We start from the raw sequence: 178,798 nt of genomic DNA, 5'->3' as shown, positions 1-178,798 counted from the left end.
TGGAAGCGGCTCTGCACGAGGCCATCGGTTGGATTACTAGCCAAGATGCGCGCAACTGGTTTGACCACTGTGGGTATCACACTCAACCAGCTAAATGAACGGACGAACCGTTCACGAATCCGCTATAGGTCGAATATTTACCTTGCCGCCTATTATGTGCAAAGCACGTAATCCGGCTGTAAACCGGATAGGATCGGCTCTATACTGAAAACATTGATTATCGCGCAATAGCCTTGGTTAGTGTACTAAAATATACACCGAAATCACCCATCCAGGCTCGTTTTCTGCCGCCCGCCCGAATCCGTACCTTTGTAGTCAGTGAGCTGCTCGTGGTTTGTTGCCAGCACAATCCTGACAACGAACCACCGAGCAACCGGCAACTGACAACCCGCAACTCGTAACTGATGAAAATATCCCTCGACTGGCTCCGCACGCTCATTCCTACCGATAAACCCGCCGAGGAGATTGGCAAGCTGCTGACCGGCTCCGGGCTGGAGGTGGAAGGCATTGAGGAGCTGGAAAGCGTACCCGGCGGCCTGCGCGGCGTGGTGCTGGGCACCGTGCTCACCCGCGAAAAGCACCCCGACGCCGACAAGCTCAGCGTTACCACCGTGGACGTGGGCGACGGCACCATCCGCCAGATTGTGTGCGGCGCCCCCAACGTGGCCGCCGGCCAGCGCGTGGTAGTAGCCCTCGATGGGGCCGTGCTACACCCTTCCGAAGGCGAGCCGTTCAAAATCAAGAAGTCCAAAATCCGGGGCTTGGCTTCCGAGGGCATGATCTGCGCCGAGGACGAAATCGGCCTGGGCCAGTCGCACGCCGGCATTATGGTGCTCGATACCGACCTGCCCAACGGCACGCCCGCCGCCGAGTACTTCGGCCTGGGCTCCGACTCGGTCCTAGAAATCGGCCTGACCCCGAACCGCGCCGACGCCGCCTCGCACTACGGCGTGGCCCGGGAGCTGCGCGCTTTGCTGCGCCAGCCCTGCCACCTGCCCGACATCAGCGGCTTCCACGCCCCGGCCACGGCCACCGCTCCCATCACAGTAACCTTGGAAGATGCCGCCGCGGCCCCGCGCTACGCCGGTTTGCTGCTCGAAAACGTGCAGGTAGGCCCCTCGCCCGAATGGTTGCAGCGCCGCCTGCGCAGCATCGGCCTTTCGCCCATCAACAACGTGGTGGACGTGACCAACTTCGTGCTGCACGAGCTGGGCCAGCCGTTGCACGCCTTCGACGCCGACCAGATCAGCGGCAACCAGGTGCGCGTGAAGCGGGCAGAAGCTTGGGATAAGCTGACCACGTTGGATGGGGTTGAGCGAGAATTGAACTATGGTGATTTGATCATTGCTGATGGTACAGGGACACCAATGGCTTTAGCTGGTGTATTCGGAGGTGCTCATTCAGGCGTGACAAATTCTACCACTCGTGTATTCCTCGAGAGTGCTTACTTCGAGCCTAGTGTTGTTCGACTGACGTCACAGGATCATAAGCTCAAAACCGACGCCTCCTTCCGCTTCGAGCGGGGCACCGACCCGAACATGGTGCTCATCGGATTGAAGCGGGCGGCTCTGCTGCTGCAGGAAGTGGCCGGCGCTACCGTGGCCGCCCCCGTGGTGGATGAGTACCCCGCCCACATCGGCCATACGCCGGTGCGCCTGCGCCTGCCCCGCGTGGAGAAGCTGGTAGGCCAGTTCATTGCCCCCGAGCGCATCCGCCAGATCCTGACTGACCTCGACATCCTCATTTCGGAAGAGCTGACCGACGAGGCCGGCCACGCCGAGTGGATTCTGTCGGTGCCGCCGCATAAGGTGGACGTGACCCGCGAGGCCGACGTGATTGAGGAAATCCTGCGCATCTACGGCTACAACCACGTGGCCCTGCGCCCCCACAACTCGGCCACGTACCTGGCCCAGTTCCCCAACCCCGACCCCGAAATTATCCGTCAGAACACGGCCCGTTTGCTTAGCGGCCAGGGTTTCTCGGAAATCATTACCAACTCCATCACCAACTCGCTCTACTTCGAGAAGGAAGGGGAGAAGGACGAGACGCTGGTGCGCCTGCTCAACTTCAACAGCGCCGAGCTGAACATTATGCGGCCCACGCTGCTGCACAGCGGCCTGGAGGTAATTCGCCACAACGTGAACCGCCGCCAGCGCGACCTGAAGCTGTACGAGTTCGGCAAGGCCTACCGCCAGAAGGCCGGCGGCCAGTACGAGGAGTACAACAAGCTCGTCATTTACCTCACCGGCAACACCGCCGCCGAAACCTGGCAGCAGAAGTCGGACAAGAGCAGCTTCCACCAGCTGGCCGGCGCGGTGCAACAGGTGCTGGCCTCGCTGGGCTTCCCGCAGCCTGCCTCGCAGCCGGTGCAGCACCCGTACCTGGCCGGTGGCCTCACGCTGCTGGCCCAGAACCAGCCGGTAGCCCAGCTGGGCGCGGTATCAACGGCCATCCTGAAGCGCCTCGACGTGAGCCAGCCCGTGTGGTATGCTGAGCTGGACTGGGACTGGCTGATGCGCAAGTACAAGAACGCACTGGTGGCCCGCGAGCTGCCCAAGTTCCCGGAAGTGCGCCGCGACCTGTCGCTGGTGGTGGATAAAACCGTGACCTTCGACCAGCTCCAGCAGATTGCCCGTCGCACCGAGAAGAAACTCCTGCAGCAGGTGAACGTGTTCGACGTGTACGAAGGCGACAACCTGGGCCAGGGCAAGAAGTCCTACTCCGTGAGCTTCCTGCTCCAGGACCCCGCCCAAACCCTCACCGACCAGGCCATCGACTCAGTAATGAACCGCCTCATACAGCAGTTCGAGCAGCAGGCCGGGGCGCTGATTCGGAAGTAAAATCAGTTACGAGTTTCCGGTTGCCGGTTACCAGTGGCAGATTAGTTATAATTTGACCCGGTAACTGGCAACCAGTAACTCCTGACTGGCAACTGGTAACTGGAAACTCGCAACCCAAAAAAATGGCATCCACCCAGCAGCTTGCGCAACTCGACCGCCTGGAGCGGCAGGTGACCACCTTAGTGGCTGCCTATCAGCAGTTGCGCGAGGAGCTGGCCGATTCGCAGACCACCATTCAGCAACTCCAGGCCGACGTGCGCGACCGGGAGCGGCAGTTGAAGGATTTCCAGAATCAGGAGAATATCACTAAACTTGTCAATACCATAGCCGGGGAACCGGCCAATGTCAACGAGCTGAAACTTCGCCTCAACGAATACATCCGAGAAATAGATAAGTGCCTTGCCTATTTGAGGGAGTAACCACCACCATACCAACCCCACCGCCCACTGGCTACTGATGTCCGAATTATCCATCAAAATCCGCGTTGCCGACCGGGACTACCCCATGCGGGTAAGCCCTGAGGACGAGGAGCGCCTGCGCCTGGCAGGCCGGCTGCTGAACGAGCGGCTGAAGGAATTTCGGGAACAGTACGGCATTCAGGACAAGCAGGATTTGCTGGCCATGATTGCCTTATCAACAATGGCTGACCGCCTGAAGGTCACGAAGGAAAAGGATGGGACCGATGCGGCTCTGACCGAGCGCCTCGCGCGCCTGGACAAGCTGTTGTCGGGAATGGTGCTGGTGTAGCCGAGAGCGGCTTGCCGCCACGCGAAGGAGCAGCCCGAGCAGGGCGGGGCAAACGGCCCCGCTGCCTGCGCGGGCATTGGCGTTTCTACGGAGCTATGGGTTTCTTCCTTCCTTTAACCCCCCTTTATAGCTCATGTCCGAACCTCTCTATATTGTCCTGGCTGCCGTGCTTGCCCTCGTGGTGGGCGTGGTACTAGGGCGCCTGCTGGCTGGCAAAGCCCGGCAGGACCACGAAGCCGACGCCAAAGCCCGGGCCCAGCAGCTGCTGGCCGAGGCCGAAGCCCAGGCCACCCGCACCCGCGACGAGCGGATTCAGCAGTCGAAAGATAAATTCCGCACCCTCAAGCAGGAATTCGAACAGGAAAGCCGCCGCCAGAAGCAGGCCCTCGACCAGGAACTGACCGAGCGCCGCGCCGCCGTAGTGGAGCAGGAGCAGAGTATCAAGCAGCTCAGCCTCACCACCCAGAAGCAGCTGGAGCAGATTCAGCGCAAGGAAAAAGAGCTGGATGCCACCCGGGAACGAATTGAAACCCAGGCCCAGCAGCAGCGCGAAAAGCTGGAAGCCCAGGAGGAAAAGCGCAAAGCCACCCTCGAAAATCAGCTGGCCAAGCTGGAGCAGCGCGAGCAGGAAGTGGAGCAGGAGCTGGAGGAAACCCGCCAGCAGCTGAGCGAGAAAATTCAGTTGGTAACCACCCAGCTCGAAACCATTTCGGGCCTCACGGCTGCCGAAGCCCGCGAGCAGCTGGTGGAAAGCCTCAAGAACGAAGCCCAGATTCAGGCCAGTTCCTACATCAAGGACGTGGTGGCCCAGGCCAAGCTCACAGCCACCAAAGACGCCAAGAAAGTAGTGCTGGAAACCATTCAGCGCACTGCCGCCGAGCACGCTATTGAAAACTGCGTGAGCATTTTCAACATCGAGTCCGACGACGTGAAGGGTAAGATTATCGGCCGCGAGGGCCGGAACATCCGGGCCCTGGAAGCCGCTACCGGCGTCGAAATCATCGTGGACGACACGCCCGAGGCCATCATCATCTCGGGTTTTGACCCCGTGCGCCGCGAGGTAGCCCGCCTGAGCCTGCACCTGCTGGTGAAGGATGGCCGCATCCACCCGGCCCGCATCGAGGAGATTGTGGCCAAAACCCGCAAGAACATCGACGAGGAAATCGTGGAAATTGGGGAGAAAACCATCATCGACCTAGGTATCCACGGCCTGCACCCCGAGCTGATCAAGATGGTGGGCCGCATGCGCTTCCGCTCATCGTACGGCCAAAACCTGCTGCAGCATAGCCGCGAAGTAGCCAACCTCTGCGCCACCATGGCCGCCGAGCTGGGCCTGAACGTGAAGCACGCCAAGCGCGCCGGCCTGCTCCACGACATCGGTAAAGTAAGCACCGAGGAGCCCGAGCTGCCCCACGCCATCCTGGGCATGGAAATGGCCAAGAAGTACAAGGAGCACCCCGACGTGGTCAACGCCATTGGTGCCCACCACGACGAGATGGAAATGACGGCCATGATTTCGCCTTTGGTGCAGGCCTGCGACGCCATTTCCGGCTCGCGCCCCGGTGCCCGCCGCGAGATGATGGAAAGCTACATCAAGCGCCTGAAGCAGCTGGAAGAAACCGCCAACGGCTTCAAAGGCGTGAACCAGTGCTTCGCCATTCAGGCCGGCCGTGAGCTGCGTGTGATGGTGGACGCCGAGAACGTAACCGACGAACGGGCGGCCGAGCTGAGCTACGAAATCTCGCAGAAAATCGAGAAGGAAATGCAGTATCCCGGCCAGATCAAAATCACCGTTATCCGCGAAATGCGCGCCGTGGCCTACGCCAAGTAGCCAGTCTGCCGTTCCGCATACAAAAACCGCCCCCGTAGCCTTGGCTGCGGGGGCGGTTTTGCGTTGGTGGCGTGCGGCTCTTACATTCCCATATCTGCTTCGGCAAGTCGCAGGAACTTGACTGTACCATCTATGTACAATGCGTATTTCAATAGGATTCCGTAGTCGGAATCAGGGTAGCCCATGAACGTCGTCACGACAAACTGTTTATTTTTCTGACTAACCGTTATTCTGGTGGTACCCAAAAGCATATTTTCCCAATCCCTGCCTACGGCTACTGATCCTTTAGCATTATTCAGTTGGCCACTGAATAATGATTTACTTACCACTATATTTTTGATGCTTTCATCCGGAGAAGTCAACTGAATGTTTATCAATCTATTTTGATATAGGTAAATGAGCTTTTGATCTGCAACAGTATCTGCAACCTCATACTTGCCGGAACAGAATAGGCTGCATTTTACACGATATGTTTTGCCTGAGCTTTGTAGGCGGGCATATGCAATATCCTTATTGGCAGAACAGGGTAACCTCTCCTTTTTATAGGAATTTGATGCCGTCTTGTGCACCGTTTGACCGACAACAGGTGTCCACAGAAGCAACATGAGTAGAAGAGTGCGTGTATGTATGTGTATCGAAGGTACTACGCTACCTACCACTGCCAGGGCACAGAAGAGTCTGACGAATTGCCGCATAATTGGGAGCAGAGAGTAAGAGTAGGGGGTGCAACTCTGGGGCAGAAAACAGGCTCTGTCGGCTATATCCGTGAACCATATGCTACAAGTTTACTCAATAAAGCGGCTGCGTCGGGCCAGCGTGGCCGTCGCCGGGGCAATGCTGGCCAGTTGCTCCGTGTACGCCCCGTTGCAGCCGGCGGCCCCGCTTATCCGGCAGAAGGGACAGGCCGAAGTAGCCGCCAGTGCTTACATCAATGGCCGGTTGGAAAGCTCCGTAACCTACTCACCAGTGAACAACCTGCTGGTGCGAGTTACGGGCGGGTTAAAAACGGGCGGCGGCGACTCCAGCTACTTCCGCATCAGGCAACTGGAAGCGGGTGTGGGCACATACCGAGACCTGGGTAATGGTTGGGTAATAGGCGGGTTGGCCGGTTACGGAGGCGGAAAAAGTAGCCGACGGTTTGAGGATGGTGGTTTCGAAGCCCGCTGGGATACAGTGAGATTTCGCAGCTATGCGGCTAAATTTCAGAAGCTTCACGCGGAAGTGTACGTGGTGCGGGATGAAAGCTGGCTGAACGCCGGACGCCTGGGGTACGGAGCAAGCGTGCGGCTGGCGCAGGTGCGGTTTATCTCCTTAACAGACCAAGGCGCACCTGTGCCATTGCGCCAGATGACGCGGCTGGAGCCTATGGCCTTTATCAGTTTTAGCAACCCGGATGCATTTCCGTGGCTACAGCTGCGTTTGACTAGCAGTCTACCCATGTCACCGGATGAGCGGAGCCAGGCTTCGCTGGATGAGCGTATTCGCAATACCAAGGAAGGCCGGTTATTCACTTCCCTAGGATTTACGATTTACCCGCATCGGTTCAGGGAGTAACTATATTAACCTGCCTTCACCAGCTTGGCAAACAGGTTGTTCAGTGCCTCGGCCCAGGTTGGGTGGGCAAACACAGTGTTCTGCAGGTCGTCACAAGTGAGGCCGCCAGCCATGGCCAGCTGAATCATGGACATGATTTCGCCGCCCTGCTCACAGAAGATAGTGGCCCCGAGGATGTGGTTTTTGTCATCGACGAGCACCTTCATAAAGCCATCGGTGAGGCTGGTTTCCTGGGCCCGGCCCACCACGCGCACCGGCATGGTGGCTACGCGGTAGGCAATCTTCTCGTGGCGGGCCTGCTTTTCGCTGAGTCCGATGCGGCCCAGCTGAGGTTGGGTGAATACTACGTAAGGCAGGGGACGGGCTTTGGCCGAGCGGCGCTTGCGGTGCAGAATATTGTCGCGCACTACGCGGTAGTCGTCGTAGGCTAGGTGAGTGAACTGGGGGCCAGGATGCACGTCGCCGAGGGCGTAGATACCGCGCACGTTGGTTTGCAGCCGCTCGTTTACCAGTACGTAGCCTTTTTCGTCGGTTTCCACGCCGGTAGTTTCCAGGCCCAGGTCGTCGGTGTTGGGCTCCCGGCCCACGGCCACCAGCAGATGGGAACCGCGCAGGCGCCGCTCCCCGTCGGGGGTACTGGCCGTGAGGGTGTACTCGCCGTCGGCGTTGCGCGATACGCGGCGTACTTCGGCTTCCAGGACAAACTCCACACCGTCGGCCTCCAGCTGCTGGCGCATGGTCTGGCATACGTCGTCGTCCTCGCGCTCCAGCAGGTTCTTGGCCGCGTCGATGATGGTGACGCGGCTACCGAAGCGGCGGAACATCTGGCCGAACTCCAGCCCGATGTAGCCCCCGCCCAGAATCAGCAGGTGCTCGGGTAGCTGCTTGAGGTCGAGAATATCTACGTTGGTCAGGAAACCACTCTCGGCCAGGCCCTCAATGGGCGGCACGGCGGCCCGGGTACCGGTGTTGATGAAAATGAGCGGGGCCGTGAGCTCCTGAGTTTCTTCCGAATCAAGCTGCACCCGCAGCACGCGCGGGCTGCGGAAGCGGGCGTGGCCCATGAGCACGGAAATGCCGGTTTGCTCCTCGGAAAGGTTGGCGCGTACCCCGTCGCGCTTGTGCTGGATGATGGCATCTTTGCGCGCAATGATGGCCGGGAAATCGGGTTTGGGGGTGCCGGCCTGCACGCCGTAGTCGGCGGCGGTGGCTACCTGATGCACGCGCTCAGCGGAGGCCAGCAGCGCCTTCACCGGCGAGCAGCCGTAGTTGATGCAGGAGCCGCCCAGCAGGTACTTTTCGATAACAGCCACCTTCCGGCCGGCTTTGGCCAGGGCCGTGGCCAGCGGGTTACCGGCCTGGCCGGAACCGATAATAATTGCGTCGAAACGAATAGGAAGAGGCATATGCAGCAGAACAGAGAAGTGAGCCGGCCGGAAACCGGACAGTAGCCCCTATACGGCCGAAACCGGTAAACTGCCGGCCCCGGCCCGAAAGCTGCACAACGAAACCCGTCTGCCGACGTTGTGGGGGCAACTTCCTATCTTCCCGCTGCTTATGCTAAACCTGCTTCGTCGCGTTGCATTTTGGGGGCTGCTGCCGCTGCTGGCCAGCTGTTCGTCGCTGTATTTTCCGCCGCCGCCGCAGGTACCGCTGCTCACCCAGAAGGGCGAGTGGAGTGGGGGCATCCACACCAACTTCAGCCAGAACACCGCCGTGCAGGGGGCCTACGCCGTGTCGGACCACCTGGGGGTGATGGGCTCGGCCTCGTTTCTGCACACCGATAAAAAGAAGCGGGCCGAGGACCACGACTTCGGCGAGCTGGGCCTGGGCTACTACACCCGCCTGCGCGACTCGCGGGTGCTGGAGGTGTACGGCGGCTACGGCCTGGGCCACACCAAGCGCGTGGAGCGTACCCCCACTGAGGGCGTTACCCGCACGTTGGAAGGCAGCCTCGACAAGTACTTCCTGCAGGTTAACTACACCTCCAAGGATAAGAAAACCTACCACGTGCTGGGCCGCGACTGGCCCGTGACCTACGGCACGGCCCTGCGCGCCAGCTACGTTACGCTCACCAACTTCCGCCTCGACGGCCAGCCCCACACGCCCGAAGACAACGTGTTTCTGGAGCCTATTACCTACACCCGCATCGGCTTGGTAGGGCCCATCGACTTTCAGCTCATCAGTGGCAGTAACTTTGGATTGCGGCACCGGCGGTACCTGAAGGCGGCCAACTCGGTGTTTCAGTTCGGACTGGTGGTGAACGTGGGCGGTCAGAGCGGGGGCAAGTAACCGTTGGCGCGTAATTCAGGCTGGTTAAGCCAGTGGCAGCCGCTGCTGGCCGCTTTCCGGTACTCACAACGGGCTGAGCCGTACCTTTACGGTCCTACCCGTCCTGCTGTATGTCTTTCTCCTCCCCGGAGCCCTCTGCGCAACTGGCCATTGTATTGCCCTGCTACTCTCCACCCGCTGGCTGGGCCGCCAACATCCTGACCAGCTTGCAACGGCTGCAAACACTGCTTCCCACCCCGGTACCTGTGCATCTGTACCTGGTGAATGATGGGGCGGAAGCTGCGGTAACTGCGGCCGATATTGAATTGTTGCAGGACGCGCTGGGCCGCTGGTTTACGTACGTCACCTATGCCACTAACCACGGCAAAGGTCACGCGCTGCGCAAGGGTATGGCCCAAGTTCAGGAACCGTATTGTCTGTTCACGGATATTGATTTTCCATATCAGGAGCATAGCATGGCCGCCGTGTACCAACGGTTGGTAGAGTCGGGGGCGGATATTGTGGTAGGTGTGCGGGATGCAGCGTATTATGCCCATGTACCACCGGCGCGTCGTCGTGTTTCCCGGTTGCTGCGCCGGGTTACCCGCCACGTGTTGCGTCTGCCCGTAGAGGACACGCAGTGTGGTCTGAAGGGGTTCAATGCCACGGGCCGGCAACTGTTCCTGCGAACTACCACCCAACGGTACCTCTTCGATTTGGAGCTACTGCTGTTGGCTTCCCGCACGAAACACATGCAGGTACTGTCTCAGCCCGTGGAGCTAAAGCCCGGCATCGTCTTCTCGCGCCTGAACCCACGGATTCTGCTTACGGAAACCACAAACTTACTCCGGATTCTGAGCCGCCGTCGGGCGTAAAAGCGCAGCAATTCTGAGGCGAAGGACAAAGAATCAGCGTACGTCCCAGCGGTACAGGCGTAACGTACCGCTGCGGGCCAGCGGCGTGAGCTGCAGCCGTTGGGGCAGGGTGGTACCTGCTTCAATCAACTGCTGAGCCAGCGGGTTGTGCTGCTGATATTTGAAGGTGGTATCGGCACCGGTATAAAACCGCTCATCCAGAAGCACCAGAACCGGCTTGCCGTTCTTCTGCAGTTGCTGGCGCAGTTCGGGCGCGGGACCCTGCTCCCCAAATATGCTGCGTAGCTGCTTTATATGCTCCTCAGGGGTACGGGAAAGCTTGCTGGCCATCAACGGCAGGTTGGTGTGCAGGGCCAGCTCGTAGGCATGCAGAGAATGGGCGTTGTCGTCGTCCACGGTCAACTTCAGGTTTTCGCTGCCCACATGGAAAAAGGGAACCGGCAGAATGGCCTGATACTGCCCTGGCTGCAGGCCGCTCAGTAAGGGCTGCAGCTCTGGGAATGCCGGCGCATTGGTAAGCAGATTAGGCAGCAATGATTTGCGGTAGTGCTTGAGTGTGTCGCGCGTATCGAGCAGCGCCAGCACCACCAGAGCCACGGCCACCACCCAGCGGCCCCGCCACTGGCTCCGGCGCAGCCAGAAATCCAGGGCCACCAGCACCATTAGGTTCACGGCCCAGAAGAAGGGCCAGCTAAACCGGCCCACAGCCCGGAAATGGGTAACCACTTTGGTGATTTTCTGCAGGTAATAAAAGGCACTGAAATAGTTTTGGAACACGTACTGGTCATCGGCCACGGCGTACTCGGTGCCCAGCGAAACGCCCAGTCCTACCAGAGCCGCCAGCAGCAGCAGGTGCAGAAAGGCCCGCTCGGGAGCCGCTTTCCAGGCCTGCCAGAATACGCGGGCCGCCGGCCGCCGCACCAGCCAGGCTACTGCAAAAAAGGTGAGGCCAAACAGCGCAAACGCTCCCAGGTAAGCTACCGACTCGTACGTGGGCTCGGCACGGGGCTCCAGCCAGAAATGCACCGTCTGATAGCTGCCCGGCTTCACCAGCGCCGACAGCTGCAGTTTCCAAGGGGCATAATTGAAGCCGGTGGCCTGCATGCTGCGTAGCGTGCGGTAGCCGTCGGTGAGGCGTACCACCAGGAAGCACAGCAGCGTGGGCACCAGCGTAAGCAGCACAGCGGCTGCGCTCAGGGTACGGTTGCGCCACTGCTGTTTCGGCAGCAGCCACGCGGCGAAGAAACCGGCTACCGTAAGCGCCAGCAGCGGCAGGTAGTACAGGTGAATCAGGCCGGCCACCACGGAGCCCACCAGCAGCACCATTACCCACGGCCGTATGGACCGCCCAGCCTGTACCCGCTCGTATAGTCCCAGCAGCCCCCAGATGGCCAGCAGCACAATCCAACTGTAGGAGAGGTTGAAGTGGCCCACCAGCAGGCGGCTGGTTTGCGGATTCAGCCAGGGCAGCACCAAGGCAAAGACCAGCACGAGGCCCCAGTGCCGTATCAGCCGGCGCAGTATTGCCACAAGCAACGTCGTACTCAGGAAAAAGCCTGCCAGCATCAGTCCGTGGTACACATCCAGCGCGTGCGGCGTGAGGTCGGAAATGTAGTGTGACCAGAGCCGCACCGGCACGGCCAGCAACGGCGTGTTATCCGTGAAGAACAAGTAATCCCCGAAAGGATAGTTCATCATGCCAAACCACGTCAGTCCGTTGGACCACGGCTGCTGAATGTAGGCCTGAAACGTGTAGTAATTTTTAGCGCCGTCCTGAGTAGTTACCAGCAGGTGTTGACTAGGTTCCAGAAGCAGTGCTCCAAAAGCTCGCATCACCAGCAATGCCTGCAGCACAAGTGCCAACAGCAGCAGAACAAAGGAAGTGGGGCGCCAGCGCCAGGCAGCGGCAAGCGAGGTACGCATGTGCGGGGTAGGGGTGGAGTATATAGAGCCGGCCCAGAGCCAGCCCGGCAAAGGTAGAGCAGAAAAAAAGGTGTAGCTGCTAGCGGACCACGGATAAGGTGTGACGCCGCCGGTGGTGGCCTACCCGCAACTCAGCAATGTAGTTGCCGGATGCCGGAAACCGCTGCACATCCAGCCACTGCTCATGGCGTCCAACAGACTGCAGTGAACCATTCAACAGCGTCATTACCTCGCGGCCCTGCATATCCATAATGCGCAGCCATACATTAGCTGCTACAGGTACGTTATACGCTAATTGGCTGGATTCTGAGAAGGGGTTAGGATAGGCGGGTTCTAGTACCAGCTTGGCTTCCAGCAAGGCTTCTTCATCAACCTCATCCTGCGGAGCAGCGGGGGGAGTTGGCAGCAGGGAAGGTGCCGGCTGCAGCTGCGGACCAGTCTGGTGCTTCACCTGCATGTACTGATGACCGATAAAGGCAAGGTGTTTGGCGTCCCAGGGGTCTTCCTGCCCCGCAGCCGTCATAGTTTGGCAGTAAGCCTTATATACCTGGCGCTGATTGTTCTGCTGCGTAGCCGAGAGATTAACAGGGCGCTTGCTTACGTCGTAGCCAACGTACTGAAAAAAGCGACACTCCAGCTGCTGCATTGTCTGCAGAGCCAGGGAGCCCGCCATGTAATGGTCGGAATGGTCGCCGGGGTTGCAGCGGGCATCAGCCAGCGGAATATGCATCGTAAGCTGCCCCTTGATAGCTTCGTGGGCCAGCAGCCCCCGGATGGTTTGCTTCAACTCTTCCCAAGAAGCGTATGCCTTCCCACCGTTCAGGGGCGTAAGAGGCCGCCCGGCATCGCGCAGTTGCTGCAGGCTCTGAAAGCCGCCTCGCGACAGGCCCCGACCGCCAACCCCACCATCCGGCAGATGCAGATAGAAGGCTACTACATTTTGCTGGCGGTACATATCAATCGTATGCCCGTTTACTGCTACGGTACCGGTGGTGCCCGCCGGAGCTGTTTTATTCAGCTCTACAGACTGGCGCAACGAGGCCCGGTGTCCAGCTTCCCGGCTTCTCCAATACAGGTCGGATGGCTCGTCTGCCTGTCCGCCGGTCAGGCAGATAAAGACAAGCTTGCGGCGGGAATGCTGCGCCTCTTCGCAAATAGCCGCGCCCATAAATAGCTGCCAGTCATCGGGATGCGCCGTCAGGATAGCCGTCCATCTGGGCACAGGCTGGTTGGTTGGAGCAGGTGCGGCGGCATTCGTTTGAGCCCGAAGTTGCCCCGGTACTTGACACAGCAGTACTAACAGGAAAACCCAAAGTATAACTTTTCTCATGCAGTAACGGTGGAGGTGAGGGCCAGGTGGTCCCTCTGTTTCCAAAGTTATCAGTTCAGCGTTAAGAATCTATACTATTGAAACAGGGCTTAGATAAAGGACCAAAAAAATGGGGTCAATGCATTATCCTAGCAGATGGGTGGCTATTCTGAGCCGGTAGAGGGCACTCCCATTATCAGTCCGAATGGAACAACCAAGCTGGTAAAATCCACTTAAACAAAAAGCGGCTTCCGAAGCCGGAAGCCGCTTTTTGTTTAAGCAGACAAATTAGAATAGCAATTATTTGCTTCCCAGCACGCGCAGCATCGTGTCGCCAATTTCGGCGGGCGAGTCTACTACGTGGATGCCGCACTCGCGCATAATAGCCATTTTGGCAGCAGCTGTGTCGTCGGCACCGCCTACAATGGCGCCAGCGTGGCCCATGCGACGGCCGGGAGGGGCGGTCTGGCCGGCAATAAAGCCTACTACGGGCTTCTTGTTACCGGTTTCCTTGATCCAGCGAGCAGCTTCGGCTTCCATACCGCCACCGATTTCACCAATCATAACGATGCCCTCAGTTTCGGGGTCGTTCATGAGCAGCTCCACGGCTTCTTTGGTAGTGGTGCCAATGATGGGGTCACCGCCGATGCCGATGGCCGTGGTCTGACCCAGGCCGGCTTTGGTAAGCTGGTCAACGGCTTCGTAGGTCAGGGTGCCCGACTTGGATACGATACCTACGCGGCCTTTCTGGAAGATGAAGCCGGGCATGATGCCCACTTTGCACTCGCCGGCGGTCATTACGCCGGGGCAGTTGGGCCCGATCATGCGCAGACCTTCGCGGCCTTTCAGGTACTCCTTCACCGCAATCATGTCCTTGGTCGGAATGCCTTCGGTGATAGTCACAATAACTTTAATGCCCGCGTCGGCAGCTTCCATGATGGCGTCGGCGGCGAAAGCCGGCGGCACGAAAATGATGCTGGTATCGGCGCCGGTTTGCTCCACGGCTTCCGCCACGGTGTTGAACACGGGGCGCTCCAGGTGCTGGGTACCGCCTTTGCCGGGCGTTACGCCACCCACCACGTTGGTGCCGTACTCAATCATCTGCTGGGCGTGAAACGAGCCTTCGGAGCCCGTAAAGCCCTGCACAATCACTTTGGAATCCTTGTTTACCAGAACACTCATGAGAAGAAGTGGGGTTAGCGGAAGATGCTGATGTGTGGGTGGGATACTGCCGCAGCGGCCAAGCCGGCGGCGGGGCAAAAGTAGAGGTTTTTGCCTGTCGGGCGAAGCGAATCCCGGATTTATCCGATTTACCATCCTTCCCGGATTCCGCAGGCCACATTCCCCGGATATACATGATCCAATCAGCGGATCAGGTTAGCAGTCGATCTGCACGCACAGCCTGCTGCTCCCGCCCGGAATCCGTACCTTTGCGGCCTCTCTCGCATTACCACTCGTTTCTCTCACCCGAAATGTACCTGAACAACATTGTAGAGGCTACCGGCAACACGCCGCTGGTCAAACTGAACAGCGTAACTGCCGGTATCAAAGGCACTATCCTGGCTAAAGTAGAGTACTTCAACCCTGGCAACTCGGTGAAGGACCGCATGGCTATCAAAATGGTGGAAGATGCCGAAAAAGCAGGCCTGCTGAAGCCGGGCGGAACCATTATTGAAGGCACCAGCGGCAACACCGGCATGGGCCTGGCGCTAGCCGCCATTGCGAAGGGCTACCAGTGCATCTTCGTGATGAGCGACAAACAGAGCAAAGAGAAGCAGGATATTCTGCGGGCCGTGGGGGCGCAGGTAGTGGTGTGCCCTGTAGATGTGGCTCCTGAGGACCCCCGTTCCTATTATTCAGTAGCCAAGCGCCTGAGTGAGGAAACGCCTAACTCGTTCTACCCCAACCAGTACGACAATATGTCGAATACGGCGGCGCATTACGAGAGCACCGGCCCCGAAATCTGGCAGCAAACAGAAGGCACCATTACGCACTTCGCGGCGGGGGTAGGCACTGGTGGTACCATCTGCGGCACCGCTAAGTACCTGAAGGAGCAAAACCCTGCCCTGCAGGCGATAGGGCTAGATACGTACGGCTCTGTTTTCAAGAAATACAAGGAAACCGGCATCTTCGATGAGAACGAAATCTATCCGTATAAAACGGAGGGTATCGGCGAAGATATTCTGCCTAAAAATGTAAACTTCGACCTGATTGATCTGTTTATCAAGGTAACCGATAAGGATGCGGCACTGATGACGCGCCGCCTTGCCAAGGAAGAAGGCCTGTTTGTGGGCTGGTCGTGCGGCTCGGCAGTGCATGGCGCGCTGGAATATGCCAAAGAGCACCTCAAGGAAGGTGATACGATGGTCATTATTCTGCCTGACCACGGTACCCGCTACCTCGGCAAAATTTACAACGACGACTGGATGCGGGAACAGGGCTGGCTGTAAGCCGCGCTGCCGCGTTAGCTGTTTTATTCTTTTCCTCCTTATGACCAAGAAGCTCCGGAATGTAGTGCTGGTAGACGACAATGAAACTACCAGCTTTCTGAACAACCGGCTGTTGAACCGGCTGGAAGTGGCGGAGCAAATCCACACCTTCAGCAAGGCTGAGCAGGCATATCAGGAGCTATGGGGCGGCCCCAACGGTGAGCAGCCTGCCGCCGAAGCACCCGACCTGGTATTTGTGGATCTGAAAATGCCTGGCATGGATGGCTTTGAGTTTTTGAAGCTGTTCAGCTCCCTGCCGGAATCGGTGCGCGAAAAAACTGTTATGGCGGTACTTACCACCTCTATGCACGCCGCCGATACTGCCCGCGTAGCGCAGTACGAAGGCGTGGAGTACCTGGCCAAACCCCTGACGGAGGAAAAAATGGAAAAGCTGCTGAAAAAGCGGTTTTAACCCTAGTTCAACGAGAAAAAGCCAACGGGTAGAGTACTGAACAGCACGACTGTCGGTACTCTACCTGTTGGCTTTTCTCGTTGACTGCTATTCTTACACTACGGCCTCTACAAACCGGAACGACTCGCCATCAAACAGGCCTTTGTCGCTGAGTTTAAGGCTGGGAATTACCAGTAGTGCCATAAACGACAGCGTCATGAAGGGAGCCTGCAGCGAAGAGCCCAACTCTTTGGCCAGCGTATCCACGGCCGTATAAGCGGCGGCTACCTCTGGACCCTGCTGATCCGACATCAGGCCAGCTACCGGCAGGGGCAGGATTAATTCCCGGCCATCGGGTTCCACTACGGCCAGGCCGCCCCGGGCTTCAATAACCAGGTTTACGGCCCGTGCCAGGCTCGCGTCGTCGCAGCCGACGGCGGTGATGTTGTGGGAATCGTGGCCAACGCTGCTGGCCAGCGCCCCGCGCTGCAGCCCAAAGCCCTGGATAAAGGCCACGGCCGGTGGGGCGGCATGATAACGGTTTACTACCGTGAGCTTCAGTACGTCACGAGGTACATCGGCTACTACCAGTCCATTCTCCACGCGGGCCGGCACATCTTGGCGGGCGGTAATAAGCTGCCCATCGAAGCACTCAATTACGCGCACGGTGGCCGCTGCCTGCGGTGCAGGCAGCTGGAAATCCGCTGGCTGCACTGGGTTAGTATCGAAGTTATTGACCACCGCCACCGGTACCGCCGGAATCAGCGTCTGGCCGTTGTCGGCCACCAGCTCGCCGTTCAGGTAGGTTTGCCGAACGGCAAAATCGGTGAGGTTATCCACCACGATAAAGTCGGCGGGGTCCCCTTCCCGGAGCAGCCCGACGGGCAGCTTATAATGTTCCACGGGGTTGCGGCAGGCCACGCGGAGCACCTTCAGCACCTCCTGGCCCCGGGCCACGGCACGCTGCACCAGCTGGTTGATGTGGCCCAGCACCAACGTATCGGGGTGCTTATCATCGGAGCAGAACATGAGGTTTTCGTAATGCTCGGGTAGCAAATCGATGAGGGCCTCAAAGTTGCGGGCCGCGGAGCCTTCCCGAATCAGCACTTTCATCCCCACGGCCAGCTTGTCGAGGGCCTCCTCGGCCGTGAAACACTCGTGGTCGGTGCTGATGCCGGCGGAGGCATAGTGTGCCGCATCGTTGCCGCGCAGGCCGGGAGCGTGGCCATCCACAGGGCGGCCATATTGCTGGGCCAGCCGGATTTTTTCCATCACCTGCTCATCCCGGTTCAGCACGCCCGGCCAGTTCATCATCTCCGCCAGGTAGCCGATTTCGGGATGGTCGCGGAACAGCAGCTCGATATCCTGAGCGGTTATCTCGGCCCCGGCAGTTTCAAATGGTGTGGCGGGCACGCAGGATGGGGCCCCAAAGCAGAACTTAAAGGGTACCTGAGCCCCATTCCGGAGCATATACTGCACACCGACAACTCCCAGCACATTGCCAATTTCGTGCGGGTCCGAGACGGTGGCGACGGTACCGTGCGTCACGGCCAACCGGGCAAACTCGGAGGGCACCAGCAGTGAGCTTTCCACGTGCACGTGGGCATCTACAAAACCCGGCAGCGCATAGGGTAACGTCGGATCAGCCGTAGTAGCGCCGGTGGGCTCAATGCGTTGGATGCGGCCAGCCGCTACGTGCAGAGTGGCCGGGGCTATGGTGTTGTCAAACAGGTTAATAACGTTGGCGTGCAGTTGAAATTCGGCGGGCATAGGGCAGGGGAGAGGATCAGGGAAAAGTACAGTCGCGGGGCGGTCAACGGGTAAAGAACCGTATATTTGCCGAAAATCCGCGCCGTGAGAAAGATTGTGACTTTGCTTCTGGCCGCCCTGCTTGGGGGTTCGGGCCTGCTGACGGCCGGTTGCGTCGCGCGCACTCCGCAGCAGAAAAAAACTGCCTCCATGAAGCGTAAAGCCAAGTTCGGCAAAGTACCCTGCCCCTGCGAAAGTCACTAACTCTGTTTAGTGATTCTGGCCGGATTAGTTATTTCTGTACGCTACACGTTGTCTGCATCCGTGAAACACATCTTCTGGTATGCCCTGCTGATTGTAGGCCTGTTAGTGAGCCCATACACTCTATGCGGGCAGATGATGCCAACGTACTCGCCTCCGCGAATGGCTACCCCTATGCCCATACCGATGTATCATCAACCCATGACGTACCGGTATATTCCTGCGCCCGCTACGGTAGGCACGTATAAAATCGAGGGCGGAGCCTGGCAGGAAGGATTATTGTACGTGGGTGTTCCCGGTCAGCTAAGCGTATTGTCCCAGGATAAAAAAGACACCGTTACCTACCAAGCCAAGCAGGTGAAAGCCTACGTAACCGGTCAGGATACGTTTGAAGTATTACGCAACCTGAAAGTCAAAAAAGGCAACCTGGAAGCTGTGTTTGCGCATCGTCTCTACAAATACGGCCAACTCACCGCCTTTAAAGTGCCGCGTCGGCTGATTTTGTTCGGTGAGCCTAGCGTAAATGGTATTCCGGCTTCGGTATTCGAATTAGTGGTGCAGTCCACAACCGGTGACGCGGTGGTGGTACCCATTGGGCGTCGTGCCTTTATTGAGGCCATGCTGCCGCTGGTGGGCGACTGTCCGGAGTTGGCTACACAAATTTCCAAAGGCAAGCTGTGGCGGGAGGATATGCGGAAGATTTTACGCACCTACGCCTACTGGCAGCAAGCCAATCCGCAGTCCGCTGTCAACTAACCCGCACCTCATGCCCGACGAAAATCCGATTGCCTCCCTTATTACGGCCGCCGAAGCCGTGCGTCAGCAGCTACGTGTAAATACCTACGATGCCGCTGCTGTGCAGCGCCTCGCCGAGTTTATTGAGGAGCAGCGCTCTTCTATTAAGGAGGCTGAGCGCCAAGGTGTAATCACTGCTTTAGGCTGCTTTCTGGGCCAGTGCATGGTGAACACCTACAAAGGCGAGTGGGCGAAAGGCCGCGACGGCACTACCGGCGTTGGCATCGACGAGGTGAATTTCTTTAACCCTTTTTACCGCGTAAGCGAGCAGCTGACCAAGGGCCTGAGCCAGTCAGTAGCGACGTTTTTTGCGAGTGTACCCGAGCGTCTGGCTGCCAAGCCAGGCCGTAAAACCTGGATTTAGTGAGTCCTTCCCGTCAGCCTGAGCCAAGCAGCGAACCTGTCATGCGAAAAATCGTCATTGCCATCGACGGCTATTCTTCCTGCGGCAAAAGCACCACGGCCAAGGCAGTAGCCGCCGAACTGGGCTACGCCTACATTGATACCGGAGCTATGTACCGGGCCGTAACACTGTACCTGCTGGAGAACAGTATCAGCTTCGAGGATTTACCGCGCATTGAGCAGGCCCTGCACGAGATGCACATCACGTTCAAGCGCAACCGCAAAACTGGCCGCAATGAGCTGTGTCTGGATGGCACCATCCGGGAAGATGAAATCCGGCAGATGCGCATCTCCAACCTGGTCAGCGAGGTATCGGGCATTCCGGCCGTGCGCCACGCTATGGTGCGCCAGCAGCAGCGCATGGCCCGCAAGCGCGGCGTTGTGATGGATGGCCGCGACATTGGCACCACCGTTTTTCCGGATGCCGAAGTAAAGGTGTTTATGACGGCCGATGTGCTGACCCGCGCCCTGCGCCGCCAGGAAGAGCTGGCCGTGAAAGGCGAGCAGGTACCGGTAGAGGATATTGTAGAAAACCTGCGCAAACGGGACCACCTCGACTCTACCCGCACCGAGAGCCCCCTGCGCCGCGCCCCCGATGCCGTGCTGCTCGACACAACTCACATGATGATTGACGAACAGGTGGATTTTGTGCTGGAGCGCGTATCGGCTTCCCTGTTTTCGTTGGCAGCAGCGGGCGGGGAGCACCGGAATACTCACTAGAATTATTTGGTCAAGGAAGGAAAAACTGCTTTCGGCTGTTATACTTCAAATTACGGCACAGGATTCGCTACCCTGCGGACTTCAGAGGAGCCGTCCGCAGCTTACCCCCTGATGGCTTCCCCGCTAAACAAGGAGCTCATGAACGTCACCATCGATAAAAATTCCGGCTACTGTTTCGGCGTTGAGTTTGCCATTCAGATGGCCGAAGACGAGCTGGCCCAGCAGGAAACCCTGTATTGCCTCGGCGACATTGTGCACAACCGCATGGAGGTGGAGCGCCTGCATGCGCTGGGGTTGCGCATCATCGACCGGGAGCAGTTGGAAGAGTTGCACGACGCCAAGGTGCTCATCCGGGCCCACGGCGAGCCGCCGGCCACGTATGAGCTGGCCCTGCGCAACAACATTGAGCTGATTGACGCTTCCTGCCCCGTGGTGTTGAAACTGCAGAACCGGGTAAAGCACGCCTTCGATGCCAGTACCCGTCAGAACGGTCAGATTGTAATTTACGGTCAGCCAGGCCACGCCGAAGTAACCGGCCTCACGGGCCAGACGCTCAACCAGGCCGTCATTGTTATGACGGAGCAGGATCTGGACCAGGTGGATTTTACGCGCCCTGTCACGCTGTTCAGCCAGACCACCAAGAGCACGGCCGGCTTCTACCACATGAAAGCCCTGATGGAAGAGCGGATTCAGGCGGCCGGCGGCTCGCTGGAGTCGTTTGATGCCAATGACAGCATCTGTCGGCAGGTCAGCAACCGGGAGCCGGCTCTGGCCCGGTTTGCCGTGGAGCACGACGTAATAGTATTCGTAAGTGGCCGCAAAAGCTCCAATGGCAAAGCCCTGTTCTCCGTAGTCAACAAAACCAACCCACGCAGCTACTTCGTGGAAAACGAGCAGGAGCTGGACGATGAGTGGTTCCACGGAGCTGAATCAGTAGGTATTTGCGGTGCCACCAGCACGCCCATGTGGCTGATGCAGCGCGTAAAGGACCGGATTGAGGAAGTGGCAGAACACGTAGTCTAACTTTTCAAAATGTCCTGTAAAAGGCCTTTCCAAAGTAGTTGGGAAGGCCTTTTTTGATGCAGATATGCTGCCCGGTTGCGTTCTTGCACCGCAGCCGGGCCTTCCCGGCTATTTACATTCTACCAATGCGGCGCATTCTCAATTACTTTCTCAGCGGCTTTCTGATTGTGGCCCCCATCGGGCTGACCATCTATATCCTGTACGCGCTGTTGCGTTGGCTGAACGAGCTGTTCGCGGGGCTGAGCTTCGATGTGCCCGGTCTGGGGCTGGTGGTAGCCGTGCTGCTGGTAACGGCCGTGGGGTTCGTAGCCAAATCGTTTCTGGTGCGGCCGTTTCTCATTATTACGGAGCGGCTGCTGCACCGCACGCCGCTGGTGAGCATCATCTATTCCAGCCTGAAAGACCTGTTCGACGCCTTCGTGGGCGACAACCAGAAGTTCAACCGTCCGGTGCTGGTACGTATGAGCGCCACGGACCAGACCTTCAAGATGGGCTTCGTCACCCAGCCCAGCATGCAGGCCATCCACCGCGACGATCTGCTGGCTGTGTACTTCCCGCACTCCTACAACTTCTCGGGCGAACTGGTGCTGGTGCCCGTGCAGAACGTCACTTACCTCGACCTGCCCAGCTCGGAGGTAATGAAGTTCATTGTGTCTGGCGGCGTCTCGCGGCTGGGATGAGTGGTGAAGTGGTGATTTTGCAAAATGGGGAAGCCCTTGCCCGAAACAGTTCGGACGGCTTTTTTGACGATTCAAGTACGCGAAACTGCCGCTTGGGTAAATAGCAGTTTGTGTATATTGATGAAAACCATACGTTTGTTTCAGTCAACCACCTGTAATCTGAACCCCATCATGGAAACTCCGGCTCGTGACCCCCAACTGTGGCGTATGGCAAAAGCTCGTGCTAAATTCAAGTCCCATCTGTTTACGTATTTCGCCGTGAATGCGCTGCTCTGGACTATCTGGGCCCTCACGGACCGGCACAGCCACGGTGGTATTCCCTGGCCCGTATGGTCGACGGTGTTCTGGGGTATTGGCGTATTCATGAACGGAGTGGGCGTGTACGGCGGCTTCGGCAAATCCCAACTCTCGGAGCGCGAGTATGAGCGCCTGCTCCGCCAACGCACCGACCGGATATAAATGGGTTAGTTGTCAGTTGCTGATTGTTGGTGCCGCACTAACAACCAGCAACTGACAACTAACAACGGGCTAAAGCAACCTTCAACGGCAGTAGCGGGTTAGTGGCAGTATGAACACGCGCCTTCTCCTCCCGCTGCTGCTGGCTCCGCTGGCTGCCTTCGTGCCCGAGCCCAAATCGGCACCGGCCCCCGATGTCAATCTGAGCAAAATCAAGCTGCCCGCCGGTTTCACCATCAGCTACTTTGCCCGCAACGTGAAAAGCGCCCGGGAGCTGGCCGTGGGCCCCGACGGCACCGTGTACGTGGGCACCAAGGACGACAAGGTGTATGCCCTGCCGGACCGCAACAAGGATGGCCGTGCCGACGAAGTAATAACCATTGCCACCGGCCTGAACGCGCCCAACGGCGTGGCCGTGCGCAACGGCGCGTTGTACGTAGCCGAAATCAACCGGATTCTGCGCTACGATAACATTGCGGCCCGTTTGAAGCAGAAGCCGAAGCCAGTGGTCGTGTATGGCAAACTGCCCGATAAGGAGTGGCACGGCTACCGTTACATTGCTTTCGGGCCCGATGGCAAGCTCTACGTGCCGGTGGGCGCACCCTGCAATACCTGTCTGCCTGAGGAGCCCATCTATGCCACCATCAACCGGATGAATGCTGATGGTACCGGTCTGGAAACCTACGCCTACGGCGTGCGCAACACCGTGGGCTTCGACTGGAGTCCGCGCGACAAGGCCCTCTGGTTTACCGATAACGGCCGCGACCAGCTGGGCGACAACCTGCCTGCCGATGAGCTCAACCGCGCCGCCGGGCCTGGTCAGCACTTTGGCTTTCCGTATTTCTTCGCCGGTGATGTGGCCGACCCCGAGTTCGGCAAGGGCAAATCGGCCGATACGTACGTGAAGCCCGCCCGCAAGCTGGGCCCCCATGTGGCGGCCCTGGGCATGAAGTTTTATACCGGCACCAAATTTCCAGCCCAATACCGTAACCAGATATTTGTTCCCGAGCACGGCTCCTGGAACCGCAGCAGCAAAATTGGTTACCGCATCAGTCTGGTGAAGCTGGATGCCACCGGCAAACAGGCCGTGAGCTACGAAACCTTTGCCGATGGCTGGCTGCAGGGCCAGACGCCCTGGGGCCGCCCCGTGTGCCTGCTGGTGCTCCCTGATGGCTCCCTGCTGGTCAGCGACGACCAGAACGACGCCGTGTACCGCATCAGCTACAAGGGCTAGCAATGAGATAGTGAAGTAGTGAAATGGTGAGTTTTTCGTTCTATTAGCGCTGCCTGTGCATATTGCGCTGGCAGCACGGCAAACTCACCATTTCACTACTTCACCATTTCACCTTTGCTATGAAGCAGCGCGTACCGAAGCGGACCGTGGGGCGGCGGGAACTGGTCGACTTTCCGGCGTTTCAGCTGTGGGGAGTGGAGGCTAAAGTAGATACCGGCGCTTACACCGGCGCAATCCACTGCTCCAACATTCACGTGGAAACCCACCCCGACGGCCGGCGGGTGCTGCATGTGCAATTGCTGGACCCCTCGCACCCCAATTTTGATGGCTCGCCTATGCAGTTTGAGGAGTTTTCCCTGCGCGACATTCGGTCATCCAACGGCGAGGTGCAGGAGCGGTACGTTATCCGGGCCGGCATCCGGCTGTTTGGGCAAGTGTTTGACACGGAGTTTTCTCTCTCAGACCGCTCCGATATGAAGTATCCGGTGCTGATTGGCCGGGTGCTGCTCCGGCAGGCACGCCTGGTTGTAGATGTAGCGCGGCGGAATCTTTCGTACAAAAATCAGCCGGCGGCCCGCTGAACTATGAGGTGCGCCCCCTGGCTGCGCCTATCTTTGTGCCGGCGCACTTCGGCTCGTATTCCCTTCCATTACCTATTCCTGCTCAATGAAACTGGCTATTCTCTCGCGTGAGCCAAAGCTATACTCTACCACCCGCCTGGTAGAAGCCGCCGCGCAGCGCGGGCATGAGGCTGTGGTAGTGGACCATCTGCACTGTAACCTGGTGCTGGAAAAAGGCAAGCCCGGCATCATCTACCAGGGCCAGAAGCTGGAAGGTATTGATGCCATCATTCCGCGCATCGGGGCTTCCGTCACGTTTTATGGCTGCGCTGTGGTGCGGCAGTTTGAAATGATGAAGGTGCGCACCGCCGTAGAAAGCCAGGCCATTGTACGCAGCCGGGATAAGCTTCGCTCCATGCAGATTCTGGCCCGCGCCGGCGTAGGCATGCCCAAAACGGCCTTCACCAATTATTCCGACGATGTGCCGGAAATGATTCAGCAGGTGGGTGGCGCGCCCGTCATCATTAAGCTGCTGGAAGGCACTCAGGGCCTGGGCGTGGTGCTGGCCGAATCAGAAAAGGCTGCTCAATCGGTCATTGAGGCATTCCACAACCTCAAGGCCCGCATTATTGTTCAGGAATTCATTGCCGAAAGCAAAGGAGCCGATTTGCGGGCCTTCGTGGTAAACGGCGAAGTGGTGGGAGCCATGAAGCGCCAGGGCAAAGAGGGCGAGTTCCGGTCCAACCTGCACCGGGGCGGCTCGGGCACGCTGGTAAAGCTCAGTCGGGCCGAAAAAGCGGCCGCACTGCTGGCTACCAAAGCGCTGGGGCTGGGCATTGCCGGCGTAGATATGCTCCAGAGCAAGCGCGGACCGCTGGTGCTGGAGGTCAACTCTTCACCGGGCCTGGAGGGAATTGAGAAGTCTACGGGCCTCGATATTGCCGGCAAAATCATTGAGTACACCGTGGAGCTGGCCAAAAAGAAAAAGAGCAAGCGGACGACTCCGCAGGCTTCGGCAGCACCACTGCCCGACTCGCAGCCGGATTAAGCGGCTCTCCAGGGCAGAATACGCGCTGGCTCAGGAAAGCAGCAGTTTTTTGTACCTTCCGGAACGGTAATCCGTATCGGGTACAGTGGGTGGATGGTGGCAGGAAGGCCTTGGTACAGGGGCCGTGGTGCAGGGCTCCAGCGTTGCGCCGAGCACAGGTTTGCTTCATCGGTTCGGGGCTGGAGGCCTGAGTCATAAGGTATCTGCCGTTGCCCTTTGCCGCTACTCCCGAGCCCCTCTGTCTGAATGGTCTGACCATTGCCCCCGGCGAACGGGTCCTCACGCGACTGGTGATTTCGCGGCTGCCTTCCGGTACGGTTATCGATATTCCGGTACACGTATTCCGCTCCACGGAGCCCGGCCCGACGGTGCTGTTGATGGCCGGCATGCACGGCGACGAGGTGAACGGCATTGAAATTATCCGCCGCATGATCCGGCGCGATATGCTGCGGCCGCTCCGGGGAACTATCATTGCCATTCCCATCCTCAATATTTACGGGTTTCTGAACTTCTCACGGGAAGTACCCGATGGCAAAGACGTGAACCGCTCGTTTCCGGGCAACCCGCGCGGCTCCCTGGCCAGCCGCGTGGCCCACCGCTTCATGCGCGAAATCATGCCGCTGATTGACTACGGTATTGACTTTCATACGGGCGGCGCGGCGCGGGCCAATATTCCCCAGATTCGCTGCCTGCTGCACCAGGATGCCGAAACCGATGAGCTGGCCGATGCGTTTGGGGCCCCGTTTACGCTGCACGCCGGCCTGCGGCCCGGCTCCCTGCGCGAAACGGCCATGCAGGAGGGCCGCCGTATTATCGTATACGAAACCGGGGAGTCGTTGCGGCTCGATGAGGAAGGCATCGACCTGGGCATTGCCGGTACTTTGCGGGTACTGCACCATTTGGACATGCTGCCCGAAACGGCGCTGCCGGCCCGCCCTACGGTAGTGTGCATGCGCTCCACCTGGCTGCGGGCCAAATACGCCGGCTTGTTCCGGAGCCTGGTAAAGCTGGGTCAGTACATTGAAAAAGGGCAGGTGTTTGGCTCCGTAGCCGACCCGTATGGGGAAAATTCCGTCCGGCTGGAGTCGCCGGTGGCAGGCTACATTATCGGCCTCAACCACATGCCCGTAGTAAACCAGGGCGACGCGCTGGTACACGTAGGCCGCACCGATACCACGCCCAGCCGCACCGACCTGGCTGCTCCCTTCGACGAAAAACCCACCAAGCCGACGGAGGTAGAAACCGAGGAAGACGAGGAAGCCGGCGAGGAGGAAGCGAAATAAGTCGTGAGCGGGCTGCTGAAGGTATAGCCGGGGCAACCCACCGGTCATTACCCGACTCTACCTTCAGGCCGACCATTCCGTCATGTATTGCCTGGTACCGGCTACCTGCCACCCACCTCGGTGCAACGCCAACTTTCCCGTACTTTTGGCTGGCCGTCCAACGGCACTTTCATTATTTTCCTCTGTTTTTGAATGAAAAATTCTCTCCAGCTGGCCATCAATGTAGTATTGGCTATTGCCGTAGCCGTATTGTTCTACCTGCATTTTGCCGGCAAGCCCGCTGCTGCTACCCGCAAACCAGTGGCCGTGGTAAAAACCACCGACTCTACGGGCACCGTAACCACTGCTCCGGCGGAGGAGGAGGTGGATGATATAGTAGCCGTAGCCGATACGGAGAAAGTAGCCTACGTGGAATCAGGCAAGCTGCTGGATGGCTACCAGGGGATGAAAGATGCCCGCAAGAACTTCGAGGCCAAGGCCCGCCGCTGGGAAGCCCAGAACCAGACGCTGGTACGCGGCTTCCAGACGGCCGTGCAGCAGTATCAGCAGAAAGCCGAGAGCATGACGCAGGAACAGCGCGCCGCCACCGAGCAGCAACTGCAGCAGCGCCAGATGCAGGTGGCCCAGGAGCAGGAAAAACTGCAGCGCCAGGCCCAGGAAGAGGAAGGTAAAATGACCCAGCAGGTACTGGAGCGCATCAACAAGCAAATTGAGAAATACGGCAAAAGCAACGGCTACCGCCTGATTCTGATTGCTGCCCCCAGCGGCACCATTGCCTACGGCCGCAAAGACCTCGACATCACCAACACCGTACTCAAGCACCTCAACGACGAGTATCGGGGCGTGAAGAAGTAAGCAGCTCGTCTCCTATTAATGCCAGAGGGCCCGGTTTCCGCAAACCGGGCCCTCTGGCATTAAACCTTGCCCGGTGAGCATCGTCCAACTGATAACCCGGCCGCTCCGCAACGGAGTAGCCCTGTTACGTGACTTGCTTATGAAAAACCTACTGAAATTTCCGGCCCTGGTAGCCGTACTGCTTGTAACGGCTGCCTCTCTGCTAACCAGCTGCGTAGCTACGGTGCCTGCTACTACCGCCGTAGTAGTTCGTCCACGGCCCTATTACCGGCCGGCCTACCGCCCATACTACCGGCCGGCTCCGGTGGTGGTGGCGCCAAGGCCCATTATTGTGACGCCGGCTCCGCGCCCGTACTACAACTACCGGCCTCACCGCTACTATCGGGTTCGGTAACGCGTTTTACCTAAAAGGAAAGGCTCTGTTGCTCCGGCGGCAGAGCCTTTTTTGGCAGTTTACTCGCGTAAAAACCGCTGCACTACCGGGCCCTCCCGCGTGTGCAGATACAGGCTGTATAGGCCGGGCGGCAGCATCTGAACGGGCAGGCTGATCCGGAGCGTGCCTGATTGGGGCTGTACTACCTGGCGCTGCACCACCTGTCCCGTGGCCGCCCGGATTTCCAGTGGTATCCCCGTCAGCTGTAGCGGAAGGCGGCTGATTTCCAGATGGAGGACGTCGGTAGCCGGTACCGGATACAGGAGAAGCCGCATGGTGGGGTGAGCGGCTGCGGTGGTGGTAACCACGTTCTGAAAGTTGCTGTAGGTAACCAGCTGCTGGTTAGAAAACTGCGCGGTAATGGGAGAATATAGCTGCTCAATACGCTTGATGAGCCGGTTTTGGGCATCGTAGCGGAGCTGGGCGCGTACTTCATTGGTAAGCACCCAACCGCCGTTCAGCCAGTCTTCCTGGCGGTAACCCAGGTCGTTGCCCTGGGCATCCAAGGGGGTGGTGTAGCGGGCGAAATTCTGCCAGCTGCCACCTGGCAATGCCTCTTCCAGCAGTTGAACTGTGGTGCCGGTAGGCGAGTAGCTGATGCTGTAGCGCTGAAAATCGGCCCACTGTCCGGCGTTCTGCCACGTCTGCACCCGGAACCCGGCCGGCTGCCGATTGGCCCAGCTATACCATGTCAGGTCCAAGATGTGTTCCTCATTCATCCAGCCGGTACCCGTCCAGCGCTGGGCCGTAACTTCGGTCCATTGGCCATTGGTAAGCGTGTAGTCAAAGCGGGTGTCATTCACGAAAGTACCGGCGCTGAACAGCTGTACTATTTGCTGGGTGAGTACGGAGCCGGCATAGGTATTCTGGTAACGGTAGCCGTCGGTGGTTTGCCAGGCGTTGTTCATCCAGATTTGGCTGAGCTCTTCAATCAGTTGATTCTGGGTATCGTAGCTGGTGAGGTAGCGGAACTGATTTACCCAGGGCAGGCCGTTGCCAGTCTGGACTGTCTGTTCCAGCAGATTTCCCTGACTGTCGTAGGTGTAGGCAACGCGCTGAAATGCCGTGGCAGTAGTCGAGTCGGAGGTGAGGCGCTCGGAGAGCTGGCCTTGGGAGGTATAGGTGAGCTGGTTCAGCAACGGTTGAGTCCAGGCGACCTGCGCGGGGTTCCAGCTGTAGTATACCATTCTGCCGGGCCGGGTAGAGGTGGTGCGGGCAGCACGGAGGGAGGTAGCCTCCTGCAATATACCGGGCCGGGTAAGCGCGCGGGGCAGGTGCTGAGCCTGGCTTTGCAAACCCAGCAGCAGTACGCTCACCAACACCAGGAAACGAACAGTTGTCATCAGCAGTATCCTTCTAAAACCGATTAGCCGGCTTCGGAAGGTACTGAATTTTGGTTATATGTAATAGTGGAAAATTTATATAAAAAGTCTGGCCCCGTAGATACGGGGCCAGACAGTAAAAATATGCTGTAGTGAGGACTTAGAAGGCAAAGCGCAGGCTTACTGCCGCATCATTATAGAAGCCCGTGTAGCCATCGAACACCTCGAAGAACGGCTTGTAATCGACACCAAGCGTGAAGGGCAGGTCTTCCATCTTGTACTCAATACCCAGAATTAGGTCGGCACCGCCTACAATGTAGTTGGTGTCATCATACCAGTACTGGCGGTAGTAGTATTTGTCTTTGTTACGACGGAAGCGCACGTCTTCAAAGTAGTAACGGCCCCGGTAGGAGCCAATATGGGCCCCGGCGCCGTAGTAAAACTGCAGGCCTTTGAAATCCGAAACGGGCAGATGCTTTTCCAGCAACAGGGTGACGCGGCCACCGCGGGCGGCGTACTCGCGCGTCAGCAGGCCTTCAAACGCCACATTGTTTTTGCCGCTGAGAAAGTGCTTCACTGTGAGGCCCGACGACCAGCCGCCGCCGCGCAGGCCGATGCCCGTCTGGTAGCCAGCGCCTGAGCTGCCTTTCTTTTTGCTTTGAGCCTGCGCCCCTTCACTTACCGTCAACAGCCCCAAGGCTACCGCGCCAACAAACAAATACTTCATGCAGAAAGGAAAATGTAAATGGTAGTCTTCCGGCAAAAGTACAACTTGTCCCGATATATCACCGAGTCCGGTGGCCTTCCCGGGCAATGGTATCGGAAAGATGCACCTGCGGGCCGCTGCTCTCTGCTTCGGCGGCGCGTAGCATGGCCCGCGCTACCGTGTCGGCGGGAATGGCGCGGTATTTCTGCAGTGGCCCCCGGAGTGCCGGCTTCAGGAGTTGCAGCGCCAGCGCCCCCAGCCGCTCACCCAGGCGTTGCTCGGTCCGGTTGCCCAACAGCAGAGATGGTCGAAAAAAATGGATAGCCCGGAATGGAGCCTGCCGCACAGTGTCTTCCATTTCGCCTTTCACGCGGTTATAATACACGCGGGAGCCCGCCGCAGCCCCCATTGCCGATACCACCAGCAGCTGGGCCGCAAAGTTAGCGGCAGTAAGGGCCGCCAGCTTCACTACATACAAGTAGTCAACCTGATAAAAGGCAGCCCGGGAGCCCGCCCGCCGCATAGTAGTTCCCAGACAGCAGAACACGTCATCGGCAATGAGCTGCAGGCGGTGGTCTTCCAGCCGGTCGAAATCCAGCAGCCGTTGCTCTAGTTTCGGATGCACCATCGGCAGCGGCCGCCGTCCTACGCTAATAACCCGGTCGTACCGCTCCGAGGCCAGTAGCAGTGGCAACAGATGCGAGCCAACCAAGCCGCTGGCACCGGCAATAAGAGCAGTTTTGGGCATGGCGCTGAGCGTAGAAATCAGAATAGCAGGAGCAGGCTAGGGTGGGAGTGAGGCCAGGAGGTGTCCCGTTGTACGTGCTCCTGCTCACAAACGCCGCTCCCGGTAGCAGATGGTGCCGAGCGGCGGGGCGTTGCCTGCGGTCCACCTATCAGGCCAAAAACATAGCGCTGTCGGGGCTCCTTCCGAAGAAAAGAAGCCCAGACAGCGCCATAAAATCTCAACGAAGACTCCGTTACTCAGCTTGGTTGAGCAGTTGCGTGTGCTCCGGGGCAAGATGTACCAACCCCTGCTTGTACAAAGCGCCAAGAGCCTTTTTGAAGACTTTTTTGCTCATGCCCACGCGACGGTAAATATCATCCGGCTCACTTTTGTCGCCGAGGGGCAGCAGGCCGTTGGGGGCGTCGCGCAGATAGGTAAGCAGGGCTTCGGAAGCGGCCAGGGCTTCATCGTAGCCGGGTTTCTGCAGGCTCAGGTCCAGCTTACCGTCGGGGCGCACCTGCTTCACGTAACCGGTCAGCACATCGCCCAGGCGCAGGGGTCGGAACACCTCGTTGTGGTACACCAGGCCTTGGTGGGTGCCGTCCACAATCATTTTGTAGCCCAGGTCAGTTTCTTCGGCCACAAACAGGTCGGCGGCATCACCGGCTTTGCCCGGGAAAGGGTCCGTCTTCAGAAACCACTCCCACTTGGCGGAGGCCACAATCCGGTCGGTGGTTTCGTCCAGGTACACAAACACGGTGGCCCGCTCGCCGGGGCGCACGTTGCGGCGCTGGTTGCGGTAGGGCAAAAACAAATCCTTCTCCAGGCCCCAGTCCAGAAATGCGCCGGTGGTGCTCACGTCGCGCACCGAGAGGGCCGCAAACTGGCCCACGCGCACGTAGGGTTCCAGGGTAGTAGCAATCAGGCGGTCTTCCGAGTCGCGGTACACGAACACACGCAGCACGTCGCCCACGTGGGTGCCGGCCGGAATGTATTTGCGCGGAATCAGCAGGTCGCCGTCGTCCGACGAGAGGTACATCCCGAAATCCACCTCGCGAGCTACCTCCAGGTCGTTAAAATCACCAAGGTTCATGGTCAATTAAAACTTGAGAATTAAAAATTAAAATGGCCAGTTCACCATGAGCCTTCAGACAGGGCCGCGTTGGTTTCCGCGTTGTTTAGAGTGCCAACAGCAAGCCGCCCCCGGAAAAGCCGAACAACAAAGGTCTGATAACTCAACGCATAATTCTGAATTCAAAATTTTTAATTTCTACTGATACCGCACGATGCCCGGCTGGCCGAAGCTGAAGTCGGAGAAGTCGTAGTAGGCGCGGGCGTTTTCGAAGACGCGGATGCCGTTGGGCGAGGACATGCCGCGGGGGTAGAAGCCAAACGTAATCTGGAAGGTGCGCAGGGCCGCATACTCGTTGCGGAAGCGGAGGCCAAAACCGAAACCGGTATAGGGAGCTTCGGAGAAAGGCAGTACCCGGTTGAGCGTGCGGGCGTTGAGCCAGGCCACATCGGCAAATGCCAGCGCCGCCATCCGGAAGCCCAGAAACGAGACGGGCGTGAACACCGTGGCCTCATAGTTGAGCGTAACGCGGCTGGTGCCCGTGAGCAGCCCATCGGGCTGGAAGCCGCGCAGGCCGCGCACCCCGTCAATGGCCAGCGGCTGCTCGCCGGGGCGGCGGTTGAACCCGATGGCGTTGCGCTGCCACAGAAAGTGCCGCCACTGGTAGTTGCCGGTGTGGTACAGCCGCGTGAAGTACAGCAGTTCCCCGTTTACAATGCCCTGCTGCCAGTCGTTGCTGCGCCCCCGGATAAAGGAGCCGAACTCCCCGTTCAGATACAGGTAGCCCCGCTGCGGGTGGTAGCCGGCGTAAGCCAAACGCACGCCAAAGTAGCGTCGGTCCGTCACTTCGTTGAACTCGTAACCGGCCGTGAAGCTGGCCAGTGTGCCCGTCGGAATGTCCTCGGTGCGCCCGAAGCCGAACAGGTATTTGTCCTTATAGTAGCGCCGCACGCTGTAGCCGATAGTGCCCAGCAGCAGGTCGGCGCTTTCGTAATCGGGGGTGGGCTTTTTGCTGAAGCTGGTGCGGATGGTGCGGGCCGAGACAATCATGCGGCCGGGGTTTTCGTAGCCCAGGTCGTAGCTTTTCAGCCGCAGGGCCCGGCCGACCCAGGCATCCTGCACGTTGTAGCGCAGCTGCCGGAAGATATACGGATACTGCTCCGACCCATCCCCGTCAATGGCCACCAGCCGATCAAAGTAATCGTAGCTCAGGGCCCCGGCGTAGCGGGTGTTCACTGAGTAAAAGTCGCGGGTGAAGCGCACCCCGGCCTCCCGGTTGCGGGTTTCATTGAGGTAGCGGGCCTGCCCGTACACAAAGTTGCGGAAGGGTACCAGGTAGCTGCCCAGGTAGCGCCAGCTCTGGGCCTGGGGCCCGTCGTCGCCGCGGCCGTACTCCAGGCGGTTGCGCAGCTGGTGGCCCTGGCCCAGGAAGTTCACGTCGCGCAGACCTATTACGCCCGCCTGCACGTCGCGGAGCTGCAACGAGCCGCTGATGCTGAAGATGTCCTTGGTTACCACCTGCACATCCACGCTGTCGGCCGTGGAGGTACGCTCATTCACGTACACGCGCGCATCCAGCAGCTCGGCCGTCTGGCGCAGCAGGCGTTCCGACTCGGCCAGGTCCTGGGGCTCCAGTTCCTCGCCTTCCCGGAACAGCAGCACCTGCCGCACCCGGGCCTTGGTGGTTTTGATGTGCAGCGTGTTGCCGGCTTTTTCCAGAATGTTACGAGGTACCCGCGTGGTATCGGTAATGCTGAACCCGAAGGCATCGAGGGTGCGGATGTTGATGTGCCGCACAATCTTGTAGTTGTGCTTGTCGAACTGCCGGTCCAGCAGGGTAACATCCAGCCCAGCCCGGTCTTCGCGGCGCTCCGTGAAGTTGAACAGCGCCGACGCAGCTTTGCCCGCAATGGTTTTGCGCTTGGTGTAGGCTTTCAGGCCATTGAGCATGCGCTCCTCGTCAAAGCGTCGGCGCAGAGAGTCGGGACGGGTTTTGCTGAGCCGGGTGGTGTCGCGGGCGGGCATGGCTGGGGTTTGGGCCGCTGCACTCAATGTGCAGGCCCAACCGAGCAATACTCCCCCAAGCCAGAACAGGTACTTCATTATGCAGCCAACACCAAGTCTGGCAAGATACAACGTGCCGGGGCGTAAACGCCAATATATAGTGGGCTGCTATACCGGCTTTTCTTTAGTAAAAAGCCTGGCTGAACCGGTAGCAGGTATTCTGCCGGTCAGGGAACAATTCTAAAAAAATTAGCCTTGTATGATATTGCGTAGTGAAGTGTAAACTTCTATTTTTAAGCCGAGAAAGCACCCTATGAACGACCAGCGTATACAGGAAAAGCTAAGTATTTTGGCCGATGCCGCCAAGTACGATGTTTCGTGCTCCAGCAGCGGCGGTAAGCGCAAAAACGAAGACAAGGGGTTGGGCAACGCCGAGGGGATGGGCATCTGCCACAGCTACACCGAGGACGGCCGCTGCGTAAGCCTGCTCAAGATTCTGCTCACCAACCACTGCATCTTCGACTGCGCCTACTGCGTGTCGCGCCGCTCCAACGACGTGAAGCGCGCCGCTTTTACCGTGGATGAGGTGGTGGAGCTGACCATGAACTTCTACCGTCGTAACTACATCGAGGGGCTGTTCCTGAGCAGCGGCATTTTCTCCTCGCCCGACTACACGATGGAGCGGCTGGTACGCATCATCAAAAAGCTGCGTACCGAGCACCGTTTCAACGGCTACATTCACGTGAAGGCCATTCCCGGAGCTTCGGAGGAGCTGATTCAGGAGGCAGGACTGTACGCCGACCGCCTGAGCGTGAACATCGAGCTGCCCTCGGAAATGGCTCTGCAAAACCTGGCCCCCGAAAAAAATTACGAGGAGATTCTGACGCCGATGGCGCAGATTCGGGACGGCATCATTCAGAATAAGGAAGAAAAAGCCCTGTTCAAGAAGGTGCCGCAGTTTGCCACCGCCGGCCAAAGCACCCAGCTTATTGTGGGCGCGTCGCAGGAAAACGACCTACAAATCATCAATTTGAGTGATTCTTTGTACAAAGGCTACGGCCTGAAGCGGGTGTACTATTCCGGCTACATTCCCATTACCGACGACGCCCGCCTGCCCCAGGTGACGCAGCCGCCCCTCATCCGGGAGCACCGCCTGTACCAGACGGACTGGCTGATGCGCTTCTACGGCTTTCAGGCCGATGAAATTCTGGATCCGGCGCATCCTTTCCTGGACCTGGAAATTGACCCCAAGCTGGCCTGGGCCCTGCGCAACCGCCACGTGTTTCCGGTGGATATCAACGTGGCCGACTACGAGATGATTCTGCGGATTCCGGGGGTAGGGGCGCGCTCTGCCAAGCGCATTGTGGCCGCCCGCCGCTTCGGGCCGCTCAGCCTCGACCACCTGCATAAGTTTGGGGTAGTGCTGAAACGGGCCAAGTTTTTCCTGACCTGCCGCGGGCAGGCCCTGGAGAAGCGCGACTACGACGAGCAAACCATCCGCCGCCAGATTCTTTTCGGTGCGGGCTCCGTCCGCTCCGCCCTGGTTACTCAACAACTTGATTTGTTCGCTCAAGCCTCATAAACGAGTTGCTGGTTGTCAGTTGTTAGTAAGGTGCTTCTAACTGCTAAAAACTAGTAACTGACAACCAGCAACTAGAAACTCAACTGCCATGACCGTTTCTCATCGCGCCGCCGACGCGCCGGCCGCCCCTGCCTCTGCCCCGAAACCCATGAAAGTGGCTCGGGTAGCCTGCTGCTGCAAGCTGGCCGATTTGCTGCCGCTGGTGCAGCAGATGCACCAGGAAACGGCGAAAAGCCGCGCTAAAGCTGGCGGGCAGTCTTCGGAAGCGGCCTGAAGCGCAGCTCATGGCGGTAATGTGAACGTCCCGGTCCGGCAACTGCAAGCCGTTGGTCCGGTTGACGTAAGCTGATGTTGCTACGATTTCGTACTGACGAGTCAACTGCGCTCCGTTCCGACGGCTTGCCGCCAGACCGGGGCGCAATTCATTTCAATAGCTGCCTTACGTATGGCCGTATCACGTTTTTCCGCGTCAGCACTGCCGGCTACTAGTGCCCCGCCAACCCGGCCTCGCCCCGCCCCGCAGCTTACGAACGCGCCTCTCGATTACGCCTACGACGGCACGTTTGAAGGTCTACTGACGGTGCTGTTCAGTGTTTATGACCGGAAATCGGCACCCAACAGCATTCAGCCGCTGGGGGCGGTGCAGGGTGGCTTGTTTGTGCAGCCGGTGGAGGTAGTAACCGATGAAGCCACCGCTGCCCGCGTGTGGAAAGGCCTGTTGCAGTACATGGATGCCGAGGCCCGCACCCGGCTGTTCCATACTTTCCTGAGTGAGCAGCCGGACCGGGAACTGGTCATTTTCCGCTACGCCGATCTGGCTATGCGCGCCGGCCGTGACATATCGGAGCATTACGCCGATGACAACGTGCGCCGGGTGCAGCGTCTGGCCCAGCAGATGTACCGCGAGAAGCACCGTATGGAGGCTTTCGTGCGCTTCGAGAAAACCCAGGACGGCCTTTTCCACGCCACCATTGAGCCGGACTTCGACGTGCTGCCGCTGATTGCGGCCCACTTCACCAAGCGCTACGCCGACCAGCGCTGGCTGATCTATGACCGGCGTCGGCACTACGGCCTGTATTACGATTTGCACCGCACCGACATTGTGCAGTTTGACGCCGGTACTGCGCCCCAGCGCAGCACGGCCGTATCGGCCACGGTGCTGGATGAACGGGAGCCTTTGTATAAGCTGCTCTGGCAGGCCTATTTCGACCACGTGAACATTCCGGAGCGGAAAAACCTGAAGCTGCACCGCCGCCACATGCCGCTGCGCTACTGGAAATACCTGAGCGAGAAACAGCCCCGGGAGCAACGCTTCGAGCCCATCCGGAACAAGCGCCCCGTACAGCCCGGCGGCCCGGCCCTGGGCGCCGGTGTGGCCGACGCGGAGTAGGAGAGCAGCGGGAAAGGCGTATAAACTGCATTGAAACTAGCTGACCGTTATGCTTCGCCTCCGGCGCTGCATGGCGGTCTATTTTGCTGACTTCGTATTGCGCTTCGTAATTTGCGGCCGTTCTTCCATTTCGGCTTCTCTTTATTCTATGGGTTCGATTCTCGTTTTCGGTGGTAGCGGCCAGCTGGGCCAGTGCCTGCAACACGTAGCGCAACAGCGCGGTATCACGGATATCGTGTTTCTGCCGGAGCAGCAGGCCAACATCCTGAATCCGGAAGTGCTGCGCACCACCTTCGAGCAGCATCGGCCCGCGTATATCATCAACTGTGCCGCCTACACGGCCGTGGACAAGGCCGAAGACGAGGTAGATATTGCCCGCAAGGTGAACCGGGACGGGGTAGAGAACCTGGCCCGCCTGTGCGGGGAGTTCAACACCACGCTGCTGCACGTTTCCACCGATTTTGTGTTTGCCGGCACCGGCAACCAGCCGCTCACGGAAACCGACGCGGCCGAGCCCATCAGCGTGTACGGCCTCACCAAGCTAGAAGGCGAGCAGGTAATTCCGCCGCACACCAGCCAGTATTTCATTCTGCGCACCAGCTGGCTTTACTCTGAATATGCCAACAACTTCGTGAAAACGATGCTGCGCTTCGGCAAGGAGCGGGAAGAAATGCGCGTGATTTGGGACCAGCTCGGCACGCCCACATACGCTATTGACCTGGCTGGGGCCCTGCTCCACATCATCCAGACGGGCAGCACGGCATACGGCATCTACAACTATAGCAACGAAGGCGTTACCTCGTGGTACGATTTCGCAGTGGCCATTTTCGAGCTGGGCGGCCTGCCCACCCGCACCGTGCCCATCCGCACCGCCGAGTACCCTACCAAAGCCACCCGCCCGTCCTTCTCAGTAATGGACAAAACCAAAGCGAAAACTACTTTGGGCCTCGCCATCCCGCATTGGCGCGAGAGCCTGAAGGTGTGCATGGCTCGGCTGGCGGAGTAGCAATCATGTGAATTGGAAATGAAGCTAGTTCCCCTATCTGAAATAGCAGATGAATATCTGTTTTGGCCTGGGGCTACTTTTCGTAGAGCAGGTGTAGGGATGAATGGTGTACCACCAGAGCGGGACTTCTACGATTATATGTTGGTGAGTCTAGCTTTTGATAATGAGCCAATGGTCGTCGTCAACGTAACAATTGGCAACATGAAGGCAGGACATACGATTTGCTCCGTTGATCGTGCTTCAATAAATGGTAATTGTGTTGACGCGCAAACTATTCGCCAGGCCATAGGTGATGATAAAATCCATTACATAGAGCAATACCCTTAGGCGCGGTTGCTGAGTTAAGCCACAGGCCGCCCATAAAACCGATTCGCCAGATACGCCAGTGCCACCAAGCTCAGGCCCACGGCACACACGCCGGGCCATTGGAAATGAGTCCAGGCGAGGCCGCCGAGGAAGGAGCCGGCGGAGGCTCCGATGAAGCAGGCCGTCATGTACACGGTGTTGAGGCGGCTGCGGGCTTCGGGGCGGAGGCCGAAGATGCGCGTCTGGTTGGAAATGTGGGTCATCTGCTGGCCTACGTCCAAGATTACCACGCCCGCAATAAGGCCCAGCAGGTAAGTTCCGCCAAAACCCAGCAGTACGTAGGCCACCAGAAACAGCAGAATTCCTAGGTTCAGGGCGTAATCGGCGCCTTTGCGGTCGGCGGATTTACCGGCGAAGGAGGCGGCAAAGGCCCCACTGGCCCCAATCAGGCCAAACAGGCCGGCCACCTCGGCCCCGTAGCGGTAGGCGGGGCTTTCCAGAAAGAACACCAGCGTAGTCCAGAACGCACTGAAGCCCCCGAACATGCACGCGCCCACCAGCGCCGAGCGGCGCAGCACCGGCAGTTCCCGCACCAGCGTGCCCAGGGAGCGAAGCAGGCTGCCGTAGCTGCCCGCAAACTGGGGCTGGTTGCGCGGCAGCATCCGGGCCAGGATGGCGGTGAGCAATACCATCAGGATGGCACCTACCCAAAACATGGTTCGCCACCCAAAATGCGCCCCCACATAGCCGCTCACGGTGCGGGAAAGCAGAATCCCAATCAGGAGCCCGCTCATCACTTTGCCGACTACCTGCCCGCGCTGCTCGTCGGAGGCCAGGGAGGCGGCCATCGGAATCAGCAATTGGGGTACCGAGGAGAAAATGCCAATCAGGAGGCTGGCCGCTGCCAGGGCCGCAAAGGATGGGGCAAAGGCCGCTCCGGCCATACACACCGCTGAGCAAAGCAGCAGCCCCAGCGTCAGGCTCTTTCGCTCCCGCTTGTCGCCCAACGGTACTACAAACAGCAGCCCCACCGTGTAGCCCACCTGCGTGACGGTGGCAATCAGGCTGGCGGAGCTTTCGGACAGGCCAAACGCCCGGCCTATTTCGGCCAATAAGGGCTGATTGTAGTAAATATTGGCTACCACTAACCCACAGGTTATGGCCATCAGCCACACCAAGCCGGGGGCCATGCGTGCCGGTGCAGTCGTTTCGGCGGCGGGCTGCACCTCAGCAATTGAATCTCTCATGAAAAGCAAAAACCGCCGGACGTAGCGTGCGGCGGCGTAAGTACGAGTAGCACAAACTGCTAACCACCCTGGAAGGTTGCAGCGGAGGGGAATGAGCGTCATTGCGAAGCGCAGCCGAAGCAATCCTTCCTATTCAGGGTGCTCAACGCTGACCTAACGAAAAGCCCCTGGCGTTCGTGCAGACGCAAGGGACTTTTGAGTAAATCAAGGGTTTGCGCTTCGAATAGGAAGGATTGCTTCGCTCCGCTCGCAATGACGGTCACTCACTCACTCACTCACCCCAATGCCTGACGCTTGTAGGCACCGGGCGTTACACCTTCGTACTGCTTAAAGAGCTTCTGGAAATACGCCGTGTTGTTGAAGCCGGCCCGGAAACAGACGTCGGCTACCTTCGTGAGCGGGTTGCGCAGCAGCCGTTTGGCTTCCTGCAAGCGCTCCTGAATGATGTACTCGACAGGGGTGAGGCCCAGCTCGCGCTTAAATACCCGGAAGAAAGTGGCCTTGCTCATGCAGGCCAGCTCGGCCAGCTTCTCCACCGTAATCTGCTCGGTGAGGTGCTGCTTGATGTACTGGACTACCGCCGCAAACCGGTGGGAGGTGGCGTGCTGCTGGTAGTTATGAAACAGCAGCTGCCGGGCCTGCGTCTGCATCAGGCGGATGAGCATTTCCTGGATGGTGAAACCCGCCAGTACATCCTTCACGCGGCCCGTGTCGCGGGAGAGCTGCACGAGGCGCTCTAGCGTGCCGGTGAGTTCGGGGGTGTTCTGAAAATGCGCGTGGTCCAGCGTGTCGAGGTGCCAGGGCAGGTGCGCTTCGGCGCGCGGGTGTTCCTCGTTGAGCAGGTCCACCGTCTGGCGGATAGTATCGGTGGGAATGGCCACGGCCAGGCACTGGGTGGGGTGCTGCTCATCGGCCTCCGGAAAGTCGATGACCATCGTTTCATTCTCGCCCACCACCACCGACTCACCCGGCAAATAGTCGAACGACGGCTGGCCGGGCAGGTGCATCACTTTTTTTCCCTGCAGCATGGTGGTCAGCACCACGTGGCCCATGCTGAGCGGTACCTGGTGGGCCGTGCGGTGCGTCTCAAACACGTTCAGCTCGAAGGCCTCCAAGGTGTACACCGTCCGGTTTTCGACCAGCGTGGTAAGCTGCTCGGGCTGACGCAGGGCAATGGGAGCGGGCACAAAAGTCATACGGCTAACGTAAGGTGAAGCATCCGGACACTGAGCAAGCGGCCAGCTACCTGGCGGCAGCTAAAGCTAGAAACAGTTCTGGCAGAAACCAATAGCTCCGCCTTTCCTACGTTTATCTGCAAACCCGGTTCGGTATTGGATAGTTGCACTGTAAGGTAAGTGAGTACTTACAAGTTGCGACGATAGGTATGGTTTATTGAGAGAATAGGTGAGTTGTTTCGGGAGTATCGGGGCCTAGCTTGGCTTATCCAATAACCCACCAATTCTACTTCGAATGGAAACCCTGGAAAAACCCACCACGCTGGTTGATCGGCCCAAGTTCAAATCCCACTACGACAACTTCATTGGGGGCAAGTGGGTAACGCCGGTGAAAGGCCAGTACTTCGAGAATATTTCGCCCATTGACGGGCAGGCCTTTACTAAAGTGGCCCGCAGCTCAAAAGAGGACATTGAGCTGGCGCTGGATGCCGCCCACGAAGCCTTCAAAACCTGGGGTAAAACCTCGGCCACCGAGCGGAGCAATATGCTCATCAAAATTGCCGATATCATGGAGAAAAACCTCCCGCACCTGGCCGCCGTGGAGTGCGTGGAGAACGGCAAACCCATCCGGGAAACCACCCTGGCCGACCTGCCCCTGTGCGTGGACCACTTCCGGTACTTCGCCAGCGTAATCCGGGCCGAGGAAGGCTCGGCTACGGAGCTGAATTCGACCACCCTGTCGCTGAACATTCATGAACCGCTGGGCGTGGTTGGCCAGATTATTCCCTGGAACTTTCCGCTGCTGATGGCTACCTGGAAGCTGGCCCCGGCTTTGGCCGCCGGCTGCTGCGTGGTGATGAAGCCCGCCGAGCAGACGCCGGCCTCCATTATGGTGCTGATGGAACTGCTGCAGGATGTTATTCCGGCCGGCGTAGTGAACGTAGTCAATGGCTTCGGGCTGGAGGCCGGCAAGCCGCTGGCCTCGTCGCCGCGCATCCAGAAGGCCTCCTTTACGGGCGAAACCACCACGGGCCGCCTCATTATGCAGTACGCCGCCGAAAACCTGATTCCGGTGACGATGGAGCTGGGCGGTAAGTCGCCGAACATCTTCTTCAAGAGCGTGATGGACGCCGACGACGACTTCCTCGACAAAGCCATTGAAGGGGCCGTGATGTTTGCCCTGAACCAAGGCGAAATCTGCACCTGCCCCTCGCGCATGCTCATTCAGGAGGACATCTACGACGAGTTTATCGAGCGGGTGATTCAGCGCGTGAAGGCCATTAAGCTGGGCAACCCGCTGGATATGGAAACCATGATGGGGGCCCAGGCCAGCAACGACCAGTTCGAGAAAATCCTGAGCTACCTGGAAATTGGCAAGGCCGAAGGGGCCGAGGTGCTCTGCGGCGGCGACGCTTACCAGCAGGAAGATGGAGCCCTGGCTGAGGGCTACTACATCCAGCCCACCATGTTCCGGGGACACAACAAAATGCGCATCTTCCAGGAGGAAATCTTCGGGCCGGTGGTATCGGTAACCACCTTCAAAACCGTGGAGGAAGCCCTGGAAATTGCCAACGATACGCTCTACGGCCTCGGGGCCGGCGTCTGGACGCGCGACGCCCACGAACTGTACGAGGTGCCCCGCGCCATTCAGGCCGGCCGCGTGTGGGTGAACTGCTACCATGACTACCCCGCCGGCGCGCCCTTCGGCGGCTACAAAGCCTCCGGTTTCGGCCGCGAGAATCACAAGATGATGCTGGCCCACTACCGTCAGAACAAGAACATGCTCATCAGCTATAGCCAGCAGAAACTGGGCTTCTTTTAAGCAAACTGCGCTGAAATAGGAACGTCATGCTGAGCTTGCCGAAGCATCTCTACCGCAATGCTATATCTCAGTTAGTTGCACGGTAAAGATGCTTCGGCAAGCTCAGCATGACGTTCTGTTAATTCCAAAATTCCTTCCATAATGCCTACTGAACCCACCCCACGCGTACTGGTAACGCCCGCCGCCGAAGCCACCATCGACCTGCTGCGCGACGAGCACGGGCCGCTGATGTTCCACCAGAGCGGCGGCTGCTGCGACGGTTCCTCGCCCATGTGCTTTGCCAAGGGCGAGTTCCGCGTGGGCACAAACGACGTGTGGCTGGGCCAGATTCACGGCTGCGACTTTTTCATGAGTGCCTCGCAGTTTGAATACTGGAAACATACCCAACTCACCGTGGATGTGGTGAAAGGCCGCGGGGCCAGCTTCTCGCTGGAAATCCCGCTGGGCGTCCGGTTTCTGATTCGCTCCCGGCTGTTCACCAAAGAGGAAGAGGAACACATGGCCCCGGTATATGATGGGGAGGAGTATCTGACTAGATAGAACCTATGATATTAAATAATCTGAAAGATCAGCGGCGTGTCTAAGTCAAGATGGTAGGAGCCGTACGAAATATCACGTAAGCTCTCCGCCCAGTTCCAGCCGTTATTCTCCAATTATCTAATCAATACCTCTGCTGAGCCAGTTTTGAATCTCACATATCGGTCTTTAGGCCATTCGAGGGCAAATAGCCAATACAAACTTATCGGTGTAGATAATTGACTCACACTAAGAATACAATCGATGAAGTTTCTCTCTTTCCCTCCGTATTTAGGTAGAGTAGCTTCTCCCAACTCGAGGTAGATTAAATCAGACGAAACCTTGATTCTTCGGTGCGAGGGATAATTTAGAACAAGTAATAAGTTGATAGACATTTTGGTTTGAAACAAGCGTACACCCGGACTTGTCTCTTCATCAAGATCTGGATTATTAACTACAACTTCATAGTCAAAAGGGCGACAAATCTCTTGCACCGCCTCCGCAAATGAGCAGGCCTCTTCTGCCGTATTAAATTTGGCAGCTATGGCAGTGTATATGCAGCTATGGCAGTGTATATCATATAGAGTGTAAAAACAGAAAGTCCCGCTAGCTCTAAGTTAGCGGGACTTTCTGTTAACTAATAAGACATTTAGTTGGCCACCTTCACGGGCAGACCTTCGAGCTGCACGTAGCTGAGCTTCCAGGCATTTTTCTTGTTCTTTTTCCAGAGCAGGATGAAGTTGCCTTCGCCTTCGCCGCGGGGCTGGCCGGGGCCTTCGGGCTCTACATCGGTGGAAAAAGTGCCGGCCTCATAGGCCGTGTTGGCATCCGAGCCGGTGGAAGTAGTGTAGGTTTTCAGGTTGGAAATGGTGCCGAGCGTAGCCCGTACCCATTTATCCGACACTTCCGATTTGCCGTTGAAGCGCGTGGCGCCCTGGGCATATTGCACATCATCGGCGAGCAGGGTATCCAGCTGCGCGGTGTTTTTTGCATTCCAGGCGCCAATGAACTGCTGGTTGAGGCTCTGCACATTTACGGCAGCAGCGGTATCATCGGCCTTGGGAGCGGAGCAGGAGGCCAGCAGGGTGCCAGCCAGCAGAAAACCAAAAACGGGTTTCATGGGAACAGAGGTTAGGTGAAGGCGGAACGGGAGAGAGGTAAAGGGAACAGAAAACCCAGGCCCGGGGGCCTGGGCTTTGTGAGCTTAAGATAGGGCTGGATTACCAGCTCTTACGACGAACTTCCGAAGTAGGATAAGCGGCGTCGCGGGCACCGTAAGCGGTGTTAGGCAGGTAGGCCGAGCTCATAGCCAGCGTGGCAGGAGCGGCACCGGGAGCCGAGAAGCTGCTCATCATGGCCGGGGTAGTAGCAGCAGGGGCGGCGGCTACGGCAGCAGCGCGGGCAGCGGCCTGGCTACGGCCCTGGGCAATGCCCTGGCGGTAAGCGGCAGCACGGCGGGCTTCAGCCTGACGGGCGGCGGCTACGCGGGCGGCTTCGGCGCGGCGCTTGTTATCGGCGTTGCGGCCAATTACGTAGCCTAGGCCACCACCGGCGGCACCACCCACGGCTCCACCTACTACGCGGTTTTTCTTGTTGATGAGGGCACCAGCGGCAGCACCACCCAGACCGCCAATGATGGCGCCTTTGGCACTGGAGCTAACCTTGCGGTCCTGGGCAAAGCTATTGGCAATGGTGGTGAAGAACATAACCAGGGCGAGAAGCAAACTTACCTTTTTCATGTCGAGAGAAATTTAGGTTCAGCGGGTCGGTTGTGTGGTGACCCTGAACCTGGTTTTACAAGCACCATGCCAATACGGCCAGAATCAACCGCGGGTTTACCTCAACACTGCTAAAAACTACGGGAGTTGAATATTGACTTTTGTTGGCGTGAAATCTGCGTTGAATAGCCGTAAAAGCCGGTTTTGCGTATTGCCAGAGATGCACGAGAAACTGCTTTTTGAGGTGGTAGAAAGTTTTTCACTGACGGGGCTGGGAATTCTGTTGTTGCCCGCCAATGCCGCTCCAGAGTTACAGCATCTGGCCCTGCATACCGCCCTGAAAGTGCAGTTACGGTTGCCCACTGGCCACCAGATTGCGGCCATAGCCAGCGTGGAAGAAATATCCCGTCCGGATGTGCCCGAAATCCGGGCATTATTGCTCACGCAGGAAGACGCTGAGCCAGTGCCGGCAGGGGCCGAAGTGTGGTGGAGCGGGCAGGAGGCTACCTGGGACGACTTATTCTAGCGCAGCCAGCCACCGGCCGTCAGCCAGTTGTGCAGGCGGTCCATCCACACATCCTGGGTGGTGGCATTGTGCATACCGAAGCCGTGGCCACCCTTGGGGTACAGGTGCATTTCGGCGGGTACGCGGTGGTGCAGACAGGCTTCATAGAACCGCAGACTGTTCTGCACTTTCACCACCTCGTCGTCCTGGGCGTGCACCAGAAAAACGGGTGGCGTCTGGGTCGTCACCTGCTCATCGGCGGAGTAGAGGCGAATTTGCGCGACCGTGGGATGCTCGCCCAGCAGATTGGTGCGGGAGCCCAGGTGCGCTAGACTATCGGAGAAGCTGATGACCGGATAGAGCAGCACCAGAAAGTCGGGGACGGCGGAAGGGGCGCTGAATGTGCCGGCCGGATTGCCCGGCACCATGCGGTGGGCAGTGCCGGCCGTGGCGGCCAGGTGCCCGCCCGCCGAGAAGCCCATAAACCCAATGCGGGCGGGATTCAGGCCGTATTCCCGACTGCGCTGGCGTACCAGCCGCAGGGCCTGTTGGGCATCCAGCAGCGGGGCAGTGGCTTTATCCAGCTGGCTTTCGGCGTTGGGCAGGCGGTATTTCAGCACGAAGGCAGTAATGCCCCAGTCGTTGAGGCGGCGGGCCACGTCGTAGCCCTCGTGGTCCATGGCAAGGCGGGCGTAACCTCCGCCGGGGCAGATGATGATGGCCGTACCGTTGGGCTGCGCGGGCCGGAATACCGTGAATGTGGGCTCCGTGACGTTGGAAACGCGGATGCTGCCACTTGGCTGTTTCTCCACCACTTCCCGCACTTTGCTGGGTCTGGAGTTGGGCGCCGGGCCGTCGTACAGCGGCAAAATGGGCTGGTTTTGAGCGGTAGCAACATGCATAAGGAGCGTACAAATCAGAAGGAATAGACAGCGACAATGCATAGTGGAATATTGGAAGGGGGAAGCTGTTCAAAAATCTGAGAAAAACGTCATGCTTCATCTATCGTCCGCTTGTCGAAGCATCTCTACTGCTGGCTAACTCACTCGTTATAACGAAGCGGTAAAGATGCTTCGACAAGCGGACGATAGATGAAGCATGACAGAAGCATCGTTTTCATCAATTTTCAGGCATCCCAACATACAACCGCCCGCCATGCTGTGCAAAATCACGGCAGGGCGGGCGGTTGAAAAGAAGTTTAAAGTGAACTATGCCGGCTGCGGCTGGGCCGAATGGTCTCCTTCGCCGGAGCCTTCTTCTTTGGGGCCACCGTGTTCCTCATCGGGCTTGTAGTTGGCTTCCAACTCGGCCAGCTTTTCCTTGCCATACGCAAAGCGCGTAATCAGCACGTACAGCACCGGCACAATGAAAATAGCCAGCAGCGTGGCCGAGAGCATCCCGCCCAGCACCGTCCAGCCAATCGTCTGGCGGCTTTGGGCCCCGGCTCCAGAGGCAAACACCAGCGGCAGCACGCCCAGGATAAAGGCCAGCGAAGTCATAACGATGGGCCGCAGACGCAGGCGCACGGCTTCCAGGGTAGCATCCACCAAGGGCATGCCCTTATCTACCCGCTCCTTAGCAAACTCAATAATCAGAATGGCGTTTTTGGCCGATAAACCAATCAGCGTGATCAGACCAATCTGGGCGTACACGTTGTTGGTGAGCTTGGGCAGGAAGAACAGCGCCAGAATAGCCCCGAATGCACCCAGCGGCACGGCCAGCAGTACCGAGAAGGGCACCGACCAGCTCTCATACAACGCCGCCAGAAACAGAAATACGAAGACGATGGACAGCGCAAAAATGTACACCGTCTGCCCGCCGGCCAGCTGTTCCTCACGGCTCAGGCCCGAAAACTCGAAGCCATACCCGGCGGGCAGGCTTTGGGCAGCCGTTTCCTGCAGGGCCTTCAGCGCGTCGCCGGAGCTGTAGCCGGGGGCGGCGTTACCGTTGATTTCGGCCGAGCGGAACAGGTTGTAGTGCGAAATCAGCGGGGCCGACTCCGTGCGCTTGTAGCTGGTTACGGCGCTCAGGGGCACCATGCCGCCGGCGGTGTTGCGCACGTAATATTGGCCCAGGTTGCTGATGTCGGCACGGTAGGAGCTGTCGGCCTGGGTTACTACCCGGAAATTACGGCCGTACACCGTGAAGTCGTTCACGTAAGATGAGCCCAGGTAGGTGCGCAGGGCCGTACCGATATCGGAGATGGAAACGCCGAGCTTCTTGGCCTTCTCCCGGTCAATCGTGAGCTGGTAGCCGGGCGTATTGGCGGTGAAGAACGAGAAGGGGTTCACGATTTCGGGCCGCTTGCGCAGCGCACCCACGAAGGCCTGGAGGTTGGCATCGAAGTTCTTGATGTCGCCACCGGCCTCGCGCTCCTGCAAAATGAAGCTGAAGCCACCCGAGTTACCCAGACCCGGAATAGCGGGCGGCGAAATCACCACGATGTTGGCTTCCTTCAGGCGGCTCAGGCGCTTCTGCACCGTTTCAATCAGCCCCTGGAGCTGCTGCTCCTTCTCCTTCCGGTCGTCCCAGGGCTCCAGCTGGCAAAACACGGTGCCGCTGTTCGATTTGGACGAGAAGTTGACCACGTTCAGACCACCCAGACCGGCGTAGTGCTTGATGCCCTTGATCTGGCCCAGCTCCTTCATCACTTCCTTCAGCGTATTCACGGTGCGCTCCGTGGAAGAAGCCTCCGGTAGGGTGAAGGTCACGAACAGACGGCCTTCGTCTTCCGTCGGGATAAAGCCCGAGGGCTTGCTGCGGAACAGCAGGCCGGTAGCCACAATGATGCAGATCAGCAGGATAACGACGAAGCGGGAGTGCTTGATGCCGCGCTGCACCCCGTTGCCATACTTGCTCGTCACCCGGTCGAACCAAGTATTGAACTTATAGAAGAACCGGTCGAGGCCGCGCGAGTTATCGTCGCGTTTGTGGGGCTTGAGCAGCAGCACGCACAGCGCCGGCGTGAGCGACAGGGCCACGAAGGCCGAAATAATCACCGAAATGGCAATGGTGATGGCAAACTGCTGGTACAGGCGGCCGGTGATGCCGGGGATGAAGCCCACCGGCACGAATACCGCCGCCAGAATGAGGGCAATGGCAATAACCGGAGCCGAAATTTCGCGCATGGCGGCCAGCGTGGCATCCAGCGGGCTCATGCCCCGCTCGTTCATGTTGTGCTCCACGGCTTCTACCACCACAATGGCGTCATCTACCACAATACCAATGGCCAGCACGAAGCCGAACATGGTGAGCGTGTTGATGGTGAAGCCCAGCGGAATAAACATGATGAACGTACCGATGATGGACACCGGAATAGCCAGCACCGGAATGAGCGTGGAGCGCCAGCTCTGTAGGAACAGGAACACCACAATAATTACCAGCACTAGGGCTTCCACCAGCGTGTGCAGCACTTCCTCAATGGACACCTTCACCACGGTGGCCGACTCAAACGGCACCACGTAATCCAGGTCGGTGGGGAACTGCTTTTTCAGCTGTTCCATGGTTTTGTTTACGTTCTCGAAGGTTTCCAGGGCGTTGGCCCCGGGCGCCTGGTATACCAGCAGGTAGGCGGCCCGCTTACCGTCCACGAAGGAGTTGTTGGCGTAGTTGAACTTGCCCAGCTCCAGCCGGGCCACGTCCTTGAGGTACACCACCGAGCCATCGGTCGGGCGGGTTTTGACGATGATGTTGCCGAACTCCTCGGTGTTGGTGAGGCGGCCCTTCACAAACACGATGTACTCGAACGTCTGGCCGGTTTGGGCGGGCGGGGCCCCAATGGAGCCGGCAGCAATCTGGGCATTCTGCTCCTGAATGGCGGCCGATACCTCCTGGGCCGTTACGCCCAGCTGCGAGAGTTTATCGGGGTTGAGCCACACGCGCATCGAGAAGTCGTCGGCGCGGCTTACAATGTCGCCCACACCTTTGGTACGCAGCAGCGCGTCCTTCACAAACACGTTGGCGTAGTTGTCGAGGAAGGTGGTATTGTGGGTGCCTTTGGGAGCATACAGGGCCACCAGCATCAGAATGCTGGGGTTCCGTTTGCGCACCGTGAGGCCCAGGCGCTGCACTTCCTGGGGCAGGGTGGGCAAGGCAATGCCCACGCGGTTCTGCACATCGAGAGCCGCAATGTTGATGTCGGTGCCCACCTCGAAGTTCACCGTCATGCTCATCTGCCCGTTGCTGGTGCTGTTGCTCTGCAGGTAGGTCATGCCGGGCGTACCGTTCACCTGCACCTCCACGGGCGTGGCTACGGTCTGCTCCACGGTCTGGGCGTCGGCCCCGGTGTAAGTGCCGCTCACCGACACGGTTGGGGGCGTAATTTCCGGATACTGCCCCACGGGCAGGTTCAGGATGGCCAGCACCCCCACCAGCACAATTACCAAAGAGGTAACAATGGCCGTGACGGGGCGCCGGATAAAGGTTTCTGCAATCATAGCGGTGGACCTCACCCCCCAGCCCCCTCTCCTCGGGGAGAGGGGGAGCCTGACGATTGGCAGGAGGGTATTTCGTCGATGGATGTTTTGAACTTGATTTTGCTAGTTCAGCTAAGCCGAAAAGCAACGGCCAACGAGAAATCGTTGAACGCATCCCCTCTATTGAGGAGAGGGGGCCGGAGCGTGAGGTTACTTGGCCGCACCGGCGGCCGGAGCGCCGGCCGGGGCCGGGGTGCCGGTGGTGATTTTACCTCCGTCGCGCAGGCGGTTCAGGCCTTCGGTTACCACTTTGTCGCCTTCCTTGATGCCGTTCATGATGACGATCTGGTCGCGGAGGCGGGGGCCGAGCTGCACTTTGCGCTGCATAGCCTTGCTGCTGTCGCCGGCCACGAACACGAAGTTCTCGCCCATCTGCTCCACCACGGCTTTGTAGGGAATTACGAGGCGGCGGCCCGATTGGCGGTTGAGCACGTGCAGCACGGTGCTCATCCCGTCTTTCAGCTTACGCTCGGGGTTGGCAAACTGCACCCGGATGGTGATGGTAGCCGTCTGCTGGTCCACGCCCCGGTCAATGGCCAGAATCTTGCCGGGCAGGTTGTAACGGCTGCCGCCGGGTAGTTCCAGCCGGAAGGTAGAGTCGCCGCGGCCGCCGCTTTGGCGTTGCAGGTCGGCAAAGCGGCTCAGGTCAGTATCCGGAATCACGAAGTCCACGCCCATGGGGTCTTCGGCGCTGATGGTGTTCAGCAGCGTGGTGCCGGGGCTTACCTGGGCTCCCAGCCGTACCTGCGAAATACCAATCCGCCCCGTGAAAGGCGCGTTGATAATGGAGTAGTCAAGGTCGGTGCGGGCCAGCGCTACGTTGGCCTGGGCTTCGGCTACCTGGGCCTGGGCCGTGGCGTAGCTGGTAGAGGCGTTATCTACGATCTGCTTGGCAATGGCGTCCTGCTGGGCCAGGCGCTGATAACGGTCCAGGTTTACTTTGGCGTTCTGCACAGTAGCCTGGGTGCTGCGGAGGCCAGCCAGGGCCTGCTGATAAGCTGCCTGGTATTTGCGCCGGTCAATTTCGTACAGAGGCTGGCCTTTCTGCACCACGTCGCCATCCTTGAAGTAGATACGGGTAATAAACCCAGCTACCTGGCTGCGCAGCTCCACGTTATTGAGGGCTACCACGGTGGCGGGGTACTCGTCGTAATACACGGCCTCGGTGGTACGGGCATCTACCAGCGTAACGGGCGTGGCTGGCGGTGGGCCGGCGGCTTTTTCGTCTTCTTTTTTGCCACAGCTGGCCAGGGCCAACAGGCTGGTGGCAAAGGCGAGGGGGCGAAGGAGGGTATGGTTCATATCAGAAAGCAGGAGCAGCGGAAAGGAAGGGGGAGAGGTTTCAACGGATTAGGACATCGTGCTTAATACTCCGTAGGTAGTTCGCCACGGGCGCGCAGCAAGTCTACTTTGCTGCTCAGCAGCTGAAACAGGGCGGTGTAGTAGTTAAGCTGGGAAGTACGCAGGGTGGTCTGTGCCACAATCAGGTCGATGTAGGCCCGGATGCCCTCCCGGTATTGCAGGTTGATGACGTTGTACACCTCCTTGGAAGCTTCCAGGTTGCGCTTACCCAGCACGTATTGCGTGTAGTAGCCCTTGTAGTTGGCCAGCGCCGTGGCGTACTCCGTGTTGATCTGGTTGCGGGTGTTGGTGATGTCCTCGTCGAGGCGGTTGGTTTGCAGGCGGGCCCGGCGGATGTTCTGGGTGCGCCGGAAGCCGGTGAAAATGGGCAGACCCAGCTGCAGTCCCGCGTAGGAGTTGGGGAAGCGGGTGCGGTACAGCTCGCTGGCCGAGTTATTCTGAAACACCGAGTTGTAGTTGGCAAACGCCGACAACGACGGCAGGAACCCAAAGCGGTAGTAGTCCACCGTCAGGCTCTGTAAGGATTTCTGGGTTTGCAGCTGCTGGAGCTCAATCCGGTTGCCGGTGTTCAGGGCGGCGGCCGTGTCGGCGGAGGCTTCCAGCTCCAGCTGCAGGGTGTCGTACTGCACAGCCAGGCGGCGCTCGGGCGGCAGGCCCATCAGCTGTTTCAGATACGCCAAGCGGGCCTTAATAGCCTCCTGGGCCTGCTTGCGGCCGGCCAGGGAGTTATTCAGCGACACTTCGGCCTGCAGGTACTCGGTTTTATCAGCAATGCCGGTATCGTAGCGGGCCCGGGCGTCGCGGTAGTTGCGCTGCAGGCGGGCAATATCCTGGCTGAACACGTCCAGCTGACGTTGGGCCAGCAGCACGTCGTAAAAGCTCTTGCTCACATCCGACACAGTAGAAATCTTCACGTTCACCGTGCTCTGCTCAGCGGCCTGGTTGTTGAACCGCTTGCTGCGGGCTGCCAGCAGCACGTCGTTGTTGTAGATGGCCTGGGTGCCGCTCAGGCCCACGGTGGTCACGTTGCGCACCCCAATCTGGCGGGGCGTGAGCGTGCCGGTAGTGGGGTCGGGGAAGATGGTGAAGGGTAGCTGGAAATAATGCTGGGCCGTGCCCTGCAAGCCCACCTGCGGCAACCAGCCCGCCAAGGCAATCTGGTTGGTAGAGCGGGTAATCTCCTGGTCGATGCGGGCCTGGCGCACCAGCGGCTGGTTTACCAACGCCACATTAAGGCACTGTTGAAGGCTGAGCGCCGTGTCGGCGGGCAGAACAGGGGAGGTGGGCTGTGCCAGCACCCCGGCGGGGGCCAGCCACAAAATGCCCAGCAGAAGCCGAAGCGCCTGGTGTACGTGTTTCATACGAAAGGAAAAGCAGTTACTCCGATACGTAACTGAACGGTTCAGGGCTGGGGAACCCACTGGAAGCAGAAGGGCGGATGCCCCGATGGACACGGCAGCCGGGGGGAGGCTGCACGCGGCCCGGGGGCCTGGAAACGACTGGCCAGCCCCGAAAGGCCGGCCCCGTTCCGGTAGACGAAAGGAGCGGAAGCCTAGTAAACCCATCAGTTATGGAAAGGTTATGGCACTTCTCAGAAACGAGTTGATACTGCTCAGCTTACGAGGAAAATTCCAGGCCATTACATCACTATGTTCAGGTATGTGACACGCGCAACCAAGAGTTGCGGATAGGTGGGCTCCAGATGAAGAAGCCGCGTGGTTTTTGTGCGTATAACAACATAGCGGCCATCAGGCTCAACCACGCATGGTACATCCCGACTACATTCTGCGAGGCCTTGGCTACAGGCACAATGGTGTAAAAACTTCTCCGCTTGCCGGCTTTACTTGCTTAGCCAGTGCTCTATTGGTGTAGCGTTTTCACCGGAACTGTGAGGTAGAGAGCGGAATACGCTGTCTAGAAAAGGCGTAAGCTGTGGTGCTGTATAAGCAGTGTCCTGCACTCCGTTGAGCAAATCGGCCTGACCTGCTGGCATCTTGTAGAGTGTCACTTCACAAGTGTCAGTGCCCTTGCCAAGTAGCATGGTATAGTGACGTACTGAGGGACGATAATCACCGGGCTTCACGCGTATCGGGCGCAGCTTTCTGGCCAGTTGCCGTAAGCGTTGAAGGGTAGATGTGTCGGTGGTGCTTTTATAAATTAAACGCCCATTATCTGCCTGGCCCACTAGGGTTAGTGAGGTTAGAGCCGGGCTGCTGAGTGACTTTAGGCACATTCGATCAGCCGCTCGCTGAAGCGCTACACCCTCATTCAGGCGCAAACACCCATATACAAGAAATGCCGGTGCTAAAATGAACAAGCCGGTTTTTACGAAAAGCTCTTTGACACTCATTGAACCGTAGTGCTAGAAGTAGAGAAAAGGTAGTTGAGCGTTATTCCATGCGGGAATCTACCGGCCTGATCAGCGGCTTCAAACTCGAGGGTGCGAACTACGCAACACACACTACTCTGTGAGTGCCTTATTCCAGCTCCGTCACCGTCACCAGCACGTCGGTGTTGCGGCCGTGGTCGTCGGCGCAGGAGATTTTGAGGGGGCCGGGCTGGGGCCGGAAAAAGACCCGCTCGGTGGCCCGGGCCGTGCGCAGAAATTGGTCGTTCACGTACCAGTGCACTTGGCGTACCTCGTTGTCGGTGGTGCAGCTCAGCAGGAGCTGCTGCTGCTCGTGGGCGTTGAGCACGTACTCGGTGTTGGCGGTGGGCGAGGTGATGCTGGGGGCCTTTTCCGGACCGCCGCGCACCAGCTGGCACTGCGGGTTGTGGGGCGGCAGCCGGCGGTACGGAATGCCCTGGGCCTCCTTGTAGGCCGCCACCTCGGGCAGCAGGTTGGGGTATAGCTCGCGCCGGTAGCCGGCCGCTGGTGCGCATGCCCGGCAGTAGGCAAACCCGCCATCGGCCGATACCAGCACCTCACGCTGGTGCTGGCAGCGCTGCCCGCTGCTCACGTTGGGCAAGAAGTAGTCGATTACCTGATGGGGGCAGTTTTCACCCGGCACCAGCCCGCTTTCGGTACACACCAGCCGGAAATCCAGCGCCACCGGGGGCGCAAACCAGTCGTTGGGCGAGTTGTAGGCCAAGGCGTTGAAGAGGTCGAACAGCAGAGGCGTGGCTACGTCGGCTCCAGTCAGAGCCGGGCTGCCCTGGCCGCTGAAGTTGCCCAGCCACACGCCGATGGTGTACTGCCGGTTGTAGCCAATGCTCCAGGCGTCGCGGCGGCCGTAGCTGGTGCCGGTTTTCCAGGCCACTTTGGGCAGGCGCATGCTGCTGGCCGCGCCCAATGGCAAATCGGGCCGGGTGAGCTGGCTGAGGATGTCGGTGGTGAGAAAGGCGGCGGCGGGGGAGATGAGCTGGTTGCCGTTCTGCCGGAGCACCCCACCCCCCTCCGGGAGAGGGGGAGCCGAATAATTTCGTTCAACGTCTTCGTCAGGCTCCGCCTCTCCCGGAGGGGAGGGGACCGGGGGGTGGGGTGCCCGGTAGCGCAGCGGCGCGTACTGCCCGGCATCAGCCAGCGTCACATACAGATTTGTTAGTTCCTCCAACGATGCCCCGCAACCACCCAGAATACTGCTCAGGCCCAACTGGGGGCGGTTGCGCTTCACATTCTGGAAGCCGGCCTGCTGCAGCTTCTCGGTGAAGGCGGGCACGCCGAGCTGGTTGAGCACGCGCACGGCCGGGATGTTGAGCGAGTAGGCCAAGGCGCGCTCCAGCGTTACTTCGCCGTTGCAGTGCTTGTCGAAGTTCTCGGGGCGGTAGCCCTGGAAGTTAGTGGGTACGTCGGGCAGCAGCAGCTTAGGCGTAACGAGGCCTTGGTCCATAGCCAGCGCATAGAGAAACGGCTTGAGCGTGCTGCCCGGCGAGCGGACCGCCACCACGCCGTCGTTCTGGCCCTGGCTCCCGAAGTCCCGGAAATCGGCTGAGCCCACGTAGGCTTCCACCTGCCGGGTGCGGTTGTTGACCACCAGCACGGCCGCCTGCGTGATGCCCAGCTCGCGCAGGCGGCGCACGTAGCCCAGCGTGAGGTCTTCGGCCTTGCTTTGCTTGCTGCGCTGCAGGCTGCTGCGGATGATGGCTGTGTGCGGAAACTGCCGCACCAGCCGCCGCGAAAGGTGCGGGGCCAGGGTGGGGGCGGGGTGGCGCTGCACGTTCAGGGGTTCCAGCAGGGCATCGGCCACGTCCTGCGCCGGAAACAGCCCGGCCGCCCCGAAGCGCCGCAGCCACCGGTTCCGCTCCCGGAGCACGGCCGCGTTGTTCTTGCCCAGCACCAGCCCCCGCGGCCGGTTCGGGATGATGGCCAGCGTTACCGTCTGGGCCAGGGAGAGGTAGTCGGGCGTTTGCTGGAAATAGAGCAAAGCGGCCGATTTCACGCCTTCCACGTTGCCGCCGTAGGGTACCAGGTTCAGGTACAGCTGCAGAATCTCGTCCTTGTTGTAGTGGGCCTCCAGCTGCACCGCCCGGACCATTTCCAGCAGCTTATTGGGCAACGTGCGCTCCTTGGGTTCCAGCAGCCGGGCCACCTGCATGGTAATGGTGCTGGCCCCGGTGGTGCGCCCCGTGCCGAACAGATTGCGCCCGGCCGCCTGCACCAGGGCCACGGGATTCACGCCGAAATGCCACCGAAACCACCGGTCCTCTTTCTCAATGATGGCGGCCCGCAGCACCGGCGTAATCTCGCGCAGCTCGGTTTTCATCCGCCACTTCTGGGTGGGGTTGAGGTAGGCGTGCAGCACCGAGCCGTCGGCGGCCAGCACCAGGGGCGAGTACTGCGGGGCCGGGGGCACCGGAAACGCCCAATCCAGCCCCAGCAAAAGCAGCAGCAACAGGCCAAGGCCCGCCAGCAGACGGTAAAGAGGGCGGCGTTTCATTGGAGCAAGTTAGCGGATGCGCATCCCGCGCGGGTTGATTTGCGTCGTATATTCGTTTGGTTCTCCGCTGCTGCTACCATGCCCGTCATCACCGATATTTCCCAGCTCGACCTCACCAAAACCTACACTTCAGCCGATTATCTCTCGTGGCGGTTGGATGAGTTTGTGGAGTTGATTCGGGGGAAGGTGCGTCTGATGAGTCCTGCACCTCGTGTGCGCCACCAACTAGTACGGGCCATTGATCAGCGCCTTGACAACACGTCGTGTGAGGTTTTCTTCGCTCCGTTTGATGTGCGCCTTACTACCTCAACGCCCAATGGTGATGCGCAGATTTCAACCGTAGTACAGCCCGATATCTGTGTGGTCTGCGACGAGAATAAGCTGGACGAATACGGCTGTGTAGGTGCCCCTGACTGGATAATCGAAATCCTGAGCCCCGGTAATACCACGCATGACAGCAAAACCAAGTTTGACCTGTATGAAGAAAATGGCGTGCCGGAATACTGGATGGTGAATTATGGGTTGAAGAACATAGTGGTTTATACGCTCGAAGGAGGACACTATGAGTTGCGCGGCGAATTTTTTGAGCCGGGCCCTATTCCAGTAGCAACCATGACTGGGTTAGCGGTAGAATGGGCAGAGGTGTTTAAGGGGGTATAGCAAAACTATCCTGTCATCCTGAGCGGAGCGAAGGACCTTATTACGCAGGAGTCTTACCCATGTGATAAGGTCCTTCGCTCCGCTCAGGATGACAGGTTGTTGTTTACCGCACCCGCACCACGCCGCTGCCGGCGTAGCTGTGGTACTCAGCGTTGTACATAGCGTCGGCACTCACTGGCCCCAGCTTGAATGTGCCTTTGGAAACGGCGCGGCAGAGGTAGTAGAACGCCTTGGAGGCGGGCGTGACGGTGGTGAAAAGGTTGATCCGGTCGTCGCGCACGTCGAGGTAGTCGGGTTGGGCGGCGTCGGTGGCCCAGGTGATGTCGCGCACGGCGCCGATGCGTGGGTTTTCGATTTCCAGGCCGGCGGGGAGCAGGTCGGTGATGGCTACGTTCTTGACTTCCCCGGCCGACTCGGCCGACTGGATGGTGATTTTCACCACTACCAAATCGTTCTGGCGGAAACTGGTGCTGCCTACGGGCTGGCCGGTACGGCTCAGGAACTGGCGGCGCACCTGCAGGTAGACATCTTCCTCGCGCACTTGGCCGGTGGGCGAGATGCCCTCGGTTTCCCAGAAGTAGTAGAGGCTGCCTTTGCCGCTGGTGCGCAGGGCCAGCTGGCGGTTAGCCACGTTGCTTACCGTGAGGTCCTTGCCCGAGAAGTTGCCGATGGCCTTGCCGTCGGCCAGCAGACTGGCCGTGACGGTGCTGCCGGCGTTTTTGCGGGCCAGCTTGCCCAGGGCCAGCAGCGCGAAGGCGCGTTCCTGGGTGCTGAGCCAGCCGGCCTGCTTCACCTGGCGGCTGAGCTGGCGGGCCAGCACGTTCACCTGGGCGTTGGCGGGGTCGGCGGCGAGCAGGGCGTTGAGCACCAGGGCCTCGTCGCGGATGGGGGAGGAGAAGGCGTCGCCGAGCTGGCGGCCGGCTATGGACTGCACCCCGAAGCGGGTGGGCAGGGCTTCCCGGTAGCTGCGCTGGTTGCCGCTCAGGGCGAAGGCGCAGGCCAGCACCCAGCGCGAATCCTCGGGCAGCAGCTTGCGGTTGGCTTTGTAGTAGTTCAGGCCCACGGCATCGGGGCGGCCGGCCAGGGCCAGCACGTAGAGCGAGTAGGCAATTTCCTTTTTGGCCAGCGTCACGGGCTGAATCACGCCGCCGGTCTGGATGATGTTGTAGGTGTCGGTTTCGCGCTTGCGGACGCGGGCCTGCAGGTAGCGGAGTACCCGGTCCAGCACGTTCTTGTTCACGTCGAAGCCGGCTTGCTGGGCTTCCAACAGGAAGTGGGCGGCGTAGGCCGTGGCCCACCAGTTGTCGTAGTCGCCGCCGGGCCAGTAGCTGAGGCTGCCGTTGTACATCTGCTGGGCTTCTACCTTGCGGATGGCTTCCTGCACGTGGTAGTTGGGGTTGTATTTAGTGCTTAGTGCTTTGGGCTTAGTGCTTAGGTCGTTCTTCTGGCCCAGGGTGGCGGCTAGGTCGCCGTAGTACAGCTGCGGGAAGGCGGCCGACACGGTTTGCTCCAGGCAGCCGTAGGGGTATTGCAGCAGGTAGCGCAGGTCCTTCGCAAACTCCGTCATCGGCGAGCGGCTCACCACCAGCTGGCTCCGCAGGGAGGAAGGCAGGAAGTCGGTTTTCAGGTTCAGCTGCTGGGCCGCGCCGCCCGCCACCACGCCCGCCCCCGTGCGCTTCTGCAGCGGCGAAGCGGGGCGGATGGGTAACTCGATGGTTTCGTGGAAAAATTGATAAGGATCAGATGGTTGTTTTGATTTATTAAGCTGTGGAGCTCCTATTTGTCTAACCCGAGCACTCATACTTATTCGAGAATTTCCTATGTGTGCTGCTGCCACTCGAAAAACAACACGTTGCTCTCTGTTAGGCGCTAGATCAATCCGAAGGCCACGCAATTCTTCCTCATATATACCACCATCATTCTTCTTAGGGTCTAGGTCGTCTTTAGTTTGAATCCGAATCAGAGGATCTTCAGAATGATGCATGGAAGTGGATATCCTTACGCCACCTATTATCCGATACTTCGTCGTATTCGTCAGCGTTACGGGCACGTCAATCGTGTCACCGGGGCTGAGGAAGCGGGGGAGGGCCGTGGAAATAACCACCGGGTCGGCCACGCGCATGGTGTGTTCCGCCGAGCCGAAAGCGTCTCCTTTGTAGGCTACGGCCATGATGCGGATGGCGCCGCTGAATTGGGGGATTTGCAGTTTGTAGCGCACCTTGCCGCTGGCGTCGGCGGTGAGCACGCCGCTCCATTTGGCCAGCAGGCGCACGCGGCGGTTGGGCACGGGCGTGGTGCGGCGCGAGAGGTCGTAGCCGTCGCCGCCAGTGCTGCTGGTGCTCAGCTCGGGCAGCAGGAAGGGGTACACGTCGTAGGCCTGCACTTCCAGGGCGCGCTTCTGGTAGAAGTAGCCGTAGGGGTCGGGCGTGCGGTAGTCCTTCATCTGCAGAATGCCCTCGTCCACCATGGCCAGCGTCACCTGCGCGCCGGGGGCGGTGGTGACTTCAATGGTCTGGGCCGTCTGGGAGCGGCTTTGGGCGGGCGCTTTGATGGCGACTTGCAGGCGGGCACCGGGCTTCTCCACCGTCAGCGGCACGAAGCCCCGGGCCACCGTGAGCGGCAGGCGGTTGTCCTTGATTTCGCGGATGGCGGTGGCCGTCACGTAGATGTTGGGCACGTGGTTGCCCCGGATGGGTACGTCCACCTTGGCCGATTTCTCGTCGGTGGTCACGTAGAAGTGGTCGAGCACCAAGTCCCGCTCCACCGTCACGAGCACGCGGCCGGGGAAGGGCGTTTTCAGCAGCAGGTGGGCCACGTCGCCGGGCTGGTACTTGGGCTTGTCGGCCTCAATGGTCACCTCGCCCTCGTTGTTCACCTCGAAGGAGTTACTCTGGGTGTCGCCGTAGCCGTAGGCGTACACGCGCCGGGCCACGTAGGTGCTGGCCCCGGGCCGCGCCACCCGGATTTCGTACTCGCCGGAGTAGGTGGGCGAGAAGCCCAGGTTGGCATCGGAGGTACTGCTGCCGTACACCGGAATGGTGCGGTTGAGCACCACTTCCTCGCGCTTCTGCGAGTTGTACACGTAGCGGCCGCCCTGGCGCTCAATCACCGTTTCCCAGAGCAAACGCACGATTTGCACCTGCGCCTGGGCCTGGGTAGGCTTGCCGGCCGGCGTGAGGGCCACCAGCTGCACGGCCAGCGGCTGGCCGGTGCTCACCAGATCATCGGCGCTCCTGATACCGAACAGCACCGGCTGAGTCTGCACTTCAAACGTAGCCAGGCGGTTCACGGGGCGGCCGGTTTCGTCGAATACCGTGGTGAAGGCCGCGCCTTCCAGCGTGCCCAGGTCGGTGTAGTCGGGTACCTGGTAGGTGGCGGTGCCGCGCCCGGCGGCGTCGGTGGTGCTTTCGCGGGTGGTTTTCTCGAACCGGTCGGCAATGGGCGTCGATTCCAGGTCGCCGTAGTTGCCGCGCCGCCGCTCGCCGCTGTTGATGGCGAAGGTGTACTGCTCGTAGCCTTTGGGGTTGAAGGCTTTTTCCTTCAAGGAAAACTCCACTTCAAACTTGCGGTCGGCGGCCGGGGGGCCAAACAGGTTCTGGGCCGTAATCAGGGCCGAAACCGACTGGCTGGGCTTCACCACGGCGCGGTCGGCCTTCACCGTCACCTTCATGCGGTCCGGAATAAACTCCTCCACCGACAGCTGGCGCGAAGTCAGCAGCACGTCGTTGCCAGTCAGCACTTCCAGGGTGTAGAGGCCGGTCATCACGGCCGGGGGCAGGATGAAGCGGGCCTCGAAGGAGCCGGCCGCATTAAGGGTTTTCTGCAGGCTGGCGTACTCCTTGCCGGTGGGCAGCAGCAGCCGGATTTTCACCGGCAGTCCCTTGGGCGGGGCTTGCCAGGCGTCGGTGCGCAGTACAGTGTTGGTCTGGATGGTGTCACCGGGGCGGTACAGGTCCCGGTCGCCGTAGAGGAAGGCCTGGTAGCGTGCGGCGTTGGTTTGCAGGCCGCCCACTTCGAAGCGGGAGGTTTCCACGCGGCTGCGGCTCAGGTCGAGGAAGGTGAAGTCGTTGCCCTGCTGGGCCATCACCATGCCCAGCTTAAAGCGGCCGTTGGCAGCCGTGCTGTCGAAGCGGGCCACGCCCTCGTGGTTGCTGAGGCCGGTGCCCATCACCTGGTTATTGGTGCTGATGTAACGCAGCTCCACCCCGGAAAGCGGCTTGGCGTTGCGGATGGAATTGGCAAACACCAGCGTACTGCCGGCCTTGCCCTGCTTCACAATCAGCCCGATATCCGACACGGCCACCAGCTTGCTCACCTGTAGCCACTGCCGCTCGGTATCCTGCACGCGTATCACGTACAGGCCCTTCAGCCCGCCCGAAAACTCCAGATCCTTCAGGTTCAGGTTCAGCAGCCGCAGCCCCTGCGCCTTCGGCAGGCCCGACACGGTGTAGGTGCGCTCGGTGAGAACATTGCCGAGGTTCTCCACGTCGTAGTACTGGAAGGAGCGGTCCACGTATTCTCCGCCGTCACCTTCTTCCTCATTGCTTTCCTCGCCGTCGTACTCGGGGTAGCCATATTGGGTGCCGCCGCGCAGCAGCTGCTGAATGTTGTTGGCGTACACCTTAGCAATAGTCACCTTCACCTGGTTTACCTCGTTGATGCGCACGCCCAGGTTGCGCGAGCCCAAAGCATCGAGGTACATGGCCTTCTCGGCGCTGCCGAAGCTGATGGTGGGCCGTTCGTCGGAGAAGCTCACCGACTGCGACACGCCTTCACCGAGCATCCCGCCCAGCGCCCCGCGCAGGCCCTGGTTCACGCCAATCTGGTAGGTGCGGCCCACCTCAAAGCCGCCTTTCAGCCGCACGCCGTTTTCCGTTTCCTCCACCTCGTACGCCACCTGCGGCGACACGCTGAGGTAGCTCTGCAAATCGGCAGCCGTGACGGGCTGGTTGGTGGTGATGAGCACCATCGGGTCGGCGTTTTTCAGCGAGCCTTCGATGGTGATTACCTGCAGGGCCTCGGGGTCGGGCACCGTTACCTGGGTTTCGTACTCGGCGGTGCTGGGCTGGTCGCTGCCCACGGCGTGCAGGCCCTGGGCCAGGGCCACCGTGAGGGGCGTGCCGGGGCGCACCTGCTGGTTGAGGCGCACGCGCACCACCTCGCCGGGCTCCCCGCTCACCTCAAAGGCTACGGGCTGGCCGTCCTGGGTCACGCGCAGCAGGGGCTTCACGTCGGCGGGCTTCACGGCGTAGTTGAAGGGCAGCTCCACGCGCATTTCGGCGGTGCCGGCGGCCCGGCTGGAGCGGCCCCAGAACGCCTGCGGCTCCTGCAGCTCCAGGTAAGGCGTGTGGAATTTCTGGCGGTTCTCGGGCAGCTCGGCGTTGCGCTTGGCTTCGGGCAGAGCCTCCTTGCGCAGCGTGGCCGTGAAGTTGGTGCTGGGCTTAAACGGCGTGCTGGGCGAGAAAATCAGCTCCCGGTCCGACGTCCACTTGAACTTGCCGCGCAAGGCTGGCTCGAAGCTCACCACCTGCACCGTATCCCAGCGGTCCTGCAACTCGGGCGTCACCACGGCATCGGCAAACTGGAATACGAGGTTCTGGTACGGGTCGATTTCCTCGCCATTGGGGTCCTGGCCGGCATCGGAACCAGACTTGGAGCAGGCGCACAGCACCGCCAGCAACACCAGCAGCGGCAGGCGGGAAAGTGTTTTCGATAGCATGAAAGGGGAGGAGCTTAAAGGGACGCCGGAAGGTAGTGAGAAACGGCGTTTCTGCTAGGTTTTGTATAGGTTTGAATGGGAATAATTAATAAACATCCATGTTGCTCGACAATAATAACCGCTATAACTCTTACGCATTGTTGCTGAGTGTAATAACCGCTCTGTTGCTTTTTGGGTGCGAGTCTAAGTCTAATGAGCAGTTTACAGTCAAGCGTGATTACTCCTACACTATCAGGGCTTCAATTAGTGGGAATATCTTTAGCGGTGATGGTCCCACTTATCTTGAGTTGAGGCCTAAGCATCGAAGAAGAATGAAGTTTTACCGTCTACCCGAAAAACCGGACGCAATAATGTATGCTTATCGGCTGACTAGTAAGTCAGAGTATGACGAAAAGTTGAATAAATCAGTGGTGGTTTCCGGTGATACAATAGAAGTTGCAGTTACGGCTCCACAGGCTGATAGCCTATTCAATTTGGCCAAAGATGTATTTGAATCTGTTTCTGTATCTAACATTGATACCATTTACACCGACCCTAAAATGACTACCTTTTGGACCGATGATGCAAGCGGGATTATGAGTATTGATAGTAAATATGGAAATATTCAAATTGATGCAGGTGCACTCCATAGGTCCGATAATAGGCAGGCTGCTTCCTTTATCGCTCTGTGGGAAGGATTTGATGGGCTGTTTTCCAGAGTGAAGAAATAAGTCGAAGCTTCTGATAATTATACTCTATACACCCCCTCAAACACCTCCGCTCACTCAATTCTGAATCCGTGCAGCGTGTGTACCGGAATGAAGCCGGGCGTAGGCAAAATACTTCCGTAATCCAGCCCCATAATTACATTTCCTACATGCCCCGTCCGGCTTTCTATTGGCTATTTGCTTCGTTTTTACTGGTGGTGGGGATGACTTTTTATATGCTGCGTCCTGTCCGTTCTTCATCTGTTATGCCCACCACGAAAGCCAACCCCCAGCGCCTCTACGCTGATGTGGAGTTTCTGACTTCGCTGCGCCCCGCCCGCAACTACGAAAATCTGGCGTCGCTGAATCAGGCCGCTGACTACATCAAAGCCGAGTTCAGCAAGCTCGGGGGCGAGGTAGTGGAGCAGCCCTTCGAGGCCGATGGCCGCCGCTACCGCAACATCATCCTGCGCCTGGGCCCGGCCGATGCCCCGCGCCTGGTGGTTGGCGCGCACTACGACGTGTTCGGCGACCATGCCGGGGCCGACGATAACGCCAGCGCCGTGGCGGGGCTGCTGGAAACGGCCCGGCTACTGCATGCCCGCCGGCCCCCGTTGCGCTACTGCGTGGAGCTGGTGTCTTACCCCAACGAGGAGCCGCCCTACTTTGCCACCGAAAGCATGGGCAGCTACGTGCATGCCAAGTCGCTGCACGATGCGGGTACGCCGGTACGGGCCATGCTCTGCTACGAAATGATTGGCTACTTCCGCGACGAGCCCGGCTCGCAGCGCTTCCCCAACCAGCAGCTGGCCGCTCTGTATCCCAGCACCGGCAACTTCATCACCGTGGTAGGGTGCACCGGCCAGGAGCCTCTCATCGAAAAGGTGCACGGCCTGATGCAGGCCAACGCCGATATTGACGTGCAGCGTATCAACCTGCCTGTTGGTACTGCCCTGGCCAGCCTCTCTGACCACCGCAACTATTGGCACTTCGGCTACGAGGCCCTGATGCTCACCGACACGTCCTTTCTGCGCAACGACAACTATCACGAAGCCTCCGACACCATCGATACGCTGGATTTCCGACGTATGGCCGAAGTGGTGAACGGGGCATACGCGGCCATTGTGGGACTTTAACAACAGCGAGCAACTAGCACCAAAAAAACACAACTGGCTTCAGATGCTGTATCTGGAGCCAGTTGCGTATAGGCCTGTCTATTCTATTGTTTCTACGGACGCCGAGGGCTCTGGTGGCAGCCCGGGGTCCGGCTCTTCGGGCGCGGGCTGGGGCTCAAACCGGTTTTTGAAGCGCGCGTAGAGCCCGTTCATGCCCAGCAGCAGCAAGCCCATCAGGATAAATACCACGGCCCGGGTAATGGTACCGGTCTGGCGCAAATCGAAGAAGAACAGGCGGGCCAGGCTCAGGGCCATACCGGCCAGGGCCACGTAGCGCAAATCCTGCCGCCGAAGCATCAGGCTACTCACGAAGGCAGCTACCACCTCCAGCATCAGCAGCACCGTCAGCACCGATTTATCAAACGACTGCACCAGCAGCACGGTAAGCGCCACGAAGGCCGGGTATAGCAGCACCGGAATCAGAACGGCGGGCGGGAGCTGGCCCAGGGCCGCCAGCGGTGCCAGCACCGGCGGCCAGAAAGCCGGGTGTCGGGTATGCTGCTGCAACCGCACGGCTGCATACCCGAAGAGCAGCGCCACAGCCGCAGCAGTACTACCCCAGCGCAGGGTGAGCAACTGTCCGGCCTCGATATACCGCAACGATACAACGCAGCTCCAGATAACTGCCGCCCCGAAAAACAGCAGCCCGTAAGCCTGGATTCGTCGCAGGTGCCACGGCAGCCGGCGCGCGCCCAGCGTGAGTTCAAAGGCCGCAGCTATCCACAGCAGCGCCAGCCACTGCGTCTGGACTTCATACCACACGGTAAAGCCCCCGAACACCAGCGCAACCTCCGGCAGCAGTGGCTGCAGATAGCGCCAACTGCGGTACTGCGGCCCGGTGGCCGGCGGGCGCTGCCAGGCCAGAGCGCCCAGCAGCAACAGCAGTGCCCCGGCCGTGAGCCGGCGGGCCGGAATACCGGCAAGCAGACTCACGGTGTGATGAAGCACTACATGGAAATGCCCGATGAAGGCCACCGTGAGCAGCGCATACGTCAGGTGCAGCAGGAAACGGTCGGGGAAGCCGGCGCGGAGCAGCTCGGTTGCGCCGGGCAGGTGGTGCCGGAGTAGCCGGGCGGTGCCGGCCGCTATGGCAGCCAGGGTAAGCCACAACAGCACCGGCAGTGCGTGAGAGAAAGGAGCAAATACCGCCCAACACAACAGCGCCGCCTGCAGACCCAGTAGGTACAGCCAAGGCCAGCGCAGGTGCCGACTGGCGGCCGTCCACCAGGATGCGGCCATACCAACCCCCGACACCGCCACCAGCGGCAGCAGATACCCGAGCACCGCAAACGGCTGGAAAGCGGCCCTGGCCGGTAGCGCGTGGTTCCATTGCAGCAGCTGGTAAGCTACGGTGGTCACCACCACGCCCAGCCACAGCCCAGGCACCCGCACCCAGCGCCGCAGCAGCAACAGGGCCACCAGCAAGCCGGCCATAGCCCAGCCGGCCCAGGTGTATTCATATACCAGTCCGCCCGCCGCTACCAGGTGTACGGCCGGCAGCAGCCCCAGTAGCCGCACCCGGTACAGCGGGTTATCGGAAAGCGGCACCGCATCCAGCACCAGTACCTGCCGCCGGTGCAACAGCAGCTGAACACCCACGGTAACCAGCGCTGCTCCGGTGAGCAGGGCTGCGCGTTGCGGGTCGGGCAGCAGGCCCACGCGGCACACTACAAACGGCAGCACCCCGGCCAGCACCACGCTGCCCACCAGCCACGCCCGGTACAATCCAGTTTCTTCCTTCCAGGCCAGTGCCAGCATCAATAGCAGCACCTGGGCATACAGCAGAGTAGTGGCGGCCGGCCACGCCAGCCCGGCTTCGTGCAGCCCCAGAATACCCAGGGCCAAGAGCAGCTGCCCCGCCACCAGATGAGCCGGTCGGAACCAGCCCGGTGCCCGCTGCCACAGGTATGCCAGCCCAAACACCACCCCGGCCAGGGCCGCCGAAGCACTCAGCAATGCTCCGATGGGCGGGTACGGTAGCCCGAAAACTGTCTGCGCCAGCAGGGCGCTGCCGCTCAGCAGCAACAGAATGGTAAGCAGCTGCAGAGCCTGCCAGAGCCACGCCGAAGCAATAGGCTCCAGCCGCTGACGTAGCGGCTCCATCGTTGCGGCCAGCAGCAGCCCCGAGGTACTGCCTCCCGCCAGAAACAGCAGTGCCAGCCGCTGGTACAGCACCGCAGCCGCCAACTCCCGCACCGAGCCCACACTGGCCAGCAGCAGTACTACGCCGCTGCCCAACGCCAGGGCCAACAGACTACGGTAAGCCACTTTTTCGGTGGCTGCGCCGCATGCTCCGGCCAGCAGCAGGGTTTCCAGGTACAGCACAGTGAAAGTGCCCGGCCAGCTCAGTCCTACCTCATGCAGGCCCGGAATGACAACCAGCAGCAGTGCCTGTCCGCACAGCAGATGCAGCGTCCGGAACCAGCCGTCCGCGCGCCGCAGATACCACGCCACGCCAAATACGGCCCCGGCGGCGGCCAGCGTACCAGCCAGCAAACCAGACACCGGAGCAGTAGCAAAGCCAAACACAGCCCGGGCCAGCACGGCGGCAGCGCCCAGGTATAGCAGCCCCACCACGCTGCCAAACGTGCGCACCATCTCCTGGCTGCGGGTGCCGGCTTCGGCCGGCCAGAAGGCCTGACGCTGGAGCAGCTGGTAGTAGCCGGCTCCCAGCAGACCCGCCAGCAACAGCATGAAGGCATTGCGGTACAGCTCAGCGGGCGAGTAAGCCGTGAGGTACGCCAGGTTAAGCAGCACCAGACCCAGGCCCGTCACAACTGCCCCCACCAGTGCCACTTGAAACACCAGCGTTTCCCGCTCCCGGGCCATAATAAAGGCGACCAGTAAGGTTTCAAGTAGCATAAACAGCAGGATAAGCGTGCCCGATGCGTGCCAGCCCTGCAAAGAAAACGCGGCAAACAAAGCCAGCATCAGCGAAATGATGCTGTCCGTGCGGAATAGCCACCGGATACCCAGCTGCCGGGCCTGCCGCGCCACCCAGAACGTGAACAAGGCCCCCAGCGCCAGCGGCACCGTTTTCCAGGGCGAGCCGGTGCTGTAAAGGTACAGGTTGATGCCCAGGCAGGTCCAGTTGAGAATGTGAGCCGCAAACAATAGGGCGTCGAAGCGCACATTGGCATACACCCTTCGGTACTGCACCACCGCCGCTGCCACGCCCACGGCCAGCACAATACCCATGGCCGCCAGTCGTATGCCCGTGGGCAGTTCCCCGCGCATACTGGCCAGTGAGTAATGCCAGTACTGATGAAACGCAAAGAAGCTGCCGATACTGAGCAGCAGCTGGTATTTCCAGCGCTGCCGGTAGGTGATGCCAATGCTGAAGATGGTAACGCCTGCTGCTGCCCCGAGGCTCAGCAGCTCATGCGGCAGTACCGCCAGGGCTACCAGGCTCAGCACTCCGTGCAGCGTTGCCACGGCTTCGCGGCTGGCAACCCAGGCCAGCCACAGATTGGCTGCCACCCCGGCCAGCAGCAGCAGGTAGCTCAATGGGGCCTCCACCCACTGCAGACCCGGTACACTTACGGCCCCCACGCAGGCAAACAGGAACACGGCAGCGGCACTGCTTTGCAGCCACACATGCAGCTTGGCTGCAAAGGGTTTCGGCCGCAGGTACAGGTGCAGGCCCAGCAAAGCAGCCGCAAAGCCCACAATCATGCTGAAGCGGACCGGTGCCTGCACGCGCAGCGCGGTGTAAATGCCCAGAAACCCAATGCCAATTACCAGCACTACGGCCCCCAGAATACCAGTCCAGTTATCCAGTAGCATCTTTTCAGCTCGGTCCCACCAGGTTGGCTCGGACGGCACTTGCGGAACGGGTGTTGGAGCTGGCGTTGGCCGAGGGGCAGGAGCAGGCGGTACCGGCTGTGCTACGGGTGGCGGCGGGGCAGCAACTGGCTCAGCAACGGGTATCGGTTGCTGCGGCGTAGGTGCAACCGGCGGAACAGGCGGCCCCGAAACCAAAGGAGCCGGTGCTTTTGGCGCGACAGGTGGGGTGACAACTGCCGCGGCGACTGGTGGTAGCGTGGGGGGAGTCACCGAAACAACTGGAGTCCGTTGGCTTTCGGCGGCTAGCGGTGGGACGGCAACCGTTGGTTTCTCACTCGGGGCGGGGGAGGCTGCAGGCTGCAAACGCAGTTCCCGGCGCAACTGCTCTACCGTTACCAGTAAATCGGCGTGGGCTTTTTCGCGCTGCTGCAGCCGCTCTGATAACTGGCGTAGCTGCTTTACAAGGTCCTGATAGAGCAACGCAACAACAATAGCTGCCAGTAGCAGCAACATGGTACTCATAGGGCGTTCAGGAAAAGATATACGACACAAAGCAGCCGTCGGCAAACGGCTCATAACACTGTGGTCCGGGGCGCACGACTCGCAGCGTCCTCCGAAAAGCCACCATAACTCTGGACCGGAAACATACCAGATGTTCGGAATATAATCACAATAAAAATGACAAAATTTTATACAAATACAGGGTGAATGGAAACCAATAAGCTTTTTGCTGGCTTTTGGTACGGTACTATGATCTTGGGATAAAGTAGGTGTTAGTTTTAGGGTGTGTATTATCTAAAATTGATGCTATAATGATAATACACCCTGTTAATAGAGGTATGTAAGTGAAAAATTGGGTTGATTATTCTATATTGACATAAAATAGTAAGGAGTTTTTTCTTTTGAAGACAATATGACCCCTAGAACTTCTGCTGTCCGTCCGGGCTTTAGCTTATTCATGCTGGGTACCCTGCTTCTACTGGCTTTAATGGCCGCATTGGTACAGTTGCCGCACCCGGCCGCTGCTCCCGGCTCCCTCAATGGGGCCGATGTAGCCTGGATGCTCACGGCCACAGCCTTCGTATTGATTATGACGCCCGGGCTGTCGTTTTTCTACGGCGGCATGGTGCGCCCCAAGAACGTCATCAGCACCATGCTGCAGAGCTTTGTGGCGCTGGGTGTTATTTCGGTCCTATTCTACTTCGTGGGTTTCTCCCTGTGCTACGGCGACTCCTGGCATGGCCTCATTGGTAACCCTTTCACGTTTGCCTTGCTGCGCAACGTGGGTACGGCCCCTAATCCGGCATTTGCCGCTACTATTCCTTTCATTCTCTACTTCGCCTTTCAGCTGAAGTTTGCCATCATCACGCCGGCCCTCATTACCGGTTCCTTCGCTGAGCGGGTGCGCTTCAAAGGCTATCTGGCCTTCATGGTGCTGTTCAGCCTGTTCATTTACTGCCCGCTGGCCCACTGGACGTGGCATCCTGAGGGCTTCCTGCGCAAGTGGGGCGTACTCGATTTTGCGGGCGGCACCGTGGTGCACATTTCGGCGGGCGTAGCGGCGCTGGCCGGAGCTATGGTGCTGGGCCGCCGCTCGGCTAATCTGCGGCCTTCGTCTTTCTCAACCCCCAATGTGCCGTACGTGCTGCTGGGCACCGGCCTGCTATGGTTTGGCTGGTTTGGGTTCAACGCCGGCTCGGCGCTGGGCGCCAATGAGCTGGCGGCCCTGTCGTTTGTGAATACCAACCTGGCCTCAGCCGCCGCCCTTATGGCCTGGGTACTCATTGAAGTGGTGCGCGGGGGCAAACCTACGGCCGTAGGTGCCTGCACGGGGGCTGTAGTGGGGTTGGTGGCCATTACGCCCGCGGCCGGCTACGTCGATTACGGGCAGAGTATTCTGTTTGGCGTCCTAGCTGCCATCATCAGCCACGCAGCCGTACACTGGCAGAACTCCCGCACTACCATTGATGATACGCTAGACGTATTTCCGTGCCACGGCCTGGGTGGTATTGTCGGAATGTTGCTTACCGGCGTGTTTGCTGATAAAGTAGGCCTCATTCACGGTACCTTTACCACCTTTGGGTACCATGTTTTGGGGCTGTTCATCGTCATAACCTACTCGTTCGTCGGGGCGTGGGTGCTTTTGAAAATTACAGATCGTATTTTCGGATTGCGCGTAAAGCTACAGGAGGAGGAATTAGGTCTCGACCTAAGCCAGCATGAGGAATCCACCTACCACATCGACGAAGAATTTGAACGCATGTACCGTCGCGAACTGGCGCCGGAAAACGCGTAACAGCAACACCTGCTGCACCTAGCCCCAGCCTCCGGAAAAGCTGGGGTACCCCTCTGGCAGCAGGTGGGTTAGAGAAGGAATGAGGGGTATATTATTTTAAGTGGAAGGCCACCGGCGGGGAATCCGGTGGCCTTCTTTTGTGTAACAGGGCAGAGAACAAGGGCAGTTACTCGCCCAGCTTACTGAGCACGAAGGAAACCAGAAACCCCAGTACCGTGATAAGGCCCGTAAAATTGTGGGCCACCTCGAAGGCTTCCGGAATCATCGTATCGGCAATCATGGCCAGCACCGCTCCGGCCGAAACAGCGGTAGTAGCAGCTACCACCTCCGCCGAGAAGCCGCTGAATACGGAATAGCCCAGCAGCGACGAAATACCCGAAATAATGGCAATGCCGGCCCACAGGCTCAGTACGTAGGCGGGCCGCCGGCCGGCTTTGCGCATACCGGCGGCGCTGCTGAGGCCCTCGGGCAGGTTGCTCAGGAAAATGGCCACTACCGCCACCATACTCACGCTGCCACCGGCCAGCATACTCAGGCCAATCACAATGCTTTCCGGAATGCCATCCAGCAGCGCCCCCACGGCCAGGGCCATGCCGTTATCGTCGCCGGCGTCGCTGCCTTCGGTTTTGCCTTGTTGTACGGCCTCCCGCTCCTTACTCTGGTGCTCACCAGAGCGTTTGCGGTGTTTAGCCCCGTAGCGGGCCAGCAGCCAGTTGGCTGCCGTATAAGCCGCCGCGCCGCCCACAAACCCCAGCCCCGTCGAGTCGAAGCCGCCCTTTTTGTAGGCCTCTTCCATCAGCTCCAGCGAAAGGGTGGAAATCAGCACGCCGCTGCCGAAAGCCATAACGGCCGCAATCAGCCGCTGCGGTACCTGCAAAAAGTAGCCAATGGCCGCGCCCAGGAGCAGCGCCGAGCCCGAAACCAAGCCCCAGAAGCCCGCTAAAGCCCAGGTAGGAAAAGAAAACATACGAAGAGGGGAGAGAGTGGGAAGCCTGACCGCACTGCCGTATCAGCGGCGGCGGTTGCCCGTTCAACGCCGGATACCCCTCAAAGGATGCTATTCTACCTGAAACCGCTGGAGCACAGCCTGAAAATCAGCCTCCGTTACACTGGCAATTTCCACTTTCTTGAAGGGGGCCGTATGGCCGCTCAGGAGCGTAATGCTGGATTTGCTCACGCCGAACACTTCCGCCAGATAGCCCAGCAGACACGCATTGGCTTTGCCATCCTGAGCTGGTGCGTGCAGGCGTACCGTTACGTGACCATCAGCGGCAACTTCCAGCTGATTACGCCGGGCGTTGGGTTTGGCCTTCAGATGCAGGATGGGCACAACTCAGGCCGGCGCGTTGTAGGCATCGTACACATTCCAGGCCCAGATAACGAAGGGCACCACAATAGTCCAGGCCAGTAGAAATCCGATGACCCCGCCCACAGCCCAGATCAGAAAAGCCTTCAGAATTTGCCCTTTGATGAGCTGGCCGAGGCCCGGTACGAAGATGGACAGCAGAGCGGGAAGGCCGTAAGTCGGTTTCATGGTAGTGAGAGTAATGGGAGCGAAAGTTGCGGAAAATTACCGAACCCGCGCCTGCCCAAACGGGCAGCGGGCCAGCACTACGCACCGGCCACAGGCAGGGGTGTGAAAGTAGCAGCATTTCTGCCCATGAAACATCAGCGCCTCATGGTGGTCGTACACCTGCTGGGCATCCCAGTCGGGGGGCAGCAGAGCGGCCAGTTGGGCGTGGGCGGCGGCTTCGCCCACTTTCGGGCCAATGAGGCCCAGCCGCTGTGCCACCCGATGATGGTGACTATCGACGGGCATAGCGGGCCGGCGCAGGGTGCTGAACAGCAGCACTGCCGCGCTGGTTTTGGGGCCTACGCCGGGCAACTGCTCCAGCCACGCGCGCGCCTCCGGAATGGGAAGGTCGGCCAGAAACTCCAGGTGGCACGGCCCGTCGCAGCGGTGGCTTACCTCGCGTAGCACCTGTTGCAGGCGCGGGGCTTTCTGCTCGGGCCAGGTACAGGCCCTGATGGCATCTTCCACTTCGGCCGTGGACGCGTCGCGCACCGCATCCCAGGTTGGGAAGCGGGCCCGTAACTCCTGATAAGCCCGGTGCGAATCCTGGTTGCGGGTACGGTGGGAGAGCAGGGAACTGATCAGCTCACTCAAGGGGTCTTTGGTGCTGAAAAAGGCAAACGGCGCCCCGTATTCGGCGCACAGCCGGGCATGCACCCACAACGCCAGCTCCTGCCGCTCGGCTAGAGGTAAAGAAAGTAGAGAGGTAGTCACCCTGCTGCCTACGGGAGGCCTGGGGCGCAGGGTTGATTTCCGCACAACAAAAAAGCCCCGGCCGAAACCGACCGGGACTTCACATTCTACAAAACGGTTACGTTGCTACTGCCCGCGGTTATACAGCAAAATGGCCTGTTTCACGCTGTTCTGCGACTTGCCACCAATAACCAGCGGCACAATGGCCAGCGGAATGGCTGCGTACATCAGCGGCGAAACGGAAAACCCGTTGCTGCTGCCGAAGCTGGAGAGCGTACCGGCCAGCAACAGCCCGCCCGCGCCAATGTAGCTGAGGGTGGTAATGCGCTGGTAGCGCCGGGCATCGGCCAGCAGCTTCTGCGAGCCGGGGTTGTCGATGGTAGCCAATTGCAGATTCCGCACGCTCAGGTCTTCGATGGGGCCGTTGTCCTTGCTGAAGTACTCGGTGCGAACGGTACGGTAGCCGCCGTATCCCCCGTATCCGCCGTACGGGTACCCAAAGCCACCGTAGCGCCCGTAGCCGTACGGGCCGAACCCGCCGGGATTACTCATGTACTGCTGCGTGGTAATAGAATACAGACTGATGCGGCCCACCCGGTCACGGCGCAGAGTCGTTTCGCGCTTGGAGCGGCCTGGCAGCGTGGTGCGCACATAAAAGCCAGTTTCGTCTTCGTAATAGCGTACGTCGTTGAGCTCGAAGCGCTGCTGCCCATCCACCAGCAGAAAGGAACGGCCGAATACAGGCTGCTTTATCTCCACATCGTAGCCACGTAGCACCTGCCCCGATTTGAGGCCCACGGCGTAGCGGGTAGTGTTGGCGGGTGGCAGCGGCGCCTGCCGCTGAGTGCGGGCTGAGTCCGGCACGACTGGCGGGGAGGCCAGCGTACGGGGAGCCGGTGCCCGGCGGGCGGTGTCGGGCGGAGCGGTGGTTACGGGAGCCGCCGGAGCAGCTGGTGTTGGGGCCGGAGTACCAGGCAGCGTATTCAGCTCACGGGGAGTTTGCTGGGCAAAGACTGGAGCCGTCAGCGCAAGCAGGGCCAGAACAGGGAGAGAGCGGAGCAACATAGGGCTAAATAAAGGCAGAAAGAACGAAATAACGGGTCCGCAGCGTGAGGAAGCAATGAGTTTCAGCCTCATTTACCGAGCTGCGGCTCAACTGCCCGATGAACAGCTACATCCGTCCAAAGGTGCCCGGTTGTGGCGGCAGTACTGGCAGTTGCTTCTTCGGCAGGAGTAAGAGTGCTGCCTGGCTTGTAAACGCCAGCGCCGGGCCCCTGATTGTGTGAGAGTGCCCGGCGCAAAGCAGCGTTGCATGTAGGTGGGTAACATCTGGACTTCCGGGGCTACACCGGCCCGACCATCGAGCCCGGCGCAAAGCAGTGTTGCATGTAGGTGGGTAACTAGTCGGCCCGCAGCCAGTTTCTGGCCGATTCCAGGTCCTGGAAATGCTCGGCCTGCACCAGGGTATTGCGGATAACGGTAGCCATAATGGCCTGCACGGAGGTCTGATTAAACATGTCCTCAGACTGCAAAATGGCCACCCGCCGCAGCCCGGCCGCAATGGCTCTGGGGAAGTAGCTTTCCGTAATCCACTGCTGGTCGGCCTGGGAAATGACGCGCATGTGCCGGGTATCGGCCAGCACGCGGTTCAGGCGGTGCGCGCGCAATAGCTGCACGGTGGCATTGTGCGCCTCGCGCAATGGCTCTCCCGACACAAATCCCTGCCACTCCTGGTAGAGCGCCGGAACACTTTCATCGAGGAAGATAGTGCAATACGGATTTTCAAACAGTTGCTGCATAAGCCGGATAATATTCGGAAAAGCCGCCGCTTACCGTAGCAGCTTTTCCAGCAGGTTTATGCTATCCACCATATCCGTGCTGGACTCAAAATCCAGTGGCTTCAGAATGTAGCCGGATACGCCCAGGTTCTGGGCATTCAACCGGTCCACATCCATACCAGAAGTGGTGGTGATGAAGACCGGTATCTGAGCCAGCTCCGGATTGGAGCGGATTTCGGCCAGAAATTCGTGCCCGTTCATTTTAGGCATGTTCAGGTCCAGCAGAATCACTTCTGGTAACGGCCGGATGGCTTCGGCCCCGTTGGTGCCCAGCAGCAGGTCCAGGGCTTCCAGGCCATTGAATGCCGTGTACAGCTTATGCGGCACACTGAATTTCTCGAAGGCCTTCTGGGCCGTCATAGTATCAAAAAAGTCGTCTTCAACGAGCAATACGGAACGCATGTGATGAAATGGTAAGGTGGTGAGAAGGTGAACCAGGGGGCAAGGGCGGGAAGAATTTTGCAGCCAGGCAGGCCGTTGTGCCAGAAAGTGAGTTTGCCCAGGCAGTGACGCATACTTGCATTGCGGCTTTTCAGATGAGGTTTGGGGCGGTTATTTATGCCAGGTGAAAATAAACGCCGCGCCTTGGCCTTCTTCCGACTCGATATGAATCGAGCCTTTCTGCTCTTCTATAATCCGCTTGACAATGCTAAGCCCTATGCCGGTGCTTTCAGCAGTATTCCGGTCACGCAGCGTCTGGAACATCAGAAATACCTTCTGGTGAAACTGGGGCGCAATGCCGGGGCCGTCATCCTGCACCCGGAACTCGAAACACTCGCCCAGGTCGCGGGCCGTTACGGTAATAAGGCCATCGGGGCGGTTGTGGTACTTGGCGGCGTTGCCGATGAGGTTAGTGAATACCTGCTGTAAGCTAAGCCGGTCGGTGGTCAGCACGGGCAGCGGCGCCGGCGTTTCCACCCGAAACGTAGGCGGCACCACCAGCTCCGTTACTTCCTCCACCAGCTGCTGCACGCTCACTTCTTCCAGCTTGCGCTCCGTGCGGCCGGCGCGGGCGTAGGCCAACAGTCCGTTAATCAGGTCTTCCAGGCGGTGCAGCCGGCCCTTCATCATATCCAGATACTGGCGCATCTGGGGGCTGAGTTCGTGGGGCAATTCATCCTCAATCCACTTCACCACGGTTACCACTCCGCGCAGGGGAGCTTTCAGGTCGTGGGAGGCCACGTAAGCAAACTGGTCTAGCTCCCGGTTGCGGTTTTCCAGGGCCGTGAAGCTGGTATCCAGGGCCTGCGTCATGTGGTTGAGCGAGGTAGCCAGATTGCCCAGGCTATCCTGCTCCTGGTCGGAAATTTTTACGGTGTAGTCGCCCGCTACTACGCGGTTGGCCAGGGCCTCGATAATGCTGATGCGGCGGGCTACATCGGCATTGGTGCGCGTGAGCTCCGCTTGTAGCTCCTCGTTGGCGCGCAGCTCCCGGGTGATTTTGGTGAACAGCCAGAATACAATAATGGTAGCCAGAATGGCCGAAATAACGATGGCCGCCGGGGTGGTATTCTCAAAGAAGTCCTGCCGACGCTGGCGCTCCTTCAGCAGCACTTTCTCATTAACCTGAATGCGCGTAATCAGTTCCCGCAGTGCCATCTGCCGGGCACGGTCTTCGCGCACCAGCCGGCGCACCACCTCCGTAGATGGTGGCATCTTGGCCCAGCGCTCCAGAAAGGTTATTTCTTCACGCAGGCCTCGCTGCAGGGTATCCAGCCGGGTTTGCTGCTGCGGATTATCCAGCGTGAGCAGCTGCAGAGCGTCAAAATCCTCGTCAATCAGGGGCTGGCTCTGGTAGAAGCCGGGCAGATAGGTACTATCGTTGAGCAGCAGGTAACCCCGCACCTGGCTTTGGGCGTCGCGGAGGTGGCCGCGCAGGCTGGAGGCGCTTTCCAGAACCCGATAGGTGTGCTCAACCTGCCGGGTGTAATACCCCAGCTGCTGAATACTATACCAGGCAACGGCCGAAGTGAGCAGCAGAACGCCCACGGCAATTACAAAACCCAGAACAATTTTGGTGTTGAGCTTGAGGCCCATAGGCAAGGAAACGGAAAAAAGGCGCGAAAACTGGCCGCAAGGTACGGCCGACGGGTTGGCTGGCTCTACAACGGGTAGCCGGGGCGGCGGGTTGGCTTCTGTATCTTTGCCCGCAAATCGACCCATACAAGCGGGCTGCCCGCTACCGTTATGCCTCTCTTCGACCCCATTACCTCGCCCCAGAACCCACGCATCAAAAACCTGCTCAAACTGCAGCAGAAGTCAGCGGAGCGCCGGGCACAGGGGCTCACCATTATTGAAGGGCTGCGTGAGCTGACCATTGCCCGGGGCGCAGGTATTGAGGTTACGGCCCTGTTTGTGTGCCCTGATCTGGCCGGTGCCGCGCGGCAGCAGGAGCTGCGGCAGCTGGTGGCCGGTAGTGCCACCGAGTGGTTCGAGGTATCGAAGGCCGTGTTTGAAAAGGTAGCCTACCGGGAAGGCTCCGATGGTGTACTGGCCCTGGTGAAGCCGCCCGTACTGACGCTGGAGCAACTGCCGCTGCCCGCCGCGCCGCTGCTGCTGGTGCTGGAGGCCGTGGAAAAACCCGGTAACCTGGGAGCCATTCTGCGCACTGCTGATGCGGCCCAGGCCACGGCCGTAATTGTGTGCGACCCCCGCACCGATTTGTTTAACCCCAATGCCATCCGGAGCAGCATTGGCTGCTCATTCACGGTACCTACCATTGCCACTACCCGCGCGGAGCTGCTGGCCTGGTGCCGCAAGCACGGCATCCGGACCTATGCGGCAGCGCTTACAGAGTTGGCTGTTCCGTACACCACCTGCAATTTTCGGGGACCTACGGCGCTGGTAATGGGCACTGAAGCCGATGGCCTCACGCCGGAGCTGCGGCAGGCCTGCGACCAGACCATCATCATTCCCATGCGCGGCGCTATCGACTCTCTGAACGTGAGCACCGCTACGGCTATTCTCACGTTTGAAGCCGTACGGCAGCGCGAAGCGTAACGCAGCTGCCGGTTAGCCGTCGGCGAGCTTGCGCTGGAAATGGAGTTGCAGAATGGTATCCATTTTTTCGACCGTGAGGGGTTTGCTGGCCAGGCCCGCTACGGGCAAATCATCTACCCGGGCCAGGTTGGCCGAGGTCATGTTCACGGTCAGTACCACAATCCGGATAGCGTCGCGGGAAGTGGCCGGCAGATGCTGATACGCTTCCAGAAAGGCCATGCCATCCATAGTGGGCATGGTGATATCCAGCAGAAGCAGGACCGGGTGAGCGGCAGAAGGCACCACTACCTGCTGCTCCAGTAGCGCCAGTGCCTGCACCCCGTCATTGGCCGTAAAAATATAATCCGTGATACCCAGACTCCGAATCAGCGACTCGTTGATGTGGTTAGTGGTATCGTCGTCGTCGACCAGAATGACGCAGGATAATTTTTCCATAGCCTAAAGGTAGCAGAGAAATTACTCTGTCGGAAGGATAACGCTGAAAGTAGAGCCCACGCCGGCCTCGCTCTGCACGGTAAGCTGGCCGCCGGCATTCTCCACCATCCGCTTAATCAGAAACAAGCCTACGCCCGAGCCTTCCACGTGATGGTGCAGCCGCCGGAACAGCCGGAACAGCTGCTGCTGCTGCTCTGCTGTCAGGCCCAGGCCGTTATCCTGCACTCGAATTTCAACGGCTGCATCCATCTGCCCGCAGGTAACGCGGATAACGGGTGGGCGGTCCGGGTGACGGTACTTGAGGGCATTGCTGAGCAGGTTGTACACAATGCTGCGCAGGTGCTTCAGTGAAAGCGGAATAGGACCACAGTCATCTACCTGCACAATCAGGCGGGCGTTGGTTTCGGCCAGCAAAGTGGTCAGGTCCAGTTGTACGTCAGCCAGCACGGCATGAAGGTCAACGGGTGTTTTCGGTAGTTCGCCCTCCTGTGGTACCCTTGACAGCTCGGTCAGGTGACCAATGGTTTGCTGAAAGCGCTGCACGGCCCCGTGCATCATGCGGAGCAGGGGTTGCATTTCGGGGCGGAGCGGGTGGTCGGCCGGAACGGTGCGGTCTACCTCGTTCAGCAGCCCTTCCAGATTGGCAATAGGGGCACGTAGGTCGTGGGAGGCAGAGTACACGAAGGAGTCCAGCTCCTGATTCATGTGGGTGAGCAGGGAGTTACGCGCCTCCAGGCCCTGCGTGCGCTGCTGCAGCCATTCCTCAAACGAAGCGCTGAGCTGGTGAATTTCCCGTTGGCTGTTGGCCAGTTCCCGCCCCGCTGCCGAGAGCTCCACATTCAGGGATGCCAGCTCCGAGTTGAGATTGTGCAGGTGCAGGCGGCTATTGCGCTGCTGGGTGATGTCGTAGGCGAATACGGCAACGCCATCTACCTGGCCCTGCTGGTTGCGCATAGGCTGCAATGACAGCGTAAAATATGTCGACGGCGTTGCGGCAGCCGGTGCCGCCGTGGCTGGCCAAGCCAGGGTTTCGGGTACTACCAACGGTTGCCCGCTGGTGTACACGGCGTCCAGCCATTCCAGAAAGGCAGGCGCTACAGCTTCGGGCACTACTTCCCGCGCCGGGTGGCCCAGCAGCACCCGGTCGCCTACCAGAGTTTTGTACTGGTTGTTGGTGAAGCGGCAAATGTGGTTTGGTCCGCTGAATACGATGATAACGGCCAGCTGCTGCATGAAGGCCTCGTAGCTTTGATGCGGCTGCTCGGGGCTGTACTGCAGGCGCTGCATTTCCTGTGCCATTGCCCGGCGCAGGGGCGTGGAGGTACTCAGTCCGTTGAGGTCGGCGGAGTCGGCAATGCTGACCAGCAGATACGGGCCGCTGCGCTGCGCTGCCACCCAGAGGTAGGTGCTTAGGTCGTTGTGCTGGAAGTGTACATCCCGTTGACGATACTGGCCAGATACAAACGCATCGTGGCAAAACTGGTATATGCCTGTGTGGTCGGGGTGAGGGTAGCGCTGGCGCAGGGTAAGGCCCGCCGGGGCCTCCGGCAAATTCAGCAACTGTTGGGCTGCCGGGTTCAGTCGGACATACGCAAAGTCGGTGATGGTACGCTGGTCAGCGGCGTACATGGGCTGCAGTATAACCACTCCCGCCACCGAAATCGAAAACAGGGTAGAAAACAGCGCATCGGCTGTCGGGTGAACGGCCTGCGGGGCAGGAGGGGGGAATTCCATAGCAATCAATAACTAGGCAATACGGCACCCGCCACCGAAAGCAGCCCGGCACGCGCAGCGGCAACGAAAAAAAGGATGCCGCAGGTCCGGCTACCAGCAAAAATAACCTGAACCCGCTCCTTTGTCAAGCTGCTGCAGCTACCACCACACCAACTCTCCGGAACGGGCCGTGGCGCGAGGCGTCAGGTCGTTGTCAAACAGCCAGAAATCGGCGCGGTACGAGCTGTTGAGGTAACCAAGCTCGTGGTCGAGGCCCAGCACCTGGGCCGGGTACAGGGAGGCCATACGCAGGGCTTCTTCCAGCGGTAGCCCCACGTGCTGCACACAGTTGCGGATGGAGTCCGGCAGCGTCAGGGCCGAGCCGGCCAGCGTGCCCTGGGCATCCACAAAATGGTTGCCCTCGCGCCGGAACCGGTACGCGCCCTGCTCACTGTCGGTCACGGCATCGGTAATCAGAAACAGCCGCTCCCCCAGCAGTTTCTGGCTGATGCGCACGGCATCGTAGCTGCAGTGTACCCCATCCACGATAATACTGGCGTAGGCCGTGGCCGAATCGTACACGGCCCCCACCAGGCCCGGCTCCCGCCCCTGTAGCGCCGACATAGCATTGAACAGGTGCGTGGCCGCCGAAAAACCCTGTCGGAAACCTGCCGTGGCCTGCTGGTATGTAGCGTTGGAGTGCCCCGCCGACAGTACCACATCGGCCTCCCGCAAACGCGTTACCACGGCCGCCGGGGCCATTTCGGGGGCCAGCGTTATCATTTTCAGGATGCTGCCACCCAGCTGCAGCAGCTCCTCCACTTCGGCCACCGTGGGCTCTCGGATAAACTCAGCCTGGTGCGCGCCTTTCTTGAGCGGGTTGATGTATGGCCCCTCCAGGTGAATGCCCAGCAGGCCCGGCTGTTCCCGGCAAAACTCCCGGCCGGCTTCCAGCGCCCGCCGCATCATGTCCCGGGAGTTAGTGGGCATGGTGGCCAGCACGCCCGTGGTACCCTGCCGGAACGCATGCTGCGTGAGGGTGATCAATGCCTCCGATGTGGGGGTTACCGAAAATAGCTGCCCTGCGGCCCCATACACCTGCAAATCCAGCAGGCCGGGCGCTACGTTCAGGCCCCGGGCATCCACGGTGGGTATATCGGCAGGGGCGGCTACTTCGGGCAGTACGGCTTCAATCAGACCATCTTTCACCAGCAAGGTGTGGTGAGGCAGCACAGTTGAGCCGGTGTAGATAGTGCAGTTGCGGAGCAGATAGCGCATGGGCGGAGAAAGGGAAAGGTGGGGCGAAGGTAACCGGTGGTTCGGTGGGGTGGTTGAGAACGGCGTAGCCTGGCGGCTACCGCGTATCTTGGCCTCCGTCTGCCGGCACATTGTATTCTATTGCTATGCTGAAGCCTGTTTTTCTCCGCCCGGCCTCGTGGCGTGCCCGCCTGCTGCTGGGTGGCCTGCTGGTAGTGCTGGTGTTCGGGGCGTGTTCTACTTCCGATTTCACGGCCGAAAACGCGTCCAAGTATGCTCCGCTGGTTCTGCGGTACCGCGTGCGCAAAACCACCAACCTGTTTATTTTCACCTCCTATGATACGCTGGGCTTCGAGGTGCGGTACCGGGGGAAGCTGCTGGCGCCGCGCAACCTATGCTCCCCCGATTCGGTAGAGCCCGGCGCGGAGGATATTCAGCCGCTGCGGCACTACCAGGCCCGGTGGCTGCTGCGGTTTCGTTGTTTTCCGTACGGTGGCAGTGCCCAGGCCGTGTACCTGCTGCAACTCACCCCGGCCGGTACCCGGTTTCACCTGGTCGGCACTGAAGGGAAAGTCGACCACACGGCCACTTTCCACCTGCTGGCGGACGACCGGGCCGTGTGGGTGCCGCGTACGGATACTTCCGGTACCCTTTTCGACCTTGAGCTACTCCGCAGCTTTTCGATGGTGTTTCCTGCTCTGCCTGATTCAATACGCAGCGTTTATGGCGGCCCCGTAGAGGCCTATTTCTTGGCCCCCGACCGCCGCACTTTGGCCCGCCTGTTCAGCCCCGATACCACTACCCGAATTATCATTCAGGACAGCATGCGTCAGCGCACCGATGCCCCGTCGCCCGCTCTTTACCTTGATGAGTATAACGCCGCCACCCACCAGCTGCAACGGCGACGCTTGCCCGGGCGTATGCTTTCCGCTGATAATCCGTTCCGGAACACCCGCTGGCAGCCGGACTCCCTGCGCCGCTGGCATCTGCAAATCATCCGATGAACTCTCCCGTTGAACACCGCACCATCCGCGTCCATGGCCGCGTGCAAGGCGTTTTCTTTCGCCAAAGCACCCAGCAGGAAGCCTACCGCCTTGGCCTTACCGGCACCGTGCGCAACAACCCCGACGATACCGTAACCATTGAGGCAGAAGGCCCTCTGGAAGCCCTGCAGCAGCTGGAAGCGTGGTGCCACCATGGCCCGCCCGCCGCCCGGGTGGATAGGGTAGAGGTTGCCGCGGGAGCAGTGCAGCGTTACGCTGATTTTCGGGTAGAGCGGTAACCGCTCAAACGCGCCGCAATTCTTCCACCCACACGCCCAGCGTGTCGGCAGCGTGCAGCAGCGGCGGGCCCTGTGGCGTGGGCAGGCCGTGACTTTCTACTAGGGTGGATTCCCAGTGCTGCAGGGTAGCTTCTCGCAGTTGCCACGGCTCGTGCCAGAGCCGGCCCCGCCAGAGCGACACATCGTGCTGACCGGGCCGCACCGTGTGGCCGGCCGTGTACAGATGATACCGCTCGGTCAGGAAATAGGCTAATGAGCCAGGCTGCGCCAATGGCAATGCCGCGCCCGGCGTCCAGGTGGCGGCAAACGTAGCCGGGGCCTCGCCGCGGTGCGTGCGTGTAGCCGTGGCGTGCAATGCATTACCCTGGCGGGTAAGCTGCATGCGGGCGTGCAGGTAGGGCAGGTGAAATAATGTGCGGGCCGCCCATACGCCCAGCGGCTGCGTAGCATCCAGCGACAAAAACCATACGCCCGGTATTCCATCAAGGCGGGCATAGGTGCGCACGTTCAGCTCGTGCAGCGCGCTCAGGCCCGGCACCGCCGGCAGCCCCAGCGGCCGGATATGGCTCATGGTAAACGGTACCACGCCCAGCCACGCCTGCCCCGCAAACAAATCCAGCTCCAGCCGCTCCGGCAGATAGGGCCGCAGCATGGCCGGCTCCACAGCCCAGTGCGCAAACAGCAGGTTGCTCCAGCGTTGGCGCATCAATGACCAACGGGGTGGAATGCTGGCGGGCGAATAGATTGGTGATTCGGGCATAAGCGGGCAGAGAAAAGCTGTTGCGTCATACATAACCGTAAAAGCCCACATCTGTGCTAACCATGACTAAAACAAAAAAAGGGAGCAGCCACCGGCCGCTCCCTTTTTTACAAAACTATCTGCTGCGAGTTAGTCAGCCTTCTTGGCCGAACGCAGACGCTCGTTCTCGTCGAGCAAGATCTTGCGCATCCGCACCGATTTCGGAGTTACTTCCAGGTACTCATCCTTCTGGATGTATTCCATGGCTTCCTCCAGCGAGAACTGACGCTTGGGCACGATTTTCACGTTGTCATCCGTACCCGAGGCACGCATGTTGGTGAGTTTCTTGCCTTTCTGGATGTTGATGGTCAGGTCGTTGGGGCGGGTGTGCTCACCGATAACCTGGCCAGCGTACACTTCTTCGCCCGGATCAACGAAGAACTCACCACGGTCCTGCATCTTGTCGATGGTGTATGCGGTGCCGGCACCGGTGTCCATCGAAATCAGCGAACCGGAGATACGGCCGGGGATTACGCCTTTGTAGGGCTCATAAGCTGAGAAGCGGTGGTTCATGATGGCCTCACCAGCGGTGGCGGTCAGCACGTTGTTACGCAGGCCAATCAGGCCACGGGCCGGAATGTTGAACTCCAGGTGCTGCAGGTCGCCCTTGGGCTCCATGATGGTCAGCTCGCCTTTACGCATCGTCACCAGCTCAATCACCTTACCGGCAGTTTCCTCCGGTACGTCTACCACCAGGTGCTCGATGGGCTCCAGACGGTTGCCGTCTTCGTCCTCGCGGAACAATACCTGGGGCTGGCCTACCTGCAGCTCGAACCCTTCGCGACGCATGGTCTCGATGAGTACCGACAAGTGCAGAATACCGCGGCCGTACACCAGGAAGGTGTCCTCACGGTCGGTTTCCTTCACGCGCAGGGCCAGGTTTTTCTCGGTTTCCTTGAACAGACGGTCACGCAGGTGACGCGAGGTCACAAACTTGCCTTCCTTACCGAAGAAGGGCGAGTTGTTGATGGTGAACAGCATGTTCATCGTCGGCTCGTCGATGCTGATTACCGCCAGTGCCTCGGGGTTTTCAGCGTCGGCCAGCGTATCGCCGATGTCGAAGCCTTCGATGCCGGTTACCGCGCAGATTTCGCCGGAGCTAACCTCCGAAACCTTGTTGCGGCCCAGGCCTTCGAATACCTGCAGCTCTTTGATTTTTACTTTTTTGATGGTGCCGTCACGCTTGATCAGGCTCATGTTGGCGCCTTCTTTCAGCGTACCGCGGTGTACACGGCCAATGGCGATACGGCCCACGAACGACGAGTAGTCGAGCGAGGTAACCTGCATCTGGGGCGTGCCTTCCAGCTGGGGAGCCGCCGGGATAGAAGCCACCACGGCGTCGAGCAGCGGAATGATGCTGTCGGTTTTTACTTTCCAGTCGGTGCTCATCCAGCCCTGCTTTGAGGAGCCGTACAGGGTCACGAAGTCCAGCTGGTCTTCGGTAGCCCCCAGGTTGAACATCAGGTCGAATACCTGCTCGTGCACCTCGTCGGGGCGGCAGTTTTCCTTGTCCACCTTGTTCACCACCACGATGGGCTTCAGGCCCAGGTCAATGGCTTTGCCCAGCACGAAACGCGTCTGGGGCATGGCGCCTTCGAAAGCATCGACGAGCAGCAGTACGCCGTCGGCCATCTTCAGAACCCGCTCTACCTCACCGCCGAAGTCGGCGTGACCAGGGGTGTCGATGATGTTGATTTTAACGTCTTTGTACCGTACCGATACGTTTTTGGAGACGATGGTGATGCCCCGCTCACGTTCCAGGTCATTGTTGTCCAGAATCAGGTCGTCGAACTGCTGGTGCTCGTCGAACAGCTTGGAAGCGTGAATGATCTTGTCCACGAGCGTCGTCTTGCCGTGGTCAACGTGGGCGATGATGGCGATATTGCGAATGTTCTGCATACAAAGGGTTTTCCGGGCGCAAAGGTACGGAATGTTTAGCGCAAAAGCGCGCAGTAAATACTTGTTACTGAATGAAGAAGAAACGGTGGGTGAGAAATCAGACAACTTATTGGCCTGCTGTGGTTCCCGGCAGTATAGGTAATGGGCTATTTAAGTCAGTAAGACCGAACTGTGCGTGAGTTGCGTATGTTCTGATAACAGCTGCTACCGATAGGCCAGCGTCCTCTTTTAACCTCCTTTATCCCGTCCCGTTTCATGCGTTCCTCGCTTCTGATCGTGCTGCTTTCGGCCCTGACGCTGAACTCCGCCTGCTCCCAAAAGAAAACTGATGCCAAGATGGATCTGGCCGATTCGCCCCGGCCAGTAACCAGCCCGTCGGCAGCGGCAAAGGCTTACCCGAAACCCAAAGTAGTAATCGGCAAGCCCGACGAGTTTCCGGTGCGCAAGACGGATGCCCAGTGGAAGGCGCAGCTGACGCCCGCGCAGTACTTTATTCTGCGGCAGCAGGGCACTGAGCGGCCGTTTGCCAATAAGTATTTTGACAATCATCAGAAGGGCAACTACTACTGCGCCGCCGACCACAATCTGCTCTTTTCCTCGGAAACCAAATTTGAATCGGGCACCGGCTGGCCCAGTTTCTGGGCTCCGGCTACTGAAAACAGCCTGAAAGTAACCGCCGACAACAGTCTGGGCATGAGCCGCGACGAGCTGGTCTGCGCCAAATGTGGCGGCCACCTCGGCCACGTGTTCGATGATGGCCCCAAGCCTACCGGCCAGCGCTACTGCATGGACTCCGACGGCATGATATTCGAAAAGGCGAAATAAGTTAGTAGTTGTTAGTTGCTGGTTAGTAGTTGTCCGTTGTCAGTATAGCCTAATAACGGACAACTACTAACCAGCAACTAACAACTACTAACTGATACCTAATTTTGCATTATGGCCCATTGGCAATCCAAGCCAATGGGCCGTTTCGTTTGTTGTGGCAACAGAGCGCAAGCTCCACAGTACATTTTACCCTCTTTGCTTATGTCAACCCAGGTTCATTCAGATTCCATTGCCGAGTTGCAGCAGGCCCTGGCCCCGGTGCGGGAACAGCTGGTGGCGCACAGCGTGTATCAGTCGCTCCACTCGCTTGATGATCTGCGCGTATTTATGCAGCACCACGTGTTTGCCGTGTGGGATTTTATGTCGCTCTTGAAGGCCCTGCAGCGGGAGCTTACCTGCGTGGAAATTCCGTGGGTGCCGCGCGGCAACGCCGCCACCCGCCGTCTCATCAACGATATTGTGCTGGAAGAGGAAACCGACGTGGACCCCGAAGGCCGTCCCGCCAGCCATTTCGAGCTGTACCTGCGCGCCATGCGGGAGTGCGGTGCCGATACCGGCCCCATCGAGCGGCTGCTGGAGGCCCTGGCGGCCGGCCACACCGTGGCTGATGCCCTGGTAGAGGCCAATGCGCCGGTTTCGGTGCAGGAATTTGTGCGGGGTACGTTTGCCATTATTGAGTCGGGCAAGCCCCACGCCGTAGCTGCTGCCTTCACTTTCGGCCGCGAGGATGTCATTCCCGATATGTTCCGCCACTTGGTAGCCGACCTCAACTTCCGCTTTCCCGGCCAGCTGGATACGTTCAGCTACTACCTCAACCGCCACATTGAGCTGGACGAGGAAGTGCACACGCCCCTGGCTCAGCAAATGGTACGCGACCTGTGCGGCCAGGATGCGCAACGCTGGCAGGAAAGCCTGGAGGTGGCCGCTCAGTGTATGCAGGCCCGCGTAGGCCTCTGGAACGGTATCCAGGCCGATTTACACCTGATTCACGGGTAGCGGGCCAACTCCGGCTGCCGGTTTTCGTTAAACCAGGCAGCCCGTCCGCTCCGGACGGGCTGCCTGGTTTTTTGCTATGAAACGGTTGCTTGTTATTCCGGCCCTGCTGCTGCTAGGCGCGTGCACTACCTCCGAAACGATAGGGGAGGAGGCTGCCGTGCAGCGCCCGCCCACCCGCATCGTCACCGACGCCGACCGGCAGGCGGCTTACAACAGCAACGCCGGCTACGGCGGCTCCGTGCCCGATGCCACGCCCGGCCGGGTGCCCATCCGGGAGCAGGCCAGCGGCATCAACTCCCGCAAGCGCCCCGAATCCCTCAACACCAACGACAACAATACCACTACGCCCGAAACCCGCATGCGTCGCGTGAACGGTGCTCCCGCCGATACCCTGCGGCTGCCGCGTTAGATCAAGCTAGGTCCAGGACGAAAAGCACAACGCCCGGTTTCTAGACGGAAACCGGGCGTTGGTGTATGTAAGAGCGAAGCCTATTGAGCAGCTTCTGATGCGGTACCGGAAGCTGAGGTAGTGGCGGGTGCCACCGTCTTAACCCCCGAGCGAGCCGGCGACTTTGCGACCGGGCGGGCAGCGGGCTTAGCGGCAGCCGCAGCAGGCTTGCCGGCCGGTTTGGTGGCTACCGGCCGGACCGGGGCGGGCTTGGCAGCTGCACGGCTGCGAGGTGCCGCTACGCTCCGGGATACTTCGCTACCCCCGCTGTCGGCCGATGATACAGATGCAGAATCCGTTGAGATGCTGTCGGAGGCGGCGGGGGTACCGGCTTCATGGCGGCCGACGATGGTGTGCAGGGCCTGCTCGAACAGGTGTTCCATGTCGGTATCCAGACGGCGGGTGGCGTCTTTTACTACTTCCTTGAGCTTGGCTTTTGTTTCCTGCCGGATGCGTTTTACCACTTCATTGATGCGGCCATCCAGCTCTTTCTGCAGCTGCTTGGCGGCTGTTTTCAGCGCCTTTTTCTGCGTTGACTTCTTGCTGGCCTTCGAATCCTTGATGGCCGTAGTGGTGGATTGCGCGGCTTTGGCGGCTTTGCGTTGGGCTTTGGCGGCGGCGTTCTGCTGCTTACTGGCCTTTTTATCCTGCTTTTCTTGGTCTGTCTTTTTCATAGGTAGGAAGATGGGAGGGGAGGTGTAAGCTGTACTACGCAGAACTCAGCGGTAGGTGGGCGAAATATAGAAGGATTACTAGATGAAATTTAGGATAGCTATGTTATGATTTACGGCCGGCGGGCTTCGTCCTGGGAAACAACCAGCCATCCGTAACCGGTTTAGCATAGGCCGGCTGCCTAATTCCTCTTTATTCCTTGTTCCTTTGCACTCCCGTTGCCGGTTGCGGCGACGTTTACCCCGGTTTTTTTGCCTGATTATATGTCCTCTCTTCCCAAGCGCTTCACCGTAACGGCCGCGCTGCCCTACGCCAACGGCCCCGTGCACATCGGCCACCTGGCTGGCGTGTACCTGCCCGCCGACATCTACGTGCGCTACCTGCGCGCCCAGCAGCGCGACGTGAAATTCATCTGCGGCTCCGATGAGCACGGCGTACCCATCACCATCCGGGCCCAGAAGGAGGGCGTCACGCCCCAGCAAGTAGTCGATAAGTACCACGCCATCATCCGCGACTCGTTCCAGGAGTTCGGCGTGTCGTTCGATATCTACTCGCGCACGTCCTCTAAAACGCACGCCGAGGTAGCCAGCGGCTTTTTCAGGAAGCTCTACGAGGAAGGCAAGTTCATTGAGCAGACCTCCGAGCAGTACTATGATGAGAAGGCCGACCAGTTTCTGGCCGACCGCTACATCGTGGGTACCTGCCCCAACTGCGGCAACGAAAACGCCTACGGCGATCAGTGCGAGAAGTGCGGCACCTCCCTCAGCCCCACCGAGCTGATCAACCCCCGCTCCATGCTGAGCGGCAACCACCCCGTGCTGCGCGAAACCAAGCACTGGTATTTGCCCCTGGATCAGTACGAGCCCTGGCTGCGCGAGTGGATTGTGGAAGGCCACAAACAGGACTGGAAAGCCAACGTGTACGGCCAGTGCAAATCCTGGATTGACCAGGGCCTGCACCCGCGCGCCGTAACCCGCGACCTGGACTGGGGCGTGCCCGTGCCGGTGGCCGGGGCTGAGGGCAAGGTGCTGTACGTGTGGTTTGATGCGCCCATCGGCTACATTTCGGCCACCAAGGACCTGCTGCCCGACACCTGGGAAACCTACTGGAAAGACCCCGAAACCAAGCTGGTGCACTTCATCGGCAAGGACAACATCGTGTTCCACTGCATCATCTTCCCCACGATGCTCAAGGCCCACGGCGACTACATCCTGCCCGATAACGTGCCTGCCAACGAGTTCCTGAACCTGGAAGGCGACAAAATCAGCACGAGCCGCAACTGGGCCGTGTGGCTGCACGAGTACCTGCAGGATTTCCCCGGCCAGGCCGACGTGCTGCGCTACGTACTCTGCGCCAACGCCCCCGAAACCAAGGACAACGACTTCACTTGGAAAGACTTCCAGGCCCGCAACAACAACGAACTGGTAGCCAACCTCGGCAACTTCGTGAACCGGGCCGTGGTGCTCACTCACAAGTTCTTCGAAGGTAAAGTACCCGCCGCCGTGGGCTTCACCACCGAGGACGAGGACGTGCTGCGCCAGCTGCAGGAGTTCCCGGCCCGCATCGGGGAGCTGATTGACAACTACCGCTTCCGCGACGCCCTGAACGAGCTGATGAACCTCTCGCGCCTCGGCAACAAGTACCTGGCCGATCAGGAGCCTTGGAAGCTCATCAAAACCGATGAGGCCCGCACCGGCACCGTGCTACACGTATCGTTGCAGCTGGCTGCCGCGCTGGTCACGCTGCTGGAGCCCTTCCTGCCCGAAGCCGCCGCCCGCCTGGGCCGGATGCTGAACACCGAGAAAGGCCCCTGGTCCCAAGCCGGCCGCCCCGATGCCCTGCCCGCCGGCCACCAGCTGGCCGAAGCCGCGCTGCTGTTCACCAAAATCGAGGACGCCACCGTGGAAGCCCAGGTGCAGAAGCTGCTCGACACTAAGAAAGCCAACGAGTTGGCCGCCGCCGTAGCCGCCCCCGCGAAAGAGGACGTGAGCTTCGAGCAGTTCCAGCAGATGGATCTGCGCATCGGCACCATCGTGGCCGCCGAGAAGGTCGCCAAAACCAAAAAGCTGCTCAAACTCAGCGTAGACCTCGGTTTCGACGAGCCCCGCACCATCGTGTCGGGCATTGCCGAGCACTTCCTGCCCGAGGCCCTCATCGGCCAGCAGGTGCAGGTGCTGCTCAACCTCGCCCCCCGCGAAATCAAAGGTATCCAAAGCCAGGGCATGCTCCTGATGGCCGAAAACGCCGACGGTGTCCTCAGCCTCATGCAGCCCAGCAGCCCCGTGCGGCCGGGTTCGGGCGTAGCGTAATTTTTGAAACTGAGCAAAAGGGAGCTATGACTGGCAACTGCCAGTCGTAGCTCCCTTTTTTGTGAGTAATAGGTAGTTTAGTGAAAGCTCATTTGGTATTCTGTTCGGGATACCAAAGCAAAGCAACTGCGTAAAACTAGTGAATAGGATAATAAATCTGTCAATGAAAGTAGAGCTAGTCCCCGTGTTGGAAATTTCGTCGTCCGCTGTCGACTGGCAACTGGTAGGTCCGCGCCCTGAGTCAAATTTTATGCAAAATCCGCTGCAATGGGAGCAGTATGAGGCCCGCATATTACAGATAGCCGGATTCAACAATTATAGACGTGTGCTACTGGGTAGCAGTTTTATAGCGGTAGATGACTGGACTTTATCAGATTTACAGAAGCTTATAGATGCTCACTTACACCCCGGAGATGAAGTAGTAGAGGCAGCAGACTCGTGTGCCTTATTCGGCGGCGGTATACTGTTCCTGGATGGTACTCCCGTACTAGTTCCGCAGTGCTGCGGTACGCTGGCTGATCTGTACAGTTGGCAGGTATTAGTGAAACCACAGTTTCAATCAGGCTACTTCTGCATGGAAGGTCATCCATGCCCAAAAGCTACCCGGCAAGGACCTGTACTGCATATTACCTGTCATGATGAAGACGAAGGGTTTGATCCACCAACCTTACCGGAATTCTCAGTAGGAATAGATGCACTAGCTTCTGCCATTTCTACAGCCGAAAGGACATTGACAGGTTTATGTGAAAAGGTGGATAGGCTGTCCAGCCATTTTGGTGTGCAGAAACTCTCAACTCATCTTATCCAGGGTAAATAAAAAGCCGCTACCGTGTATATGGTAGCGGCTTTGTTCTTACCGTCTCAGGCTTCCCTACTTCACGTTTACCACGTTCATAGCCCGCTCCACGCCCATTGACCCAAAGGCCAGCACGGCTTCGGCGGCCTTTTCCAATCGACTTTCCAGGTCAATCTTCTCATCCGCTGAAAACGGGCTGAGCACATAATCCACTTGGCGGCCCTTCGAGAAGCTGGAGTCGATGCCGAAGCGCAGGCGGGCGTACTCGTCAGAGCCCAGGGTTTCCTGGATGTGCTTAAGGCCGTTCTGGCCGCCGGCCGAGCCTTTGGCTTTCAGCCGCAGCTTACCGAAGGGCAGGGCCAGGTCGTCGGTAACGACTACCATGTTCTCCTTCGTAAGCTTGAGGGTGCTCAGCCAGTGGGCCGCCGCCTTGCCGCTCAGGTTCATGTAGGTAGTGGGTTTCACCAGCACGTAGGTGTGGCCTTTGTGCTTGATTTCGGTGGTGAAGGCGTGGCGACCCAGCTGCCAGGGTGCGGCGTCGTGCTTGCGGGCCAGGTAGTCGCCCACCATAAAGCCTACATTGTGGCGCGTATCGGCATATTCCGGCCCGATGTTGCCCAGGCACAGCACAAGAAACTTGCTCACGGATTTGTAGCGGATTAGAGTCGGATTTTCGCGGATTTGGTAGCCGAAAGATATTCAGCCCGCCGCAATCAAACAGCACGTAACGGATGCCCCGTGCCTATAAAAAAAGGCTGCCCTGCGAACAGGACAGCCTTTTTGATAAGATTATTCCGGAAAATCGTCCACGAAATCCGTAGAAGTCCGACGCTGATCCGAAAAAATCCGTGAGCCTTATTTGTCAGCCTGCAGCTGGCCTTTGAGGGCACGCGGGATGGTAACGGTGGCAATGGGAGCCAGCGAGTTGGTGAGGATGGTGTAGCCTTTGGGCTCCACTTTGTTCACTTTGATCGACTTGCCCAGGCCCAGGTCCGAAATGTCCACTTCCACGGAATCAGGCAGGTTTTCGGGGGTAGCTTTTACTTTGATCTTACGCAGCTTGCTTACCAGCTTGCCACCGGCCAGTACGCCCGGCGAAACGCCTACGTACTTCACGGGAACTTCCATCTTCACTTCTTTGCCTTCCTGCAGTTCCAGGAAGTCAACGTGCAGCAGCATTTCGTTCACGGGGTGGAACTGGGCGTCCTGCACGATAGCGCGACGGATGTCACCTTCGATGTTCAGTTCAACTACGTGCACCTCAGGGGTGTACAGCAACTCGCGGAACAGGATGGCCGGAACGGAGAAGTGAACCTGGTCTTCGCCACCGTACAGTACGCATGGTACGTACGAGTCGAGGCGGAGCGCCTTGGCGTCCTTCTTACCGAGATTCGCTCTTTTAAACCCTACAATCTCGAGGCTTTTCATAAAAGTGTGCTTTTGAGGAAAACGCTTACCCACAGCAGGTAAACGGGCCGCAAAGATAGACATAAGGGGCGGTAGTTAAAAGACGTCACCTAAAATGACCTTAAACAATAGCCTAAACCTCATCTGTTGGTTAGTTGGCGGTGCCTCCCATCTGCTGCTCCACTACCTGCTCCGCCTGCTGACGGGCCTGTAACTCCCGCAGATACGCCACGGCGGCGCGGAGGTGATAGTCGTAGGCGGCTTTGCGGGCGTAATCAATGGCACCGGGCAGGTCGCCGTTCATTTCCTGTGCCACGGCCAGGTTATAGAAAGCGCGGCCTGCCACGCGGGCATCAGGGTTGCGGGCGGCCTGCTGCCACATGGTGGCAGCCTGGGTCCAGTCGGTGGCGGCTACCCGCTGCTGGGCCTGCCGCATGAAATCGTCCTTTCGGGCCCGGGTGTACAGGTCGCGGGATACGGCCACGTAGGAGGGCGCAATGCGGCGGGCATACTGGTCGCCCACCCGCAACGATACCTGCCGGATACACTCGCCGGGGGCGGGAAGGCCGGCCAGGGCAGCCTGGTAAGTGGCACCCTCACTGGTCCAGTTGAGGCGGTCCTCCTGCTTGGCCTGGTCTACTACCGTGCCCTGAGGACCGTAGGTACGGAAGCCGGTTACCACGCGCATGGCCATGTTCACCACGGTTACCTGCACCTTGCGGTCGGGCTTGTCTTTCTCCTTAATGGTGCGCTCTTCCTTTTTCTGCTCCAGCAGCATATCCGAGTCGAAGGCCTCCAGCACTACCAGACCTTCTACCTGCGAGGTGCGGCACAGCTGCTGCACGTAGGCTGGGGCCAGTGGGGGCAGGAAAAACTCGCGGGTGCGGCCCTGCAGCTGCAGGTTGGCCGGCGTTACCCGGAAACGGGGACTGTTGCGCACCAACGATTCGCCCACACTCATGATGCAGGCTTCGGTGCCGGCCCGGTCCACCATGGGGCCTTCGCCCGTGAACACGCCTTCCAGCACATCAAAGAACTTGTCGCGGCGGCTATCCGGCAGCACCCGGCTGGCCGTGGCAATGCGCTGCATATCGCGAGGCATGTGCACGGCGGCAGGAGCAAGGGCCTGCATGTGTACCGTAGTAGTACAGCTGCTGGCAACCAGCAGCAGGCCCAGGCAGGAGGATATTGAACGGAGTAGAGGACGTTTCATAACGGAGAAAATAAAATACAAAGAGAGGGAACCTTTTACAGCCCCCTCTCTTCAATACCATGCCAAAAACGGTGTTACCGGATCTGGTTACACAAACAGGGAACTAATCGACTCGTGCGACACCACGTTGTGAATGGCCTGGGCAAACAGCGGTGCCAGGGAAATAACCTTGATTTTGGGGTTTTCCTGCTTCAGCGGAATGGTATCCGTCACCACCAGCTCTTCCAGCACTGAGTTCTGAATCCGCTCGTGAGCCGGACCCGAAAGTACCGGGTGGGTAATAACGGCCCGTACCGATTTGGCCCCCCGCTCCATCAGCAGCTCGGCGGCTTTGCAGATGGTGCCGGCCGTGTCCACAATGTCATCCACCAGCACCACATTCATGCCCGTCACGTCGCCAATCACTTGCATGGAGGCAATTTCGTTGGCCCGCAGACGCATCTTGTCGCACACCACAATTTCGGCCCCGAACTTCTTGGCGAAGGCCCGGGTACGTACCACGCCGCCCACATCGGGTGAGGCGAAGATCAGGTTATCCAGGTTCAGGCTCTTGATGTAAGGAGCCGTGACGGTAGAGCCATCCAGATGATCTACCGGAATATCGTAGAAGCCCTGGATCTGGCCGGCGTGCAGGTCGCAGGTCATCAGGCGGTCGGCGCCCACGCTCTGAATCATATTGGCCACCACTTTGGCCCCGATGCTCACGCGCGGCTTGTCCTTGCGGTCCTGGCGGGCATAGCCCATGTAGGGCATTACCACATTCACTTTGTAGGCGGAGGCGCGCTTGGCGGCATCTACCATCAGAGCCAGCTCCATCAGATTTTCGGCCGGGGGGTTGGTGCTCTGGATCAGGAACACGGCGCAGCCCCGTACACTTTCATTGAAAGAGGGGCCCAGTTCCGTATCGGCGAAGCGCTGAATGCTCAGGTCGCCGGGTTGGATGCCGTAAGCGGCGGCAATCTGCTCGCCGAGCTCACGGGAAGCGTTACCCGCAAAAATTTTAACCTGCTGTGACATGAAAAGGGGTGGTAGAAAAGTGAATCACAGATTTTACAGAATAGAAAAAGGGATTTCGCAGACGACAGAACTGGCCGGTCCATCTGCGAAATCCCTTTTCAATCGGAAAAATCTGTAATTGAAAAAGCGAAAGGCGCCGACTCTTCCGGTATGAGGAAGAATCAGCGCCTTTCGCGTTGTGTGAAGTTGTCCGACCAGGGCTCGAACCTGGACTTTCTTGAATCAAAATCAAGCGTGTTGCCAGTTACACCATCGGACAATTTCCCGCTCGGCTGCCGGTGTAAGCGTGCCGTTTGGTTGTGCAAATGTACGGCGGCTTTTATTCCAGGCAAATTTTCGGGCAAAAATTTTTCTGGGCGGGGAAAGCATAATGGGGGTGAAAAGGGGTTTTTGAGCTGATTTTCAGGGAGTCAACCAATGAAAAAAAAGTTGGTGAAGCGGGCTGCGGAGGCCTCTTGGCAATGCCGGGATTAAGCCGTACTTTTGCGACCTGAAACGTTGAACCCATCCCCTTATATACCAAGAAATGGCGAATACCGGCAAAATCACCCAGGTTATCGGTCCCGTGGTGGACGTGAGCTTCGCGGGTGAAGGCTCCAAGCTTCCCAACATTCTCGACGCCCTCGAAGTCACGAAAGACAACGGCCAGGTGGTCGTGCTGGAAGTCCAGCAACACCTGGGCGAAGACCGGGTGCGTACCATTGCCATGGACTCGACCGAGGGTCTGACCCGCGGCGCCGCCGTACGTGACTTGGGCGCTCCGATGTCGATGCCCACGGGCGAAGGCATTAAAGGCCGCCTGTTCAACGTAATCGGCCAGGCCATCGACGGCATTCCCCAGCCCAAGAGCGACGGTGCCCTGCCCATTCACCGTCAGGCCCCGCCTTTCGAAGACCTCGCTACCTCGTCGGAGATTCTCTACACGGGTATCAAAGTAATTGACCTGCTCGCTCCTTATGTAAAGGGTGGCAAAATTGGTCTGTTCGGTGGTGCCGGCGTAGGCAAAACCGTACTCATCATGGAGCTGGTAAACAACATCGCCAAGGCCTACTCGGGTCTGTCGGTATTTGCCGGGGTGGGTGAGCGTACCCGCGAAGGCAACGACCTGCTGCGCGAATTCATTGAGTCGGACATCATCAAGTACGGTGAGGAGTTCAAGCACTCGATGGAAGCCGGTGGCTGGGACCTGACCAAAGTAGACCAGAACGAGCTGCTCAAGTCGCAGGCTACCCTGGTGTTCGGTCAGATGAACGAGCCCCCCGGAGCCCGTGCCCGCGTAGCCCTGTCGGGCCTCACGGTAGCCGAGAACTTCCGCGACGGTGACGGCACCGGTGCCGGCCGCGACATCCTGTTCTTCATCGACAACATCTTCCGCTTCACGCAGGCGGGCTCGGAAGTATCGGCTCTGCTGGGTCGTATGCCTTCGGCCGTAGGGTACCAGCCCACGCTGGCCACCGAAATGGGTGCCATGCAGGAGCGTATCACCTCCACCAAGCGTGGTTCCATCACGTCGGTACAGGCCGTATATGTGCCTGCCGATGACTTGACTGACCCGGCTCCGTCGACGACGTTTGCCCACTTGGATGCTACCACCGTACTGAGCCGTAAAATCTCCGAGCTGGGTATCTACCCCGCCGTGGATCCGCTGGACTCGACTTCCCGCATTCTGTCGGTTGAAGTACTGGGTGAGGAGCACTACAACACCGCCCAGCGCGTAAAAGAGATTCTGCAGCGCTACAAAGAACTGCAGGACATCATCGCCATCCTGGGTATGGATGAACTCTCCGAAGAAGATAAGCTGACCGTAACGCGTGCCCGTCGGGTGCAGCGCTTCCTGTCGCAGCCCTTCCACGTGGCCGAGCAGTTCACCGGTCTGAAAGGCGTGCTGGTTGACATCAAAGAAACCATCATCGGTTTTAACGCCATCATCGACGGGAAGTATGACCACCTCCCCGAGGCAGCTTTCAACCTGGTAGGCAACATCGATGATGCCGTGGCTAAGGGCGAGAAGCTGATGGCTGACGCCAAGTAATTTTTTAGTTGACAGTTATCAGTTGTCAGTTGTCAGAAAGTTCTGACGCTGACAACTGACAACTAAAAACTGACAACTGATATGCATCTGGAAATCATCACGCCCGACCGTAAGGTATTTGAAGGGGAGGTTGCATCGGCCCAGTTTCCGGGTGTAGATGGCCTATTTGAAGTATTGAACAACCACGCCCCACTGATTTCGGCTTTGAAAGCCGGTGAAGTGGTGCTGAACGGTGGCTCTACCCGCTTCGCCATCGAAGGCGGTGTGGTAGAAGTACTGCGCAACAATGTAATTGTACTGGCAGAAGGGGCTTCGGCGTAAATTGGCCAAGTATACTCCCGAAAAGCCCCGCGTCTGCTAGCCAGGCGCGGGGCTTTTTGCGTGTGGCGGGAGGGGGAAATTTGCTTGGGAGTGGCGGCGTAATTATTTAGAAAAGAGCGATGTTTAAGCTCTCACTCTATCCTCTCCACTGTATGCGCATGTTTCTATGGCTGGCCCTGCTGCTACCCTCGCTGGCAGTAAGCCAGAGCCGACCACCTTTGCCGGCTGATTACTACGAAAAATTTCAGGTGCAGCTACCAGTGGGGTTGCAGCCTACCGATTCGGTGGGCGTGGCCCGGGCCCTGCAGACGGTGGCCGACGCAGTGGAGAAGCTAGAAGGGGAGGCCCAAACGCGCTACCGGATTTCGGATACCACGCAGCTGGCAAGCAGCTACATGATGCGGGCGTTGGCCGCGTTGGTGCAAAACCGGTTTACAGACTATCACCGCTACCGGCGGATGGCCATGCGTTTGCAACCATCTCCCATCTATATCTTACCGCCCACGCTGGTTCCCATGGCCTGGTCGGTGGCGAAGCAGCGCGTACCCGACGAAGCCTCGGCTGCTTTCCGGCCGGCTTTGCGGCTGGCGCTGCGGCAGCAGCTGGATTCATTGCCCGCCCTTACGCGGCTGGATCTGCTCAATAGTCAGAAGGGGGCTTACCTGCCAGCTATGACAACGCTGGTGCGCGGTGAATTGCGAAAAATCCTGAGCGTGGCCGCCATGCGGGGTAATAAGCTGACGTATAGTGCTGCCGCAGGGTTTATGCGCATGGGTTTCAGTGGCCCATTCTACCAGCGCCACCGGGCTACGGTGGAGCAGCTGCTGTATGAGCTGGACCCTGCGCGGCTGGTTGATGAGGAAGCACAGATACCGATGCGCGACGGAGTAAAGCTGCATGGCTTGGTGTACCGTAATGGGGCGACCAGCGGGCGGGTACCCGTTATTGTGTCGTTGAGCCCATATCCGGGCGGGAGCGAGGCTACCCAGGGTAACGTGTTTGCCACCAATGGCTACGTGTATGTGTACGTAGACACGCGGGGGCGGCGCAAATCGGGCGGTTCCTTCTTCCCCTATGAGCAGGACGCGCAGGATTTGTATGATATCATCGACTGGGCCAGCAAGCAGCCGTGGTCCGATGGGCAGGTGGCTACCACGGGCGGCTCCTACCTGGGATTCGCGCAGTGGCAGGCAATTCGGCAGGAGTACCGGCACCCGGCGCTGAAGGCCATCAACCCGATGGTAGCCGTTGGGTTTGGGGTTGATTTCCCGCGGGAGTCAAATATGTTCTACTCCTATATTCTACAATGGGCCACTTACGTGAGCGGGCGGGAGCTGAACTCCGCCGTGTTCAATGATGCGCCGTTTTGGAATGGGACGTTTTGGCAGCTCTACAAAAACCGTCTGCCTTTCGTCAAGCTCGATTCGGTGGCGAAGCTGCCCAACCCGTTCTTTCAGAAATGGGTGAGCCACCCGGATTTTGATGCGTACTGGCAGGGCATTCTGCCCAAACCCGCCGATTACGCCGCCCTCGACCTACCGGTGCTCACCATCACAGGCTATTACGACGACGACCAGAACGGCGCGCTGTACTATTACCGCCAGTACATGCAGCACGCCACGGCCGCCAACCGGGGCAAACACCAACTGCTGATTGGGCCATACGACCACGGAGGAGCCCAGTGGGCACCGCGCGCCGCCCAGGCGGGGTTGCCCATTGAGCGGGCCGCTCAGGTGCCCGTGTACCGCCAAATGCTGCAGTGGTTTGATTGGGTGTTGAAAAAACAGGCCAAACCTGCCTGGATGCTGGACCAGGTCACGTATTTCGAAACCAACGCCGGCCGGTGGCGCGGGGCATCTTCGCTGCAGGCTCTCACCAAGGACACGCTCCGGCTGTACCTAACGCCCCAGAAACAGCCGAACCCTAAACGGGCCGGCCTGCTGGCGATGCAGACGAGCGTACCGAAGAAAACTCAGTCAATTCGCTACATCCACGATGTGGCGCAGGTGCTGGACTCCGCGTTTGTCTTCGCAACGCCCCGGCCCTACGACGACTCGCTGTACATGACTTCCGCCCATAATCTGGTGTTTGAGTCGGGGCCACTGCCCCGGGCCGTAACCGTCAGCGGGGCCCTACTGCCGCGGTTGTTTATGAGTTTGAACGTGCCGGACGCTGACTTCCGGGTGACGGTATACGAGCAAACGGCAGATGGCCGGAGCATGCAGCTGGCTACCTCTGGTCTGCGGACTCGTTACCGCCGCAGTGCTACCAACCCCACGCTGATGAAGCCGGGCAAAATGGAGCGCCTTGACTTCAACAACAACTTTCTATACGTGAAGAAGCTGGATGCCGGCTCCCGGCTGCGCCTCGTGCTGGAAGTGCAGAATACGCCCATGTACGAGCGGAATTTCGGCTTTGGCGGGGTGGTAGCGCAGGAGCGCGCCACCGGTCCACGCCTTATCGAAACGACGGTGTACACGGGGCGCAAGTACCCCAGTCGGGTAGATGTGCCCATCGGCGAGTAAAAGCAGCATCTGTGCCGTAGCTTGCGGGGCCGTTTGGCAGGGGTTGCGGCCCCTGCTTTCACCCAGCGGTTCTGCTTCATTTCTGGTTTTATGCACATCCACCCCAAAATCACCCCCATTTACCAGACGTCGGTTTTCAAGTTTGAAGACCTCAATGAGCTGGAGCTGTATTTTGGGGAACCCGGTAGCCGGTACCTGTACTCGCGCAACGGCAACCCCAACTCCGATGAGCTGGCGGAAGCCGTGAATCACCTGGAGGGCGGAGCCGGTGCCGTGGCTACGGGTTCGGGCATGGCGGCTATTTTCGCGGCTATTCTCACGTATTGCACCGCCGGCGACCATGTGCTGTGCGCAGCCGATATCTACGGGGGCTCGGCGGCGCTGCTGAACCAGGAACTGGGGCGGCTGGGAATTACCGTCACGTACGTGCCCTTTGATGATCTGACCAGCAACCTGGCAACGTACGCGCAGCCCCGCACCCGGCTGCTGCTTTGCGAAACCATCAGCAACCCGCTGCTGCGCGTGGTAGACCTGCGGGCGGCGGCCGAGGCGGCCCATGCTCTGGGTCTGAAGCTGGTGGTGGATAACACGTTTGCCTCGCCGGTGCTCACCAATCCGTTGACGTTCGGGGCCGATCTGGTGATGCACAGCGTAACCAAATACTTGGCAGGCCATTCTGATGTTACGGCCGGAGCTGTGGTAGCCCGTACGGAAGAAGACGCGGCCCGCCTGAAGCAGATTGGCACCCTGTTCGGTCTTACGCTGAGCCCCATGGAAAGCTGGCTGGCGGTACGGGGCCTCAAAACCCTGCGCCTGCGCATGAATGCCCATTGCTACAATGCCCAGGCCGTGGCCGAGCTGCTAGTGGAGCACCCGGCCGTGGGAGAGGTGTTTTATCCGGGGCTGCTCACGCACGCCCAGCATGAGCTGGCCAGTGAGCAGGGCGCGGGCCGGTTCGGTGGTATGGTTTCGTTCCAGCTGGCCGATGATTCGGTGGAGGCGGTAAACAAGTTTATCCGGGGCAGTCAGCGTTTCCCGTTTGCGCCGTCTCTGGCCGGAGTAGATTCCTCATTGTCATATCCGGTAGGAACCTCGCATCGGGCCCTGACGGAGGAGCAGCGGCAGGAACTGGGTATTACGGCCGGGCTGGTACGCCTGTCGGTAGGGATTGAGCCGGTGGCGGAGCTGCTGACGGACCTGCAGCAGGCACTGGGTGACAGTAAGTAGAGCAGAGAAGGTGTACTGTAAATTGTGTAGTTCGGTCTGCAACGAGACTACAAAAGCTGCTACACGTCCGTGACACATGGGGAGCATAGATGGGGCGTTGCCGCGTACATCGGGGCCATACCAGCACCTGTCTGGTGAAGGGGAAGTGGTGTATCAGCCGTTGTTCGGCCTGCTCGGGCATAGTCTAAGACCAACCCAGTACGTGCAATGATGAGTCGTTGATTTCGTTGTTAATGCGTATTGTACTTTATCTGTATGGGTGTATGTGGTAAATTACGTTGATTAACTATACGGTTGAGCTTCCAGGTTATAATGCCGGGCTATTCGGTTATGGGCTACTGGCTGCGTAGTACGGAAGCATATATTGTAAAAATCCGATAAGCCAACCCTGAAAATGCGCTCAGCGTGTCTGGCTTGAGTGATTGATACTTATGGACGAAGTAATAGTGTCGTACACCGCAGTGTGGGAGGCGCGAAACTGAATGTGCGGGAAGCAGAAAATACCGTTTTCAGGCTTTCTGAGAAGATAGGATTAAAACGAACTAAAAATTCTATTAAAATATGATTAAACCTATTTTATTATCGATTTATTAGTTCTATTTGGAGAGTGAACCATCAGTTTTCCCACTCACTTTTTTCTATTGCCGCATGACTACCCTGACGAAAAATCTTCTCGCGCTACTATTGGTTTTGCTGACCTCGGTTGCGGCTTTGGCTCTGGCTGATAATCCGGATGCGGTGCTGGGCGTGTGGAAAAACGGCGAAGGCACGGGGATGGTGCAGATTTACAAAAGCGGCGACAAGTACTTCGGCCGGATTGTGTGGCTGAAGGTGCCGAATAACCCGGATGGTACGCCCCGCACCGATGCCAATAACCCCACCGAATCTCTGCGCAGCAAGCCCATTCGGGGGTTGGTGAACATGCGGAACTTTACCTACGCAGGGAACAATAAATGGGAGGGAGGCCAGATTTATGATCCTAAAAATGGCAGTGACTACTCCTGCGAGATGACGCTGACGGATGCCAATACTCTGGAAGTGCGTGGGTTTATTGGGGTGTCGCTTTTCGGCCGCACCGATGTGTGGAAGCGGCAGGTAAAGAAATAAGGACTGCTATGCGCTTCCGCTCCCGTTTTCTGCTGCCAGGAGTCCTGTTGGCCCTGGATTTTCTGCCACTGACATCGGCTACGGCCCAGGACCTGCCCACTGCTCCCGCCGATTCGCTGGGTCAGGATGATTTCAGTAGTTTCGGTAACGCTGATGCTACCGAGAACCGGCCCTACGCCAGCCAGAAAGTGCTGCTGCAAAGCCCTACCAAGTTGATTTCGGTAGGCTACGAAGGGCAAATGTCCTTTGACCTGAACTCCACCGGACCGCACCAGAGTGGGCTCGTGCCTGGTCCGGGGCCCACGCCGCCGGCGGATACGAAAGTCGGTAACCGGGTAAACCGGTTTGCGGGCCTGCGGCTGGGGTTTAATGCCCCGGTGATTTCCAATTCCAGCCTGATTCTTAACCTGGGGCTGACTTACTGGAACACCGGTGTACGCATAGCCAATGCCGACCGCACGCCCCTGTTTCGGTCGTTGGAGGATGGATTGCGCTCCACGGGCTTCAACGCCACCGTGTTCCGGCCCCTCAACGATAAGAACTACCTGCTGATTCAGGGCAACGTCGACCTGAATGGCACTTACCGGAACTTCGACGACATCAGTACCAAAGGCCTGACGTACAGCGGTACCGCCATTTACGGCTGGAAACCAACGGATTCCTACATGTGGGGCCTGGGCGTCACGCGCACCTATCGGGCCGGACAGCAGCTGCATATTCCGGTAGTGTACTACTTCCGCACATTCAATCCCAAATGGGGCGTTGAAGCCATTTTCCCGGCCCGGGTGAACGTGCGGCGCAGCTTCGGGGCCAATTCGCTGCTCATGCTGGGCTACGAGATTGAGGGTAACGCCTATTACCTGGGAGCCGTGAACGGCCAGGATGTGTACCTGCGCCGGGGCGAGCTGAAACCCCGCATTACCTACGAGCGCCAACTGGCAGGCTTTATCTGGCTATCGGGGCAGGTTGGCTACCGGTACAACTACCGGTTCGATGCTTTCAACAACCAGAATCCAACGGGTGATAATACCCCGTTGTTTGAGAACAAACTGGGTAACCCACTGTATGTCAACCTCAGCATTAACCTCGTAAGCCCGTAAGGCGCAAAACTCTATACATAACTAGGCCAACCACAAATTCCGCATGTGAGCCTTGTTATGGGCCCCGCCTGCTGCAACAGGCGGGGCCTTTCTTGGTCATCTGTACCCCCTGCCGAACCACGCAATTACCACTTCCTGGCCTATGTAGCATGCCGCAATGTTGGCTAACCAGCCGATACCCGTTGTAGAGTGGGTGAACATGCGATGCGTAAGCGGCATCATGGGAAAGGCAAGCCGACCGTACTCAACGCGAAATTATATACCAGCTACATGCCCCATGTACTCGCCCAGAAACAGAATGTACTTCAAGAACTACTCTTGAAACTTTATGTACTACTCAGCTAGGTGTTGTGCTAAATTCAGGTCAGTAAGATGCCGCGTAAGGCATCGGCTACGCGGTGCAGGTCCGATTCCTGCATTGAGGATCCTGAGGGTAAGCACAAGCCGTGGACAAATAAATTGGTACAAACGCTGCCCCCGTACATTGGTGCTTCGGCAAATAGCGGCTGCAGGTGCAAGGGCTTCCAGAGGGGCCGGCTTTCGATGTTGTGTGTTTCTAGGTGCAGGCGCAGCTGCTCGGGCGTAACGGCCATTTCGGTAGGGTTGAGGAGCACGCAGCTCAGCCAGCGGTTGGATTGCCCGTGGGTCGGTTCCTGAGGCCCGAGCGTAAGGCCCGGCACAGCGCGCAGGTGTTCTTGGTACCAGGCATAAATTTCCCGCCGCTTTTTTACCCGATCTGCCAACAGCTCCATCTGGCCCCGCCCGATGCCAGCCAGCAGGTTGCTCAGCCGGTAGTTGTAGCCCAGCTCGGAGTGTTGGTAGTGTGGGGCCGGGTCGCGGGCCTGGGTAGCCCAGAAACGGACTTTCTCAGCCCAGTCCGGGCGGTTGGTTACCAGGGCCCCGCCGCCGCTGGTGGTGAGTATTTTATTGCCGTTGAAGGAGAAAACGCCCACCTCACCAAAGGTGCTCAGCGGCTGGCCTTCGTAACGGCTGCCCAGAGCTTCGGCGGCATCTTCCAGCACTGGTACGCCAAACTCTTGTGCTACGGCCAGCACTTCACGCAGGCGGCAGGGCATGCCATACAGGTGCACCAGAATAAGGGCTTTGGGCCGCCGGTTTTGCCGCTGCATATCTTCCAGCGCCTCCCGCAGCCGCTCTGGGCAGATGTTCCAGGTTTCGGCCTCGCTATCCACGAAAATCGGCCGGGCTCCGAGGTACAGAATGGGGTTGGCGGTAGCCACGAAAGTGAAAGACGGGCACAGCACCTCATCCCCGGGGCCTACGCCCAGCAGCCGCAGCCCCAGGTGAATAGCCGCCGTGCCAGAGGACAACGCCACGCAGTGCCCCGCGCCGGTAAACTCGCAGATGTCCCGCTCAAACCCATCGAGGTTAGGACCTACCGGAGCCACCCAGTTATCTTCAATGGCCTTGTGCAGGTAGTTAAGCTCGTGCCGGCCGAGGTGGGGAGGAGACAGATACAACCGGTCGTAATCCTGACTGCGCATTGGCAAAAGGGAATAGGAGAGGTAAGAGGGCTACCGGCAAGATGAGGAATTTGCGGGTAGTCTTGGCAGAAATTGGTCTAAAATCAGTGCGTAATGATGGTTTACATAGCCCGCGCCGGAACGCCCACGGCCGTGCAGCCACCGGGCAAATCCCGCACCACCACGGCTCCGGCCCCTACGGTGGTACCGGCTCCCACCCGCACCTGGTTGATGACCGTAGCGTTGGTGCCCAGGTACACGCCCGCTTCCAGATGCGCCTCGCCGCCAATGTTAGCGTGCGGCATCAGAGAGCAGAAATCTTCCAGCACAGCATCGTGCCCGATGGTGCAGCCTAGATTCAGCAGCACATGTTGGCCCAGCGTAATATCACAGGTCAGGATGCAGCCCTGGCAGATGATGGAGCCGGCCCCGATGGTAACGTGCTGGTATGGAGCCAGCGCCACGCCGGGGTGCACCAAGGTGGCAAACTGCAGCTGCGGAGAGGAGAGTCGGCCCGCAATGGCTTGTCGGCTGCGGCTGCTGCCCACGGCAATAACTACGTGCAAGGGCTCGGGGGTGAGGTTCAGGTCGGCCACGGTGCCCCGGTACGGTAGGCCGTGGATGCTGGGCTGAACCGGAACCCTGTCGTCGTAAAATCCGGTAATTTCCCAGGTAGGCCGTTGCTCGTTGAGCTGCCGGATCAGCAGCAATACTTCCCGGCCTAACCCGCCAGCCCCCACAATGGCCAGCGGACGAAGCGAAGAAGCGGAATCAGAAACTGGCAGCATAGGAAGAGGCTTAGGAGGGTGTTTCAGGAGAGCGGGAAGCCGCCGACCCCCGGAACGCTTCCATCGTGGCCTGGCCGGGGGCAGCAATATCGTGCGCGCCCAGCACGCGGCCTACCGTGCGCAGCAAAATGCGCATATCCAGCCCGAACGACAGGTTATCGACGTACCATACGTCAAGGGCAAATTTCTGCTCCCAGCTGATGGCGTTGCGCCCGTTGATCTGGGCCCAGCCCGTAATGCCGGGGCGCACCTCGTGGCGGCGGGCCTGCTCCGGCGAATACAGCGGCAGGTACTGCGCCAGCAACGGCCGAGGGCCCACCAGGCTGATGTCGCCGCGCAGGACGTTCCAGAGTTGAGGCAGCTCATCCAGGGAGGTAGCGCGCACCCAGCGGCCTAGGTGGGTGAGGCGGTCGGCATCGGGCAACAGCTGGCCCTGAGCGTCGCGCTGGTCGGTCATCGTCTGGAGCTTGTAGAACGTGAACAGCCGCCCGTGCCGACCCGGGCGCGGCTGCCGGAACAGCCACTGGCCGCCGTTCTGCCAGGCCAGCAAGGGAGCCAGCACGGCAACCACCGGCAGTACCAGCAGCAACGCGGGTGCGGCCACCAGCGCATCCAGCAGGCGCTTGCCGGAGCGGGCATACCAGGAAGTAGTAGCGGCGGTAGGCATCAGATGGAGCTGGGCTATTCAGGCTGCAAGCTACGCGCTAAGCAGTACAAGCCCTTGTTCCGCGCGAAACTGCTTCAGCAGAAATCTGACTCGCCGACGAAACGACATGCCGCTTGCAGCGTGTAGCTTGCAGCCTGAAGATTCCAATTCCTATGCTCGTTTTTCCGAACGCCAAGCTCAATCTGGGCCTGTACATCACCAGCCAGCGGCCCGACGGTTTCCGCAACCTCGAATCGGTGTTTGTGCCGCTGCCGTGGACGGATGCGCTGGAGGTGCTGCCTGTGGTGGCCGGGGCTGAAACCGCGCTGGCCCTCACCGGCATTCCCATTCCCGGCGAGCCGACAACCAACCTGTGCCTGCGGGCCTACGAGCTGCTGAAGGCCGATTTCAACCTGCCGCCCGTGCAGCTGCACCTGCACAAAGTGGTGCCCATCGGGGCGGGGCTGGGCGGCGGCTCCGGCGACGCCGCGTTTGCCCTACGCGCCCTCAACGACCTGTTTACGCTGAATCTGCCGGCCGATGCGCTGGAAAGCTACGCCCGCCGCCTGGGCTCCGATTGTGCCTTTTTCATCCGGAATAAGCCGGTTTTCGCCTATGAGCGGGGCGACGTATTTGAGGATATTAGTCTAGACCTGACCGGGGTGGCCTGCAAGGTTATCTACCCCGGCCTGCACATCAGCACGGCCGAGGCCTACAGTCGCGTGCAGCCCCACACGCCCCGCCACGAGTTGCGCACGGCCATCAGCCAGCCCCTGGAAACCTGGCGCGACACCATCAGCAATGACTTCGAAGATGCCCTCACGCCCCATTATCCCATCCTCGGCGAAATCAAAGCGCAGCTCTACGCGGCCGGCGCGACTTACGCCAGCCTGTCCGGCTCAGGTTCGGCGGTATTTGGGCTGTTCCCGGGCCAAGAACTACCGCCGCAACTGCCATTGCCGTCGGAGTATCAGGTGTGGGATGGGCGGTTGTAGTGGTGAGATGGTGAACTGGTGAGATAGTGAGTTTGGGAATGTATGGAAACGTCGTTTCGGTCATGCTGCGCTTGCCGAAGCATCTCTACTGCTCCGTGACAATGGCAGTTAGATAAAGCGGTAGAGATGCTTCGGCAAGCGCAGCATGACGTTCTTTCTAAATTCCCAAACATGCTCTCACCATTAGCCTACCAGCACATCGGCGGCCTCCGCTTTGCGCTGGCGGCGCTGGTTCCACTGGTCCAGCACCGGATGGATCAGTACGCTCAGCAGGATAACTACTGTGCCCAGGTAGAAGCCGGTGGAGAGTTTTTCCTGCCCAAAGCCGGGGATATGCAGTGTGTACATGAGTACGGCTAGCACAATGCCGTACACCGGCTCCAGATTGATGGTCAGGTTCACCACGAAGGCCGAAATGCGCTTCATCAGCTCCACGGAGGTGCTGAAGGCGTACACCGTGCACACGCCGGCCAGCAGCAGCAGCCACAGCCAGTCGAAGCCGCTCAGGGCCAGCTGCAGGCCCCGGCCATCGGTAAAGTAGTGGCTATACACGGGCATAAACAGCACAATGCTCAGGCAGGCCCCGGCCATTTCGTACAGGGTTACCTGAAATGGCGTGTGGCGCTTCACCAGCTTGGAGTTGAACACGCTGAACAGCGCCGACAGCCCCGCCGATACAATAGCCACCAGCAGCCCGGCCAGCTGGTCCAGCTCCGCCTGCGACACCAGGTACAGCCCCACCATCGTCAGCAAGCCCAAGCCTACCTCGTAAAAGCGCACCCGCCGCCACAGCACCAGCGGCTCCAGCAGGGACGTCCACAGCGCCAGCGTCGCCAGCCCCGCCAGGCACACACTCACCGACGACAGCCGGGCAGCCAGGAAAAAGGTAATCCAGTGCGCGGCCACCAGCACGCCCACGCCCAGCAGCTTAGCCGCTTCACCGGTCGCCACGCGCCATGGCTGCCGCCGCACGGCCAGCAGCACGCCCAGCCCGGTAGCGGCCAGCAACGTGCGCCAGAACACCAGCTCCACCGGCGGCACCGATATCAGCTTGCCCAGAATGGCCGTGAAGCCCCACAGCAGCACAATGAAATGTAAACGCAGGTAGTCTTTGAGCATGCGGTGAAGTTGTGAAATGGTGAAGTTGTGAAATGGCGAGGTAGCGGACTATGAGCCGGCTTGGCCGGCAGGGTAGTTCACAACTTCACCATTTCGCAACTTCACTACTGCGGCACCACGCGGTAGAGCACGGCCCCGATGAGGGTAAAGATGATGCTGGGAATCCAGGCGGCCAGCAGGGGCGAAAGAGTGCCCACGGCGGCCAGGTTGCGGCTCAGAATCACGAAAATGATGAACACGAAGGCCAGCACGAAGCCCAACGCAATCTGCCCGCCCACGCCGGCCCTACTCTTGCGGGCACTCATAATCACCCCGATGACGGTGAGAATGAACATGGCGTAGGGGTAGGCAAACCGCTCATACTTCTCGCTCAGGTACACCTGCGTATCGTCGGAGCCGCGGGCTATTTTCTGGTTGATGAAGTTGTTGAGCTCGGGCAGCGTGAGGGTTTCAGCCAGGCGGTAAGTGCTGGCGAAATCCTTGGGGTAGAGGTTGAGCACCGTGTCGCGGGCGGGCATGGTTTTGAGCGTTTCCTTCTCGCCCCGGAACGTGCGGATGAGCTGGGGCGTGAGGTGCCAGGCCCGCTTGGTGGAGTCCCAGGTAATGGCCTCGGCCGTCATGCGACGCTTTAGCAGCTGCCCGTCAATGGTTTCCAGCGCAAACTTGTAACCCACGTTGTTCACGTTGTCGTAGCTCTCCATGAAGGCGTAGCTCTGGGGCCCGATTTTGATGTGCACGTTGCGGCCACTGAACCGGTAGGGGTTCTTGATGTAGGCCTTCTCAAACTGCACCCGGGTTTTGTTGGCAATCGGAATCAGCCAGCCCGTCATGGCCATCGTCAGCACGCCCAGAATCGCACTGCCCATGATGTAGGGCAGCAAAAACCGCTTAAAGCTGATGCCTGAAGCCAGAATAGCCACTACCTCGGTGCGCGCCGCCAGCTGAGCCGTTACGAACACTACCGCAATGAACACGGTGATGGGGGAGAGCAGGTTGGCGAAGTACGGAAACAGGTTCACGTAGTACTCCGACAAAATCTGCCACGCCCCCAGGTTGTGCTGCAGAAAGTCGTCGTTCTTCTCCGTGAAGTCAATCACGCAGATAACCGACACGAGCAACACCACCGTGAAGAAAAACGCGGTGAGAAACTTCTTGAGAATGTATTTATCGAGGAGCTTCATCAAAAGTCACTGGTTTCTGGTTGCTGGTTTCTAGTTGTTGATTGTCATGCTACAGGCCTGTTGAACGGTAACTAGAAACCAGCAACGAGAAACTCATTACAACCGTGTCATTACTTGCTTCACCATTTTATCTTTCCACTCGCGGAAGGTGCCGGCCAGAATCTGCTGACGGGCCTGCTTCACCAGCCACAGGTAGAAGGTGAGGTTGTGGATGGAAGCAATCTGCGGGCCCAGCATTTCCTTGCTGTGGAACAGGTGGCGCACGTAGCTGCGCGAGTAGAAGGTGCTCACGTAGCCACCCAGCTCCTCATCAATGGGCGCAAAGTCATCGGCCCACTTCTTGTTAGCAATGTTCATGATGCCCTGGGTCGTGAACAGCATGCCATTGCGGGCGTTGCGGGTCGGCATCACGCAGTCGAACATATCCACGCCCAGCGCAATATTTTCAAGGATGTTGGCCGGGGTGCCCACGCCCATCAGGTAGCGGGGCTTATCCTTGGGCAGAATACCGCACACCAGGTCAGTCATTTCGTACATCATCTCCGCCGGTTCGCCCACGCTCAGGCCGCCAATGGCGTTGCCCTCCCGGCCCTGCTCGGCAATAAACTCCGCCGACTTTACCCGCAAATCCTTGAACGTGGAGCCCTGCACAATCGGGAACAGCGTCTGGCTATAGCCGTAGTGGCCCTCGGTGCTGTCGAAGCGCTGAATGCAGCGCTTCAGCCAGCGGTGCGTCATGTCGAGGGAGCGGGCGGCGTAGCTGTACTCGCAGGGCCAGGGCGTGCACTCGTCGAAAGCCATCATGATGTCGGCCCCGATGGTGCGCTGAATGTCCATCACACCCTCGGGCGAGAACAGGTGCTGCGAGCCATCAATGTGGGAGCGGAACTTCACGCCCTCTTCCTTGATTTTGCGCGTGCCACTCAGCGAGTACACCTGGTATCCGCCCGAGTCAGTCAGAATCGGCCGGTCCCAGCCGTTGAACTTATGCAGGCCACCGGCTTTCTGCAGCACCTCCAGGCCGGGGCGCAGGTACAGGTGGTAGGTGTTGCCAAGGATGATCTGGGCATTGATGTCGTCTTTCAGGTCGCGCTGCTGCACGGCTTTCACGGTGCCAGCCGTACCCACGGGCATAAAAATGGGCGTTTCAATGGCGCCGTGGTCGGTGTGCACCACGCCGGCGCGGGCGTTGCTGTGCGGGTCGTTGGCTACGAGGTCGAAGGTCATTCTGGGAGGAGCTAGGAGCTAGGAGGCAGGAGCTAGAAGGCAGAACGAATTCGAAACCACGTATATGGCCTCTTATCTCCTGACTCCTGACTCCTAACTCCTGGCTACAAAGGTACTCGCCCCACCCCGAATGCCTACTTTTGCCCTCCGAAACACCTGTACTACCTTGAGTTTTCATCTTTCGCCCGCCCTGTGGGTGCTGCTGGCCGCCGTGCTGGTGCAGCTGTACTACGCGGCGTACTATTTTCTACCCTTCGCCCGCCGCCCCCCGGAGCCCGCCACGGGCCCCGACGAGGAGCCGGTATCGGTGCTCGTGTGTGCTCACAACGAGCTGGAAAACCTGCGCCGCCTGCTCCCGCTCATTCTGCAGCAGGATTACCCCGCCGGCTTTGAGCTAATCGTCATCGACGACCGATCCGGCGACGACACCTACCTCTACGTGCAGCAGCTCACCCAGTATTATCCGCACGTGCGGCTGGTCACTGTCACGCGCACTCCTGACGGATTGGCACCCAAAAAATACGCCCTGACACTCGGCATCAAAACCTCCCGCTATCCGCGTCTGTTATTTACCGATGCCGACTGTATTCCGGCCACCAATCAGTGGCTCAGATACATGCAGCGCGGCTTCAGCCAGCCGGCAGATGTAGTGCTCGGGTATTCGGCCTACATGGAGGAAACTGGTTTTTTGAATAAATTAATCCGGTTTGAAACCTTGCTGTCGGGGGCACAGTATTTGTCCTTCGCATGGCGAGGCCAGCCTTACATGGGAGTAGGGCGCAACCTGGGGTATACCCGGCAGGTCTTTCAGCTAACCAAAGGATTCGCTTCTCATATCCGCAGCCTCTCCGGCGACGACGACCTGCTGGTGCAGGATGCCGTGCAGCAGGGGGCGCGGGTGACTGTAGTGGCCGAGCCGGGGGCGCATACCCTCAGTGAGCCCGCTACTACCTGGGGTGCGTGGTGGCGCCAGAAACGGCGGCACCTGTCAGCCGGGCGGAGCTACCGCCTCACCGATCGGGTGCGGATTGGGACCTTTATTGGGGCCAATCTGGTTTTCTATGGCACGGCAATCGGCCTGCTGTTTTCCCGCCCCGATTGGGTACCTTTGGCTACGGTGTGCCTGCTACGCACCGTAGTTATCCTGCCGGTCTATCACCAGCTCGGCCGTCGGCTCGATGATCAGTTGCCGCCTATCTGGCTGCCGGTCCTCGACGCTGTGTATTTTTTTTATTATCTCGCTCTGGGAATCTCGCTGTTCCTCTACCGTACGCTCCGATGGAAGTAAACAATCAGGAAAAACAGTTCTCTGCCAAAGCCAAGCACGATTTCAAATTGATTCGGGCCGCTGTGGAGAAGAACGACGGCAAGGCCTACGCCGAGCTGATGCAGATCTACAAGAAACCGGTGTACCACGTGGTACTGAAGATGGTGCGCAACCCCGACGACGCCGAGGACCTCACCATCGAAGCCTTTGCCAAGGCCTTCCGGAACCTGCACAAGTTCAACCCGGAGTTTGCCTTCAGCACCTGGCTGTTCCGCATCGCCACCAACAACTGCATCGACTTTATTCGCAAGAATAAAATCAAAACGATGTCCATTGACTCGGCCATCAAGATTGACAACGGCGACGAAATCACCATTGACTTCCGCGACCAGAACCTGAACCCGCAGGAGTCGGCCATCAAAAACCAGAAAATCGAAATCATGCAGCACGTGGTATCCCGGCTGCCCGATAAGTACCAGCGCCTCGTGACGTTGCGCTACTTCGATGAGCTGAGCTACGAGGAAATTGCCCAGGAACTGAAAGCCCCCCTCGGCACCGTGAAAGCCCAGCTGCACCGCGCCCGTGAACTGCTCTATGACATGGTGAAAAACAAGAAGGAAATCATCTAGTGAAAAAGCCCCGCCGCAAGTCGGGGCTTTTTTTATCCTGTCATCCTGAGCGAAGCGAAGGACCTTCTCACGTCAGATCAAGTAGCGGTTACGAGTACCGTTCTGGCATGAGAAGGTCCTTCGCTGCACTCAGGATGACAGACGTTTTTACCTTTGCCCCACGATGAACCTGATCAACCACTACTTTCCGCACCTCACCGACCACCAGCGCCAGCAGTTCCAGCAGCTCGATACCGAGTTTCGGAGCTGGAATGAGCGCCTGAATCTGGTAGCCCGCACCGACGTGGACAACCTGGAGGAGCGGCACTTCCTGCACTCCCTGGGCATTGCCAAAGTGGTGGAATTTGCCCCCGGCTCCTCGGTGCTTGATGTGGGCACGGGTGGCGGCCTGCCGGGTCTGCCGCTGGCTATTCTGTTCCCGGAGGTGAAGTTTCACCTGGTGGACAGCATCGGCAAGAAGATTCACGCGGTGCAGGAAATGGCCCACGCCCTGCACCTGACTAACCTCACCGCCGAGCAGATCCGCGCCGAGCAGCTGCGCCCCAAGTACGACTACGTGGTGAGTCGCGCCGTAGCCCGCCTGGCTACCTTTCACACCTGGATTGCCCACCGCTACAAACCTCGCCACGAAGCGGCCCCAGGCAGCGGCCTCTATTACCTGAAAGGCGGGGACCTGACCGAGGAAATTCAGGAATCCGGTCTGAAAGCCACCATCATCGACCTGCCGGATTTCTTTCAGGAACCGTTTTTTGAGACGAAGAAGGTAGTAGTGGTGCGCAACGGCTAGTTTTATTGTGTATGCAGATAATATGTAAGCAGATACAGTATTGGATATTATTATTTCTATTGCCCGTAGTAGCATCCTGTCAGCGCTCTGAAGCCGGCGACATTGGATTATTAGCGCGGGCAAACCAGCCTTCGTGGCTGCAGATATGTCAAAATCCGCGAACGTACGATGGTGATACGTTGTTACTGAAAGGTGTTCTGCATCGTCAGTTTGAGGATATTGGCCTGTACGAAATGGGACTATTTAGCAAGCGACGAATTTGGATAAGCGGTTATTTACCAGCTCCATTAGATGAGATTAAGGAGGCTGATAGATTCGATCAGCGCCCCGTGCGAATAGTGGGGGTATTTGATGCCAATGATACAGGACACTTAAATCAATATAGCGGCAGTATATCCCAGATACTGTACATCCATATTCACTAACTCGGTACTTCCGCCGTCAGGAACTGCACCGCCCGCCGCTCGGAGTAGTACGGCCCGTCCGGAGCACCTTCCCCAAAACCTACGTGCCCACCATCAGCGGGCGTTTCCAGGAACAGATAAGGGCTTTGGGCGGCCACATCACGCGGAAAGCAGGAGGGGGGGAGAAACGGGTCGTTCTGGGCATTTACCAGCAGCGTGGGAATGCGGATGCCGCTGAGGTAACGGCCGGAGCTGGCATGCTCGTAATACTCATCGGCTGATTTGAAGCCGTGCATGGGTGCCGTAAACCGGTCGTCGAACTGCGGAAAATCCTGCAGCTCATCCAGATCCGTCAAATCCACTTGTCCGGGGAGTAGGGCCGCTTTCTGCCGCATCTTCTCCCGCAGGGTTTTCATGAAGCGGTTCAGGTAAATGCGGTTTTCCAGCCGGGCAATATGGTGGGAGCTGGACTTGAGGTCGGTGGGTACCGAAAACACCGCTGCCCGTTGCACCTCCTTGGGCACCCGCGCGGGGTTTTCACCCAGGTATTTGAGCGTAACATTTCCCCCCGCCGAAAACCCGGTGAGAAAGATCCGGCGATACTGGGTAGTGCCCAGCGCATACCGAATCACAAAATCCAGGTCGTCGGTGTCGCCGAGGTGGTAGGAGCGCAGCAGGCGGTTCATCTCGCCGCTGCAGCTGCGGTAGTTCCAGGCCAGGGCATCGAGGCCGGCGTGGTTGAGGGCCCGCACCATGCCCCGCACGTAGGGCCGGCCGGCGTCGCCCTCCAGCCCGTGCGATACGATGCCGAGCGTATCGGCAGCCTGCCCAGCCGGCTGGCGCGACCAGTCCAGGTCCAGGAAGTCGCCATCTTCGGTTTCCACCCGTTCGCGCTGGTAGCGTACGTCGGGCACGGAGCGCCACAGGCTGGGCACAATAGTTTGCAGATGGCCGTTGAACAGGTAAAACGGCGCTTGATAAGGGGAGTCGGGAACAAGTGGCATGGTAGCAGACGACTGGGAGTACGTAGTCAGGAAATGCCCGGCGGTAGCACCAGATAAGATACGTAAAAACCGCCAGGCCGGCATGCCCAGTGACGGAAAAGTTAGGCATGCCGAGCAGAAGCTCTCCTAACCCGGTTTGCTTTATGTCAGAGGTTTGCTATTTCCAATCAAACCCTTACCTTTGCACTCCCCAATTGAACTGAATTCGAGCAGAAGACCATTTTCATACCCCATGGCAAACCACAAGTCGGCCCTCAAGCGCATCCGTTCCAACGAAGCTAAGCGCGTACTGAACCGTTACCAGGCTAAATCTACCCGCACCGCCGTTAAGAAACTGCGTGCTACCACCGACGCTTCGGCTGCTCAGGAGCTGCTGAAGAAAGTATCGTCGATGCTGGACCGTCTGGCTAAAAAGAACATCATTCACAAGAACAAAGCCGCCAACAACAAATCGAAGCTGGCTAAGTTCGTGAAGTCGCTGGCTGCTTAAGCAGTCAATCGGCACTCTGCTCCTTATACAGGAAGGCCCTGGGCGTAAGCTCAGGGCCTTTCGTCGTTTCAGTCAACAGTGTTATGAATATTGACGAAGAAAGTTATATTTCATCCTGAATATTATATAGGCGTTTTGCCATTCTATTACTCCTTTAATCTATACTCATGAAACACGTTTTCGCATTGATGCTGAGCTTAGTACTTGGTGTGGCAGGAACCGCCGCGGGCCAGAACTGGTGCCCTTTCCGGCCTGCCGGCGACGTGCATGCGTTCCGGCTAGCTGCCACTGATACCGTCCTGACGCTACGCCTCGACTCGGCCGGCGTGCAGGGCCCTGATTCGCTGTACTTCTTCAACCGGATTATGCGGCGCACCATGACTCGCGCGTGGTACAAGTCGCGGAACAATCAATTCGGGGTCCGGCTGCGGTACCAGGCTACTCAGCAGATGTATCAGTTGGAATGGAATGCTGAAGCAGGACAGCCCGCTGCCAGTGTGCCACTGCCGGTGCGGCTGAAAACGGGTAGCTCCCTGACGATAGGCAGCGGCCCAACTGCCGTAACTGTGCAGGCCACCAGCCGCACTGTGCGGATGCTGGAGGGCACCGCCGATTCAGTGCTGACCCTGACGCTTAGCACCGGGGCGGTGTATGAAATCAGTAAGAATTTTGGGCTGCTGACGGCACCCGGTCCGGGTGGCCGGTCACTCACGTTGGCCCGCCGCCCGGGGCCTGCCGGGCAGAGCTATTACAACCCGCTCACCTTACTGACTTTGCAGCCCGGCGACGAATTAGGGTTTGAAACACGGCCCATCATGAGTTCCGGAATCGACTGCTACCACGAATGGATTCTGCGGCGGGTAGTGAGCCGGCAGCAGACGGCCGACAGTCTGGTGTACGTATTTCAGCAGCAGACCACGCGCATGCAGTCCAATGCGCCCAGCTGTTATCCGGTGCCCTCGACAGTTACTTCACCAGTGCAACGGGTGCGGCTGGCGGCTTCTCTGCGTACCGGGCGCTGGGGTGGCAGCGGCACACTGCTTTCCAACAACCTGGTTCCTCGCAGGGCCGAGCTACTAGCGTATGAGTATGCAATGCTCCCTAACCAGTTGCTAATGGGGTTTCCGGTTCTGGCACCGTCCGCTGTGAGTCCTCCTGCCGGTATTGGCTGCACTGGGGCTAGCTTGCTGCAGCAACAGGCCCTGTACTGGGAGAGTGGCGACAATAGCTTTCATCCGGGCCTTGACAGCCGGGCCTGGGGGCAGGCCCTGAATGCGGGCCTGGGGCTGACTGCGCAATATGAAACTACCCTTACCTACTACCAGCGCACCAGCAACGGCTCTAGTATCACCTGCGGCAGCCGTACGGCTTTTAGCGCCTTGCTGCCCAACCGCAACGCAGTAGCCACTGCTCTGAAGCTATATCCCAACCCGGCTGCTGCCGAAGCGGTGCTGGAACTGTCGGAAGCCTCTGCTGCCGGAACCCAGGTAACGCTGCTGGATGTTACCGGCCGCACCCGCCTGACGCAGCAGGTGCCTGCGCGCGCTACCCGCTTAGTTATCCCGTTAACCGATCTGGCTGCCGGGCTGTATGTGGTGCGGATAAAGCAGCCGGGGCACGCCCCGGTACTGCTGCGGCTGCAGCATTAACCGTTCAGGAATGTCCAATAAAAAAGGCTCCCTGCCAATTGGCAGGGAGCCTTTTTTCTGTAAACAGCAGGAGCAATTACGCTACGCTCACTTTCACCATGTTGGTTTTGCCCTTCTCATTGATGGGCATCGAGGCCGTGTTGATGAACACATCACCTTTGTTGAGGTGGCCGGTGGTGGTGAGGGCGTATTTGATGTCCGACACGGTGCTGTCGGTGCTCACCATCCGGTCGTAGTAGAAGCCGCGCACGCCCCAGATCAGGCTCAGGGTAGTTAGCAGGGCGCGGTTGTCCGTGAAGATGAAGATGTTTGCCTTGGGCCGGTACTTGGCAATCTGGAAGGCCGTGTAGCCGCGGTGCGTCATACCGGTAATGGCTTTGGCACCCGTATTCTTGGCTAGGTGGCAGGCGGCCGACAGCACGCTGTCGACCATAAACGTGGGCGACTCGGGCGTAATGGGCCACCAGCGGTGGTAGAGCGACTCGCGGCGGGTTTCCACGCTCATAATCGTGCCCACCATCGAGCGGATTACTTCGGCGGGGTAGGCACCCACGGCGGTTTCGGCGGAGAGCATCACGGCGTCGGCTCCGTCGAGCACGGCGTTGGCCACGTCACTGGTTTCGGCGCGGGTGGGGCGGGGGGCCGTAATCATGCTTTCCATCATCTGGGTAGCCACAATTACCGGCTTGCCAGCCTTGTTGCACTTCTCCACAATCATCTTCTGGGCCATTGGCACCTCTTCCATCTTTACCTCCACGCCCAGGTCGCCGCGGGCTACCATTACGGCATCGGTGAGGGCAATGATTTCGTCGAGGTTCTTGAGGCCTTCGGGCGTCTCAATTTTGGCAATTACCCGGGCCGTTTTGCCGCTTTCGGCAATCAGGCTCTTGATAAAGCGGATGTCCTCGCCGCGGCGGGCAAACGACAGAGCAATCCAGTCCACGTCGTTTTCCAGGCCGAATTTCAGGTCTTCAATGTCCTTCTCCGTCATCGATGGGGCCGAAACCTCGGAGTCGGGCAGGTTGATACCTTTGCGGGGCTTCACCAGGCCACCGTAGATAACTTCCACGTCTACCTCTTTGTCCCGGTCGGTGGCCAGCACGCGCAGCTCAATTTTGCCGTCGTCGATGAGGATCATGTCGCCGGGCTTCACGTCGCGGGCCAGGCCCAGGTAAATCGTGCTCAGGCGGGTAGCCGTGCTGATTTCCTTCTCACCGCACACCAGCTTGATCTTGTCGCCGGGCTTGATTTCCACGCCGCCGCCTTCTACTTCCCCAAGGCGGATTTTGGGGCCCTGCAAATCCTGCAGCAGGCCCACGTGCGTGCGCATGTCCTTATTGAGGCGGCGCACCGTGTTAATCACCGAGAGGTGGTCTTCATGGCTGCCGTGCGAAAAATTCAGACGAAACACGTCCACGCCCTCGCGCATAAGCATGCCCAGCTTCTCGTAGGTGTTGGAGGCGGGGCCCACCGTGGCAATTATCTTGGTTTTATTAAAATGCGGATGAGCTTCCATTGAGGTGTTGTATGGTCAAAAATGTAAGACAGTAGGGGGCGCAAACACCCATCATCCTGAGCGCGGCGAAGGACCTTATCACATCGGAACGGTATCGTTCGGGTAGGGGATAAGGTCCTTCGCGCTGCTCAGGATGACAGGGTTTTACTTTTCAAAAGAGCAGATTTTCTTTGAATTTAAGGTCATTCGGGTCAACCTGGCTGACCAATTGGACTTCGGGGAGGGCCGAAAGCTGCACCAGCAGTTCCTCCGGCGAGTGGCTCACCATGCCGGCACTTACCTGCAGCAGATAGTCGTATTCCCGGATATCGGGAGCAAGAAAAGGCTTTTTCAGGGGGGAAGGGTCGACGGACCGGTTGCGCAGCAGGCGCAGCGTGTAGTGCTCCGTGGCGTGCAGATAGTTGCTGATAACGAGGCGGCCCTTGTGCAGCAGGTCGTAAATCAGGTCTTGCTGCTTTACCAAGCGCAGGTGCAGCGCCCGGTTGAGCACCCAGGCCAGCGTGTGCTCCCGGCTGGACGAAACGAGCCCGAACAGGTCGAAGTCGCAGTCGTACTCCACATCCAGCGTAAGGGTTTTCATAAGCGGGGCAAAGGAAAGGAAACGCAAAAATAGGCACCATAGTACCCCGGCGAAACACCCCCGGCCATAATCTTGCACCGGGAAGATTAGGGGGAGGAAGTTTGACAATGTTAGCGAAGATGGTGTTATTTGTGCCGAGTTTTCCTTAAACCCCCACGGAAATGTCTGAAATTGCAGAAAAAGTAAAGGCCATCATCATCGATAAACTCGGCGTAGAGGCTTCGGAAGTTACCCCGGAGGCTTCCTTCACCAACGATCTGGGCGCTGACTCGCTCGATACCGTTGAGCTGATCATGGAATTCGAAAAAGAATTCAACGTGTCTATTCCAGACGATCAGGCTGAGAACATCGGCACCGTGGGCCAGGCTATCAGCTACCTCGAAGAGCACGCTAAATAGTTGTTAGTGCTTAGTTGTTAGTGCGTAGTGCCTGGATAGCTCTGGTGCAGCCTAAGCACTAGCAACTAAGCACTAACTACTACAGTTGCTTACCGGCCGGCCTGCCGCCGGCCGTTTTGCTTTTCTAGTGAATTCCTTTCTTTCGCTTCTCTGAGCCAGCCTATGTCTCTTCGGAGAGTTGTCGTGACCGGCCTGGGTGCCATTACCCCGCTGGGAAACACCGCCCCCGCTTATTGGGAGGGCCTGCAAGCCGGCGTGAGTGGGGCCGCCCCCATCACCCGTTTCGATGCCAGCAAGTTCAAGACTCGCTTCGCCTGCGAAGTGAAGAACTACAACCCGGATACCTACTTCCCCACCAAGGAGGGCCGGAAAATGGACATCTTCACCCAGTTCGCCCTGATTGCCGCTGATGAGGCCATCAAGGATGCCCGCCTGGATGAAGAAGGTATTGATAAAGACCGGGTCGGCGTTATCTGGGGCTCTGGCATTGGAGGACTGACCTCCCTGCAGGCCGAGTGCATCAACTTCGCCAACGGCGACGGCACACCCCGCTTCAACCCGTTCTTCATTCCGAAGATGATTGCCGACAGCGCGTCGGGCAACATCTCCATCCGCCACAAATTCCGGGGCCCGAACTTCGTGACCACCTCGGCCTGCGCGTCTTCCTCTGACTCCATCATCTCGGCCTTCAACTACATCCGCCTGAACATGGCCGATGTAGTGGTAACCGGGGGCTCGGAAGCGGCCATCACCGAATCGGGGGTGGGCGGCTTCAACGCCCTCAAGGCCATGAGCGAGCGGAACGACGCCCCCGAGCAAGCCTCCCGCCCCTACGATAAGGAGCGTGACGGGTTTGTGCTGGGTGAAGGCGCGGCCTCGCTGATTCTGGAGGAGTACGAGCACGCCAAGGCTCGCGGCGCTAAAATCTACGCCGAGCTGATCGGCGGCGGTATGTCGGCCGATGCCTACCACATTACGGCCCCCGACCCCGAGGGTAACGGCGTAGTGCTGGTAATGCAGAACGCCCTGCGCGACGCCGGTATTTCGCCCGCTGACGTGGACTACATCAACACCCACGGCACCAGCACCCCGCTGGGCGACGGGGCGGAGGTGAAGGCCATTCAGAAGGTGTTCGGTGAGCATGCTTACGACCTGAATATCAGCTCTACCAAGAGCATGACGGGCCACCTGCTGGGCGGGGCCGGAGCCATTGAGGCCGTGGCCTGCATCCTGGCCATGCAGCATAACATGGTGCCCCCCACCATCAACCACTTCACCGACGACCCGGAGCTGGATCCCAAGCTGAACTTCACGTTCAACAAGGCCCAGGCCCGCGAGGTGAACGTGGCCATGAGCAACACCTTCGGGTTCGGCGGGCACAACACGTCCGTCATCTTCCGCAAAATCTCTGAATAATGTGGAACGTGTGATGCAATGTGCGAAAGGTGAAAGGAAGGCTGATTGGCTACGGCTGACAGCCCGGTAGTTCAACCTCGCACATTCAACATATTCACCCACATTTATCACATTAGATAAGATGCCAAAGCCCGGTCAGCCCCTGCCGCTATTCGGTTTTTTCCGCCGACTGCTGGGCCGTGACCGGGCTTTTCGGCAGGCTATTGCCACCCTCACGGGGCACACGCCCGACAATGTGCGCCTGTACCAGCTGGCGTTTACGCACTCCTCGGTGGTGCGCCAGCAGGGCGAGCAGGCCCGCCACCAAAGCAACGAGCGGCTGGAGTTCCTCGGCGACGCCGTGCTGGGCACGGTGGTGGCCGAGTACCTGTTTCGCAAGTTCCCCTACGAGCAGGAAGGCTTCCTGACGGAGATGCGCAGCCGCATCGTGAACCGGGAAAGCCTCAACGCTATTGCCCTCAAAATTGGGCTGGATAAGCTGGTGCAGCTGGATGCCGCCCAGGGCCGCGCCGCCCGGTCGCGCTCCGTGAACGGCAACGCCCTGGAGGCGCTGGTAGGGGCCGTGTACCTCGACCAGGGCTACAAAACGGCCCGCAAGTTTGTGCTCAGCCGCCTCATTAAGCCCTATGTGGATGTGAAGGCCATGACCCAGACGACCACCAACTTCAAGAGCAAGCTGATTGAGTGGGCCCAGCGCAACGGCAAAAATCTGCGCTACGACCTCACCGGCGAAGCCCGCCCCGGCGGCGTAATGGAGTTTTCGGCCACGGTAGTGGTTGATGAAAACCCGGTGGCCGTGGGCATGGGCCTCTCCAAAAAGCAGGCCGAGCAATTAGCCGCCGAACGGGCACTGGAAACGCTGGGGGTGTAGAACCCTGAATCTTCTGCGCAAATTACCGCGTCCTCTGCAGGCTACCTTGATATCACAGTGTAGCTCACAGAGGACGCGGTGGTTTGAGAAGGGGCGGTATATCTTTAAGACTGATTATTCTGTCATAAAGTCTAAAGCAATTGAAAAAGGCACTACTTATCACGCTACTCATCTATGTGTTGTACTGCGTAGGCGGTGTGGCGCTGATTGCCCTGGGATACATAGACAAATTTTATTTCCTGCCTTACTGGTCAGTGAAAGGGCCTAATTCCGATAAGTCGGGCTTCTCAGCGGATGGGCCTTGGATAAGCTATGCCGGTACGCAAGGAGTATTGCGGCAAATTGAGCCTCACGCTACCGGTTACCGCCTGCACCAGGATACGTTGCCGGCCATTGCCGGCCAGCGGATACGTTGCTACGTGCCGGAAGCCGGGCAAGTCTTTTCGGTTTTGCTCCGTGCCGCGGCTCAGCCGGAGCCCGCCACGTATCCGCTGCCCGAAAAGATGCTGGTGCTGTCGGATATCGAAGGAAATTTTGCGGGGTTTGAGGCTTTACTGTGGGGCAGTGGGGTGGTTGATAAAGAATTGCGCTGGGCGTTTGGCCAAGGCCATCTGGTGCTGCTGGGCGACTTTTTTGACCGGGGCGTGAACGTAACGGAGTGCCTCTGGCTGATCTATAAGCTGGAAGCTGAAGCGGCGGCGGCCGGGGGGAAAGTGCACTTCATTTTGGGTAACCACGAGCGGATGAACCTCACGGGCCATTTCAAATATGTGCGGCGCAAGTACCGCATCAACGCCGATACCTTGCAATGGCCCTACGAACAGTGGTACGGCCCCCAAACGGTACTAGGCCAGTGGCTGCGCACCAAAAACGTGGTGGAGAAAGTTGGCAACTCCCTGCTGGTACACGGCGGGCTGAGTCCGGAAGTGGCGGCCCAGCACCTGTCCCTGGAGCAGTTGAACGCCATAGCCAGAGCGTATCTGCAGAAACCGGCCACCGACACGACGCTCACGCGCCAGGAGCGGCTGGTGAATCGGCCGCCTCTCAGCCCGGATTGGTACCGCGGAATTGCCCAGCGGGAAGTCCCTGAGGCCACGCTTGAGCAGATGCTACGGCAGTACGGGGCCAGTCGGCTAATCATTGGGCACACGCCGGTATCGGAAATTACAGCTATGTACGGCGGGCGGGTGCTAGCCATTGATCTGCCCCACCAGGAGCGCACGGATGCGCAGGAACCATTGCAGGCACTATGGCTGGAAGGCGGCAAGCTGGAAGCAGTGGATAGTCAAGGCCGCCGCATGCCTGTTGCTTCTAACTAGCGGTAGTGCCCGATTAGTGCAGTGTGATGCAGGGGCGAGGGTAGAGCCGGGCTGTAACCCAATCCGGGGAAATGGAGTTGTTTTGCAGAACGAACCTTCCACCCGAACCCATGCGAATAGCCGGCGCCGCCCTTAACCAGATACCCTTCGACTGGACCCACAACCTGCGCACCATTCAGCAGGCCATTACTCAGGCCAAGGCCGCCGGGGTAGAGCTGCTGTGCCTGCCCGAGCTGTGCCTGACGGGCTACGGCTGCGAGGACCTATTTCTGAGCGACTGGCTGCCCGAAGCCGCGTTGGGGTATCTGCAACAGGTGCGGCCTTGGACGGACGGCATTTGCGTGGTGGTGGGGCTGCCGGTGCGGCTGAACGGGCGCACCTACAACACGGCCGCCGTGCTGCGCGACGGGCAGATTCTGGGCTTCGCGGCCAAGCAGTTTCTGGCCAACGACGGTGTTCACTACGAGCCCCGCTTTTTCCACCCCTGGCCGGCCGGCGAAACCACCACGGTGCAGTGGGAAGGGGAGGAGTGGGCTTTGGGCGACATGATTTTTGAGCACCAGGGCGTGAAGTTCGGGTTTGAAATCTGCGAGGATGCGTGGCGGCCCGACGACGTACGGCCCGCCTGCCGCCTCGTGGGCCGGGTGGATCTGATTGTAAATCCTTCGGCCTCTCACTTCGCCATGAGTAAGACCGACGTGCGCTACCACCTCGTGACGGAGGCTTCGCGCAACTTCCGCTGCACCTACCTCTACGCCAACCTGCTGGGCAACGAGGCCGGCCGCATGATCTATGACGGCGAAATTCTGGTGGCCCGCAACGGCCATTTGCTGCTGCGCAACCAGCTCATGAGCTTCAAGGAAGTGGACATGGAGTACGTGGACGTGGATTTCAGCCAGCTCCTGGAGCCAGCCGCCGAAATTGTGCCCCTGCCTGCGCCCGACGAGTACCGGGAACTGAACCAGGCCCTGAGTCTGGCGCTGTTCGACTACATGCGTAAGGCCCGCAGCCGAGGCTTCGTGTTGAGCCTCAGCGGCGGTGCCGACTCCTGCATGTGCGCCGTGGCCGTGGCCGAGATGGTGCGCCTGGGTACCGCCGAGCTGGGTACCGCCGAGTTCATGCGCCGGGCCGGCTGCTTTACGGCCGAAGAAATTCAGCAGCTGGCTGGCCCCGTGGCCCCTGTTGCTGACCAAGCTGCTCCCGGTCCCCAGGATGCCTCAGTAACGGAACCGAACAACGAACAACGAACAACGAATAACGAGCTCACCCGCCGCCTGCTCACCTGCGCCTACCAGGGCACCGTCAACTCCTCCGACGACACGTTCAACTCGGCCAAAGAGCTGGCCGATTCCATCGGGGCCGTGTTCTATGACTGGACCATTGACGAAGAGGTGACCGGCTACGTGGGCAAGATTGAGCACGCGCTGGGCCGCGAGCTGACCTGGCAGACCGACGACTTGGCGCTGCAAAATATTCAGGCCCGGGTGCGGGCTCCCGGCATCTGGCTGCTGGCCAACGTGCAGAACTGCCTGCTAATGACCACCTCCAACCGCTCGGAGGCCAGCGTGGGCTACTGCACCATGGACGGCGACACGGCCGGCTCCATTTCGCCCATTGCCGGCGTGGACAAGGCCTTTGTGAAGCAGTGGCTGCGCTGGGCCGAAGCGGAATTGAACTACCCCGCCCTGCGCCACGTGAATGCTTTGCAGCCCACCGCCGAGCTGCGGCCCCTCGAAGACAAGCAAACCGACGAGCGGGACCTGATGCCCTACCCGCTGCTCAACCGCATCGAGCGGCTGGCCTTCTACGACCGGCTCAGCCCCCGGCAGGTGCTGGCTAAGCTGGTACAGGAGGACCCCGTCGCCGACGCCGAGCAACTCAAAACCTACGTGAAGCGCTTCTACTCGCTCTGGAGCCGCAACCAGTGGAAGCGCGAGCGGTACGCCCCCGCCTTCCACCTCGACGACTACAACGTGGACCCGCGTTCCTGGCTGCGCTTCCCCATCCTGAGCGGCGGCTTCACCCAGGAGCTGAACGCGCTGTAAGTGGAGGCTGGCAAGACCTAAACAACCCGTCATTCCTCGCGGGGCTCGGAATGATGCTTTTAGATGAGTTCAGAGGTGGCTCTTTGCCACTTCTGAAAAGGCTGGTTCCGCTTACTGCTTCCTATGCGCTGACAGCGGGTACCGGTTATGCCGCAAACCCTGTACTTTCGTAGCTCAACTCTGAACAGCAACGTGACGGCAAGCAGTCTGACTCAACTATACCAGGAACGCGAGGCCTACCGGCTGCCGGTGTACTCGGCGCGGCAGGTGGCCCACCTGACGGGGCTGGCGGCTACCACCGTGCAGGCCTGGACGCGCGCCGACGATGCCCTGGTGCAGCCGGCCAGCGCAGAGGGCCTGTCGTTTTTGAACCTGGTAGAGGTGCACGTGCTGGCCGCCATCCGGCACCAGCACGGTATTTCGCTGCAGCGGGTGCGCCACGCGGTGCAGTTTGTGCGCCAGGAGCTACAGGCCGAGCATCCGCTGGCCCAGCACCAGTTTGAAACCGACGGCGTGGATTTATTTGTGCGGGCGCTGGAAGATGAGAACCTGCTCATCAACGCCTCCCGCCGGGGCCAGATGACCATTCGCCAGCTGGTGGAAGCCTATTTGCGCCGCATCGAGCGGGCGCCCGACGGGTTTCCGCTGCGCCTGTTTCCGGTGTACGGCAGCGGGCCGGGCTTCGCGCCGGAAGGCCTGCCAACCCTCATTGCCGTCGACCCCACCATTGCCTTCGGCCGGCCCGTACTCACCGAAAACTACGTGCCCGTGGACGTGGTGGTGGGCCTGTACCGCGCCGGTGATTCGGTGCGCGCCATTGCCGAGGAATTCGGCCTGACTACCCGTGCCGTGGAAGAAGCAATTCGTTATGAGCTTGGAGCCGCAGCCTAACCCCGTATTTTTTCTCGACCGCACCGTGGCCATGCCGCGGGTGCAGGCCGCCCTGCGAGAGCAGCAGACGGCCTTCGTGAGCCACACCGACCTGTTCCGCCCCGAAACGCCCGATACCGAGTGGCTGCCGGCCGTGGCGGCCCGGGGCCTGTGCGTACTCACCCAGGAGCGCCGCATCCGCTACAACCCGCTGGAGCAGCAGGCCCTGCTGGCCAGCGGGGCGGGCACGTTCATCATCGTGGCCAAGGGCCTCACCAGCGCCGAGCTGGCGGCCTGCGTGGTGCGGGCCTTGCCGCGCCTGCGCCGGTTTGCCAGCCGCACGCCCCGGCCGTTTCTGGCTAAAGTGTACGTGGATGGCAGCGTGCAGCTGCTGTCTTCTCCTTCTTAACTCTCCCCCGACGACTTTTTACTTTTCCTGCGTATGAGTTTTCTAAGTGCCATTCTCTGGAATCAGAACCCCATTATTACCGAGTTGGGGCCCCTCACGCTGCGCTGGTACGGGCTGCTGTTTATGTCGGGCTTCGTGGTGGGCACATTCATCCTGGGCCACGTGTACAAGTCGGAGAAGGTGTCGCCGCGCTGGGTCGATGTCATCACCATTTACGTGCTGCTGGGCACGGTGCTGGGCGCGCGCCTGGGCCACGTGTTTTTCTACGACTGGGCCCAGTACAAGAATGATTTGCTGAGCATCTTCAAGATCTGGGAAGGCGGGCTGGCCTCGCACGGGGCCACCATCGGCATCATCTTCGCCGTGTGGCTGTTCAGCCGTAACAACAAGTTTGATGTGCTCTGGACCCTCGACCGGATTGTGCTGGTAGTGGCCGTGGGCGGCGCGCTCATCCGCATCGGCAACCTGATGAACTCCGAAATTGTGGGCCAGCCTACCACTGCGCCCTGGGCCTTCGTGTTCCCCCGCGACACCGAGCACCTGCAGGAGCCGCGCCCCGACCAGCCCGTGCCGGCCGGCTCGGTGGCCGTGACGCGCGTGCGCCAGCCCGATGGTAAGGTGGCCTACGAAACCCAGCCCGTAACGGGCAGCGTGGCCCCCGGCACCGAGGTAGCCGTGCCGCGCCACCCCACCCAGATCTACGAGTCGCTGTTCTGCGTGTTCCTGTTCGTGGTGCTGTACTCGATGTGGAACCGCACCAAGGAGCACACGCCCCGTGGTCAGCTGTTCGGGCTGTTCGTGGTGCTGCTGTTCACGTTCCGCATCGTGGTGGAGTTCTTCAAGGAAGACCAAGTGGCGTTTGAGCAGGGCATGACTCTGAACATGGGCCAGTGGCTGAGCATCCCGCTGGTGTTCATCGGCCTCTACGTGCTGTTCACAGCCCGCAACCGCCCCGGCCGCCCCGAGGATGCCCCCCGCGACCTGCACGAGCAGGAAGCCCGCGAAGCCGCGCTGGCCGCTGCCAAGCGGTAATTTAATTAGGATTGCACGGTGTAGAGACGCAATATCTTGCGTGTCGTCGTTGCTGACGTTGTTCTAAAGGACGCGTGTCCATTTGTTCAACGACGAGACGCAAGATATTGCGTCTCTACACCGTGCCTGCCGCTTCTTGGGTTCCTCGTTCCGCTCAGAATAACGAATAAACAAAACGGCCCCGTACTCAACCAGAGCACGGGGCCGTTTTGTGTTGAGACGCGAACTACAAAGTTCGCGCTACTTCCTAGGGGCGGCGGTTTACGGCGTTGAGGTCTTCGAAGGCCGACTTGAGGCGGGTTACGAAGCTTTCCTCGCCCTTACGCAGCCACACGCGCGGGTCGTAGTACTTCTTGTTGGGCGAATCCTCGCCGGTGGGGTTGCCGATCTGGCTCTGCAGGAAGCCTTCGTTCTTCTGGTAATACCCGCGGATACCGTCCCAGAACGCCCACTGCATGTCGGTGTCGATGTTCATCTTGATGGCCCCGTAGCTGATGGCCTCGCGGATTTCCTCCTGCGTGGAGCCCGAGCCGCCGTGGAATACGAAGTTGATGGGACGCTCGGCGGTGAGGCCGAATTTCTCCTTCACGAAATCCTGGGAGTTTTTCAGGATAACGGGCTGCAGCTTCACGTTGCCGGGCTTGTACACGCCGTGCACGTTGCCGAAAGCAGCGGCAATGGTGAAGCGGGGGCTCACCTTGCTCAGCTCCTCATAAGCGTAGGCTACTTCCGAAGGCTGCGTGTAGAGCTTGCTGGAATCCACGTCGGAGTTGTCCACGCCGTCTTCCTCGCCGCCGGTTACGCCCAGCTCAATTTCCAGCGTCATGCCAATTTTGGCCATGCGCACCAGGTACTCTTTGCAGATTTCGATGTTCTCCTCGATGGGTTCCTCCGAGAGGTCGAGCATGTGCGAGGAGTACAGCGGCTGGCCGTGCTCGGCGTAGAATTTCTCGCCGGCTTCCAGCAGGCCGTCAATCCAGGGCAGCAGCTTTTTGGCAGCGTGGTCGGTGTGCAGAATCACGGGTACGCCGTAGGCCTTGGCCATCAGGTGCACGTGGTGCGCGCCCGAAATGCCGCCGGCAATGCTGGCCTGCTGCTTGTCGTTGGCCAAGCCTTTACCGGCGAAGAACTGGGCACCCCCGTTCGAGAACTGAATAATAACCGGCGAGTTCAGGTCGCGGGCGGCTTCCAGCACGGCGTTTACCGTGTCGGTGCCGGTTACGTTCACGGCGGGCAGGGCGTAGCCGTGGGCTTTAGCGTGTTCGAAAAGCTGCTGCACTTCGTCGCCGTGCAGCACGCCGGCGCGCAGGCCGGTGAGAGTGGTTTGTTCAGCCATTTGCTGGAAGATGATGGCGCTGGTCGGGGAAAGGCCGCACCGGGTTTTGGAATCTTAGGTCAAACATACTCAAAAGAAAAAGGTCCTGCTACACGCAAAAGCGGGCCCTTAGCGAAAATTCGCTAAGGGCCCGCTCAACGCTGCGCTTCGGTCCGCCTGCGGCTGGGCCGGCGGTGGTTTTATTGGAACGAGTACGTGTAGAGCGCGCCCTGCTCGTTGCTGATGTAGAGCGTGTTGTTATCGGTGAATACGGCACCCTCGGTCTGGCCCGCGCCTTTCAGGGAAATCTGGCGGGGCGTGGCCTTCAGAATTTCCTCAAAGCTGTTTCCCTCCAGCACAAACATTTCCTGGCGGGCCAGCAGCACAAGGCGGCGGCCATCGGGGCTCAGGGCGGCATCGGTTACCTGGCCGGGAATGGCGAGGCGGGTGATTTGCTGGGCGATGTAGTTACCGGGCTGGTCGGGCACGGCATACACCTTGCTGGTTTGTTCCTGGGCGCGGTCCTTGGTGAACAGGTACACCTTGCCGGCGTGCCAGAGCGTGGCTTCGCAGTCGAAGTTGCGCTCCTCCTTGGCTGGCGGGAAGTCCTTCTGATCGGGGTATTTCAGGTGGATTTCCTGCACCTGCTGCACGTTGGCAGGGTTGAGGCGATAAATCACCAAGTCCTGGCGGCTGTTGTTGTTATTGCCCACGTCGCCGATGTACACGTGGCCGTTGGTGTCGCGGGTGATGCTTTCCCAGTCGTGGCTTTTCACCGGAATATCCAGCTGGGCCAGCGTTTTGCCGGTGCTGCTGATTTTGTACAGAATGGGCTGGGTGCCGTCGTCGCCGTGGGTGAAGAAGGAGCCGGCCTCGCCGGTCAGGGCCAGGCCGGAGCTTTCGGGCACGCCGCTCATGCGGCCCACTTCCGTCAGGTTGGCAATGTTAGCGGCACCTTTACCGCCTTTCTTACCTTTTTTCTTCCCCGATTTTTCCTGCTTCTGGTTGCCTTCCGGGTTTTGGGTTTGAGCCTCTGAGCAGCTGCTCAGCAGCATACCCGCCAGAGCGGCGGCAAAAAATAAGGTGCGCATAGCGTATTGGAGTTGCATGAAAACGCCGCAGCAAAATGCCGCGGCGGGTTGCAGCTATACGCAAACCAGAAGGATGGGGTACGGCAAGCCCCAATTTTAGCTGGCCGTATGCAGGGATGAATCCCGGATCAGCAGTTCGGGCTGCAGTAAAATTCGCCGGGGCGAAAATGGGGTGGACGTATGCTCCCGCATCTCCAGAAACAGCCGCACCGCCGACTGTCCCATCTGTTCGCACCGCTGGTCAACGGAGGTAAGCATGGGCTCCGTGAGCGACGTGAAGGTTTCGTTGCTGAAGCCAGCCAGCGCCATGTGCTGGGGTACGCGCAGCCCCCGACGCTTGAGTTCCTGCAGGGCCCCAACGGCGGAAAAGTCGCTGGCTGAAAACACGGCGTCCGGCGGGTTTGGCAGTTGCAAGAGTTGCTGCATGCCTGCCACTCCATCGTCCAGGGCCATGTTGGAATGCAGAATGAGTTCGGATTCGATTGGCAGGCCGGATTCCCGCAGGGCATCAAGGTAGCCCTGCTGACGGTCCTTGTAGATGTTCAGGTGCTGCGGCCCGCCAAAGTGTGCAATGCGGCGGCAGCCCTGGGCAATCAGGTGCTTGGTAGACTGGTAGCCCCCGGCCCGGTCATCCAGAACCACGGCACTCACGTCCTGACCGTCCAGAATCCGGTCGAAAAATACCAGTGGAATTTCCTGCTTGCGTACTTTTTCAAAGTGCCGAAAGTCGCGGGTGGTGCGGGAAAGTGACACCAGAATTCCCTCTACCTGGGCACTAAGCAGAGTTTCGATGTTTTTGCGCTCATGCACCACATCTTCATTGGATTGGCAGATGAGCACATTGAAACCGGCTTTGCTGGCCACGGTTTCAATGCCTTTGACAACAAGCGTAAAAAAGTGCCCATCAATGTGCGGCACCATTACGCCCAGCAGGTTGCTGCGGCCTTTGCGCAAGCCCGCCGCCATGTGGTTGGGCTGGTAGTGCAGCTCCTGCGCCAGCTTCCACACCCGTTTCTTGGTGGCGTCGCTGATGCTGGGGTGGTCCGATAGGGCCCGGGATACGGTAGAAACCGATATACCCAGCTGAGCAGCTAAATCGGTAATGGATGCTTTCGTGCGCGCCAAACTGTTCTGACTTTGAGGAACTACTCCTGAGAATATGGTCGGCAATATCCGCAAACCCCACGCAAGAACTTGTACGGTTTGCGCGTTTTCTTGCGTAGAATTTGCGTAAAGCCGGCTTCTAGGCCGGCAGGGGTTGCGGTGTATACGTGGGGCCCTGGCAGCGCGGGCCTTTCGGGGTCCACACCAGTTTATCGATGCAGAGCTGCCGCTGCTGCATGCCCGCATCCCAGGCATGATACACCAAGTATTCCTGTCTGCAATCAGGACTCATCACGTGCGAGTGGTGGCCGGGGCCGCGTACATGCCCGGCTACGGCCGCCAGCACCCGGGGGCCTTTTCCGCCACCTGCTTCGGAGTAGGGGCCCATAACGTTATCAGCCACGCAATAATCAACGCCGTAACGGGGCGTGAGGAAGTTAGCTCCGCTATAGAAGCAATAGTACCTGCCTGCGTGTTTGCGCACATACGGGCCCTCCAGGGTGTGCCATTCCGGAAATGTCTGGCCGCCGTACAGAGGCATGGTGCGGTTTTTTTCGAATACCGTCCAGTCGTGCCGGGCGCGCATTACCGTGCGGCTCTGGCCGGCCAGTCGGGTCATATTGAGCAGCTTATCCACGACCAGACCCGTGCCGGGGCGGAAGCCGTTGTCGGTATCAATAAAGTCGCGGGCGTAGAACAGGTACCATTGCCCGTCGGTGTCCTGGAAAGCGTGAGCATCAATGGTGAATTTGCTGCCGGGCACATCCAGCGTGGCTACTTGTGTATAGGGGCCCTGGGGCGTTTTGCTGGTAGCCACATGCAGCCGATGGCCCACCGTGGCCCCAACGGCACCTCCACCCATGGAATAGTACATGTAGAAGGTGCCATTGTGGTAGACGACCTCTGGAGCCCAGAAATCAGCTCCTTCGGCACCGACCGGGGGTGTGAGAGCCCCGCTGGCAGGTTTCCAATCCACCAGGTTATCGGAAGTGAGCAGGGTAAAAATGCGCCCGTCCGGAGTGCGGCCCTGGCCGGTAGTACCAAAGGCGTAATAGTGACCCTGGTGCTGAAGTACGAACGGATCGGGAAATTGCCCGGCGTACACAGGGTTGGTGTAGGTTTGGGCGGCCTGCGCCAGCGCAGTGTGCAGAAGGGTGAGGGAGGCAAGGCCGGCGGTGGCTTGCTGCAGAAAGGTGCGGCGGGAATAGGGCATAGCAACGGCTTGTAAACGGTAAAATGCGGATGATGGAGGCGCGGGCGGCACCAGGCAGAAGAAGCCGATAGCCATTGGTGCCGGCCGAATGAGCACGTAAGTGTAGTCCCAGCGCGGTATGGGGCCTGCCCGCTGGTTACGGAGGATACACTACTGCTACGTGTTCGAACAGCAGATGAGTGAGTACTTCATCATCATGCCTCGACAAGATGAGAATAAATAGACAAACGTTTGCATGAAATTAGTAAAACGTTTTAGCTTGCGAAGCCTACGGTACCGTAGCCGGCTGGGTGGTGCGTTGTGATATACCGAGCCCAGTCTGATATCCTTAGCAAGACAACGGGTTGTGTTGCTAGGATGAATTGTTCGCTTTTACATATCTGTGCAATAACTGACAGTATGCTGCAACGCTTCGACTACCTTCCGGGTCGTCTGAGCTGGGGCTGCTTTCCAGGGAGAGAGACAGAGCTTCTCGTAAATCTTGCCGAGGGTTATCTTGCAAACGTTTGCGCTAAAATACCTTGATTACCTATTAGTGCGCATTGTGCGTAGCCTCGCCAATGGCCCAGGGGACGCTTCTTGATTCAGGATACCGCTCATCACGTCCTTTTGTATGAACAGACGTTTTTTTCTGCGGGGGATGGTAGTAGTTGCGGCCTGTGGTTTTGCCAATATGCCCCCGCTGCGGGCGCAGGCCGGAGCTACTTTCCTGAACCCACTACGCTCCGACGGGCCGGACCCATGGGTAATCCGACACGACGGCTATTATTACTACACCAACACAACCGGCCGCAACCTGACGCTCTGGAAAACCAGGGCCCTGAGTGCCGTGCACCAGGCACCCGCTGTCGTAGTATGGACGCCGCCGGCGGCCGGGCCCGCCTCCGCCGAGCTGTGGGCACCGGAGCTGCACCGCCTGGACGGCAAGTGGTACCTCTACTACACGGCTACTGACAAGGCCCACCCCGGCGACAATGCCCGCTACGTATTTGTACTGGAAAACGCTGCCGCCGACCCCACTACCGGCACCTGGACCGACAAGGGCCGTCTGAATACTCATTATACCGGCCTCGATGGCTCCGTGTTTGAGCACGGTGGCAAGCGGTATTTTCTGTACTCGGCGTATGTTGGGGCGCAAAGTGTGCTGGCCATTGCGCCCTTGCTCAATCCCTGGACGCTGGAGCCGGGCAAGGAAGCGGTTATTGCCCGCCCTACGCGAGGATGGGAGAAGGGCGGCGGCCGCCAGATTCTGGAAGGCCCGGAATTTCTGCGGGGGCGTAAAGGCCAGCTGTTGGTGGTGTATTCGGCCAGTGCCTGCTGGGATGACAACTATTGCCTGGGCATGCTTACCGCTCCCCCGGGGGCCGACCTCTTGCAGCCCGGGTCGTGGAGCAAAGCGTCTGAACCGGTATTCAAGCCCTCGGCCCGGAACGGCGTGTGGGGTACGGGGCATAACTGCTTTACTACCTCGCCGGATGGACGCGAAAACTGGCTGGTGTATCACGCCAAAACCGCCGCCGACGGCACGTGTGCCGGCCGTAGTGCCCGAATGCAGCGCTTCGGCTGGAACCCCGACGGGACGCCCAACTTCGGCGAGCCGGTTTCCCTGGCCCAACCCCAACCCAAACCCTCGGGCGAGTAGCGGACCGACAAACGAAACTGACCTGTTATCCTTTCCTCTCCTTCCATGAAAAAACTACTGTTTGCACTGGCGCTGCTGGCTTCCACCGCCACGGACTCATTTGCTCAAAAAACCAAGCTCAAAACCAAAGGCGTGGCTGCTACGGCCACCATGCAGGGCCAACGCTGGTCGGTGGAGCGGGCACAGGCCTGGTACAGGCAGCACCCCTGGCTGTCGGGAGCCAATTTTACGCCCAGCACGGCAATTAACCAGCTGGAAATGTGGCAGGCCGATACCTTCGACCCTGCCACCATTGATAAGGAACTGGGCTGGGCAGAGGGCATCGGCTTTAACACCATGCGCGTGTTTCTGCACAGCCTGGCCTGGCAGCAGGACCCCCAGGGCTTCAAGAAGCGTGTGAGCGACTACCTGGCCATTGCGGATAAACACCATATCCAGACGATGCTGGTGTTCTTTGACGACTGCTGGGACGAAACGCCGAAGCCCGGCAGACAGCCCGCTCCCAAGCCTGGTATTCATAACTCGGGCTGGGTACAGGACCCCGGCGACCCAACCTCCCGCGACTCGGCCAGCTTTGTGAAACTGAAACCCTACGTACAGGACGTGCTGCGCAGCTTTGCCAACGACCGGCGCATTTTGCTGTGGGACCTCTACAACGAACCCGGCAACAAAGGCGAGGGTAATGCCTCCTTGCCGCTGCTGCGCAACGTGTTTGCCTGGGCCCGGGAGGTAAACCCCAGTCAGCCGCTGAGCGCGGGCCTCTGGAACTGGGGGCTAGTGGAGCTGAATACCTTTCAGGCCATGAACTCCGATATTGTGACGTATCATAACTACGACGATGTAACCACCCATGAGCGGGTAATTGAGCTGCTGAAAACGCATAACCGGCCGCTTATCTGCACCGAGTATATGGCTCGGCCGCGCAACTCCCGCTTCGTGAACATCATGCCCTTGCTCCGGAAATACAATATCGGGGCTATTAACTGGGGCTTGGTGGATGGCAAAACGAACACCAAATACCAGTGGGATGTGCCGGTGAAGGATGGTGGCGAGCCGGGAGAGTGGTTTCATGAAGTGTTCCGCAAAGACGGCACCGCTTACCATCAGGACGAAGCCGATTTTATTCGGAAAATGAACGGGAAATAAGGCCGCCGCTAAATCTATATTCTGGCCGCCCGGGCGGTGCCCAAACCCGTGGGCACCGCCCGGAGCCACTCCGTATCAACCCATGAAAAGCTGCTACCCGTTGCTGCTGGCCCTGCTGCTGGCCACTGCCTGCTCCCGCCCGCCCCGCGCCATCCATACCCCCGAAGCGGGCACCTTTACCAACCCATTGCTGCCGGCTGGTGCCGACCCCTGGACGATTCATCACAACGGCTTCTACTACTACACCCACACAACCGGCCGCAACATCACGCTCTGGAAAACGGCTTCTCTGAGCCAGCTGCGCACTGCCCCCAGCAAAGTAGTCTGGACGCCCCCGGCTACCGGCCCTAACTCCCGCGAAATCTGGGCGCCGGAGCTGCACCGCATAGCGGGCAAGTGGTACCTCTACTACGCCGCCGATGCCGGCCGTAACGCCGACCACCGCCTCTGGGTGCTTGAAAACAGTGCCCCCGACCCTCTGGATGGTACGTGGGTTGATAAAGGTCAGATTACCGATGCCACCAACAAATGGGCCATCGACGGCTCCGTATTTGAGAATCGGGGGCAGCTGTACTTTATTTGGTCGGGGTGGGAGGGCGACCAGAATGGTCGGCAGGATATTTACCTGGCCCGCATGAAAAATCCCTGGACTATTGACGGGCCACGGGTGCGCGTATCCACGCCCACGTATGCCTGGGAGCGAAACGGCGACCTGAACAACCCCGCCGACCCGCCCCACGTGGATGTGAACGAAGGCCCCGAAGTACTCCGCCACGCCGGTAAGCTGTACCTGATCTACTCGGCCAGTGGCTGCTGGACCGATACGTATGCCCTGGGCATGCTCACCGCGTCCGAAAAAGCCGATTTGCTGCGTGCCGACTCCTGGATAAAGTCGCCGGAGCCCGTATTCCAGCAGAATGCCGATAATAAAGTGTACGCTCCCGGCCACAACAGCTTTTTCAAATCGCCGGATGGAACGGAAGACTGGATTCTGTACCATGCCAACGATGAACCCGGGCAGGGCTGCGGCCGGTTGCGTACTCCCCGGGCCCAGCGTTTCACCTGGAACGCCGATGGTACTCCCAACTTTGGGGTTCCCGTGGTAGTGGGCCAGCCGCTGGCCCGGCCAGCGGGCGAGCAGTAGAAACTATATTGCACAGCAGCACAGCAAAAGGGCCCGCAGCAACGTGCTGCGGGCCCTTTTGCTGTGCTGCTCAGGCCGGCAGGGGTTATGATGGGTTATGGCGGGCGGCTTTGTAGTGCACATCGGGCAGCTCGCGCAGGCGCTGGGCGGCGGCTTCGGGGGTGATGTCGCGCTGGGCGTTGCCGAGCAGCTCGTAGCCCACCATGAACTTGCGTACGGTGGCCGAGCGCAGCAGCGGCGGGTAGAAGTGCAGGTGCAGGTGCCAGGCCGCGTGCTGCTGCCCGTCGGTGGGGCGCTGGTGCAGGCCGGCGGAGTAGGGGAAGGAGGTCTGGAACAGGTTGTCGTAGCGGATGGTGAGCTGGCGGACCATCTCGGCCAGTGCGTCCTTTTCCTCGTCCGTGAGCTGGGTCAGGTCCTGCACGTGGCGGCGGGGCAGCACCAGCGTCTCGAAGGGCCACACGGCCCAGTAGGGTACCACCGTCACCCAGTGCGCGTTTGCCAGCACCACGCGCTGCTGCTGCTCCAGCTCCAGGGCCAGGTAATCGGCGAGTAGGCTGCGGCCGTGCTGCTGGAAGTAGGCCTGCTGCTGCCGGGTTTCCTGGGCCGGCTCGCCGGGTACGGTGCGCTGGGCCCAGATCTGGCCGTGGGGGTGGGGGTTGGAGCAGCCCATCACCTGGCCCTTGTTCTCGAAAATCTGCACGTAGTTGATGTCGGGGCGGGCCCCCAGCTCCCGGAACTGCTGGGTCCACACGTCCACCACCCCGCGAATGGCCTCCGGGCTCATTTCGGGCAGGGTTAAATCGTGGCGGGGGGAGAAGCAGATAACCCGGCCCACGCCCGATTCGGCCTCGGCCCGCAAGAGCCCGCCAATGTTGACCTCGCCCACGGGCGTGTCGGGCAGCAGGGCGGCAAAGTCGTTGTCGAAGACAAAGGTGCCGGTATAGTCGGGGTTCACCTCGCCGTTGGCGCGCACGTTGCCGGGGCATAGGTAGCAGGTGGGGTCGTGGGCGGGGCGGGGGGCCTCGTCGGTGGCTTCCTGCTGGCCCTGCCAGGGACGCCTGGAGCGGTGCGGGGACACCAGCAGCCACTCGCCGGTAAGGGGGTTGTAGCGGCGGTGCGGGTGTTCGGTCAGGTCAAATTCAGCCATGTAAGCGTATGGTAACGGGTAGTCGACGATAAAAAGGCTGAGCGTGAGCCCGGCCGCCGGACACACCGTTTGGTGATGCCTGCAGCTCCGGGCTCACGTTCAAGAAGCATCCTCTCTGCTTAATCCGGCCCCTTTCCGGCCTTGCATTCCCACGTGCAAGTAGCAGAGAGGATGTAAGCGGTTATGGTAGCACTAGGGACGGCTCTACTTCCACACCGCCTACAATGGTGGTGCAATATATTTCGAGAGGCCGCCCCAGCTGCTGCTGGTACTGCGCGGTCATCAAGCGGCAAAACTCATCCACTGCCTCGGTGGCTACCAGGTTGATGGTGCAGCCGCCGAAGCCGCCGCCCATCATACGGGCCCCGTACACGCCGGGCAAAGGACGGGCCGCCGCCACCAACAGATCCAGCTCGGCACAGCTTACTTCGTACTGGTTCCGTAACCCGGCGTGGGAGGCATACATCAGCTGGCCAAATGCCACCATGTCCTTCTCCGATAAGTGCTGGCAGGCCAGCACCACGCGCTGGTTTTCCTCCACCACGTACCGGCAGCGCCGATACACTATATCCCCTAGCTCCGGCTGGTGCGCGTCCAATTGGGCCAGCGTCGCGTCGCGCAGGCTGCGCACTTGCGGGTAGTATTGGCGCAATACAGCTACTCCCAGTTCGCACTCCTGGCGGCGGGAATTGTATTCGGAGCTGGCCAGGGAATGCTTTACCCCGGAGTTGCACAGCACAATACGGCAGGTGGTGGTGTCAAAGGGAAAATATGCGTACTCCAGGGAGCGGCAGTCGAGGAGGACTACCTGGCCGGCTTTGCCAAACAGGCTGGCAAACTGGTCCATAATCCCGCACTGCACACCCGCGTGGGTGTGCTCGGCCTGCTGGCTGAGTCGGGCCAGCTCCATCCGGCTCAGACCAGCCTGCAGGAGTGTGTTCAGCGCCAGCGCCAGGCCGCATTCCACGGCTGCCGACGACGATAAGCCAGCCCCAATGGGCACGTTTCCCCCAAATACACAATCGAAGCCTGGCACCGCAATGCCTTGCTGCTGAAAGCCTGCCACTACGCCTGTCAGATAGTTTGCCCACAGTATGGGGCCCGGTTGTAGCTGTGTTGTTTCAAACTCGTGCCGCTCGTCTTTGTCATGCGAGTAGAGTCGTACCACAGGGAGTCCGTTCAGGGCCACGGCAAAGTAGATTTCCTTATCGACGGCGGCCGGCAGCACGAAGCCTCCATTGTAATCGGTGTGCTCCCCAATCAGGTTGACGCGGCCAGGTGCCCGAACCACCAGCGGCACGGTTGAGAAGATCCGCTGAAAAGCGGCGGCAATGGCAGAGGCTGACATAGGCAAGTAAAGTGAGCGAGGAAGCAAATGAAAGAATTTTATGCAAACGTTTGCAAGAAATCCAGTGGTTTTTTCTTTTCGCGTTTGGTCCTTCGTCGGGGGAGAATCAGTGCGGGTTGCTTATCCTGCACAGTTTAACCTCAGCAGTAGTGAGTAACCCATTACTTTTGATATAAAATATTTATTGATGATTCTTGACAAAGGAATAATAACTACTTAACCTTACGCAGTAATTCGGTGCAGGTGAGCTGTTATAGCTGCACTCACTCCAGTTGTCCTTCCCACACTACCCCGGTAGCCTGGTAGCATTTTGATATCAGGCTTTTCTTCCGCAGTTCACTGCAAACGTTTGCAATTTCTTTCTAAGCGCAAACGTTTGCTCGCCGCCACTTGTATTCATTTACCCCCGACACATCCTACCCAACTGCCCCTTCCTATGAACCGAATGGTACCTCATCCGCAACACTTATTGCTGCCGGCCCTGCTGAGCTGCCTGCCGCTACTGGCCACCGCCGCCCCGGAAGCGTCTTCGCTACTCCGGGCCGCAACGCCCGGCGTGGCGGCAACCGTTGCCGGCCGCATTACCGATGAAAAAGGCCAGGGAATGCCCGGCGTAACGGTGCTGGAAAAAGGCACATCCAACGGCGTGACTACCGACAGTGACGGACGCTACAGCCTTACGGTAGCCGACAATGCAACGCTGGTTTTCTCCTTTGTTGGCTATACCACCCAGGAAGTGCCGGTAAACGGCCGCAGCACCGTGGATGTGCGCCTGGATGTGGATAGCAAGGTATTGAACGACGTGGTAGTAGTGGGCTACCTGACCCAAAAGCGCGAAGACGTGACGGGCTCCGTCGCCAGCGTGAGTGGGCGGGACGCCCAAAAAGCCCCGGTAGCCACCATTGCCGAGGGTATTCAGGGCCGGCTGCCAGGTGTGCAAGTTATTAACTCGGGCGTGCCGGGCCAGGCACCTCTGATAAACATTCGAGGTCTGGGGTCTATAGGCGGCAGCAGCAGCCCCCTCTACATTATTGACGGGCTGTGGGTAGATAACATCCGGGATTTTAACACTGCCGATGCCGAGTCGATTCAGGTATTGAAGGATGGAGCCTCCCTGGCGCCGTATGGTTCACGCGGGGCCAACGGGGTAATTATCATTACCACCAAAAAGGGTAAGGCGGGTACGCCAGCTATCAGCTTCAATGCCTATAGCGGGGTGCAGAAAATCAACAAGACCTACGACCTGATGAATGCCCAGGAATGGGCCGTTATCAACCGCCAGGCCTACGAAAATGCCGGCCGCCCGGTGCAGCCGTTTGTGGCCAACCCCAACGGGGTGGATACGGACTGGCAAAAAGAGCTGATCCGGACGGGGCGGGTAGAGGATTACAACCTGAGTTTCTCAGGGGGCGGGCCCAACTCCAATTTCCTGCTGTCGGGTGAGTATTTCAACCAGAAAGGCACCACCGTGGGCCCCAAGTTTGAGCGCTACAGCGTGCGTCTGAACTCGGGCTTTAACCGGGGCCGCCTGCGCGTGGGCGAGAACCTGCAGCTGGCCCGCACCAACTCCACGGCCATCAACGGGCTGCCCTTCCTGGATGTGCTGCGCATGCTGCCCGTTATTCCGGTGTATGATGCGGCCAACCCCGGTGGGTTCGGCTTCGGGAACAACAACGCCAGCACCTTCGGGACCAACCCCATAGCCCTGCAGAAACTGCTGAACAACACCTCCGAGAACAACCGCATTCAGGGCAACGTGTACGGGGAGCTGGACATCTTTAGCTTCCTGCGCTACCGCCTCAATCTGGGTACCGAGTACCTGGCCTACCACGACCGGGAAAAGCGCCATTACGGGCAGTGGCGCCAGAACGACCCGCTGAACCCCTCGTACTACGCCGAGAATCAGGGAAACAGCTTTTTCACGATGGTGGAGAATACGCTGTCCTTCGATAAGAGCTTCGGTCAGAACAACGTAACGGCCGTGGCCGGCTACACCGAGCAGCACCAGACCAACGACTTCACCCGGGGCCGCAACAACGACTACGGCACCGGCCCGGTGTACTATTGGGCCCTGGATGCCGGCAGCAGCGCCCCGCAGGTGGTAGGTTCTTCTTACACCTACAACAAACGCTCCTACCTGGGGCAGATTACCTATGACTACGACCAGCGCTACCTGCTGACTGCGGCCATCCGCCGCGACGGTTCCTCGCGCTTCAGCCCCGAAAACCGCTACGGTACGTTCTACGCGGCTTCGGCCGGCTGGCGGATTTCTAAGGAAGATTTCTTCGCCAACCTCACCGATAAGGTAAGCAACCTGAAGCTGCGGGCCAGCTACGGGGTGCTGGGCAACGAGCAAATTGGCGGGCCCTACGGCGGTGCGTACCGCTGGCAGGGTGTAGTGAACCCCAACGTGAACTACCCGTTCGGGGGCGACAACACCCAGAATGGTAGCGTGCAAACTCAGCTGCCCAGCACCGATATAGCCTGGGAGGAGCGCCGCACGGCTAACTTTGGCTTTGATCTGGGGCTGCTGCAGGACCGCATCACGCTGTCGGCCGATTACTACCGCTCCGAAACGCGCAATGCCCTGGTAGACCCCGCCATTCCGATTGTGCTGGGTAACGCGGGCAGCAACCCGTACCAGCGCATTGGCCGCATTCAGAACCGGGGACTGGAACTGGTAGTCGGCTACAACGAAAACCGCAGCGCCTTCAAATACAGTGTTACCGGCAACCTGACCACTATCAAGAATGAGGTAACGCGCCTGAGCAATACCGAGCGTCAGAACTTCTTTGTGGGCGGCCCCGGCGAATCGACCCGCACGGAGGTTGGCTACGAGCTGGGCTCCTTCTACCTGTATCAGTTTGACGGTATCTTCCAGACTGGCGACAACATAGCCGGCAGCGCCCAGCCCAATGCCCAGCCCGGTGATGTGCGCTATAAGGACATCAACAACGATGGTCAGATAACGGCCGCTGACCGCACGCACATCGGGCGGGTGTTCCCCAAAATCCAGTACGGCCTGAACCTGTCGACCAGCTACAAGGGTGTCGATCTGTCGGCCTTCTTCCAGGGCGTGCAGGGCAACGATATTCTGAATACCGGCCGCTACTGGCTGGACCGTACCGACGACAATGGCAACTACCGCAAGGATTTCAGCCCCTGGACGCCTTCCAACCCCTCCACCACTACGCCCCGCGCCATTATTGCCGGTGGGGGCGGGCAGGCCGGCGAGGCGGCCATCAACAACTCCCGCCTCAACTCCTCGCGGTGGCTGGAAGATGGCTCTTACCTGCGCCTGAAAAACCTGCAGATTGGCTACACAATTCCGAAAACTTTAACGGAGCGAGTGAAAGGAGTGGGCAGCCTGCGCGTGTATGTAACGGCGCAGAACCTGTTCACCGTGACCGACTACACCGGCTACGACCCCGAAGTGGTGAATGGCAACCTCTCGCGCGGCGTGGATGAGGGCAGCTACCCCAACCTGCGCACCGTGTCGCTGGGCCTGCAGCTGGGCCTGTAGTAGCGGCTACCTCTTCCCCCACCTTCCCATCTGATATTCCCATGAAACTACATACACTCCGCTTTGCCGCTCTGGCCGGCAGCCTGCTGCTGACGACAGCCTGCGAAAAGGATTTTCTCGATCAGGTTAACCCCAATCAGCCCACTACAGAGTCGTTCTGGAAAACGGAGGGCGACGCCATCAAGGGCATCAATGCCTGCTACAGCGGCCTGCAGCAGCTGGGTACTTACCGGCGCTGGCTGCACTTCGCCTACGATTTGCGCTCCGATGACAGCTTCAGCCAGAGCCCCTGGGGTGAGCTGGCCGACTTTACCCGCTTTACGCAGGCCAACTACGATTTTGAAGTGTCGCAGAACCTGTGGCGCGACCATTACCGGGCTATCTGGCGCACCAACCAGGTGCTGGCCAACGTGCCCGGCATCCAGATGAGCGAAACGCTCAAAAAGCGGGTGCTGGCCGAAGCCAAGTTTTTGCGGGCCCTGTACTACTACAACCTGGTGACGCTGTACGGCAACGTGCCGCTGGCCCTTAAGCCCTCAGACCCGGCCAACCTGCCGCCCCAGGCCTCGGAAGCCCAGGTATGGACCCAGATTGTGCAGGACCTGCAGGAAGCCAAACCCGATTTGCTGGATAGCTACGGGGGCAACGACACTGGCCGGGCCACCAAAGGAGCCGCCACCACCCTGCTGGGTAAGGCTTATATGCAGCAGCGGCAGTGGGGGCAGGCCTCGGCGCAGCTGGCTGAGGTAATCAGCTCGAACCGGTACCGGCTGACCACCAGCTACACCGACAACTTCCGCCACACTACGGAAAACAACGCGGAATCCATCTTTGAAGTCCAGTTCTCGGATGCCAAGCTGGGCGGCAACGACGGCGACGACGCGACTTCTTCGGAAGGCGGGCAACGCTCCCAGTTCTGGGGCGTGCCTGGTGCCGGGTTTGTCGATGGAGAGGTGCGGCCCTGGGTGGTAAACGAGTTTCTGCAGGAGCCCACTACCACCGGAGCCCGCGACCCCCGGCTGGCAGCCACTGTGTTCTACAACCGCCGCCAGTTTACCTCCGCGCTGCCCGTTGACGGCGACACGCTGGTGTACGGTACTGGTTTTCTGCGCCGCTTCCGGGGCAATGCCCGTGACCTGAGCCGAGTATACTGGCGCAAGTACCAGACCGACTACTACCGCACGTTCGAGAACTTCGACTCGCCCATTAACCACCGGGTGATGCGTTACGCCGATGTGCTGCTGCTGCAAGCCGAAGCCCTCAATGAGCAGGGCCAGACCAGCGCCGCCGTGCCACTCATTAACCAGGTGCGCAGCCGGGCCGGGCTGGCACCGCTTACGGCCGGCAGCTTTTCGCAGGCTACCTTACGTACCCAGCTCATGCACGAGCGGGTAACGGAGCTGACAGGGGAAGGCCAGCGCTTCTTTGACCTGAAGCGCTGGGGGCTGCTGGATACTCAGGCTGGCATCGACCAGCTCAAAACCCGCGACACCGACTTCAACAGCTTCCGCGTGGACCGTTCCCGCCTGCTACCTATTCCGCAGACGGAGGTTGACCTGGCCCGCTACCAGCAGAACCCCGGGTGGTAATTGCCGGGTGAGTGTCTGAAGCAGAGCCGTTCCGGCCTTGGGGTCGGAGCGGCTCTGCTTTGCCGGGAGCGGGTAGCCGCTGACTTCTTATTTTCAAGCATTTGCAAGGCTTTTATTGCTGCTATCTGTATCCTGCTTTTTCCTTTCTAGCTTTCTACTGCCGCATGACCTGGTATTCTGCCCGATTTCTGCCCCTGAGCCTGCTCTGGCTCACGCTGGCCTGCAACAGTGGCTCCTCGCCCGCACCCGCGCCACCCACGCCGCCGCCGCCAACCACGCCTACTGCCACCACTTTTACCAACCCGCTGCTGAGCGCCGGCCCCGACCCATGGGTGTACCGCAAGGACAACGTGTACTACTACATGAACACCACCGGCGGCAATATCGTCATCCGCAAAACGGCCAAGATGACGGAGCTGGCTTCGGCGGTGAGTACGGTGGTGTGGACACCCCAGCAGGCCGGCATCAACCAGCGCGACCTGTGGGCCCCGGAGCTGTACTTCTTCGACGGGAAATGGTACATCTACTACTCAGCCGACCCCTTCTGCTGCGCCGGCCACCGCGTGCACGTGCTCGAAAATGATGCTGCCGATCCTACCACTGGCACCTGGACCTACCGGGGCCGCATTGCCAACCCTACCGCCGACCTGTGGGCCATTGACGGGACGGTGCTGGAGCAGAACGGCAAGCGGTACCTGATCTGGTCGGGCCACGAGGTGGAAAGCAGCGGTACGCAGCGGCTTTACATTTCGGAAATGAGCAACCCCTGGACGCTGGTGGGCCCGCGCGTGGAGCTCTCGCACCCCGAGTTCGACTGGGAAACTATTGGCGAGCCGGACGTGAACGAGGGGCCGGAAATTCTCAAGCACGGCGGCAAAACCTTTCTGGTGTATTCGGCCAGCCACTGCAGCACCGATGACTACTCTCTGGGAATGCTCACGGCCAGCAGCACCGCCGACCCCATGCAGCCCAGCTCCTGGACAAAGTCGACCAAACCCGTTTTTGCCAAGAATCCGGCCGGGCAGGCGTATGGTCCCGGTCATAACGGCTTCTTTCAGTCGCCGGATGGTACCGAAGACTGGATTATCTACCACGCCAACCCGCTAACCGGGCAGGGCTGCGGGGATAACCGCAGCCCCCGCATCCAGAAATTCACCTGGAAAGCCGACGGCACCCCCGATTTTGGTACCCCCGTCGCCCTGGGTGCCAAGCTTACCAAGCCTTCGGGCGAGTAAGCCCGGCGCATACTTCCCTTTATTTCCTTCCTGCGTATCGTGCATTTCCTTCCGTTTCGCCGGTTTGCTGGCGCTATCAGTTTTCTTGGCCTGAGCCTGATGGCGGCCTGCCACCAGCCAGCCGCTACCACCCATCTGAGTGGAAAGGCAGGGGCCGATAACCCAGCCGCGGCTGCTGAGGCTGCAACGGCGCCGGCAATCGGAGCCAACCCCATTCTGCCCGGCGACTTTCCCGACCCCTCCGTGGTACAGGTGGGCAATACGTACTGGGCCACGGCTACCAGCTCCAACTGGGGGCCGGTTTTTCCGTTGCTGCGTTCCTCCAACCTGGGCCGGTGGGAACTGGTAGGGCATGTGTTTCCCGACAAGCTGCCGGCCTGGGCCGATTACTACTTCTGGGCTCCTGAAATCAGTCAGGAGGGCAATAAAACCTACGTGTACTACACGGCCCACAAGCGGGGCGGCAATCTGGCCGTGGGCGTAGCCAGCGCCGACCGCCCCGAGGGACCCTACACCGACCACGGCCCCTTGGTAGGCCAGCCCGACGGCTCCATTGATGGCTTTCCGATGCGGGACGAGCAGGGTCGGCTTTACCTCATCTGGAAAGAAGACGGCAATAGCATCAACCAGCCCACGCCCATCTGGGCGCAGCCCATCAACGAAACCCGCACGGCGCTGGTGGGGGAGAAGCGGGAATTATTCCGTAACAATTCCGCTACCTGGGAAGGCAATCTGGTAGAAGGGGTGGCCATGGTGCGGCATGATGGCTACTTCTATGCCTTTTACGCCGGGGCTGGTTGCTGTGGCGCAGGCTGCACCTATGCTACCGGCGTGGCCCGGGCCAAAAGCCTGCTGGGACCTTGGGAGAAATACGCCCGCAACCCCGTGCTCACTTCCAACGACGCCTGGAAATGCCCGGGCCACGGCACGGTGGTGGAGTATAAGGGCCACTCGTACCTGCTGCACCACGCCTATGCGGCCCGCGGTCAGCAGTACGTGGGGCGGCAAGGGGTGTTGAGCGAGTTTACCTGGACGGCTGACGGCTGGCCCGAGTTTCGGGGAGGCAGCACGCCCATTGCACCAGCTGCGGCCCAGGCGCAGTCGTTTACGGATGAGTTCAGCGGGCAGAAACTGCAGCCGGTATGGCAATGGCCCGTGGAGCAGCGCCCCATAGCAACGCTGCGCAGCGGACAGCTCCACCTGCAAGCCCGGCCCGACCATGCAGGGGCCGCGCTGGGCCACAGCACCACCGCGCCCGATTACACGGCCACTACCACGCTGCTCAACCCGGCAGACCTGCCGGCGGGTTGCCGTGCCGGCCTAGCTGCCCACGGCGACCCCGACAACGTGTTGGCCCTGGTAGCCCGCGGAAATAAGATAGCATTAATACAAACCCAAAAAGGGCAAACGACCACCCTGGCCGAAGCCCCGCTACCTGCCGTTAAAACTGTTCAGTTGCGCGTGCAGACCCACCAAGGCAACCGGTTTACGTTTGCCTGGAGCCCCGATAGTGGTACCACCTGGCAGCCGTTGCCCGCTGATGGAGCCGCAGTGGATGGCAGTTTCCTGCCTCCCTGGGACCGGGGCGTGCGGGTAGGGGTGCTGGCCCACGGGCCTGCTTCCGCTACGGCGGTATTTGAGCGGTTTACGCTGACTGATGCGCTTTAACAAGTTGGGGTTAAATTTCCTGGCTTCCTTCTCGTCCTTTTCACCTGCTGTACTTCATGACGTTTCCTGTTTTTCGGAGCCTGATGTTGGCCGGGCTAGCCCTGTCGGCATGCTCCTCGCCCTCTACACCAGCGGGGCAGCCCGATGCTGCCGCTGCCTCCGCTACCTCTGATTCTGTGGCTATGAAACCCACCGCCAGCCCGTTCGGCCGCCTGCCCGACGGTACGTCGGCGCAGCTCTACACGCTGCGCAACGCCCACGGCCTGCAGGCCACCATCAGCACCTACGGCGGCACCGTCACCAGCCTGCTCGTGCCCGACAAGGCCGGCCAGCTCGGCGACGTGGTGCTGGGCTTCGACAGCCTGGCCGGCTACCAGAGCCCCGAGTATCGAAAGTCCGGGCCGTACTTCGGGGCGCTGATCGGGCGCTACGGCAACCGCATTGCCAAGGGCCGCTTCACGCTCAATGGTCAGGAATATAAGCTGGCCACCAACAACGGCCCCAACCACCTGCACGGTGGCCTGAAGGGCTTTGACAAGGTGGTGTGGCAGGCCGAACCCGGCACCTCGGCCCAGGGCCAGACGCTCACGCTCCGCTACCAAAGCAAAGACGGTGAAGAAGGCTACCCCGGCACCCTGCAGGTAACAGTGGTGTACACCCTGACCCCGGACGACGCCCTGCAGATTGACTACGCGGCCACCACCGACAAGGCCACGCCCGTGAACCTGACCAACCACAGCTACTTCAACCTGGGAGCCGGCCCCGATGTGCTGGGCCACCAGGTAACCCTGCCCGCCGACCGTTACACCGTAGTGGATGCCGGCCTGATTCCGACCGGCGAGCTGCGCCCGGTGCAGGGCACGCCTTTCGACTTTACCACGCCCCACGCCATTGGCGAGCGGATAGCTCAGGTACCCGGCGGCTACGACCACAACTGGGTACTCAACCAACCCAGCGGGCTGCATGAGGCCGCCGCGGTGTATGAGCCCACCACGGGCCGCACCCTGCAGGTGCGCACCACTGAGCCGGGCATCCAGTTCTACACCGGCAACTTTCTGGATGGCAGCCTGAAAGGGAAGGGCGGCAAAGTGTACGGCAAGCACGCGGGTTTCTGCCTGGAAACCCAGCACTTCCCCGACTCGCCCAACCAGTACGCTTTCCCCAGCACCATCCTGCAGCCCGGCCAGACGCTGCACTCCACCACCATCTACACCTTCGGCGTGCGCCGGTAAGCCGTGCGGGCGGTTGCTGGCTAATTAATCAGCCGTACATTGCCTGTCAGGTACTTAACCTTCCTTGCATGAATTCTCTTAACGCACTTGACCTGGCGGTTTTCCTGTTTTACCTGGTGGGCGTGTCCTGCTACGGGTATTACATCTACCGGCGGAAGCAAACCACCCAGCTTTCTACCAAGGATTATTTTCTGGCGGAAGGCTCACTGACGTGGTGGGCCATCGGGGCCAGTATGATTGCCTCCAACATCTCCGCCGAGCAGTTCATCGGAGCCTCGGGGGCGGGTTTCACGCAGGGGCTGGCCGTGGCCGCTTACGAGTGGATAGCGGCGTTGGTGCTGGTGTTTGTGGCCGTGTTTTTCATGCCCATTTACCTGCGGCAGAAAATTTACACCATGCCCCAGTTTCTGGAGCAGCGCTACAATGCCACGCTCAGCCTGATTATGAGTATTTTCTGGCTGTTTCTGTACGTGCTGGTGAATCTGACGGTGATTCTCTACCTCGGAGCCCTGGCCATTAACAACCTAGTAGGCAGCCCCGACGGCAGTTCCTTTCACCTGATTCTGATTGGGCTGGCCGTGTTTGCGCTGTTTATCACGCTGGGCGGGATGAAGGTAGTAGGCTACACCGATGTGGTGCAGGTAACGGTGCTGCTGCTGGGCGGGCTGGCGACCAGCTACCTGGCCTTGGTGCTGGTCAGCCAGAAGTTTGGCCTCGGCAACAGCGCGGTGGCCGGTTTTCAGCAGCTGCTGCACTCCGCCGACGACCATTTTCACATGATCTTCGCCAAACCCGCCCCCGATTCCAGCCAGGCCTACGTGAGCAAGTACCTGGCTTTGCCGGGACTGGCCATGTACGCCGGTGGGCAGTGGGTGGCCAACCTCAACTACTGGGGCTGCAACCAGTACATTACCCAGCGTGCCCTGGGAGCCGATTTGAACACGGCCCGCACCGGTATCCTGTTTGCGGCCTTGCTGAAGCTGATTATGCCTTTGGTAGTGGTGCTGCCCGGTATTGCGGCCTACGTACTGCATCAGCAGGGCGCGCTGCAGCAGGAAATGAGTGCCGGCGGCTCGCTCAACCCCGACAACGCCTATTCGGCCATTCTCACCTTTCTGCCCAACGGCCTGAAGGGGCTGAGCCTGGCGGCCCTCACGGCAGCCATTGTAGCCTCGCTGGCCGGTAAGGCCAACTCCATCTCCACCATCTTTACCCTCGACATCTACAAGCGTTACCTGGATAAGGAAGCCGATGAGCGGAAACTGGTGCGTGTGGGCCGTCTGACCATTGTGCTGGCCATGATGCTGGCCATTGCCTTCACCTGGAAAGATTTGCTGGGCATCAGCGGGGCCGGCGGCTTTACTTACGTGCAGAAGTACACGGGCTACATTTCGCCCGGTATTGTGGCCGTGTTCCTGCTGGGTATGTTCTGGAAGCGCACCACGGCCACGGCCGCCGTGCTCGGGGTGCTGGCAGGCTTTGGTTTCTCGCTGCTGTTCAACGATTTTGCGCCCCGCCTGTTCGGGCCCGAAACGCTGCTGTACTCGGCTTTTCCGAACGCCAATGGTGTGTACGAAGTGCCGTTTCTGGTGAGCATGGGCTGGTCGTTTTTCCTGACGCTGGTGCTGATGGTAGCCGTGAGCCTGGCCGGGCCGGCCATCAACCCCAACGCCATTTCCCTGCCCACCGGTCTGTTCCGCACCACCCCCAAGCAACAGGCCCTCATTGTGCTGATTGTGCTGCTGATTTCGGCCCTCTATATCAAATTCTGGTAAGTGGTTGACTGGTTAGGTAGTTGGGGGGGTAAAAAAACGTCATCCTGAGCAGCGCGAAGGACCTTATTACGCCGAAACGACAATCGTTATACCGACTCGTTCTGGCCTAATAAGGTCCTTCGCGCTGCTCAGGATGACAGTACCAACCATCTAATTACCCAACTACCCACCCACCTCACGGCACTGGGTCGTAGCCGTGGCCGCCCCAGGGGTGGCAGCGGCCGATGCGGCGCAAAGCCAGGCGGCCGCCGCGCCAGGGGCCGTATTTGGTTACGGCCTCCACGGCGTAGGCCGAGCAGGTAGGGGTATAGCGGCAGCTGGGTGGCTTGAGCGGCGAAATCAGGTGGCGGTACACCCAGAGCAGGCCCAGCACCAGCTGGCGGAACAGGTACGTCATGTGAAGGCAAAGGTCGGGAAAGTGGGGAACAGCCGGGCTGCGGAGGGAGTTTCCAGTGGAGCCGCAACTGCCGGTACGGCTGAGCCCGGCGAATCGGGCAGTTGCGTACCTTCGCCGCAAAACCACTCATCCACCCCCAACACTATGCAAAAACAACACTGGGCTAAGGCCCTGCTGCTGACGCTGCTGCTGCCCCTGGCCGCCCACGCCGATGAAGGCATGTGGCTGCCGCTCTTCGTGAAACGCCTCAACCAGGCCGACATGCAGAAGAAAGGCCTCAAGCTCACGGCCGAGGAAATCTACGATGTGAACAATGCCTCCCTGAAGGATGCTGTAGTGCAGCTGGGCGGCTTCTGCACCGGCGAGTTCGTGAGCAGCCAGGGTTTGCTGCTCACCAACCACCACTGCGGCTACGACGCTATTCAGAGCCACAGCACCCCCGAAAACAACATCCTGCAGAACGGTTTCTACGCCGCCAGCAAAGCCGAGGAGAAGAAGAATCCCGGCCTGTTTGTGGATATTCTGGTGCGCATGGAAGACGTAACCGGCAAAGTGCTGGAGGGCATCACGCCCGCCACCTCCGAGCAGGAGCGCATGGCCACCATTCAGAAGCGCCAGCGCGAAATGGCCGATAACGCCAAGGAAAACGGCAAGTACTTGGCCTACGTGCGTGACATGTTCGGCGGCAACGAGTACTACCTGTTCATCTACCAGCGCTTCGGCGACGTGCGCCTGGTAGGTGCCCCGCCGGAAGCCGTGGGCAAGTTTGGGGGCGACACCGACAACTGGATGTGGCCCCGCCACACCGGCGACTTCTCCATGTTCCGGGTATATGCCGACAAGAATAACCAGCCCACCGCCGGCCCCCAGGAAGGCAACGTGCCCTACGTGCCCAAAAAGCACCTGCCCGTGGCTATGCAGGGCGTGAGTGAAGGCGACTTTGCTATGGTGTTCGGCTTTCCCGGCCGTACCCAGCGCTTTCTGCCCGCCGCCGGTCTGCAGCTCACCCTCGACCAGAGCAACCCCGCCCGCATCAAGCTGCGCGATACCCGCCTGAAGCTGTGGAAGGAAGATATGGACCAGGACGCGGCTCTGCGCCTGAAGTACGCCTCTAAGTACGCCGGTATTGCCAACTACTGGAAGTACTTCATCGGCCAGAACGAAGGCATGAAGCGCCTGAAAACCGTGGATGCCAAAAAGGCCGAGGAAAACGCGCTGATGCAGTGGATTGCCCAGGACCCCACCCGTGCCCAGCAGTACGGCGAGGCCCTTAATACCATCAACCAGAGCTACGCCGGCATCCGCCAGTACAACCTCAGCAGCCAGTACGTGAACGAAGCCGCTTTCGGCACCGAAATTGTGACGCTGGCCGCCCGTATGATGCCCCTGGCCACCGCCCTGAAAGCCGGCGACAAAGCCGGAATCGACAAGGCCGTGGCCGACCTGAAGGAGCCCGTAGCCGACTACTTCAAAGACTACAGCGCCCCCACCGATAAGAAGGTGTTTGCGGCCCTGATGAACCTGTACATGCAGGATGTGCCCAAGGACCAGCAGCCCGACGTATTCCAGACGGTGCAGAAGCAGTACGGCGGCTCGATGCAGAAGTACGCTGACTACGTGTTCAGCAACTCCTTCCTGACTTCGGAAGCCAAGGTAAACGCTTTCCTGGCCGCGCCCACGCTGGCCAAGCTGGAAGCCGACCCCGGCTACAAAACCTATCAGTCGGTATACTCGAACTACGTGCAGAACATTCTGCCCAAGCTGCAGGGCCTGCAGGCCGGCCTGGGCCGCGCCAACCGTTTATACGTGGCCGCCCTACGCGAGAAAAACAGCCAGAAGGTGTACTCGCCCGATGCTAACTCCACCATCCGCCTGAGCTACGGCACCGTGCGCCCCTACAAAGGCCGCGACGCCGTGGAGTATGACTACAAAACCACCGCCCAGGGCATTCTGGAGAAGGAAGACGCCACCAACCCCGAGTTTGTGGTGCCCCAGAAAGAGCTGGAACTGCTGAAAATGAAGGATTACGGCCGCTTCGCCGATAAGCAGGGCAACCTGCCCGTGGCCTTCATCACCGACAACGACATCACCGGCGGCAACTCCGGGTCCCCCGTTATCAACGGCCGCGGCGAGCTGATTGGCTTGGCCTTCGACGGCAACTGGGAAGCCATGACCGGCGACCTGGCCTACGACCCCGATCTGAAACGCTGCATCAACGCCGACATCCGCTACGTGCTCTGGTGCATCGAGAAGCTGGGTGGTGCCAAGCACATCGTGGATGAAATGACGCTGGTGAACAACGGCCCCAACCCCGGCGTGGGCCCCGCCACCGCCACCGGCGCCGATATGAGCGACGTGGAAAAGATGAAGGTAAAAACCGACAAAGGCGGTAAAACCAAAATCAAGCGTAAGAAGGACGCTGCTATGCTGTAAAGCAAGGCGTGTTTTTTAGTGTAAAAGTCCCGGTGCCAGATGGTGCCGGGGCTTTTTTTGTAGTCTGATAACAAGCCGTTGTACGGTTCAGCTGAAGTAGCTATTTTCCAGCAATAGAAACCGTTATCCTTCTCTATGCTGAAAATCTACCTTTTATCAGGTTTATTTATCGGATGTATAAACGTCGCACACGCCCAGGGCAACGGCCCCGGCTTGTGGGGTGCCCGCGCGGCCGGCCTGGGGCAGATTGGGAGTGTGCTGGAACAGGACGGCTGGGCCGGTGCAGCCAACGCGGCGGCGCTGGGCAATCTGGCGCGGCCCACGGTGGGCGTCGGGGCCGAAAACCGCTACCTGCTGCCGGCCCTGAACACGGCTTCGTTGCTGGTAGCCGTGCCGATAGGCTACCGGCCAGGGCAGCCGGCTGCACCCGTAGTGGGTGTGCCGGCAGCGGTGGCGGCGACCGAGGCACCGCGCTACGGGGTAATTGGCTTCACGGCGCAGCGGTTTGGGGGCAAGCTGTACTCAGAGCAGCGGCTGGGGTTGGGCTACGGTTATCAGCTGGGCACGGTGCGGGTAGGAGCGCGGGTGGAGGTGCTGCAAACCAGCTTTGAGGGGCTGGGGAGCCGGCGCGCCGTGGCCGCGTCCCTGGGCGGGCAGGCCGACATTATTCCGCGCAAGCTGCTGTTTGGGGCCATGCTCTACAACCTCAACCAGGCCCGCCTATACGAATACCAGGAGGAGCGGCTGCCCACCGTGCTGCGGGCCGGATTGGCGTGGCGGGCCTCCGAAAAAGTGCTGCTGCTGGCCGAAACTGAGAAGGACGTGGAGCAGGATGCCGACTTCAAGGCCGGGCTGGAGTACCAGCCGGTGCCGGTGCTGGCCGTGCGGGCAGGGTTGTCGTCGCTCATGCAGCAGCTCACGGGTGGGGTAGGACTAAAGGCCGGGCAGTTTCAGGTGGACTACGCCGCCGCCTGGCACGATGCTTTGGGCCTGAGTCAGCAGCTGAGCGTGGCCTACGTGTGGGCCAAACCGCAACCCCAGCCATGAGCCCCCGCCAGCTGCTAATGACGGCCGGAGCACTATTGCTCACCGCCGCCGCCGCCCGGGCCCAGGACTACCCACGCCCCGCCGTGCCCGACCTCGACCGGCTGACCCAGGAGCTGTTTGCCGAAATCCAGAGCGACCAGGTGCCCTACGAGGACCTCTACGAAACGCTGCTGCAGTACTACCAAACCCCACTCAATCTCAATACTGCCACCCGGGAAGACCTGCGCGGTCTGCTGCTGCTCTCCGAAACCCAGATTACCAGCCTGCTGGAGCACCGGCAGCGCAACGGTGCGTTGCTGAGCCTGTACGAGTTGCAAAGTATCCAAAGCTTTGATCTGCGCACTATTTACCGGGTAGCGCCCTTCGTGTCGGTGCTGACGACGGCCCCCAACGCCGCCCGCGGGCCGCTGTGGCAGCGCATCTGGCAGGAAGACAACAACGCCCTGTTCGTGCGCTACCAGCGGACGTTGCAGGGCCAGCCCGGCTACCTCCCGCCCGATACCACCAGCACCGGCGCGCCCGCCTCGCGTTATTTGGGCTCCCCCGATAAGCTGCTGGTGCGCTACCGCGTGAGCCGCAGCAAGGATTTCAGCCTGGGCCTCACCGCTGAGAAGGATGCCGGCGAGCAGCTCACCTGGGACCCCAAAACCCGCCGCTACGGCGCCGACTTCTACTCCGGCCATTTCGTGCTGCAGGAGCGGGGCCGGCTCAAAACCCTGGCAGTGGGTGATTATCAGCTGCAATATGGGCAGGGGCTGTTGCTGTCGTCGGGACTGGCGGTGGGGAAGGGAGCCGAAACCATCACCACCCTGCGGCGCAGCTCGGTGGGCGTGCGGCCCTATTCTTCGGTGCTGGAAAGCACGTTTTTTCGGGGCGCGGCCGCCACGGTAGCCGTTACCGGCACCGTACGGGCCACGGCGTTTGCCTCGCGCAAGCGGGTGGATGCCTCCTTACAGGCCGCCCGCGACTCACTGGCTGATTTCAGTGAATTTACCTCCGGCCTGCTGCTGACCGGCATGCACCGCACGCCCACCGAGCTGGCCAACCGCCAGGCGTTGCGCGAAACCGTGCTGGGCGGTAACATCAGCTACGCCAGCTCCGGCGGCGACTTACAGGCGGGCGTAACGGCCGTGAATACGCTTTTTGATAAGCCTCTGCAGCGCCGCGACGAGCCGTATAATGCTTTTGAGCTGCGCGGCCGCCGCAACTTGGCCATCAGCGCCAACTACAGCTACGTGTGGCGCAACCTACTGCTGTTCGGCGAAACGGCCCGCAGCAGCGGGGGCGGGCTGGGCACCGTGAACGGCGTGCTGGCCAGCCTCGCTCCGAACGTGGACGTCTCGGCACTGTACCGGCACTACGCCCGCGACTTTCACACGCTCTACGGCAACGCCCTCAGCGAAAATACGCGCAACATCAACGAAAGCGGCCTGTACCTGGGTCTGAAGCTGCGGCCGGCGGCCCGCTGGGAAGTGTCGGCGTACTATGATAGGTTCCGGTTTCCGTGGCTGCGCTACCAAGCCGGGGCCCCCAGCACTGGCCACGACTGGCTGGTACGGCTGGCCTTCAGCCCTACCAAAACCAGCCTGCTGTACGCTCAGATCCGGCAGCGCACGAAGGCCTACGATGCCGATACGCTACGCCCTGCGCCGCTGCCCGTACCCACGCGCCGCCGCAGCTTTCTGCTGTTTTATGATGCCAGTCCCACCACCTTCCTGAGCCTGCGCACCCGTGTGCAGGGCTCCGAGTACCGGGAGGATGTCGGCCCCGCCCGCCACGGCTACGTACTGGCCCAGGATGTAACCGTGCAGCCGTTGCAGCGCCTGCGCCTCACGGCCCGCTACGCCCTCTTCGATACCGACGACTACGACACGCGCCAGTACGTGTTCGAGCAGGATGTGCTGTACGCCTTTTCCGTACCCGTCCTCTACGGCCAGGGCACCCGCACCTATGTACTGGTGCAGGCCGATCTAAACCGCCACCTCACGCTCTGGCTGCGCTACGCCGACACCCACTACCGCCACCAGCGCACCGTCGGCTCCGGTCTGGAGGAAATCCAGGGCTCCCGCCGCTCCGATGTGCATGCGCAGCTGCGGTACCGATTTTGATTGGTTGCTGGCATTGTCTGGAAACTTCATTCACGTAACGGCATAAAAAAACTCGGTTCCTGCTTCAGGAACCGAGTTTTTTTTAGTTGATCAACAATTGCCCTACTCTTTCAGCAGGCGTACCACTGTGGAGCCGTTGGGCATATCGAAGTGGAGGTTGTACACGCCGGTACTGAGGCTGCTCAGGTCCAGGGGCAGCTGCAGGGCGGCGGCACCTTTAGTAAGCGTCTGTGCCTGTACCTGGCGGCCCAGGGCATCGGTTACCCGCAGCGTGATGCTGCCGCGCTGGGCGTTGTCGATACGCACATTGAACACGCCGGCGCTGGGGTTCGGAGCCACTTCAATGCCTTGCAGCAAGGCGGCATTGCGCGCAGCCGTAATACCGGCCACCGTCTGGCAGCTTTCATTGGAGTACGCCGATACACCGGTGGTATTTACTGCCCGCACGCGGTAGCAGTACGGACCGTTAGCCGTTACCTGATCGGTGTAGAAGGTGGTGTTGGCGGCAACGGTGGCAATTTTGGCAAAGGTGCCGCCGCTGCGGGCGCGCTCAATCTCAAAGCCCGATTCGTTGCCCGAGTTGTCCAGCCAGATCATATCGATAGAGGCTGCTGTGGCCGTAACGGTGGGGGCCAGCGTGGTGAGGGAGCTGGGAGCCGCCGGTACTTCGCCCACGGTGCACAGTTCCAGCGTCCAGCCCGTGAGGGTACCGCCGTTGCTGGTGTTGTTATCCGAAATGGTGAGCGTCCAGTTGCCATTGGCAGACGTATTCAACAGGTCTCCCAACGAGTTGGCCGGGCGCACGGTAGCACCGCTGGTGAGGGGGCAGGCCAGCGCGGCCGTAGCAGCATCGTCGAATGTGAGGTTTAGGTTGGTGGTGCCGGGGCAGGCCCGCGAGAACAGCACCACCCGCCGGCCCGCCGGGTTGGTAAGCGAAATTTCCAGCTCGCTTACATCGGGGTGACTGATGGCCAGATTGCTCACGCGGATGTTGGATACCCGTTCTGTGCTGGTCACGGCAATAACCGAAGAAACGGTGGGCGTAGAGCCGGCCGGAATAGCCCGGGGTACGTTGGTGGCCACAATGGGCTGGCACGATTGTACACCGGTAGTGAATGAGGTAACGGCTGAGAAGGGAGCTGTACCGCAGGGGCTCAGGCCCCGCACCCGCACGTAGTAGGTGGTAGCGGGCAGCAGCGTGGCCGAAGGCGTGAAGCTGGTACCCGTGAGGTTGGTTTGCGACTGTACGATGTTGGTGAAAGCCGCATCAGTGGCAATCTGGACTTCGTAGGCAGTTGCATTGGGAACGACAGCCCAGGTAATGGCTGGCCGCAGCGTGGTGGGGCCACTGGTTGCAGTAGGAGTGGTAATAACCGCCGCCTGCGTAGCCGAAGGCTGAATAGTGAGGCTGATATCCTGGAAGCGGGTTACGCCGCCGCTGGTGCCCGTCAGGCGGATAACGTAGGTGCCGGCCGGGGCAGCGCTGGTGGCGCTTACCGTAGCGGTAGTGCCGGTGCCGGCCTGTACCGTGGCGTTGGCATAGGTTACCGTTACACCCGCCGGCAGGTTGGCGGCCGACAGGGTGACTGCACCGGTGAAGTTCTGCAGCTGGCCTACCGTTACGCTAACCGAGCCGGAGGCACCAGGGCAGAACGCCAGCGCGCTGGCCGAGCAGCCGGGGCCCTGCAGGAAGAACGTGGGGCCGGCAGGAGCCTCCAACGTAAAGTTCTGGTTGGATATGTCGAAGAAAATACCGCCCGTAGCCTGCACCCGAATACGGGCCTGCGCTGAGCCAGCCACATTGGCGGGTACCGTTACAGTCTCGCACCCGTCGTTGGGGGTGCCGGCCAATAGCGTAGTGGGATAGGTGAGGCCGCCATCAGTTGAGAGCAGCACATCTACGTTGGTTGCGCTGATGGGTGCCTGCGTGGTGTTGGCCACGTTCCAGGTAACCTGTTGCGGAGCACCCACCAGCCAAGTAGTAGCTGTGTTGGGGGCCGTTACCACAAACGGACCGGCAGTAGGCACTACCACCACGTTCATCGAGTCGTAATCAATGCCACCCCCGCCGATGCGGTTGTCGCGGGCTACCAGCCGGAAAATCAGCCGCCGGCCGTAAGTCGGCAGCAGTTCTCCTTTGGTCTGGGCATTGTTCAGAAGATCCGAGAGGCGTGGGAACGTGCGCGAAGGGCTGGTGGTAGGCGAGAAAACCCGGAACAGCGGCGCGTCGCCGGTAGCGGCGGAAGGTGCACCGGCAGCGCCCAGGTTGTACTGCTCCCAGCTGTAGGTCAGTGCATCATTGTTGGCATCGGTGGCCGAGCCGGTAAGCACGAAGGGCGTGCTTACCGGAATAGCATAGTTGCGGCCTGCATTGACCACGGGGGGCGTGTTGCCGGTAGCCGTATTCACCGAGCAGTTGCCCAGGCCCGTAATGTGGGCCACAATCTGGTCGAAGCTGCGGGAGTGGAAGTAGGGGTCGGAGTTGGGCTGAATGTCATCGGCTCCGCAGATACCGGCGTAGGCCATGATGGTGGTACCCGAGCCCGGCTCGTAGGCCGAAGCGTTAGCCCGGTTGCCGCCACCACAGCTACCGGTCTGGCTGTTGAAGGTGTGGTCGGCTCCAAACTGGTGGCCCATTTCGTGGGCTACGTAGTCCACGTCGAAGGCATCGTTGGTGGGAGCCGACGAGCCGGTTACGCCCCGCGCCTTACCCGATACACACACTGAGGGCTTCTGGGCAACGCCGCCGCCGCCGGTGCTGAACACGTGCCCGATGTCGTAGTTGGCCGAACCAATACGCGCGTCAACCGTCGTCTGGTTCTGGTTGAGCATGGTCGAGCCGCTGTTGTTGGTATAGGGGTCGGTGTTGGCATCCAGGAAAATGAGGGTGTCATTCTTGGGCACAATCACCAGGCGCACGGCAAGTTCTTTCTCATAAATGCCGCTTACCCGGTTCACCGAGGCTACCATGCCGGCCATGGCACCCTGCTTGGTGCCGCCGTGGAACGTGGCGTACTCGCCGGTGCAGGCCAGGGCCAGCCGGTAGGTGCGCAGAGTAGTACCGTTGGCTACCGCTGCTCGTTGCGCCGCCGTTATCTGGGGCAGGGGCTCAGTGCCATCGGGCGAGGGAGTGGAGCACACGAACGGAAAAGCACCCTGGTTCATGGCGCGCCGCTCAAATACCAGGTGCGTCGCATCGCCCCGTTCAGCCGGGTCAATATACACAGTGCTGCCCGCCGACAGAATCATGGCGTGGAAGCCATCCGGGGTTATATCAAGGCGGGCGGTAGCGGCCGGGTCATCAATGCCCTGGGCCGCGTAGGTGTGGATGCTGGGATACTTGGCTGCCAGTGCCGGCGCCATTACCGGCACCTGCACCACCCGGAACCGCTGCGAGGTGCCATTGGGCAGGGGCAGCGAAATAACGGTGGCCGAGGTGCGGGCACTCGTAGTGCGTTCCGCCGGGGCATTCTGAAGCGCAGCCCGCACCGCATCCAGCTGCATAGTAACAGCACGGAAGTGCGACAGGGGCTGCGTGGCTTGTCGGGCAGAGGTGGGGAGCTGCGGGGCATCGGCCCACAGCACCCGTTGGGCCGATGCCGTAGTGGCGGCACTAAGGCCGGCCACCAGCATACCGCCGGCCAGCAATGGCCGCCATGCCTGAGGAAAAAAAGTAGAAGTTTCTTGCATCGTATAAGAAAGAAGAGAAGAGAAAAACAGAGGGGAAGGAATGGTGAAAATAGGGCGCCCCAAGATAGAATTTTTGGCTAGGGAAGCGGCCGTGTCCAGTAGATATATTTTAAGAATTCATCGGTAATTGGCCTGATTAAGAGGGTTAATCAACAGCATTTGTCTTCTATTGTTAGCGTTCTGACAGAATATTCGGGTATTGTTATAGTGTAATTACTATGTTGTAGGCAGCGGCAGGTTATAAAAAATACCCGCTGCCAACGGCAGCGGGTATTTTTTATAACCTCATCCGTAAAATCTGCTACGCGTCTGTTTTCAGCAGTACAATCTGGGCCTTATCGGCGGCGCTTATTTTGCGACGGAACTCCAGGTACGCCGGATAATCGGTGCGGGTAAACCGGGTACGCGGCATTACTAAGCGGCGCACGTAGCGGATGCTACCGTCGGGCAGGGCCAGGAGCTGACTGCTGTAAGTGCCAAACTGGGTGGTCAGCTGCACGGGGGCCGGGAGTTGCTCAGGGTGCAGACTGGCTGGTACGTGGAGCATCACCGTATCCTGCTGGGTGAAGGCATGGTCCAGCCACAAATCGGTCTGCCGCTCTCCCACGGTGGCCTGGGGTGGTGCCATACGGCTGAGCAGGTTGGGCGTGATAAACACCCGCTTGCCGCTGGGTGGGGCCAGTGCCGGCATAGTAAGCGCCAGGCTTTCGGTAAGGCTGGGTATAGTGGCTTCCGGACCGGAGTGCTTAAAGGCCACTTTATTCAGCGTGAAGTTGGGCAGTGCCAGCCGGTTGCTGATGCGCTTTTTCTGCTCCGCCAGCTCCAAACCCGGCAGCCCCGAAACGCCATCATACTCCAGCCCCGTACGGATGGTACGCAGCGTGGCGGTGGCGTCGCCGTTCACATCCAGAAACACGTTGGCCAGTCGCTCCCGGCGGTTTTCGGCGGCACCGTAGCGGGGAGTTGGAATCAGCTTGCCGCCTTCGGGCAGCAGCAGCAGCGCGTGGCGGTTGCCGGTGAAGCCGCCCATGTACCCAAACGGATTGGTTTGGCTGGTGCATTCCAGCCATACGGTGTCGGGTTTGGTGCTCTGGGCCAGTGGCACACACAGCACCACGTGGTTGAACTGGGAGCTGGGGAAACTGGTAAGAATGTCCTGTTCATCGGAGCCCGCCTTAACCAGGGCCGCGTGAGCCTTGATGCCGGCCGCGCCCAGCAGCGCCTTGCAGTAGTTGGTCAGCGCTTTGCAGTCGCCGTAGCCATTAGCGGCCACTGAGGAAGCCGGGAATGTCTGCCAGCCGCCCAGACCCAGCTGCACGGATATGTAGCGCGTGTTGGCCTGCAGAAAGTGGTACACCTTCCGGATTTTGGCCCGCTCATCGGTTTCGCCCTGTACCAATGCCGCAATGCCGGCCTTAATGGCGGGCGGCAGCTCGTCGCGGCCGGCGTTCAGGTCGTAGGTCCAGCGGCTGAGGTCGGCCCAGTTGCTGAGGCGGCCAGCATGGCCCTGCACCTCAAACTCGGTCGGGGCCGTGAATACGGCAGGGGTCAGCTCGGCTACCGGGGGCGCATCGGCCTCTTCCTCGCGGGCGGCCAGGTCGTGCACCTGCCACTCGTAAATTTCCTGGCTGCCCTGGGTGCGCTTAGTCTGCGCCGTGCCGGTAGGCAGGTGCTGCTCCTGATAGCGCAGGGCCATACCGGCCGGCATAGTTACTTTAAACGACGCCTGCTCCACGGCCAGCTGCTCCACCGGCTGGGGCCGCCACGTGGAATAAAACAGCGGGTTGTCGGATATTACTTCGTACTCAAACTCTACCGTGTAGGGGTAAGTAGGCTGACTCAGGTCGGCCACGCGGCCCCGGGCATCGGTAGCCAGGCTGAACCCATCTGAGAGGCTGATGTCGTGAATGTCCTGGGTCCGGAGCTGGCGAAGCTGCCGCCCGGTGGCATCGTATACCGCTCCCCGAAAGTAGCTGATGGTGTTGAGGGAACTGTAGTACACCAGTTCCGATGCCCAGCGGGCCCCTACCTCATCCAGAATGGTAACGGCGCGGTGGGTGGTTTCCACGGTGCGCCCCACCGATTTTACCAGTAGCGTTTCTTCCTGCCGACGAATAACGGCATGAGCATTTTCGCGCAGGGTCGCCGGCAGGTCGGCTACGGCGTATTTGGGGGCCGGGCCGTAGGCCGCGTAAGCTTCGGAAGCCAGTAGCCAGCTAGAGCCGGCCAGTAGTATTGGCAGGGAAATACGCATCAGATTTAACCCTTTTTCTTGAGTACCAGTCGTTCGCCCTGCTTAGCCATCATGCGGGCAAAAAATTCCCGCAGGTAAGCGTATTCCTCAGCCGAGTATACCGGCCGGGCCAGGCTCATGCGGCTCATAATCTGCACGGAGCCAGCGCCTGGCTGTACAGCGTACGTGAAGCGGCCACCGCCTTCAGGCAGTTCCATGGCCATGGGCTTTGGCGTTTCTTCCAACTCATAACCAGCGGGCAGGGCCACGGTAACCAGCAGGGTTTCATCCATGGAAGCCCCAAAATCCACCGGAAAACGACGGTCTTCGTGCAGGAAAGGGTTCTTTTCGGTGCCAAAATCGCGCAGTGGGCTCAGGTAGATGGTGCCTGCGGGGGCTTCACTGCCAGCGGAGGCAAACTCAAACTCCAGCGTGAGCGGGCGGTGAAGCGCCGCCTGCTCCTTAAAGGTAAATTTAGGAATGTTCCAGCCCTCGTGGCCGGCGGCCATTTCCTCCACGTACTTCTTTTCGCCCAGCTTGCGCAGCTTCTCCCGCTGCGCCAGGCCCAGATAGCCGGCGTGCTCCTGGTGTACTTTACCGCTTACGCCACCCTTATCATCCACCGTCAGGTTAATCTGCTGATAAGACAGTAGCCGGTCGGCGGGCTTGAGTTCAATCCAGTGCGAGGCCCCGTCCTGCGGCAGCAGCAGGCGGCCAACGCCATTGAGGCAGCGCGGAGGCAGCATGCCGCAGGGAGCCAGCTCTTCAGTGGCATCTACCAGCATTTCCTTGCCCTCAGGCAGGGTTACGTGGGCCAGTACGTAGTTAAAGCGTGACACCAGCGGTACGTTGGTTTCCAGGCGGCCGTGGCTGCGCGTACTGAGCACCACCGGGTTTGCCTGCAGGCCAGCTTCGCGCAGGGCCGCAATCAGCAGCAGGTTCACGTCGGCGGCGCTACCGGTTTTCTGATCGAAGGCGCGGCGTACGGAGCCGGAGGCATACAGGCTGTTGCTGCCATTATGCTTCACGCTGCGGCGCACCAAGTCATGGATAGCGGCCACGCGGGCGGTGGGGTCTGTGTGCTGGGCCTGAAGGGCAGTCAGCTGTTCTTTCAGGAAGGCAGGGCGGCCCAACTGACCGCCAAAATTGTCGCTGTTGAGTAGCTCCCGATCAATCTTCTCCCAGGAGTTGGCCACGGCTTTGTACGGCTCATCGGGCCATTTCACGCCGGCCAGCTCAAAGTCAATCTTGGCTTCGTAGTCGGCGGTGGTGGTCATGTAGGGCTCGGCGCGCATGGCTGGCACGTTCTTCATGGCCCAGCGGTGGTTGGTTACGCGGGGCGTAACAACCTGCGAACCACCCGACGAGCGGCGCCCGTACTCCATGCTCGACGACCAGGTGATGTTGTACTGGGTTACGCCCTCATTGCGCTCCTGCACTTCCAGCGGCTCGTAGCCCTGCATCAGCATTTTGTAGTCGAAGTACTCCGGAATGGCGGCCCGGTACTCGCTCCACCGCACCGGAATATCCCGCTGAAACGTCCAGTCCTGGAAGTTGAACGTGAAGGGCGAGGTGACCGAGTAGGTATACTCAATAACGGAGCCCACGCGCACGTTGGGCAGCGTGAATTTGCGCGTTGTTATGTTCGGGGTGGTTTCTTCCCGGAACATGGCATCAGAATTCAGCTTTTCCTTGACAACCTGGCCGTTTACCAGGTTGTAGGTCATGCCTTTGAGGCTGGTGATTTTTTCCTCGTTGCTGGCTTTGTGGTACAGTGGCACCTCCACGGTAGCATAGTCGTAGCCCGATTTCTTAAGGATCTTGATCCGGGTTACCCGCTCAAATACCACTCTGAAGTCGCCATCATTGTACTCAAAGCGGGAGCGGCCAAAATCAGCCAGCACCACGGCCGCTGCCGCACTATCGGCTGCAAAGTTTTTGGGCGTCAGATCAGCTTCGTCAATCTTTCCAAATTTGATAGGATCGGCCTGTGCCTGCGCAAGAGAAACTGAAGCGCCGGTGCAAATGCCCACCAGCAACAACCGGCGAAGTAAAGGTGAAATCATACGAAAAAAGAAAATGAGTTATGAAATAGCAGTTGAGAAAAAAGCTTGGTGAACAGGGGATGCATTGACCCGTTATCGTGGCCAGAAACTAGGTTTGATATTGGTCCCGAACCGGCGGCAGTCAACGCAGTCAGGGGTTTGGTTGGTGAAGCCAATGATGGTACCATCGAGACGCCGTATCTCGTTAATGGGAATCCGATAGGTAGTGTCCGCAAACTCCTCGTACATATTCTTGCCGAGCCGCAAGGTGTCGTGGATGTACGTGGCTACGTCGGTGCAATTAGCATACTGCTCATCCACGGGCCACCATTGGGCGGGCAGAGAAAGGCGGTTGATGAAAATGCGCTTTTCTACCACGGTACACGCCCCCACGAAACCAAATACCGGCTCACTGGCGTCCGTCAGCGAGTGCACGTTGCCCTGAATGCGGTTGGGCAGTGGGTCGAAAAGGGTGCCGATATTTTCCGTATTCTTCTTCACGGCTTCCCAGTAGTCAAACTCCTCCTGCGACATAGCATATTGCCGCACCAGGATGCTATAGAGGCTGATTAGCTTTTTGGAGGAAGAAGGAATGAACAGCAGGCGGTAGTCGCGCACGGCATCCTGATTCAGGCGCACCGTGCTGGTCGTGGTGATAAGCGTCGCATTTTCGGTACGCCAGCAGTGGTAAATATCCTCGGTGCGCGGAAAGTACGGCCGACGCTGGGAGGTGCCTTTTGCAAATTTCCAGTGGCTCCAGTAGGCCGAGGTAAACTCCCAGGTTTCCTCATATTGCCAGCGGTAGTAGCGGGTCTGGCTGCTGTTGTCGTGGGCACTTATGTACAGTTGCAGTCCATCTGCCTGAACGCGGCCCTCGAACTGGTCAATGGCGGGTGTCTGCTTGAGCAGGGTATACTCGGAGGCATACTCGTCGCCACCACTCGTGCGAATCCGCAACCGGTACTGCTGTCCGGGGGGCAGCTGCCGGATGGCGGCCGTGTACACACCACCTGGGCTTTCGGCCAGCGCGTACCGGGTACCGCCCAGATTTTCAATGAATACTGTGGCTTTCGTTTCCGGTGGGTATGTGCCGGTGCCGTTATCCAGATTAATGGAGCGGGAAAGCCGAATGGAAGTAGGGCCACTGCCGTTGATAAACCCATCTACCACCAGATAATGGCTGCCTGATTTCAGCACCTCCGGCTCGTAGCGCTCCACACAGCTGGCGGCAAGACAGGCAAGCAGGCTAAGAACCAGCCAATACGCGGTTCGGGTAGATAGAGCCATGAGGATAGAGGATAATTCAGTCTGAACCGGAAGATAGATAATCCGTAATGAGAACGAGCGAAATAACTAAGAATTTGATTTTTAACTAGTTATTCAGATAATACTTATCCGGTTCTGGTGTCCGGATAGCAGTGATACAAGCGAAAAACGCCGGTGAGTTAAAAGCAATCAGAACCGAAATATCCTATTTTTTTGGAACATGAACAACTGATGAAGGCGGATTTTAGGCGAGGCAGCAATTCCCACTTACTGCCGTTGCAGAACAATAGGCTCCGCAAATTTGGTGACGGCCTTGGCATATAGCTCCCGGATGGCGTGATATTCCTCGGCGGAGTAGCGGGTTTTGAGCAGATGAATGCGGCCCACCAGCGCCAGAGTTTGGGGCGTGGGCTGCGTAATGCTGAACAGAAACCGGCCGCCGCCATTGGGCAGCACCAGCTGCATATTGGCCGGCAGTTCTGCTACGACGTATCCTGCTGGGAGCGTCAGGTCAGTGGCGTATTCAATACGCTGCACCGTGGCAAAATCAACCGGGTAAAGGCGCTCCGCGTGCCGAAACGGATTAGCCGTCATCAGTAATTGCTGCAAGGGCCGCAGGTACAGCGTAGCGGCCGGGGCTTCGGCGCCGGGCAGAGCAGCCGTCAGCTCCAGTGCCACCGGGCGGGCCACATCGGGGGAGCTTACTTCGGCTTTGCTGATTTGCCAGTCGGGATGTGCCTGCTGCCATTGCTGGCGCAACTCCGACAGCGGCCGACGGTGTTCGGAGGCTGCATAGCCAGCATATTCCTGCCGGATGGAACCCCGCAACTCGCCCTGAGGCGTGGCCGTTAGCTGAGCGTGGGTGTAGAGCAGGTGTGGGGCCGTATCCATCAGGTTTACCCAGCGCCCGGCTGGCCCCAGCAGGCGGCCCTGGGCATTGAGGCAGCTTTCGGGCAGCAGGGCCGGAGGCAGGCTAGCATCTGTGGCATCCAGCAGTAGCTCCTTATTGTCAGGAAGAGCCACATGAGCCACTACATAGTTAAACTGGCTAACTACGGGCAGCTCCGTTTGTACCTGACCATGCTGCCGAGTGCTTAGCAGCAGCGGCTGAGCATCCAGGCCGGCGGTTCGCAGAGCGGCAATCAATAATAAGTTCACCTCAGCGGCGTTGCCCTGGCGCTGATCCACAATACGCCTGGGTGTACTGCCGGGGCGGGCCAGGTAAGAGGGAGTATTGGTGTAGGCCACCTGTTGCAGTACCAACTGCCGCACGGCATGGGCGCGCTCCGTGAGATTGGGCAAGTTGCGCAGGGCCGCCGTGTTGGTGCTGAGTGAGGTAGTTGCTTTCAGATACTGCCCAAACTTTTCATCCTCCAGCAGCTCCTTTTCAATTTCAGCCCAGCTACCGGCAATAAATTGCGGGGCATGCTGCGGGTCAAACTGGATGCGCTCCAACTCAAAATCAACCCGGCTCAGATAGTCGCGCCGGGTCGTCATGAAAGGCTCCGGGCGAAAAGCCGGCAGATTTTTGACCGCCCAGCGGCGCGTCAGAGCCTGCGTATTGATGTTGTAAGTTTTGTCGCTGGCTTCGGTGGTGGTCCCGTACGAATTGCGGGTTGGCTCCCGATATGTGGTAGTGTAGAATTTGGCGCTGGTTTCGTTGATGGTAAAGGGCCAATAAGTGCGGCTGAGCTCCTTATAGCGGTAGAAGGACGGAATAACAGTGCGGTACTCACTCCAGCGGACCGGAATATCCTGCTGAAACTGCCAGTCCTGGAGATTGAACAGGAACGGGGAGCGGACCAAATAGGTGAATTCCAGAATCGAGCCTTCGCGCACATTCGGCAGGGTAAAGGCATACTCATCCAGCCGCTCGTCAATCTTGCGGCTGAAAACGGCTTCCGTGCGCAGCGGCTCCTTGCTGAGGGTCGTGCCTGTCAGATTATAGGTGAGACCCTTAAGCTGCTGAATTTCCTCCCGGCCACCCTCTTTGGGGTCGTGGTAAAGTAGCACATGCACAGTAGCGTGCTCATAGCCGGCCGCACGACGGATGAGCAGCCGGGCTGTGCGCTCAAACCGAAGTTCAAACCGGCCATTGGCCCCTTGTATAGTGGATTGGCCAAAGTCGCAGAGTACCTCTGCCGCCGCCGAGTCGGGAGTGGGGCTAGCCAGCAGAGTTGCCGCTTCTTTGGCATCCAGCTTTCCGAATTTAATAGGCGCCTCCTGGGCCTGTACATAGTGTGGCCGGCCGGCCAGGCCACTCAACAAGAGCAGCGCGCCGGCTGCCCGGAAATAAAATGACGACACGAGAATAGTGTAGTAACAGGCCGCAGCCCAGTGAACAACCACGAAGATAATAAGCCCCCCGAATAACCAGCTGGTTGCGCCGCTAGGCTACGGGCCGGTTCCGCCGGGCCAGCAGATACCCCAGCGCCCCCACTACGCTCAGTGCGCTGAGTGCATGCACAAAAGGCAGCCGGGCCGGCTCATTGCTGAAGATCCAGCCCGCTAACAGGGCTCCGATACCAATGCCGGCTTCCAGGGCAATGTACATAGTTGCCACGGCCCGGCCCCGCCGCTCGGGGTGGCTCAGGTCAACCGTCCAGGCATACAGTGTAGGAGAGTTGAGGCCGGTACCCAGCCCGAACAGCACGGCCCCCGTCAGGAACACCGGCGCCGACTGGGCCAGGGCCAGCACGACCAGGGCAATTACGATGATGCAGGAGGAGCCAATCAGTACGGGCACCCGGCCGTACCGGTCGGAGGTGCGGCCCGCTACTAGGCGCACTACCAGCGAAGCGCAGGTATAGCAGGTATAAAACAGCCCTTTATCTTCGCCAACGAGGCCCAGCACCCGGCTTTGGTCAGGAATAACTGTAAGCACCGCTCCGAAGGGCAGCAGACACAGCAGCGTAACCACTGCCGGGGCCAGTACCCGGGGCTCAAAGACTTCATCCCAGCTCTCGATGCGCAACAGTCGCCAGCTGAAGCGCTGCCGTTGCGCCCGGGGCAGGGTTTCTGTCATGGTGCCCTGCACGGCCAGGCTTAGCAGTGCCAGTCCCGAGGAGCAGTAAAACATGGTATCCAGGGAAAACCGCTGGGCCAGCCAGGAGCCCAGCATGGGCCCGGCTGCCATGCCCACGGAACCCGCCACACCCAGCAGCCCCATGGCCTCGCCGCGGCGCTCCAGCGGAATAATATCCGCAATGAAAGCGGCCGTGCCGGTGGGCTTGAAGCCTGTGCTGAACCCGTGTAGCAGCCGAAGTCCCAGAAATGCCGCCACTGTGCCCGTAAACGGGTAAAAGAAGCCGCAGATAAAGCACACCAATGAGCCAAATACCATCACCGGAATGCGGCCGACCGTATCGGCCAGCTTGCCGCTGAACGGGCGCGAAAGGCCCGCCGTGAGGGTAAACAGCGCAATAATGAACCCTTTGTAGTCGGCGCCGCCCAAGCGGGTGAGGTAGTCGGGCAGCTCCGGCAGCAGCATGTTGAAGCTCATGAAAAACAGGAGCGACGACAGGCACATCAGCCAGAACCCGAGGGTGTATACGTGGCGGGCCGGGGCAGCGGTAGAAGGCGGAACGGTAGTGGGCATTGTGGCTGCAAAGGTAGTACACCCCACCCGCGCCGCCCAGCCAGCGGGACAGATAACGGCAAATAAGCCCTCTGAAACTCTCTGAGCTAGATGTCGTCGGGTAAGGTTTCCACCGAATCCATTATTTCTTCCTGCTGTGGTCTGGGCGGCTCCGCCACCGGCGCTTCGTCTGTCACTTGCACGGAGTCCTGCTCGGCGGCGGCATCCTCGTCCGCCAGCTGCACGGTATCCGGCTGAATATCCAGCAATGTCGGCGCGGCGGCTTCGGTGTTGTCGTTGGCCGGAGCAGTTGGGGCAGTCTGGGTGTGGGTGTTCGGGGCCGGAGTTCCGCGCAGCCACACCGGTAGCTGACTGACGCCCCATAAGCCGGCCCCCAGTGCCGTAATGGAGGCCACCACCAGCGCCGCCCGCTGCCACTGCAGCCGCCACGAGGGAGCCGACACCGGCTGGGATACGGGTGCCGGCCGCGAAACGCCGGCCGCAGAGCGTACGCCCGGCGTACCGGTGGTGGGAGCAGGGGCAGCCGCGGCCGGCCGGTTGCTGAGCTGCTCCAACTGCCGGCCCAACTGCTGAATCCGGACATCCAGCGCCTGATTGCGGGCTTCCGCCTCGGCGCGGGATGCTTGAATGGCGGCCTGTAGCTGCTGCTTTTCCTGGGTTTCAGCGGCCAGCCGCGCCTGTAGGGCCGCCACCTCGGCCGTGGCCGACGGAGCTGCGCTGAGCTGCTGCCGCAACTGGGCAATACTCTGCTCCCGCTCCGCTTCGCGGGCCTCCATTTGCTGGCGCTGCTGCTGCAACTCCTGGAACACTTGTTGGCGGAGCTGCTCCAGCCGGTGTTTTTCGTCTTCACTGGCCTGCGGAGGACTGGTGGCCAGGGTGGTGCCGTAGGGCGGGTCGGCGGGTACGTCCTCGGCACCCAGCCAGCCCCAGAGCTGCCGGGCTTTCTTCGACCAGAAACCGGCTGGTGCTTCCTCTGCCATGTTTTCCTCGGCCGGTTGGGGCGGCTCCGGACCGTACTGCACCAACGCCTCCGCCCACTCGGCCAGCGCGGCGGCCGGTAGCCGCAGTTGCCGGGGCAGTTGTGCCAGGCGGCGCGGTAGCTGTGGCAGCTGCGGTACCAGTTGAAACTGCTCAGCAGCAGGGAGCTGATTCAACTGTGCTTCTACGTCGGCATCAAAACGGACCGCACTGACAAACACCAGCAGGCCTGCCACATCCTGCTCCCGAATGAGTTGCGGAAGCTCCGGTTGCTGCTGCAGCCAGTGAGCTAAGGCGGCGCGCTGCTGCCGAAACAGCTGCAGTGGATTCTGGGTGGGCACAAAGCCGGTCATGGGCTCCTCATCCAGCTGCCAGGGCCCGGTTTCCAGCGCGGGTATCGTCAGTTGGCCGCTGCCACCGGCAAGTAGTAGCAGGGCCGCGCCGCCCGGCTGCACCAGCACGGCTGGCAGCGTGTAAGCAGCTACCGGCAGATTTCCCAGCAGTACGCCCTCGGTACCGGCGGCCGTGAGGGTGGGCAGCACGGCCTCATAGCGCGCCTGCAGGGCCGCATCGGCGAAGGGATGGAACAGAATGCTGTGCAGCATAAGTAGGGAAACGACGGGAAGAATGGTAAAAGTACGTTTCCGGGCCAGAACGGGTGCCAGCCGGAATCAGGTATGATGGAAAGGCCCGTTACTGGCTGCCAAAACGGCCGGTCCGGCACTCCGGCCCGAAGTATGCCGTATAGTCCGTTCTATGGCTCGTTCCGACTCGTTTTTCTCAACTATTTCCGCCAAAAAGCCCCGCCCCGATGGCAAACCCAGCCTCACGGTGCGGGAGCGGTTTTCGGCGTTGCGCAATCTGCCGGCTTTTCTGCGCCTGATCTGGCAAACCAGTCCGGGCCTTACGCTGGGCAACGTGGCGTTGCGCCTGCTGCGGGCCGCCCTGCCGGTAGCCATGCTGTACGTGGGCCAGTTGATTCTGGACTCGGTTGTGCAGCTGAGCCGGGAGCCGGCGGCAGGCCGTGCGGTTACGCCGCTGCTGATGCTGGTGGCGCTGGAGTTTGGGCTGGCCGTATTCTCCGATGCTTTGGGCCGGGGCGTGGCCCTGCTGGACTCGCTGCTCGGCGACCTGTTTGCCAACCAGAGCTCCATCCGGCTCATGCAGCACGCCGCCGAGCTGGACCTCGACCAGTTCGAGGACAGCAACTTCTACGACAAGCTGGAGCGGGCCCGTCGCCAGACCCTTTCGCGCACCGTGCTCATGGCCCAGGTGCTCAGCCAAGCGCAGGATGTAATTACGATGGGCTTTCTGGCCGTGGGGCTGGTGGCATTTAATCCGTGGCTGCTGCTGCTGTTGCTGGTAGCCGTGGTGCCGGCGTTTCTGGGCGAATCGCACTTCAATGAGCGGAGCTACTCGCTGGTGCACGGCTGGACGCCCGAGCGGCGGGAGCTGGACTACCTGCGCCAGACCGGCGCGTCCGACGAAACGGCCAAGGAAGTCAAGATTTTCGGGCTGTCGGGCTTTTTGATTGACCGGTTTCGCACGCTTTCGGATGAATTTTACCAGCAGAACAAAAGCCTGGTAATCAAGCGGGCGGGGTGGGGCACGTTCTTCGCGGCGGTAGGCGCGGCGGGTTACTACGCGGCCTACGTGTACATCATCACCCAAACGGTGTACGGCCGCGTCAGCATCGGGCAGCTCACGTTTCTGGCGGGCTCATTTGCTCGCATGCGGGGGCTGCTGGAGGGCATTCTGAGCCGGTTCAGCTCGGTGGCCGAGGGAGCTCTGTATCTGCAGGATTTCTTCGACTTCTTTGCGTTGCGGCCGCGCATCGTAAGGCAGGAGCTTACCGGCGAAAGACCGATACCTTTTCCAAGACCGATCAAACAAGGATTTACGTTTGAAAACGTGGGTTTCAAGTACCGCAACGCCGAAAAGTGGGCGCTGCGCAACCTCAGCTTCGAGCTGCAGGCCGGCGAAAAGCTGGCGCTGGTGGGCGAAAACGGGGCCGGTAAAACCACGCTGGTCAAGCTGCTCGCCCGCCTCTACGACCCTACTGAGGGCCGCATCCTGCTCGATGGCCATGACCTGCGCGAGTACGACCCCGCTGAGCTGCGCCAGGAAATTGGGGTGATTTTTCAGGATTTCGTGCGCTTCCAGCTGCCGGCCGGCCAGAACCTGGCCGTGGGCCGCATCGAGCACAAAGACAACCAGCCGCGCATTGAGCAGGCTGCCCAGCAAAGCCTGGCCGATTCGGTTATTGCCAAGCTGCCCGGCGGCTACGAGCAGATGATTGGCCGCCGCTTCAACGGGGGCGTGGACCTGAGTGGGGGCGAGTGGCAGAAAATAGCCCTCGGCCGCGCCTACATGCGCGACGCCCAGCTGCTGATCCTCGACGAGCCCACCGCCGCCCTCGATGCCCGCGCCGAATATGAGGTGTTCCAGCGCTTCAAGGAGCTGACGCAGGGCAAAACCGCCGTGCTCATCAGCCACCGCTTCAGCACCGTGCGCATGGCCGACCGGATTCTGGTTATCGAAAACGGGCAGTTCCAGGAAATCGGGAGCCACGAGCAACTGCTGGCCCGCGGTGGCCGCTACGCCGAGCTGTTCCGCCTGCAGGCCGCGGGTTACCAGTAAGGCGTAGTGGAAGCGGCTCCTCGTGGTTGCAGGTAGCGGGGAAACCAGTAAGTTGCCGGCCTATTCCCGTCGTTGGGGTGGCCCGCTTCGGCTTGCAGCCGGGTCGGTATCCGGGCGGCAGCTTTACATTATCTTATTTCCTCCACATTACCCGCCATGTTACTACGTGCTTTTCGTCCGCTGGCCACCGGCCTGCTGCTGACCCTGGGGCTGGCTTCGCTTGCGCAGAATGGAGCGACGACTACCGCGCCCAGTCAAAAAAACACCGCCAGTCTTTCCCGCTACTGCATCAACCGCGCCGGTACGGCAGTGTACAGCCAGCCCAGTTTTCAGGCCGCCGTGCGGCAGCAGCTGCCGGTGGGGCAGGCCATCCGGGTAGCCGAGGTACGGCCGTCATCTGCTACTTGCACTATTGGGCCGGGCTTGGCGCTGCCCGGCGACTGGCTGCGGATTGACCTGAACGGCACGCCGGGCTACGTGTTCAGCTCCGACGTAACGGCGCGGCGGCCGCAGGTGCTGCGCGACTCCGACGGGCGGGCCTACGTGTCGCTGCTGGGCGTGGAGGGCCGCCACCGCACGCTGCAGCAACCCGGCGTGAGCAACCACCCCGGCGATAAGGCCGAGGTGACCATCACCCAGTTTGCCAACGGCACTTATACTTACACGGCCTACGACGGGTGCTTCGACCACGTGTACGTCTTCACCACGCTTACCCTGGCGGAGGCCTACCATCAGATGATAAACAGCCATTCGGCCTACGAAAACGGAAAGCTGCGGCAGCCGCAGCTGAGTGCTCGTAAGGGCAAGGAAATTCTGTTTGAGAACAAAGAGGTGGCCGGCGACGCCAGCCAGGATCTGAAGCTGGTTATCCGGCCCGACAAGCGTATTGAGCTGCGCAGCTACGACTGCACCTAGCCGCCCTCTGCCCGCGGCTCCAACCGGGTGCCCAGTACCGTCAGCCGGTGCCGGGCACCCGGTTTGTTATCAGAATCCTGTTTGAGTTTGCCCTGACAATAGTCACCGGTGCGGGGCCTGGAATTGCCGCCCACGTTTCATGACACCTGATTACAAATTTCAGCCCCGTATTACCAGTGACGCGCAAGAGAGAGTTGCGGCCGTGCTGGCCGGGGCCCTGGGTAGTTCAAAATCCGAGCTGCTGACCGACCTGCAGTATCAACAGCAGCGCCAGCCGGTGCAGGTGTGGCTGGCTTATGTAGAGGGGCAGCTGGTGGGTTGCAAGCTGGGCTACGAGCGGCAGCCGGGGCAGTATTACAGCTGGCTGGGCGGCGTGCACCCTGATTATCGGGGGCAAGGCGTAGCTGCTGAGCTGATGCGGCGGCAGCACGCGTGGTGCCAGGAGCAGGGCTACCGCCGCATCCGGACCCACACTTACAACCGCTGGCGCGCCATGCTGCTGCTCAATCTGCGCCACGGGTTTGATATCATCGGAACCATGCAGGGTACGCACGGTCTGACCATTGTGCTGGAGAAGCACCTGAGTTGCGTCGAATAGGCTGGGGCAGTTGGCCTCAATGAGCAGGGCAAAGGCCGCCGCAAGCCGCTTTTAGATGAGGCCAGACCCGGTGGGAGAAATATTGCACGATTTTTTACCTGATACCCAATCGATTAGCGCCGGTAGTTTCGTATTTTAGTGGGTACGACCTTCTTACTTCCCAAGCGCCTATGAAATGGTATGTTACACTGTTGGCTGGTGGCAGCATGTTGCTTCCCGGATGCCTCATGTCGCGCGAAGCCCGCGTGGAATCCGATTATAGCTATTCCGGGCAGTTCAGGCGCTACCGCACGTATGAGTTCATCAGCGGCGACGGCATCAACTCCGATACCAGCCGGCTGGGCACTGCCGTGCGTGACGCCATTCAAAACCGCCTCAAAATTCAGGGCTACCGGGCTGTGCGCCGCCGCCCCGATCTGCTGGTGAACTTCCGGCTGTTTGAAGGTGACATGCGTTTCCGTGGATATGCGCAGGAAGATTTCTCACGGTGGGTGAAAGCCGGGTATACCGAGGATGAAGACACACCGAAGGAGAGCCGCAGGGGGTACCAGCCGGTGCGAATGATCTTATCGGAAGGCACTCTGCTGGTTACGCTGATTGACAACCGCACCAATCGGGCCGTCTGGAATGGCTATGCCTCCGGGGTGAGCGTACCAGCCGGCCCCCAGGGTGAAATCGTGCTTCGCCGCTCCGTCCGTTCCATTTTCGACCAGTACCACATCTTCACGGAGGGCTACCTCAGCGGCCAGAATACGGCCAGTGAAGGCGACGAATAACCAGCCCCGGAAATTCTAGGAGTTTCGCACCCGAATCAGCTCGGCGGCAATACTGATGGCTATTTCCTCGGGCGTGCGGCTGTTGATGGGCACACCAATGGGCGCATGTACGCGCGCCAGATCATGCTCCGAAACACCTTCCGCCCGTAGCACCGCCAGCATCTCGGCAATTTTGGCCTTGCTACCCATCACGCCCAGGTAGCGTACCGGGTGGTGCAGCAGCGCCCGCAGTGCCACCAGGTCGGAGCGGTACCCGAACGTCATTAGAATAACGTACTGGTGCGGGCCGGCCGGAATTTCCTGGAGTAGCTGCTCATACTGTACCGTGCGCTTGTAGTGGGCAAACGGATTGAGCAGGTGCGTATTCAGCCCCGGCCGGTCATCCAGCACGGTCAGGTCGAAATCCAGAGAGGCCAGCACCCGCGACAGGGCCAGGGCCACATGACCGGCTCCCACAATGGTAGCCCGGTCGCGGAACCCTATCTGCTCCGAATAGGACCATTCAGTGCCCGGCTGGAACGTGAAATGCGGGCCCGGCTGCGCGTTTTCCTCCAGGCGCAGGCCGCCCGTAGCCGTCAGCCAGAGACGGTTGCGGCCTTGTTCGCGCAACTGCAGCTTGATGCGGCTGATGGTGGGTAGGTCGGCCACAGTCAGGGGCTGGAGCAATACCCACTGCTCGCCCGAGCAAATCATGCCGGAGCGGTCCGTTGGCGCTTCCCGGCGGTGAATCTGGTGGCGGAGTACAGGAGCAAAATGGGGCTCCCGCAGCAGCGTGCGGGCTAGCTCCACAAATTTATGCTCCATGATGCCGCCGCCAATGGACCCGGCCAGACTGCCGGCTGTTACCGTCATCTTGAACCCCTGCCGACCAGGGCTGCTACCTGCACTATCCAGCACACACAGCAGCGCCACCGGAATACCGGCGCGCAAATTAACGGCCGCATGCTGCCAAACCAGCATATCACGCGGCGTTGCCGGCGACGCAGTCAGGATATCCACAGCAGGATAACTAGCAGGAACGAGAGGTAGTTCTTGTGTTGACAATATATTAAAAATTATATATATGGTCTGAAACTACCGTCTGACTACAGAACCACCAGCCGCACTGGTTACTTACAGCCAGGTGGCACTCAGGGCATAGTAAACGGCCATGATACCTGAAAACAGGGCACTAGCCACAAACCGCCAATCGGCTGAAACTTTGTTTTGAATGTAGTAATTCACCACCAGCGCCACCGGCACGTTTACTAGGAATGAGCGGCCGGCTACCGGCAGCAAAGCCAGAGAAATAGTATCTGCCTGCCCACTAAATATGCGCAGAAACACGTAGTGCCGCACAACCCAGAGAGGGTTGAAATACACCTGCGACAACGCGGCCCGGAGCCACTGTCGGCCCTGGCCGGCGTTGCGGCGCTCAGGCACCTGCCGGTCAATCCAGCGAAAGAAAGCGGGTACTTCCCAGGAGTACAGGATACCGCCTACCAGCGCCATGCCCAGTAGCCGGGTCCAGGAAAACTGATGCAGTAAAAGGGCGGCGGCCGTGTCGCCGGCGGCGTAAATCAGGAAGCCGCGGAGGTGGTTGCGGAGGTTGAATGAGCGGGTGAGTTCCAAGCGTCAGAGGGGGTGGGCGTAAATTCGGGGTGCAAATTTACGAGAACCTTTTCCGGCGTCATAGGAGCAGAGAAAGAAATAGTGGAATCAGGGTTGAAGGCCCGCACCGCGTCGCGCAACGCGAAGTAGGCCCCGATGCCGTACATCAGCGGCGGCTCACCCACGGCCTTGGAGCGCATCACGGCCCGGGAGTGGCCCGGCGTGTCCAAGAAGTGCACGTCCAGCACCTTGGGGGCCGCGTACAGGTCCGGAATTTTGTAGGCGTTGAGCGAGTTGCTCAGCAGGCGGCCTTCCTCATTGTACACCAGCTCCTCCAGCGTCATCCAGCCGATGCCCTGCACGGCCCCGCCCTCAATCTGGCCCCGGTCCACGGCCGGGTTCAGGCTCTGGCCGAAGTCGTGGGCAATCTGCACGGCCTGCACCTCGTAGGTACCCCGGCGACAATCTACCTGCACGGTGGTGAGGGCGGTGCCGTACACGTGGTAGGCGAAGGGGTAGCCCTGGTTGGTGGTGGCGTCGAAATGCAGGTCGGGCGTGGCGTGGTGAGCGTTTTCGGAGAGACTCACGCGCTGCCAGTAGGCCGCCGAAACCAGCTTCTCCCAGCTCGTATTGGCGGGTTTGCCGGCGGCCAGCACCTGCTCATTTTCGATGTGCAGGCCCTCGTAGTCCATGCTCAGCTCGGTGGAGGCCAGCTGCAGCAGCCGCTCCCGCAGCGCCAGGCAGGCCAGCTCGGTGGCTTTGCCGTTGAGGTCGGCGGTGGCGGAGGCGGCCGAGGGGGAGGTGTTGGCTACGCGGGTGGTGTTGGTGCTTTCTACCTTGATGCGGTCCACGCTGATGCCCAGCGTACGGGCCGCTACCTGGGCAATTTTGGTGTTCACGCCCTGGCCCATTTCCACGGCCCCGGTGCTCACGCCCACCGAGCCATCGGTGTAGATATGCACCAGCGCCCGGGCCTGGTTCATGGCCGTTTTAGTGAACGAAATACCGAAGCAGATGGGCATTACGGCCAGACCTTTCTTCTGCCAGCGGTGGGTGCGGTTGAACTCGTCCACCTCGCGGCGGCGGGCCGGCAGGTCGAACAGCTCGGCGGCCGTGTCCCAGGCCTGCTCGGCGTGGCAGCCCTCGGCCGGCTGACGGTACGGGAACAGGTCACCCTCGCGCAGCAGGTTGCGGCGCTGTATTTCGGTGGCCGGTACGCCCAGCCGCTCGGCCGCGCTGGCAATGGCCGATTCAATCACGAACATGCCCTGCGGCCCTCCGAAACCCCGGAAAGCGGTGTTGGGTGGCAGGTGGGTCCGGCAGCTGTAGGCCGTGGCTGTCACGTTCGGAATGAAATAGGTGTTGGTGCTGTGGAACAAGGTGCGCTCCATCACGGCCGGCGACAAATCGGCCGCCGCGCCGCCATTCTGGTAGAAGGTAACCTCGTAGGCCACAATCTTCAGGTCGGCACTGAGCCCGATTTTGAAGTCGGAGGAGTAGGGGTGACGCTTGCCGGTCATGCGCATATCGGCCATGCGGTCCAGTACCAGCTTTACGGGGCGGCGGGCCACGAAGGCCCCCAGTGCGGCCAGCGCGCCCCAGGGCGTGGCTTGGTCTTCCTTACCGCCGAAACCGCCGCCCAGGCGCGTCACGTCCACTTCTACCTGGTGCATGCCCAAGCCCAGCACGTGGGCCGTGTGGCGCTGCACGGCCGTGGGGCCCTGGGTGGAGGAGATAATGCGCACCCCGCCCATTTCTGTGGGGAAGGCGTACGCGCCCTGCGTTTCGATGTATAAATGCTCCTGTCCGCCCGATTCGGCCACGCCCTCAAACACATGGGCGCACCCGGCCCAGGCCTCTTCGGAATCACCGATGCGGAAGGTGCGGGGCGGTACCAGCAGCTCGCCCTGAGCCGCCGCCACCCGCGGGTCGGTAATGATAGGCAGCGGGGCTATTTCTACCCGCACGTGGGCCAACGCCGCGTGGGCCGCGTGCTCGGTTTCGGCCAGCACCAGAGCCACCGGCTGCCCCCGAAAATGCACGTGGCCTTCGGCCAGCAAAGGCTCATCAGGCACGATGCCGCCAATCTGGTTTTCGCCGGGAATATCCCGGGCCGTGAGTACGTGTACTACGCCGGGCAGCTCCAGCGCCGCCGTGGCATCCACCGTCAGCAGCTTGCCGTGGGCCACCGGCGACTCCACCACGGCCGCGTACAGGGTGCCGTGCTGCACTGGCACATCATCCAGATACTGAGATTCGCCGCGTACATGGCGGATGGGGTCGAGGTGATTCACGGTAAGGGTATGGGGGTGTGAGGGTAAGCGGGTAGGAATGAGGTTGAACGATGTAGAGAAGCGACACTTCGCGTCTTCCATCTGAATAACCTTGCCAACCATATTATAACAATGTCAGCACCAATTGAGACGCGAATACGCGTCTCTACAGCTGTTCTTTGGTGAGCAGACCGGTTTCCACGAAATGGACCTCCAGCAGCTGGTGCAGCAGCAGGCGCTTGTACTGCTCGGTGCCGCGCACGTCGCTGATGGGGCTGATTTCCTGCTGGGCTGCTTGCTGGGCAAGACGCAAGGTTTCTACCGAAACCGGCCGGCCTACCAGCGCAACAGACGTCTGGCGCAGCACCAGCGGAATGGGCCCCACGCCCCCGGCCGACAGCCGGGCTTCCCGGATAACACCGTTTTCTACCCGCAGCCAGGCGGCGGTATTTACCGAGGCAATATCCAGGTGAGTGCGCTTGGATACCTTCTCGAAGTTGAAGGCGTCGGTAGCAGCGGGGGCTTCGAAGCGGATGGCCGTTACCTGCTCGTCGGCGGTTTTGGTGAGCTGCTTATAGCCCGCGTACAGCTCCGCAAGCGGCATCCAGCGGCGGTGGGCGGCGGCGGTTTCCAGCTCAATTTCCGCATCCAGGGCTAAGAAGAGAATGGTCAGGTCACCGATGGGGGAGGCATTGATGAAGTTGCCGGCCACGGTGCCCATCTGCCGGATGGGGGTGCTGCTCACCAGTTTCAGGAAGCGCGGCAGCTGCGGCAGCACCGCCAGCATCACCTCCGATTCCAGCAGCTGCTGAGCCGTGGTGGCGGCGCCCAGCGTGATGGTAGTGCCTTCGCGCCGGATGCCGCGCAGGTGGCTTTGGTCGTACACTAATTCTACATCCGTAGCCCGCAGCTTCTCGGGTTGCTGCACCAGCAAATCGGTACCTCCGCCCAGAATACGGGCCCGGGCAGCGGCTGGGGCATCGAGGCTGGTTGCGGCGGTGGGCAGCGGGTCGGCAGTTTCGGAGCCGCCGGTGGCCGCGGCCGTATCGGCGCTGCGCAGGGTCTGAAGCTTACCGGGCATATCGGCAAAATACTGCGGCACGAAACCCTGCTCCGCCAGCCACGGCAGGGCTTCGGTGGCGGGCCGCTGCTCCAGCTGCTGCTGCAGGTGGGCCGCCGCCCGCTCCAGACTTTTGTAGCCGGTGCAGCGGCAGATATTACCATCAATGGAAGCCAGCACGCTGGCCGCCGTGCTGGGCTGGCTGCTGAGGGCGTGGCCGGTCAGGCTCATCACAAAACCTACCGTGCAGAACCCGCACTGCGAGCCACCTTCCTGCACAATGGCCTGCTGTACCGGCGTGAGGCTGCCCCTGGCCGCGTTGATGCCCTCCACGGTGACCACATGCTTGCCATGGGCGTTGCCCAGCGGGGTCAGGCAGGAAGTCATGGATTGGTACTGCACCACCTGGCCGGTGGCGTCCAGCTCGCCCACCAGCACGGTGCAGGCCCCACAGTCGCCCTCCCGACAACCGATTTTGGTGCCTTTCAGGTGCTGGTTATAGCGCA

The 178,798-nt window shown here is 59.8% G+C and carries 143 protein-coding genes, 1 tRNA gene and 1 pseudogene (1 of these 145 cut by a window edge); 77 read left to right on the top strand and 68 right to left on the bottom strand.

What is annotated here, in order from left to right; genetic code table 11:
• Nucleotides 1-404 precede the first annotated feature (404 nt).
• The 4 genes from pheT to rny all read left to right on the top strand — a co-directional run bounded on the left by pheT (nucleotide 405) and on the right by rny (nucleotide 5,418).
• Nucleotides 405-2,840, top strand: a complete 2,436-nt coding sequence (pheT, locus tag EI291_RS12655) for a phenylalanine--tRNA ligase subunit beta (RefSeq protein ID WP_125420404.1) — start codon at nucleotides 405-407, stop codon at nucleotides 2,838-2,840.
• Nucleotides 2,841-2,962: 122 nt separating this feature from the next.
• On the top strand, nucleotides 2,963-3,259 hold the full coding sequence (locus tag EI291_RS12650; protein ID WP_125420402.1) for a hypothetical protein: 297 nt from the start codon (nucleotides 2,963-2,965) through the stop codon (nucleotides 3,257-3,259).
• Between the two features lie 37 nt (nucleotides 3,260-3,296).
• On the top strand, nucleotides 3,297-3,587 hold the full coding sequence (locus EI291_RS12645; protein ID WP_125420400.1) for a cell division protein ZapA: 291 nt from the start codon (nucleotides 3,297-3,299) through the stop codon (nucleotides 3,585-3,587).
• Nucleotides 3,588-3,720: 133 nt separating this feature from the next.
• Nucleotides 3,721-5,418, top strand: coding sequence for a ribonuclease Y (rny, locus tag EI291_RS12640; RefSeq protein ID WP_125420398.1), 1,698 nt, complete (start codon nucleotides 3,721-3,723; stop codon nucleotides 5,416-5,418).
• Nucleotides 5,419-5,498: 80 nt separating this feature from the next.
• Here rny and EI291_RS12635 read toward each other — a convergent pair whose 3' ends face one another.
• Entirely contained in the window at nucleotides 5,499-6,023 is a 525-nt protein-coding gene (locus EI291_RS12635; RefSeq protein ID WP_125420396.1) for a hypothetical protein, read from the bottom strand.
• A gap of 169 nt (nucleotides 6,024-6,192) precedes the next feature.
• Here EI291_RS12635 and EI291_RS12630 point away from each other — a divergent pair, with 169 nt between their 5' ends.
• Nucleotides 6,193-6,972: a hypothetical protein gene (locus EI291_RS12630; protein ID WP_125420394.1), complete on the top strand. Its 780-nt coding sequence runs from the start codon at nucleotides 6,193-6,195 to the stop codon at nucleotides 6,970-6,972.
• Nucleotides 6,973-6,977: 5 nt separating this feature from the next.
• On the opposite strand, the gene EI291_RS12625 is transcribed toward EI291_RS12630, so the two are convergent.
• Complete coding sequence (locus EI291_RS12625) at nucleotides 6,978-8,378, bottom strand: mercuric reductase (protein ID WP_125420392.1); 1,401 nt, start codon at nucleotides 8,376-8,378, stop codon at nucleotides 6,978-6,980.
• A 151-nt stretch (nucleotides 8,379-8,529) separates the two neighbouring features.
• Here EI291_RS12625 and EI291_RS12620 point away from each other — a divergent pair, with 151 nt between their 5' ends.
• Entirely contained in the window at nucleotides 8,530-9,264 is a 735-nt protein-coding gene (locus EI291_RS12620) for a porin family protein (RefSeq protein ID WP_125420390.1), read from the top strand.
• Nucleotides 9,265-9,374: 110 nt separating this feature from the next.
• On the top strand, nucleotides 9,375-10,118 hold the full coding sequence (locus tag EI291_RS12615) for a glycosyltransferase (RefSeq protein ID WP_125420388.1): 744 nt from the start codon (nucleotides 9,375-9,377) through the stop codon (nucleotides 10,116-10,118).
• A 33-nt stretch (nucleotides 10,119-10,151) separates the two neighbouring features.
• On the opposite strand, the gene EI291_RS12610 is transcribed toward EI291_RS12615, so the two are convergent.
• The 3 genes from EI291_RS12610 to sucD form a co-directional block, all read right to left on the bottom strand.
• Entirely contained in the window at nucleotides 10,152-12,041 is a 1,890-nt protein-coding gene (locus tag EI291_RS12610; protein ID WP_125420386.1) for a hypothetical protein, read from the bottom strand.
• Between the two features lie 79 nt (nucleotides 12,042-12,120).
• The gene (locus EI291_RS12605; protein ID WP_170172625.1) at nucleotides 12,121-13,263 is read right to left on the bottom strand and encodes a PIG-L family deacetylase; all 1,143 of its coding nucleotides are present in this window, start codon (nucleotides 13,261-13,263) and stop codon (nucleotides 12,121-12,123) included.
• A gap of 387 nt (nucleotides 13,264-13,650) precedes the next feature.
• On the bottom strand, nucleotides 13,651-14,532 hold the full coding sequence (gene sucD, locus EI291_RS12600; protein WP_125420382.1) for a succinate--CoA ligase subunit alpha: 882 nt from the start codon (nucleotides 14,530-14,532) through the stop codon (nucleotides 13,651-13,653).
• 290 nt (nucleotides 14,533-14,822) lie between these two features.
• Here sucD and EI291_RS12595 point away from each other — a divergent pair.
• Together EI291_RS12595 and EI291_RS12590 are read left to right on the top strand one after the other, a co-directional pair.
• Nucleotides 14,823-15,797, top strand: a pseudogene (locus tag EI291_RS12595) (PLP-dependent cysteine synthase family protein); the annotation flags it as partial.
• Between the two features lie 43 nt (nucleotides 15,798-15,840).
• Nucleotides 15,841-16,251, top strand: a complete 411-nt coding sequence (locus EI291_RS12590) for a response regulator (protein ID WP_170172624.1) — start codon at nucleotides 15,841-15,843, stop codon at nucleotides 16,249-16,251.
• A gap of 93 nt (nucleotides 16,252-16,344) precedes the next feature.
• On the opposite strand, the gene ade is transcribed toward EI291_RS12590, so the two are convergent.
• Entirely contained in the window at nucleotides 16,345-18,000 is a 1,656-nt protein-coding gene (gene ade / locus EI291_RS12585; protein WP_125420376.1) for an adenine deaminase, read from the bottom strand.
• Between the two features lie 441 nt (nucleotides 18,001-18,441).
• Between ade and EI291_RS12580 the strand changes: the two genes are divergently transcribed.
• The 12 genes from EI291_RS12580 to EI291_RS12525 all read left to right on the top strand — a co-directional run bounded on the left by EI291_RS12580 (nucleotide 18,442) and on the right by EI291_RS12525 (nucleotide 27,690).
• On the top strand, nucleotides 18,442-18,996 hold the full coding sequence (locus EI291_RS12580) for a hypothetical protein (RefSeq protein WP_125420374.1): 555 nt from the start codon (nucleotides 18,442-18,444) through the stop codon (nucleotides 18,994-18,996).
• 10 nt (nucleotides 18,997-19,006) lie between these two features.
• Nucleotides 19,007-19,399, top strand: coding sequence for a hypothetical protein (locus tag EI291_RS12575; protein ID WP_125420372.1), 393 nt, complete (start codon nucleotides 19,007-19,009; stop codon nucleotides 19,397-19,399).
• A gap of 41 nt (nucleotides 19,400-19,440) precedes the next feature.
• Nucleotides 19,441-20,157: a (d)CMP kinase gene (gene cmk / locus EI291_RS12570; protein WP_125420370.1), complete on the top strand. Its 717-nt coding sequence runs from the start codon at nucleotides 19,441-19,443 to the stop codon at nucleotides 20,155-20,157.
• A 138-nt stretch (nucleotides 20,158-20,295) separates the two neighbouring features.
• Nucleotides 20,296-21,180, top strand: coding sequence for a 4-hydroxy-3-methylbut-2-enyl diphosphate reductase (locus tag EI291_RS12565; RefSeq protein WP_125420440.1), 885 nt, complete (start codon nucleotides 20,296-20,298; stop codon nucleotides 21,178-21,180).
• Between the two features lie 125 nt (nucleotides 21,181-21,305).
• Entirely contained in the window at nucleotides 21,306-21,860 is a 555-nt protein-coding gene (locus tag EI291_RS12560; RefSeq protein ID WP_125420368.1) for a DUF502 domain-containing protein, read from the top strand.
• Between the two features lie 207 nt (nucleotides 21,861-22,067).
• On the top strand, nucleotides 22,068-22,319 hold the full coding sequence (locus EI291_RS22875) for a 2TM domain-containing protein (RefSeq protein ID WP_170172623.1): 252 nt from the start codon (nucleotides 22,068-22,070) through the stop codon (nucleotides 22,317-22,319).
• 109 nt (nucleotides 22,320-22,428) lie between these two features.
• The gene (locus tag EI291_RS12550) at nucleotides 22,429-23,550 is read left to right on the top strand and encodes a PQQ-dependent sugar dehydrogenase (protein WP_125420364.1); all 1,122 of its coding nucleotides are present in this window, start codon (nucleotides 22,429-22,431) and stop codon (nucleotides 23,548-23,550) included.
• Nucleotides 23,551-23,669: 119 nt separating this feature from the next.
• Complete coding sequence (locus EI291_RS12545; RefSeq protein ID WP_125420362.1) at nucleotides 23,670-24,131, top strand: ATP-dependent zinc protease family protein; 462 nt, start codon at nucleotides 23,670-23,672, stop codon at nucleotides 24,129-24,131.
• A gap of 85 nt (nucleotides 24,132-24,216) precedes the next feature.
• The gene (rimK, locus tag EI291_RS12540; protein ID WP_125420360.1) at nucleotides 24,217-25,158 is read left to right on the top strand and encodes a 30S ribosomal protein S6--L-glutamate ligase; all 942 of its coding nucleotides are present in this window, start codon (nucleotides 24,217-24,219) and stop codon (nucleotides 25,156-25,158) included.
• A gap of 209 nt (nucleotides 25,159-25,367) precedes the next feature.
• Nucleotides 25,368-26,441 (top strand): succinylglutamate desuccinylase/aspartoacylase family protein, encoded by a 1,074-nt coding sequence (locus tag EI291_RS12535; RefSeq protein ID WP_125420358.1) that lies wholly within the window; start codon nucleotides 25,368-25,370, stop codon nucleotides 26,439-26,441.
• Between the two features lie 192 nt (nucleotides 26,442-26,633).
• Nucleotides 26,634-27,296, top strand: a complete 663-nt coding sequence (locus tag EI291_RS12530) for an OmpH family outer membrane protein (RefSeq protein WP_125420356.1) — start codon at nucleotides 26,634-26,636, stop codon at nucleotides 27,294-27,296.
• 139 nt (nucleotides 27,297-27,435) lie between these two features.
• Nucleotides 27,436-27,690, top strand: a complete 255-nt coding sequence (locus tag EI291_RS12525; protein WP_125420354.1) for a hypothetical protein — start codon at nucleotides 27,436-27,438, stop codon at nucleotides 27,688-27,690.
• 59 nt (nucleotides 27,691-27,749) lie between these two features.
• Here EI291_RS12525 and EI291_RS12520 read toward each other — a convergent pair whose 3' ends face one another.
• The 5 genes from EI291_RS12520 to EI291_RS12500 form a co-directional block, all read right to left on the bottom strand.
• Nucleotides 27,750-29,072, bottom strand: coding sequence for a hypothetical protein (locus EI291_RS12520; protein WP_125420352.1), 1,323 nt, complete (start codon nucleotides 29,070-29,072; stop codon nucleotides 27,750-27,752).
• 139 nt (nucleotides 29,073-29,211) lie between these two features.
• Entirely contained in the window at nucleotides 29,212-29,778 is a 567-nt protein-coding gene (locus tag EI291_RS12515; protein ID WP_125420350.1) for a hypothetical protein, read from the bottom strand.
• Nucleotides 29,779-29,836: 58 nt separating this feature from the next.
• The gene (locus EI291_RS12510; RefSeq protein ID WP_125420348.1) at nucleotides 29,837-30,505 is read right to left on the bottom strand and encodes an NAD-dependent epimerase/dehydratase family protein; all 669 of its coding nucleotides are present in this window, start codon (nucleotides 30,503-30,505) and stop codon (nucleotides 29,837-29,839) included.
• Nucleotides 30,506-30,737: 232 nt separating this feature from the next.
• Nucleotides 30,738-31,577, bottom strand: coding sequence for a CvfB family protein (locus EI291_RS12505; protein ID WP_125420346.1), 840 nt, complete (start codon nucleotides 31,575-31,577; stop codon nucleotides 30,738-30,740).
• 177 nt (nucleotides 31,578-31,754) lie between these two features.
• Nucleotides 31,755-33,581 carry a BamA/TamA family outer membrane protein gene (locus tag EI291_RS12500; RefSeq protein WP_125420344.1) on the bottom strand — a complete coding sequence of 609 codons (1,827 nt, stop codon included), beginning with the start codon at nucleotides 33,579-33,581 and terminating at the stop codon, nucleotides 31,755-31,757.
• 292 nt (nucleotides 33,582-33,873) lie between these two features.
• On the opposite strand from EI291_RS12500, the gene EI291_RS12495 reads away from it, so the two are divergent.
• The 5 genes from EI291_RS12495 to EI291_RS12475 all read left to right on the top strand — a co-directional run bounded on the left by EI291_RS12495 (nucleotide 33,874) and on the right by EI291_RS12475 (nucleotide 37,865).
• Entirely contained in the window at nucleotides 33,874-35,142 is a 1,269-nt protein-coding gene (locus EI291_RS12495) for a putative DNA modification/repair radical SAM protein (RefSeq protein WP_125420342.1), read from the top strand.
• An 88-nt stretch (nucleotides 35,143-35,230) separates the two neighbouring features.
• The gene (locus tag EI291_RS12490; protein ID WP_125420340.1) at nucleotides 35,231-35,416 is read left to right on the top strand and encodes a hypothetical protein; all 186 of its coding nucleotides are present in this window, start codon (nucleotides 35,231-35,233) and stop codon (nucleotides 35,414-35,416) included.
• Nucleotides 35,417-35,587: 171 nt separating this feature from the next.
• The gene (locus EI291_RS12485) at nucleotides 35,588-36,532 is read left to right on the top strand and encodes a TIGR03915 family putative DNA repair protein (protein WP_125420338.1); all 945 of its coding nucleotides are present in this window, start codon (nucleotides 35,588-35,590) and stop codon (nucleotides 36,530-36,532) included.
• A gap of 148 nt (nucleotides 36,533-36,680) precedes the next feature.
• A complete protein-coding gene (gene rfbD / locus EI291_RS12480) occupies nucleotides 36,681-37,538 on the top strand; it encodes a dTDP-4-dehydrorhamnose reductase (protein ID WP_125420336.1) in 858 nt (285 codons plus the stop codon).
• Nucleotides 37,539-37,556: 18 nt separating this feature from the next.
• A complete protein-coding gene (locus EI291_RS12475) occupies nucleotides 37,557-37,865 on the top strand; it encodes a hypothetical protein (protein WP_125420334.1) in 309 nt (102 codons plus the stop codon).
• Nucleotides 37,866-37,879: 14 nt separating this feature from the next.
• Here EI291_RS12475 and EI291_RS12470 read toward each other — a convergent pair whose 3' ends face one another.
• Both EI291_RS12470 and EI291_RS12465 read right to left on the bottom strand, forming a co-directional pair.
• A complete protein-coding gene (locus EI291_RS12470; RefSeq protein ID WP_240635529.1) occupies nucleotides 37,880-39,091 on the bottom strand; it encodes an MFS transporter in 1,212 nt (403 codons plus the stop codon).
• 275 nt (nucleotides 39,092-39,366) lie between these two features.
• Nucleotides 39,367-40,287 carry an AraC family transcriptional regulator gene (locus EI291_RS12465; protein WP_125420332.1) on the bottom strand — a complete coding sequence of 307 codons (921 nt, stop codon included), beginning with the start codon at nucleotides 40,285-40,287 and terminating at the stop codon, nucleotides 39,367-39,369.
• Nucleotides 40,288-40,561: 274 nt separating this feature from the next.
• Between EI291_RS12465 and EI291_RS12460 the strand changes: the two genes are divergently transcribed.
• Nucleotides 40,562-42,088: an aldehyde dehydrogenase family protein gene (locus EI291_RS12460; RefSeq protein ID WP_125420330.1), complete on the top strand. Its 1,527-nt coding sequence runs from the start codon at nucleotides 40,562-40,564 to the stop codon at nucleotides 42,086-42,088.
• 141 nt (nucleotides 42,089-42,229) lie between these two features.
• Nucleotides 42,230-42,628, top strand: a complete 399-nt coding sequence (locus tag EI291_RS12455) for a DUF779 domain-containing protein (RefSeq protein WP_125420328.1) — start codon at nucleotides 42,230-42,232, stop codon at nucleotides 42,626-42,628.
• A 625-nt stretch (nucleotides 42,629-43,253) separates the two neighbouring features.
• Here EI291_RS12455 and EI291_RS12450 read toward each other — a convergent pair.
• Together EI291_RS12450 and EI291_RS12445 are read right to left on the bottom strand one after the other, a co-directional pair.
• On the bottom strand, nucleotides 43,254-43,724 hold the full coding sequence (locus EI291_RS12450) for a nuclear transport factor 2 family protein (RefSeq protein WP_125420326.1): 471 nt from the start codon (nucleotides 43,722-43,724) through the stop codon (nucleotides 43,254-43,256).
• A 100-nt stretch (nucleotides 43,725-43,824) separates the two neighbouring features.
• On the bottom strand, nucleotides 43,825-44,343 hold the full coding sequence (locus EI291_RS12445) for a glycine zipper 2TM domain-containing protein (protein ID WP_125420324.1): 519 nt from the start codon (nucleotides 44,341-44,343) through the stop codon (nucleotides 43,825-43,827).
• A 199-nt stretch (nucleotides 44,344-44,542) separates the two neighbouring features.
• On the opposite strand from EI291_RS12445, the gene EI291_RS12440 reads away from it, so the two are divergent.
• A complete protein-coding gene (locus tag EI291_RS12440) occupies nucleotides 44,543-44,848 on the top strand; it encodes a hypothetical protein (protein WP_125420322.1) in 306 nt (101 codons plus the stop codon).
• Here the strand turns inward: EI291_RS12440 and EI291_RS12435 are convergent.
• The 5 genes from EI291_RS12435 to pbpC form a co-directional block, all read right to left on the bottom strand.
• Nucleotides 44,845-45,729 (bottom strand): alpha/beta hydrolase, encoded by an 885-nt coding sequence (locus EI291_RS12435; RefSeq protein WP_240635528.1) that lies wholly within the window; start codon nucleotides 45,727-45,729, stop codon nucleotides 44,845-44,847. The two genes, EI291_RS12440 and EI291_RS12435, sit on opposite strands and share 4 nt — an antisense overlap.
• A 306-nt stretch (nucleotides 45,730-46,035) precedes the next feature.
• Nucleotides 46,036-49,263 carry an efflux RND transporter permease subunit gene (locus EI291_RS12430; RefSeq protein WP_125420318.1) on the bottom strand — a complete coding sequence of 1,076 codons (3,228 nt, stop codon included), beginning with the start codon at nucleotides 49,261-49,263 and terminating at the stop codon, nucleotides 46,036-46,038.
• A 189-nt stretch (nucleotides 49,264-49,452) separates the two neighbouring features.
• Nucleotides 49,453-50,604, bottom strand: coding sequence for an efflux RND transporter periplasmic adaptor subunit (locus EI291_RS12425; protein WP_125420317.1), 1,152 nt, complete (start codon nucleotides 50,602-50,604; stop codon nucleotides 49,453-49,455).
• 62 nt (nucleotides 50,605-50,666) lie between these two features.
• Complete coding sequence (locus EI291_RS12420; protein ID WP_170172622.1) at nucleotides 50,667-52,025, bottom strand: TolC family protein; 1,359 nt, start codon at nucleotides 52,023-52,025, stop codon at nucleotides 50,667-50,669.
• A gap of 1,116 nt (nucleotides 52,026-53,141) precedes the next feature.
• Complete coding sequence (gene pbpC, locus EI291_RS12415) at nucleotides 53,142-55,541, bottom strand: penicillin-binding protein 1C (protein WP_125420313.1); 2,400 nt, start codon at nucleotides 55,539-55,541, stop codon at nucleotides 53,142-53,144.
• A gap of 78 nt (nucleotides 55,542-55,619) precedes the next feature.
• Here pbpC and EI291_RS12410 point away from each other — a divergent pair, with 78 nt between their 5' ends.
• On the top strand, nucleotides 55,620-56,201 hold the full coding sequence (locus tag EI291_RS12410; RefSeq protein WP_125420311.1) for a Uma2 family endonuclease: 582 nt from the start codon (nucleotides 55,620-55,622) through the stop codon (nucleotides 56,199-56,201).
• 103 nt (nucleotides 56,202-56,304) lie between these two features.
• Here EI291_RS12410 and EI291_RS12405 read toward each other — a convergent pair whose 3' ends face one another.
• Nucleotides 56,305-61,920 carry an alpha-2-macroglobulin family protein gene (locus tag EI291_RS12405; RefSeq protein WP_125420309.1) on the bottom strand — a complete coding sequence of 1,872 codons (5,616 nt, stop codon included), beginning with the start codon at nucleotides 61,918-61,920 and terminating at the stop codon, nucleotides 56,305-56,307.
• A 98-nt stretch (nucleotides 61,921-62,018) separates the two neighbouring features.
• Here EI291_RS12405 and EI291_RS12400 point away from each other — a divergent pair, with 98 nt between their 5' ends.
• Nucleotides 62,019-62,630 (top strand): hypothetical protein, encoded by a 612-nt coding sequence (locus EI291_RS12400; RefSeq protein ID WP_125420307.1) that lies wholly within the window; start codon nucleotides 62,019-62,021, stop codon nucleotides 62,628-62,630.
• Nucleotides 62,631-62,872: 242 nt separating this feature from the next.
• Entirely contained in the window at nucleotides 62,873-63,742 is an 870-nt protein-coding gene (locus EI291_RS12395) for a M28 family peptidase (protein ID WP_125420305.1), read from the top strand.
• A gap of 78 nt (nucleotides 63,743-63,820) precedes the next feature.
• Here the strand turns inward: EI291_RS12395 and EI291_RS12390 are convergent, their stop codons facing one another.
• Nucleotides 63,821-67,606: a DUF2339 domain-containing protein gene (locus tag EI291_RS12390; RefSeq protein ID WP_148103406.1), complete on the bottom strand. Its 3,786-nt coding sequence runs from the start codon at nucleotides 67,604-67,606 to the stop codon at nucleotides 63,821-63,823.
• Nucleotides 67,607-68,555: 949 nt separating this feature from the next.
• On the opposite strand from EI291_RS12390, the gene EI291_RS12385 reads away from it, so the two are divergent.
• Nucleotides 68,556-69,863: an ammonium transporter gene (locus tag EI291_RS12385; RefSeq protein WP_240635527.1), complete on the top strand. Its 1,308-nt coding sequence runs from the start codon at nucleotides 68,556-68,558 to the stop codon at nucleotides 69,861-69,863.
• Between the two features lie 166 nt (nucleotides 69,864-70,029).
• On the opposite strand, the gene EI291_RS12380 is transcribed toward EI291_RS12385, so the two are convergent.
• The 8 genes from EI291_RS12380 to EI291_RS12345 form a co-directional block, all read right to left on the bottom strand.
• Nucleotides 70,030-70,830 carry a ZIP family metal transporter gene (locus EI291_RS12380; protein WP_125420299.1) on the bottom strand — a complete coding sequence of 267 codons (801 nt, stop codon included), beginning with the start codon at nucleotides 70,828-70,830 and terminating at the stop codon, nucleotides 70,030-70,032.
• Nucleotides 70,831-70,920: 90 nt separating this feature from the next.
• Entirely contained in the window at nucleotides 70,921-71,193 is a 273-nt protein-coding gene (locus EI291_RS12375; RefSeq protein ID WP_125420297.1) for a DUF167 domain-containing protein, read from the bottom strand.
• A gap of 3 nt (nucleotides 71,194-71,196) precedes the next feature.
• Complete coding sequence (locus EI291_RS12370) at nucleotides 71,197-71,397, bottom strand: hypothetical protein (protein ID WP_125420295.1); 201 nt, start codon at nucleotides 71,395-71,397, stop codon at nucleotides 71,197-71,199.
• A 36-nt stretch (nucleotides 71,398-71,433) separates the two neighbouring features.
• Nucleotides 71,434-72,150, bottom strand: coding sequence for an endonuclease III domain-containing protein (locus EI291_RS12365; RefSeq protein ID WP_125420293.1), 717 nt, complete (start codon nucleotides 72,148-72,150; stop codon nucleotides 71,434-71,436).
• 105 nt (nucleotides 72,151-72,255) lie between these two features.
• Nucleotides 72,256-73,194 (bottom strand): hypothetical protein, encoded by a 939-nt coding sequence (locus EI291_RS12360; RefSeq protein WP_125420291.1) that lies wholly within the window; start codon nucleotides 73,192-73,194, stop codon nucleotides 72,256-72,258.
• 335 nt (nucleotides 73,195-73,529) lie between these two features.
• Entirely contained in the window at nucleotides 73,530-73,928 is a 399-nt protein-coding gene (locus EI291_RS12355) for an STAS/SEC14 domain-containing protein (RefSeq protein ID WP_125420289.1), read from the bottom strand.
• Nucleotides 73,929-73,958: 30 nt separating this feature from the next.
• The gene (locus EI291_RS12350) at nucleotides 73,959-74,369 is read right to left on the bottom strand and encodes a response regulator (RefSeq protein ID WP_125420287.1); all 411 of its coding nucleotides are present in this window, start codon (nucleotides 74,367-74,369) and stop codon (nucleotides 73,959-73,961) included.
• Between the two features lie 150 nt (nucleotides 74,370-74,519).
• Entirely contained in the window at nucleotides 74,520-76,004 is a 1,485-nt protein-coding gene (locus tag EI291_RS12345; RefSeq protein ID WP_170172621.1) for a sensor histidine kinase, read from the bottom strand.
• 150 nt (nucleotides 76,005-76,154) lie between these two features.
• Here EI291_RS12345 and EI291_RS12340 point away from each other — a divergent pair, with 150 nt between their 5' ends.
• A complete protein-coding gene (locus EI291_RS12340; protein ID WP_125420283.1) occupies nucleotides 76,155-76,967 on the top strand; it encodes a TrmH family RNA methyltransferase in 813 nt (270 codons plus the stop codon).
• Nucleotides 76,968-76,979: 12 nt separating this feature from the next.
• Here the strand turns inward: EI291_RS12340 and EI291_RS12335 are convergent, their stop codons facing one another.
• The 3 genes from EI291_RS12335 to nagA form a co-directional block, all read right to left on the bottom strand.
• Nucleotides 76,980-77,402, bottom strand: coding sequence for a response regulator (locus tag EI291_RS12335; RefSeq protein ID WP_125420281.1), 423 nt, complete (start codon nucleotides 77,400-77,402; stop codon nucleotides 76,980-76,982).
• A 21-nt stretch (nucleotides 77,403-77,423) separates the two neighbouring features.
• Entirely contained in the window at nucleotides 77,424-79,136 is a 1,713-nt protein-coding gene (locus tag EI291_RS12330; protein WP_125420279.1) for a PAS domain-containing sensor histidine kinase, read from the bottom strand.
• 138 nt (nucleotides 79,137-79,274) lie between these two features.
• On the bottom strand, nucleotides 79,275-80,393 hold the full coding sequence (gene nagA / locus EI291_RS12325; protein WP_170172620.1) for an N-acetylglucosamine-6-phosphate deacetylase: 1,119 nt from the start codon (nucleotides 80,391-80,393) through the stop codon (nucleotides 79,275-79,277).
• A 125-nt stretch (nucleotides 80,394-80,518) separates the two neighbouring features.
• Between nagA and EI291_RS12320 the strand changes: the two genes are divergently transcribed.
• Entirely contained in the window at nucleotides 80,519-81,376 is an 858-nt protein-coding gene (locus tag EI291_RS12320) for a hypothetical protein (RefSeq protein ID WP_125420275.1), read from the top strand.
• Entirely contained in the window at nucleotides 81,373-81,654 is a 282-nt protein-coding gene (locus tag EI291_RS12315) for an acylphosphatase (protein ID WP_125420273.1), read from the top strand. The genes EI291_RS12320 and EI291_RS12315 overlap by 4 nt, the downstream gene beginning before the upstream one ends.
• 4 nt (nucleotides 81,655-81,658) lie before the next feature.
• Here EI291_RS12315 and EI291_RS12310 read toward each other — a convergent pair whose 3' ends face one another.
• A complete protein-coding gene (locus tag EI291_RS12310) occupies nucleotides 81,659-82,414 on the bottom strand; it encodes a YqjF family protein (protein WP_170172619.1) in 756 nt (251 codons plus the stop codon).
• Between the two features lie 129 nt (nucleotides 82,415-82,543).
• Nucleotides 82,544-84,352 (bottom strand): translational GTPase TypA, encoded by a 1,809-nt coding sequence (gene typA / locus EI291_RS12305; protein WP_125420269.1) that lies wholly within the window; start codon nucleotides 84,350-84,352, stop codon nucleotides 82,544-82,546.
• Nucleotides 84,353-84,607: 255 nt separating this feature from the next.
• Here typA and msrB point away from each other — a divergent pair, with 255 nt between their 5' ends.
• The 3 genes from msrB (at nucleotide 84,608) to EI291_RS12290 (ending at nucleotide 86,582) form a co-directional block, all read left to right on the top strand.
• Nucleotides 84,608-85,177, top strand: coding sequence for a peptide-methionine (R)-S-oxide reductase MsrB (gene msrB / locus EI291_RS12300; RefSeq protein WP_125420267.1), 570 nt, complete (start codon nucleotides 84,608-84,610; stop codon nucleotides 85,175-85,177).
• A gap of 201 nt (nucleotides 85,178-85,378) precedes the next feature.
• Nucleotides 85,379-86,173: a DUF3050 domain-containing protein gene (locus EI291_RS12295; RefSeq protein ID WP_125420265.1), complete on the top strand. Its 795-nt coding sequence runs from the start codon at nucleotides 85,379-85,381 to the stop codon at nucleotides 86,171-86,173.
• A 76-nt stretch (nucleotides 86,174-86,249) separates the two neighbouring features.
• On the top strand, nucleotides 86,250-86,582 hold the full coding sequence (locus tag EI291_RS12290; protein WP_125420263.1) for a hypothetical protein: 333 nt from the start codon (nucleotides 86,250-86,252) through the stop codon (nucleotides 86,580-86,582).
• Nucleotides 86,583-86,662: 80 nt separating this feature from the next.
• Here EI291_RS12290 and EI291_RS12285 read toward each other — a convergent pair whose 3' ends face one another.
• Nucleotides 86,663-87,295, bottom strand: a complete 633-nt coding sequence (locus EI291_RS12285; protein ID WP_170172618.1) for a hypothetical protein — start codon at nucleotides 87,293-87,295, stop codon at nucleotides 86,663-86,665.
• A gap of 261 nt (nucleotides 87,296-87,556) precedes the next feature.
• Between EI291_RS12285 and metG the strand changes: the two genes are divergently transcribed.
• Together metG and EI291_RS12275 are read left to right on the top strand one after the other, a co-directional pair.
• Nucleotides 87,557-89,602, top strand: coding sequence for a methionine--tRNA ligase (gene metG / locus EI291_RS12280; protein WP_125420259.1), 2,046 nt, complete (start codon nucleotides 87,557-87,559; stop codon nucleotides 89,600-89,602).
• Between the two features lie 250 nt (nucleotides 89,603-89,852).
• Nucleotides 89,853-90,419, top strand: coding sequence for a hypothetical protein (locus EI291_RS12275; protein WP_125420257.1), 567 nt, complete (start codon nucleotides 89,853-89,855; stop codon nucleotides 90,417-90,419).
• Between the two features lie 54 nt (nucleotides 90,420-90,473).
• Here EI291_RS12275 and pth read toward each other — a convergent pair whose 3' ends face one another.
• The 5 genes from pth to EI291_RS12250 form a co-directional block, all read right to left on the bottom strand.
• The gene (gene pth, locus EI291_RS12270; protein WP_125420255.1) at nucleotides 90,474-91,043 is read right to left on the bottom strand and encodes an aminoacyl-tRNA hydrolase; all 570 of its coding nucleotides are present in this window, start codon (nucleotides 91,041-91,043) and stop codon (nucleotides 90,474-90,476) included.
• Between the two features lie 210 nt (nucleotides 91,044-91,253).
• Nucleotides 91,254-91,826, bottom strand: a complete 573-nt coding sequence (locus EI291_RS12265; protein WP_125420253.1) for a 50S ribosomal protein L25/general stress protein Ctc — start codon at nucleotides 91,824-91,826, stop codon at nucleotides 91,254-91,256.
• A gap of 130 nt (nucleotides 91,827-91,956) precedes the next feature.
• The gene (locus tag EI291_RS12260) at nucleotides 91,957-93,018 is read right to left on the bottom strand and encodes a DUF6340 family protein (RefSeq protein WP_125420251.1); all 1,062 of its coding nucleotides are present in this window, start codon (nucleotides 93,016-93,018) and stop codon (nucleotides 91,957-91,959) included.
• An 87-nt stretch (nucleotides 93,019-93,105) separates the two neighbouring features.
• On the bottom strand, nucleotides 93,106-94,035 hold the full coding sequence (locus EI291_RS12255) for a ribose-phosphate pyrophosphokinase (RefSeq protein ID WP_125420249.1): 930 nt from the start codon (nucleotides 94,033-94,035) through the stop codon (nucleotides 93,106-93,108).
• Nucleotides 94,036-94,221: 186 nt separating this feature from the next.
• Nucleotides 94,222-94,294, bottom strand: a tRNA-Gln gene (locus EI291_RS12250).
• A 267-nt stretch (nucleotides 94,295-94,561) separates the two neighbouring features.
• Here EI291_RS12250 and atpD point away from each other — a divergent pair.
• From atpD to EI291_RS12220, 6 genes are all read left to right on the top strand, one after another.
• Nucleotides 94,562-96,067, top strand: a complete 1,506-nt coding sequence (atpD, locus tag EI291_RS12245) for a F0F1 ATP synthase subunit beta (RefSeq protein ID WP_125420247.1) — start codon at nucleotides 94,562-94,564, stop codon at nucleotides 96,065-96,067.
• 81 nt (nucleotides 96,068-96,148) lie between these two features.
• On the top strand, nucleotides 96,149-96,388 hold the full coding sequence (gene atpC / locus EI291_RS12240; protein ID WP_125420245.1) for an ATP synthase F1 subunit epsilon: 240 nt from the start codon (nucleotides 96,149-96,151) through the stop codon (nucleotides 96,386-96,388).
• Between the two features lie 152 nt (nucleotides 96,389-96,540).
• Entirely contained in the window at nucleotides 96,541-98,913 is a 2,373-nt protein-coding gene (locus EI291_RS12235) for a CocE/NonD family hydrolase (protein WP_170172617.1), read from the top strand.
• Nucleotides 98,914-99,003: 90 nt separating this feature from the next.
• Complete coding sequence (locus tag EI291_RS12230; RefSeq protein WP_125420241.1) at nucleotides 99,004-100,140, top strand: trans-sulfuration enzyme family protein; 1,137 nt, start codon at nucleotides 99,004-99,006, stop codon at nucleotides 100,138-100,140.
• A gap of 648 nt (nucleotides 100,141-100,788) precedes the next feature.
• Nucleotides 100,789-101,247, top strand: coding sequence for a DUF2147 domain-containing protein (locus EI291_RS12225; protein WP_125420239.1), 459 nt, complete (start codon nucleotides 100,789-100,791; stop codon nucleotides 101,245-101,247).
• Nucleotides 101,248-101,255: 8 nt separating this feature from the next.
• Nucleotides 101,256-102,347, top strand: a complete 1,092-nt coding sequence (locus EI291_RS12220; protein ID WP_125420237.1) for a DUF6268 family outer membrane beta-barrel protein — start codon at nucleotides 101,256-101,258, stop codon at nucleotides 102,345-102,347.
• Between the two features lie 359 nt (nucleotides 102,348-102,706).
• Here EI291_RS12220 and EI291_RS12215 read toward each other — a convergent pair whose 3' ends face one another.
• The 3 genes from EI291_RS12215 to EI291_RS12205 all read right to left on the bottom strand — a co-directional run bounded on the left by EI291_RS12215 (nucleotide 102,707) and on the right by EI291_RS12205 (nucleotide 105,286).
• Nucleotides 102,707-103,852, bottom strand: coding sequence for a DegT/DnrJ/EryC1/StrS family aminotransferase (locus EI291_RS12215; RefSeq protein WP_125420235.1), 1,146 nt, complete (start codon nucleotides 103,850-103,852; stop codon nucleotides 102,707-102,709).
• A gap of 101 nt (nucleotides 103,853-103,953) precedes the next feature.
• Complete coding sequence (locus EI291_RS12210) at nucleotides 103,954-104,619, bottom strand: acetyltransferase (RefSeq protein WP_125420233.1); 666 nt, start codon at nucleotides 104,617-104,619, stop codon at nucleotides 103,954-103,956.
• Nucleotides 104,620-104,629: 10 nt separating this feature from the next.
• Entirely contained in the window at nucleotides 104,630-105,286 is a 657-nt protein-coding gene (locus EI291_RS12205; RefSeq protein WP_125420231.1) for a sugar transferase, read from the bottom strand.
• Between the two features lie 152 nt (nucleotides 105,287-105,438).
• On the opposite strand from EI291_RS12205, the gene ispE reads away from it, so the two are divergent.
• Nucleotides 105,439-106,260 carry a 4-(cytidine 5'-diphospho)-2-C-methyl-D-erythritol kinase gene (gene ispE / locus EI291_RS12200; RefSeq protein ID WP_125420229.1) on the top strand — a complete coding sequence of 274 codons (822 nt, stop codon included), beginning with the start codon at nucleotides 105,439-105,441 and terminating at the stop codon, nucleotides 106,258-106,260.
• 183 nt (nucleotides 106,261-106,443) lie between these two features.
• Here the strand turns inward: ispE and EI291_RS12195 are convergent, their stop codons facing one another.
• From EI291_RS12195 to tgt, 3 genes are all read right to left on the bottom strand, one after another.
• The gene (locus tag EI291_RS12195; RefSeq protein ID WP_125420227.1) at nucleotides 106,444-107,379 is read right to left on the bottom strand and encodes a DMT family transporter; all 936 of its coding nucleotides are present in this window, start codon (nucleotides 107,377-107,379) and stop codon (nucleotides 106,444-106,446) included.
• A gap of 104 nt (nucleotides 107,380-107,483) precedes the next feature.
• Nucleotides 107,484-108,560: an LptF/LptG family permease gene (locus EI291_RS12190; RefSeq protein ID WP_125420225.1), complete on the bottom strand. Its 1,077-nt coding sequence runs from the start codon at nucleotides 108,558-108,560 to the stop codon at nucleotides 107,484-107,486.
• Between the two features lie 96 nt (nucleotides 108,561-108,656).
• Nucleotides 108,657-109,787: a tRNA guanosine(34) transglycosylase Tgt gene (gene tgt / locus EI291_RS12185; RefSeq protein ID WP_125420223.1), complete on the bottom strand. Its 1,131-nt coding sequence runs from the start codon at nucleotides 109,785-109,787 to the stop codon at nucleotides 108,657-108,659.
• A 166-nt stretch (nucleotides 109,788-109,953) separates the two neighbouring features.
• Between tgt and EI291_RS12180 the strand changes: the two genes are divergently transcribed.
• The 3 genes from EI291_RS12180 to rsmG all read left to right on the top strand — a co-directional run bounded on the left by EI291_RS12180 (nucleotide 109,954) and on the right by rsmG (nucleotide 112,470).
• On the top strand, nucleotides 109,954-111,075 hold the full coding sequence (locus EI291_RS12180; RefSeq protein WP_170172616.1) for a glycosyltransferase: 1,122 nt from the start codon (nucleotides 109,954-109,956) through the stop codon (nucleotides 111,073-111,075).
• Complete coding sequence (locus EI291_RS12175; protein ID WP_125420219.1) at nucleotides 111,066-111,683, top strand: RNA polymerase sigma factor; 618 nt, start codon at nucleotides 111,066-111,068, stop codon at nucleotides 111,681-111,683. The genes EI291_RS12180 and EI291_RS12175 overlap by 10 nt, the downstream gene beginning before the upstream one ends.
• Nucleotides 111,684-111,846: 163 nt before the next feature.
• Nucleotides 111,847-112,470 carry a 16S rRNA (guanine(527)-N(7))-methyltransferase RsmG gene (gene rsmG, locus EI291_RS12170; protein WP_125420217.1) on the top strand — a complete coding sequence of 208 codons (624 nt, stop codon included), beginning with the start codon at nucleotides 111,847-111,849 and terminating at the stop codon, nucleotides 112,468-112,470.
• 421 nt (nucleotides 112,471-112,891) lie between these two features.
• Here rsmG and EI291_RS12165 read toward each other — a convergent pair whose 3' ends face one another.
• Nucleotides 112,892-113,878, bottom strand: a complete 987-nt coding sequence (locus EI291_RS12165) for a YheT family hydrolase (protein WP_125420215.1) — start codon at nucleotides 113,876-113,878, stop codon at nucleotides 112,892-112,894.
• A 232-nt stretch (nucleotides 113,879-114,110) separates the two neighbouring features.
• Here EI291_RS12165 and rpsT point away from each other — a divergent pair, with 232 nt between their 5' ends.
• Both rpsT and EI291_RS12155 read left to right on the top strand, forming a co-directional pair.
• Nucleotides 114,111-114,368 carry a 30S ribosomal protein S20 gene (gene rpsT / locus EI291_RS12160; RefSeq protein ID WP_044013973.1) on the top strand — a complete coding sequence of 86 codons (258 nt, stop codon included), beginning with the start codon at nucleotides 114,111-114,113 and terminating at the stop codon, nucleotides 114,366-114,368.
• Nucleotides 114,369-114,535: 167 nt separating this feature from the next.
• On the top strand, nucleotides 114,536-116,017 hold the full coding sequence (locus EI291_RS12155) for a T9SS type A sorting domain-containing protein (RefSeq protein ID WP_125420213.1): 1,482 nt from the start codon (nucleotides 114,536-114,538) through the stop codon (nucleotides 116,015-116,017).
• Nucleotides 116,018-116,093: 76 nt separating this feature from the next.
• Here the strand turns inward: EI291_RS12155 and pyk are convergent, their stop codons facing one another.
• Both pyk and EI291_RS12145 read right to left on the bottom strand, forming a co-directional pair.
• Nucleotides 116,094-117,533, bottom strand: coding sequence for a pyruvate kinase (pyk, locus tag EI291_RS12150; RefSeq protein ID WP_125420211.1), 1,440 nt, complete (start codon nucleotides 117,531-117,533; stop codon nucleotides 116,094-116,096).
• A gap of 151 nt (nucleotides 117,534-117,684) precedes the next feature.
• Complete coding sequence (locus tag EI291_RS12145) at nucleotides 117,685-118,113, bottom strand: IPExxxVDY family protein (RefSeq protein ID WP_125420209.1); 429 nt, start codon at nucleotides 118,111-118,113, stop codon at nucleotides 117,685-117,687.
• 161 nt (nucleotides 118,114-118,274) lie between these two features.
• Here EI291_RS12145 and EI291_RS12140 point away from each other — a divergent pair, with 161 nt between their 5' ends.
• From EI291_RS12140 to lgt, 8 genes are all read left to right on the top strand, one after another.
• Nucleotides 118,275-118,511: an acyl carrier protein gene (locus tag EI291_RS12140; protein ID WP_019948606.1), complete on the top strand. Its 237-nt coding sequence runs from the start codon at nucleotides 118,275-118,277 to the stop codon at nucleotides 118,509-118,511.
• Between the two features lie 162 nt (nucleotides 118,512-118,673).
• Entirely contained in the window at nucleotides 118,674-119,927 is a 1,254-nt protein-coding gene (gene fabF / locus EI291_RS12135) for a beta-ketoacyl-ACP synthase II (protein WP_125420207.1), read from the top strand.
• Nucleotides 119,928-120,048: 121 nt separating this feature from the next.
• A complete protein-coding gene (rnc, locus tag EI291_RS12130; RefSeq protein ID WP_125420206.1) occupies nucleotides 120,049-120,798 on the top strand; it encodes a ribonuclease III in 750 nt (249 codons plus the stop codon).
• A gap of 254 nt (nucleotides 120,799-121,052) precedes the next feature.
• The gene (locus EI291_RS12125) at nucleotides 121,053-122,117 is read left to right on the top strand and encodes a metallophosphoesterase (protein ID WP_148103405.1); all 1,065 of its coding nucleotides are present in this window, start codon (nucleotides 121,053-121,055) and stop codon (nucleotides 122,115-122,117) included.
• A 110-nt stretch (nucleotides 122,118-122,227) separates the two neighbouring features.
• Nucleotides 122,228-124,162, top strand: coding sequence for an NAD(+) synthase (gene nadE / locus EI291_RS12120; protein ID WP_125420201.1), 1,935 nt, complete (start codon nucleotides 122,228-122,230; stop codon nucleotides 124,160-124,162).
• Nucleotides 124,163-124,354: 192 nt separating this feature from the next.
• On the top strand, nucleotides 124,355-125,053 hold the full coding sequence (locus EI291_RS12115) for a DUF433 domain-containing protein (RefSeq protein WP_170172615.1): 699 nt from the start codon (nucleotides 124,355-124,357) through the stop codon (nucleotides 125,051-125,053).
• Nucleotides 125,031-125,441 carry a PIN-like domain-containing protein gene (locus tag EI291_RS12110; protein ID WP_125420197.1) on the top strand — a complete coding sequence of 137 codons (411 nt, stop codon included), beginning with the start codon at nucleotides 125,031-125,033 and terminating at the stop codon, nucleotides 125,439-125,441. Before EI291_RS12115 ends, EI291_RS12110 begins: the two co-directional genes overlap by 23 nt.
• Before the next feature lie 33 nt (nucleotides 125,442-125,474).
• Complete coding sequence (lgt, locus tag EI291_RS12105) at nucleotides 125,475-126,473, top strand: prolipoprotein diacylglyceryl transferase (protein ID WP_125420195.1); 999 nt, start codon at nucleotides 125,475-125,477, stop codon at nucleotides 126,471-126,473.
• Nucleotides 126,474-126,720: 247 nt separating this feature from the next.
• On the opposite strand, the gene fbaA is transcribed toward lgt, so the two are convergent.
• The 4 genes from fbaA to EI291_RS12085 all read right to left on the bottom strand — a co-directional run bounded on the left by fbaA (nucleotide 126,721) and on the right by EI291_RS12085 (nucleotide 131,196).
• Complete coding sequence (gene fbaA / locus EI291_RS12100; RefSeq protein ID WP_125420193.1) at nucleotides 126,721-127,809, bottom strand: class II fructose-bisphosphate aldolase; 1,089 nt, start codon at nucleotides 127,807-127,809, stop codon at nucleotides 126,721-126,723.
• A gap of 179 nt (nucleotides 127,810-127,988) precedes the next feature.
• Nucleotides 127,989-128,879, bottom strand: a complete 891-nt coding sequence (locus EI291_RS12095; RefSeq protein WP_125420191.1) for a hypothetical protein — start codon at nucleotides 128,877-128,879, stop codon at nucleotides 127,989-127,991.
• A 96-nt stretch (nucleotides 128,880-128,975) separates the two neighbouring features.
• Nucleotides 128,976-130,004 carry a LacI family DNA-binding transcriptional regulator gene (locus EI291_RS12090; protein WP_240635526.1) on the bottom strand — a complete coding sequence of 343 codons (1,029 nt, stop codon included), beginning with the start codon at nucleotides 130,002-130,004 and terminating at the stop codon, nucleotides 128,976-128,978.
• 118 nt (nucleotides 130,005-130,122) lie between these two features.
• A complete protein-coding gene (locus tag EI291_RS12085; RefSeq protein ID WP_125420189.1) occupies nucleotides 130,123-131,196 on the bottom strand; it encodes a glycoside hydrolase family 43 protein in 1,074 nt (357 codons plus the stop codon).
• Between the two features lie 613 nt (nucleotides 131,197-131,809).
• Here EI291_RS12085 and EI291_RS12080 point away from each other — a divergent pair.
• From EI291_RS12080 to EI291_RS12070, 3 genes are all read left to right on the top strand, one after another.
• A complete protein-coding gene (locus EI291_RS12080) occupies nucleotides 131,810-132,838 on the top strand; it encodes a glycoside hydrolase family 43 protein (protein ID WP_205701596.1) in 1,029 nt (342 codons plus the stop codon).
• A gap of 45 nt (nucleotides 132,839-132,883) precedes the next feature.
• Nucleotides 132,884-133,984 carry a cellulase family glycosylhydrolase gene (locus EI291_RS12075; protein WP_125420187.1) on the top strand — a complete coding sequence of 367 codons (1,101 nt, stop codon included), beginning with the start codon at nucleotides 132,884-132,886 and terminating at the stop codon, nucleotides 133,982-133,984.
• 82 nt (nucleotides 133,985-134,066) lie between these two features.
• Complete coding sequence (locus tag EI291_RS12070) at nucleotides 134,067-135,128, top strand: glycoside hydrolase family 43 protein (RefSeq protein ID WP_125420185.1); 1,062 nt, start codon at nucleotides 134,067-134,069, stop codon at nucleotides 135,126-135,128.
• Between the two features lie 85 nt (nucleotides 135,129-135,213).
• Here EI291_RS12070 and EI291_RS12065 read toward each other — a convergent pair whose 3' ends face one another.
• Together EI291_RS12065 and galK are read right to left on the bottom strand one after the other, a co-directional pair.
• Nucleotides 135,214-136,275, bottom strand: coding sequence for a UDP-glucose--hexose-1-phosphate uridylyltransferase (locus EI291_RS12065; RefSeq protein WP_125420183.1), 1,062 nt, complete (start codon nucleotides 136,273-136,275; stop codon nucleotides 135,214-135,216).
• A gap of 181 nt (nucleotides 136,276-136,456) precedes the next feature.
• Nucleotides 136,457-137,623, bottom strand: a complete 1,167-nt coding sequence (gene galK / locus EI291_RS12060; RefSeq protein WP_125420181.1) for a galactokinase — start codon at nucleotides 137,621-137,623, stop codon at nucleotides 136,457-136,459.
• A gap of 436 nt (nucleotides 137,624-138,059) precedes the next feature.
• Here galK and EI291_RS12055 point away from each other — a divergent pair, with 436 nt between their 5' ends.
• The 6 genes from EI291_RS12055 (at nucleotide 138,060) to EI291_RS12030 (ending at nucleotide 148,645) form a co-directional block, all read left to right on the top strand.
• Nucleotides 138,060-141,146: a SusC/RagA family TonB-linked outer membrane protein gene (locus tag EI291_RS12055; protein ID WP_125420179.1), complete on the top strand. Its 3,087-nt coding sequence runs from the start codon at nucleotides 138,060-138,062 to the stop codon at nucleotides 141,144-141,146.
• Between the two features lie 41 nt (nucleotides 141,147-141,187).
• Nucleotides 141,188-142,735, top strand: a complete 1,548-nt coding sequence (locus EI291_RS12050; RefSeq protein ID WP_125420177.1) for a RagB/SusD family nutrient uptake outer membrane protein — start codon at nucleotides 141,188-141,190, stop codon at nucleotides 142,733-142,735.
• Nucleotides 142,736-142,899: 164 nt separating this feature from the next.
• Complete coding sequence (locus EI291_RS12045; protein WP_125420175.1) at nucleotides 142,900-143,970, top strand: glycoside hydrolase family 43 protein; 1,071 nt, start codon at nucleotides 142,900-142,902, stop codon at nucleotides 143,968-143,970.
• A gap of 39 nt (nucleotides 143,971-144,009) precedes the next feature.
• Nucleotides 144,010-145,638 carry a family 43 glycosylhydrolase gene (locus tag EI291_RS12040; RefSeq protein ID WP_240635525.1) on the top strand — a complete coding sequence of 543 codons (1,629 nt, stop codon included), beginning with the start codon at nucleotides 144,010-144,012 and terminating at the stop codon, nucleotides 145,636-145,638.
• Nucleotides 145,639-145,694: 56 nt separating this feature from the next.
• Nucleotides 145,695-146,870 carry an aldose epimerase family protein gene (locus EI291_RS12035; RefSeq protein ID WP_125420173.1) on the top strand — a complete coding sequence of 392 codons (1,176 nt, stop codon included), beginning with the start codon at nucleotides 145,695-145,697 and terminating at the stop codon, nucleotides 146,868-146,870.
• Between the two features lie 68 nt (nucleotides 146,871-146,938).
• Nucleotides 146,939-148,645 carry a sodium:solute symporter family transporter gene (locus EI291_RS12030; RefSeq protein ID WP_125420171.1) on the top strand — a complete coding sequence of 569 codons (1,707 nt, stop codon included), beginning with the start codon at nucleotides 146,939-146,941 and terminating at the stop codon, nucleotides 148,643-148,645.
• A 175-nt stretch (nucleotides 148,646-148,820) separates the two neighbouring features.
• Here EI291_RS12030 and yidD read toward each other — a convergent pair whose 3' ends face one another.
• Nucleotides 148,821-149,042 carry a membrane protein insertion efficiency factor YidD gene (gene yidD / locus EI291_RS12025; RefSeq protein ID WP_125420169.1) on the bottom strand — a complete coding sequence of 74 codons (222 nt, stop codon included), beginning with the start codon at nucleotides 149,040-149,042 and terminating at the stop codon, nucleotides 148,821-148,823.
• 144 nt (nucleotides 149,043-149,186) lie between these two features.
• Between yidD and EI291_RS12020 the strand changes: the two genes are divergently transcribed.
• From EI291_RS12020 to EI291_RS12010, 3 genes are all read left to right on the top strand, one after another.
• Nucleotides 149,187-151,475 (top strand): S46 family peptidase, encoded by a 2,289-nt coding sequence (locus EI291_RS12020; protein ID WP_125420167.1) that lies wholly within the window; start codon nucleotides 149,187-149,189, stop codon nucleotides 151,473-151,475.
• Nucleotides 151,476-151,610: 135 nt separating this feature from the next.
• Complete coding sequence (locus EI291_RS12015; protein WP_125420165.1) at nucleotides 151,611-152,522, top strand: hypothetical protein; 912 nt, start codon at nucleotides 151,611-151,613, stop codon at nucleotides 152,520-152,522.
• The gene (locus tag EI291_RS12010; protein WP_125420163.1) at nucleotides 152,519-154,630 is read left to right on the top strand and encodes a ComEA family DNA-binding protein; all 2,112 of its coding nucleotides are present in this window, start codon (nucleotides 152,519-152,521) and stop codon (nucleotides 154,628-154,630) included. Before EI291_RS12015 ends, EI291_RS12010 begins: the two co-directional genes overlap by 4 nt.
• Nucleotides 154,631-154,732: 102 nt before the next feature.
• Here EI291_RS12010 and EI291_RS12005 read toward each other — a convergent pair whose 3' ends face one another.
• The 7 genes from EI291_RS12005 to EI291_RS11975 all read right to left on the bottom strand — a co-directional run bounded on the left by EI291_RS12005 (nucleotide 154,733) and on the right by EI291_RS11975 (nucleotide 169,045).
• Nucleotides 154,733-158,320 (bottom strand): reprolysin-like metallopeptidase, encoded by a 3,588-nt coding sequence (locus tag EI291_RS12005; RefSeq protein WP_125420161.1) that lies wholly within the window; start codon nucleotides 158,318-158,320, stop codon nucleotides 154,733-154,735.
• 301 nt (nucleotides 158,321-158,621) lie between these two features.
• Nucleotides 158,622-160,574 (bottom strand): DUF3857 domain-containing protein, encoded by a 1,953-nt coding sequence (locus tag EI291_RS12000; RefSeq protein ID WP_125420159.1) that lies wholly within the window; start codon nucleotides 160,572-160,574, stop codon nucleotides 158,622-158,624.
• Nucleotides 160,575-160,579: 5 nt separating this feature from the next.
• Nucleotides 160,580-162,619, bottom strand: coding sequence for a DUF3857 domain-containing protein (locus EI291_RS11995; protein ID WP_125420157.1), 2,040 nt, complete (start codon nucleotides 162,617-162,619; stop codon nucleotides 160,580-160,582).
• A 72-nt stretch (nucleotides 162,620-162,691) separates the two neighbouring features.
• On the bottom strand, nucleotides 162,692-163,885 hold the full coding sequence (locus tag EI291_RS11990; RefSeq protein WP_125420155.1) for a DUF4249 domain-containing protein: 1,194 nt from the start codon (nucleotides 163,883-163,885) through the stop codon (nucleotides 162,692-162,694).
• Nucleotides 163,886-164,131: 246 nt separating this feature from the next.
• The gene (locus EI291_RS11985) at nucleotides 164,132-166,171 is read right to left on the bottom strand and encodes a transglutaminase domain-containing protein (RefSeq protein ID WP_125420153.1); all 2,040 of its coding nucleotides are present in this window, start codon (nucleotides 166,169-166,171) and stop codon (nucleotides 164,132-164,134) included.
• Nucleotides 166,172-166,253: 82 nt separating this feature from the next.
• A complete protein-coding gene (locus EI291_RS11980; protein WP_125420151.1) occupies nucleotides 166,254-167,462 on the bottom strand; it encodes an MFS transporter in 1,209 nt (402 codons plus the stop codon).
• Between the two features lie 86 nt (nucleotides 167,463-167,548).
• Nucleotides 167,549-169,045, bottom strand: coding sequence for a hypothetical protein (locus EI291_RS11975; RefSeq protein WP_125420149.1), 1,497 nt, complete (start codon nucleotides 169,043-169,045; stop codon nucleotides 167,549-167,551).
• A 151-nt stretch (nucleotides 169,046-169,196) separates the two neighbouring features.
• Between EI291_RS11975 and EI291_RS11970 the strand changes: the two genes are divergently transcribed.
• From EI291_RS11970 to EI291_RS11955, 4 genes are all read left to right on the top strand, one after another.
• Complete coding sequence (locus EI291_RS11970; protein ID WP_125420147.1) at nucleotides 169,197-171,080, top strand: ABC transporter ATP-binding protein; 1,884 nt, start codon at nucleotides 169,197-169,199, stop codon at nucleotides 171,078-171,080.
• 156 nt (nucleotides 171,081-171,236) lie between these two features.
• Nucleotides 171,237-171,995, top strand: coding sequence for an SH3 domain-containing protein (locus EI291_RS11965; RefSeq protein ID WP_125420145.1), 759 nt, complete (start codon nucleotides 171,237-171,239; stop codon nucleotides 171,993-171,995).
• A 139-nt stretch (nucleotides 171,996-172,134) separates the two neighbouring features.
• Entirely contained in the window at nucleotides 172,135-172,593 is a 459-nt protein-coding gene (locus tag EI291_RS11960; protein ID WP_125420143.1) for a GNAT family N-acetyltransferase, read from the top strand.
• A 227-nt stretch (nucleotides 172,594-172,820) separates the two neighbouring features.
• Complete coding sequence (locus tag EI291_RS11955) at nucleotides 172,821-173,369, top strand: DUF4136 domain-containing protein (RefSeq protein ID WP_170172614.1); 549 nt, start codon at nucleotides 172,821-172,823, stop codon at nucleotides 173,367-173,369.
• Between the two features lie 15 nt (nucleotides 173,370-173,384).
• Here the strand turns inward: EI291_RS11955 and EI291_RS11950 are convergent, their stop codons facing one another.
• From EI291_RS11950 to EI291_RS11935, 4 genes are all read right to left on the bottom strand, one after another.
• Nucleotides 173,385-174,368, bottom strand: coding sequence for an XdhC family protein (locus tag EI291_RS11950; RefSeq protein WP_240635524.1), 984 nt, complete (start codon nucleotides 174,366-174,368; stop codon nucleotides 173,385-173,387).
• Between the two features lie 114 nt (nucleotides 174,369-174,482).
• Entirely contained in the window at nucleotides 174,483-174,980 is a 498-nt protein-coding gene (locus EI291_RS11945) for a hypothetical protein (RefSeq protein ID WP_125420139.1), read from the bottom strand.
• Nucleotides 174,929-177,253 carry a xanthine dehydrogenase molybdopterin binding subunit gene (locus EI291_RS11940; RefSeq protein WP_125420137.1) on the bottom strand — a complete coding sequence of 775 codons (2,325 nt, stop codon included), beginning with the start codon at nucleotides 177,251-177,253 and terminating at the stop codon, nucleotides 174,929-174,931. Before EI291_RS11940 ends, EI291_RS11945 begins: the two co-directional genes overlap by 52 nt.
• 145 nt (nucleotides 177,254-177,398) lie before the next feature.
• Nucleotides 177,399-178,798 carry the 3' portion of an FAD binding domain-containing protein gene (locus EI291_RS11935; RefSeq protein ID WP_125420135.1) on the bottom strand. The gene runs 73 nt beyond the window's last position, so 1,400 of the gene's 1,473 nt are visible here — the last part of the coding sequence; its start codon lies off the right edge, out of view — the gene reads right to left on this strand; its stop codon occupies nucleotides 177,399-177,401.

This window comes from Hymenobacter rigui (genome assembly GCF_003944715.1).
Lineage (GTDB): Bacteria > Bacteroidota > Bacteroidia > Cytophagales > Hymenobacteraceae > Hymenobacter > Hymenobacter rigui.
The sequence above is the reverse complement of the archived record's forward strand: the minus strand, read 5'-3'. Positions and strand labels throughout refer to the sequence as shown.

Coding starts and splice junctions, on each gene's coding strand:
- pheT (WP_125420404.1), top strand. CDS start 405: ATGAAAATATCCCTCGACTGGCTCCGCACGCTCATTCCTACCGATAAA.
- EI291_RS12650 (WP_125420402.1), top strand. CDS start 2,963: ATGGCATCCACCCAGCAGCTTGCGCAACTCGACCGCCTGGAGCGGCAG.
- EI291_RS12645 (WP_125420400.1), top strand. CDS start 3,297: ATGTCCGAATTATCCATCAAAATCCGCGTTGCCGACCGGGACTACCCC.
- rny (WP_125420398.1), top strand. CDS start 3,721: ATGTCCGAACCTCTCTATATTGTCCTGGCTGCCGTGCTTGCCCTCGTG.
- EI291_RS12635 (WP_125420396.1), bottom strand. CDS start 6,023: ATGTTGCTTCTGTGGACACCTGTTGTCGGTCAAACGGTGCACAAGACG.
- EI291_RS12630 (WP_125420394.1), top strand. CDS start 6,193: ATGCTACAAGTTTACTCAATAAAGCGGCTGCGTCGGGCCAGCGTGGCC.
- EI291_RS12625 (WP_125420392.1), bottom strand. CDS start 8,378: ATGCCTCTTCCTATTCGTTTCGACGCAATTATTATCGGTTCCGGCCAG.
- EI291_RS12620 (WP_125420390.1), top strand. CDS start 8,530: ATGCTAAACCTGCTTCGTCGCGTTGCATTTTGGGGGCTGCTGCCGCTG.
- EI291_RS12615 (WP_125420388.1), top strand. CDS start 9,375: ATGTCTTTCTCCTCCCCGGAGCCCTCTGCGCAACTGGCCATTGTATTG.
- EI291_RS12610 (WP_125420386.1), bottom strand. CDS start 12,041: ATGCGTACCTCGCTTGCCGCTGCCTGGCGCTGGCGCCCCACTTCCTTT.
- sucD (WP_125420382.1), bottom strand. CDS start 14,532: ATGAGTGTTCTGGTAAACAAGGATTCCAAAGTGATTGTGCAGGGCTTT.
- EI291_RS12590 (WP_170172624.1), top strand. CDS start 15,841: ATGACCAAGAAGCTCCGGAATGTAGTGCTGGTAGACGACAATGAAACT.
- ade (WP_125420376.1), bottom strand. CDS start 18,000: ATGCCCGCCGAATTTCAACTGCACGCCAACGTTATTAACCTGTTTGAC.
- EI291_RS12580 (WP_125420374.1), top strand. CDS start 18,442: ATGACGTACCGGTATATTCCTGCGCCCGCTACGGTAGGCACGTATAAA.
- EI291_RS12575 (WP_125420372.1), top strand. CDS start 19,007: ATGCCCGACGAAAATCCGATTGCCTCCCTTATTACGGCCGCCGAAGCC.
- cmk (WP_125420370.1), top strand. CDS start 19,441: ATGCGAAAAATCGTCATTGCCATCGACGGCTATTCTTCCTGCGGCAAA.
- EI291_RS12565 (WP_125420440.1), top strand. CDS start 20,296: ATGAACGTCACCATCGATAAAAATTCCGGCTACTGTTTCGGCGTTGAG.
- EI291_RS12560 (WP_125420368.1), top strand. CDS start 21,306: ATGCGGCGCATTCTCAATTACTTTCTCAGCGGCTTTCTGATTGTGGCC.
- EI291_RS22875 (WP_170172623.1), top strand. CDS start 22,068: ATGGCAAAAGCTCGTGCTAAATTCAAGTCCCATCTGTTTACGTATTTC.
- EI291_RS12550 (WP_125420364.1), top strand. CDS start 22,429: ATGAACACGCGCCTTCTCCTCCCGCTGCTGCTGGCTCCGCTGGCTGCC.
- EI291_RS12545 (WP_125420362.1), top strand. CDS start 23,670: ATGAAGCAGCGCGTACCGAAGCGGACCGTGGGGCGGCGGGAACTGGTC.
- rimK (WP_125420360.1), top strand. CDS start 24,217: ATGAAACTGGCTATTCTCTCGCGTGAGCCAAAGCTATACTCTACCACC.
- EI291_RS12530 (WP_125420356.1), top strand. CDS start 26,634: ATGAAAAATTCTCTCCAGCTGGCCATCAATGTAGTATTGGCTATTGCC.
- EI291_RS12525 (WP_125420354.1), top strand. CDS start 27,436: ATGAAAAACCTACTGAAATTTCCGGCCCTGGTAGCCGTACTGCTTGTA.
- EI291_RS12520 (WP_125420352.1), bottom strand. CDS start 29,072: ATGACAACTGTTCGTTTCCTGGTGTTGGTGAGCGTACTGCTGCTGGGT.
- EI291_RS12515 (WP_125420350.1), bottom strand. CDS start 29,778: ATGAAGTATTTGTTTGTTGGCGCGGTAGCCTTGGGGCTGTTGACGGTA.
- EI291_RS12510 (WP_125420348.1), bottom strand. CDS start 30,505: ATGCCCAAAACTGCTCTTATTGCCGGTGCCAGCGGCTTGGTTGGCTCG.
- EI291_RS12505 (WP_125420346.1), bottom strand. CDS start 31,577: ATGAACCTTGGTGATTTTAACGACCTGGAGGTAGCTCGCGAGGTGGAT.
- EI291_RS12500 (WP_125420344.1), bottom strand. CDS start 33,581: ATGCCCGCCCGCGACACCACCCGGCTCAGCAAAACCCGTCCCGACTCT.
- EI291_RS12495 (WP_125420342.1), top strand. CDS start 33,874: ATGAACGACCAGCGTATACAGGAAAAGCTAAGTATTTTGGCCGATGCC.
- EI291_RS12490 (WP_125420340.1), top strand. CDS start 35,231: ATGACCGTTTCTCATCGCGCCGCCGACGCGCCGGCCGCCCCTGCCTCT.
- EI291_RS12485 (WP_125420338.1), top strand. CDS start 35,588: ATGGCCGTATCACGTTTTTCCGCGTCAGCACTGCCGGCTACTAGTGCC.
- rfbD (WP_125420336.1), top strand. CDS start 36,681: ATGGGTTCGATTCTCGTTTTCGGTGGTAGCGGCCAGCTGGGCCAGTGC.
- EI291_RS12475 (WP_125420334.1), top strand. CDS start 37,557: ATGAAGCTAGTTCCCCTATCTGAAATAGCAGATGAATATCTGTTTTGG.
- EI291_RS12470 (WP_240635529.1), bottom strand. CDS start 39,091: ATGAGAGATTCAATTGCTGAGGTGCAGCCCGCCGCCGAAACGACTGCA.
- EI291_RS12465 (WP_125420332.1), bottom strand. CDS start 40,287: ATGACTTTTGTGCCCGCTCCCATTGCCCTGCGTCAGCCCGAGCAGCTT.
- EI291_RS12460 (WP_125420330.1), top strand. CDS start 40,562: ATGGAAACCCTGGAAAAACCCACCACGCTGGTTGATCGGCCCAAGTTC.
- EI291_RS12455 (WP_125420328.1), top strand. CDS start 42,230: ATGCCTACTGAACCCACCCCACGCGTACTGGTAACGCCCGCCGCCGAA.
- EI291_RS12450 (WP_125420326.1), bottom strand. CDS start 43,724: ATGAAACCCGTTTTTGGTTTTCTGCTGGCTGGCACCCTGCTGGCCTCC.
- EI291_RS12445 (WP_125420324.1), bottom strand. CDS start 44,343: ATGAAAAAGGTAAGTTTGCTTCTCGCCCTGGTTATGTTCTTCACCACC.
- EI291_RS12440 (WP_125420322.1), top strand. CDS start 44,543: ATGCACGAGAAACTGCTTTTTGAGGTGGTAGAAAGTTTTTCACTGACG.
- EI291_RS12435 (WP_240635528.1), bottom strand. CDS start 45,729: ATGCATGTTGCTACCGCTCAAAACCAGCCCATTTTGCCGCTGTACGAC.
- EI291_RS12430 (WP_125420318.1), bottom strand. CDS start 49,263: ATGATTGCAGAAACCTTTATCCGGCGCCCCGTCACGGCCATTGTTACC.
- EI291_RS12425 (WP_125420317.1), bottom strand. CDS start 50,604: ATGAACCATACCCTCCTTCGCCCCCTCGCCTTTGCCACCAGCCTGTTG.
- EI291_RS12420 (WP_170172622.1), bottom strand. CDS start 52,025: ATGAAACACGTACACCAGGCGCTTCGGCTTCTGCTGGGCATTTTGTGG.
- pbpC (WP_125420313.1), bottom strand. CDS start 55,541: ATGAAACGCCGCCCTCTTTACCGTCTGCTGGCGGGCCTTGGCCTGTTG.
- EI291_RS12410 (WP_125420311.1), top strand. CDS start 55,620: ATGCCCGTCATCACCGATATTTCCCAGCTCGACCTCACCAAAACCTAC.
- EI291_RS12405 (WP_125420309.1), bottom strand. CDS start 61,920: ATGCTATCGAAAACACTTTCCCGCCTGCCGCTGCTGGTGTTGCTGGCG.
- EI291_RS12400 (WP_125420307.1), top strand. CDS start 62,019: ATGTTGCTCGACAATAATAACCGCTATAACTCTTACGCATTGTTGCTG.
- EI291_RS12395 (WP_125420305.1), top strand. CDS start 62,873: ATGCCCACCACGAAAGCCAACCCCCAGCGCCTCTACGCTGATGTGGAG.
- EI291_RS12385 (WP_240635527.1), top strand. CDS start 68,556: ATGGCCGCATTGGTACAGTTGCCGCACCCGGCCGCTGCTCCCGGCTCC.
- EI291_RS12380 (WP_125420299.1), bottom strand. CDS start 70,830: ATGTTTTCTTTTCCTACCTGGGCTTTAGCGGGCTTCTGGGGCTTGGTT.
- EI291_RS12370 (WP_125420295.1), bottom strand. CDS start 71,397: ATGAAACCGACTTACGGCCTTCCCGCTCTGCTGTCCATCTTCGTACCG.
- EI291_RS12360 (WP_125420291.1), bottom strand. CDS start 73,194: ATGTTGCTCCGCTCTCTCCCTGTTCTGGCCCTGCTTGCGCTGACGGCT.
- EI291_RS12355 (WP_125420289.1), bottom strand. CDS start 73,928: ATGCAGCAACTGTTTGAAAATCCGTATTGCACTATCTTCCTCGATGAA.
- EI291_RS12350 (WP_125420287.1), bottom strand. CDS start 74,369: ATGCGTTCCGTATTGCTCGTTGAAGACGACTTTTTTGATACTATGACG.
- EI291_RS12345 (WP_170172621.1), bottom strand. CDS start 76,004: ATGGGCCTCAAGCTCAACACCAAAATTGTTCTGGGTTTTGTAATTGCC.
- EI291_RS12340 (WP_125420283.1), top strand. CDS start 76,155: ATGCCTCTCTTCGACCCCATTACCTCGCCCCAGAACCCACGCATCAAA.
- EI291_RS12335 (WP_125420281.1), bottom strand. CDS start 77,402: ATGGAAAAATTATCCTGCGTCATTCTGGTCGACGACGACGATACCACT.
- EI291_RS12330 (WP_125420279.1), bottom strand. CDS start 79,136: ATGGAATTCCCCCCTCCTGCCCCGCAGGCCGTTCACCCGACAGCCGAT.
- nagA (WP_170172620.1), bottom strand. CDS start 80,393: ATGCGCTATCTGCTCCGCAACTGCACTATCTACACCGGCTCAACTGTG.
- EI291_RS12320 (WP_125420275.1), top strand. CDS start 80,519: ATGCTGAAGCCTGTTTTTCTCCGCCCGGCCTCGTGGCGTGCCCGCCTG.
- EI291_RS12315 (WP_125420273.1), top strand. CDS start 81,373: ATGAACTCTCCCGTTGAACACCGCACCATCCGCGTCCATGGCCGCGTG.
- EI291_RS12310 (WP_170172619.1), bottom strand. CDS start 82,414: ATGCCCGAATCACCAATCTATTCGCCCGCCAGCATTCCACCCCGTTGG.
- typA (WP_125420269.1), bottom strand. CDS start 84,352: ATGCAGAACATTCGCAATATCGCCATCATCGCCCACGTTGACCACGGC.
- msrB (WP_125420267.1), top strand. CDS start 84,608: ATGCGTTCCTCGCTTCTGATCGTGCTGCTTTCGGCCCTGACGCTGAAC.
- EI291_RS12295 (WP_125420265.1), top strand. CDS start 85,379: ATGTCAACCCAGGTTCATTCAGATTCCATTGCCGAGTTGCAGCAGGCC.
- EI291_RS12290 (WP_125420263.1), top strand. CDS start 86,250: ATGAAACGGTTGCTTGTTATTCCGGCCCTGCTGCTGCTAGGCGCGTGC.
- EI291_RS12285 (WP_170172618.1), bottom strand. CDS start 87,295: ATGAAAAAGACAGACCAAGAAAAGCAGGATAAAAAGGCCAGTAAGCAG.
- metG (WP_125420259.1), top strand. CDS start 87,557: ATGTCCTCTCTTCCCAAGCGCTTCACCGTAACGGCCGCGCTGCCCTAC.
- EI291_RS12275 (WP_125420257.1), top strand. CDS start 89,853: ATGCAAAATCCGCTGCAATGGGAGCAGTATGAGGCCCGCATATTACAG.
- EI291_RS12265 (WP_125420253.1), bottom strand. CDS start 91,826: ATGAAAAGCCTCGAGATTGTAGGGTTTAAAAGAGCGAATCTCGGTAAG.
- EI291_RS12260 (WP_125420251.1), bottom strand. CDS start 93,018: ATGAAACGTCCTCTACTCCGTTCAATATCCTCCTGCCTGGGCCTGCTG.
- EI291_RS12255 (WP_125420249.1), bottom strand. CDS start 94,035: ATGTCACAGCAGGTTAAAATTTTTGCGGGTAACGCTTCCCGTGAGCTC.
- atpD (WP_125420247.1), top strand. CDS start 94,562: ATGGCGAATACCGGCAAAATCACCCAGGTTATCGGTCCCGTGGTGGAC.
- atpC (WP_125420245.1), top strand. CDS start 96,149: ATGCATCTGGAAATCATCACGCCCGACCGTAAGGTATTTGAAGGGGAG.
- EI291_RS12235 (WP_170172617.1), top strand. CDS start 96,541: ATGCGCATGTTTCTATGGCTGGCCCTGCTGCTACCCTCGCTGGCAGTA.
- EI291_RS12230 (WP_125420241.1), top strand. CDS start 99,004: ATGCACATCCACCCCAAAATCACCCCCATTTACCAGACGTCGGTTTTC.
- EI291_RS12225 (WP_125420239.1), top strand. CDS start 100,789: ATGACTACCCTGACGAAAAATCTTCTCGCGCTACTATTGGTTTTGCTG.
- EI291_RS12220 (WP_125420237.1), top strand. CDS start 101,256: ATGCGCTTCCGCTCCCGTTTTCTGCTGCCAGGAGTCCTGTTGGCCCTG.
- EI291_RS12215 (WP_125420235.1), bottom strand. CDS start 103,852: ATGCGCAGTCAGGATTACGACCGGTTGTATCTGTCTCCTCCCCACCTC.
- EI291_RS12210 (WP_125420233.1), bottom strand. CDS start 104,619: ATGCTGCCAGTTTCTGATTCCGCTTCTTCGCTTCGTCCGCTGGCCATT.
- EI291_RS12205 (WP_125420231.1), bottom strand. CDS start 105,286: ATGCCTACCGCCGCTACTACTTCCTGGTATGCCCGCTCCGGCAAGCGC.
- ispE (WP_125420229.1), top strand. CDS start 105,439: ATGCTCGTTTTTCCGAACGCCAAGCTCAATCTGGGCCTGTACATCACC.
- EI291_RS12195 (WP_125420227.1), bottom strand. CDS start 107,379: ATGCTCAAAGACTACCTGCGTTTACATTTCATTGTGCTGCTGTGGGGC.
- EI291_RS12190 (WP_125420225.1), bottom strand. CDS start 108,560: ATGAAGCTCCTCGATAAATACATTCTCAAGAAGTTTCTCACCGCGTTT.
- tgt (WP_125420223.1), bottom strand. CDS start 109,787: ATGACCTTCGACCTCGTAGCCAACGACCCGCACAGCAACGCCCGCGCC.
- EI291_RS12175 (WP_125420219.1), top strand. CDS start 111,066: ATGGAAGTAAACAATCAGGAAAAACAGTTCTCTGCCAAAGCCAAGCAC.
- rsmG (WP_125420217.1), top strand. CDS start 111,847: ATGAACCTGATCAACCACTACTTTCCGCACCTCACCGACCACCAGCGC.
- EI291_RS12165 (WP_125420215.1), bottom strand. CDS start 113,878: ATGCCACTTGTTCCCGACTCCCCTTATCAAGCGCCGTTTTACCTGTTC.
- rpsT (WP_044013973.1), top strand. CDS start 114,111: ATGGCAAACCACAAGTCGGCCCTCAAGCGCATCCGTTCCAACGAAGCT.
- EI291_RS12155 (WP_125420213.1), top strand. CDS start 114,536: ATGAAACACGTTTTCGCATTGATGCTGAGCTTAGTACTTGGTGTGGCA.
- pyk (WP_125420211.1), bottom strand. CDS start 117,533: ATGGAAGCTCATCCGCATTTTAATAAAACCAAGATAATTGCCACGGTG.
- EI291_RS12145 (WP_125420209.1), bottom strand. CDS start 118,113: ATGAAAACCCTTACGCTGGATGTGGAGTACGACTGCGACTTCGACCTG.
- EI291_RS12140 (WP_019948606.1), top strand. CDS start 118,275: ATGTCTGAAATTGCAGAAAAAGTAAAGGCCATCATCATCGATAAACTC.
- fabF (WP_125420207.1), top strand. CDS start 118,674: ATGTCTCTTCGGAGAGTTGTCGTGACCGGCCTGGGTGCCATTACCCCG.
- rnc (WP_125420206.1), top strand. CDS start 120,049: ATGCCAAAGCCCGGTCAGCCCCTGCCGCTATTCGGTTTTTTCCGCCGA.
- nadE (WP_125420201.1), top strand. CDS start 122,228: ATGCGAATAGCCGGCGCCGCCCTTAACCAGATACCCTTCGACTGGACC.
- EI291_RS12110 (WP_125420197.1), top strand. CDS start 125,031: ATGAGCTTGGAGCCGCAGCCTAACCCCGTATTTTTTCTCGACCGCACC.
- lgt (WP_125420195.1), top strand. CDS start 125,475: ATGAGTTTTCTAAGTGCCATTCTCTGGAATCAGAACCCCATTATTACC.
- fbaA (WP_125420193.1), bottom strand. CDS start 127,809: ATGGCTGAACAAACCACTCTCACCGGCCTGCGCGCCGGCGTGCTGCAC.
- EI291_RS12095 (WP_125420191.1), bottom strand. CDS start 128,879: ATGCGCACCTTATTTTTTGCCGCCGCTCTGGCGGGTATGCTGCTGAGC.
- EI291_RS12085 (WP_125420189.1), bottom strand. CDS start 131,196: ATGCCCTATTCCCGCCGCACCTTTCTGCAGCAAGCCACCGCCGGCCTT.
- EI291_RS12080 (WP_205701596.1), top strand. CDS start 131,810: ATGAACAGACGTTTTTTTCTGCGGGGGATGGTAGTAGTTGCGGCCTGT.
- EI291_RS12075 (WP_125420187.1), top strand. CDS start 132,884: ATGAAAAAACTACTGTTTGCACTGGCGCTGCTGGCTTCCACCGCCACG.
- EI291_RS12070 (WP_125420185.1), top strand. CDS start 134,067: ATGAAAAGCTGCTACCCGTTGCTGCTGGCCCTGCTGCTGGCCACTGCC.
- EI291_RS12065 (WP_125420183.1), bottom strand. CDS start 136,275: ATGGCTGAATTTGACCTGACCGAACACCCGCACCGCCGCTACAACCCC.
- galK (WP_125420181.1), bottom strand. CDS start 137,623: ATGTCAGCCTCTGCCATTGCCGCCGCTTTTCAGCGGATCTTCTCAACC.
- EI291_RS12055 (WP_125420179.1), top strand. CDS start 138,060: ATGAACCGAATGGTACCTCATCCGCAACACTTATTGCTGCCGGCCCTG.
- EI291_RS12050 (WP_125420177.1), top strand. CDS start 141,188: ATGAAACTACATACACTCCGCTTTGCCGCTCTGGCCGGCAGCCTGCTG.
- EI291_RS12045 (WP_125420175.1), top strand. CDS start 142,900: ATGACCTGGTATTCTGCCCGATTTCTGCCCCTGAGCCTGCTCTGGCTC.
- EI291_RS12035 (WP_125420173.1), top strand. CDS start 145,695: ATGACGTTTCCTGTTTTTCGGAGCCTGATGTTGGCCGGGCTAGCCCTG.
- EI291_RS12030 (WP_125420171.1), top strand. CDS start 146,939: ATGAATTCTCTTAACGCACTTGACCTGGCGGTTTTCCTGTTTTACCTG.
- yidD (WP_125420169.1), bottom strand. CDS start 149,042: ATGACGTACCTGTTCCGCCAGCTGGTGCTGGGCCTGCTCTGGGTGTAC.
- EI291_RS12020 (WP_125420167.1), top strand. CDS start 149,187: ATGCAAAAACAACACTGGGCTAAGGCCCTGCTGCTGACGCTGCTGCTG.
- EI291_RS12015 (WP_125420165.1), top strand. CDS start 151,611: ATGCTGAAAATCTACCTTTTATCAGGTTTATTTATCGGATGTATAAAC.
- EI291_RS12010 (WP_125420163.1), top strand. CDS start 152,519: ATGAGCCCCCGCCAGCTGCTAATGACGGCCGGAGCACTATTGCTCACC.
- EI291_RS12005 (WP_125420161.1), bottom strand. CDS start 158,320: ATGCAAGAAACTTCTACTTTTTTTCCTCAGGCATGGCGGCCATTGCTG.
- EI291_RS12000 (WP_125420159.1), bottom strand. CDS start 160,574: ATGCGTATTTCCCTGCCAATACTACTGGCCGGCTCTAGCTGGCTACTG.
- EI291_RS11995 (WP_125420157.1), bottom strand. CDS start 162,619: ATGATTTCACCTTTACTTCGCCGGTTGTTGCTGGTGGGCATTTGCACC.
- EI291_RS11990 (WP_125420155.1), bottom strand. CDS start 163,885: ATGGCTCTATCTACCCGAACCGCGTATTGGCTGGTTCTTAGCCTGCTT.
- EI291_RS11980 (WP_125420151.1), bottom strand. CDS start 167,462: ATGCCCACTACCGTTCCGCCTTCTACCGCTGCCCCGGCCCGCCACGTA.
- EI291_RS11975 (WP_125420149.1), bottom strand. CDS start 169,045: ATGCTGCACAGCATTCTGTTCCATCCCTTCGCCGATGCGGCCCTGCAG.
- EI291_RS11970 (WP_125420147.1), top strand. CDS start 169,197: ATGGCTCGTTCCGACTCGTTTTTCTCAACTATTTCCGCCAAAAAGCCC.
- EI291_RS11965 (WP_125420145.1), top strand. CDS start 171,237: ATGTTACTACGTGCTTTTCGTCCGCTGGCCACCGGCCTGCTGCTGACC.
- EI291_RS11960 (WP_125420143.1), top strand. CDS start 172,135: ATGACACCTGATTACAAATTTCAGCCCCGTATTACCAGTGACGCGCAA.
- EI291_RS11955 (WP_170172614.1), top strand. CDS start 172,821: ATGTCGCGCGAAGCCCGCGTGGAATCCGATTATAGCTATTCCGGGCAG.